208 protein-coding genes, 4 tRNA genes, 5 pseudogenes and 1 riboswitch (1 of these 218 cut by a window edge) are annotated in these 227287 nt (G+C 73.2%); of the genes and pseudogenes, 95 read left to right on the top strand and 122 right to left on the bottom strand.

Annotation, left to right across the window (positions count from 1 at the left end; all coding sequences use genetic code 11):
- On the top strand, nucleotides 1-211 hold the 3' portion of the coding sequence (locus tag V6U77_RS03095; RefSeq protein WP_089002617.1) for a DUF3073 domain-containing protein. The gene continues 5 nt to the left of window position 1, outside the view; only the last 211 of its 216 coding nucleotides appear in the window; its start codon lies beyond the left edge, outside the window; it ends in the stop codon at nucleotides 209-211.
- Between the two features lie 143 nt (nucleotides 212-354).
- On the opposite strand, the gene amcA is transcribed toward V6U77_RS03095, so the two are convergent.
- From amcA to V6U77_RS03070, 5 genes are all read right to left on the bottom strand, one after another.
- Nucleotides 355-585, bottom strand: coding sequence for a multiple cyclophane-containing RiPP AmcA (gene amcA / locus V6U77_RS03090; protein ID WP_334604596.1), 231 nt, complete (start codon nucleotides 583-585; stop codon nucleotides 355-357).
- On the bottom strand, nucleotides 554-1657 hold the full coding sequence (amcB, locus tag V6U77_RS03085) for a cyclophane-forming radical SAM peptide maturase AmcB (protein WP_334604739.1): 1104 nt from the start codon (nucleotides 1655-1657) through the stop codon (nucleotides 554-556). The genes amcA and amcB overlap by 32 nt, the downstream gene beginning before the upstream one ends.
- 170 nt (nucleotides 1658-1827) lie before the next feature.
- A complete protein-coding gene (purM, locus tag V6U77_RS03080; protein ID WP_334604595.1) occupies nucleotides 1828-2982 on the bottom strand; it encodes a phosphoribosylformylglycinamidine cyclo-ligase in 1155 nt (384 codons plus the stop codon).
- Nucleotides 2983-3040: 58 nt separating this feature from the next.
- Nucleotides 3041-4579 carry an amidophosphoribosyltransferase gene (gene purF, locus V6U77_RS03075; protein WP_334604593.1) on the bottom strand — a complete coding sequence of 513 codons (1539 nt, stop codon included), beginning with the start codon at nucleotides 4577-4579 and terminating at the stop codon, nucleotides 3041-3043.
- A 171-nt stretch (nucleotides 4580-4750) separates the two neighbouring features.
- Nucleotides 4751-5104 carry a sterol carrier family protein gene (locus tag V6U77_RS03070; RefSeq protein ID WP_334604592.1) on the bottom strand — a complete coding sequence of 118 codons (354 nt, stop codon included), beginning with the start codon at nucleotides 5102-5104 and terminating at the stop codon, nucleotides 4751-4753.
- A 112-nt stretch (nucleotides 5105-5216) separates the two neighbouring features.
- Between V6U77_RS03070 and V6U77_RS03065 the strand changes: the two are divergent.
- Nucleotides 5217-7174 (top strand): annotated as a pseudogene (locus tag V6U77_RS03065) (carboxypeptidase-like regulatory domain-containing protein); the annotation flags it as partial.
- Between the two features lie 193 nt (nucleotides 7175-7367).
- Here V6U77_RS03065 and V6U77_RS03060 read toward each other — a convergent pair.
- The 4 genes from V6U77_RS03060 to purS all read right to left on the bottom strand — a co-directional run bounded on the left by V6U77_RS03060 (nucleotide 7368) and on the right by purS (nucleotide 11850).
- Nucleotides 7368-8123: a 2-phosphosulfolactate phosphatase gene (locus V6U77_RS03060; protein WP_334604590.1), complete on the bottom strand. Its 756-nt coding sequence runs from the start codon at nucleotides 8121-8123 to the stop codon at nucleotides 7368-7370.
- A 4-nt stretch (nucleotides 8124-8127) separates the two neighbouring features.
- Nucleotides 8128-10839, bottom strand: coding sequence for a phosphoribosylformylglycinamidine synthase subunit PurL (gene purL, locus V6U77_RS03055; protein ID WP_334604589.1), 2712 nt, complete (start codon nucleotides 10837-10839; stop codon nucleotides 8128-8130).
- 67 nt (nucleotides 10840-10906) lie between these two features.
- The gene (gene purQ, locus V6U77_RS03050; RefSeq protein WP_334604588.1) at nucleotides 10907-11590 is read right to left on the bottom strand and encodes a phosphoribosylformylglycinamidine synthase subunit PurQ; all 684 of its coding nucleotides are present in this window, start codon (nucleotides 11588-11590) and stop codon (nucleotides 10907-10909) included.
- Entirely contained in the window at nucleotides 11587-11850 is a 264-nt protein-coding gene (gene purS, locus V6U77_RS03045; protein WP_210838778.1) for a phosphoribosylformylglycinamidine synthase subunit PurS, read from the bottom strand. The genes purQ and purS overlap by 4 nt, the downstream gene beginning before the upstream one ends.
- Before the next feature lie 413 nt (nucleotides 11851-12263).
- On the opposite strand from purS, the gene V6U77_RS03040 reads away from it, so the two are divergent.
- Nucleotides 12264-12947 carry a S1 family peptidase gene (locus V6U77_RS03040; protein WP_334604587.1) on the top strand — a complete coding sequence of 228 codons (684 nt, stop codon included), beginning with the start codon at nucleotides 12264-12266 and terminating at the stop codon, nucleotides 12945-12947.
- 79 nt (nucleotides 12948-13026) lie between these two features.
- Entirely contained in the window at nucleotides 13027-13536 is a 510-nt protein-coding gene (locus tag V6U77_RS03035; RefSeq protein ID WP_334604586.1) for a YbjQ family protein, read from the top strand.
- A 111-nt stretch (nucleotides 13537-13647) separates the two neighbouring features.
- Here the strand turns inward: V6U77_RS03035 and purB are convergent, their stop codons facing one another.
- Together purB and V6U77_RS03025 are read right to left on the bottom strand one after the other, a co-directional pair.
- The gene (gene purB, locus V6U77_RS03030) at nucleotides 13648-15069 is read right to left on the bottom strand and encodes an adenylosuccinate lyase (RefSeq protein ID WP_334604584.1); all 1422 of its coding nucleotides are present in this window, start codon (nucleotides 15067-15069) and stop codon (nucleotides 13648-13650) included.
- Between the two features lie 102 nt (nucleotides 15070-15171).
- A complete protein-coding gene (locus V6U77_RS03025; protein ID WP_334604583.1) occupies nucleotides 15172-16464 on the bottom strand; it encodes an acetyl-CoA C-acetyltransferase in 1293 nt (430 codons plus the stop codon).
- Between the two features lie 55 nt (nucleotides 16465-16519).
- On the opposite strand from V6U77_RS03025, the gene V6U77_RS03020 reads away from it, so the two are divergent.
- The 7 genes from V6U77_RS03020 (at nucleotide 16520) to V6U77_RS02990 (ending at nucleotide 23738) form a co-directional block, all read left to right on the top strand.
- The gene (locus V6U77_RS03020) at nucleotides 16520-17875 is read left to right on the top strand and encodes a 3-oxoacyl-ACP reductase (RefSeq protein ID WP_334604582.1); all 1356 of its coding nucleotides are present in this window, start codon (nucleotides 16520-16522) and stop codon (nucleotides 17873-17875) included.
- A 245-nt stretch (nucleotides 17876-18120) separates the two neighbouring features.
- Entirely contained in the window at nucleotides 18121-18945 is an 825-nt protein-coding gene (locus V6U77_RS03015; RefSeq protein WP_334604738.1) for a MaoC/PaaZ C-terminal domain-containing protein, read from the top strand.
- 136 nt (nucleotides 18946-19081) lie between these two features.
- Nucleotides 19082-19837, top strand: coding sequence for an NUDIX hydrolase (locus V6U77_RS03010; RefSeq protein WP_334604581.1), 756 nt, complete (start codon nucleotides 19082-19084; stop codon nucleotides 19835-19837).
- Complete coding sequence (locus V6U77_RS03005; protein ID WP_334604580.1) at nucleotides 19834-20808, top strand: serine/threonine protein kinase; 975 nt, start codon at nucleotides 19834-19836, stop codon at nucleotides 20806-20808. Before V6U77_RS03010 ends, V6U77_RS03005 begins: the two co-directional genes overlap by 4 nt.
- Nucleotides 20809-20817: 9 nt before the next feature.
- A complete protein-coding gene (locus tag V6U77_RS03000) occupies nucleotides 20818-21777 on the top strand; it encodes a hypothetical protein (protein WP_334604579.1) in 960 nt (319 codons plus the stop codon).
- A gap of 46 nt (nucleotides 21778-21823) precedes the next feature.
- Complete coding sequence (locus V6U77_RS02995) at nucleotides 21824-23089, top strand: adenylosuccinate synthetase (protein ID WP_334604578.1); 1266 nt, start codon at nucleotides 21824-21826, stop codon at nucleotides 23087-23089.
- A gap of 49 nt (nucleotides 23090-23138) precedes the next feature.
- The gene (locus tag V6U77_RS02990) at nucleotides 23139-23738 is read left to right on the top strand and encodes a DedA family protein (protein ID WP_334604577.1); all 600 of its coding nucleotides are present in this window, start codon (nucleotides 23139-23141) and stop codon (nucleotides 23736-23738) included.
- Nucleotides 23739-23822: 84 nt separating this feature from the next.
- Here V6U77_RS02990 and V6U77_RS02985 read toward each other — a convergent pair whose 3' ends face one another.
- Complete coding sequence (locus tag V6U77_RS02985) at nucleotides 23823-24467, bottom strand: TetR/AcrR family transcriptional regulator (RefSeq protein ID WP_334604576.1); 645 nt, start codon at nucleotides 24465-24467, stop codon at nucleotides 23823-23825.
- 67 nt (nucleotides 24468-24534) lie between these two features.
- On the opposite strand from V6U77_RS02985, the gene V6U77_RS02980 reads away from it, so the two are divergent.
- From V6U77_RS02980 to V6U77_RS02970, 3 genes and pseudogenes are all read left to right on the top strand, one after another.
- A complete protein-coding gene (locus V6U77_RS02980) occupies nucleotides 24535-24987 on the top strand; it encodes an SCP2 sterol-binding domain-containing protein (RefSeq protein ID WP_151455555.1) in 453 nt (150 codons plus the stop codon).
- Between the two features lies 1 nt (nucleotide 24988).
- Nucleotides 24989-26203: an acyl-CoA dehydrogenase family protein gene (locus V6U77_RS02975; RefSeq protein ID WP_334604574.1), complete on the top strand. Its 1215-nt coding sequence runs from the start codon at nucleotides 24989-24991 to the stop codon at nucleotides 26201-26203.
- Between the two features lie 122 nt (nucleotides 26204-26325).
- Nucleotides 26326-27768 (top strand): annotated as a pseudogene (locus tag V6U77_RS02970) (MFS transporter); the annotation flags it as partial.
- Nucleotides 27769-27843: 75 nt separating this feature from the next.
- Here the strand turns inward: V6U77_RS02970 and V6U77_RS02965 are convergent.
- The 5 genes from V6U77_RS02965 to V6U77_RS02945 all read right to left on the bottom strand — a co-directional run bounded on the left by V6U77_RS02965 (nucleotide 27844) and on the right by V6U77_RS02945 (nucleotide 33024).
- On the bottom strand, nucleotides 27844-28692 hold the full coding sequence (locus tag V6U77_RS02965) for a hypothetical protein (protein WP_334604573.1): 849 nt from the start codon (nucleotides 28690-28692) through the stop codon (nucleotides 27844-27846).
- A complete protein-coding gene (locus V6U77_RS02960) occupies nucleotides 28685-29203 on the bottom strand; it encodes a SigE family RNA polymerase sigma factor (RefSeq protein WP_442934359.1) in 519 nt (172 codons plus the stop codon). Before V6U77_RS02960 ends, V6U77_RS02965 begins: the two co-directional genes overlap by 8 nt.
- Nucleotides 29204-29262: 59 nt before the next feature.
- A complete protein-coding gene (purD, locus tag V6U77_RS02955) occupies nucleotides 29263-30510 on the bottom strand; it encodes a phosphoribosylamine--glycine ligase (RefSeq protein ID WP_334604570.1) in 1248 nt (415 codons plus the stop codon).
- An 88-nt stretch (nucleotides 30511-30598) separates the two neighbouring features.
- Nucleotides 30599-31525, bottom strand: a complete 927-nt coding sequence (locus V6U77_RS02950) for a type IV toxin-antitoxin system AbiEi family antitoxin domain-containing protein (RefSeq protein WP_334604569.1) — start codon at nucleotides 31523-31525, stop codon at nucleotides 30599-30601.
- Between the two features lie 209 nt (nucleotides 31526-31734).
- On the bottom strand, nucleotides 31735-33024 hold the full coding sequence (locus V6U77_RS02945; protein WP_334604568.1) for an adenylosuccinate synthase: 1290 nt from the start codon (nucleotides 33022-33024) through the stop codon (nucleotides 31735-31737).
- A gap of 123 nt (nucleotides 33025-33147) precedes the next feature.
- Here V6U77_RS02945 and V6U77_RS02940 point away from each other — a divergent pair, with 123 nt between their 5' ends.
- Entirely contained in the window at nucleotides 33148-34224 is a 1077-nt protein-coding gene (locus V6U77_RS02940) for a hypothetical protein (RefSeq protein ID WP_334604567.1), read from the top strand.
- 709 nt (nucleotides 34225-34933) lie between these two features.
- Complete coding sequence (locus V6U77_RS02935; RefSeq protein ID WP_442934358.1) at nucleotides 34934-36889, top strand: chromosome partitioning protein; 1956 nt, start codon at nucleotides 34934-34936, stop codon at nucleotides 36887-36889.
- 84 nt (nucleotides 36890-36973) lie between these two features.
- On the opposite strand, the gene V6U77_RS02930 is transcribed toward V6U77_RS02935, so the two are convergent.
- The gene (locus tag V6U77_RS02930; protein ID WP_334604565.1) at nucleotides 36974-37402 is read right to left on the bottom strand and encodes a DUF3151 domain-containing protein; all 429 of its coding nucleotides are present in this window, start codon (nucleotides 37400-37402) and stop codon (nucleotides 36974-36976) included.
- Between the two features lie 317 nt (nucleotides 37403-37719).
- On the opposite strand from V6U77_RS02930, the gene V6U77_RS02925 reads away from it, so the two are divergent.
- Nucleotides 37720-38976, top strand: a complete 1257-nt coding sequence (locus V6U77_RS02925) for an LOG family protein (RefSeq protein ID WP_442934357.1) — start codon at nucleotides 37720-37722, stop codon at nucleotides 38974-38976.
- Nucleotides 38977-39043: 67 nt separating this feature from the next.
- On the opposite strand, the gene fbaA is transcribed toward V6U77_RS02925, so the two are convergent.
- Nucleotides 39044-40069, bottom strand: coding sequence for a class II fructose-bisphosphate aldolase (gene fbaA, locus V6U77_RS02920; protein ID WP_334604562.1), 1026 nt, complete (start codon nucleotides 40067-40069; stop codon nucleotides 39044-39046).
- Nucleotides 40070-40220: 151 nt separating this feature from the next.
- Complete coding sequence (locus V6U77_RS02915; RefSeq protein ID WP_334604561.1) at nucleotides 40221-40604, bottom strand: phage holin family protein; 384 nt, start codon at nucleotides 40602-40604, stop codon at nucleotides 40221-40223.
- Between the two features lie 127 nt (nucleotides 40605-40731).
- On the opposite strand from V6U77_RS02915, the gene V6U77_RS02910 reads away from it, so the two are divergent.
- The 4 genes from V6U77_RS02910 (at nucleotide 40732) to V6U77_RS02895 (ending at nucleotide 46143) form a co-directional block, all read left to right on the top strand.
- A complete protein-coding gene (locus tag V6U77_RS02910) occupies nucleotides 40732-40944 on the top strand; it encodes a hypothetical protein (protein WP_334604560.1) in 213 nt (70 codons plus the stop codon).
- Between the two features lie 348 nt (nucleotides 40945-41292).
- Nucleotides 41293-42771 carry a 3' terminal RNA ribose 2'-O-methyltransferase Hen1 gene (locus V6U77_RS02905; RefSeq protein ID WP_334604558.1) on the top strand — a complete coding sequence of 493 codons (1479 nt, stop codon included), beginning with the start codon at nucleotides 41293-41295 and terminating at the stop codon, nucleotides 42769-42771.
- Complete coding sequence (locus tag V6U77_RS02900) at nucleotides 42768-45293, top strand: polynucleotide kinase-phosphatase (RefSeq protein WP_334604557.1); 2526 nt, start codon at nucleotides 42768-42770, stop codon at nucleotides 45291-45293. Before V6U77_RS02905 ends, V6U77_RS02900 begins: the two co-directional genes overlap by 4 nt.
- A 136-nt stretch (nucleotides 45294-45429) precedes the next feature.
- Entirely contained in the window at nucleotides 45430-46143 is a 714-nt protein-coding gene (locus V6U77_RS02895) for a DedA family protein (protein ID WP_334604555.1), read from the top strand.
- 58 nt (nucleotides 46144-46201) lie between these two features.
- Here V6U77_RS02895 and V6U77_RS02890 read toward each other — a convergent pair whose 3' ends face one another.
- The 13 genes from V6U77_RS02890 to clpB form a co-directional block, all read right to left on the bottom strand.
- Nucleotides 46202-46579, bottom strand: coding sequence for an ArsR/SmtB family transcription factor (locus tag V6U77_RS02890; protein WP_089002658.1), 378 nt, complete (start codon nucleotides 46577-46579; stop codon nucleotides 46202-46204).
- 57 nt (nucleotides 46580-46636) lie between these two features.
- Nucleotides 46637-47176, bottom strand: a complete 540-nt coding sequence (locus V6U77_RS02885) for an orotate phosphoribosyltransferase (protein WP_334604553.1) — start codon at nucleotides 47174-47176, stop codon at nucleotides 46637-46639.
- 168 nt (nucleotides 47177-47344) lie between these two features.
- A complete protein-coding gene (locus V6U77_RS02880) occupies nucleotides 47345-48154 on the bottom strand; it encodes an SDR family NAD(P)-dependent oxidoreductase (protein ID WP_334604552.1) in 810 nt (269 codons plus the stop codon).
- A gap of 9 nt (nucleotides 48155-48163) precedes the next feature.
- Complete coding sequence (locus V6U77_RS02875; protein WP_334604551.1) at nucleotides 48164-48838, bottom strand: hypothetical protein; 675 nt, start codon at nucleotides 48836-48838, stop codon at nucleotides 48164-48166.
- Between the two features lie 72 nt (nucleotides 48839-48910).
- Nucleotides 48911-49771 carry a hypothetical protein gene (locus V6U77_RS02870; RefSeq protein WP_089002662.1) on the bottom strand — a complete coding sequence of 287 codons (861 nt, stop codon included), beginning with the start codon at nucleotides 49769-49771 and terminating at the stop codon, nucleotides 48911-48913.
- 110 nt (nucleotides 49772-49881) lie between these two features.
- Complete coding sequence (locus V6U77_RS02865; protein WP_334604550.1) at nucleotides 49882-51450, bottom strand: polyamine aminopropyltransferase; 1569 nt, start codon at nucleotides 51448-51450, stop codon at nucleotides 49882-49884.
- Nucleotides 51447-52265, bottom strand: a complete 819-nt coding sequence (locus V6U77_RS02860; RefSeq protein ID WP_334604547.1) for a hypothetical protein — start codon at nucleotides 52263-52265, stop codon at nucleotides 51447-51449. Before V6U77_RS02860 ends, V6U77_RS02865 begins: the two co-directional genes overlap by 4 nt.
- A complete protein-coding gene (locus tag V6U77_RS02855) occupies nucleotides 52265-52687 on the bottom strand; it encodes a DUF350 domain-containing protein (protein ID WP_334604545.1) in 423 nt (140 codons plus the stop codon). Before V6U77_RS02855 ends, V6U77_RS02860 begins: the two co-directional genes overlap by 1 nt.
- A gap of 31 nt (nucleotides 52688-52718) precedes the next feature.
- Nucleotides 52719-53144, bottom strand: a complete 426-nt coding sequence (locus V6U77_RS02850) for a DUF4247 domain-containing protein (protein ID WP_334604544.1) — start codon at nucleotides 53142-53144, stop codon at nucleotides 52719-52721.
- A complete protein-coding gene (locus V6U77_RS02845) occupies nucleotides 53141-53647 on the bottom strand; it encodes a DUF2617 family protein (RefSeq protein WP_334604542.1) in 507 nt (168 codons plus the stop codon). The genes V6U77_RS02850 and V6U77_RS02845 overlap by 4 nt, the downstream gene beginning before the upstream one ends.
- The gene (locus tag V6U77_RS02840) at nucleotides 53647-54273 is read right to left on the bottom strand and encodes a DUF4178 domain-containing protein (RefSeq protein ID WP_334604540.1); all 627 of its coding nucleotides are present in this window, start codon (nucleotides 54271-54273) and stop codon (nucleotides 53647-53649) included. Before V6U77_RS02840 ends, V6U77_RS02845 begins: the two co-directional genes overlap by 1 nt.
- Nucleotides 54274-54491: 218 nt before the next feature.
- Complete coding sequence (locus tag V6U77_RS02835; RefSeq protein ID WP_334604539.1) at nucleotides 54492-54872, bottom strand: hypothetical protein; 381 nt, start codon at nucleotides 54870-54872, stop codon at nucleotides 54492-54494.
- A gap of 146 nt (nucleotides 54873-55018) precedes the next feature.
- Nucleotides 55019-57610: an ATP-dependent chaperone ClpB gene (gene clpB / locus V6U77_RS02830; RefSeq protein WP_334604538.1), complete on the bottom strand. Its 2592-nt coding sequence runs from the start codon at nucleotides 57608-57610 to the stop codon at nucleotides 55019-55021.
- Between the two features lie 306 nt (nucleotides 57611-57916).
- Between clpB and V6U77_RS02825 the strand changes: the two genes are divergently transcribed.
- The 3 genes from V6U77_RS02825 (at nucleotide 57917) to V6U77_RS02815 (ending at nucleotide 60240) form a co-directional block, all read left to right on the top strand.
- Nucleotides 57917-58417, top strand: coding sequence for a cation:proton antiporter regulatory subunit (locus V6U77_RS02825; protein WP_101413558.1), 501 nt, complete (start codon nucleotides 57917-57919; stop codon nucleotides 58415-58417).
- A 7-nt stretch (nucleotides 58418-58424) separates the two neighbouring features.
- Nucleotides 58425-59630: a cation:proton antiporter gene (locus V6U77_RS02820; RefSeq protein WP_334604737.1), complete on the top strand. Its 1206-nt coding sequence runs from the start codon at nucleotides 58425-58427 to the stop codon at nucleotides 59628-59630.
- A 178-nt stretch (nucleotides 59631-59808) separates the two neighbouring features.
- Nucleotides 59809-60240 carry a hypothetical protein gene (locus V6U77_RS02815; RefSeq protein WP_334604535.1) on the top strand — a complete coding sequence of 144 codons (432 nt, stop codon included), beginning with the start codon at nucleotides 59809-59811 and terminating at the stop codon, nucleotides 60238-60240.
- A 278-nt stretch (nucleotides 60241-60518) separates the two neighbouring features.
- Here the strand turns inward: V6U77_RS02815 and V6U77_RS02810 are convergent, their stop codons facing one another.
- From V6U77_RS02810 to dnaK, 5 genes are all read right to left on the bottom strand, one after another.
- Nucleotides 60519-60725, bottom strand: coding sequence for a hypothetical protein (locus V6U77_RS02810; protein ID WP_334604534.1), 207 nt, complete (start codon nucleotides 60723-60725; stop codon nucleotides 60519-60521).
- Between the two features lie 440 nt (nucleotides 60726-61165).
- The gene (locus V6U77_RS02805) at nucleotides 61166-61606 is read right to left on the bottom strand and encodes a heat shock protein transcriptional repressor HspR (protein ID WP_334604533.1); all 441 of its coding nucleotides are present in this window, start codon (nucleotides 61604-61606) and stop codon (nucleotides 61166-61168) included.
- Between the two features lie 46 nt (nucleotides 61607-61652).
- Complete coding sequence (gene dnaJ, locus V6U77_RS02800; RefSeq protein WP_334604532.1) at nucleotides 61653-62846, bottom strand: molecular chaperone DnaJ; 1194 nt, start codon at nucleotides 62844-62846, stop codon at nucleotides 61653-61655.
- Between the two features lie 85 nt (nucleotides 62847-62931).
- On the bottom strand, nucleotides 62932-63660 hold the full coding sequence (locus V6U77_RS02795; protein ID WP_334604530.1) for a nucleotide exchange factor GrpE: 729 nt from the start codon (nucleotides 63658-63660) through the stop codon (nucleotides 62932-62934).
- 47 nt (nucleotides 63661-63707) lie between these two features.
- A complete protein-coding gene (gene dnaK / locus V6U77_RS02790) occupies nucleotides 63708-65582 on the bottom strand; it encodes a molecular chaperone DnaK (protein ID WP_334604529.1) in 1875 nt (624 codons plus the stop codon).
- 222 nt (nucleotides 65583-65804) lie between these two features.
- Here dnaK and V6U77_RS02785 point away from each other — a divergent pair, with 222 nt between their 5' ends.
- The 3 genes from V6U77_RS02785 (at nucleotide 65805) to V6U77_RS02775 (ending at nucleotide 70662) form a co-directional block, all read left to right on the top strand.
- The gene (locus V6U77_RS02785) at nucleotides 65805-67646 is read left to right on the top strand and encodes a GTPase domain-containing protein (protein WP_334604527.1); all 1842 of its coding nucleotides are present in this window, start codon (nucleotides 65805-65807) and stop codon (nucleotides 67644-67646) included.
- On the top strand, nucleotides 67643-69328 hold the full coding sequence (locus V6U77_RS02780; RefSeq protein ID WP_334604526.1) for a GTPase: 1686 nt from the start codon (nucleotides 67643-67645) through the stop codon (nucleotides 69326-69328). Before V6U77_RS02785 ends, V6U77_RS02780 begins: the two co-directional genes overlap by 4 nt.
- Before the next feature lie 113 nt (nucleotides 69329-69441).
- On the top strand, nucleotides 69442-70662 hold the full coding sequence (locus V6U77_RS02775) for a hypothetical protein (RefSeq protein ID WP_334604525.1): 1221 nt from the start codon (nucleotides 69442-69444) through the stop codon (nucleotides 70660-70662).
- Nucleotides 70663-70828: 166 nt separating this feature from the next.
- On the opposite strand, the gene V6U77_RS02770 is transcribed toward V6U77_RS02775, so the two are convergent.
- A complete protein-coding gene (locus tag V6U77_RS02770; protein ID WP_334604524.1) occupies nucleotides 70829-71422 on the bottom strand; it encodes a phosphatase PAP2 family protein in 594 nt (197 codons plus the stop codon).
- A gap of 259 nt (nucleotides 71423-71681) precedes the next feature.
- Here V6U77_RS02770 and V6U77_RS02765 point away from each other — a divergent pair, with 259 nt between their 5' ends.
- The 6 genes from V6U77_RS02765 to V6U77_RS02740 all read left to right on the top strand — a co-directional run bounded on the left by V6U77_RS02765 (nucleotide 71682) and on the right by V6U77_RS02740 (nucleotide 79938).
- Nucleotides 71682-72242, top strand: coding sequence for a hypothetical protein (locus tag V6U77_RS02765; RefSeq protein ID WP_334604523.1), 561 nt, complete (start codon nucleotides 71682-71684; stop codon nucleotides 72240-72242).
- Between the two features lie 670 nt (nucleotides 72243-72912).
- Nucleotides 72913-74088, top strand: coding sequence for a pyruvate dehydrogenase (acetyl-transferring) E1 component subunit alpha (gene pdhA / locus V6U77_RS02760; protein ID WP_334604522.1), 1176 nt, complete (start codon nucleotides 72913-72915; stop codon nucleotides 74086-74088).
- Nucleotides 74088-75077, top strand: coding sequence for an alpha-ketoacid dehydrogenase subunit beta (locus V6U77_RS02755; RefSeq protein WP_334604521.1), 990 nt, complete (start codon nucleotides 74088-74090; stop codon nucleotides 75075-75077). Before pdhA ends, V6U77_RS02755 begins: the two co-directional genes overlap by 1 nt.
- Nucleotides 75078-75082: 5 nt before the next feature.
- The gene (locus tag V6U77_RS02750; protein WP_334604735.1) at nucleotides 75083-76558 is read left to right on the top strand and encodes a dihydrolipoamide acetyltransferase family protein; all 1476 of its coding nucleotides are present in this window, start codon (nucleotides 75083-75085) and stop codon (nucleotides 76556-76558) included.
- Nucleotides 76559-76776: 218 nt separating this feature from the next.
- Complete coding sequence (locus V6U77_RS02745) at nucleotides 76777-76914, top strand: hypothetical protein (RefSeq protein WP_165947779.1); 138 nt, start codon at nucleotides 76777-76779, stop codon at nucleotides 76912-76914.
- Between the two features lie 342 nt (nucleotides 76915-77256).
- A complete protein-coding gene (locus V6U77_RS02740) occupies nucleotides 77257-79938 on the top strand; it encodes an LppU/SCO3897 family protein (protein WP_334604520.1) in 2682 nt (893 codons plus the stop codon).
- A 173-nt stretch (nucleotides 79939-80111) separates the two neighbouring features.
- Here the strand turns inward: V6U77_RS02740 and V6U77_RS02735 are convergent, their stop codons facing one another.
- A complete protein-coding gene (locus V6U77_RS02735; protein WP_334604519.1) occupies nucleotides 80112-80303 on the bottom strand; it encodes a DUF397 domain-containing protein in 192 nt (63 codons plus the stop codon).
- Complete coding sequence (locus tag V6U77_RS02730; RefSeq protein WP_334604518.1) at nucleotides 80294-81061, bottom strand: DUF5753 domain-containing protein; 768 nt, start codon at nucleotides 81059-81061, stop codon at nucleotides 80294-80296. The genes V6U77_RS02735 and V6U77_RS02730 overlap by 10 nt, the downstream gene beginning before the upstream one ends.
- 353 nt (nucleotides 81062-81414) lie before the next feature.
- Between V6U77_RS02730 and V6U77_RS02725 the strand changes: the two genes are divergently transcribed.
- The 3 genes from V6U77_RS02725 to V6U77_RS02715 all read left to right on the top strand — a co-directional run bounded on the left by V6U77_RS02725 (nucleotide 81415) and on the right by V6U77_RS02715 (nucleotide 83883).
- Complete coding sequence (locus V6U77_RS02725; RefSeq protein WP_334604517.1) at nucleotides 81415-81726, top strand: hypothetical protein; 312 nt, start codon at nucleotides 81415-81417, stop codon at nucleotides 81724-81726.
- Entirely contained in the window at nucleotides 81726-81971 is a 246-nt protein-coding gene (locus V6U77_RS02720) for a flavin reductase (protein ID WP_334604515.1), read from the top strand. The genes V6U77_RS02725 and V6U77_RS02720 overlap by 1 nt, the downstream gene beginning before the upstream one ends.
- 70 nt (nucleotides 81972-82041) lie before the next feature.
- A complete protein-coding gene (locus V6U77_RS02715; RefSeq protein WP_334604513.1) occupies nucleotides 82042-83883 on the top strand; it encodes an NHL domain-containing thioredoxin family protein in 1842 nt (613 codons plus the stop codon).
- 2 nt (nucleotides 83884-83885) lie between these two features.
- Here V6U77_RS02715 and V6U77_RS02710 read toward each other — a convergent pair whose 3' ends face one another.
- The 3 genes from V6U77_RS02710 to V6U77_RS02700 are packed head-to-tail and all read right to left on the bottom strand — an operon-like array spanning nucleotide 83886 to nucleotide 86210.
- Nucleotides 83886-84635 (bottom strand): LamB/YcsF family protein, encoded by a 750-nt coding sequence (locus tag V6U77_RS02710; RefSeq protein ID WP_334604511.1) that lies wholly within the window; start codon nucleotides 84633-84635, stop codon nucleotides 83886-83888.
- Complete coding sequence (locus V6U77_RS02705) at nucleotides 84619-85575, bottom strand: biotin-dependent carboxyltransferase family protein (RefSeq protein WP_442934365.1); 957 nt, start codon at nucleotides 85573-85575, stop codon at nucleotides 84619-84621. The genes V6U77_RS02710 and V6U77_RS02705 overlap by 17 nt, the downstream gene beginning before the upstream one ends.
- Nucleotides 85473-86210 (bottom strand): 5-oxoprolinase subunit B family protein, encoded by a 738-nt coding sequence (locus V6U77_RS02700; protein ID WP_334604508.1) that lies wholly within the window; start codon nucleotides 86208-86210, stop codon nucleotides 85473-85475. The genes V6U77_RS02705 and V6U77_RS02700 overlap by 103 nt, the downstream gene beginning before the upstream one ends.
- A 107-nt stretch (nucleotides 86211-86317) precedes the next feature.
- Here V6U77_RS02700 and trhA point away from each other — a divergent pair, with 107 nt between their 5' ends.
- The gene (gene trhA, locus V6U77_RS02695) at nucleotides 86318-86995 is read left to right on the top strand and encodes a PAQR family membrane homeostasis protein TrhA (RefSeq protein ID WP_334604507.1); all 678 of its coding nucleotides are present in this window, start codon (nucleotides 86318-86320) and stop codon (nucleotides 86993-86995) included.
- 64 nt (nucleotides 86996-87059) lie between these two features.
- Here trhA and V6U77_RS02690 read toward each other — a convergent pair whose 3' ends face one another.
- Nucleotides 87060-87344: a DUF6458 family protein gene (locus tag V6U77_RS02690; protein WP_334604505.1), complete on the bottom strand. Its 285-nt coding sequence runs from the start codon at nucleotides 87342-87344 to the stop codon at nucleotides 87060-87062.
- Between the two features lie 115 nt (nucleotides 87345-87459).
- Between V6U77_RS02690 and V6U77_RS02685 the strand changes: the two genes are divergently transcribed.
- On the top strand, nucleotides 87460-87996 hold the full coding sequence (locus V6U77_RS02685; protein ID WP_334604503.1) for a SixA phosphatase family protein: 537 nt from the start codon (nucleotides 87460-87462) through the stop codon (nucleotides 87994-87996).
- Nucleotides 87997-88036: 40 nt separating this feature from the next.
- On the opposite strand, the gene V6U77_RS02680 is transcribed toward V6U77_RS02685, so the two are convergent.
- The 4 genes from V6U77_RS02680 to V6U77_RS02665 form a co-directional block, all read right to left on the bottom strand.
- Nucleotides 88037-88306, bottom strand: coding sequence for a DUF6458 family protein (locus tag V6U77_RS02680; RefSeq protein WP_013730795.1), 270 nt, complete (start codon nucleotides 88304-88306; stop codon nucleotides 88037-88039).
- Nucleotides 88307-89167: 861 nt separating this feature from the next.
- Nucleotides 89168-91024 (bottom strand): acyl-CoA dehydrogenase, encoded by a 1857-nt coding sequence (locus V6U77_RS02675; RefSeq protein ID WP_334604502.1) that lies wholly within the window; start codon nucleotides 91022-91024, stop codon nucleotides 89168-89170.
- 161 nt (nucleotides 91025-91185) lie between these two features.
- Nucleotides 91186-92313 (bottom strand): PP2C family protein-serine/threonine phosphatase, encoded by a 1128-nt coding sequence (locus V6U77_RS02670; protein ID WP_334604501.1) that lies wholly within the window; start codon nucleotides 92311-92313, stop codon nucleotides 91186-91188.
- 100 nt (nucleotides 92314-92413) lie between these two features.
- A complete protein-coding gene (locus tag V6U77_RS02665) occupies nucleotides 92414-93061 on the bottom strand; it encodes a septal ring lytic transglycosylase RlpA family protein (RefSeq protein ID WP_334604499.1) in 648 nt (215 codons plus the stop codon).
- Nucleotides 93062-93272: 211 nt separating this feature from the next.
- Here V6U77_RS02665 and V6U77_RS02660 point away from each other — a divergent pair, with 211 nt between their 5' ends.
- Both V6U77_RS02660 and V6U77_RS02655 read left to right on the top strand, forming a co-directional pair.
- Nucleotides 93273-93821, top strand: coding sequence for a phosphoribosyltransferase (locus V6U77_RS02660; protein WP_334604498.1), 549 nt, complete (start codon nucleotides 93273-93275; stop codon nucleotides 93819-93821).
- Between the two features lie 96 nt (nucleotides 93822-93917).
- Complete coding sequence (locus V6U77_RS02655; protein WP_334604497.1) at nucleotides 93918-94349, top strand: ASCH domain-containing protein; 432 nt, start codon at nucleotides 93918-93920, stop codon at nucleotides 94347-94349.
- Nucleotides 94350-94425: 76 nt separating this feature from the next.
- Here V6U77_RS02655 and V6U77_RS02650 read toward each other — a convergent pair whose 3' ends face one another.
- Nucleotides 94426-95307, bottom strand: a complete 882-nt coding sequence (locus tag V6U77_RS02650) for an LLM class flavin-dependent oxidoreductase (RefSeq protein WP_334604496.1) — start codon at nucleotides 95305-95307, stop codon at nucleotides 94426-94428.
- Nucleotides 95308-95404: 97 nt separating this feature from the next.
- Between V6U77_RS02650 and V6U77_RS02645 the strand changes: the two genes are divergently transcribed.
- Nucleotides 95405-95725, top strand: a complete 321-nt coding sequence (locus V6U77_RS02645; protein WP_334604733.1) for a PadR family transcriptional regulator — start codon at nucleotides 95405-95407, stop codon at nucleotides 95723-95725.
- A 178-nt stretch (nucleotides 95726-95903) separates the two neighbouring features.
- Complete coding sequence (locus V6U77_RS02640; protein ID WP_334604494.1) at nucleotides 95904-97001, top strand: hypothetical protein; 1098 nt, start codon at nucleotides 95904-95906, stop codon at nucleotides 96999-97001.
- 130 nt (nucleotides 97002-97131) lie between these two features.
- Here the strand turns inward: V6U77_RS02640 and V6U77_RS02635 are convergent, their stop codons facing one another.
- On the bottom strand, nucleotides 97132-97554 hold the full coding sequence (locus V6U77_RS02635) for a hypothetical protein (protein WP_334604493.1): 423 nt from the start codon (nucleotides 97552-97554) through the stop codon (nucleotides 97132-97134).
- A 543-nt stretch (nucleotides 97555-98097) separates the two neighbouring features.
- Here V6U77_RS02635 and V6U77_RS02630 point away from each other — a divergent pair.
- A complete protein-coding gene (locus tag V6U77_RS02630; protein ID WP_334604492.1) occupies nucleotides 98098-99108 on the top strand; it encodes a hypothetical protein in 1011 nt (336 codons plus the stop codon).
- A gap of 35 nt (nucleotides 99109-99143) precedes the next feature.
- Here the strand turns inward: V6U77_RS02630 and V6U77_RS02625 are convergent, their stop codons facing one another.
- Nucleotides 99144-99923 (bottom strand): DUF4253 domain-containing protein, encoded by a 780-nt coding sequence (locus V6U77_RS02625; RefSeq protein WP_334604491.1) that lies wholly within the window; start codon nucleotides 99921-99923, stop codon nucleotides 99144-99146.
- A gap of 52 nt (nucleotides 99924-99975) precedes the next feature.
- On the opposite strand from V6U77_RS02625, the pseudogene V6U77_RS29995 reads away from it, so the two are divergent.
- Nucleotides 99976-100110: pseudogene (locus tag V6U77_RS29995) on the top strand (nucleotidyltransferase domain-containing protein); the annotation flags it as partial.
- A 186-nt stretch (nucleotides 100111-100296) separates the two neighbouring features.
- On the opposite strand, the gene V6U77_RS02620 reads toward V6U77_RS29995, so the two are convergent.
- Nucleotides 100297-100917 (bottom strand): SAM-dependent methyltransferase, encoded by a 621-nt coding sequence (locus V6U77_RS02620; RefSeq protein ID WP_334604489.1) that lies wholly within the window; start codon nucleotides 100915-100917, stop codon nucleotides 100297-100299.
- Nucleotides 100918-101004: 87 nt separating this feature from the next.
- Here V6U77_RS02620 and V6U77_RS02615 point away from each other — a divergent pair, with 87 nt between their 5' ends.
- Nucleotides 101005-101310 carry a tyrosine-type recombinase/integrase gene (locus V6U77_RS02615; RefSeq protein WP_334604487.1) on the top strand — a complete coding sequence of 102 codons (306 nt, stop codon included), beginning with the start codon at nucleotides 101005-101007 and terminating at the stop codon, nucleotides 101308-101310.
- 2 nt (nucleotides 101311-101312) lie between these two features.
- Here the strand turns inward: V6U77_RS02615 and V6U77_RS02610 are convergent, their stop codons facing one another.
- Nucleotides 101313-101564 carry an e9imm peptide gene (locus V6U77_RS02610; protein WP_334604485.1) on the bottom strand — a complete coding sequence of 84 codons (252 nt, stop codon included), beginning with the start codon at nucleotides 101562-101564 and terminating at the stop codon, nucleotides 101313-101315.
- A 114-nt stretch (nucleotides 101565-101678) separates the two neighbouring features.
- Nucleotides 101679-101752 (bottom strand) — tRNA-Gly (locus V6U77_RS02605).
- Nucleotides 101753-102195: 443 nt separating this feature from the next.
- Here V6U77_RS02605 and V6U77_RS02600 point away from each other — a divergent pair.
- Nucleotides 102196-103182, top strand: coding sequence for a zinc metalloprotease (locus V6U77_RS02600; protein WP_334604484.1), 987 nt, complete (start codon nucleotides 102196-102198; stop codon nucleotides 103180-103182).
- 147 nt (nucleotides 103183-103329) lie between these two features.
- Here the strand turns inward: V6U77_RS02600 and V6U77_RS02595 are convergent, their stop codons facing one another.
- Nucleotides 103330-103881, bottom strand: coding sequence for a pyridoxamine 5'-phosphate oxidase family protein (locus V6U77_RS02595; RefSeq protein ID WP_334604483.1), 552 nt, complete (start codon nucleotides 103879-103881; stop codon nucleotides 103330-103332).
- 78 nt (nucleotides 103882-103959) lie between these two features.
- Between V6U77_RS02595 and dcd the strand changes: the two genes are divergently transcribed.
- Complete coding sequence (dcd, locus tag V6U77_RS02590) at nucleotides 103960-104538, top strand: dCTP deaminase (RefSeq protein WP_334604481.1); 579 nt, start codon at nucleotides 103960-103962, stop codon at nucleotides 104536-104538.
- A 54-nt stretch (nucleotides 104539-104592) separates the two neighbouring features.
- On the opposite strand, the gene V6U77_RS02585 is transcribed toward dcd, so the two are convergent.
- Nucleotides 104593-105633 carry a C40 family peptidase gene (locus tag V6U77_RS02585; protein WP_334604479.1) on the bottom strand — a complete coding sequence of 347 codons (1041 nt, stop codon included), beginning with the start codon at nucleotides 105631-105633 and terminating at the stop codon, nucleotides 104593-104595.
- A gap of 12 nt (nucleotides 105634-105645) precedes the next feature.
- Nucleotides 105646-105780, bottom strand: a riboswitch (cyclic di-AMP (ydaO/yuaA leader).
- Between the two features lie 238 nt (nucleotides 105781-106018).
- Here V6U77_RS02585 and V6U77_RS02580 point away from each other — a divergent pair.
- Complete coding sequence (locus V6U77_RS02580) at nucleotides 106019-108043, top strand: N-acetylmuramoyl-L-alanine amidase (RefSeq protein WP_334604478.1); 2025 nt, start codon at nucleotides 106019-106021, stop codon at nucleotides 108041-108043.
- A 68-nt stretch (nucleotides 108044-108111) separates the two neighbouring features.
- Here V6U77_RS02580 and V6U77_RS02575 read toward each other — a convergent pair whose 3' ends face one another.
- A complete protein-coding gene (locus V6U77_RS02575; protein ID WP_334604476.1) occupies nucleotides 108112-109110 on the bottom strand; it encodes a C40 family peptidase in 999 nt (332 codons plus the stop codon).
- 295 nt (nucleotides 109111-109405) lie between these two features.
- Between V6U77_RS02575 and V6U77_RS02570 the strand changes: the two genes are divergently transcribed.
- Entirely contained in the window at nucleotides 109406-110086 is a 681-nt protein-coding gene (locus V6U77_RS02570) for a GOLPH3/VPS74 family protein (RefSeq protein ID WP_334604475.1), read from the top strand.
- 60 nt (nucleotides 110087-110146) lie between these two features.
- On the opposite strand, the gene V6U77_RS02565 is transcribed toward V6U77_RS02570, so the two are convergent.
- Nucleotides 110147-112348 carry a (Fe-S)-binding protein gene (locus V6U77_RS02565; protein WP_334604474.1) on the bottom strand — a complete coding sequence of 734 codons (2202 nt, stop codon included), beginning with the start codon at nucleotides 112346-112348 and terminating at the stop codon, nucleotides 110147-110149.
- A 380-nt stretch (nucleotides 112349-112728) separates the two neighbouring features.
- Nucleotides 112729-112992 (bottom strand): cell division protein CrgA, encoded by a 264-nt coding sequence (locus V6U77_RS02560; RefSeq protein WP_089002723.1) that lies wholly within the window; start codon nucleotides 112990-112992, stop codon nucleotides 112729-112731.
- A 227-nt stretch (nucleotides 112993-113219) separates the two neighbouring features.
- Here V6U77_RS02560 and V6U77_RS02555 point away from each other — a divergent pair, with 227 nt between their 5' ends.
- The 4 genes from V6U77_RS02555 to V6U77_RS02540 all read left to right on the top strand — a co-directional run bounded on the left by V6U77_RS02555 (nucleotide 113220) and on the right by V6U77_RS02540 (nucleotide 117244).
- Nucleotides 113220-114026 (top strand): DUF881 domain-containing protein, encoded by an 807-nt coding sequence (locus V6U77_RS02555; protein ID WP_334604473.1) that lies wholly within the window; start codon nucleotides 113220-113222, stop codon nucleotides 114024-114026.
- Between the two features lie 1280 nt (nucleotides 114027-115306).
- Nucleotides 115307-116296 (top strand): class E sortase, encoded by a 990-nt coding sequence (locus tag V6U77_RS02550; RefSeq protein ID WP_442934356.1) that lies wholly within the window; start codon nucleotides 115307-115309, stop codon nucleotides 116294-116296.
- 2 nt (nucleotides 116297-116298) lie between these two features.
- The gene (locus tag V6U77_RS02545; protein WP_334604472.1) at nucleotides 116299-116586 is read left to right on the top strand and encodes a hypothetical protein; all 288 of its coding nucleotides are present in this window, start codon (nucleotides 116299-116301) and stop codon (nucleotides 116584-116586) included.
- 7 nt (nucleotides 116587-116593) lie between these two features.
- Nucleotides 116594-117244, top strand: coding sequence for an aminodeoxychorismate/anthranilate synthase component II (locus V6U77_RS02540; protein WP_334604471.1), 651 nt, complete (start codon nucleotides 116594-116596; stop codon nucleotides 117242-117244).
- Nucleotides 117245-117258: 14 nt separating this feature from the next.
- On the opposite strand, the gene V6U77_RS02535 is transcribed toward V6U77_RS02540, so the two are convergent.
- The 8 genes from V6U77_RS02535 to V6U77_RS02500 all read right to left on the bottom strand — a co-directional run bounded on the left by V6U77_RS02535 (nucleotide 117259) and on the right by V6U77_RS02500 (nucleotide 127039).
- Nucleotides 117259-117882, bottom strand: coding sequence for a SanA/YdcF family protein (locus V6U77_RS02535; protein WP_334604470.1), 624 nt, complete (start codon nucleotides 117880-117882; stop codon nucleotides 117259-117261).
- A gap of 206 nt (nucleotides 117883-118088) precedes the next feature.
- Nucleotides 118089-119897, bottom strand: coding sequence for a Stk1 family PASTA domain-containing Ser/Thr kinase (pknB, locus tag V6U77_RS02530; protein ID WP_334604469.1), 1809 nt, complete (start codon nucleotides 119895-119897; stop codon nucleotides 118089-118091).
- Nucleotides 119894-121312, bottom strand: a complete 1419-nt coding sequence (locus V6U77_RS02525) for a serine/threonine-protein kinase (RefSeq protein ID WP_334604468.1) — start codon at nucleotides 121310-121312, stop codon at nucleotides 119894-119896. The genes pknB and V6U77_RS02525 overlap by 4 nt, the downstream gene beginning before the upstream one ends.
- A gap of 1 nt (nucleotide 121313) precedes the next feature.
- Complete coding sequence (locus V6U77_RS02520; RefSeq protein ID WP_334604467.1) at nucleotides 121314-122819, bottom strand: peptidoglycan D,D-transpeptidase FtsI family protein; 1506 nt, start codon at nucleotides 122817-122819, stop codon at nucleotides 121314-121316.
- The gene (locus V6U77_RS02515) at nucleotides 122816-124306 is read right to left on the bottom strand and encodes an FtsW/RodA/SpoVE family cell cycle protein (protein ID WP_442934355.1); all 1491 of its coding nucleotides are present in this window, start codon (nucleotides 124304-124306) and stop codon (nucleotides 122816-122818) included. The genes V6U77_RS02520 and V6U77_RS02515 overlap by 4 nt, the downstream gene beginning before the upstream one ends.
- A 25-nt stretch (nucleotides 124307-124331) precedes the next feature.
- On the bottom strand, nucleotides 124332-125762 hold the full coding sequence (locus V6U77_RS02510) for a PP2C family protein-serine/threonine phosphatase (RefSeq protein WP_334604466.1): 1431 nt from the start codon (nucleotides 125760-125762) through the stop codon (nucleotides 124332-124334).
- Entirely contained in the window at nucleotides 125759-126244 is a 486-nt protein-coding gene (locus V6U77_RS02505; RefSeq protein ID WP_091625166.1) for an FHA domain-containing protein FhaB/FipA, read from the bottom strand. The genes V6U77_RS02510 and V6U77_RS02505 overlap by 4 nt, the downstream gene beginning before the upstream one ends.
- Nucleotides 126245-126250: 6 nt before the next feature.
- Nucleotides 126251-127039, bottom strand: coding sequence for a DUF3662 and FHA domain-containing protein (locus V6U77_RS02500; RefSeq protein ID WP_334604465.1), 789 nt, complete (start codon nucleotides 127037-127039; stop codon nucleotides 126251-126253).
- 226 nt (nucleotides 127040-127265) lie between these two features.
- Here V6U77_RS02500 and V6U77_RS02495 point away from each other — a divergent pair.
- The 3 genes from V6U77_RS02495 to V6U77_RS02485 all read left to right on the top strand — a co-directional run bounded on the left by V6U77_RS02495 (nucleotide 127266) and on the right by V6U77_RS02485 (nucleotide 129336).
- A tRNA-Leu gene (locus tag V6U77_RS02495) sits at nucleotides 127266-127351 on the top strand.
- Between the two features lie 66 nt (nucleotides 127352-127417).
- On the top strand, nucleotides 127418-128533 hold the full coding sequence (locus tag V6U77_RS02490) for an NAD-dependent epimerase/dehydratase family protein (protein WP_334604464.1): 1116 nt from the start codon (nucleotides 127418-127420) through the stop codon (nucleotides 128531-128533).
- A complete protein-coding gene (locus V6U77_RS02485) occupies nucleotides 128530-129336 on the top strand; it encodes a WecB/TagA/CpsF family glycosyltransferase (RefSeq protein WP_334604463.1) in 807 nt (268 codons plus the stop codon). The genes V6U77_RS02490 and V6U77_RS02485 overlap by 4 nt, the downstream gene beginning before the upstream one ends.
- Nucleotides 129337-129408: 72 nt before the next feature.
- Here the strand turns inward: V6U77_RS02485 and V6U77_RS02480 are convergent, their stop codons facing one another.
- Nucleotides 129409-131274, bottom strand: a complete 1866-nt coding sequence (locus V6U77_RS02480) for a S8 family peptidase (protein ID WP_334604462.1) — start codon at nucleotides 131272-131274, stop codon at nucleotides 129409-129411.
- Nucleotides 131275-131490: 216 nt separating this feature from the next.
- On the opposite strand from V6U77_RS02480, the gene V6U77_RS02475 reads away from it, so the two are divergent.
- Complete coding sequence (locus V6U77_RS02475) at nucleotides 131491-132090, top strand: hypothetical protein (RefSeq protein WP_334604461.1); 600 nt, start codon at nucleotides 131491-131493, stop codon at nucleotides 132088-132090.
- Here V6U77_RS02475 and V6U77_RS02470 read toward each other — a convergent pair.
- The 3 genes from V6U77_RS02470 to V6U77_RS02460 all read right to left on the bottom strand — a co-directional run bounded on the left by V6U77_RS02470 (nucleotide 132058) and on the right by V6U77_RS02460 (nucleotide 133772).
- Complete coding sequence (locus tag V6U77_RS02470) at nucleotides 132058-132465, bottom strand: hypothetical protein (protein WP_334604460.1); 408 nt, start codon at nucleotides 132463-132465, stop codon at nucleotides 132058-132060. The genes V6U77_RS02475 and V6U77_RS02470 overlap by 33 nt on opposite strands.
- A 234-nt stretch (nucleotides 132466-132699) precedes the next feature.
- Nucleotides 132700-132921 (bottom strand): DUF397 domain-containing protein, encoded by a 222-nt coding sequence (locus V6U77_RS02465; RefSeq protein WP_334604459.1) that lies wholly within the window; start codon nucleotides 132919-132921, stop codon nucleotides 132700-132702.
- Complete coding sequence (locus V6U77_RS02460; protein ID WP_334604731.1) at nucleotides 132891-133772, bottom strand: helix-turn-helix domain-containing protein; 882 nt, start codon at nucleotides 133770-133772, stop codon at nucleotides 132891-132893. The genes V6U77_RS02465 and V6U77_RS02460 overlap by 31 nt, the downstream gene beginning before the upstream one ends.
- A gap of 625 nt (nucleotides 133773-134397) precedes the next feature.
- Between V6U77_RS02460 and V6U77_RS02455 the strand changes: the two genes are divergently transcribed.
- Nucleotides 134398-134685 carry a hypothetical protein gene (locus V6U77_RS02455; RefSeq protein WP_334604458.1) on the top strand — a complete coding sequence of 96 codons (288 nt, stop codon included), beginning with the start codon at nucleotides 134398-134400 and terminating at the stop codon, nucleotides 134683-134685.
- Nucleotides 134686-134784: 99 nt separating this feature from the next.
- Nucleotides 134785-135243: a hypothetical protein gene (locus V6U77_RS02450; RefSeq protein ID WP_334604457.1), complete on the top strand. Its 459-nt coding sequence runs from the start codon at nucleotides 134785-134787 to the stop codon at nucleotides 135241-135243.
- 46 nt (nucleotides 135244-135289) lie between these two features.
- Here the strand turns inward: V6U77_RS02450 and V6U77_RS02445 are convergent, their stop codons facing one another.
- Both V6U77_RS02445 and V6U77_RS02440 read right to left on the bottom strand, forming a co-directional pair.
- Nucleotides 135290-135973, bottom strand: coding sequence for a PASTA domain-containing protein (locus tag V6U77_RS02445; protein ID WP_334604456.1), 684 nt, complete (start codon nucleotides 135971-135973; stop codon nucleotides 135290-135292).
- A 177-nt stretch (nucleotides 135974-136150) separates the two neighbouring features.
- Nucleotides 136151-136825, bottom strand: a complete 675-nt coding sequence (locus V6U77_RS02440; protein ID WP_334604455.1) for a PASTA domain-containing protein — start codon at nucleotides 136823-136825, stop codon at nucleotides 136151-136153.
- 124 nt (nucleotides 136826-136949) lie between these two features.
- Between V6U77_RS02440 and V6U77_RS02435 the strand changes: the two genes are divergently transcribed.
- Nucleotides 136950-138431 (top strand): hypothetical protein, encoded by a 1482-nt coding sequence (locus V6U77_RS02435; RefSeq protein WP_334604454.1) that lies wholly within the window; start codon nucleotides 136950-136952, stop codon nucleotides 138429-138431.
- A 175-nt stretch (nucleotides 138432-138606) separates the two neighbouring features.
- Here V6U77_RS02435 and V6U77_RS02430 read toward each other — a convergent pair whose 3' ends face one another.
- A complete protein-coding gene (locus V6U77_RS02430; RefSeq protein ID WP_334604453.1) occupies nucleotides 138607-140085 on the bottom strand; it encodes a glutamate--cysteine ligase in 1479 nt (492 codons plus the stop codon).
- Nucleotides 140086-140393: 308 nt separating this feature from the next.
- Nucleotides 140394-140975: a YceI family protein gene (locus V6U77_RS02425; protein ID WP_334604452.1), complete on the bottom strand. Its 582-nt coding sequence runs from the start codon at nucleotides 140973-140975 to the stop codon at nucleotides 140394-140396.
- A gap of 103 nt (nucleotides 140976-141078) precedes the next feature.
- Here V6U77_RS02425 and V6U77_RS02420 point away from each other — a divergent pair, with 103 nt between their 5' ends.
- Nucleotides 141079-141588, top strand: a complete 510-nt coding sequence (locus V6U77_RS02420; RefSeq protein WP_334604451.1) for a MarR family winged helix-turn-helix transcriptional regulator — start codon at nucleotides 141079-141081, stop codon at nucleotides 141586-141588.
- Between the two features lie 282 nt (nucleotides 141589-141870).
- Here the strand turns inward: V6U77_RS02420 and V6U77_RS02415 are convergent, their stop codons facing one another.
- The 8 genes from V6U77_RS02415 to V6U77_RS02380 all read right to left on the bottom strand — a co-directional run bounded on the left by V6U77_RS02415 (nucleotide 141871) and on the right by V6U77_RS02380 (nucleotide 152707).
- Nucleotides 141871-144492 (bottom strand): ATP-binding protein, encoded by a 2622-nt coding sequence (locus V6U77_RS02415; protein ID WP_334604450.1) that lies wholly within the window; start codon nucleotides 144490-144492, stop codon nucleotides 141871-141873.
- A gap of 158 nt (nucleotides 144493-144650) precedes the next feature.
- Nucleotides 144651-145805, bottom strand: coding sequence for an acyl-CoA dehydrogenase family protein (locus V6U77_RS02410; RefSeq protein ID WP_334604449.1), 1155 nt, complete (start codon nucleotides 145803-145805; stop codon nucleotides 144651-144653).
- A gap of 104 nt (nucleotides 145806-145909) precedes the next feature.
- Nucleotides 145910-147442 carry an acyl-CoA carboxylase subunit beta gene (locus V6U77_RS02405; RefSeq protein WP_334604448.1) on the bottom strand — a complete coding sequence of 511 codons (1533 nt, stop codon included), beginning with the start codon at nucleotides 147440-147442 and terminating at the stop codon, nucleotides 145910-145912.
- A 224-nt stretch (nucleotides 147443-147666) separates the two neighbouring features.
- Nucleotides 147667-148578, bottom strand: coding sequence for a hydroxymethylglutaryl-CoA lyase (locus V6U77_RS02400; RefSeq protein WP_334604730.1), 912 nt, complete (start codon nucleotides 148576-148578; stop codon nucleotides 147667-147669).
- Nucleotides 148579-148749: 171 nt separating this feature from the next.
- Nucleotides 148750-150087 (bottom strand): acetyl-CoA carboxylase biotin carboxylase subunit, encoded by a 1338-nt coding sequence (locus V6U77_RS02395; RefSeq protein ID WP_334604447.1) that lies wholly within the window; start codon nucleotides 150085-150087, stop codon nucleotides 148750-148752.
- Between the two features lie 79 nt (nucleotides 150088-150166).
- On the bottom strand, nucleotides 150167-150790 hold the full coding sequence (locus V6U77_RS02390; RefSeq protein WP_334604446.1) for a TetR/AcrR family transcriptional regulator: 624 nt from the start codon (nucleotides 150788-150790) through the stop codon (nucleotides 150167-150169).
- 84 nt (nucleotides 150791-150874) lie between these two features.
- Complete coding sequence (locus tag V6U77_RS02385) at nucleotides 150875-151495, bottom strand: VanZ family protein (protein WP_334604445.1); 621 nt, start codon at nucleotides 151493-151495, stop codon at nucleotides 150875-150877.
- Between the two features lie 9 nt (nucleotides 151496-151504).
- Nucleotides 151505-152707: an FAD-dependent oxidoreductase gene (locus V6U77_RS02380; RefSeq protein ID WP_334604443.1), complete on the bottom strand. Its 1203-nt coding sequence runs from the start codon at nucleotides 152705-152707 to the stop codon at nucleotides 151505-151507.
- Between the two features lie 108 nt (nucleotides 152708-152815).
- Here V6U77_RS02380 and V6U77_RS02375 point away from each other — a divergent pair, with 108 nt between their 5' ends.
- The 3 genes from V6U77_RS02375 (at nucleotide 152816) to V6U77_RS02365 (ending at nucleotide 155303) form a co-directional block, all read left to right on the top strand.
- Entirely contained in the window at nucleotides 152816-153394 is a 579-nt protein-coding gene (locus V6U77_RS02375) for a TetR/AcrR family transcriptional regulator (RefSeq protein ID WP_334604442.1), read from the top strand.
- A 185-nt stretch (nucleotides 153395-153579) separates the two neighbouring features.
- Entirely contained in the window at nucleotides 153580-154125 is a 546-nt protein-coding gene (locus tag V6U77_RS02370) for a SigE family RNA polymerase sigma factor (RefSeq protein WP_334604441.1), read from the top strand.
- A complete protein-coding gene (locus V6U77_RS02365; protein WP_334604440.1) occupies nucleotides 154122-155303 on the top strand; it encodes a hypothetical protein in 1182 nt (393 codons plus the stop codon). The genes V6U77_RS02370 and V6U77_RS02365 overlap by 4 nt, the downstream gene beginning before the upstream one ends.
- Before the next feature lie 82 nt (nucleotides 155304-155385).
- On the opposite strand, the gene V6U77_RS02360 is transcribed toward V6U77_RS02365, so the two are convergent.
- Nucleotides 155386-156288 carry a sulfurtransferase gene (locus V6U77_RS02360; RefSeq protein WP_334604439.1) on the bottom strand — a complete coding sequence of 301 codons (903 nt, stop codon included), beginning with the start codon at nucleotides 156286-156288 and terminating at the stop codon, nucleotides 155386-155388.
- 121 nt (nucleotides 156289-156409) lie between these two features.
- On the opposite strand from V6U77_RS02360, the gene V6U77_RS02355 reads away from it, so the two are divergent.
- Entirely contained in the window at nucleotides 156410-156937 is a 528-nt protein-coding gene (locus tag V6U77_RS02355; protein ID WP_334604438.1) for a SigE family RNA polymerase sigma factor, read from the top strand.
- Nucleotides 156930-158183 carry a WD40/YVTN/BNR-like repeat-containing protein gene (locus V6U77_RS02350; protein ID WP_334604437.1) on the top strand — a complete coding sequence of 418 codons (1254 nt, stop codon included), beginning with the start codon at nucleotides 156930-156932 and terminating at the stop codon, nucleotides 158181-158183. Before V6U77_RS02355 ends, V6U77_RS02350 begins: the two co-directional genes overlap by 8 nt.
- A gap of 100 nt (nucleotides 158184-158283) precedes the next feature.
- Here the strand turns inward: V6U77_RS02350 and V6U77_RS02345 are convergent, their stop codons facing one another.
- Both V6U77_RS02345 and V6U77_RS02340 read right to left on the bottom strand, forming a co-directional pair.
- The gene (locus V6U77_RS02345) at nucleotides 158284-158730 is read right to left on the bottom strand and encodes an imidazolonepropionase-like domain-containing protein (protein ID WP_334604436.1); all 447 of its coding nucleotides are present in this window, start codon (nucleotides 158728-158730) and stop codon (nucleotides 158284-158286) included.
- A gap of 4 nt (nucleotides 158731-158734) precedes the next feature.
- Nucleotides 158735-159502 carry an SGNH/GDSL hydrolase family protein gene (locus V6U77_RS02340; protein ID WP_334604435.1) on the bottom strand — a complete coding sequence of 256 codons (768 nt, stop codon included), beginning with the start codon at nucleotides 159500-159502 and terminating at the stop codon, nucleotides 158735-158737.
- Between the two features lie 425 nt (nucleotides 159503-159927).
- On the opposite strand from V6U77_RS02340, the gene V6U77_RS02335 reads away from it, so the two are divergent.
- Together V6U77_RS02335 and V6U77_RS02330 are read left to right on the top strand one after the other, a co-directional pair.
- The gene (locus tag V6U77_RS02335; RefSeq protein ID WP_334604433.1) at nucleotides 159928-160299 is read left to right on the top strand and encodes a hypothetical protein; all 372 of its coding nucleotides are present in this window, start codon (nucleotides 159928-159930) and stop codon (nucleotides 160297-160299) included.
- On the top strand, nucleotides 160296-160787 hold the full coding sequence (locus tag V6U77_RS02330; RefSeq protein WP_334604432.1) for a roadblock/LC7 domain-containing protein: 492 nt from the start codon (nucleotides 160296-160298) through the stop codon (nucleotides 160785-160787). The genes V6U77_RS02335 and V6U77_RS02330 overlap by 4 nt, the downstream gene beginning before the upstream one ends.
- Before the next feature lie 390 nt (nucleotides 160788-161177).
- Here the strand turns inward: V6U77_RS02330 and V6U77_RS02325 are convergent, their stop codons facing one another.
- Both V6U77_RS02325 and V6U77_RS02320 read right to left on the bottom strand, forming a co-directional pair.
- Nucleotides 161178-162302 (bottom strand): hypothetical protein, encoded by a 1125-nt coding sequence (locus tag V6U77_RS02325; protein WP_334604431.1) that lies wholly within the window; start codon nucleotides 162300-162302, stop codon nucleotides 161178-161180.
- Nucleotides 162299-162829, bottom strand: coding sequence for a SigE family RNA polymerase sigma factor (locus tag V6U77_RS02320; protein WP_334604430.1), 531 nt, complete (start codon nucleotides 162827-162829; stop codon nucleotides 162299-162301). Before V6U77_RS02320 ends, V6U77_RS02325 begins: the two co-directional genes overlap by 4 nt.
- A gap of 150 nt (nucleotides 162830-162979) precedes the next feature.
- Between V6U77_RS02320 and V6U77_RS02315 the strand changes: the two genes are divergently transcribed.
- From V6U77_RS02315 to V6U77_RS02300, 4 genes are all read left to right on the top strand, one after another.
- Nucleotides 162980-164749 (top strand): proline--tRNA ligase, encoded by a 1770-nt coding sequence (locus tag V6U77_RS02315; RefSeq protein ID WP_334604428.1) that lies wholly within the window; start codon nucleotides 162980-162982, stop codon nucleotides 164747-164749.
- Nucleotides 164750-164804: 55 nt separating this feature from the next.
- The gene (locus V6U77_RS02310; RefSeq protein WP_334604427.1) at nucleotides 164805-165230 is read left to right on the top strand and encodes a CBS domain-containing protein; all 426 of its coding nucleotides are present in this window, start codon (nucleotides 164805-164807) and stop codon (nucleotides 165228-165230) included.
- Nucleotides 165231-165304: 74 nt separating this feature from the next.
- Nucleotides 165305-165733 (top strand): SufE family protein, encoded by a 429-nt coding sequence (locus tag V6U77_RS02305; RefSeq protein WP_334604426.1) that lies wholly within the window; start codon nucleotides 165305-165307, stop codon nucleotides 165731-165733.
- Nucleotides 165734-165753: 20 nt separating this feature from the next.
- A complete protein-coding gene (locus tag V6U77_RS02300) occupies nucleotides 165754-166389 on the top strand; it encodes a DsbA family oxidoreductase (protein WP_334604425.1) in 636 nt (211 codons plus the stop codon).
- Between the two features lie 146 nt (nucleotides 166390-166535).
- Here the strand turns inward: V6U77_RS02300 and V6U77_RS02295 are convergent, their stop codons facing one another.
- The gene (locus V6U77_RS02295; protein ID WP_334604729.1) at nucleotides 166536-167084 is read right to left on the bottom strand and encodes a YbaK/EbsC family protein; all 549 of its coding nucleotides are present in this window, start codon (nucleotides 167082-167084) and stop codon (nucleotides 166536-166538) included.
- A 150-nt stretch (nucleotides 167085-167234) separates the two neighbouring features.
- On the opposite strand from V6U77_RS02295, the gene V6U77_RS02290 reads away from it, so the two are divergent.
- Nucleotides 167235-167435, top strand: a complete 201-nt coding sequence (locus tag V6U77_RS02290) for a hypothetical protein (RefSeq protein WP_334604423.1) — start codon at nucleotides 167235-167237, stop codon at nucleotides 167433-167435.
- 126 nt (nucleotides 167436-167561) lie between these two features.
- Here the strand turns inward: V6U77_RS02290 and V6U77_RS02285 are convergent, their stop codons facing one another.
- The 3 genes from V6U77_RS02285 to V6U77_RS02275 all read right to left on the bottom strand — a co-directional run bounded on the left by V6U77_RS02285 (nucleotide 167562) and on the right by V6U77_RS02275 (nucleotide 170161).
- Nucleotides 167562-167756: a hypothetical protein gene (locus V6U77_RS02285; protein ID WP_334604421.1), complete on the bottom strand. Its 195-nt coding sequence runs from the start codon at nucleotides 167754-167756 to the stop codon at nucleotides 167562-167564.
- Between the two features lie 37 nt (nucleotides 167757-167793).
- Nucleotides 167794-168579, bottom strand: a complete 786-nt coding sequence (locus tag V6U77_RS02280) for an SDR family oxidoreductase (protein WP_334604420.1) — start codon at nucleotides 168577-168579, stop codon at nucleotides 167794-167796.
- A 187-nt stretch (nucleotides 168580-168766) separates the two neighbouring features.
- Nucleotides 168767-170161: an MFS transporter gene (locus tag V6U77_RS02275; protein WP_334604419.1), complete on the bottom strand. Its 1395-nt coding sequence runs from the start codon at nucleotides 170159-170161 to the stop codon at nucleotides 168767-168769.
- Between the two features lie 344 nt (nucleotides 170162-170505).
- Between V6U77_RS02275 and V6U77_RS02270 the strand changes: the two genes are divergently transcribed.
- A complete protein-coding gene (locus V6U77_RS02270) occupies nucleotides 170506-174969 on the top strand; it encodes a cation-translocating P-type ATPase (RefSeq protein ID WP_334604417.1) in 4464 nt (1487 codons plus the stop codon).
- Between the two features lie 74 nt (nucleotides 174970-175043).
- A complete protein-coding gene (locus V6U77_RS02265) occupies nucleotides 175044-175847 on the top strand; it encodes an MBL fold metallo-hydrolase (protein ID WP_334604416.1) in 804 nt (267 codons plus the stop codon).
- A 111-nt stretch (nucleotides 175848-175958) separates the two neighbouring features.
- Here V6U77_RS02265 and V6U77_RS02260 read toward each other — a convergent pair whose 3' ends face one another.
- Both V6U77_RS02260 and V6U77_RS02255 read right to left on the bottom strand, forming a co-directional pair.
- A complete protein-coding gene (locus tag V6U77_RS02260) occupies nucleotides 175959-176378 on the bottom strand; it encodes a CBS domain-containing protein (RefSeq protein WP_334604415.1) in 420 nt (139 codons plus the stop codon).
- Nucleotides 176379-176478: 100 nt separating this feature from the next.
- Complete coding sequence (locus V6U77_RS02255; RefSeq protein WP_334604414.1) at nucleotides 176479-177465, bottom strand: L-threonylcarbamoyladenylate synthase; 987 nt, start codon at nucleotides 177463-177465, stop codon at nucleotides 176479-176481.
- Between the two features lie 82 nt (nucleotides 177466-177547).
- Between V6U77_RS02255 and V6U77_RS02250 the strand changes: the two genes are divergently transcribed.
- From V6U77_RS02250 to V6U77_RS02235, 4 genes are all read left to right on the top strand, one after another.
- A complete protein-coding gene (locus V6U77_RS02250) occupies nucleotides 177548-178492 on the top strand; it encodes an RNA polymerase sigma-70 factor (protein WP_334604413.1) in 945 nt (314 codons plus the stop codon).
- Nucleotides 178493-178584: 92 nt separating this feature from the next.
- Nucleotides 178585-179781: an NAD(P)/FAD-dependent oxidoreductase gene (locus V6U77_RS02245; protein ID WP_334604412.1), complete on the top strand. Its 1197-nt coding sequence runs from the start codon at nucleotides 178585-178587 to the stop codon at nucleotides 179779-179781.
- Nucleotides 179782-179885: 104 nt separating this feature from the next.
- Nucleotides 179886-180641 (top strand): HAD family hydrolase, encoded by a 756-nt coding sequence (locus tag V6U77_RS02240; protein ID WP_334604410.1) that lies wholly within the window; start codon nucleotides 179886-179888, stop codon nucleotides 180639-180641.
- A 52-nt stretch (nucleotides 180642-180693) separates the two neighbouring features.
- Nucleotides 180694-181017 carry a hypothetical protein gene (locus tag V6U77_RS02235; RefSeq protein WP_334604409.1) on the top strand — a complete coding sequence of 108 codons (324 nt, stop codon included), beginning with the start codon at nucleotides 180694-180696 and terminating at the stop codon, nucleotides 181015-181017.
- 160 nt (nucleotides 181018-181177) lie between these two features.
- Here V6U77_RS02235 and V6U77_RS02230 read toward each other — a convergent pair whose 3' ends face one another.
- The 7 genes from V6U77_RS02230 to gyrB form a co-directional block, all read right to left on the bottom strand.
- Nucleotides 181178-181585 (bottom strand): hypothetical protein, encoded by a 408-nt coding sequence (locus V6U77_RS02230; protein ID WP_334604407.1) that lies wholly within the window; start codon nucleotides 181583-181585, stop codon nucleotides 181178-181180.
- Between the two features lie 219 nt (nucleotides 181586-181804).
- Nucleotides 181805-181880: transfer RNA gene (locus tag V6U77_RS02225), tRNA-Ala, on the bottom strand.
- Between the two features lie 41 nt (nucleotides 181881-181921).
- Nucleotides 181922-182050 (bottom strand): DLW-39 family protein, encoded by a 129-nt coding sequence (locus V6U77_RS02220; protein WP_210834795.1) that lies wholly within the window; start codon nucleotides 182048-182050, stop codon nucleotides 181922-181924.
- A 42-nt stretch (nucleotides 182051-182092) separates the two neighbouring features.
- A tRNA-Ile gene (locus V6U77_RS02215) sits at nucleotides 182093-182166 on the bottom strand.
- 223 nt (nucleotides 182167-182389) lie between these two features.
- Complete coding sequence (locus V6U77_RS02210; RefSeq protein WP_334604405.1) at nucleotides 182390-183307, bottom strand: DUF3566 domain-containing protein; 918 nt, start codon at nucleotides 183305-183307, stop codon at nucleotides 182390-182392.
- 4 nt (nucleotides 183308-183311) lie between these two features.
- The gene (gyrA, locus tag V6U77_RS02205) at nucleotides 183312-186959 is read right to left on the bottom strand and encodes an intein-containing DNA gyrase subunit A (protein WP_442934364.1); all 3648 of its coding nucleotides are present in this window, start codon (nucleotides 186957-186959) and stop codon (nucleotides 183312-183314) included.
- A 262-nt stretch (nucleotides 186960-187221) separates the two neighbouring features.
- Nucleotides 187222-189168, bottom strand: a complete 1947-nt coding sequence (gyrB, locus tag V6U77_RS02200; protein ID WP_334604403.1) for a DNA topoisomerase (ATP-hydrolyzing) subunit B — start codon at nucleotides 189166-189168, stop codon at nucleotides 187222-187224.
- Between the two features lie 505 nt (nucleotides 189169-189673).
- On the opposite strand from gyrB, the gene V6U77_RS02195 reads away from it, so the two are divergent.
- On the top strand, nucleotides 189674-190228 hold the full coding sequence (locus tag V6U77_RS02195; RefSeq protein ID WP_334604402.1) for a hypothetical protein: 555 nt from the start codon (nucleotides 189674-189676) through the stop codon (nucleotides 190226-190228).
- Here the strand turns inward: V6U77_RS02195 and V6U77_RS02190 are convergent.
- A complete protein-coding gene (locus tag V6U77_RS02190) occupies nucleotides 190213-190695 on the bottom strand; it encodes a MarR family winged helix-turn-helix transcriptional regulator (protein WP_334604401.1) in 483 nt (160 codons plus the stop codon). The genes V6U77_RS02195 and V6U77_RS02190 overlap by 16 nt on opposite strands.
- 90 nt (nucleotides 190696-190785) lie before the next feature.
- Between V6U77_RS02190 and V6U77_RS02185 the strand changes: the two genes are divergently transcribed.
- Entirely contained in the window at nucleotides 190786-191013 is a 228-nt protein-coding gene (locus tag V6U77_RS02185) for a hypothetical protein (protein WP_334604399.1), read from the top strand.
- Between the two features lie 3 nt (nucleotides 191014-191016).
- On the opposite strand, the gene V6U77_RS02180 is transcribed toward V6U77_RS02185, so the two are convergent.
- The 5 genes from V6U77_RS02180 to dnaA form a co-directional block, all read right to left on the bottom strand.
- Entirely contained in the window at nucleotides 191017-191661 is a 645-nt protein-coding gene (locus tag V6U77_RS02180) for a DUF721 domain-containing protein (protein WP_442934354.1), read from the bottom strand.
- On the bottom strand, nucleotides 191624-192757 hold the full coding sequence (gene recF, locus V6U77_RS02175) for a DNA replication/repair protein RecF (RefSeq protein ID WP_334604395.1): 1134 nt from the start codon (nucleotides 192755-192757) through the stop codon (nucleotides 191624-191626). The genes V6U77_RS02180 and recF overlap by 38 nt, the downstream gene beginning before the upstream one ends.
- Nucleotides 192758-192773: 16 nt before the next feature.
- The gene (gene gnd / locus V6U77_RS02170) at nucleotides 192774-193646 is read right to left on the bottom strand and encodes a phosphogluconate dehydrogenase (NAD(+)-dependent, decarboxylating) (RefSeq protein ID WP_334604394.1); all 873 of its coding nucleotides are present in this window, start codon (nucleotides 193644-193646) and stop codon (nucleotides 192774-192776) included.
- A 41-nt stretch (nucleotides 193647-193687) separates the two neighbouring features.
- Entirely contained in the window at nucleotides 193688-194821 is a 1134-nt protein-coding gene (gene dnaN / locus V6U77_RS02165; RefSeq protein ID WP_334604393.1) for a DNA polymerase III subunit beta, read from the bottom strand.
- A 756-nt stretch (nucleotides 194822-195577) separates the two neighbouring features.
- Nucleotides 195578-197389: a chromosomal replication initiator protein DnaA gene (gene dnaA / locus V6U77_RS02160; protein ID WP_442934363.1), complete on the bottom strand. Its 1812-nt coding sequence runs from the start codon at nucleotides 197387-197389 to the stop codon at nucleotides 195578-195580.
- Nucleotides 197390-198046: 657 nt separating this feature from the next.
- On the opposite strand from dnaA, the gene rpmH reads away from it, so the two are divergent.
- From rpmH to V6U77_RS02115, 9 genes and pseudogenes are all read left to right on the top strand, one after another.
- Nucleotides 198047-198184, top strand: coding sequence for a 50S ribosomal protein L34 (gene rpmH / locus V6U77_RS02155; RefSeq protein WP_089002791.1), 138 nt, complete (start codon nucleotides 198047-198049; stop codon nucleotides 198182-198184).
- Between the two features lie 36 nt (nucleotides 198185-198220).
- Complete coding sequence (gene rnpA / locus V6U77_RS02150; RefSeq protein ID WP_334604389.1) at nucleotides 198221-198637, top strand: ribonuclease P protein component; 417 nt, start codon at nucleotides 198221-198223, stop codon at nucleotides 198635-198637.
- A 44-nt stretch (nucleotides 198638-198681) separates the two neighbouring features.
- The gene (gene yidD / locus V6U77_RS02145) at nucleotides 198682-198921 is read left to right on the top strand and encodes a membrane protein insertion efficiency factor YidD (RefSeq protein ID WP_334604728.1); all 240 of its coding nucleotides are present in this window, start codon (nucleotides 198682-198684) and stop codon (nucleotides 198919-198921) included.
- A 3-nt stretch (nucleotides 198922-198924) separates the two neighbouring features.
- Nucleotides 198925-199911 (top strand): membrane protein insertase YidC, encoded by a 987-nt coding sequence (gene yidC, locus V6U77_RS02140; RefSeq protein ID WP_334604387.1) that lies wholly within the window; start codon nucleotides 198925-198927, stop codon nucleotides 199909-199911.
- Nucleotides 199912-200125: 214 nt separating this feature from the next.
- A complete protein-coding gene (locus V6U77_RS02135) occupies nucleotides 200126-200716 on the top strand; it encodes a Jag family protein (protein WP_334604386.1) in 591 nt (196 codons plus the stop codon).
- Between the two features lie 145 nt (nucleotides 200717-200861).
- The gene (rsmG, locus tag V6U77_RS02130; RefSeq protein WP_334604727.1) at nucleotides 200862-201560 is read left to right on the top strand and encodes a 16S rRNA (guanine(527)-N(7))-methyltransferase RsmG; all 699 of its coding nucleotides are present in this window, start codon (nucleotides 200862-200864) and stop codon (nucleotides 201558-201560) included.
- A 516-nt stretch (nucleotides 201561-202076) separates the two neighbouring features.
- Entirely contained in the window at nucleotides 202077-203153 is a 1077-nt protein-coding gene (locus tag V6U77_RS02125) for a ParA family protein (protein WP_442934362.1), read from the top strand.
- A 27-nt stretch (nucleotides 203154-203180) separates the two neighbouring features.
- On the top strand, nucleotides 203181-204227 hold the full coding sequence (locus V6U77_RS02120; protein ID WP_334604383.1) for a ParB/RepB/Spo0J family partition protein: 1047 nt from the start codon (nucleotides 203181-203183) through the stop codon (nucleotides 204225-204227).
- A gap of 2049 nt (nucleotides 204228-206276) precedes the next feature.
- Nucleotides 206277-206939 (top strand): annotated as a pseudogene (locus V6U77_RS02115) (hypothetical protein); the annotation flags it as partial.
- A gap of 99 nt (nucleotides 206940-207038) precedes the next feature.
- On the opposite strand, the gene V6U77_RS02110 reads toward V6U77_RS02115, so the two are convergent.
- Both V6U77_RS02110 and V6U77_RS02105 read right to left on the bottom strand, forming a co-directional pair.
- Entirely contained in the window at nucleotides 207039-208037 is a 999-nt protein-coding gene (locus tag V6U77_RS02110; RefSeq protein WP_334604381.1) for a D-alanine--D-alanine ligase family protein, read from the bottom strand.
- A gap of 7 nt (nucleotides 208038-208044) precedes the next feature.
- The gene (locus tag V6U77_RS02105) at nucleotides 208045-209358 is read right to left on the bottom strand and encodes an aminotransferase-like domain-containing protein (RefSeq protein WP_334604380.1); all 1314 of its coding nucleotides are present in this window, start codon (nucleotides 209356-209358) and stop codon (nucleotides 208045-208047) included.
- Between the two features lie 293 nt (nucleotides 209359-209651).
- On the opposite strand from V6U77_RS02105, the gene V6U77_RS02100 reads away from it, so the two are divergent.
- Entirely contained in the window at nucleotides 209652-210317 is a 666-nt protein-coding gene (locus V6U77_RS02100; protein ID WP_334604379.1) for a GNAT family N-acetyltransferase, read from the top strand.
- A 65-nt stretch (nucleotides 210318-210382) separates the two neighbouring features.
- On the opposite strand, the gene V6U77_RS02095 is transcribed toward V6U77_RS02100, so the two are convergent.
- The 7 genes from V6U77_RS02095 to murJ form a co-directional block, all read right to left on the bottom strand.
- Nucleotides 210383-211546 (bottom strand): N-acetylmuramoyl-L-alanine amidase, encoded by a 1164-nt coding sequence (locus V6U77_RS02095; RefSeq protein ID WP_334604377.1) that lies wholly within the window; start codon nucleotides 211544-211546, stop codon nucleotides 210383-210385.
- A 149-nt stretch (nucleotides 211547-211695) separates the two neighbouring features.
- Nucleotides 211696-212019 carry a thioredoxin gene (gene trxA / locus V6U77_RS02090; RefSeq protein WP_250793747.1) on the bottom strand — a complete coding sequence of 108 codons (324 nt, stop codon included), beginning with the start codon at nucleotides 212017-212019 and terminating at the stop codon, nucleotides 211696-211698.
- Nucleotides 212020-212049: 30 nt separating this feature from the next.
- Entirely contained in the window at nucleotides 212050-213003 is a 954-nt protein-coding gene (gene trxB / locus V6U77_RS02085) for a thioredoxin-disulfide reductase (protein ID WP_334604375.1), read from the bottom strand.
- Between the two features lie 178 nt (nucleotides 213004-213181).
- The gene (locus V6U77_RS02080; RefSeq protein WP_334604374.1) at nucleotides 213182-214237 is read right to left on the bottom strand and encodes a hypothetical protein; all 1056 of its coding nucleotides are present in this window, start codon (nucleotides 214235-214237) and stop codon (nucleotides 213182-213184) included.
- Entirely contained in the window at nucleotides 214234-215025 is a 792-nt protein-coding gene (gene sigM / locus V6U77_RS02075) for an RNA polymerase sigma factor SigM (RefSeq protein WP_334604373.1), read from the bottom strand. Before sigM ends, V6U77_RS02080 begins: the two co-directional genes overlap by 4 nt.
- 43 nt (nucleotides 215026-215068) lie before the next feature.
- Nucleotides 215069-216673 carry a protein kinase family protein gene (locus V6U77_RS02070; protein ID WP_334604371.1) on the bottom strand — a complete coding sequence of 535 codons (1605 nt, stop codon included), beginning with the start codon at nucleotides 216671-216673 and terminating at the stop codon, nucleotides 215069-215071.
- A gap of 493 nt (nucleotides 216674-217166) precedes the next feature.
- The gene (gene murJ, locus V6U77_RS02065) at nucleotides 217167-218915 is read right to left on the bottom strand and encodes a murein biosynthesis integral membrane protein MurJ (RefSeq protein ID WP_334604370.1); all 1749 of its coding nucleotides are present in this window, start codon (nucleotides 218913-218915) and stop codon (nucleotides 217167-217169) included.
- Nucleotides 218916-219049: 134 nt separating this feature from the next.
- Between murJ and V6U77_RS02060 the strand changes: the two genes are divergently transcribed.
- Complete coding sequence (locus V6U77_RS02060) at nucleotides 219050-220510, top strand: CCA tRNA nucleotidyltransferase (RefSeq protein ID WP_334604369.1); 1461 nt, start codon at nucleotides 219050-219052, stop codon at nucleotides 220508-220510.
- Nucleotides 220511-220696: 186 nt separating this feature from the next.
- Here V6U77_RS02060 and V6U77_RS02055 read toward each other — a convergent pair whose 3' ends face one another.
- Both V6U77_RS02055 and V6U77_RS02050 read right to left on the bottom strand, forming a co-directional pair.
- Complete coding sequence (locus V6U77_RS02055) at nucleotides 220697-222214, bottom strand: flotillin family protein (protein ID WP_334604368.1); 1518 nt, start codon at nucleotides 222212-222214, stop codon at nucleotides 220697-220699.
- 32 nt (nucleotides 222215-222246) lie between these two features.
- Nucleotides 222247-222768 (bottom strand): hypothetical protein, encoded by a 522-nt coding sequence (locus V6U77_RS02050; RefSeq protein WP_334604366.1) that lies wholly within the window; start codon nucleotides 222766-222768, stop codon nucleotides 222247-222249.
- Between the two features lie 80 nt (nucleotides 222769-222848).
- Here V6U77_RS02050 and V6U77_RS02045 point away from each other — a divergent pair, with 80 nt between their 5' ends.
- A complete protein-coding gene (locus V6U77_RS02045) occupies nucleotides 222849-223328 on the top strand; it encodes a methylated-DNA--[protein]-cysteine S-methyltransferase (RefSeq protein ID WP_334604364.1) in 480 nt (159 codons plus the stop codon).
- Between the two features lie 170 nt (nucleotides 223329-223498).
- Here V6U77_RS02045 and V6U77_RS02040 read toward each other — a convergent pair whose 3' ends face one another.
- From V6U77_RS02040 to V6U77_RS02030, 3 genes are all read right to left on the bottom strand, one after another.
- Entirely contained in the window at nucleotides 223499-224035 is a 537-nt protein-coding gene (locus V6U77_RS02040) for a hypothetical protein (RefSeq protein WP_334604363.1), read from the bottom strand.
- 297 nt (nucleotides 224036-224332) lie between these two features.
- Nucleotides 224333-225412 carry an inositol-3-phosphate synthase gene (locus V6U77_RS02035; RefSeq protein ID WP_334604362.1) on the bottom strand — a complete coding sequence of 360 codons (1080 nt, stop codon included), beginning with the start codon at nucleotides 225410-225412 and terminating at the stop codon, nucleotides 224333-224335.
- Nucleotides 225413-225435: 23 nt separating this feature from the next.
- A complete protein-coding gene (locus V6U77_RS02030) occupies nucleotides 225436-226074 on the bottom strand; it encodes a PadR family transcriptional regulator (RefSeq protein WP_334604361.1) in 639 nt (212 codons plus the stop codon).
- 174 nt (nucleotides 226075-226248) lie between these two features.
- Between V6U77_RS02030 and V6U77_RS02025 the strand changes: the two genes are divergently transcribed.
- Nucleotides 226249-226716: a DUF5318 domain-containing protein gene (locus V6U77_RS02025; protein ID WP_334604360.1), complete on the top strand. Its 468-nt coding sequence runs from the start codon at nucleotides 226249-226251 to the stop codon at nucleotides 226714-226716.
- Nucleotides 226717-226913: 197 nt separating this feature from the next.
- Nucleotides 226914-227287: pseudogene (locus V6U77_RS02020) on the top strand (transglycosylase domain-containing protein); the annotation flags it as partial.

Raw genomic sequence — 227287 nt, 5'->3', positions numbered from 1 at the left:
GCGCGGCCGTGCTAAGGCCAAGCAGACGAAGGTGGCGCGGGAGTTGAAGTACCACTCCCCGAACACCGACCTCACCGCCTTGCAGCGCGAACTGGCAGGTGCTGGTAAGTCTGAGCACAACTTCGACGACGACTACAAAGAGTATGTCGACGACGATGATGAGGATCACGCGGACGAAGACCCGGATCCCTGGGTACGTCCGCCCCGCTGACCTCCGGCAGCAGCTGAGCACGCGGTGATCGCCCGCGTGCTCACGCATGTGCCCATCGAAGCGGCGCCAAGACCGACGATCAGGGACCTGCCCGTTCCGGAGTGCCCTCCGGCCGACCGGCAGGTCCCTGATCACGGTCCGTCTCAGCGGGGACGGTTGTTCCAGTTGTAGAACGTCGGGATGTTCTCGAAGTGGTTCCAGGCGCAGACGGCGCTCGCGCCGTCGCCGCCCGCCACCTCGGCCCGCAGCCGTCGCGCGGCCTCGGCCTCGTGCAGGAGCGCGGTGAGTCCCGGTGCGGCTTCCCGCACCCGGTCGGCGACCTCCGGGGCGTCCGCCCTCCGGTCAGGCTGCCGGTGACTGGTGGTCTCGGGCATGCTCCAACACTCCCTCCAGTAAGTGGATCTTGCTGTTGCGGCAGTGCGCGGTCTGCGTACCGTCGAAGCGCCCCAGCTCGAAGTAGCGGTTGGCCGCGTGGCCGCCGCCGCAGAACCCGAAGTAGGGGCAGGACGATCGGCACGCCTCGACGCCGGCGAGGAACTCGCCGACCCAGGGCGTCCGGTCCGCGTGGGCGAGGATCTCGGCCAGCGGGGTGGTCAGGACGTTGCCGCTGCTGAAGTCGCCGTACCGGGCGTCGGTGAAACCGGCCAGCTCGGGCGAGAGCACGATCACCGAGCCGTCGTGGCCGACGGTCGGGATCGGGTCCAACCGACGCGGAAGCACCTCGTCGGCGCTGCCGTCCAGCACCGCGGCGGCGTACCGCAGCGACCACTCGACCTCGCGCAGGTGGATCCGGGGCTCCCGGCGCCAGGCCGCCACCAGCTCCGCCCAGAAGGCGGTCACCAGCCGCGCGTCGTGGGAGTTGTCGCGGAGGTTGACCCCCTCGGTCTCCTCGATGTTGACCCCGAGCACGTCGCAGCCGAGGTCGAGGAAGTAGTCGTACAGCTCCGTCGCCAGGCCCGGCTCGGGACGACCCACCACCGCCAGCGCCGAGAACGGCAGGCCGTGCCGGCGCAGCGCCGACACCCCACGCAGGATCCGGTCGTACGCGGGCCCGCCGCCCCGGGTGACCCGGTCGCCGTTGCGTTCGCGCGGGCCGTCCACGCTCACGCTCACCCGCATCCCGTGCTCGACGAAGAACGCGCACCAGGCGTCGTCGATCAGCGTGGCGTTGGTCTGGACGTGGTGCTCGACGTCGGGCCCGAAGGGCGCGATCAGCGCGGCGAGATGTTCCCGGCCGGCCGCCAGCGGCTCCCCGCCGTGCCACACCACCGAGAATCGGCCCGCCGCCGCCCAGGGACCGACCGACTCGGCGACCGCCTCGGCCACCGCCACCGGCATCCGCCGGTCGGCCGCGCGCAACGGCAGGTAGCAGTAGGCGCAGTCCAGGTTGCAGAGGGTGGTGGGCTGCATGACCACGTACGAGGGGACGGCGGACAGCCCGCGCATCCCGCTGAATGACCGTCCCCGAGCAGTCATTGCCCTCCTCAGCGCCTGAAGAGCGGCCGGGGAGCCCGGACGGGCGGCCCCGACAGCCTTGAGGGTGCCCTTCAGGCTAGGCGGCGACGGCCACTCGGGTGAAGCCCTGATCAGGTGCCCGTACGATCACCGCGAGTTGATCAACCCCGGGTGTGCTGGCCGACCATCTGCACGTTGCCGGAGCCCTCGATGATCTCGCCGGCCTGCCACGCCTCGACGCCCCGGCCCGTCAGGGTGGCCAGCGCGCGGTCCGCGTCCTCGGCGGAGACGATCGCGAACATGCCGACGCCCATGTTGAAGGTCGCCTCCATCTCCGGGTCCTCGATCCGTCCCTTGGACTGGATCAGGTCGAAGATCGGCTGCGGCTTCCAGGTGGACCGGTTGACCACCGCGTCGACGTGCTCGGGGAGCACCCGGACCAGGTTGCCGGGGATGCCGCCGCCGGTGACGTGGGCGATGGAGCGCACCTCGGCCTCGGCGATCAGCTTGAGGCAGTCCTGCGCGTAGATCTTCGTCGGGGTGAGCAGCTCCTCGCCGAGGGTCCGCTGCCGACCGAAGTCGTCGATCACCACGTCCAGCCGCATCCGGCCGGCGCCCAGCAGCACGTGCCGCACCAGGGAGTAGCCGTTGGAGTGCAGGCCGGAGGAGCGCATCGCGATGACCACGTCGCCCACCTCGACCCGGTCCGGGCTGAGGATGTCGCTCTCCTCGACCACGCCGACACCGGTGGCGGAGACGTCGTACTCGTCCGGACGCAGCACGCCCGGGTGCTCGGCGGTCTCTCCGCCCAGCAGGGCGCAGCCGGCGTAGCGGCAGCCGTCGGCGATGCCGGCGCCGATCTCGGCGACCTTGTCCGGCACGACCTCGCCGGTGGCGATGTAGTCGAGCAGGAAGAGCGGCTCGGCGCCGCAGGCCACCAGGTCGTCGACGACCATCGCGACCAGGTCGATGCCGACCGTGTCGTGGATGTCCATCTGCTGCGCGATCACCAGCTTGGTGCCGACGCCGTCGGTGGAGGAGGCCAGGATCGGGTTCTTGTACTTCTTCGTGTCCAGCCGGAACAGCCCGGCGAAGCCACCCAGGTCGCCCATCACCTCGGGGCGCCGGGTCTGCCTCACCTTCGACTTCAGCAGCTCGACCGCGCGGTCGCCCGCCTCGATCGAGACCCCGGCGTCCGCGTACGAGACCGAGCGTTTGCGCGCCGGGCGGCCGTTGCCGGCCGTCCAGGGCTGGCGGTCGCCGTTGGCGCCGGTCGGGCTGCTTCCTGCGCCGCTGCGCTCGGACACGTGCGTCACGGTTCTCCCCTTTGGTTCTGGCGCCGCGCCGACGGTGGCCGGGCCGCGCCGGGTGGTGCTACGGGCGATGTGTGCTCACGCCGCCCGGAGTGGCGACGAGCGGGGCGGTGTGCTCCGGAGTTGCGGACGCCTGCGCGGCGACCCGCCGGCTGACCCCTTCGAGCACGTGCTTGCCGATCAGGTTGCCGGCGGGGAGCTCGATCGGGTATTCCCCGTCGAAGCACGCGCGGCACAGCCGGGTCTTCGGCTGCTCGGTGGCGGCGATCAGACCCGCGAGCGACACGTAGCCGAGCGTGTCCGCGCCGATGGAACGCCGGATGCCGTCGTTGTCCAGCCCGTTGGCCAGCAGCTCCGCCCGGGTGGCGAAGTCGATGCCGTAGAAGCACGGCCAGCTCACCGGCGGCGAGGAGATGCGTACGTGCACCTCCAGCGCGCCGGCCTCGCGCAACATCCGCACGATCGCCCGCTGGGTGTTGCCGCGCACGATCGAGTCGTCGACCACGACCAGCCGCTTGCCCCGCACGTTCTCCCGGAGCGGGTTGAGCTTCAGCCGGATGCCGAGCTGGCGCAGCGTCTGCGACGGCTGGATGAAGGTGCGCCCGACGTACGGGTTCTTCATCAGGCCGGCGCCGTAGGTGATGCCGGACTCCTCGGCGTAGCCGATCGCGGCCGGGGTGCCCGACTCGGGCACCGGGATGACCAGGTCGGCCTCGACCGGGTGCTCCTTGGCGAGCTGACGGCCGATCTGCACCCGCGCGGAGTGCACGTTGCGCCCGGCGATGGTGGCGTCCGGGCGGGCGATGTAGACGTATTCGAAGAGGCAGCCCTTCGGCTCCGGGGCGGCGAACCGGCTGGAACGCAGACCGTCCTCGTCGATCGCGATCAGCTCGCCGGGCTCGACCTCGCGGACCACGCTCGCGCCGACGATGTCCAGCGCGGCGGTCTCGCTGGCCACCACCCAGCCGCGCTCCAGCCGCCCCAGCACCAGCGGGCGCACGCCGTGCGGGTCGCGGGCCGCGTAGAGGGTCGACTCGTCCATGAACACGAAACTGAACGCGCCGCGCAGTCGCGGCAGCACCTCCAGCGCCGCCGCCTCGACCGACAGGTCCGGATGGCTGGCCAGCAGCATCGTGACGAGGGAGGTGTCGTTGGTGGACCCGTCGGCGACCAGGCCCCGCTCGCTGACCTCGCGCTGGAGCTCGGCGGTGTTGACCAGGTTGCCGTTGTGGGCCAGCGCGATGGTGGTGCCGGACGTGGTGGAGCGGATGGTCGGCTGGGCGTTCTCCCAGGTCGATCCGCCGGTGGTGGAGTAGCGGGCGTGCCCGATCGCCAGGTGCCCGCGCAGGCTGGCCAGGGTCGGCTCGTCGAAGACCTGGGCGACCAGGCCGAGGTCCTTGTAGACCACGACGCCCGAACCGTCGCTGACCGCGATGCCGGCGGCCTCCTGGCCGCGGTGCTGCAGGGCGTAGAGCCCGAAGTAGGTCAGGTTGGCGACCTCCTCCCCGGGCGCCCAGACGCCGAAGACGCCGCACGCGTCCTGGGGGCCTGGTCGTTGGGGATCAAGGTCGTGGCTCAGCCGGCCGTCGCCTCGGGGCACCTGCGCTCCCTCATGCTGATCTGGACCGGCCTTGCGGAATCACGCGGGGGGCGGATCCGCACTCCTCGGCCGGGACCACTGTCGTCGCCTGACAGTGTACGCGAATCCGCGTCGACACAGAAAGTCACGATACGGCTCCGACACGTCACCGATCGATGCCTGTCGCCGCAGCTAGAGCGGCAGGTACCCGGAGAGGTCCGCCCGGATTCCACTCACCCGTACGCGACCCTGGGTGATCGCGTCGCCCCAGCCGAGCCGCCCGGTGGCCACCGCCAGCCACGTGTCGGGGGCCATCTCGACGACGTTCGCAGGGGTGCCGCGGGTGTGTCGGGGACCGGGAACACACTGAACTGCGCCGTAAGGTGGGACACGCACCTCCACCGATCGGCCGGGGGCGCGCTCCGCCAGGACGGTCAACAGGGCACGGACCGCCTCCCGGAGGACCGGCCGTTCGGGCGTACGCCCCTCGTCGAGCGCCGACAACGCCGCCGCGACCGCAGCGGACTTAATGTGCGGAGAGGACACGACGGGACGATACGGCCTCAGCACGCCACGCCTGACGCTGGCCCTGGGTCGCGCCGATCCGGTCAGACAAGGCATAGTTGCCGACGGCGTATTCGTACCGTGATGATCCCCGGCCCGGCGACCCGCCGCCGAGGGAAGTCAGTCCGGAAGGCGGTGGACGTGTCAACACACCGACGTGCCTGGAAGCAGCGGGCCGGTGTGGTCGTGGCGCTGGTTGTCGGTGCCCTGCTCACTGCCCCCGCCACACCAGCCCTGGCCGCGGACGTCACCGTGTCGCCCGGCTCGGTCACCGTCAACGCCGGCAGCGACGCCGCCGTCACCGTCCTGGTGACCCCCCGTGACGGCGACGAGAAGGTCCAGATCAGCCTCGCCGGACTCCCGGGCGGCGTGAGCTGCGCGGGCGGCTGCGGAACGATCGACTTCAACAACGACCGGCCGAGGCCCCAGCTGCTGCGGATCCGGGCCGGTGACAACGCCGGCGACGCGAACGTCACCGTCACGGTCGCGGCCGAGGGCGACAAGTCCGGCCCCGGCACCGCCACCTTCCAGCTCGGCGTGCGGGGCAAGGCCCAGCCGACCGAGCCCGCGCAGGTGCAGACCGTCAAGTCGGTCTCCGGCAAGGTGGTCGCCAAGGCGAACGGCAAGGCCGTGCCCAACGCCGTGGTCATGCTCCAGGACGGCGCCGGCAAGAAGCGCGACACGATCAGCGACGACGACGGCAACTTCCGCTTCAACGGCACCACCGAGAAGCCGATCGCGCCCGGTCGGCTCGCCGTCGGCGCCAGCGTCGGTGAGGTCTACGCCACCAAGAGCTTCGACGCGTCCGCCGGGCAGAGCGTCACCGGCCAGCGCCTCTCCCTGGAGATCAAGGTCGAGACGACCCCGAGCGCCACCCCGTCGGCCAGCGAGGAGCCGCCCCCCTCCGAGGAGCCCGTCGAGGAGACCCCCGAGGAGAGCGCCGAGGCGACCCCGGGCGCGGCGGCCAACGCCAGCAACGAGGACTCCGGCGGCATGGGCTCCTGGCTGATCATCCTGCTCGGCGGCCTGCTCGTCGCCGCCGGTGTCGGCACCATCGTGCTGCTCTGGATGCGGCGCAAGGACAGCGGCGACGAGGCCGACGACGACGCACCGGCCGGCGCCGCGGCCGGCGCGGTCCCGGCGGCACGCGGGGCGTTCCGGGGCGCGGACGACCAGACCCGGGTCGTCAACCGGGTCGGCGCCACGCCGGATCCGACGATGGTCGGCGGCACCGCGCTCAGCGACGCCCCGACGATGATGCACCGCCCCGTGGTCGACGACGTGCCGCCGGACCCCTACGGCGCTCCTCCGCAGCCCTACGGCGCAGCGGGCAACCAGCAGGGCTGGGGCGGCGGCTACGGCGACGAGCCGGCCGGCGGAGGTGGCTACGGCGGCGCCGGTTACGGCAACGCGCCCGCCTCCGGAGGCGGCTACGGCAGCGGCGGATCCGCCGGCGGCTACGGCAACGCGCCCGCCTCGGGCGGCGGCTACGGCGGCAACGACTACGGCGGCAACGACTACGGCGCCCCGACGGGAGCGGCCGGGGTGGCCGGAGCCGCGGGCTACCCGCCGGCGGGCGGCGGCCGGGGCTACGGCGAGCGGTACGACGAGCCGACCGGCCGCTACACCGGCGACGCCACGCAGTACCCGGCACCGGCCGACCCGTACGCGACCGGCGTCTACCAGCCCGAGCAGGGCCAGGGCTACGGCCAGCCCGAGCCCGGGGGATACGGCCGGGGCGCCGAGCAGACCGGGGGCTACGACCAGCCGACCGGCGGCTACGGCCAGGGCGGTTACGGCCAGGAGCCCCCGCAGCAGCGCGGTGGCTACGGTCAGCCGGGCGGCTACGACCAGCCCACCTCGTACGACAACCAGGGTGGTTACGGCCAGGGCGGTTACGGCCAGGAGCCCCCGCAGCAGCGCGGCTACGCCGGGCAGGGTGGCTACGGCCAGCCGGGCGGCTACGACGACCCGCAGACCGGTCGCGGCCGTCCGGACGGCCCGCCGCCGCAGGACCGGGGCGGCCGCCGGTCGGACTGGACCGACGACTGATCCGCGCGGGGCACGCCCCGGCGACACAGCACCACGGCGAGGGCCGTCCGGACTCCGGGCGGCCCTCGCCGCCGCTCCCGGCGGCGACGTTGCTGCTCGGCGCCCTCGCCGGTCCGCCCGGATCGGAACGGACGGGTGACCGGCGGGCGGGAGCACGGCACCCGCCCGTCCAGCGCCGGGCGCGGCAGGACCGTCAGGCGGCGGAGAAGACGCCCTGCCGCAGCACCGGGACCACGTCCGAGACGTCGACCCGTACGGCGGCCTCCACGTCCTCGGCGAAGCCGCCCTCGATGAGTTCGCGGCCCGACACGCAGCCGCGGACCGCGGCCGGGACGTCGGGGGTGCTGGCGAGCGCGGCGAGCGCCATGGCCGCCTCCACGGAGAGGGCGCCGGACACGCCCGACAGGGCGTCCAGCACGCCGGCGGCCCCGAGCTGGTCCTCGACGCATGGGCGCAGCGAGCCGTCCGACCAGCGCTCGCCCGCGGCGATCACGCCGATCGGCGCGTCCGTCGAGCCGTACCCCTCGTGGGTGAGCCAGCGGCCGACGGCGCGCGCGTTGCGCAGGCAGGCCGCGACCACCGGCAGCCCGGTGGCGCTGGCCGCCGCGCTGATCGCCGAACCGTTCGGCGAGGGCAGCACCAGGTCGGCGACGACCGGCGCGGTGCTCAGCGCCGCCGGCGAGAGCGACCAGGGATGCTCCGGGGTCGTCTGCCGGCGGCCCACGGCCGCGACGGCGCCGACCCGCCGCGCGTAGTCGGCCGCCTGCTCACCCCACGGGAACGGGTGCACCCGCATGCCGCGCCCGACCGCGACGTTCACGGCGGTGGTGAACGACAACACGTCCACCACCACCAGCACCGCGCACACCCGACCGAGTTCGGCCGCCCCCGTCAGCCCCCAGTCGAACCGGGCGCCGGAACCGGGCTGGACGTAAACGGACGCGGCCACCGCCTCAGCGCAGACCGGGCTCGGAGTCACCGGGCTCGGCAGCCTCGGCCGCCGGATGCTCCGGGCCGGACGCGGCGGTCCCCGTCGGGGTCGCCGCCTCGGCCGGGGCCACCGGTTCGACGGCACCGGTCGGCGGGACCGGCGCGGCCGACGCGATCGGCTCGCTCGCGACGGCCGCCGGGTCCACCGGCGCGACCTCGGCCGGCTCGGCGACGGGCAGCGGCACGGCCTCGACCGCGCCCGCCACACCGGCGGCGGGTGCGGGGACCTCCACGACCCCCGCGCCCCCGAACAGGCGCGGCAGCGTCTCGCCGTGCGCGGCCCGCAGCTCGTCGAGGCCGATGCGGAACTGGCCGTGCACCTCCAGCGCGCCGCCGGACGGATCGGTGACACCGATCAGCTCGTACGGCACCCCGCGCTCGGCGCAGAGGGCGGCGAAGGCCTTCTCGTGGCCGCGCGCCACCGACACCAGGACCCGCCCGGCGGACTCGCTGAACAGGTAGACGAACGGCATCGAGCCGCCGTCGAACCGCTCCGGCACCGCGATCCGGGCGCCGACGCCCCGCCGCAGGCAGGACTCCACCAGGCTCTGCGCGAGGCCGCCGTCGGAGAGGTCGTGCGCGGAGCTGAGGTGCCCGACCCGCGCGGCCTCCGCCAGCAGGTCCGCCAGGAGCCGCTCGTGGGCCAGGTCGACCTGCGGGGGCACGCCGCCGAGGTGCTCGTGGGTGACCCAGGCCCACTCCGAGCCGGAGAGCTCCACGTGCGTCTCGCCGAGCAGGAAGATCTGGTCGTGCTCGCCGCCCGGCCGGGCCACGAAGCCCATCGGCACCCGGTCGGCCACGTCGTCGAGCACGCCGAGCACACCGACCACCGGGGTCGGGTGGATCGGCGCCGCGCCCGTCTGGTTGTAGAAGCTGACGTTGCCGCCGGTGACCGGGATGCCCAGCTCGGCGCAGCCGTCCGCCAGGCCGCGGACGGCCTCGGCGAACTGCCACATCACGCCCGGGTCCTCGGGCGAACCGAAGTTGAGGCAGTTGGTGACGGCGATCGGCTTCGCGCCGGTGACGGCCACGTTGCGGTACGCCTCCGCCAGCGCGAGCTTCGTGCCGTGGTAGGGGTCGAGCCGCGCGTAACGGCCGTTGCCGTCCACCGACAGCGCCACGCCGAGCCCGGTCCGCTCGTCGATCCGGATCACGCCGGAGTCCTCCGGCTGGGCGAGCACGGTGTTGCCCAGCACGTAGCGGTCGTACTGCTCGGTGACCCAGGTCTTGTCGGCCAGGTTGGGCGAGGCGATCATGCGCAGCACGGTCTCGCGCAGCGCCTCCGGGTCGGCCGGCCGGGGCAGCGTCTCCGCGCGGTCGGCCTGCAGCAGGATCAGGTCGGCCGGCTCGCGCATCGGGCGGGCGTAGACCGGGCCGTCGTCGACCAGCGAACCCGGCGGCACGTCGACCACCAACTGGTCGTGCCAGGTGATCAGCAGCCGGCCCGGCTGCCCGTCCGGCGCCGGCGGGGTGACCTCGCCGATGGCGGTGGCCCAGACGCCCCACTTCTCGGCGGTCTTGAGCACCGCGTCGAGCTTCTCCGGCTCGACGACCAGCAGCATCCGCTCCTGGGACTCGCTGGCCAGGATCTCGTGCGGCTCCATCGAGGGCTCGCGCAGCGGCACGCGCTCCAGCCAGACCCGCATGCCGGTGCCGGCCGCCGCGGCGGTCTCGGTCAGCGCGCAGGTCAGGCCGGCGCCGCCCAGGTCCTGGATGCCGACGACCAGCCGGGCGTCGTAGAGCTCCAGGCACGCCTCGATGAGCAGCTTCTCCATGAACGGGTCGCCGACCTGCACCGACGGGCGGCGCTTCTCGCTGCCCTCGTCGAAGGTGGCGCTGGCCAGCACCGACACTCCGCCGATGCCGTCCCGGCCGGTCCTGGCGCCCATCAGCACGACGACGTTGCCCGGGCCGGCGGCGGCCTTGTTCTGCAGCCGGTCGACCGGCAGCACGCCGAGGCAGAGCGCGTTGACCAGCGGATTGCCCTGGTAGCAGGGGTCGAAGACGACCTCGCCGCCGATGTTCGGCAGGCCCAGGCAGTTGCCGTAGCCACCCACGCCGGCGACGACGCCGGGCAGCACCCGGGCGGTGTCGGGGTGGTCGGCGGCGCCGAAGCGCAGCGGGTCCATCACCGCGACCGGGCGGGCGCCCATGGCGAGGATGTCCCGGACGATGCCGCCGACGCCGGTGGCCGCGCCCTGGTAGGGCTCGACGAAGCTCGGGTGGTTGTGCGACTCGACCTTGAAGGTCACCGCCAGCTCGTCGGAGACCTGCACCACGCCGGCGTTCTCGCCGATGCCCGCGAGCAGCCGGTCGCTCGGCGGGGCCTTCTCGCCGAACTGGCGCAGGTGCACCTTGCTCGACTTGTAGGAGCAGTGCTCGCTCCACATGATCGAGTACATCGCCAGCTCGGCCTGGGTGGGCCGCCGGTCGAGGATGTGCCGGATCCGCTCGTACTCGTCGTCGCGGAGCCCGAGTTCGGCGTACGGCTGGAGCTCACCGGGGGTGTCCCCGGCGCGCGGCACGGTGTCGAGGCCGTCGGCCCAGTCGGCGGTCGCCGGGCCGGGTCGCCCCGCCGGCGGCGCGACGGCGGCCGGACGCGGCTCCACCGGCTGCGCCGGGGCGGCCGGGAAGGCCTCCGGGTTATCCCGTACCTCGTCCGGATGGGTGGTCATGACCTCTCCTCGCTGCGCTCGCGTCCGCCCGACGGGCGGGTGAGCCGACCGATGATGCCGCGCACGGTCACGCCGGGGCCCCCACCAGGTGCTTGAGCACCGAGGTGAAGAAGCCGAGACCGTCCAGGGAGGGGCCCGTGAGCGCCTCCACCGCGTGCTCGGGATGCGGCATGATGCCGACCACGTTGCCGGCGGGGTTCGTGATCGCGGCGATGTCGCGCTGCGACCCGTTGGGGTTGCCGCCGACGTAGCGGGCGACCACCCGGCCCTCGGCTTCGAGCTGGTCCAGCGTCGCCGTGTCGGCGACGTAGCAGCCCTCGCCGTTCTTGACCGGGACCAGCACCTCCTGGCCCGGCTGGAACGCGTTGGTCCACGCGGTCCCGGCCGACTCGATGCGCAGGACCTGGTCGCGGTTGCGGAAGTGCAGGTGCTGGTTGCGGGTGAGCGCCCCGGGCAGCAGGTGGGCCTCGCAGAGGATCTGGAAGCCGTTGCAGATGCCGAGCACGGGCAGCCCGCCCCGGGCCGCGTCCACGAGCGTCTCCATCACCGGCGCGAACCGGGCGATGGCACCGCAGCGCAGGTAGTCGCCGTAGGAGAAGCCGCCGGGCAGGACGACGGCGTCCACCCCGTGCAGCCGCGGGTCACCGTGCCAGAGGCGGACCGGTTCGGCGCCCGCGATCCGGACGGCCCGGGCCGCGTCCCCGTCGTCGAGCGAGCCGGGGAAGGTGACCACACCGACCCGGGCGGTCACGAGCGGGCGTCCACGGTCTCGTCGGCCTCGGCCAGGCGGACCGTGAAGTCCTCGATGACCGGGTTGGCGAGCAGCTTGTCGGCGATCTCCCGGGCCCGGTCCAGGTCCGGTTCACCGGTGAATTCGATCTCGATCCGCCTGCCGATCCGAACCGAGGCGACGTCGCTGACGCCGAGCCGGGGCAGCGCGTTTGCGACGGCCTGGCCCTGGGGATCGAGGATCTCGGGCTTGAGCATGACGTCGACGACGACGCGAGGCACTGGGCACTCCTGACTGTGTACGCAGTTGGGTGCCGACCCACAACGGGCGAGCGCAGCCAGCCTACCTGGCAGATACCGCCTCGGACGCACCGGCCGGACGCCGTTCAGGCTGTGCCCGGCAATCCCCGCGCGGGCCACGGAGACCGATACGGGTTCGTTGCGATCCCGATGCGCATCCGTTGCCGATCGGCCCGTTTCGCCCTGCTCCGTCGGGCCGCAGGACTCCCGCCGCCGACCCGCTCGACCATACCGCCTCATCCATCACTTCCGATGGACCTCTTGTGAACGACATCTCAGGGGCCCTACCGTACATCGTCGTACGTCGATCGGACGTGCCCGACCGGTGGGCCATCCCCGCCCGCCGGCCGACAGCTCGACCCGGTGAACCCGGGCCCCGTCCCCGAAGGAGCCCCATGCGCATCCGATCCATGATCGCGGTGCTGGCCACCGCAGCGGCCGGCCTGCTCGGCGCCAGCTCCGGCGCCCTCGCCGCCCCGGCCGGTCCCCAGCCGATCATCGGCGGCGGCACCGTGTCGTCGGCCCCGTGGGCCGCCGCCGTACTCAGCAACGGCTCGTTCACCTGCTCCGGCACCATCATCGCGCCGCAGTGGGTGCTCACCGCCCGGCACTGCGTCAACGGCACGATGTCCGTCCGGGTCGGCAGCGTCAACCGCACCTCCGGCGGCCAGACCCGCACCGTCAGCGCCAGCTACAGCCGGTACGACCTGGCCCTGCTGCGCCTGTCCAGCTCGGTGAGCACCTCCTACGTCACGCTGGCCAACAGCAACCCGCCGCTCAACTCGACCAACTCGATCTACGGCTGGGGCATGACCTGCTACAGCGGGTGCTCGGCCTCGACCCAGCTCAAGACCGCGTCGGTCCGGGTGACCAGCAACAGCGCCACGGACGCGTACGGCGGGCAGGCGATCCGCAGCACGCGGATCAACGGCAACGCCTGGCGGGGCGACTCGGGCGGCCCGCAGTTCTACAACGGCGCGCAGGTCGGCGTCGCCTCCACCGCCGACGGCCAGAGCATCCAGAACTACGGCAGCGTCGCGTACAACCGGGCCTGGATCTCCCAGACGGCCGGTGTCTGACGGTTAGCGCCGCGCTGGGCGCGGATGGTCGGCAGCGCGCCGGCCGTCCGCGCCGCGCCGTTTTGCAGCATCCGACCAGGTGAACAAGGCCGACGATCGGATGCCCCGGCACCCTGACAGCATCGAGGGCGTGCTGGTCGTGACGACGGAGCAACTACCCGGGTACGAGATCCGCCAGATCCTCGGCGAAGTGGTGTCATCGATGGCCAGGACGCGCAACCCGTACCGCGAGGGCGTCAAGAACCTGCGCGGTGGCGCGTACGACCCGATGGCCCCGGACAACCTCACCCGGTGGCGTACGGACTCGGTGGCCCGGCTCGGCGAGGAGGCCCGCCGCATCGGGGCGAACGCCGTGGTGGGGATGCGCTTCGACAGCCGCGACTGCGGCGAGATGTGGATGGAGATCTGCGCGTACGGCACGGCCGTGATCGTGGCGCCCAAGATGCCCGACGTCATGCCGCCGGACCAGCCGCTGGTCGCCGCCGAGACCGCGCACGACCCGGCCTTCGCCGAGTCCCCGGGCGGCATCGCCGAACCGGCGAGCGCCCCCAACCTCCGCTCGGCCGCGGAAACCCCCACCCGAGACTGACCACCCCACCCCCGAGCCCCGGTGATCATGAGGTTGGCGGCGAAGTCGATCTCTGAAACCGCCGCCAACCTCATGATCACCGGGTTGAGGGGGGCGGGGAGGGCGGGGCGGTCAGAGGATGGGGGGTGGGGTGTAGGTGGCGGCCTCGGGGTGGGCGTCGGCGACCGCGACGATGCGGCGGACCACCGCCTCCACCTGGGCCGGGGCGACGCCGACGAAGGCCGTACGGTCGGCGACCAGCGCGTCGATCTCGCCGCGGGTCAGGCCCAGCCGGCCGTCCGCCGCCAGGCGGTCGAAGAGGTCGTTCTCGGCGGCGCCCTTCTCGCGCATGGCGAGCGCCACGGCGACCGCGTGCTCCTTGATCACCTCGTGCGCGACCTCGCGGCCGACGCCGCGCCGGACCGCCGCCACCAGGATCTTCGTGGTGGCCAGGAACGGCAGGAAGCGCTCCAGCTCGCGGTTGACGACCGCCGGGTACGCGCCGAACTCGTCCAGCACGGTGAGGAAGGTCTGGAACAGCCCGTCGGCGGCGAAGAACGCGTCCGGCAGGGCGACCCGGCGGACCACCGAGCAGGAGACGTCCCCCTCGTTCCACTGGTCGCCGGCCAGCTCGCCGACCATCGACAGGTAGCCCCGGATGATCACCGCGAAGCCGTTGACCCGCTCGCTGGAGCGGGTGTTCATCTTGTGCGGCATCGCGCTGGAGCCCACCTGGCCCGGCTTGAAGCCCTCGGTGGCGAGTTCCTGGCCGACCATCAGCCGGATCGTGGTCGCCAGCGACGACGGGGCGGCGGCGATCTGCGCCAGCCCGGAGAGCACCGCCAGGTCGATCGAGCGCGGGTAGACCTGGCCGACGCTGTCGAGCACCCGGCTGAAGCCGAGGTGCCCGGCCACCCGGCGCTCCAGCTCGGCCACCTTCTCGGCGTCGCCGTCGAAGAGGTCGAGCTGGTCGGCGGCGGTGCCCACCGGGCCCTTGACGCCGCGCAGCGGGTACCAGTTGATCAGGTCGTCCAGCCGCTCGTACGCGATGAGCAGCTCCTCCGCGGCCGAGGCGAAGCGCTTGCCCAGCGTGGTGGCCTGCGCCGCGACGTTGTGCGAGCGGCCCGTCATCACCAGGTCGCAGTGCTCGACGGCGAGCCGGGACAGCCGGGTCAGGGTGGCGACCACCCGGTCGCGGATCAGCTCCAGCGAGCGGCGCACCTGGAGCTGCTCGACGTTCTCGGTGAGGTCCCGGGAGGTCATCCCCTTGTGCACGTGCTCGTGCCCGGCGAGCGCGCTGAACTCCTCGATCCGGGCCTTCACGTCGTGCCGGGTGACCCGCTCCCGCTCGGCGATCGACGCCAGGTCGACGTCGTCGAGCACCCGCTCGTACGCCTCCACCACGCCGTCGGGCACCGGGACGCCGAGGTCCCGCTGGGCCCGGAGCACGGCGAGCCAGAGCCGCCGCTCCATCCGGATCTTCTCCTCGGGCGACCAGAGGGCGACCAGCTCGGGTGAGGCGTACCGGTTGGCGAGCACGTTCGGGATCGTCACGTACCTCAGTCTTTCACGTCGTACGGGACGGCCCGAGACGACCGCCGGCCCGTGCGGTGGCCGCCCCGCCGGCACGCTCAAGTGGCTCGGCCTGCGCCGGGTTCAGCGTTCGAGGATGGCGGTCACGCCCTGCCCGCCCGCCGCGCAGATCGAGATCAGGCCCCGACCACTGCCCTTCTCCGCGAGCAGCTTCGCCAGGGTCGCCACGATCCGGCCGCCGGTGGCCGCGAACGGGTGCCCGGCGGCCAGCGACGAGCCGTTGACGTTCAGCTTCTCCCGGTCGATCGTGCCGAGCGGGGCGTCCAGCCCCAGCCGGTCCTTGCAGAACTCCGGCGACTCCCAGGCGGTCAGGGTGGCCAGCACCTGCGAGGCGAACGCCTCGTGGATCTCGTAGAAGTCGAAGTCCTGGAGGGTCAGGCCGGCCCGGGACAGCATCCGGGGCACCGCGTAGGCGGGGGCCATCAGCAGGCCCTCGTCGCCGTGCACGAAGTCGACGGCGGCGGTCTCCGACCAGGAGAACCACGCCAGCACGGGCAGGTGGTGCTCGCGGGCCCACTCCTCGCTGGCCAGCAGCACCGTCGAGGCGCCGTCGGTCAGCGGCGACGAGTTGCCGGCCGTCATGGTCGCCGCGTCGGCGTCGGGCCCCTTCGCACCGAAGACCGGCTTCAGCGCGCCGAGCCGCTCCAGGCTGGTGTCGGGGCGCAGGTTCGCATCCCGGGTCAGCCCGAGGTAGGGGGTCAGCAGGTCGTCGAAGAACCCCCGGTCGTACGCGGCGGCGAGCCGCTGGTGCGAGCGCAGGGCCAGCTCGTCCTGGGCCTGGCGGTCGACCTGCCAGCGCAGGGCCGTGCGGGCGGCGTGCTCCCCCATCGACAGCCCCGTACGCGGCTCCGCGTTGCGCGGGACCTCCGGCTTGAACGGCTGGGTGGGGCGCAGCTTCGCGGCGATCCTCAGCCGCTCGCCGAGGGTGCGCGCGCTGTTCAGCCTGAGCAGCGCGCGGCGCATCTCCTCGTTGACCGCGAGCGGCGCGTCGGAGGTGGTGTCCACGCCGCCGGCGATGCCGACGTCGATCTGTCCGAGGGCGATCTTGTTGGCGACCAGGATGGCCGCCTCCAACCCGGTGCCGCAGGCCTGCTGGATGTCGTACGCGGGGGTGTGCGGGTCGAGTTTCGAGCCGAGCACCACCTCGCGGGTCAGGTTGAAGTCCTTCGCGTGCTTGAGCACCGCGCCGGCCACCACCTCGCCGACCCGCTGGCCGGCCAGGCCGAACCGGGCGACGAGCCCGTCCAGCGCGGCGCCCAGCATGTCGGCGTTCGACGCGCTGGCGTACCGGGAGTTGGACCGCGCGAAGGGGATGCGGTTGCCACCGATGACCGCCACCCGCCGGATGCTCTGCACGATCCCGCCTCCTCGAAAGACTTGCCCTGAACCTACTCACCAGTAGGCTACGCCTATGACCGACAGGTACGCGAGCTTCGTCCGATCGGGGGCCGGTCGCGCGCTGGTCAAGCGCCTCGGGCTGCCCGACCCGCCGCGACTGCGCCGACACACTCCCGGCGACCCCCTCGTCCCCGGTCCCGTCCTGCTGGGCGCCGCGACCGGCGGCCGGCTCGCCGAGCCGGTCGGCGAGCTCCTGACCGCCGCCGGGGTCGAGCTGCGCGATCCCGGCGCCGTGGAATCCGACGAGCGCCACGCCGCCCTGGTCTTCGACGCCACCGGGATCACCGACTCCGGCGAGCTGCGTCAGCTGTACGACTTCTTCCACCCGCACGCCCGCTCGGTGCTGCCCAGCGGCCGGGTCGTCGTGCTCGGCACCCCGCCCGACGAGTGCGGCTCCCCCCGGGAGGCAACCGCCCAGCGGGCCCTGGAGGGGCTGACCCGCAGCATCGGCAAGGAGTTCGGCCGGGGCGTCACCGCCCAGCTGGTCCACGTCACGAGGAACCCCGACGCCGGCACCTGGACCGGCGTGGAGGCGACCCTGCGGTTCCTGCTCTCCGGCCGGTCCGCGTACGTCTCCGGGCAGGTGGTCCGGGTCGGCGCCGGCACGGCCGAGGCGCCGGCCGACTGGGACCGCCCGCTGGACGGGCAGGTCGTCCTGGTCACCGGGGCGGCCCGGGGCATCGGCGCGGCGCTGGCCCGGGTGCTGGCCCGCGACGGCGCCCGGGTGGTCGCGCTGGACATCCCGGCGGCCGGGGACGAGCTGGCGGCGGTCGCCAACGAGATCGGCGGCACCGCCGTCCAGCTCGACCTGACCGCCCCCGACGCCCCCGCCCGGCTCGCCGAGCACCTGGCCGGGCGGCACGGGCGGGTCGACGTGGTCGTGCACAACGCCGGCATCACCCGCGACAAGACCCTCGGCCGGATGGACGCCGACCGGTGGGACTCCGTCATCGACGTCAACCTCTCCAGCCAGGAGCGGATCAACGACGTGCTGCTGGCGCGGGAGCTGATCCCGGCCGGCGGCCGGATCGTCTCGGTCTCCTCGATCGCCGGCATCGCCGGCAACCGGGGCCAGACCAACTACGCCACCAGCAAGGCGGGGGTGATCGGGCTGGTCGACTCGCTCGCCCCGGCGCTGCGGGAACGGCAGATCAGCGTCAACGCGGTCGCTCCCGGGTTCATCGAGACCCGGTTGACCGCGCGCATCCCGCTGGCGCTGCGCGAGGCCGGCCGGCGGATGAACAGCATGTCCCAGGGCGGGCTGCCGGTGGACGTCGCCGAGACCATCGGCTGGCTGGCGTGGCCGGCCTCCGGCGCGGTCAGCGGCAACGTCGTCCGGGTCTGCGGCCAGAGTCTGCTGGGGGCGTGATGGCGAGGCGAGAACGACCGGCGCCGGACCCGGACGACCTGTCGGTGCACGAGCTGATCGACGGCCCGACCGAGATCCTGTCGCAGGACACCCTGGACGCGATCCGCGGGCCGGAGGCGTCCGGCCACGACCTGAGCCTCGAACAGACGCACGACCTCTCCGCCTCCGCCGCCGAGGCGACGCAGGACCTCTCGGGCCGGGGCCCGGCCGGCCCGGGTGCGCGGGAGCGCGTCGAGCTGTCCCGGATGCCGGCGGCCGGGGCGCTCTACCGGCGGGCGCTGCTCGGCGCGCTGCCCGGCCTCGGGGGTGGGCGGCGCTCGGCGGGCGTCCCGGCGGTCGAGCTGGCCGTCGGCGGGATCGCCGTCGACCGCACGCACCTCGCCGACTACGACCGGGTCTGCGGGTTCCGGCTCACCGACCGGCTGCCCGCCACGTTTCCGCACGTCATGGGCTTCCCGCTGGCCCTGCGACTGATGACCGCGCCGGAGTTCCCCATCCCGCTGACCGGCGTGGTGCACGTCGGCAACCGGATCACCGTGCACCGCCCGGTCACCGCCGACGAGACCCTCGACTTCCGCGCGTACGCCGAGAACCTGCGCCCGCACGAGCGGGGGCGGCAGGTCGACGTGGTACTCGTCGGCTCCGTCGACGGGGCGGAGGTCTGGCGCGGCGTCTCGACGTACCTCGGCAGGGAGGGCGGGCGGGGCGGCGGCGGGCGGCGCGACCGGGCCGGGCGGCCCACGACGCCGGCCGGTTCGGCGCGCTGGCGGGTCGATCCCCGCGTCGGCAAGGACTACGCGCGGGTCTCCGGCGACCACAACCCGATCCACACCTCACGTCTCGGCGCCCGGGTGTTCGGTTTCCCGCGGCCGATCGCGCACGGGATGTGGAGCAAGGCCCGCTGCCTGGCCGCGCTGGAGAACCGGCTGCCGGACGCCTACACGGTCGAGGTGGCCTTCAAGCTGCCGGTGCCGCTGCCGAGCACGGTGAGCTTCGGGCTGCTGCCGGAGGGCGGGTTCGCCCTGCACGACTCGCGCGGTCGACCGCACCTGGCGGGCCTCGTGCGCTGAGGCGCCCCTGCCGAGGCGGGCAACGCCCCGGCCGAAGTCGGGAAAGCCCCTGCCGAATCCGTGTCCCGGGCTTGGCAGGGGCTTTTCCGTGCGCTAGGTTGTTCTCACAGCGAGATATTCTCAGAATGAGAGAGACATGATTGACGAGCAGCAGTTCCTGGCCGCGTACGACCCCCGGGCCTACCCGTCGGTCGCCGTGACCGTCGACGTGGTGGCGCTGACCATCCGGGACGGCGCGCTGCACCTGCTGCTGATCCGGCGCGGCCAGCCGCCCTTCGAGGGGCACTGGGCGCTGCCCGGCGGCTTCGTCCGCCCCGACGAGGACCTCGCCGCCGGCGCCCGGCGGGAGCTGGCCGAGGAGACCGGGCTCGGCGGGGAGGGGCTGCGCCGCGTACACCTGGAGCAGTTGGGCAGCTACGGCGCCCCCGAGCGCGACCCGCGGATGCGCGTCGTCTCGGTCGCCCACCTCGCGTTCGCCCCCGACCTGCCCGACCCGGCCGCCGGCACCGACGCCGACGAGGCGACCTGGCTGCCGGTGACCGCGCTGCCCGGCCGGCAGCTCGCCTTCGACCACGGCCGGATCATCGACGACGCGCTGGAGCGGGCCCGGTCCAAGCTGGAATACACCCCGCTCGCCACGCGCTTCCTCGCCGGCGAGTTCACGATCAGCGAGCTGCGCGCCGTCTACGAGACGGTCTGGGGTCAGCCGCTGCACGCCGGCAACTTCCACCGCAAGGTGCTCTCCGTGCCGGGCTTCGTGGAGGGCACGGGCACCAGCACCGAGCGCGGCGGCGCCCGGGGTGGCCCCCGCGCCCGGCTCTACCGGGCCGGCGACGCCCGGCTGCTGCACCCGGCGCTGCTGCGCCCCGCCCAGGAGGAGGCGGTCCGATGAGGACCGCCGACGCCGTCCGCCTGGTCGCGGCGGCCCGCACCGACGCCGACCTGTTCGGCACGGACCAGCCGGCCCGGCGCTACCGCGAGCTGGTCGCGGCCCTGCACCCCGACCGGCTGCCGGCCGACCCGGCGGTACGCGCCGAGGCCACCGACGCGTTCATCCGGGTCACCACCCGCTGGCGGGCCCGGCAGGTCACCGTCCTCGGCGACTACCGACTCGGCACGCCGGCCTACTCGGGCGACCTGGCAGACCTCTACGACGTCGGGGCCGACCGGCTGCTCAAGCTGCCCCGGCGGCCCGCCGACAACGACCTGATGGCCCGCGAGGCGCACGCCCTGCGCGCCATCGCCGAGCGCGGCGACCCGCGCTACCTGCCGTACGTGCCCCGGCTGGTGGACGAGTTCCGGCACTCCGACGCCGCGACCGGCGCCGAACGGCGGATCAACGTGCTCGCCACCGCGCCCGGCCTGCACGACCTCGACGAGGTCCGGCGCGCGTACCCGGACGGGCTGGACGCCCGCGACGTGGCCTGGATGTGGCGCCGGTTGCTGGTGGCGCTCGGCCTGGCCCACGGGGCGGGCATCGTGCACGGCGCGGTCCTGCCGCCGCACGTACTGATCGAGCCGGACGGGCACGGCGTGGTGCTGGTCGACTGGTGCTTCTCCGCGCCCGTCGGCGGCACCGTCCCGGCGCTGGTGCCCGGCTACGACGCGAACTGGTACCCGGACGAGATTCCCCGGAAGCGGCCCTGCGGGCCGGGCACCGACATCGCGATGGCCAGCGTCTGCATGAGCTGGCTGATGGGGCCGCGCGCGCCCCGCGAGCTGGACGACTTCGCGCGGGGCTGCCGCCAGCGGTCCCTGGACGCCCGGCCCGACGACGCCTGGCGTCTGCTGCGCGAACTGGACGAGGTGCTGGAGCGGCTCTACGGGCCGCGCACCTTCCGACCCTTCACCCTCAACCCGTAAGGAGCTGTCATGGGCAGTGGAATGTGGTCCACCGACGTGTACGACGCCGCCGACCGGTACCGCCGGAAGACCGGCAAGAGCGCCTTCTCCTACAGCGACAGCGGGGCGCGGACCGTGCACCCCGCCCTCGACCCCCGCGACGCGATGCGCGAGAGCCGCGACTCCGACGAGCACCCCCGGTCGACGCCCATCGCGGTGCTCTTCGACGTCACCGGCTCGATGCGCAACGTGCCGCGAGTCCTGCAGACCAAGCTGCCGCAGCTGCTCGGGCTGCTGCAACGGCAGGGCTACGCCAGCGACCCGCAGATCATGTTCGGCGCGATCGGCGACGCCACCTGCGACCGGGTGCCGTTGCAGGTCGGCCAGTTCGAGTCGGACAACCGGATGGACGACGACCTCGGCCGCATCGTGCTGGAGGGCGGTGGCGGCGGACAGATGACCGAGTCGTACGAGCTGGCCATGCACTTCATGGCCCGGCACACCGTGACCGACTCCTGGGAGAAGCGCGGCCGGCGCGGCTACCTGTTCATCATCGGCGACGAGCTGGCGTACCCGAAGGTGAAGGCCCGGGAGGTGGCCCGCGTCATGGGCGACGACCTGCGCGAGGACGTGCCGCTGCGGCAGGTCGTCGACGAGCTGACCCGCCGCTGGGACACCTACTACCTGCTCCCCGCCGGCAGCCACAACTCCGGCAACGCCAAGGTGCTCGACTTCTGGCGGGACCTGCTCGGGCAGAACGCCGTCGTGCTGGACGACCTCGACGCGGTCTGCGAGACGATCGCGCTCACCATCGGGCTCGGCGAGCAGGCCATCGACCTGGACAAGGGCCTGCGCGACCTCGACCGGGCCGGCTCGGGCGCCACCGGCACCGTGTCCAAGGCGCTGGCCCGCCTGCGCGGGGGGCGGCGCGCCGAGGTGTCGACGCTGCCCGCCTTCCGCGACACCGGCGGTGCGGTGACCCGGCTGTGAGACCCGTGACGGTGGCCGGCCCCGGCTTCGGAAAGGTGACCCGGCGATGAGACACGTGGCGGTGGTCGACCTCGGCTACGGCGACGCCGGCAAGGGCACGGTCGTGGACTGGCTCTGCGCCACCCGGCCCGTGCACACGGTGGTCCGCTTCAACGGGGGCGCGCAGGCGGCACACAACGTCGTGCTGCGCGACGGGCGGCACCACACGTTCGCGCAGTTCGGCGCCGGCACGTTCCACCCCGGCGTGCGTACGCACCTGTCGCGGCACGTGGTGGTGGACCCGCTGGCGCTGGCCGCCGAGGCCGACCACCTCACCTCGGTCGGGGTGCCCGACGCGCTCGACCGGCTGACCGTCGACGGGGAGGCGCTGCTCGCCACCCCGTACCACCGGGCCGCGAACCGGGCCCGGGAGATCGCCCGGGGAGCCGACCGGCACGGCTCCTGCGGGCTCGGGGTGGGCGAGGCCGTCGCGTACGGTCTCGCCCACCCCGACGAGGCGCCCCGGGTAGCCGACTGCCGCGACCCGGAGCTGCTGCGCCGCCGGCTGGCCGCCCTGCGGGACCGGCTGACCGCCGAACTCGGCCCGCTGGACGCGCCGCCCGTCGCCGACTGCCTGCCCGCGTTCACCGGATTCGCCGGGCGGGTCGCGATCGTCGACCGGAGCTGGCTGGCCGGGGCGCTGCGCGCCGGCACCTGCGTCTTCGAGGGCGCGCAGGGGGTGCTGCTCGACGAGTGGCACGGCTTCCACCCGTACACGACGTGGAGCACCACCACCTTCGCCAACGCCGAGAGCCTGCTCGCCGAGGCCGGCCTGCCCGGCGGCGCCACCCGGATCGGGGTGCTCCGCGTGGTCACCACCCGGCACGGGCCCGGCCCGTTGGTGACCGAGGACCCGGCCCTGCCGCTGGCCGACCCGCACAACCCGACCAACCCGTGGCAGGGGCGGTTCCGGTTCGGCCACTTCGACGCGGTCGCCCACCGGTACGCCCTCGCCGCCGCCGGCGGGGTCGACGGCCTGGCGCTCACCCACGTCGACCTCGCCGGCCCCGCGCTGCGGATCTGCCGCCGCTACGACACCACCGACCGGCTCGCCCCGGGCCCGCCCGGCGACCTGGACCGGCAGGCCGCGCTCACCGACCGCCTGCTGCGCTCCCGCCCGGTGTACGACGACCCGCCGCCCGACTGGGCGGAGGCGGTGCACGCGGAGCTGGGCGCGCCCGTGGTGCTGACCTCGCACGGCCCCACCGCCGGCGACAAGGTCCCGCACGGCCCGCTCCTGGCCCCACGGGTCCTCCGGACGGCAGGCACGTGATCCGGCGACCCGGTCACCGGGCGGGGCGCGCCCGGCGAGCATGGGAGGCATGGAGTCCGTGCTCGACCTGCTCCGGCAGCTGGTCGCCTCACCGTGGGTGTACCTGCTGATCTTCGGGCTCACCGCGGTCGACGCGTTCTTCCCCGCCGTACCCGGCGAGGCGGCCGTGATCACCGCCGCCGTGCTCGCCACCGGCGGCGACCCCGACCTGGTGTGGGTGGTCGTCGCCGCCGCGCTGGGGGCCTTCGCCGGAGACCACGTCTCGTACGCCATCGGGCGCGGCGGCGGCGCGAACCGGCTCGCCCGTTTTCCGCCGGACAGCCGGCGCCGGGCCGGCTCCGAATGGGCCCGTCGGGCGCTGCAGCGACGCGGCGGGCTGATCCTGACCACCGCCCGGTACGTCCCCGGTGGCCGCACGGCCGTCACCCTCACCATGGGCGCGGTCCGCTACCCGCTCCGCTCGTTCCTGCTCTTCGACGCCGTCGCGGCGGTGAGCTGGGCGCTCTACTGCGCCCTGCTCGGCCACTTCGGCGGGCTGGCCTTCGAACGCGATCCGCTCAAGGGCATCCTCGCCGGGGTGGGCCTGTCGCTGGCGGTCACGCTCCTGCTGGAGTCGCTGCGCTGGCTGCGCCACCGCCGGCACCGCTGAACCGCGCGGATACCCCGCCGCCGGCGGGCGGGGCGGCGGGGCAGGCGGGCGGTGGCTCTACACCTCGGCGGGCGGCTCGGCGGGTCAGGCAGGGGTGGCCCGCGGGTGCCAGGTGACGCCGGCCAGCAGCTGCCCGGCCCCCAGCCAGGCGACGTTCATCATCCGGGTGGCGGTCTTCTCCGGGTCGGCGTCGGGGTGGTCGGCGAGCCAGTCGGCCAGCGACTCCGTCGCCCCCACGAGGGCGTACGCGACGACCTCCAGGTCGGTCTCGCCCACCTCGCGGCCCTCGGCGCGCAGCGCGTGGTCGAGCATCCCGGCGACCACCTCGACCAGCCGGGCCCGCATCCCGGCCAGTTCGCGGGCGAAGGGCTGCTCGCCCCGGGCCTGCCGGTAGAGCACCGCCCAGCCGTCGCGGTGCGCCCCGACGAAGCCGAAGAAGGCGCGCAGTCCCCGCCAGAGCCGCTCGTCGGCGGGCAGGTCGGGGGCGACCGCCCCGGCGATGGCCTGCATCATCCGGGTGCCCTCCCGGTGCAGGCAGGCGACGAAGAGTTCCTCCTTCGTGCCGAGGTACGCGTAGACCATGGGTTTGGAGATGCCGGCGTCCTCGGCGATCTCGTCCATGCTGGCCGCGTGGAAGCCCCTGCGTGAGAACACTTTCACGGCCGCGTCGAGCATCTGCTGCTCGCGTACGGCGCGGGGGAGGCGCTTGAAGGTGGGTGGGGTGGCCACCTTGCGAGCATACCTACTCGCCCGTAAGGTTACGCACGAGTAGCCAACACCCGGAAGGTGCAGCCCCATGACTGACTTCGACCCGGCCAACTTCGCGAACGTCGGCCCCAAGGAGTTCGCCCAGCTGGTCAAGTCCACCCCGGACGACAAGATCGCCGAGGTGATGTCCGGCGACCTGCGCGGCAAGATCCTCGGCGAGGTCTTCGGCCGGATGCCCCAGCTCTTCCGCGCCGACCGGGCGGGCTCGACCAACGCGGTCATCCACTGGAACATCACCGGCCGTCCCGACGGTGGCACCGACACCTACGAGGTGGTCGTCGCCGACGGTGCCTGCACCGTCAACGAGACCCCGCAGCACGACCCGAAGCTCAGCCTCACGATGGGCCCGGTCGAGTTCCTGAAGATCGTCTCCGGTGGCGCGAACCCCGTCATGATGTTCATGACCGGCAAGCTCAAGGCCAAGGGCGACCTGGGCCTGGCCGCCAACATCGCCAACCTGTTCGACATCCCCAAGGCCTGACATGGCCGAGTTCTCGCTCGACCTGAACGAGGAACAGCGGGATCTGCGCGACTGGGTGCACGGCTTCGCCGCCGAGGTCGTGCGCCCGGCCGCGGCCGAGTGGGACGCCCGGGAGGAGACGCCCTGGCCGATCATCCAGGAGGCGGCGAAGGTCGGCCTGTACGGCTTCGAGTTCCTCGCCACCTGCTGGGCCGACCCCACCGGCCTCTCCCTCCCGATCGCCAGCGAGGAACTCTTCTGGGGTGACGCCGGCATCGGGCTGGGCATCTTCGGCACCTCCCTCGCGGTGGCCGCCATCTACGGTGCCGGCACCCCCGACCAGATGGTCGAATGGGTGCCGCAGTGCTTCGGCACCGTCGACGAACCGGCCGTCGCCGCGTTCTGCACCACCGAGCCCGAGGCCGGCTCCGACGTCGGCGCGATGCGCACCCGGGCCGTCTACGACGAGGCCAGCGACGAGTGGGTGCTCAGCGGCCAGAAGGCGTACGCCACCAACGGCGGGATCGCCGGCGTGCACGTGGTCACCGCCTCCGTCGACCCGGCGCTGGGCTCCCGTGGGCAGGCGGCGTTCGTCGTACCGCCGGGCACCGCCGGCCTGACCGCGACCCGGAAGCTGCGCAAGCTGGGCCTGCGCGCGTCGCACACCGCCGACGTCTTCCTCGACGACGTACGCGTGCCGGGGCGCTGCCTGCTCGGCGGCCGGGACGCCCTGCTCGAACGGCTCGACCGGGCCCGCTCCGGCAAGCGCGCCTCGGGCCAGGCCGCGATGCGCACCTTCGAACTCTCCCGACCCACCGTCGGCGCGCAGGCGCTGGGCGTGGCCCGGGCCGCCTACGAGTACGCCCTGGACTACGCGAAGGAGCGGGTCCAGTTCGGCCGCCCGATCATCGAGAACCAGGCGGTCGCGTTCGCGCTGGCCGACATGAAGACGGAGATCGACGCGGCCCGGCTGCTGGTCTGGCGGGCGTCCTGGATGGGCCGCAACAACCGACCCTTCACCGCCGGCGAGGGCTCGATGTCCAAGCTGAAGGCCGGCGAGGTGGCCGTCTCCGTCACCGACAAGGCCGTGCAACTGCTCGGCGGGGCCGGCTTCCTGCGGGACCACCCGGTCGAGCGCTGGTACCGGGACGCCAAGATCTACACCATCTTCGAGGGCACCTCCGAGATCCAGCGGCTGGTCATCTCCCGGGCCATCTCCGGCATCCAGATCCGCTGAGCGTCGTCCGCGTGGGGCCCGACCCGAGGGCCCCACGCGCACCGCACGAGGCCGCCACCACGGCTGACCGTTCCCCTGCCGTTACTGGCCGGATGCTCCGCCGCCCCTAGGCTGGCGACACCATGATCGGCTCCGGACCGCGTCGCCGTGCCCGTCACCGCCACCATGCCCGCCACCGCCAGCCGGGACCACGGCGGACACCACTGCTGCTGGTCGAGGCGGCGACACTGCTCTCCAACACCGGCAACGGGGTGGCCAACGTGGCCCTGCCCTGGCTGGTGCTGGAACGCACCGGCAGCGCCACCGCCGCCGGTGTGGTCGCGGCCGCCACCGCCCTGCCGCTGCTGCTCTCCGGCCTCGTCTCCGGCACGATCGTGGACCTGCTCGGCCGGCGGCGCACGGCGCTGGTCTCGGACACGCTCTCCGCCGTCTCGGTCGCCGCGATCCCGGTGGTCGACGCGCTGCTCGGGCTGAACCTCGGCTGGATCGTGGCACTGGCCGTGCTCGGCGCGGTGTTCGACCCGGCCGGCCTGACCGCCCGGGAGACGCTGCTGCCGGCCGCCGCCCAGGCCGCCGGTTGGCGGATCGAACGCGCCAACGGGGTGCACGAGGCGGTCTGGGGGCTCGCCTTCCTCATCGGCCCCGGCGTCGGCGGCGTGCTCATCGCCGTGATCGGCCCCGGCTCCACGCTCTGGGTCACCGCCGCCGGATTCGCGCTGGCCGTCGCGATGATCGCGGCCGTCCGGCTGCCGGGGGCCGGCCGCCCCGAACGCCCCCCGTCCGGGCTGTGGCGCGGCACCGCCGAGGGGCTGCGGTTCGTCTGGCGCGACCGGCTGCTGCGGACCATCGCGCTGCTCACGATGGTGCTGGCGGCGCTCTATCTGCCGGTCGAGGGCGTGCTGCTGCCGGCGTGGTTCGTCGGGCAGGGGGAGCCGGCCCGGCTCGGCGCGCTGCTCATGTCGATGAGCGCCGGCGGAGTCGTCGGGGCGCTCGCCTCCGGCGCGGCGGGCCGGCTGATCCGCCGCCGCACCCTGATGGTGATCGCCCTCGTCGTCATCGGGGTGGCCCTCGTCGGGCTGGCCACCCTGCCGCCGTTCCCGGCCATGATCGGCTTCGCCGTCGCGATCGGGCTCGCGTACGGGCCGGTCAACCCACTGTCCAACTACGCCATGCAGACCCGCACGCCGGAGCGGTTGCGCGGGCGCGTGGTCGGGGTGATGACCTCGTTCGCGTACGCCGCCGGACCGGCCGGCTACCTGCTCGCCGGGCCGCTGGTGGAGTGGCTCGGGCTGCGTACCGCCTTCCTGGTGCTGGCCGTGACGCTGCTCGTGGCGACGCTGGTCGCCGCGCCGCTGCCTTCCCTGCGGGCGCTGGACGAGCCGCCCCGCTACCCGCCCGCCCCGCCCGGCGGCAGGCCCGACCGGGTGGCGGAACCCGTCCCGCCCACCGCGCCGGCGAGACAGGAACCCACCCCGCCCAGCGGCCCGCCGGGCCGGACGGAGGAGCGCGTCCCGCTCGGGCGACGGCGCGCTCCGGCGGCACACCGGTACGCGCCCGGTGCGCAGGGGCCCGCCCCGATCGACGAACTGTGGGCTCCCACGCCGCACCGGGACGTGCCCGTCCGGAGATGACGCCTCCGGTCAGGGATGGAGCGTCAGCCCGGGCGTGGTGGCGATGGCCGTCAACTGCGCCAGGGTGAGCACCGGCGGCGGGCCGAACCGGAACGTCCGCGTCGTACCGTTCTCCCCGCCCTCGATGTGATGGTTGTCCGTCGTCACCGTCACCGACGTGCCGTCCGTCCGTCGCACCTGCGCCCAGCGCTGCACGAAGCCCTCGTCACCCGGTTCTGCGGTGCTGGTGGCGAGGGTGCCACCGTCCGGGAGGCGGCTGCTCGTGCAGGCGCGGGCATCGGGCGCGTCGGCGCATCCCCGGGGCGCGTCGACGGCCGTCGGGATGAGCGACACCGTCACGTTGTCGACCTGGCCGTTCCCGTGCAGCCGGGCGTGTGCGTAGTAGTGCCAGTGGCTTTTCTCGTAGGTGAACTGGACCGCGTCGCAGCCCGGGATCGTGCCGTCGACCGACAGCCCCGCCGGCACGACGGCCGCCAGCGCCGGACGCAGCACGAGGGTCAGCCGGGCGACACCCGCGTCGGGGCGCTCGGTCGGCCGGTCGCGCACCGTGTCGTACGACTGCTGGGGCGCCGGTGGGCCGCTGGGCTCCGGTTCCACCACCGGGCAGAGCGACGCGTCGGCGGACGGCGAGCCGCCACCAGCCGGCAGGGTGAGCCCGCCCGGTGCGATGGCCGGGCCGACGAGCAGCGTCGGTGTCACCGCGACTGCGGCGACCACCGCGGCGACGCCGGTGCCCGCCGCCACCCACACCCGATGGCGGCGTCGTTGCCGGTCGTCGGCGATCAGCCGGTCCACGTCGATCCGGGTGGGCGGCGACGACGCCACCGCGGTGCGCATCTGCTGGGCGAGTTCATCCATCGGTGCGTGCCTCCTCGACTCGGGCCGGCACGCCCACGAGGCGGCTCCGCAGCGCCTCGATCGCGCGCGCCGACTGACTCTTGACGGTGCCGGTGGTGCAGCCGAGTTCCCGGGCGGTCTCCTCCACCGAGAGGTCGCAGAAGTAGCGCAGCACCAGGACCGCGCGGCGGCGCGGCGGCAGCTCGGCCAGCAGGGCGAGGATGGTCAGCCGGTCCGCGGCGCCGTCGGTGGCGGACCGGACGGCGGCATCGGGGACCTCGGCCCAGGCGGCCTCGCGCCGCCACGGCCGGCGCCGCTCGTCGAGCCAGACCCGAAGCAGGGTACGCCGGACGTACGCGTCGGGGCTGTCCATCCGCGACACGCGCCGCCAGTGCCGCAGCAGCTTGACCAGCGCCGTCGACACCAGGTCGTCGGCCGTGTGCCAGTCGCCACAGAGCAGGTACGCCGTGCGGCGCAGCGGTTCCAGCCGCGCCCCGACGTACTCGCGGTAGCCCTCGATGTCGGCAGGCAATCCCGCCACCTCCTCGCCTCACCGCTCAAACGGAGGCGAGGCGGGTGGAGGTTGCCCGGTCAGCCCGGAATGCTGATCCGGCCCTCGACGGCGGCGGAGGCGATGTCGGTGCGGTGCTGCCCGCCGGCCAGCCCCACGCCGCCCACCAGCGCGTACGCGGCGTCCCGGGCGGCGGGCAGGTCGGTGCCGGTGGCGGTGGCGCAGAGCACCCGGCCACCGGCCGAGAGCAGTGCCCCGTCGGCGTCCCGGCGGGTGCCGGCGTGGATGATCCCCGGCCCCTCGGCGCCGGTGATCACGTCGCCGGTACGCGGGGCTGCCGGGTAGCCCTCGGCGGCGACCACCACCGTGACGGCGGCACCGTCGCGCCAGCGCAGCGGCGGGTGCCCGGCCAGCGTGCCGGTGGCGGCGGCGTGCAGCAGCCCGGCCAGCGGGGTCTCCAGCAGCGCGAGCACCACCTGCGTCTCCGGGTCGCCGAAGCGGGCGTTGAACTCGATCACCCGGGGGCCGTCGGCGGTGATCGCCAGCCCGACGTAGAGCAGGCCCGCGAACGGGCTGCCCCGCCGGGCCATCTCGGCCAGGGTCGGGTGCACGACGTCGCGCATGACCTCGTCGACCAGGCCGGGCGGCGCCCAGGGCAGCGGCGCGTACGCCCCCATGCCGCCGGTGTTCGGGCCGGTGTCGCCGTCGCCGACCCGCTTGAAGTCCTGCGCCGGCAGCAGTGGCACCGCCGCCTCGCCGTCGGTGACCACGAAGAGGGAGACCTCCGGGCCGGCGAGGTACTCCTCGACGACGACCCGGCCGCACTCCTCGGCGTGCCGCAGCGCGGCGGCGCGGTCGTCGGTCACCACGACACCCTTGCCGGCGGCCAGCCCGTCGTTCTTCACCACGTACGGCGCGCCGAACTCGTCCAGCGCCCGGCCGGTGCTCTCCGCGTCGGTGCAGGTGTACGCGCGGGCGGTCGGCACGCCGGCGGCGGTCATCACGTCCTTGGCGAAGGTCTTCGAGCCCTCCAGCCGGGCCGCCTGCGCGGACGGCCCGAACACGGGGATCCCCTTGGCGCGTACGGCGTCGGCGACCCCGGCCACCAGCGGCGCCTCCGGCCCGATCACCATCAGGTCGACCCCGGTCTCCACCGCCAGCGCGGCCACGCCCGCCGGATCGCACGGATCGACGCTCCGCAGCGAGGCGAGCGGAGCGATCCCGGGATTACCGGGCGCCGCGATCAGCTGCTCGACGGACGGATCACCGGCGAGGCCCAGCGCGAGCGCATGCTCCCGCCCCCCGCCACCAAGAAGAAGAACCCGCACCCCCGCATCCTACTGACCCCCTCCCCCACCCCCGTTGATCATGAAGTTTGCGTCCCAATTACGGCCCGGGCAGGTCAGAACCTCTTGATCAACCATCCGGCCAGGAGCGGAGGGCTGCCTTGACCGTGTGGGGGATGTAGTCGGGGCGCAGTGTGTCGGCCCAGGTGAAACGGAGGATCCGCCAACCGGCGTTGACCAGCCGGTTCTGCCGCGTCCGGTCCTCGAAGACTGCCCGGGGCGTGCGATGGGGTGCCTGCCCGTCCGCCTCGGCTATCACCCGTGCCGCTCGCCAGCCGAGGTCGCCGACGCCGAGCAGGCAACCGTCCCGGTCACGTACCTCCAACTGGAGTACGTCGGGCGGCACACCACCGTCGACGCACCGCAGCCTGGTGCGGGTCTCCAGCGGGGACTGCGCCCGCCCGTCCGCCTCCGCGAGGTGACGCCGGGCCGCGACGGCTCCCCTACGGCCCACGAGAAGGGCCGAAATCCGGGCCAGGTCGGGCTCGGTGACGACCTGCCGATTCAGCGCGGAGTCGAGTACGCACACGGCCGAGTAGCGGTCCACCCGGAGGATGACATCGGCAACCGTCCGCAGCGGGGTGGTCACGGGCATCCCAGCGACCACACCGACGCTGTCCGAATCGATGGTGAGCTGGTGCACCACGACATCAGGGTCGGTGAGCCGCTGCGGTCGTGGCCGGTTCGCCGGCAGCGACACGTGGATGGCGGATGCCGGACGGAGCCCGGCGATCCGATGCAGCTCGGCTGCGGTGTCGAGAACGACAACCGAGCCCGGCCCCACGCTGATGGCAACGGCCCGGATGCGGGCGATACGCAGCGCGGCAGGGCCCAACTCGGGGGCCGGCACGAAGCAACCCCTCGCCACCCGGATCCAACGGCCCGAACGGCACAGGTGCCGGATCTGGCTCCGGCTGAAGCCGGCGGCCAAGGCCTGTGTGGCCGTCACCACCCCATTCTGGCGGCCGGCGATGCGGCGGAGGACATCGACACTCACCCCACCACGATGACGAGCCGTCCACGCCCCGCGCCGCCCCTGTGGACAACCCCGCCTTCCCTGTGGAAGACCCGATCTCCCTGTGGAACCTCGACGCCGCGTTCGTCCGATCAAGAAGTTTGCGTCCTGATTTGGATCGGATCAGGACGCAAACTTCTTGATCACCGCGCAGGGTCCGGGGGGTGGGGGGGGTGGGGGGTGGGGTCGGGTCAGGGGAGGAGGGGGTGGCGGAGGACGTTCTCCTCGCGGCCCGGCCCCACGCCGACCACGCTCACGCGGGTGCCGCAGAGTTCCTCGATGCGGGCGATGTAGCGGCGCGCGTTCTCCGGGAGCTCGTCCTCGGTGCGCGCCTTCGTGATGTCCTCCCACCAGCCGTCGAACTCCTCGTAGATCGGAGTCGCGTGGTGGAAGTCGGTCTGCGTCATCGGCATGTCGTCGAAGCGCTCGCCGTTGATCTCGTACCCGACGCAGATCGGCACCTTCGGCAGGCCGGTGAGCACGTCCAGCTTGGTGACCACCAGGTCGGTCACGCCGTTGAGGCGGCAGGCGTACCGGGCGACGACGGCGTCGAACCAGCCGCAGCGCCGCTCCCGGCCGGTGGTGACGCCGTACTCCTGACCGACCTTGCGCAGGTGCTGCCCGTTGTCGTCGAACAGCTCCGTCGGGAACGGTCCGCTGCCGACCCGCGTCGTGTACGCCTTGCTGACCGCGATCACCTTGCTGATCGCCGTCGGCGGGATGCCGGCGCCCACGCAGGCGCCACCGGCCGTCGGGTTCGACGAGGTCACGAAGGGGTACGTGCCGTGGTCCATGTCCAGCATGGTGGCCTGGGCGCCCTCCAGCACGACCGTCTCGCCGCGGTCCAGCGCGTCCCAGAGCATGACCCGCGTCTCGGCGATGTACGGCTTGAGCCGCTCCGCGTACCGCAGGTATTCCTCGACGGTCTCTTCGACGTCGATCGCCTTGCGGTTGTAGATCTTGAACAGGAGCTGGTTCTTCTCGCGCAGCGCCAGTTCGAGCTTCTTGCGCAGGATGCCCGGGTCGAGCAGGTCCTGCAGCCGGATGCCCATCCGGGCGACCTTGTCACCGTAGGCCGGGCCGATGCCGCGACCGGTGGTGCCGATGCGGGAGCTGCCGAGGTAGCGCTCGACGACCCGGTCCAGAGCCCGGTGGTGCGGCATGATCAGATGCGCGTCGCCGGAGATCCGCAGCCGGCTGACGTCGACCCCGCGCTCGGCGAGCCCGTCGATCTCGGCCAGCAGCACCTTCGGGTCGACCACGACGCCGTTGCCGATGACGATCATCGCGCTCGGGGAGAGCGCGCCCGACGGCATCAGGTGCAGCGCGTACTTCTGGCCGTCAGGGGTGATGACGGTGTGGCCGGCGTTGTTGCCGCCGGAGTAGCGCACGACGTAGTCGACCCGCCCACCCAGCAGGTCGGTAACCTTGCCCTTGCCCTCGTCGCCCCACTGGGCACCGAGCAGCACGATCGCTGGCATCTTCTCGCCTCCAAAAGGCTCGGGTGCCAGGTGGCGACCGGTCGGCGAGCCCGGGGTGTCAGGCTAACAAGTAGTGGCGGCGCGGCCGGCAGGGGTCGCGTCGGGAGGCAGGAGGCCCTTTTCGTGTACGACGTGGTGCTGCTCACCCTCGGCTCGGAGCGCGACGCGCCCGGCGGGGCCTGCGGCAGTGGCGGCTGCTGCGGCGCGGCGCCTGAGAAGGGGGCCGCGACGGCCGACGACGGCGCGAAAGCCGACGCCTGCGCGACCGACGGCGCGACGGCCGACGCCTGCGCCCCTAACGACGGCGCGACGGCCGACGGGCGCTGCGACACGCCACGGGTGCCGGTACTGGCCTGCGCGGAGGCGCTCACCGCCCGGGGCGCCCGGGTCGAGACGGTCACCGCCCGCTCCGACGCCGAGGTCGACGAGGTGCTGGCCCGGTTCGACGGTCCGCCCCGCCCGGACGGCCTCACCTGGCCCGACCCGGACTCCAAGACCCGGCTCGTGGTCGCGGCGGCCAGCGACGCCCAGTTGCGCGCCGTCGTGCGCCGGCTCGTCCGGCGGTACGCCCCACCGCCCAGTCGCCGCCCCGACGACCTGCCCGACAACCGGACGGTGCCGGACCTGCCGCCGATCGGCGTACTCCCGCTCGATCCGGCGCGGAGCACGACGCACCGTGACCTGGCGGCGCAGCTCGGGCTGCCCCGCGACCCGGCGGCGGTGGCCGCCGCGGTGCTGGACGGCGCCCCCCGCCGACTCGACCTGCTGCGCAACGACGGCGGCTCGGTGACCCTGGACGGCGCGCTCCTCGGCGCCGCCGACGACAGCGGCCGGCCGTTGCACTGGCGTGGTCGGGTGGAGGTGGACGACGCCGTGCTGTCCAACGGCGACGACCCGCTGCTGGCCTGCGCGATCGGCAACGCCGGCGGGTACGCCCGGCTCGACGACGTGGCCCTGCTCGCCGCCCCCGACCCGACGGACGGGCTGGTGGAGGTGGCGGTGGCCGTTCCCGTGGTGACCCGCTCGGCGTTGGGCAGTAAGCGGGTGCGGCTGGAGGTACGACGCGCCCGCGGGCGGGCCGTGGCCGTGCTGCCCCGCGAGGGGAAGGTTCCGTTCCTCGACGACGGCGCCGAGGGCGAACTGAGCCGCAAGCGATCCTGGTGGATCGAACCGGGCGCCTGGGCGGTCTGGGCGGGCTGACCTCGCCGTCCCCGACGCGACCGGGACGACCGGCCCGCGACGGCCGACCAGGCGCGGCCACTGGGCCTATCCTCGGCAGGAGGAATGGGGAGGAACCGTGGTGGACGAGAACGTCGACCGGGTCCACGTGCCCGGCCAGCAGCCGATGCCGGAGCGGGACATCGAGCCACTCTGGCCGCCGGAGCAGATCGACGGCACAGCCACGCCACCGTGGGCGTCGACCGCCACACCCGCGTCCCCCGTCCCGCCCCGGGGCGGGCCCGGTCACCCGCCCTCGCCGGCCGACTACCCGTCCCTCACCGGCGGGGTGCCGATTCCCCACCCCGGAACGTCTCCGCGAGGCGCGGCTCCCGGTGGTGTGCAGGCCCCCGGCGGGCCGCAGGCGGCGGAGAACGGCTGGTCGCCTCCACCGACCGCGGGCCCGGTGCCCCCGCCCGTCACCGGCCCGGCGCGCCCGCCCGTCACCGGCCCGGCGCGCCCGCCCGTCACCGGCCCGGTGCCCCCGCCCGTCACGGCCGCAGGGCCTCCGCCCGGCACGGGTCCTGGGTGGGCGCCGGACGCGTCGGCCTGGGCGCCGCCGCAGGCCGCCCCGGCCGCCCCGGTGGGTCCGCCCGCCCCCGCCGGAGCGGGCGGGAGCCCGCCGGGAACCGCCGCTGACGTACCCGCGCCTCGCGCTCCGCAGCCCGGCCCCGGCCGCGTCGACCTGGACATGCCCTTCAGCCTGGACCAGCCGGCCGCACCCGTCCCGGTCTCGTCCCCGCGTCCCCTGGCGACCGCCCGGCCCGCCGCGACGCGGGGCGGGCCGGCCCAGGAACTCGCCGTGCGGCCCGACGACCCCTCGCCGGCCGCGGTGACCGACGCCTTTCCCGATGGTCGTCCGTCGCCCCGCGACACCGCGTCCGATCCCGGCGCGTCCGCCGGGGCCGACGGCCCTCGCCCGACCGCCGGCGCCGCGACGGCCGACCGCCCGGCACGGGGCGGAAACACCGCGAACGGCCCGGCGGACGCCGATGCGGCGGACGGGAGCGCCGGCGGCACGACGAACGAGGGCGCCAGCGATCCCGCGAACGGGGGCGCCGGCGTCGCGACCGGCGGCGGTCCCGTGCACGGGGGCGCCGGCGTCGCGACCGGCGGCGGTCCCGTGCACGGGGGCGCGGTGCGGATGCCGGCGGAGTCGCCGTGGGCGCAGCCGCCGCAGCGACCCGCCGCAGCGGCCGTCGAGCCCGGGCAGGGGTCCGGCACCGCCGGGGCGGCGCCCGCTCCCCCGGGTGCCGGTCCCCGCCAGGAGCCGACCGGGCAGGACGCGCCGGTCGGGCCCACGACGGTCCCCGGGGCCGCCCCGGCGGCGCCAGAGCAGCAGGGCGTCGGAGTCGACCCGGCCATGCCGCAGCGGGGCCACGAGCACGACCCGGCGGCATCGCAGCAGGACGAGCCCGACCCTGCGGCGTCCCAGCAAGCCGCGCCATCCGGGCCGTACCCGCCCCAGCAGGCCGGGCCCTTCCCGCCGCGGCAGGGCGCGCCCTACCCGACCCAGCAGGCCGGCCCTCACCCGCCCCGACAGGGCGGGCCGTACCCGTCGCAGCAGGGGTCTGCGGCGCCGCCCGGGCCGTACCCGCCGGGCTGGCATCCGCCGCCGTGGCAGCAGGCCGCCCCGGTTCCGCAGCAGGCGTACCAGGTCGCGGAGGGGGTCACCGCGGTGCCGCCGGCGCACCCCGACCCGAACTGGCACCCGGCGATCACCGAACCGCCGACGGCCGAGGACTTCGCCCGCCGCCGGCAGGTCCGGCCCGCCGACCCGGTGGCCACGATGGGCGTACGGGCGGTGGCGAACCGGATGGGGCTGCGGCTGCCGCCGGGGCGGCACGAGCAGGAGGTGCGACGGGACATCGAGACGGTGCGCCGCAACTTCGGCGGGCTGCGCCAGGTGACGGTGGTGAACCCGAAGGGCGGCGCCGGCAAGACGGTGGCCATCCTGCTGCTGGCGATGACGTTCGGTCAGAAGCGCGGCGGCTACGTGCTCGCCTGGGACAACAACGAGACCCAGGGCACCCTCGGGATGCGCGCCCAGCAGGACTTCCACTCCCGTACGGTGCGGGACATGCTGCGGGACCTGGGCCAGTTCCAGGGGGCGCACGGGCGGGTGGGCGACCTGTCGCAGTACGTCCGCTCGCAGGGCGAGGGGATGTTCGACGTCCTCGCCTCCGACGAGTCGGCCACCGGCGGCGAGATGCTCACCGCCGCCGCCTTCGCCGAGATCCGCGAGGTGGTCAGCCGGTTCTACAAGCTGATCTTCGTGGACACCGGCAACAACGTCCGGGCCCAGAACTGGCAGGCCGCGATGGACGCCACCGACCAGTTGGTCGTCACCATGTCGGCCCGCAACGACTCGGCGGAGACGGCCGCCCGGATGCTGGACCACCTGGAGCAGAGCGGCCGGCAGCGGCTGGTCCGGCAGGCGGTCACCGTGGTCTCCATGCCGCCGTCACGCAAGGAGATCGACCTGCCGGCGATCCAGGAGCACTTCGCGGCCCGCACCCGGGCGGTGCTGCTCGCGCCCTACGAGCGCCTCATCGACACCGGCGAGCCGATCCGGTACGGGGGGCTCTCCGGGGCCACCCGGGACGCCTGGTTGAAGATCGCCGCCGCCGTCGCCGAGGGGCTGTAGGCCCTCGGCGGAGGCGGCGGGAGAAGGGCCCGGGCGGGCCGACGGCCGACGCGGTTCACGCCGCGCCGGCCGTCGGCCCCGACGTCAGTTGCTCGCGAGCGCGTCCGCGGCGGCCGGGTCGCAGTCGCGGAGGAACTGGGCGCAGCGGGCCGCCTCGTCGGCCTCGCCGATCTCGCCGGCGGCCCGGGTCAGCACGTAGAGGCAGCGCAGGAAGCCCTGGTTCGGCTCGTGCGACCACGGCACCGGGCCGTAGCCCTTCCAGCCGCTGCGGCGCAGCTGGTCCAGGCCCCGGTGGTATCCGGTGCGCGCGTAGGCGTACGCCGGAATGACCTGGCCGGCGGTGAGAGCCCGCGCGGCCAGCGCACCCCAGCCGGCACTGTAGGTCGGGAAGCGCGCCGCCACCTCGGCGTACGCCTCGTCGCCACCGGACTGCTCGGCGTCGGCCAGGGCGGCGTCGGCCTCGTCGTGCGCGGGCAGGAGGGTGGCCGGTGGTTCCGGCAACAGGTTCTGCATCGCCCCATTCAACCCGCTTCGCCCCCGGGCGCGCGAGGGGGTTGGGCGAGCCGGTTGGCTGAACGGCTGAGGAGTTGGTCACGCCTGCGGCCCATGCCCCCGGCCGATCGTTTCGACTACAACTGTTGGTCCGGAGCCTCCCCAGGACCGGGTACTGCGGGAGCCCGGCGGCCACGGTCACCGGGCTCCCGTCGGTCCAGCACCCGTCGGGCCAGCGCATTCCGGGACGGTCGGGGGCCGGCCGGGCGGCGAGGGTCGCCGACGCGTCGAGGTTGCGCAGGTTTGGCCGGTTGACCCGGCGGGGCAGGATGTCCAGGGTGCCGACCCCACCTCCCGCGGACGTCATCGAGCCGCACACCTGCACCGACGAGATCGAGACCCGCGCCGAGTTCGACCGGCGGCTGACCACCGGCAGCCTGGTCGGGCTGACCGTGCAGGGCCTGCGGCTCGATCTCGATCCCGTCCCCGACCTCACCGCCGTCGAGGTGACCGGCACCCTCTTCGTGGGCTGCCGCTTCGCCTCCCGGGAGGTCGGCGCCGACCTGGTCCGGCGCGGCGCGAACGTGGTGCCGCCGTTCTCGGGCCTGCCCTACCCGACCCAGCCCTCCCACCTCTACACGCCGGAGGAACTGGTCGCCGGCTTCGCCGAGGGCGGGTTCGCCGGGATGTACGACACCCGGGTCTACGAGCACTTCCGGGCGCACGGCGGGGCGCTGCCGGACGTCCGCGAGGCGCTCGGCCAGCGGCTGCACGACCACGGCGTGGACAACGCGCTCGCCGACGCCACCCGCGCCTGGCTGGCCACCCACGGGCCGCAGTCGGTCGTCGGCATCATGGGCGGGCACGCCGTGCCGCGCGGCAGCGCGCCGTACCGGATGGCGGCGGTGCTGGGCTGGGAGCTGGCCCGCGCCGACCGGCTGGTGGTGACCGGCGGCGGCCCCGGGGTGATGGAGGCCGCCAACCTGGGCGCCCACCTCGCGCTGCGGCCGATCGAGGACCTGGACGCCGCGATCGACCTGCTCGCCACCGCGCCGGACTTCACCGACCACGACCGCTACACGGCGGTGGCGCTGCGGGTCCGCGAGCTCTACGGCCACCCGGTGGCGTTGCCCCGGCCCCGGGCCGCCGAGCCCGGCAGCGTGTCCCGCGCCGACTCGGCCCAGCTGGCGGGCGGCGACGTGGACTGGGCCCGCGCGGGCGGGCTGGCCATCCCGACCTGGCTCTACGGGCACGAGCCGGCGAACCTGTTCGCCGGCCGGATCGCCAAGTACTTCTCCAACGCCATCCGCGAGGACACCATCCTGCGGCTGGCCCGGGGCGGGATCGTCTTCGCCCCGGGTCGGGCGGGCACCGTGCAGGAGGTGTTCCAGGCCGCCACCAAGACCTACTACTGCACCGACGGGGCCAGCGGCGCGTACGTCTTCCTGGACCGCGCCTACTGGACCGACGAGCTACCGGTGGAGTCGCTGCTGCGGCCGCTGCTGGCCGCCTCGCCCTACGGCGACGTGTCGTCCTCGGTGCACCTCACCGACGACGTCCACGAGGCCGTCCGGGTGCTCACCGCGACGCCCTGACGGCTGCGGACACGCCGACGGCCGGCCCCGGGTGGGGAGCCGGCCGTCGGCGGTACGCGTCAGCGTGTCACTTGGACAGCGTGGTGCCGGTCGAGCGCAGGTGCTCGCAGGCCTCCGTGACCCGGGCCGCCATGCCGGCCTCGGCGGCCTTGCCCCAGACCCGCGGGTCGTACAGCTTCTTGCTGCCGACCTCGCCATCCACCTTGAGCACGCCGTCGTAGTTGCGGAACATGTGGTCCGCGACGGGCCGGGTGAAGGTGTACTGGGTGTCGGTGTCGATGTTCATCTTCACCACGCCGTAGTCGAGCGCCTCGCGGATCTCCGACAGCAGCGAGCCGGAGCCGCCGTGGAAGACCAGGCTGAGCGGCTTCTCCTTGCCGTACTTGGCGCCGACGGCCTCCTGGATCTGGTTCAGGATCTCGGGGCGGAGCTTGACGTTGCCCGGCTTGTAGACACCGTGCACGTTGCCGAAGGTCAGCGCCGCCATGTAGCGGCCCTTCTCGCCCAGGCCGAGGGCCTCGACCATGGCCAGGCCGTCCTCGACGGTGGTGTAGAGCTTGTCGTTGATGGCGTTCTCGACGCCGTCCTCCTCGCCGCCGACCACGCCGACCTCGATCTCGAGGACGATCTTGGCCTCGGCGGCCCGGTCGAGCAGCTCGGCCGCGATCTCGAGGTTCTCCGCCACCGGCACGGCCGAGCCGTCCCACATGTGCGACTGGAACAGCGGGTCCTGGCCGGCGGCCACCCGCTCCTTGGAGATCTGCAGGAGCGGCCGGACGAACTTGTCCAGCTTCTCCTGCGGGCAGTGGTCGGTGTGCAGGGCGATGTTGACCGGGTACTTCTTGGCCACCTCGTGCGCGTACGCGGCGAACGCCACCGCGCCGGTGACCATGTCCTTCACCGAGGTGCCGGAGAGGTACTCCGCGCCACCGGTCGAGACCTGGATGATGCCGTCGCTCTCCGCGTCGGCGAAGCCCTTGAGCGCCGCGTTCAGGGTCTGCGAGGACGTCACGTTGATCGCGGGGTACGCGTACCGGCCGGCCTTGGCGCGGTCCAGCATCTCCGCGTAGGTCTCGGGGGAAGCGATGGGCATGTCGAACGCTCCTTACTTACCGCTCTCGGCCGTCACCGGCCGCTGTTGTCCCTGGGTGCGCCGGACCGCGCTGTCCACCGTCGGCAGTATCCCGTAGAAGACCGCGGCCGGCACAACCGACCCGGTACGCGCCCGGTCCGTGACCGCCGCCTCACCGCCCCTCCCACCTGTCGGGCACGACGACGCTGATCAGCCAGGTCGCCACGGCCATCACGATGGCCCCCCAGAACGCGGCCCAGAAACCGTCGACGTGGAACGGCAGGTCCAGCGCCCGGGCGATCCGGTCGGTCAGCAGGAACAGCAGTGCGTTGACCACCAGCGCGAACAGGCCGAGCGTGAGCAGGTAGAAGACGCAGCCGAACACCTTGATCAGCGGCTTGAGCACCGCGTTCACCACGCCGAAGATCAGTGCCACGACGACGAGCGTGAGTGCGGAGGTGGTGCCGGACCGGCCGCTCACCTCCACCCCGGGCACGATGAGCGTGGTGACCCACAGCGCGACGGCGGTGATCGCCAGCCGGATCAGGAAGCCCACGGCCCCATCCTGGCACCGGGGGCACCGGCCGGTGGGGCGATTCGGTCGACTCGGCTTCCGAGCGGCGGACGGGTCCAGCCCGTACGGTGTGGGGGAACTGTCCGCCGAGATCCCGGGAGGGACTGATATGGGTCAGCCCGAAGAGGACTTCGCACCCAGCGACCACCTCAGCCCCGAGGAGCGCGACATGGAGGCGGAACCGGCCGACGCGGTCGAGCAGGCCGCCGCGATCGACCCCGGCGACGCCGACACGGAGCCGCACCGTGGCCTGGAGGTCGGCGACTGGGACGCGATGGAGCAGGCCCGGGTGGTCGCCGCCGACGAGGACGACTACCGCTGAGCCGTACGCGGGCCGGACGGCACCGGACGCCCCGGTGACGTCCGGCATCGGCGGGCTGCTGCTCGTCGCCGGCGTCGGCGGCTACGTGGTGACCAAGCGCTGCGAGACCCGCTTCGTCGCCTGATCCACCTGCACCACCGGTGTCCCGTCGACCCCAGGCCGGCGGGGCACCGCCACATCCACGCCCACCCCAGACACCCACGCCGGACCCCACCCCGACCGCAAGCGCCCCACCCGGGCCGGGCCGACCGGACGGACCCGGACCACCACGGGTTTCCGGGGGAGCCCCACCGCAGCACCCCGGAAAACGGGACGACGCAAGATCGACGAGGCTGAGACCATGGGCGCGTGCTGCTCACCCTGACCACCACGCACCGGCCGGCCACCGACCTCGGGCACCTGCTGGTCAAGCACCCCGACCGCGCACACTCCTTCGACGTGCCGGTCGGCACCGCGCACGTGTTCTATCCGGAGGCGGACGAGCAGCGTTGCACCGCCGCCCTGCTGCTCGACGTCGACCCGCTGCGGCTGGCGGGCGCGCGGGGCAGAGGCCGCGACCGGCAGCAGGCTCCGACCCCCGACAGCTTCACCCTCGGGCGGTACGTCAACGACCGGCCCTACGCGGCGTCCAGCCTGCTCTCCTCCGCGCTGTCCAAGGTGTACCGCTCGGCCCTGCGGGGCGAGTCCCGCGAGCGCCCCGAGCTGGCCCGTACGCCGATCCCGCTTCAGGTGCGGGTGCCGGTGCTGCGCTGCCGGGGCGGCGCGGACGTGGCGGTCCGGATGTTCGGCCCGCTCGGCTGGGCGGTCACCGCCGCCCCGATCCCGCTCGACGAGCGGCACCCGCAGTGGGGCGACAGCCGGTACGTCGACCTGACGCTGACCGGTACGCTGCGCGTCGCCGACGCGCTCAACCACCTCTACGTCCTGCTGCCGGTGCTCGACGACGCCAAGCACTACTGGGTCGCCCCGGACGAGGTCGACAAGCTGCTCCGCGCCGGCGAGGGCTGGCTGGCCGCGCACCCGGAGCGCGACCTGATCACCCGCCGCTACCTGGCGCACCGGCGGGCGCTGGCCGGGCTGGCCCTGGCCCGCCTGTCCGAGCGACGCCCGACCGACGAGCCGGCCGCCGACGGCACGACCGCCGACGAGGCGACCGGGGACGGCACGACCACGGACGGGGTGACCGCGGACGGCGGGCCGACCACGGCCCGCCGGGCCTCGCTGGCCGCGCGGCGGCGGGAGGCGGTGCTCGGCGCGCTGGTCGAGGCGGGTGCGGGCCGGGTGCTGGACCTCGGCTGCGGCGGCGGCGCCCTGCTCGCCGCGCTGGTCGGCGACCGCCGGTTCACCGAGATCGTCGGCACCGACGTGTCCACGCACGCGCTGACCCTGGCCGCCCGGCGGCTGCGGCTGGACCGGCTGCCCGAGCGGCAGCGGGGCCGGATCCGGCTCTGGCAGTCGGCGCTGACCTACCGCGACGACCGGCTGTGCGGCTACGACGCGGCGGTGCTGATGGAGGTGATCGAGCACGTCGACCCACCCCGCCTGCCGGCGCTGGAGGACGCCGTGCTCGGTCACGCCCGGCCCGCCACGGTCGTGGTGACCACGCCGAACGCCGAGTACAACGTCCGCTACGAGGGGCTGCCCGCCGGGCGGTTCCGGCACGCCGACCACCGCTTCGAGTGGACCCGCGCGGAGTTCGCCGCCTGGGTCGAGCGGGTGTGCGCCACGTACGGCTACGCCGCCGCGATCGGCGGGGTCGGCGACGACGATCCCGAGTTCGGCGCCCCCACCCAGCTCGTCGTGCTGACCCGGAAGGAGAACCCGTGACCACCCTCGACATCCCCGAGCTGGCCCTGGTGGCACTCGTCGGCGTCTCCGGCTCCGGCAAGTCCACCTTCGCGCGCCGGCACTTCGCGCCCAGCCAGGTGCTCTCCTCGGACGCGTTCCGGGCGATGGTCGCCGACGACGAGAACGACCAGTCCGCCTCCGCCGACGCGTTCGAGGCGCTGCACCACGTCGCCGCCACCCGGCTGCGCCGGGGCCGGCTCACCGTCGTCGACGCCACCAACCTCCAGCCGCACGCCCGGGCCGCCCTGGTGCGGGTGGCCCGCGAGCACGACGTGCTGCCGGTGGCCGTGGTGCTGGACGTGCCGGAGGCGCTGGCCTGGGAACGCACCGAGGGCCGCGCCGACCGCACCTTCGGCCGGCAGGTGCTGGCCCGGATGCAGCGCGACCTGCGCCGCTCGTACGGGCTGCTGGCCCGGGAGGGCTTCCGCAAGGTGCACGTGCTGCGCGGCGTCGAGGAGATCGAGGCCGCCGAGATCCGCTACGAGAAGCTGTTCAACGACCGCCGGGAGCTGACCGGGCCGTTCGACATCGTCGGCGACGTGCACGGCTGCCGCGCCGAGCTGGAGGCGCTGCTCGTCCGGCTGGGCTGGGAGCTGCGCCGCGACGAGCGGGGCCGGCCGGTGGACGCGACGCACCCGTCGGGGCGTACCGCCGTCTTCGTCGGTGACCTGGTGGACCGCGGCCCGGACTCCCCCGGCGTGCTCCGCCTGGTGATGGGCATGGTCGCCGCCGGGCACGCGATCTGCGTGCCCGGCAACCACGAGCAGAAGCTGCTGCGCCGGCTGCGCGGCCGCGAGGTGCGGCTCACCCACGGGCTGGCCGAGACCATGGAGCAGCTGGCGGCGGAGCCGGACGTCTTCGTGGCCGAGGTGGCGGACTTCATCGACGGCCTGACCAGCCACTTCGTGCTGGACGGCGGCCGGCTGGTGGTCGCGCACGCCGGGCTGAAGGAGGCCTACCAGGGCCGGGCGTCCGGCCGGGTGCGCTCGTTCGCGCTCTACGGCGAGACCACCGGCGAGACCGACGAGTACGGGCTGCCGGTGCGCTACCCGTGGGCGCGTGAATACCGGGGCTCGGCGATGGTGGTCTACGGGCACACGCCGGCCGCCGTGCCGGAGTGGGTGAACAACACGATCTGCGTCGACACCGGCTGCGTCTTCGGCGGCCGGCTCACCGCGCTGCGCTACCCGGAGAAGGAGCTGGTCTCGGTGCCGGCGGAGCGGGAGTGGTACGCCCCGGTCCGGCCGCTGGCCGCCGCCCCCGCCCGGCCGGACCAGGTGCTGGAGCTGACCGACGTGACCGGCCGGCGGCACATCGAGCACGCGTACGGGTCGTTGACCGTGCCGGCGGAGAACGCCGCCGCCGCGCTGGAGGTGATGAGCCGCTTCGCGGTCGACCCGCGCTGGCTGGCCTGGCTCCCGCCGACGATGGCGCCCTGCTCGACGGCGACGGCGGGCGGCTTCCTGGAGCACCCGGCGCAGGCGTTCGCCGACTACCGCGCGGCGGGCGTGGACCGGGTGGTCTGCGAGGAGAAGCACATGGGCTCGCGGGCGGTGGTGCTCGTCTGCCGGGAGGCCGACGGCGGGCCGTTCGGGCCGGGTGGCGGGGTGGTGCACACCCGCACCGGCCGCCCGTTCTTCGGTGCGCCGCTCGACGCGGAACTGCTCGACCGGGTGCGCGCGGCGGTCGGCGGGGCGGGGCTCTTCGACGAGCTGGGGACCGACTGGCTGCTGCTCGACTGCGAGCTGCTGCCCTGGTCGGCGAAGGCGGGTGGCCTGATCCGCGAGCAGTACGCCGGGGTCGGCGCCGCCGGCCGGGCCGCGCTGCCGGCGGCGTTGGAGGCGCTGGAGGCGGCGGCCGGCCGGGGCCTGCCCGTCGACGGGCTGCGTGACCGGATGGCCCGCCGCCGCGACGAGATCCTGGCCTACTCGGAGGCCTACCGGGCGTACGTGGGACCGACCGACGGGCTGCGCGGGGTGACCCTGGCCCCGTTCGCGGTGCTGGCCGGCGCGAAGGCCAGCTACGCCGACCGGGACCACGGCTGGCACCTCGCGCTGGCCGACCGGCTCTGCGCCGCCGACCCGGAGTTCTTCACGCCGACCCGTCGCCAGGTCGTCGACCTGGCCGACCCGGCCGCCGAGGCGGCGGCCACCGAGTGGTGGCTGGCGCTGACGGCGGCCGGCGGCGAGGGCATGGTGGTGAAGCCGTACGCCGGACCGGCCGCCCGCACCGAACGGGGTTCGCTGCTCCAGCCGGGCATCAAGTGCCGGGGCCGCGAGTACCTGCGGATCATCTACGGTCCGGGGTACGACGAGCCGGAGCAGCTCGCCGCGCTGCGCCGCCGGTCGCTGGGGCGCAAGCGGGGGATGGCGCTGCGTGAGCACGGGCTGGGGCTGGCGGCGCTGGACGCGCTGGTCGCCGGTGCTCCGCTGTGGCGCCGGCACGAGCTGGTCTTCGCGATCCTGGCCTGCGAGTCCGAGCCGGTGGACCCCCGGCTGTGACACCGGTCGGCGGCGGGACGCCGGTCGGCCGGGGTGGCTCCGCCTCGCGCGCTGTGACGTCGAGCACCGGCCTGGCGGGCGGACACCTAGACTACGGACGTTCCGCCACCGACCGGCATACATCGGAGGTCATCTCGTGCCGACGCCCACCACCACCCTGGCCCTGGGGCCGAGCTGGCTCGATCCAGAGGTGTTGATCTCGACGTTCGGGCTGATCGGCATCCTGGTGATCGTCTTCGCCGAGTCCGGCCTGCTGATCGGGTTCTTCCTGCCGGGCGACTCGCTGCTGTTCACGGCGGGGCTGCTCACCGCCGACGGGAAGTACATCACCTACCCGTTGTGGCTGGTCTGCCTGCTCATCACCATCGCGGCGATCGCCGGCGACCAGGTCGGGTACGCGTTCGGTCGCAAGGTCGGCCCGGCCCTGTTCCGCCGTCCCAACTCGAGGCTGTTCAAGCAGGAGAACGTGCTGAAGGCGCACGAGTTCTTCGAGAAGTACGGCGCGCGTTCCATCGTGCTGGCCCGCTTCGTGCCGATCGTGCGGACGTTCACGCCGATCGTGGCCGGGGTCAGCCGGATGAACTACCGCACGTTCGTCATCTACAACGTGATCGGCGGCGTGCTCTGGGGCACGGGCGTGACCGTGCTCGGCTACTTCCTGGGCCAGATCCCGTTCGTCAAGGCGAACATCGAAATGATCCTGATCGGCATCGTGCTGATCTCGGTGATTCCGATCGCCGTCGAACTGCTCCGGGCGTGGATGGCCGCCAGGCGTGGCACCACCCCGCAGGAGCGGGCCGCCGCCGAGGAGGCGATCCGGGAGACCCGCGAGCACTACGGCAAGCACTGACCGGCCGGCCGTCCGGCGCCGTCCCCGGAGGGGGATGGCACCGGACGATCGGTGAAGGTCAGCGCGCCTTCTTGGTGGCGCGCTTGCGCGGCGGGGTCAGCAGATCGGCGATCGTGGCGATCGCCGTCGGCACCAGCCGGTAGTACGCCCAGACACCGCGCTTCTCCCGCTCCAGCAAGCCGGCCTCGGTGAGGATACGCAGGTGGTGACTGACCGTCGGCTGCGAGAGGCCGAGGGGCGCGGTCAGGTCGCACACGCACGCCTCGCCCTCGGGAGCCGACTGGATCAGGCTGAGCAGCCGAAGGCGAGCGGGATCGGCGAGGGCCTTGAGGACCCCCGCGAGACGCTCGGCATCGGCACGTTCGATCGGCTCGCCGGCAAGCGGCGAGATCTGAGGCATAGTCATTTCAGCCAACGCAGTTCCCACGAATTCCATCCTTCCACCAGCAGCATCGATCCGCCTGCATATCGGCGGATCCGAATCGGCAGACTTTTACGCCACAAGGCCGAGGTCAGCCAACGTATAGGCCGCCCGATACGGCAGTCCGGCGGCTCGCACCGCGTCGCCGGCGCCTCGATCAACAATAACCGCCACGCCCACGATCTCAGCCCCGACCTCGCGAAGGGCCTCGATCGCCGTCAACACACTTCCCCCGGTCGTGGAGGTGTCCTCCACCGCCAACACCCGCCGGCCGGCCACGTCCGGCCCTTCGATCCGGCGCTGGAGACCATGCGCCTTGCCCGTCTTGCGAACCACGAACGCGTCCAGCGGTCGACCGGCCCCCGACGCGGCGTGCAACATCGACATCGCCACCGGGTCCGCGCCCAGGGTCAACCCGCCCACCGCTTCGTATGCCCAGTCGGCCGTCAGGTCACGCATCACGCGTCCCACCAACGGAGCGGCCTCGTGATGGAGCGTGACGCGACGTAGATCGACGTACCAGTCGGCTTCGCGGCCCGAGGAGAGCACCACCCGGCCGTGGACCACCGCCAGGTCAGTGATGAATTTACGCAGGTCGTCGTGGTCCCCCATGCCGATAGAGGGTACTGCTCAACTCTGGGAGTCGTGTGTGGGGTCCGCCGGATCAGCCCCGGGAAGGAGCGGCGGGTGGCGATGCCCGGCTACGCTGAGCGACCGTTCAGCCGGACATATCGGACGATCGATGCGGGTCGACGTGGTGAGCCGGCACCGATCGGGCGCTCAGCCGCCGTCGCGGCCGATCCGGCCCCGGGTGTCCCGGGACACCACCTCGAGCAACCGCCGGGGCGCGTGCCGCAGGCCTGCCACGGCGAGCTTGTACTTCCACGCCGGAACGCTGACCAGCTTGCCTTTCCGCAGGTCACGCAGGCTCTCGTCGACCACGTCGTCGGCCCGCAGCCACATCCACTCCGGCGTCTTCGACATGTTGATGCCGGCGCGCTCGTGGAACTCCGTACGCGTGTAGCCGGGGCAGAGCGCCATCACGCGTACGCCGAAGGGCCGGGCGGACTGGCCGACGGACTCGCTGAAGTTGGTGACCCACGCCTTGCTGGCGGAGTATGTCGAACCCGGCATGACCGCGCCGAAGGCCGCCACCGAAGAGACATTTATCACTGCCCCGGAGCGCCGCTCGGTCATCGGGCGCAGGGCCGCGAGGGTCAACCGCATCACGGCGTGCACGTTGAGGCGCAGCAGCCGCGCCTCGTCCTCGACGGACGAGCGCAGGAACGGCGTGTTGAGGCTGATCCCGGCGTTGTTCACCAGCAACTCGACCGGCGACCCGTCGGCCAGCCGCCGCTCCACCGCCGCGCAACCGTCGTCCGTGGACAGGTCGGCGGGGAGCGTCTCGACCTCCCGGCCGTGTCGTCCGGTCAGCTCGTCGGCCGTCGCGGCCAGCCGGGCCGCGTCCCGAGCCACCAGCACCAGGTGCCAGCCGTCGGCGGCGAGCCGGCGGGCGAAGGCGGCGCCGATGCCCGCGGTCGCTCCGGTGATCAGGGCCCGCCGCTCGCTGGCCGACTCGTCGAGCGTCACGGGCGGTCCTCACCTCGGCGGGTACGGGGGCGCGGGCGGCGCCCCGGGCGGCTGGTGCGCGGGCTGGTCGGGCGGCGGCGCGGACGACGCCGGAGGGCGGTGCGGGGCGTACGGCGCGGGCCGCCGGCGGAACCAGGCGCTCGCCGCCGGCAGTGCCAGCAGCACGGCTACCACAAGGTAACCGAGCACCTGGCCGACGGAAAGCCCCGCGCCCAGCGGAATCCACCAGGACGGGTAGGCGTCGGCGAGAAGGCCGAGGAGTTCCGCCGTCGCCCGGTCGTCCTCGCCCGAGGCGAGCGGGGTGGCGCGCTGGCCGACCAGCAACGCGAGCCCGCAGCACCCGGCGACCAGTCCCAGCGCCGAGATCACCCAGGTCGCCGTGCGGGCGCCGTCCCGGCCGGCCCGCAGGCCGAGGGCGAGGCCGGCGACGAGCAGCCCCGCGAGCAGGCTCACCACCGCCGTCAGCACGGTGGACGCGCCCAGCAGGGTGACCGTCCGGTCGATCTGGTCCGGGCTCGCCGAGGTGTCCGCCGCGGCGGCGCGGAACCGGTCGACGGTGCCGCCGCGCGTCGCCACACCTGTGGCGGCGTACGCGAGGGCGACGACCGCCATCAGCGCCAGCAGCGCCACTGCCGCCGTGACGACGGCCGGGCGGCGGGCCGGCGCCCGATCGGGGTACGACACGACGGGTCCCTCCGGTAGGCGTCGGGTTGCAACCTACTCGGAGGGACCGTCGGCGTCGCTGTTATCGACCGGTCAACTCACCGGCGGCGGGGTCGGGCCGGGACGGTCCGGTCCCGGCTGGTCGCCACCCGGGTTCGACCCCGGCTGGTCCCCGCCGTACGGAGCGGACGGCGGCGGGTAGCCCGGCTGGTCGGAGCCCTGCGGCTGCCCCGGGGCCGGCGGATAGCCCGGCTGGTCGGGGGCCGACGACTGGCCCGGCGTCGACGGGTACCCCGGCGTGGGCGGGTAACCGGGCTGGCCCGTCTGCGGGTAGCCGGGCTGACCGGACTGCGGGTAGGCCGCACCCGGGGTCGGGGGCTCCCAGCCCTGCTTCGGCTTGCGGAAGAACTCGTTGGCCTTCGGCAGCGCCAGCAGGATCAGCGCGGCGAGCAGCGCGAGCAGCCCGAGCACGCCCAGGAGGGTGGTGACCGGGTTGAACCAGCCGGGCAGCGCCTCGTCGAGGCGACGCTGGATCTCCTCCGCGCTCGGCGCGTCGCCGGTCGTCTGACCGGTGCCGATGCCGCCGCCAAGGCCGCTGACCAGGCCACCGCCCGTGCAGCAGACCATGATGCCGCCGAGCACCCAGGTGGTGATCCGCGATCCGTTGCTGCCCTTGTTGTTGAACACCCCGAGCACGGCCAGCACGACCGCGAGCAGGAGCACGAAGACGGCACCACCGATGGTGATCATCGTGGTGATGTCGGCCAGGTTCTGTGTGCCGTTGGCGTCGGTGCCCCGGTACGCCTCGTCGAGCACCTCCGAGATGGTGCCGACGGTGGCGAGCGTGATGATGAGGCCGATCAGCTGGGTGAGCGCGAACAGCCACAGCAGATACGTGGATATGGTCACCACACCCGGCCGGGTGCGGGCCGGCGTGTTGTGGGAATCGACCATGATTCTCCTTCCCTAGATCGCGGTCACACCGTATCCAGGTCGGGCCACTCCGGCACGTCAGACGGACATTGACCCGCCGAGACGGCGACGATCGCGGCCCCGGGCACGCCTCAGTAGCCGCGCCACTCCGCACGGGCGTACTCGAGCACCCGGGGCTGGAGCAGGGTGGAGGCGGGCACGTCGACCCGGCGGCGGTCGGCCGGGAAGTTGGCGGCGGCGGAGAGGGTCGCCGCGTCGAGGAAGCGCAGCGCGGGCGCGTCCGGCGGCAGGGCCAGGGCGGGCGCGGCCGGACCGGGCGCCGCGAGCAGGAAACCCCAGTCGCCGAAGGACGGCACGTCGACGTGGTACGGCGTGGTGGCGAAGCCCGCCTCGCGCAGCGACGCCTCGATCGACCAGTACGACCGGGGCGCGAAGTACGGCGAGCCGGACTGCACGACCAGCCGGCCACCCTCGGCGAGCACCGCCCGTACCAGCGCGTAGAACTCGACCGTGTAGAGCTTGGCGGTGGCCGTCTCGTCCGGGTCGGGCAGGTCGGCCACCACCGCGTCGAACCGGTCGGGGGCGGTACGCAGCCAGGCGAACGCGTCGGCGTGCACCACCCGGACCCGGGGATCGTCGAGCGCCCCGCCGTTGAGCCGGCGCAGCTGCGGCTCGCTGCGGGCCAGCGCCACCACCGCCGGGTCGAGGTCCACCACGGTGATCCGCCGGACGTCCGGGTAGCGCAGCAGCTCGCGTACGGCGAGGCCGTCCCCGGCGCCGAGCACCAGCACCTCGCCGCGCGGGCCGTTGAGCACCGGGTGCACCAGCGCCTCGTGGTAGCGGTACTCGTCGACCGAGCTGAACTGGAGGTCGCCGTTGAGGAAGAGCCGCAGGTCGGTGCCGGCGTGGCTGGTCTCGGCGACCGAGCGGGTGAGCACGATCTCCTGGTACCGGCTGCGCTCCGCGTGCACCACCGGGTCCCGGTAGAGCTGCTGGCGGGCGGTCAGCTCGAAGTCGTGCGCGGTCACCCACGCGTACCCGAGGCTGAGGAAGACCACGACGCTGCCGGCGCCGAGCGCGACGCGCGCCCGGCGGCTCAGCTCGCGCCGGAACACCGTGCCGACCAGCGCGAGCCCGGCGACGGCGTTCACCGCGCCGACCACCAGCGCCCCCTTGAGCAGGCCGAAGACCGGCAGCAGCAGGAACGGGAAGGCCAGTCCGCCGAGCAGCGCGCCGACGTAGTCGGCGGCGAACAGGTCCGCCACCGCGCTGCCGGCGGCCTGCTCGCGGATGCGTTGCAGCAGCACCATCAGCAGCGGGATCTCCGCGCCGATCAGCAGGCCCAGCACGAAGGCGGTGGCGACCAGCGCCGGGCCGTAGAGGTCCAGCCACGCGAAGGCCGCGTAGAGCCCGAGCACGCAGAGGCCCCCGAGCAGCGCCAGGGCCAGCTCGATCGCGGCGAACGCGACGGCGGAGCGGGGCTGCAACGGCTTGGCGGCGAGCGCGCCGACGCCCATCGCGAACACCATCACGCCGAGCACGATCGAGGTCTGCCCGACCGTGTCCCCGATCAGGTAGCTGCCCAGGGCGACCAGGGCCAGCTCGTAGACCAGGCCGCAGGCGGCGCAGACGAAGACCGCGAAGAGCACCGCGGCGCGGGACAGCCGCCACCGCGCGGGTGCCGGCGCCTCGACGGTCACCGGCCCTCCGGCGTACGCCCGGCGGCCCGGCGGTGGGTCCGGAAGTCCTTCGTCCCCACGGCCCCCCGCCCTTCGGCCTCCTTGCGGCGCTGACGGCTGCGCTGCCAGAAGCCGGCGGCGAACAGCAGCGCGGTGAACAGCAGCAGGCCGGTCGCGGCGAGCAGGTAGCCCCAGCGGTCACGCCAGAGGTCGCTACCGGCGTCCGGCAGCGGTGCCGCCTCTGCCGTCGCCGCCGCCGGGGTCGGAGCCGGCTCCACCACCCCCGCCTCGGCGGCGAGCAGCGGCAGCGAGACGGCCGCCCGGGTGACGGCCCAGCCGGGCTCGTCGACGAAGGCGTCCTCGTCCAGTCCCAGTCGTTCCAGCCCGTTCTGCATCCGCAGGCGGACGCTGGCGGGCACGTCGCTGGACGTCTCCACCGTGATGCGGGCGAAGTCGTTGCTCTCGCTGCTCTCCGGGGTGTAGGCGACGCGGGCGACCACCTGCACCCAGCGCGGGCAGGCCGCGTTCTCCTCGACCGCCACCCCGTCGCCGAGGTTCGATCCGACGCTGAGGTCGCGATAGGCGTAGTAGTCCTTGAGCACCCAGCCGTAGCAGACGCCCTGGCTGGCGCTGGAGCGTTGGAGGATCGGCACGGTGTCGCCGCGCTCCTGCGACGTCGGCGGCAGCACGTCGTTCCCGCCGCCGCTGCGGTTGACCACGCCGATGCCCACACAGCACAGGACGAACGCACCGATGACCACCCAGCCGATCCAGGTGCCCTTGGTCGCGTCCGCGCCCGCCGCCCGCTGCCCGCCGGGCTTCTTCGCCCTCGCCATCAACTGATGGCGGCGGCGATGATCGCGCCGGTGGCGAGGTGCACGACGGCGGAGACCCAGACGGCCGGGTGCGGCTGCGGGTCGACCAGGATCTCGCCGAGCTTGCCCGGCGTGGCCACGTCGAGCAGCACGAACGCCGCCGCCATGATCACCAGACCGAGGATCCCGTACGCGGACGCGCCGACGATGCCGAGCACGAAGTCGTCGTCGCTGGCGGCGATCGCGGCGACCACGATGATGCCGACGCCGGCCAGGTTGGAGGCGAGCAGCAGCGCGGCGTTGCGGTTGCGCTCGGTCCAGATCAGCTGGTTGAGCCGGCCCGGGGTGGCGAGGTCCACCAGGACGTAGCCGATGCCCATCAGCAGGACGCCGACCACCCCGTAGGCGAGGGTGACCAGCAGATCGGTGACGAGGGTCTGCACAGGAGGCTCCAGGGTGAGGGGGGTCGGTGCGTCACTTGCCGCTGCCGGGGCCGCCGCCCCGGACGGTGCTGCCACGGCCCCAGCCCCAGTGGGAGCCGACCGTGGAGTGGTAGCGGGGATAGGCGGTGCTCATGCGCTCCAGCAGGATCACCGAGCCGGCGGCGATCGGCAGGATCACCACCGAGTCGTCGTCGTAACGCAGGTAGACGCCGCTGCCGTCGACGTACTGGTCGGCCGGCTGCCACGCGTCGGTGACCTCCTTCGCCACCTGACTCGGCGAGCGGGGCGAGGTGTAGGCGACGGCGTTGCGGCCGATGTCGTGGCTCGCCGCCCGCCTGTACTTGTCCTCCACGTAACCGCGCGGCGAGAAGCTGCCGTAGAAGACCGCGAAGGCGGCCACCAGGGCGCCGATGACGGCGAACGCCGCCCCCACCACGAACCAGCGTCGGTACGTCATCGCAGTGCCACCACCGTCTCGGTCAGGACCAGTTCGTTGGTCTGGGGGTACGCGTGCCAGGTGCGCCAGGCGAGGGTGCCGGCCGGCGGGTCGGGACGGACCGCCAGCGCGGTCACCGCGTCGGCGTCGCCGGGGAACACGCCCACCAGCGCGTACGGGTCGTCGGCCAGGTCGGCGCGGAGGGCGGCCACCTGCTCGCTCAGCCCCGCGCCGGCGGGCCGCAGCACGGTCGCCGTGAAGTGGTAGCCGCTCGCCTCGTCCCGCACCGCCGTGGGCAGCTCGGGCGGACGGCCGGGCAGGCAGGCCACCGTCTCGGTCAGCGTGGCGCCGGGCGCGTGCAGGACCACCTGGTGCGAGGCGCCGAGCAGCCGCAGCCGCAGCCGGACGCCGCCCGGCAGGTCGAGCTCGAGCACGTGCAGCGCGGGCCGCTCGACGTCGTCCAGCGCCAGGCTGAGGTCGGCCGCGCTGGTGTCGACGTACGGGGCGTCGAGGGTGACGAGCATCAGCCGACCTCGGACTGCGGGTAGATCATCACGTCGCCGCGGTGCAGCAGCTCACCGAGCGCCACCTCCCAGCCCGCCTCGCCGTACGCCTCGAAGGAGAGCCGGGCCCCGCCGGGCGCCTGGTAGTCGTGGTACCGCATCGTGCCGGTCGGGTCGAGGCCGGTGTTGCCGACGGCGGTGAAGCGCGCCTGGCCGGACTCGTTCCAGTTGTAGCGGCGGCCGGCGAAGTCGATGGTCGGGGCGCCGGGCGTGACGGTGGCGCCCTGCTCGGCCCCCCAGAGCACCAGCTCCAGCTCCGGGTCCTCCTCCACGGAGAGCCAGCGCCGCACCCCGGCGGCGTCGTCGAGCAGGTGCTCGGCCCAGCTCCAGCCACCCTCGACCAGTCGGATCGAGCCGCGCACCGCGTACGAGGTGCCCCGGATCTCGACGATGTCCCCGGGCTTCAGGCGGCGCGGGTCGCCGCGCAACGCGTCGGCGTCCCGGTCCCGCAGCGGGTCGCCCGGTCCCTTGGCCCGCTGCTGCGGGCGGGACCGCGACCGGTTCCAGGCCACCGCGGCCACGACCAGACCCGCCACTCCGACCAGACAGCCCATCGCCGCCAGCACGTATGCGATCGTCCCGCTCATCCCGACCACCTCCCCAGGTATGTCGGCGGAGACGGTAACAACCCCGCGCACCTGGGGAAACATGCTGTCGCCTGAGTGAGGGAACGGTCACCCCACGTACCGCCCCCGGGCGACTCTTCGGGCCCGTTCCGGGCATGCTGTTCCCGAGCGGCGGGGTCGGCCCCGGAACTGTCCCCGGGCGGCGACCCGGCCTCGGGGCTGTCCCCGGACGCCGGGGGTCAGCCTCGGGAGAGGTGCTCGGCGGTGTAGTCGCGCAGGGTGGTACGGCCCATGACGCAGCCCGTGAAGGTGCCGAACTCGGCCGGGTCGCCGCCCAGCGCCGTCCAGGCGGCCCGCCCGGCCGCCGGGTCGACGCCCTCGATCAGCGTGGCGGCGTAGACGCGCCCCGCCGGCGTGGCCTCGTCGAGCAGCCGGTCGAGTTCCCCGCGTACGCCCTCGGGGTCCTCGGCGAGTGCCGCCTCCACCCGCCGGTACGCCTCGGTCACCGGCAGCACCGTCCCGGCGATCCCCACCCCGCCGAACGCCACCGTGTCGGCCTGCCGCAACTCGTCGAGCGCCGACGACAGTTCCCGGTCCCGTCTCTTCCCGATCCCGAACATGCCCCTGTTCCTTCCCCCGCCGCGCCCCGCCCACCCTGTCGATCAAGAGGTTTGCGTCGCCAGGGGGAGCGCTGCCGGTACGCAAACCTCTTGATCGACGCGGGCCGGGCCGGGCCGGCGGGGCCGGCCGGGCGCAGGCGGGGCGGTCAGGCCGCCGAGACCCTCAGGGCGTCCTTGGTGTCCGCCATGTCGACCCTGACGGTGTCGCCGTCGCGGATCTGACCCGACAGGAGCGCCTTGGCGAGCTGGTCGCCGATCGCCGTCTGGACCAGGCGACGCAGCGGGCGGGCGCCGTAGATCGGGTCGTAGCCGTGCTCGGCCAGCCAGACCCGGGCCGGTTCGGTGATCTCCAGGCCGAGGCGACGGTCGGCGAGGCGCCTGCGCATCCGGTCGAGCTGGATGTCGACGATGGCCCGCAGGTCGTCCCCGCGCAGCGCGGCGAAGACCACGATGTCGTCGAGACGGTTGAGGAACTCCGGCTTGAAGTGCGAGCGGACCACCGCTAGGACGCCCTCCCGGCGCTGCTCCTCGGCCAGCGTCAGGTCGCCGATGACCGACGAGCCCAGGTTGGAGGTGAGGATCAGGATGGCGTTGCGAAAGTCCACCGTACGGCCCTGCCCGTCGGTTAGCCGGCCGTCGTCGAGCACCTGGAGCAGGATGTCGAAGACGTCCGGGTGGGCCTTCTCGACCTCGTCGAGCAGGATCACCGAGTACGGCCGGCGGCGCACCGCCTCGGTGAGCTGGCCGCCCTCCTCGTAGCCGACGTACCCGGGTGGGGCGCCGACGAGCCGGGCGACGGAGTGCTTCTCGCCGTACTCGCTCATGTCGATGCGGACCATGGCCCGCTCGTCGTCGAAGAGGAACTCGGCGAGCGCCTTGGCCAGCTCGGTCTTGCCGACGCCGGTCGGGCCGAGAAACAGGAAGCTGCCGGTCGGACGGTCGGGGTCGGCCACGCCCGCGCGGGCGCGGCGCACCGCGTCCGAGACCGAGCCGACCGCCTCGGCCTGGCCCACCACCCGGGCGCCGAGCGACTCCTCCATCCGCAGCAGCTTGGCGGTCTCGCCCTCCAGCAGCCGGCCGGCGGGAATGCCGGTCCAGGAGGCGACCACGGCGGCGATGTCGTCCGCGCCGACCTCCTCCTTGAGCATGGCGCCCTCGGCCTGCAGCCGGGCCAGCTCCTCCTCGGCCTGCTTCAGCTCGGCCTTGAGGGCGGGGATCCGGCCGTAGCGCAGCTCCGCGGCCCGCTCCAGCTCGCCGTCGCGCTCGGCCCGCTCCGCCTCGCCGCCGAGCCGCTCCAGCTCCTCCTTCGCGGTGGAGAGCTTGGTGATGTGGCTCTTCTCCAGTTGCCAGCGCTCCGACAGGACGGTGAGCTGCTCGCGCTTGTCGGCCAGCTCCTTGCGCAGCCGCTCCAGCCGCTCGGCGGAGGCGGCATCCGGCTCCTTGGCCAGCGCCATCTCCTCGATCTCGAGCCGGCGCACCGCCCGCTCGATCTCGTCCACCTCGACCGGCCGGGAGTCGATCTCCATCCGGAGCCGGGACGCGGACTCGTCGACCAGGTCGATGGCCTTGTCCGGCAGGAACCGGTCGGTGATGTAGCGGTCCGACAGCGAGGCGGCGGCGACCAGGGCGGCGTCGGTGATCCGTACGCCGTGGTGCACCTCGTAGCGCTCCTTCAGCCCCCGCAGGATGCCGATGGTGTCCTCGATGGTCGGCTCGCCGACCAGCACCGGCTGGAAGCGCCGTTCCAGCGCCGGGTCCTTCTCGATGTGCTCGCGGTACTCGTCCAGCGTGGTCGCGCCGACCATCCGCAGCTCACCGCGGGCCAGCATCGGCTTGAGCATGTTGCCGGCGTCCATCGAGCCCTCGCCCTTGCCCGCGCCGACGACGGTGTGCAGCTCGTCGAGGAAGGTGATGACCTGCCCGTCGGAGTTCTTGATCTCCTCCAGGACGGACTTCAGCCGCTCCTCGAACTGGCCCCGGTAGGAGGCGCCGGCGACCATCGCGCCGAGGTCGAGCGAGACGAGCTTCTTGTCGCGCAGCGACTCCGGCACGTCGCCGGCGACGATCCGCTGGGCCAGACCCTCCACGATGGCGGTCTTGCCGACGCCCGGCTCACCGATGAGCACCGGGTTGTTCTTGGTACGCCGGGACAGCACCTGGATCACCCGGCGGATCTCCGAGTCCCGGCCGATGACCGGGTCGATCTTCCCGTCGCGGGCGCTGGCGGTCAGGTCGACGCCGTACTTGGCCAGGGCCTGGTAGGTCTGCTCGGGATCGGCGCTGGTGACCCGTCGGTCCCCGCCGCGCACCGACGGGAAGGCGGCGACCAGCGTCTCCTCGGTGGCACCGGCCGACTTCAGCGCGTTCGTCACCGCGCCGCCGACCCGGGCGAGGCCGGCGAGCAGGTGTTCGGTGGAGGTGTACTCGTCGCCGAGCGGCCGGGCGATCTGCTCGGCGGCCCCGATGGCGTTGACGAACTCCCGGGCCAGGCTCGGTTCGGCGAGGCTGGAGCCCCGCGCGGCGGGCAGGCCGTCGACCGCACGCTGGGCGACCCGACGCAACTCGCCGGGGTCGGCCCCGACGGCGCGCAGCAGGCCGGCGGCGGTCGAACCGTCGGTGTTCAGCAGAGACAGCAGCAGGTGCCAGGGCTCCACGGTGGCGTGGCCGCGCTGGTTCGCCAGCGCGACGGCACCGGTGATGGCCTCGCGGCTCTTGGTGGTGAGACGTTCCGTGTTCATGGGCTCCCCCGGATCGGCGTGTCCACTGGAAAGGACACAACCAGAGTTGAGCCTATTCCGCTCAACCCTGGTCACGTGAGCTGGATCACACCTTCCCGAGCCTGCGGTCGGACTCCGCTGCGGAGGCCCCGCGCCACCCGCGCCGGGTGCCGGCGCCCAGGCACTCCCCGGCGAATGCGCGCCCACGGATGATCGCCACGCCCGAGGCATCGACGCGTTCGTGGCGCAGAAGCGCGGGCAGGTGACGCAGCGGAGCGGACCCATCGGCCAGATCCGCAGGTGACGGCGGGGAGTAGCCTGACGGCCGTGCGCGTACGTGTCGAACAGACCGCCCTGCCTGGCATCGGGGTCCGTCACGATCTGCTGACGGAATCCGGCCGCCGCCTCGGCGTCGTCTCCCACCGCAATGGCCGCCGTGACCTCGTCCTGTACGACCCGGACGATCCCGACTCATGTCAGCACGACATACCGCTGACCGACGACGAGGCGGAGGCCCTCGCCGACATCCTCGGTGCGTCCCTGATGCTCGGCCAGCTCTCCGGGCTGCGCGACCAGGCCGCCGGGCTGCTCACCGAGCAGATCGCCATTCCGGCCGGGTCCAAGTACGTCAACCGGAAGCTCGGCGACACCCAGGCACGATCCCGCACGAGCGCCTCGATCGTCGCGGTGCTGCGCCACGGCGAGGTGATCGCCTCGCCGGATCCGTCCTTCCGCTTCGCGGCCGGTGACGTGGTGGTCGTGGTCGGGACCCGCAGGGGCCTCGACGGAGTGACAGCCATCCTCGCCGACAGTGACCCGGACGGCTGAGGCGCGGATGCACGAGACCACGACCCTGCTCGTCGAAGTCGGCGCGCTGCTGTTCCTGCTCGGCCTCCTCGGTCGGCTGAGCCGCCGGATCGGCCTCTCGCCAATCCCCCTCTACCTGCTCGCCGGGCTCGCGTTCGGGCACGGCGGCCTGCTCCCCCTCGCCGCCAGCGAGGAGTTCTTCGCGGTCGGCGCCGAGATCGGCGTGATCCTGCTGCTGGTGATGCTCGGCCTGGAATACTCGGCCAACGAGCTGGTCGGCAACCTGCGCGCCGCGGCCCCCGCCGGGCTGATCGACGGGGTGCTCAACGCGCTGCCGGGAGCGGCCTTCGCGTTGCTGCTCGGCTGGGACTGGGTCGCCGCCCTGGTGCTGGCCGGCATCACCTGGGTCTCCTCTTCGGGCGTGATCGCCAAGGTCCTCGCAGACCTCGGCCGCCTCGGTAACCGGGAGACACCGGTGATCCTCTCGGTCCTGGTGATCGAGGACCTGGCCATGGCGTTCTACCTGCCCCTGGTGACGGCCGTGCTCGCCGGCAGCGGCCTGCTCGGCGGCGGGATCGCGCTCGGCGTGGCGGTCGGCACCGTGATGCTGGTGCTGGTGGTCGCCATCCGGTACGGCAACCTGATCTCCACCGCCATGTCGGCGAAGGACCCGGAGGCGCTGCTGCTCGGCGTACTCGGGATGACCCTGCTGGTCGCCGGCATCGCGGCGAAGCTCCAGGTGTCGGCGGCGGTCGGGGCGTTCCTGGTGGGCATCGCGCTCTCCGGGCCGGTCGCGCACCACGCCACGGAGCTGTTGACGCCGCTGCGGGATCTCTTCGCGGCGGTCTTCTTCGTCTTCTTCGGCCTGGTCACCGACCCTCGGGACATCCCCCCGGTGCTGCTCCCCGCGCTCGCGCTGGCCATCGTCACCATGGCGACGAAGACCCTCACCGGCTACCTGGCGGCCCGTCGGGTCGGCATCGCCGAGCCCGGTCGGTGGCGTGCCGGCCTGGGCCTCGTGCCACGGGGCGAGTTCTCCATCGTCATCGCGGGCCTCGCGGTGGCGGCCGGCAGCGTCGAGCCGAAACTGGCGGCGCTCGCGACGGCGTACGTGCTGATCACCGTGGTGACCGGGCCGATGCTGGCGCGGCTGCCCGACTTCGCGTGGTTCAAGCGCTGGCTGCGGCAGCGTGGCGCGGCCCAGCGGGCCCGACCGGCAACCGTGTCGGACTGACCGGAGTCGGCCGAGGGCCGGATCGACCGTACGGTCGGGTCGGCCCTCGGCCAACGGATCTCGAATTGCGCCCCACGGGGTCTACCGCCGGTCAGCGCCCCGGGTTACCGTTTCGCCCCAGCAGCCAGAGCTCGTGGGTGGCCGACGCCCCCTGCGGACGAGAGCGGAAGGTTGGCCGGTGAGCGTGCAGGAGTCGACGTTCCACGGCTTCGCCAACCCCGTCGACCCGACCCCCGCCGAGCTGCGCGCGTGGGCCTACCAGCCGGACTCCGTACCCCTGACCTCGATGCCTCCGGACTGGGACCTGCTGGTCTCCGGCGACCGCCTGGTGGCGGTGCTCTTCGACCTGGCGATGGACCCGGCCTGCCCGGCACGCCGGTTCGCGCTGCACTGCCTCTACATCTACGCCGCCGACGGCATCCGGACGAACTTCCGCGCCCACCCGAAGCGTCGCTTCCGCAAGCTGGTGGAGCAGGCCGAGCGCAACGGCGACGACCTGATGCGCACCTGGGCGTACAACAGCCGGGCGCTGCTGGCCCGCCCGGAACTCTTCGTCTACCGGGACTGGTGCGAGGGCGGCCTCGTCCGGGAGAACCGCCGCATCGCCTGACCAAGGACGACGAGCGGTCGGACGGACGGCGTGCGGGCCGGGACCCCCGCCCGCGACCACCGGCGTCCCGGCCCGCACACGCACGCACGGACGCACGGACGACGCGCGGCCAGGACCCCCGCCCGCGACCACCGGCGTCCCGGCCCGCACACGCACGCACGGACGACGCGCGGCCAGGACCCCCGCCCGCGACCACCGGCGTCCCGGCCCGCACGGACGGACGGACGGCGTGCGGGCCGGGACCCCCCGTGGGTCCCGGCCCGCACGCCGGCGCATCGTCAGTGTCCCGATCCGCCCTGCCCGCGGCGTCTCGCCTCGTCGGGTCCCCGGTCGGTCCCGTGGTCGGCCCTCTCGGCGGACGCGTTCTGGTTCTTGTCGGTCAAGCGGCCCTCGGTGACCCGGTCGAACTTCTCCCGGACGTTCTTCGCCACCTCTTCGAGCCGTTCCTCGGTCTGCTGGACAACCCTTCTCGCCGCTTCCGTCATGGCTCCCCCCGCCATCGGAGTCCGGATTGAGCTGGTTGGACCTGATTCGCAGGTTAGCCGATCGCACGCCACCCCGCGGGCGAACCGCCGATCGCGCTTCGGTGGAACACCATGGTTGCCACCACCGGCGGATGGCACCCGTGGTGTTCCACCGGCGGTCGGGGCTCGACCGCCGCGACGGTCCGCGCAGCCGTCGATGCCCCGCTCCTTGATCTCGGCGACGACCTGCGCGGTGGCGACGGCAGGCGGCGCCCCGGGGGCGACAGGCCGCGCGACGACAGGCGGCGCTGGAGGGGGCGACGGCCCGCGCGGCGGCAGGGCCACCGGCGGCGCCGGCCCGCCGGGCGTCGAGGGACCGGGGCGCCGGGGCGGCCAGGCGCAGACGGCGCAGACGACCGCGCCCGGCCGCGCGAGGGCGGCCGGGCGCGGTCAGGGTGTCGTCAGCGTTCGGGGCCCCGGCGGGGACGCCAGACCACCAGCGCGGTGGAGGTGCGGTTGGTCGGGACCAGCTCGCTGCCCGGGAAGCGGGCCAGCGCCTCCAGTTCGGCGATCCGGCGGTACGCGGCGTCCAGTTCCGCCTCCATCCGGGCCACCCGCTGCTGCGCCTGCTCCAGCAGCCGCTCCAGCCCGATGATCCGCTTGACCCCCGCCAGGTTGATCCCGTCGTCCTGGCTGAGCCGCTGCACCTCGCGCAGCAGCACCACGTCGCGGACGCTGTAGCGGCGCCCGCCGCCGGCGGCCCGTCCCGGCTGGACCAGGCCCAGCCTGTCGTACTGGCGCAGGGTCTGCGGGTGCATCCCCGCCATCCGCGCCGCCACCGAGATCATCAGCACCTTGGCCTCGTAGGCAGGTTCACCCGAGCCGACGAACTCGTCCGACATCCCGCTCACCTCCGCGTGCACTCCACCGAGCCGACTGAACACCGGGTCAACTGAATCGACGTACCCGCGCCTCGAGATGTTCCCGGGCGGCCGGCGGGGTCTGCGCGGCGAAGCTCTCCAACGCCGCCCGCGCCTCGTCGGACACCTTCGCGGGCACCACCACGTCGAGCGTCACCAGCAGGTCGCCCGCCTGGCCGTCCCGACGGAGAACCCCCTTGCCCCGGGCCCGCAGGATCCGGCCGCCGGGCGTGCCGGGCGGCACCCGCAGGGTCACCGCGCCGTCGAGGGTGGGCACCCGCAGGTCCGTGCCGAGCACGGCCTCCGCGAAGGTGATCGGCACCGTCAGTGTGAGGTCGTCGCCGGTACGCCCGAACAGTTCGTCCGGCCGCACCTTCACGTGCACGAAGAGGTCGCCCGCCGGGCCGCCCCGCGCGCCGGGCTCGCCCCGCCCGGTCAGCCGGATCTTCTGGCCGTCCGCCACCCCGGCCGGGAAGCGGACGTTGAGCGTGCGGGTCTTGGTGACCCCGCCGGTGCCCTGGCACTCGGGGCACTTCTCGTCCACGACCGTGCCCACGCCCTGACAGTTGCGGCACGGTTCGGAGAAGCTGAACGATCCCTGGTTGCGGTTGGTCACCCCGGCCCCGTGGCACACCGGGCAGGTGCGCGGCGAGGTGCCGGGCTTGGCCCCGTCACCGTGGCAGGTGTCGCAGACGCCCGGTGCGCGCAGCGTCAGCGGAAGGGTCACCCCGCGTACGGCGTCGCCGAAGTCGAGGGCCACCTCGGCCTCGACGTCACGCCCCCGGGCCGGACCGCGGGCCGTCGGGCCGGCGGGACCACCGGCGCCGCCGGAGAAGATCGAGCTGAACAGGTCCTGGAAGCCGGCCCCGCCGAAGCGACGGTCACCGCCCCCACCGGTGGCGCCCCCGAACAGGTCGGAGACGTCGAACGGCGCGCCCCCGCCGGGCTGGCCGGGGCCTCCGGCTCCACGCCGGAACGCTCCCGAGCCGAACAGCGACCGCAGCTCGTCGTACTCCCGCCGCTTGGCGTCGTCGCCGAGCACGGCGTACGCCTCGGAGGCCGCCTTGAACCGCTCCTCGGCCTTCGGGTCGCCGGGGTTGTGGTCCGGGTGCGAAGCCCGGGCCACCTTCCGGTACGCCTTCTTGACGTCGTCGGCGGAGGCGGCCTTGTCCACGCCCAGCACGGCGTAGAAGTCCTTCTCGATCCAGTCCTTGGAACTCACCGGTCCACCCCCTTTCCCTGGCTGCGGACCGACCGTCCCGCCCGCCCTCTGCGGGCGGGCGGGACGGTCGGGTCGTCGTCGTGCACTACTCCGGGTCGGCGACCGCGACCATCGCGGGCCGCAGCAGCCGCTCACCGGCCAGGTAGCCCCGGCGCATCACCTGTACGCAGGTGGGCTCGGTGACGTCGGCCGAGGTCTGGTGGGCGACCGCCTCGTGCCGGGTCGGGTCGAACGGGTCGCCCTGCTCGCCGAACGGGGTGAGACCGAACTTGCCGAGCGCCGTGACGAGCTGTTCCGCCACGGTGCCGAACGGCCCGACCAGGTCACCGTGCTCCCGGGCCCGGTCCAGGTCGTCGAGGATCGGCAGCAGCGCGGCGAGCACCGCGCCGGTCGCCTGCTCGGTGACCAGACCCCTGTCCCGGTCCACCCGCTTGCGGTAGTTGGCGTACTCCGCCGTCACCCGCTGCAGGTCCCGGGTCCGCTCGTCGAGCTCCTTGCGTAGCGCCTGCAGTTCGGCGCCGAGCGCGGTCGAACGGCCGCCGGCCGGCTGTGCCGGGGCGTCCACCACCGGCGGGCCGGTCACCTCGACCGTCTCGACCTCGATCTCGTCGACGACGACCTCGGACTCCTCGACCAGGCCCTCGGCGGGGGCGTCCGTACCGGCGTCGGCGGCGGCCGGCTCGGACGTCTCGCTGATCTTGCGGTTGTCACGGATGACGACCCGCGGCCCGTCGCCGGCCTGCTCGGCGGGCGCGGAGCCACCCGGCGCCGACCCGGTCGCACCCGGGTCGGCAGCTCGTGGCTTCTCCGTCATGGGGTTACCTCATCCCTCTGCCGTGGTTGCGTGTCCGGGACGGACCGTCACTTCTTGTCCTCGTCCACGATCTCCGCGTCGACCACGTCGTCCGCGCCACCGGCCGGACCGCCGGCCTGCGCGCCACCGGACGCTCCGGCGCCCGAGGCACCCGCCGCGCCGGGACCGGCCTCGCCCGGCTGCTCGCCCTGCTGGCTGTAGAGCAGCGAGCCGGCCTGCTGGGAGACCTGCGCCAGTCGCTCGTGGGCAGCCTTGATCTTCTCGAGGTCCTGGCCGCCGAGCGCGCCGCGCAGCTCGCCGAGGGCCTCGTTGATCTGGTCACGGGACTCCGACGGCAGCTTGTCACCGCTCTCGGCCAGGAACTTCTCGGTCTGCCACTGGAGCGCCTCGGCCAGGTTGCGGGTCTCGGCCTCCTCGCGGCGACGCTTGTCGTCCTCGGCGTGCTCCTCGGCGTCGCGGCGCATCCGCTCGATGTCGTCCTTCGGCAGCGAGGAGCCGCCGGTGATCGTCATCTTCTGTTCCTTGCCGGTGCCAAGGTCCTTGGCGTGGACGTTGACGATGCCGTTGGCGTCGATGTCGAAGGTGACCTCGATCTGCGGCACGCCGCGCGGCGCCGGCGGGAGGCCGGTCAGCTCGAAGGTGCCGAGCTTCTTGTTGTAGGCCGCGATCTCCCGCTCGCCCTGGAAGACCTGGATCAGCACCGACGGCTGGTTGTCGTCCGCCGTAGTGAAGACCTCGGAGCGCTTGGTCGGGATCGTGGTGTTGCGCTCGATCAGCTTGGTGAAGATGCCGCCCTTGGTCTCGATGCCCAGGCTCAGCGGGGTCACGTCGAGCAGCAGGACGTCCTTGACCTCGCCCTTGAGCACACCGGCCTGCAGCGCGGCGCCGACGGCGACGACCTCGTCCGGGTTGACGCCCTTGTTGGGCTCCTTGCCGGTGAGCTGCTTGACCAGGTCGGTCACGGCCGGCATCCGGGTCGAGCCGCCGACCAGGATGACGTGCTCGACGTCGGAGACCTTGATGCCGGCGTCCTTCACGGCCTGCTCGAACGGGCCCTTGCAGCGGTCCAGCAGGTCCTGCGTCATCCGCTGGAACTCGGCCCGGCTGAGCGAGACGTCCAGGTGCAGCGGTCCGGCCGCGCCGGCGGTGATGTACGGCAGGTTGATGTTGGTGGTGGTGGCGGCGGACAGCTCGATCTTGGCCTTCTCGGCCGCCTCGCGGAGCCGCTGCAGGGCCATCTTGTCCTGGCCCAGGTCGATGCCGTGCTCGCCACGGAAGGTCTTCACCAGGTGGTCGATGATCCGCTGGTCCCAGTCGTCGCCACCGAGGTTGTTGTCACCGCTGGTCGACTTGACCTCGATGACGCCCTCGGCCAGCTCCAGCAGCGACACGTCGAAGGTGCCGCCGCCGAGGTCGAAGACCAGGACGGTCTGCTCCTTGGAGCCCTTGTCCAGCCCGTACGCCAGGGCCGCCGCGGTCGGCTCGTTCACGATCCGCAGCACGTTGAAGCCGGCGATCTCGCCCGCTTCCTTGGTGGCCTGGCGCTGGCCGTCGTTGAAGTAGGCCGGGACGGTGATCACCGCGTCGGTGATCTGCTCGCCCAGGTACGCCTCGGCGTCCCGCTTGAGCTTCATCAGCGTGCGGGCCGAGATCTCCTGCGGGGTGTACTTCTTGCCGTCGATGTCGACGGTCCAGTTGGTGCCGATCTCCCGCTTGACCGAGCGGATCGTCCGGTCCGGGTTGGTCACCGCCTGGCGCTTGGCGACCTCGCCGACGAGCACCTCGCCGTTGCGGGCGAACGCGACGATCGACGGGGTCGTCCGCGAGCCCTCAGCGTTGGCGATGACGGTGGGCTCACCGCCCTCCAGGACGCTGACGCAGGAGTTCGTCGTGCCGAGGTCGATACCGACCGCACGTGCCATCTTCGCTTCCTCGCTTCATCACGTTGTGGGCAGGCGACGGACGACGCCCCTCGCACTGCCCGGCGGCGTCGCCCGCAGCGACCCCACCACAAGTTGAGTGAACTTGACTCAATAGTGCCACGCTCCGCGAAATCGTCAAGTCGAGGTTGAGTCGACCCGACGCAACCCCAGGTTCGTACCGACCGGTTGTCTTCCCTTGCGTCGGTCGGGCACGCTTTAGCGGTGACGACGCACGGCGATCCCGCCATCCCGGCCGGCACGCCCACCGTCGCAGCCCGCACCGGCCCCACGGACGCCGGGGAGGACCGGCCCGCCACCACCGGGGACGACAGCCTGCCCGCCGCACTGGCCGGCCTGCGCGCCGCGATCGGGGCGGCCCGGTTCCCGCTCGCGCTGCCCTCCGCCGAGCCCGCCCGGCAGGTCGGCGGCAACCTCACCGACCAGCTCGACGACTACCTGCTGCCCCGGCTGCGCCGGCTCGACGCCCCACTGCTCGTGGTGGTCGGCGGGTCCACCGGCGCGGGCAAGTCCACCCTGGTCAACAGCCTGGTGCAGGCGCGCGTGAGCGCCGCCGGGGTGCTCCGCCCGACGACCCGCTCCCCGGTGCTGGTCTGCAACCCCGCCGACTCGGGCTGGTTCCGGCAGGGTGAGCTGCTGCCCGGCCTGACCCGCACCTCCGAGCCCAGCGAGGATCCGCGCACCCTGCAACTGGTCACCGCCCCGGCGCTGCCGGCCGGGTTGGCCTTCCTCGACGCCCCCGACATCGACTCGGTCGTCGACGCCAACCGGGCCCTGGCCGGCCAGCTCCTCGCCGCCGCCGACCTCTGGCTCTTCGTCACGACCGCCGCCCGCTACGCCGACGCCGTTCCGTGGGAGCTGCTGCGCAGCGCCCGGGCCCGAGGCGCGGTCATCGCCATGGTGCTGGACCGGGTGCCCCCGGAGGCCGCCGACGAGATCGCCGCCCACCTGTCGGAGATGCTCGCCGCGCAGGAGCTGGGAGCGGCCCCGCTCTTCGTGCTTCCGGAGACCTGGGTCGACGGGCAGGGCCTGCTGCCCGAGCGGGTCACCGCGCCGCTCGCCGCCTGGTTCGCCCGGCTGGCCGCCGACGCCGACGCCCGCGCCGCCGTGGTCCGGCAGACCCTGGACGGCGCGCTCGCCGCGCTGCACCCGGCGGTCGAAGGGCTCGCCGATGCCGCCGAGGAGCAGGTCAGCGCCGCCGACGGGCTCGACGAGCGGGTGCTGGCCGCGTACCGGGGGGCGTACCGGACCGTCGAGCAGGGGCTGAAGGACGGCCGGCTGCTCCGCGGCGAGGTGCTCGCCCGCTGGCAGGAGTTCGTCGGCACCGGCGAGTTCTTCCGCACCCTCGAGGCCCGCATCGGGCGGTTCCGCGACCGGGTGGTGGCGGCGGTCACCGGCCGTCCCGCGCCCGCGTCCGAGCTGCGCGACGCGATCGAGTCCCAGCTGGTGACCCTGCTGCGGGGCGTCGCCGCCGAGGCGGCCGAGAACGCGTACACGGGGTGGAGGGCCCATCCCGCCGGGGCGGCGCTGCTCGCACCGGAGCTGGCCCACCCCTCGGCCGACCTGCCCGAGCGGGCCGAGCGGCTGGTCCGGGAGTGGCAACGTGGCGTGCTGGAGCTGGTCCGCGCCGAGGGCGGCGACCGCCGCTTCGTGGCCCGCACGGCCGCGTACGCGGTGAACGCCACCGGGCTCGCCGTGATGATCGCGGTGTTCGCCTCGACGGCGTTCATCCCCACCGGGCTGGAGGTGGCCACCGGGGCCGGCACGACGGTCGCCGCACAGACCGTGCTGCAGGCGATCTTCGGCGACCAGGCCGTGCGTACGCTGGCCGCCAAGGCCCGGGCCGACCTGCTGGACCGGGTGCGGGCCCTGCTCGACGACGAGGCCGCCCGCTACCTGGACCGGACGGCGCAGGCGCGGCCCGCGGCGAGCACCGCCGAGGCCCTGCGCGGCGCCGCCAACCGGGTGGAGGTCGCCCGCAACCGCAGCGGCCTCGCCGACGCGCCCGTCGCGGGCCTGCCCGGCGCCGGGGACGGAGGGTCATGACCAACATCGTCGGGCGGATGCGCGAGGCGTTCCGCGGTGACCAGCGGGTGGACGCCGACGCGCTCGTCGCCCGCCTCGACGCCGTACGCCGGTTCCTCACGGTCGTCGACGGCCACCTGCCGGACGCGCGGCTCGTGCCGGCGCACACCCTCGTCGAGCGGGCCGGCACCCGGCTGTCGCTCTCCCGCGACCACACCGTGGTGGCCCTCGCCGGCGCGACCGGCAGCGGCAAGTCCAGCCTGTTCAACGCGCTCGCCCGGATGGAACTCTCGCCGGTCGGGGTGCGCCGCCCGACCACCGGTGTCACGCACGCCTGCGTCTGGGGGCCGCTCGACGGCGGCAACCGGCTGCTCGACTGGGTCGGCGTGCTGCCCCGGCACCGGTTCGTCCGGGAGAGCGTGCTGGACGCCGACGACGAGTCCGCCCTGCGCGGGCTGATCCTGCTCGACCTGCCCGACTTCGACTCGGTGCAGCGGTCCCACCGGCTGGAGGTGGACCGGCTGCTCGGCCTGGTCGACCTCGTGGTCTGGGTGGTCGACCCGCAGAAGTACGCCGACCGCGTCATCCACACCAGCTACCTGCGCGAGTTCCACCGGCACCGCGACGTCACCCTGGTCGTGCTCAACCAGGCCGACCGGCTGCCGCCGGCCGAGCTGCCCCGGGTGCTGGCCGACCTGCGCCGGCTGCTCGACACCGACGGCCTGGACGGCGTGCCGCTGCTGGCCACCACCGCCGTGGACCCGGCGGGCATGGCCGGTCTGCGGGAGGCGCTGGAACGCACCGTGGCCGAGCGGCAGGCCGCGCTGCGGCGCCTGCAGGGCGACGTGGACACGGTGGTGTCCGGGCTCGACGAGCTGGTCGGAGATGCCTCGGCGGCCGGAGGTCCGGACGACGCCGCCGTCACCGCGCTGCACCGGTCGCTGGCCGGCGCCGCCGGGGTGCCGGCGGTCACCGAGGCGGTCGAGCGGGCGTACCGGCACCGGGGCGCCGCCAGCACCGGCTGGCCGCTGGTCCGGGGCTGGCGGCGGCTGCGGCCCGACCCGCTGCGCCGGCTGCACCTGCCCGGCCCGGCCGCCGGTCGCGACGAACCGGCGGAGAGCCTCGTCGCCGCGACCTCGGTGCCCGACCCCACCGCCGCCCAGCGCTCGGCGCTCGGGCTCGCCATCCGCTCGGTGGCCGAGCAGGCCGGGACGGGCCTGCCCGCCTCCTGGCCGGCCGCGGTCACGGCCGCCGCCCGGTCCCGCCTCGGCGACATGCCGGACGCGCTGGACCGCGCGGTGGCCGGCACGGACCTCGGCATGGACCGGCGCCCGATCTGGTGGCGGTTCGTCGGCGGCCTCCAGTGGCTGGTGACCCTGGCCGCGCTGGCCGGGCTGGGCTGGCTGGCGCTCGGCTACGGGCTGCGTGCGCTGGGCCTGCCGGCGCTGAAGCACCCGATGGTCGGCGAGGTGCCGTTGCCCACCCTGCTGTTCCTGGGCGGCCTGCTCGCCGGGCTGCTGGTGGCCGCCCTGACCAGGCCGATCGTCCGCTGGGCGGCCCGCCGGGCACGTCGCCGGGCCGAGCGGCGCCTCACGGCGGCGGTGGCGGCCGTCGGCGAGGAGCACGTGCTGACCCCGGTGCGGGCGGTGCTCGCCTCCTACGCCGAGGCCCGTACGGCCCTGCGGGAGGCCGCCGACCGCTGAGCCGGGATCCCCGTCCCCGACGACCACAGGTCGGCGGCGTGGCGCGGCGACGCGGGCCGGACGCCCGGGTCGCTCGTACCGTCGCGGGGCGGGTAGCGGCGTAGGGTCGGTGGATGGGAACGCCTCAGACCCCGTACGACGCGGTGTTGCACGCCGCCCGCGACGTGGCCAAGCTGGACAACGCCCTCGACGCGGAGATGCTCGGCGCGGCCCTGCTGGGCAGCGTCTACTCGGTCGCCGAGAGCGAACGTGACGCCGCCGTGCGGGACTTCGTGGCCGCCTTCCTGGCCGCCACCGCCCGCCGCCGCTCGGCCGCGGCGACCACCATCCGCTCCGTCTTCGCCGCGCTGGTGCCCGAGGCGGAGGGAGCCGGCCGGGTCCGTCCGGGTGCCGCCGCCCCCGCCTGGTCCGCCCAGCTCGGCCGCGTGCACCTGACCGGCTGCTGGTCCTACGGCGACGTGTACGGCGACCAGACCTCCTACCTGGCGACCTTCGCCTACGACGAGCCGGCCGGCGGTTCGCCGCACGCCGTGGTGACGCTGCTCGACCACAACATCGGCATCACCAAGGACGTCTTCGTCGGCGGACCGCCCGACCGGATCCTCGACCAGGTGCGGCAGATGTGCTCCGGGGACGAGCTGACCTGGTTCCGCGACGAGGAGCCGGCCCGGATGCGCGCCGAGGTGACCCGCCACCTGGCGATCACCGACGGCCTGACCGAGCTGCCCGGGGAGGGCTCGCTCGCCACCGATCGCGCCCTGCTCGGCGCCCGGCTGGCGCTGCTGCCCCAGGCGGCCGGGGCGGCCCCCGCGCCCGCCGAGCCGCTCACCGCCGCCGAGCGTACGGACCTGGTCCGCCGGTTCCTCGCCGCGCCGGAGGCGGCCCGGTTCGGGCTGGACACCATCGACGGGGCGGAACTGGCCTCGCTGCACTTCTGCCTCAGCCTGCTGCTGGACCACGCGGCCAGCTTCCCGGACGCCGACCCGATGCGGTGGAGCCCCACCGTGGCCGGGCTGTTCCTGCTGGACTGGGTGCACCGGCGCGCGGTGCTGGACATGGACGACGCCGCGATGCTGCCCCGGGTACTGCGCGCCTGGGCCGGCTACGCGGCCCGCAAGCGCGGCCTGCCCGTGCAGGCGGCGGCGCAGATCGACACGGCCATCGAGGAGATGGTGCCGGAGTTCGCCCGCCTCTACAGCACCGGCGAACGCCGCAGCCCCGCCACGGCCGCCGTCGCGCAGCTCATGGCCGACGGCGTCGACCCGGACGACCCGGCAGCCCTGGACGCCTGGATCGAGGCCAACCGCCACCGCCTGACGGACGACCCCGCCTGATCCACCCGCCATCCGCGTCGATCATGCGGTTGTGGTGGGCGAGAAGCAGCATTTCGTGGCTTCCGCCGGGCACCACAACCGCACGATCGACGGGGCTGGAAGGGGTGCGCGTCCGTGGGAGGAAGGGCTGGGCGGGAGGAAGGGTTGGGGAGGGCTGGGCGGGCTGTCAGCGGAGGGGGGTGAAGACCAGGGCGGCGACCAGGGCGCCCAGGGCGAGTCCCGCGACCACCTGGGGCACCGTGTGGTCGCGCAGGCGGACCCGGGACCACCCGACCAGCCCGAGCAGCGGCGCGGTCGCCAGCAACCCGGTGCCGAACGTGAGCACCAGCACGACGACCGTGCCGGCGGCCACCGCCGAGTGGATGGACATCTTCCACCGCTGGCTCACCGTCACGGCGACCACCAGGCCGACCAGCCCGGCGGCGGCCAGGGCCAGCACCGGGCGCGGCGCGCCGAGAACCGCGAGCAGAGCCAGCCCGGCGGCGACCGAGCAGAGCCCGAACAGCAGCGGGACCCGACGCTGCTCGCGGACCCCCACGTGATGGTCCGTCAGCCGCCCCCGACGCACCCCGCCGAGGATGTACGCGAACGGGATGCCGCTGACGAAGAGCGTGGCCAGCAGCCCCCAGGCCAGGCCGTGCGGGGCGCCCCGGGTGCTGTGCCAACCGACCGCCAGCGTCAGCGCCGAGACCAGCACCGCGGGCGCGGTCAGCTCGGTCACGATCCGGGCGAGCCGCAGGCCGCGGCCGGGTCGTGGCACGGCGGCCGGAGGGGGCTGCCCCGCGCCCGCACCGCCCGATCCGCTCAGCGCCCCGCCTCTGCTCCACCCCCGGGTCGCCGCCCGGGGCCGTACCGTCCGCCTCCGGCTCCCCGACGGGGCCGGGGCCCGCCAGGGATCACCTGCCGTCGACCGTCACCGTACCCGCGACCGGCCGTCCCCGTGGCCGCTCCGACCGGAGCCGGCGGTCGACCCCGGACCGGCGGTCGGACCCGGACCAGCGGTCGACCCCGGACCGGCGGTGGCGCTGGTGGTCGGGGCGTCCGGCGCCGGGGACGCGCTGGGAGCGGAGGTCGCCGTGGGCCCGGGCGGCGGCAGCGAGTGGCTGCTCGTCGGCTCCACCGACGTCGGTTCGTCGGTCGGCGTGGGCGTCGGGCTCGGGCCGGGACTCGGCGGGGGGTCCGGCGACGGACTGGGCGACGGCCGGGGAGACGGGCTCGGCGGGGGCGGCGGTGGGACCGGTCGGCCGCCGGGTCGGGCCGGTGGCGAGGGCTTCGGACGGGCCGCCGGATGGTGCCGCGGCGGCGGGGCCGGCGCCGCGACGACCGGCGTACGCGGGACGGGCGCGACGGTCCACCGGTCGCCCGGGGCCCCCACGGCGGGGGACGGCGTCGACGGTGGGGCCGGCGGCTGCCCCGTCGCCGGCACCGGGATCACCACGGGGCCGATCGAGGGGGTCGGGAGGAACGGCGTGCTGCTGTCCGGCAGGGCGGTGCTGCCGACGGTGGCGGAGCCGGTGGTGATCGCGGCGAGGATCGGCATGGACGCGGTGCCGGCGAGCAGCGCCACCGTCAACAGGTAGCCCCGGGACGGCCCGCCCCAGCCGGGAGCCCGGTGCGCGCCGACCAGGCGACGGTAGCCGCCAGCGGCGCGGTGCCGGCCGAAGAAGGGAGAGGCGGGATCTCGATCTGGCTCGGGCACCACGCACTCCCTTTCGTCGGCTCGGCGCGGACGGGATGGTCCGGGGACCGACCCGAGCGCCCGGGACACCGCCCGGACGCGAGGAAGCGGCAAACCGCCCGACGCGGACGATCCCGCGCCAATCAGCCTGGACCAGTGACGCTGGGTAAGCCAACCCTGCACAGCGTGTCGACACGCGTATGTGGCCGAACGGTGACGAACCACCGCCGGATCGGCCGGGCGTCGATGCAGCGGACACCGGACGCACCGTGCGACGAAGCGGGCCGGCGACACGACGCGGGGAAGGCGCACTGTGGGCGCGCTCACGTGTGATGCGAATATGGACCACGACGGCAACGCAGCCACGACCTCCGCGCACCCTCGCGGCAGGCGCGGCTGGGCGCCGGCGCTCCCGAACCGGGTTCGGCCAGAATCCGGCTCACGCCGCGCGGCAACCCCCACCGGGGCTAGGCGCGGCCGCCAGGAACCCGTCCGGCACCAGCCGGGCAGGCGCACGAGTTGCGCGGCCGGGTGACCCCCCGGTGCCGACGCAGACAGACAGGGAGAGACGGATGGCAAAGGGCGACCCCGGGGTCTCCAGTCGCGGCCGACGGGCCGCACCCCGGTCCAAGAAGGGTGCGACCGGCGACCCGCAGCTGGTGCAGTTACTCACCCCGGAGGGTGAGCGGATCGAGAGCGCGACCGGCCCGGACGGGACGGAGTACCGCGTCGACTTCACCGACGAGGAGTACCGCGGGCTCTACCGCGACCTCGTGCTGGTCCGCAAGCTCGACGCCGAGGCGACCGCGCTGCAGCGCCAGGGCGAGCTGGGCCTGTGGGCCAGCCTGCTGGGCCAGGAGGCCGCGCAGGTGGGCTCGGGGCGCGCGCTTCGTACGCAGGACATGGCCTTCCCGACCTACCGGGAGCACGGCGTCCTCTACTGCCGGGGAATCGACCCGATCATGCCGCTCGGCCTGTTCCGGGGCGTCGACCAGGGCGGCTGGGACCCGAACGAGTTCAAGTTCAACATGTACACGATCGTGATCGGGGCGCAGACCCTGCACGCGACCGGCTACGCCATGGGCGTCCACATGGACGGCAAGACCGGGACCGAGGACGGCGAGGCGGTGATCGCCTACTTCGGCGACGGCGCCACCAGCCAGGGCGACGTGAACGAGGCGTTCGTCTGGGCCAGCGTCTTCAACGCCCCGCTGGTGTTCTTCTGCCAGAACAACCAGTACGCCATCTCCGAGCCGCTGGAGCGCCAGACCCGGGTGCCGCTCTACCAGCGGGCGGGCGGCTTCGGCTTCCCCGGTGTCCGGGTCGACGGCAACGACGTGCTCGCGTCGTACGCGGTGACCCGGCACGCGCTGGACAACGCCCGGCTCGGCCAGGGCCCCAGCCTGATCGAGGCCTACACCTACCGGATGGGCGCGCACACCACCTCCGACGACCCGACCCGCTACCGGATCGCCAGCGAGGTCGAGGCCTGGCAGGCGAAGGACCCGATCGCCCGGATGAAGGCGTTCCTGGAGAAGCAGCAGATCGCCGACGCGGACTTCTTCACCGCCGTCGACGAGCAGGCCCGCACCGAGTCGGTGCACCTGCGCGAGCGGGTGCTCGCCATGCCCGACCCGGAGCCGGTGACGATGTTCGACCACGTCTACCCGCACGGGTCTCCCGAGCTCGACGAGCAGCGGGCGCAGTTCACCAGCTACATGGAGTCGTTCGAGGGGAGCGCCCACTGATGGCCACGGAGACGCTCAGCCTCGGCAAGGCCCTGAACACCGGCCTGCGCAGGGCCCTGGAGAACGACCCGAAGGTCGTCATCATGGGTGAGGACGTCGGCAAGCTCGGCGGCGTCTTCCGGATCACCGACGGCCTCCAGAAGGACTTCGGCGACCAGCGGGTGATCGACACGCCGCTCGCCGAGTCCGGCATCATCGGCACCGCGGTCGGCCTGGCCATCCGCGGCTTCCGGCCGGTCTGCGAGATCCAGTTCGACGGCTTCGTCTACCCGGCCTACGACCAGATCGTGTCGCAGGTGGCGAAGATGCACTACCGCTCGCAGGGCAAGGTCCGCATCCCGATGGTCATCCGGATCCCGTTCGGTGGCGGCATCGGCGCGGTGGAGCACCACTCGGAGTCGCCGGAGGCGTACTTCGCCCACACCGCCGGCCTCAAGGTGGTCTCCTGCGCCAACCCGCAGGACGCGTACACGATGATCCAGCAGGCCATCGCCTCCGACGACCCGATCGTCTTCCTGGAGCCGAAGCGGCGCTACTGGGAGAAGGGCCCGGTCGACCTGGACGCCCCGCTGTCCGGTGCGTACCCGCTGCACTCGTCCCGGGTCGTCCGGCCCGGCACGGACGCCACGGTCCTGGCGTACGGGCCGATGGTGCGCACCTGCGTGGACGCGGCGACCGCCGCCGCCGAGGACGGTCGGGAGCTGGAGGTCATCGACCTGCGCTCGCTCTCCCCGCTGGACCTGGGCGCCGCGTACGAGTCGGTGAGGCGCACCGGCCGCTGCGTGGTCGTGCACGAGGCCCCGGGCAACCTGGGCCTGGGCTCGGAGATCGCGGCCCGGATCACGGAGGAGTGCTTCTACTCCCTGGAGTCCCCGGTGCTGCGCGTGACCGGCTTCGACACCCCCTACCCGGCTTCCCGGGTGGAGGAGGAGTACCTGCCCGATCTCGACCGGGTGCTCGACGCCGTCGACCGCACCTTCGGCTGGTGAGCGCCATGTCGCGGATCAAGGAGTTCAACCTGCCCGACCTGGGCGAGGGCCTGGCCGAGGGTGAGATCCTCGCGTGGCTGGTCAAGGTCGGTGACGTCATCGAGCTGAACCAGCCGATCGTCGAGGTGGAGACGGCCAAGGCGGCCGTCGAGATCCCGGCGAAGTGGGCCGGCCAGGTGCAGGCGATCTTCCACCCGGAGGGGAGCACGGTCGAGGTCGGCACGCCGATCATCGCGATCGACACCGACCCGGGCGCCGGGCCGATCGAGGCGTCGACGACCGGTGCGCCGTCCGCCGCCCTGCCCACCCCGTCGGCGGCGTCGCTGGCCGCGGTTCAGGTGGCGCCGGCCGAGGGCGCGGTCGAGCCGGGCCTGATCGGCGGTCCCGCCCCGGGTGGGCGTACCGCCGTGCTGGTCGGCTACGGCCCGCGGACCACGGCGGCCAAGCGCCGCCCCCGCAGGACCGACACCCCACCCACCCCGCCAAGGGCCGTCGATCATGCAGTCGTGGTGGGGGACAAGACGCCCCCAGCCGCCACGATCCCGGCACCACAGGTCCATGATCGACCCAACGGGGGTGGCGGGGGCGGGCCGGTGCTGGCCAAGCCGCCCGTACGCAAGCTCGCCAAGGACCTCGGCGTCGACCTCGCCACGCTGACCGGGTCGGGGCCGCTGGGCTCGATCACCCGCGAGGACGTACAGCGGGCGGCGAGCGGGGCCACGGCGGCGGCCGAGCCGCTCGCGGTCCCGGCGCCGACCGCGGTCGCCGCGAGCTTCGGCGCGGACCGCGAGCAGCGCATCCCGGTCAAGGGGGTACGCAAGCTCACCGCCGAGAACATGTCCCGCTCGGCGTTCACCGCGCCGCACGTCACGGAGTTCCTCACCGTCGACGTGACCCGGGCGATGAAGGCGCTGGACCGCCTGCGCAACCGGCGCGAGTGGCGCGACGTGCGGGTCTCGCCGCTGCTGCTGGTGGCGAAGGCGGTGCTGCTGGCCGTCAGGCGTCACCCGATGGTCAACTCGTCCTGGGCCGGCGACGAGATCGTCGTCAAGGACTACGTCAACCTGGGCATCGCGGCGGCCACCGAGCGCGGGCTGATCGTGCCGAACATCAAGGACGCCGGCCGGCTCTCCCTGCGCGAGCTGGCGGACGCGATGACCGACCTGGTGCAGACGGCCAAGGCCGGCAAGACCTCGCCGGCCGACATGTCCGGCGGCACGCTGACGATCACCAACGTGGGCGTGTTCGGAGTGGACACCGGTACGCCGATCCTGCCCCCGGGTGAGTCGGCGATCCTGGCCTTCGGCGCGGTACGCGAGATGCCCTGGGTCCACAAGGGCAAGGTCCGGCCGCGTCAGGTCACCACGCTCGGCCTGTCCTTCGACCACCGGATCATCGACGGTGAGCTCGGCTCGAAGTTCCTGCGCGACATCGGCGAGTTCCTGGCCGATCCGGAGGCGGCGCTGCTCGCCTGGACCTGACCGGTTCCGACGCCAGCCACGGCCGGTGTGCACGGGTTCACGCCCGGCACACCGGCCGCTTCCGTTGGCCGACGTAAACGTAGGTCAACTAGACCTCCAACCTTTGATTGTTAGGCCCGTGTCCCAGCTCACCTAATAATCGATGGCGATCCGGCCTGCCGTGGGGTTCAATGGAGACATCAAGGGGCTGACAACCGAATAGCCAGGAGGAGAGACCCGTGAGCATGATCGAGCGAATCCGTAACCGCCGCGACGCCAACCGCCGCGCCCGTGCCATCGAGCACGCGCTGCGGTCCGCCAACTCGCCCGCGGTCCGCGAAGAGATCCTCGCCATCGCCCAGCGTCACATGAGCTGACGCCCGCAACCTTCCTCACCTCCTCCAGACCGATGACCCGCCCGGTTCGCCCGGGCGGGTCATCGGCGTTTCGCAGCGGCTGACACCGGGATTCCACCTCGCTCCAGCGCCCGGTACGGTGGGCTTCGGTCGTCGCCCGCCGACCCGGAGCAGTCGAGTCGATAGAAGCCGCTCGACACCATCCGGCCACGGGGAGTGACGGCCGTGCTCCCCGGACGCCCTCGGGCGGCCACCGGATACGGTGCGGGGAGCCGGCACGGCCGGTACACCGGCGACGCCGGCCACCCTGCCGAGCAGACCGATCGGCAGCGGCGGCCGACAGGTGATGGAGGAGGCGCACGCATGACGTCCGAGGGCACGCACCACCCCGGCCAGCAGCCGGACGAGGTGTCGCCGGGCGCCGGCGGACCGGCGCCGTACGGCGACCGCCCGGCACAGCAGGACAACGGATACGGCGCCGGCGCCCCCGACCTGGGCTGGGCGCCCCCGCCTCCGCCAGGTCGTCCGAACCCGCCCGCCTGGGGCGCGCAGGGTGAGCAGCAGCAGCCGGCCCCCGCGTGGGCCGCGCAGGCGCCACAGCAGACCGACCCGGCCCAGCCCGGCCAGTGGGGGCCCCCCGGCGCAGCGCCGCAGCCGGCGTGGCCCGGCGCGCAGGAGCAGGCCGGCGCCGCCCGGACCGCCGGGCAGCCCCCGCACCAGCCGCCGCACGCCGCCCCGGAGCAGCCCGCGTGGGCGCCCGCCGAGCAGGCGTCGCCCGCCTGGGCGCAGCCCGAGCCCGCCGCCCGCGGCGCCGCCCGGGTCCCGCAGCCCGCACCCGCACCAGCAACCCAGCCCTGGCCCGCCCAGGACGACCCCTCCCGCTCCGACGGCTGGAACGCCGACTCCCCTCAGGACCCCGCCGGCGGCTGGACCCCCGCACAGCAGCAGGACGACCCCAACCGCTCCGGCGGCTGGGCCGACGGCAACCAGCAGCAGAACGAGCAGCCCGGCTGGGGGCCCGCCGAGCAGGCGTCGCCCGCCTGGGCGCAGCCCGAGCCCGCCGCCCGCGGCGCCGCCCGGGTCCCGCAGCCCGCACCCGCACCAGCAACCCAGCCCTGGCCCGCCCAGGACGACCCCTCCCGCTCCGACGGCTGGAACGCCGACTCCCCTCAGGACCCCGCCGGCGGCTGGACCCCCGCACAGCAGCAGGACGACCCCAACCGCTCCGGCGGCTGGGCCGGCGGTGACCAGCAGCAGGGCGAGCAGCCCGGCTGGGACGCCGCACCGCCCGCCTCCACCCCGCCCGGCCGGGCCTCCGTGCCGGTGCCCGGCGACGGCGGGCCGCAGCCATGGGGCGCGGCGCCGGAGAACCCGCCGCAGTGGGCCGGCAACGCGCCCGAGCGCCCGGCCGTACCGGACGTCGAGCCGTGGTCGGCGGACGAGGTGTGGGGCCGCGCGGAGTCGGGCGAGTCCGCCCCGGCCCGGGCCGGCAACGGCTGGGAACCGGAGCGGGCCGAGGAGCCGCCGATCTACCAGCCCGCACCGGGGCCCGGCATCTCACCGGCCAACGCCGTGCCGCTCCCGCCGCAGGAGCAGCGGGTGCCCGGAGCCAGCCTGGCCGCCGCCCCGCCGGCCGACTTCGCCCCGCCGGCCGACTTCGCCCCGCCGGCCGACTTCGCCCCGCCGGCCGACTTCGCCCCGCCGGCCCAGTTCGCCCCCGAGCAGTCCGGTCGGGACGGCGGTCTGCCGGCGTACGAGCAGGAGCAGCCGGGCTGGGCCCAGGCCGGCTCCCGGCACGACGAGCCGCAGTCTCCCGCCGGCCCGGTGGTCCCCGCACCGCGCACCTCGCCCGAGGCGGGCGGCCGGGCGGCCGTGGCGTCGCCGGAGGCGGCCGAACCGGCCGCCGGCAGCGTCTCGGCGAGCGCCTCGGTGCCGCTGGCCAGCCGCGTCATGCCGCCCACCGACCAGGCCCTGCGACCGGCCGGCACGTCCGCACCGCAGCCCCGGGTCTACGGCCGCCCGGCCCGGCCCGAGCCGGCGGACGAGCAGGAGCAGGACCACGCGTCGACGCCCCGCTTCGACCAGGGCCAGGACGACCGCTTCGACCAGCGCCCTGCCCCCCGGTTCGACCAGGGCGCGGACCCCCGGCTCGACCAGGGGCAGCACTTCGGTCAGGGCCAGGACAACCGCTTCGACCAGGAGCAGCACTTCGGTCAGGGCCAGGGACCGCGGTACGACCAGGGTCAGGACAACCGCTTCGACCAGGCCCAGGAACCGAGCTTCGAACAGGGCCACGACAACCGCTTCGACCAGCGTCCGGAGGCCCGTTTCGACGACCGGGACCGTGCACCGGGCGGGACCGCCGTCTTCGGCGCGGCCTCCCCGGTGGCGCCCGCCTCGCCGGCCGCGCCCCCGGCCTTCCCGCCGGGCGTGCCGTCCTTCGTCGACGCACCAGCCAGCAACCGACCGGTGAACGGGGTCCGACCGCACGACAGCGCGGAGCGCCCCGCCGACCCCTTTGGTACGCCGGCCGCCGGTGGCCCGGCACCCGGTGGCTACGGCTCCGCCCCGACGAGCGAGCTCGCGCCCGGGGGAGGCTTCCCGCCGGCGTTCCCGCCGCCCCCGCAGCAGCCCGGCCCGTGGGACCAGGGCGGCCCGGAGCAGGAGCAGAACCGCTTCGACTCGTATAAGCCGATCGCGGAGCCGAAGACCGAAGCCCCCACGCCCAAGGTCCGCAACGGTCGGGTGCTCGCCGCGGTGCTCGTCGCGGCGGTGCTCATCCTGGCGGTGCCGCTGGGCCTGCTCATGCTGCTCGGCAAGGTCGGCGGCAAGGACTCGGCCCCGGCGTTCGACCCGGCGGTCGGTAGCTGCGTCAAGAAGTCGGGCGAGACCGCGGCGGCAGCGCAGTGCGGCGAGGCCGACGCCTTCACCGTGGTCTCCAAGGTGGACGCGAAGGACAAGTGCGCCGACCCGACCCAGCCGCACGTGGTGCTCAAGGGCGGCGGGGCCAACCGGGTGCTCTGCCTCAAGCCGGCAGGCCAGTAGCCGACGAAGCGACGGCGGCGGGGTCACGGGAGACCGTGGCCCCGCCGTCGTCTCGGACGGCAGCACCCCGCCAGGACGAGAACCCGGCGGCGCGGACGCCCCGTGCTGTGACGCGGGAACGGAAACGCCCGCCCCCGGGCGTGGGGACGGGCGCTCTCAGGAAGTCTGGTCGGTCAGGCCCGATCGGCGACCCGGGCGACGAAGGCCCGCCAGGCGGCCGGGGCGAAGACCAGGGCCGGGCCGCTCGGGTCCTTGGAGTCCCGAACGCCCACGACGCCGGGGAGATTGTCGGCCACCTCGACGCAGTTTCCGCCGTTGCCGCCGCTCTTCGTGCTCTTGCGCCACTGCGCGCCGGTCAGGTCCATGATCTCGCCGCTTCTCTCAGGAGATTCAGAGTCCGCCCCCGGGGAAGCGCCTCCCCGCGAATGCGTTCCCAACGTCGTTCAAGCGTAACAAGGTCGGATGCCTGGTCCAGGATCTGAGCCTGTGCCGGGCTATCGACATGCGCGACCCGCGTGCCGTCCGGCATATCGGCGATGGTGAACGGCCCGTCCAGCCCCGGATAGCTGGGCGCGTCTGCCGGAACGACGTGCAGCTGCACACTCGGCAGTTCGGCGCACGCGACGAGATACGCGAGCTGAGCTGCCATGAGTGCCCGGTCGTCCCCGACTCGTCTACGTAGGACCCCTTCATCCAGCACCGCGACCAGCAGAGGGCCGCGCTCGCGTCTGAGAATCGCTTGCCGGCTGATCCGCGCGTCGGCGAGATCGTTCATGGCGTCGGCCGTCAGTACACCGCCTGCGAGCGTCGCCCGCGCGTACGCCTCGGTCTGGAGAAGACCGGGCACCCACGCGAGTTCAAACGCGCGCAGGGTGGCCGCCTCCCGCTCGATGTCCACCCACGGCCGGAACCACACCGGCTCACGTCGTCGGCCAACGTCCGGCCACAGGGTGTCCGCATCTCGCCCGAGCAAGTTTGCTACCTGAACGCGGTGCCGGCTCTGTGGAATGTGCCCAGGATTTGCCCAGCGCGCCGCCGTCTTCGGGTGAACCCCTATGTGACCTGCAAGGCTCTCGGCCGTGTGGCCGGCCTCGGCGAGCGCTGCGACAAAGGCGTGATTCATGCCAGCCCTTCCCCGGAACAAATGGGTTGCCCGAAGGAAATTAGACAACGCTGTGTGATTGTCCGGCAACCCTCGGCAGGGTGCTTGTAGACGGTGTGAGCCGGTGGAGGCGATGGAGCCCGCCGGTCGCGCCGCGGGGCCGCCCCGGGCGAGCAGCCGGGGCGGCCCCTTCCACCACCCGCCGAACGAGGGGGAGCCATGCCCGAGGAGAGGCCGAAGGGCGATCCGCCCCCGGCCCGCCCGGTCGTACCCGGGCCGGTCGGTTCGTTCGTCCCGCCGTACCGCAGGCCCGGCCGCGCGAGCGACGACGTCCGCGCCTCGCACCGGTCCGTCCGGCGCAACCCGGGTCCGCGGTGACCGCCCGGACGCCGGCCCCCGTACGGATGCTGCGGGCCGGTGAGGTCCTCAACCTGACCCGGGCCGCGTCCCCGCAGTTCGTGACCCCGATGCGCGTCCGCGTGATCCGTGAGCTCGCCGACCGCTTCCCGCCGTACGGCTGGCTCTGGTTCGAGGGTTACCAGCTCGACGCCAAGGGCCGCGCGGTGGCCAAGCGGGAGCTGTTCGTCCTGCGCGAGGGCCTGGAGTGGGTCGTCACCGCGCCGGCACCGACCCGGCCCGCCCTCTCCCGCCGGGCACCGGCGCGCTCCCGCACGGTGGTGGGCTGATGGCCCGCGTCCGCGCCCACGTCCCCAGCCGGCCCACCTGGCGCTGTGGCGCCTGCGGGGTGGCCTGGCCCTGCTCGACGGCGAAGCTCCTCCTCCTGGCGAGGTACCGCGAGGACCGCGACGCGCTGATGGTCCACCTCGCCGGGCTGTGCGAGGAGGCCGCCGCGCAACTGGCCGAGCTGGACCACGGCAACCCTCCGACGGACCTGACGGCGCGCTTCACCGGCTGGGCCCGCGCCCGCTAGTCCCGACCCGTCTGTCGTCCGGGTCACGGAGTCCGACTAGGCCGGAGCCCGGCATGGCAGGCTGGCGGGCATGGGAACGACAGCGCGCGTACGGGCCCCCGAACTGCGGGGCCGGCAGTGGCTCAACACCGGTGGGCAGAACCTGACCCTGCAGGACCTCCGAGGTCGCATCACCGTGCTGGACTTCTGGACCTTCTGCTGCATCAACTGCCTGCACGTGCTCGACGAGCTGCGCCCGCTGGAAGAGAAGTACGGCGACGTGCTCGTCGTGATCGGCGTGCACTCGCCGAAGTTCGAGCACGAGAAGGACCCGGACGCGCTGGCCGCCGCCGTGGAGCGGTACGGCGTGCACCACCCCGTGCTCGACGACCCCGAGCTGGACATGTGGCAGCAGTACGCGGCCCGTGCCTGGCCCACCCTGTCGGTGATCGACCCCGAGGGCTACGTGGTGGCGACGATGGCCGGCGAGGGTCACGCCGAAGGGCTCGCCCGCCTCATCGACGAGCTGATCGCCACCCACGAGGCGAAGGGCACCCTGCACCGGGGCGACGGCCCGTACGTCCCGCCGGCCGAGCCGGAGACCACGCTGCGCTTCCCGGGCAAGGCGGTGCTGCTGGAGAACGGCAACCTGCTGGTGTCCGACTCGGCCCGGCACTCGCTGGCCGAGCTGGCCGGCGACGGCGAGACGCTCCTCCGTCGGATCGGGGCAGGCACCCGGGGCCGGGCCGACGGTCCGGCCGGGGCGGCCACCTTCTCCGAGCCGCAGGGGCTGTGCCTGCTGCCGGCGCACACCGCCGAGGTGGCCGGCTACGACCTCGTCGTCGCCGACACGGTCAACCACCTGCTGCGCGGCGTACGGCTGGCGGACGGCGAGGTGGTGACGGTCGCCGGCACCGGCCGACAGTGGCGCTCGACGGTCGACGACCACTCCCACGACGCGCTCGCCGTCGACCTCTCCTCCCCCTGGGACCTGGCCTGGTACGACGACAGGGTCGTCATCGCGATGGCCGGCATCCACCAGCTCTGGTGGTTCGACCCGGTGAGGCGCACCGCCGGCATGTACGCGGGCACCACTGTCGAGGCGCTGCGCGACGGCCCGCTGGGCGAGGCGTGGATGGCGCAGCCGTCCGGCCTCTCCGTCTCCGCCGACGGCGCCCGGCTCTGGGTGGCCGACAGCGAGACCAGCGCGGTCCGCTACGTCGAGAACGATCTCATGGGAACCGCCGTCGGGCAGGGGCTCTTCGACTTCGGGCACGTCGACGGGCCGGCGGCGGAGGCGCTGCTCCAGCACCCGCTGGGGGTGTGCGCGCTGCCGGACGGCTCGGTGCTGATCGCCGACACGTACAACGGGGCGGTGCGCCGCTTCGACCCGCAGAGCGACCGGGTGTCGACGGTCGCCGACGGGCTCGCCGAGCCGAGCGACCTGGTGCTCACCCCCGCCGGCGAGGTGCTGGTGGTGGAGTCCGCCGCGCACCGGCTGACCCGGCTGGCGCCCGGCGCGCTCTCGGCGGCCGGCGCGAGCACCGTCGACGGTCCCCGGCACCGCACCGAGCGCAAGCCCACCGACGTGGCGGCCGGCGAGGTGACCCTGGACGTGATCTTCACTCCCGCGCCGGGGCAGAAGCTCGACGAAACGTACGGACCGTCGACGCGGCTGGTGGTGTCGGCGTCGCCGCCGGAGCTGCTGGTGGAGGGGGCCGGGACCGGCACCGAGCTGTCCCGCCGGCTGGTGGTCGACGGCAGTGTGGCCGGCGGGGTGCTCCAGGTGACCGCGCAGGCGGCGACCTGCGACGCGGACGTCGAGCACGCGGCCTGCCACCTGACCCGGCAGGACTGGGGCGTCCCGGTCCGGGTGGTCGAGGGCGCCGCCGCCCGGCTTCCGCTGGTGCTCAGGGGGCTCGACGACGCCTGACGTCACGCGAACGGGGTGAGCGTCACCCCGGCGTCGATCAGGGCGGCGCGGACCAGTTCGGCGCAGCGGACCGCGCCGGGGGTGTCGCCGTGCAGGCAGATCGACTCGACCGGGCACGGGACGACGCTGCCGTCGACCGCGACGACGGTCCGCTCGGTGGCCATCCGCACGGCCCGGGCTGCCACCTCCTCCGGGTCGGTCACCAGCGCGCCGGGGGCGGTGCGCGGCACCAGCGAGCCGTTGGGCAGGTAGCCCCGGTCGGCGAAGCCCTCGGCGACCACCCGCAGCCCGGCGCCCTTGGCGAGCTGCGCGAGGACCGAACCGGGCAGGCAGAGCAGCGGAAGCTGGTCGTCGTAGCCGCCGACCGCGGCGACCAGCGCCGCCGCCTGGACCTCGTCGCAGGCCGCGGCGTGGTAGAGCGCCCCGTGCGGCTTCAGGTAGCGGACCCGGGTGCGGAACAGCCGGCAGAACGCCTCCAGGGCCCCGAGCTGGTAGGTGACCTCGTCGCGCAGCTCCGCGAAGGCGTACGCGATGTGCCGCCGGCCGAAGCCGGCGAGGTCCCGGTAGCCGACCTGCGCGCCGACGGCCACCCCGCGCTCGGTGGCGCCCTCGCAGACCCGGCGCATCGTCGACGCGTCGCCGGCGTGGAAGCCGCAGGCGACGTTGGCGGAGGTGACGAGGCCCAGCAGCGCGGCGTCGTCGCCGAGTCGCCAGATGCCGAATCCCTCGCCGAGGTCAGCGTTGAGGTCCATGGAACCTGACCGTAGTCCCTGGGCGGGCCTGCGCGAGCGGGGTCACGTCGTCCACCACCCCGACGACGGGGTACCCGCCGGTGGTCGGATGGTCCGCGAGGAAGATCAGCGGTTGGCCGTCCGCCGGCACCTGCACCGCGCCGAGCACGATGCCCTCGCTGGGCAGTTCCCCGGCCACCGCGCGCGGCAGCGCCGCGCCGGTGAGTCGCGCGCCGACCCGGTTGCTGACCGGGCTCACCGCGTACGCGCTGCCGAACAGCCGGTCCAGCGCGGCGGCGGTGAACCAGTCGTCGCGGGGGCCGAGGCGCAGGGTCAGCCGCAGCTCGGTCGGGGTGGACGCCACGACGGTGACGTCCACGCCGGCGGGCGGTCCGGTCGGTGCGCCCAGGGGCAGCCGGTCGCCGTCGCGCAGGGGCCGCGGGCCGAGCCCGGAGAGGGTGTCGGTGGCGCGGCTGCCGAGCACCGGCTCGACGGCGATGCCGCCACCGATCGCGAGCCAGTTGCGCAGGCCGTCGCGGGGCGGACCGATGCGCAGCACTCCGCCCGCCGGCACCGACAGCGCCAGGCCCACGTCGCCGGGGCGGTCGTCGACCCGTACGGCGGCGTCGGCCCCGGTCACGGCGACGGCCGCCGCCCGAAGGAACCGCAGCTCGCAGCCCGTCATCGTGATCTCCAGGCCGGCGGCGGACTCCGGATTGCCGACGAGCCGGTTCGCCAGCCGCAGCGCCGCCGGGTCGAGCGCGCCCGACCGGGGTACGCCGAGGTGCGCCCAGCCGGCCCGGCCCAGGTCCTGGACGGTGGTCAGCGCCCCGGCGCGGCGCACCTCCACGGCGGCGGTCACGCGGCCACCAGGCGTACCCGGGTGCCCGGGGTGAGCCGGGCCGGTGGGTCGGCGTGCACGTCGAAGAGGCCCATCCCGGTGCGCCCGACCAGCAGCCAGCCGCCGGGCGAGGCCGCCGGATAGATCCCGGCGTACGGGCCGGCCAGCGCGACCGAGCCGGCCGGCACCCGGGGGCGGGGGGTGGGCAGCCGGGGCACCGCCAGTTCGGCGGGGAGCCCGGTCAGATAGGCGAACCCGGGGGCGAAGCCGCAGAAGGCCACCCGGAACCGGGTACGCCGCAGCCGGTCGACCACCGCCGGCACGTCCACGCCCCAGTGGTCGGCGACGAGGGCGAGGTCCTCCCCGTCGTACGTCACCGGAACCTCGACCAGGCAGCCGCCGGTTGCCGGATCGTCCGCGTCGGCGGCGGCCGACCCGCCTGTGGCCGGCGCATCTGCGGCCGGCGCGTGAACGGTCGGCGCCTCGGCGGTCGGCGCGGCGGTCGGCGCGGCGGTCGGCGCGCCAGGGGTTCCCGGTGTGCCCGGCCGGGGCCGCCAGGCGGCGATGCGGGCGGCCGTCGTGGTCGGATCCGCCACGCCGTCGAGCAGGACGGTGGTGGCCGCCGGCACGATCTCGACGGCGGTCAGCTCGCCGCGTTCACGCCGCCGCCACAGCTCGGCCCGCCACGCCTGGACCTGGTCGGTGTCGGCGCAGTCGATCAGCAGGGCGTGTGCGCCGACGGGTCGGATCCGCATCCCGCCATACTCCCCGACTCGCACGCGGCACCAGGGTCGGTCGACCGCCGTCCCACGTGACCGGATGCACTACTTGAAAGTAACCTACGGTGTCGTAACCTAAGGGCGTGACCACCTCCGCACCGCTTCGACTCAAGCCGGTCGACATCGGTAAGCCCCGGATGCGCGGCTGGCTGCACACGTACGCGTTCTTCGTCGCCCTGCTCTGCGGCATCGTGCTCTGCGCGATCGCCGCCACCCGGCCCGGCTCGGCCCCGCTCGTCAGTTGCCTGATCTACAGCGTGACGGTGTGCGGGCTCTTCGGCACCAGCGCGCTCTACCACCGGCGGGTGTGGTCCGAGCGCGGCTACCAGATCATGCGCCGGTTGGACCATTCGATGATTTTCGTGTTCATCGCCGGCACCTACACGCCGTTCTGCGTACTGCTGCTGCGCCCCCGCCCGGCCGCGATCATGCTGGCGCTGGTCTGGGGCGGCGCGCTCGCGGGCGTGGCGCTCAAGCTGGTCTGGCCGCACGCCCCGCGCTGGGTCTCCGCGCCGCTCTACCTGGCGCTCGGCTGGGTCTCGGTCGCGATGCTGCCCGACATCCTGCACCAGGGCGGCGTCACGGCGCTGGTGCTGCTCAGCGCGGGCGGCGCGATCTACAGCGTGGGCGCGGTCTTCTACGCGCTTCGCCGGCCCAACCCCTGGCCCACCGTCTTCGGCCACCACGAGTTCTTCCACGCCTGCACGCTGGTGGCGGCGCTCTGCCACCACATCGCCATCTACTTCGCCCTCTTCGCCTGACGGACGGGACACGCACCGGGGGCCCCGCCGCGTGGCGGAGCCCCCGGAAGAAGCGGTCCGGACGTCAGACGGTACGGCGCGGTCGCCGCACCTCGCGGTACTCCTCCACGACCCGGTCGTCCTGCACCGGCACGACCTGCTCGGCGACCACCCGCTCACCCCGCGCGGGGGCGACCACGGTCCGGCGGCGCGAGTTCCAGAAGTGGAGGGTGAGCAGCAGGCCGGCCACGCCGGCGAGCATCAGCACCCAGCCGACCACGGCCAGGTTGAGCCAGCCGAGATCCGCCTCCACGGCGAACGCGAAGATCGCACCCAACGCGATCAGGAAGATACTGCCACCAAAGCCCATCTCGTCGCCTCCTCGGCTGTCCCTGGCGTTTCCCTCCGCCGCGGCCATCGGTGAGCGTTGCGGCATCCATCGACTTACCCAGGCGCTGTGATCGCCAATCGGGCAAGCTGGGGACATGAAGGACGCCTCCGCCCAAGGACGCACGCTGGTGCTGCTCCGGCACGCCAAGGCCGAGCCGCCCGGGGAGACACCCGACGTACGGCGCCCTCTGGCCACGCGGGGTCAGGCCGACGCGGCGGCGGCCGGCGCGTGGCTGGCCAAGCACGACCTGCTGCCGGACGTGGTGATCTGCTCGACCGCCCGACGCACCCGCGAGACCTGGCACGGCGTGGCGATGGGCATGACCGGATCGCCGCCCGAGGGCGGTTCGGCCGGCCCCGCCCCCGTGGTGCGCTACGAGTCCGACGCGTACGACGCACACCCGGAGGACCTGCTGGGGCTGATCCGGAACGTGGACCCGCCCGCCCGTACGGTGCTGCTGATCGCCCACAACCCGGGCATCTCGCTGCTCTCGGCGCTGCTCGATCCGGAACGCGCGGACCAGGACGGGATGCGCACCAGCGACCTGGTGGTGCACCGCCCTGAGGTCGCCTGGTCGGAACTCGGCCCGAACAGGGCCCCGATCTTCGACCGGCACACCGCACGCGGCTGAGCCACCCGCCGGTGCGTGGCGGGTGGCTCAGGGTGGCGGCTCAGGACGGTGGCGCCGTCGGCGGCGGCGGATCGGGCGGCGGTGGCATCATCGCGGTCGGGTGCGAGAGCCGGTTCTCCTCGACGATCAGGGTCCGCGCCCGCTTGCGACGGTCCTGCCAGAACCAGAGCGTGGTGAGCAGGACGCCCAGCCCGGCCAGGATGAACACCCAGCCGACCGCGCGCAGGTCGACCCACCAGACGTTGGCTCTGATGGCGAAGGTCAGGATCGCGCCGATGGCGATCAGGAAGATTCCGCTACCAATGCCCATGTGCGCTGCACTCCCCCGTGCGGTGGCTCTGGGCGTGCTCTGACGTGGCCTCGCGACGGTTACCCGCCACACCGCCCGACTACCCGGATGGCACCCGCGAATAGCCGGGCGAGGCCGTCCCGGCGGCTTGCGATGTCCCAGCCGGCCGCCCCGCACACCCGGCGGCCGACTGCGGAGAGTGACTAAGCGTCAAATGCGCGTTCGCAACAGAGCGTAGCGACACCTGCCGAGCACCCGCCGACGCGTCAATCGGACATAGCATCCCTTCCTTCGCGGATGGTCGCGATCCACGGCCACCACCGCCACTACCCCGCAGACGCTTTGCTCTGCAGCCGCGGACGCAACAGTCACCGGCCGTCGCTGGTGCGTCCGCGGCTGCAGAGCAAAGCGCCGTGAGGGATGGAGGGGAGGGACAGGCGTTGATGACGCTACGTAATTTTTCGTTGCTGTGGCCGGCGGCGGCAGTGCCTCGGGCTGCCGCGGAGAGCCGGTGATGCGGTGCAGCGCCAGGTCCGAGGCCAGCGCCCAGCGGGGAATCACCGCCCGGCCCGGGGCCAACGTCCGGCCCGGGGCCAACGTCCGAGGCGGGGGCCAACGTCCGAGGCGGGGGCCAACGTCCGAGGCGGGGGCCAACGTCCGAGGCGGGGGCCAACGTCCGAGGCGGGGGCAGCGTCCGACGCAGGGGCTAGCGTCCGGTGCGGGGCCAGCCGCCGGCAGGGCCCAGTGCCCAGCGCGCGCCCCGCGGCCGGTGCGGCCGAGGACCGACGCCGGCCGGGGGGCCACCGCCCACCGGCCGTCGTGCCGATCACCGCCGGATCCTCCCCGACGCCACCGCCGCGCCCTGAGGCGCTACGGCGTACCTCAGAAGGCCTCCTCCGGGAGGTCCATGATGTCCAGGTCGGTGCCCTCGACGATCCGCCGGTCGGCGCCAATGCGGGGCAGCACCTCGCGGGCGAAGAACCGGGCCGCGGCCACCTTGCCGGTGTAGAACGCCTTGTCGGCTGCGGAGAGCTCGCCGGCCAGGGCCTTCAACGCCACGTCGGCCTGCTTCTGCAGCAGCCAACCGACGACCAGGTCACCGATCGCCAGCAGGAAGCGGCGGCTGCTCAGGCCGACCTTGTAGAGCGACCGGGTGTCGCCGCCCTGCGCCTCGCCGAGCCAGCCGGTCATCACGCCGACCATGCTCTGGATCTCGGCGAGCGCCTTGCCCAGCGCCTGCCGCTCCTCCTTGAGCTGGCCGTTGCCCGCCTCGGTGGCGATGAACTCCTGGATCTCGCCGGCGACCGCCATCAGGGCCTTGCCGTTGTCCCGGACGATCTTGCGGAAGATGAGGTCGAGGCTCTGGATCGCCGTGGTGCCCTCGTAGAGAGTGTCGATCTTGGCGTCCCGGACGTACTGCTCCAGGGGGTAGTCCTGGAGGAAGCCGGAGCCGCCGAAGGTCTGCAGCGACTCGTGGCCGAGCAGCTCGTACGCCCGCTCCGAGCCGACGCCCTTGACCAGCGGGAGAAGCAGGTCGTTGACCCGCTTGGCGAGCTTGGTCCCCTTCTCGTCGCCCGCAGCCTCGGCGATGGCAACCTTGTCCTGCCAGGTGGCGGTGTAGCAGACCAGGGCGCGCAGGCCCTCGGCGTACGACTTCTGCAGCATCAGCGAACGGCGCACGTCCGGGTGGTGGGTGATCGTGACGCGCGGCGCGGTCTTGTCCGCCATCTGGGTCAGGTCGGCGCCCTGCACCCGGCTCTTGGCGTACTCCAGGGCGTTCAGGTAACCGGTCGAGAGGGTGGCGATGGCCTTGGTGCCGACCATCATCCGGGCGCTCTCGATGATCATGAACATCTGCCGGATGCCCTCGTGCTTCTCGCCCAGCAGCCAGCCCTTGGCCGGTACGCCGTGCTCGCCGAAGGTCAGCTCGCAGGTGTTGGAGACCTTCAGGCCCATCTTGTGCTCGACGTTGGTGGCGAAGACGCCGTTGCGCTCGCCCAACTCGCCGGTGTTCTCGTCGAAGTGGTACTTCGGCACCACGAAGAGGGACAGGCCCTTGGTGCCCGGGCCGCCGACACCCTCGACGCCGACCGGACGGGCCAGCACGTAGTGGACGATGTTGTCGCTCAGGTCGTGCTCGGCGGACGTGATGAAGCGCTTCACGCCCTCGATGTGCCAGGAGCCGTCGGGCTGCGGGATGGCGCGGGCCCGGCCGGCGCCCACGTCCGAGCCGGCGTCCGGCTCGGTGAGCACCATCGTGGAGCCCCACTGCTTGTCGACGAAGAGCTTCGCCCACTTCTTCTGCTGCTCGGTGCCCTCGACCTGCAGCACGTGCGCGAAGGACGGGCCGGAGGCGTACATCCACACGGCGGCGTTGGAGCCGACGATCAGCTCGGCGAGCGACCACACCAGGGCCCGGGGCGCGTTGCTGCCCTCCAGCTCGGTCGGGAGCTCCAGCCGCCAGAACTCGGAGTTCATGTACGCCCGGTAGGACTTCTTGAACGACTCCGGCAGCGGCGCGGTGTGCGTGGCCGGGTCGAAGACCGGCGGGTTGCGGTCGCTGTCCGTGTAGCTGGCGGCCAGGTCCTCGCGGGCGAGGCGGTCGACCTCGGCGAGGATGTCGCGGGCAGTGTCGACGTCCAGGTCCGTGTACGGCTCCTGGTTGAACGCCTGGTCCGCCCCGAAGACCTCGAAGAGGTTGAACTCGAGGTCCCGAAGGTTGCTCTTGTAGTGGGTCATGCTCGCTGGCCCCGCTTCCGGACAGGTGTTACCGATCAGTAACCCCGACTGTATTACCGATGGGTAGGCAGCGACAAGCCGATCTCGAAAGTGACGCCGATTACACACCTCCCGTTCGGGTTGCGAACGGGCCTCTCACGCCCCCTTCGGGGCAGGGCGGATCAGCCCTCGGCCGCGCCGACCTCCCAGCTCGGCACGGCCACCGTCGCGGCGCCGCGCGAGCCCGTGTACTCCATCAGGACCAGGGCGATGTCGTCGTCGAGCCGGCCGTGCACCCACTCGACGAGGGCGGTCTCCAGCGAGGCGAGACCGTCGCCGACGGTGCCGTGCCCGAGCAGCCGCCAGGCCCGGTCGGCGGTCGGGAAGAACTCGCCGTCCCGGCGCGCCTCGCCGAGCCCGTCGGTGAAGAGCAGCAGCCGGTCGCCGGGCTCCAGCCGCTCGACCCGCGGGCGTACCACCGGCATGAAGCCCAGCGGCGGGGCGGGGGCCGGCGGTTCGAGCGGGATGACGGCCCCCCGGCGCAGCAGCAGCGGCGGCGGGTGGCCGCAGTTGACGATGGTGAGCGTGCCGCCCCGCTCCTCGACCAGCGCCGCGGTGACGAAGTCCTCGTCGCCCACGCTGCGGGCCACCGCCCGGTCCAGGTCGGTCACCACGGCCCGCAGGTCCGCCCGCTCGTACGCCACGTGCCGGTACGAGCCCAGCACGATGCTGGCGAGTCGCACCGCGTCGAGGCCCTTGCCCCGCACGTCGCCGATGATCATCCGCACCCCGTACGGCGTGTCGACCGCCTCGTACAGGTCACCGCCGATCTCGGCCGTGGCGGTGGACGAGATGTACCGCGCCGCCACCGAGAGGGTGCCGACCTGTGGACCGAGCGGGCGCAGCACGGCCTGCTGGGCGACCGAGGCGAGCCGGGACAGCTCGGCGATCCGCTCGGCCTGGCGCTGCCGTACGGCTGCCGTGGCCACCGCGATCGCCGTGCCCAGCGCGATGCCCGCGACGGCGACGGTCGTGGGCAGCGCCACGGTCTCCTCGCCGAGCGCGAAGCCGGCGCCGAGGGCCGTGGCGGCCACACCCACGCCGAGCACGATCCGCCACGACGCCAGCGCCGCGGTCAGGAACGGCGCGGCCACCATGAGCGCGATGTAGTTCGCCGGGCGGCCGTCGGCCAGCTCCACGGCCGAGACGATCGCGAGCAGGACGAAGGCCGCGCCGAGGCCGGCGCGGGATCCGGGGCTCAGTGGGCCGGGGCCCGACTGGAAGGGTCGCGTGCGTACGAGGGACAGCATGCCTGATGGACGTGAGCGGGTGAATGAACCTGGCCCGTCGTCCGAGGATGTTCTGCCCACCCGGGCCGGGTCACCGGGCCGATCGCCACCCGACGGGCGCTCAGCCCAGCACCTCATAGCGGACCTCGACGTGCCCGGCGTCGAGCGGGGCGATGTCGGCGAACGCGGCCCGGGACAGGTCCAGGCAGCGCCCGGCGATGAACGGGCCGCGGTCGTTGACGCGTACCGTCACGGACTTGCCGTTGGCCGGGTTGGTGACCCGGACCCTCGTGTCGAACGGCAGGGTCTTGTGCGCGGCGGTCAGCGCCGACGGGTCGAAGTTCTCACCGTTGGCGGTGAGCTGCCCCTCCGAGTAGAACGACGCGCCGCACGAGCCGCTGTCGACCACCGGGCGGGCGGTGCTGCTCTTCTTCGTCGCGCTGGGCTTCGGCGCGGCGGTGCGCGGCTTGCTCCGGGATGGCGCCTGCGCGGACCGGGCGGCCTTCGGGCTGGCGGTCGCGCTCGGGGACGCGCTGGCGCTCGGCGACGCGGTGGCGCTCGGCGGGACGGCCGGCGAGCTGGGGGCGGTGCTGGTCGGCCGGCCGGTGGGCGCGAGGTCGGCCGCTGTCGGCCGGTCGGCCTGCGCGCCCGAGGTCAGCTGGACGGCGCCGACGGTGCCCCCGACGGCGAGGGCGACCCCGACCGCCGCGGTGGCCGCGATGGCGGCCGGCGAGGAGAACATTCGGGTACGGGAGTGCCTGCCAGCCACCGGTGCGGTCCTTTCGTCTTCCGAGCAAATCGGGTCGGACCGTAACGAGAGAAGCACTTCCGAAGTCAACGTGATCACGGGGGTATGACCGTAATTGCGGTGATACGTGTAGCCGATCATCCGATCCGAGGTGGGCCAGGCGGCCGGGTGCGGGCGGCCCGGGTGCGGGGCGGAGTGCCCGCGGGCGGTTCCTGTGGCGCAGGATGGGCCCATGCCCTCCGAGCTGAGCGGACGTCTCGCCGCGCTGGTCAGGTGGATCGATCCCGGCCCGGGCGCCAGCCACCTGGTCAGCGACGTCTCCGGGTGGTGGCGGGACCCGGAGGTCCTCGCCCGGCTGGGACCGGCCCTCGTGGACCCGTTCCGGGCCGCCCGGCCGACGGTGGTCGTCTCGCCGGCGGTCACCGGTTACCTGCTCGGTCCGCTCGCCGCTACGGCGCTCGGCGTCGGCTTCGTGCCGGCACACAAGCCGGGTGACGGCAGGCTGCCCGCCGGCCCGCTGACCTGGGCGCGGAGCCCGCCGGACTTCCGGGGCCGGCGGGTCGACCTGGCCGTACGGGAGCACGGCCTCGACCGGGGCGACCGGGTGCTCGTGGTGGACGACTGGGTCGCCACCGGCGCCCAGATCCGCGCGCTCTACGAGATCTGCGCCGCGCGGGGGGCGCAGCCCGTCGGCACCGCCACGGTCGTGCTCGACTGCCCCCCGGCGGTCGCCGCCGAGCTGCGCGTCCGGGGGCTCGTGGACGGTGCCGACCTCACCTGAGCGGGCTCCCCGTCGACCGGGTGCCTCCGCCGGGCGGACCGGCGGGACGGGACGGAGATGCGGCGGGTGGTCGGCGGCGCCGGTACCGTCGGCAGGATGTGGCCTCGGATCGGTGGACTGCGCACCCTCGCCCTCGGCACCCCCGGTGAGCTGCGCACGCGGCTCAATACCCTGGCGCTCGCCGGCGTGAAGACGGCGACCGCCGGGCTGACCCGCGAGTACGCCGAGGAGGGCGAGGAACTGGAGCACGTCGGCGAGCGGCTGGCCCTCGTCGACGACGAGGACGCGCTGGTCGGCGTCGTGGAGGTCACCGGCGTCGAGGTGGTCCGCTTCGCGGACGTGCCGTGGGACTTCGCCCGATCCGAAGGGGAGGGTGACCGCTCCATCGAGGAGTGGCGCGCGGGTCACGCCGCCTACTGGGCCGGGGTGGGCACCCCCGTCACCGACGACAGCGAGGTCGTCTGCATCCGATTCCGACTGGTCTCCGGCGGCGACGGCGGGATCGCCACCGGAGACCTAGGCACCTGAGGCACGCCGGCTCGACGCGTCCGCCGGCCGGCGGGGCTGACGCCTCCGGCACCACGTACGCGCGGGAGGCGCCCGGTCAGGCGCGACGCAGCTCGGGCAGCAGACCGGTGGCGACGTCCACCAGGACGGCCTCGTCACCGGCGTACCAGCTGCTGGCCCTGGGCCAGTGGGTGACCACGTCGGTGAAGCCGAGGGCGGCGGCCCGGGCGACCTGGTCGGCGAAGAACTCGGCGCTGCGCAGCGAGAAGACCGGCGCGGAGTCGAGCGAGAGATAGCGGTCCAGGGTGCCCGGGTCACGACCGGCCGTCGCGAGCGTCGCGTCCATCCGGGCGGCGGCCCCGGCCACCCCGTCCCACCAGCTCTCCAGCTCCTCCACCGCCGGGCCGGTGGTGACCCAGCCCTCGCCGAAGCGCGCCGCCAGCCGCATCGACCGGGGCCCGTTGGCGGCCATCACGAACGGCACCCGGGGCGCCTGCACGCAGCCCGGGTTGTTCCGGGCGTCCACGGCGGTGAACCACTCCCCGCGCCAGGTGGTGCCGTCCTCGCGGAGGATGAGGTCGAGCAGCTCGGTGAACTCGGCGAACCGGTCGACGCGCTGGCGCGGCGGCAGCGTCTCCCCGCCCAGCACGGCCGAGTCGAAGCCGATCCCGCCGGCACCGAGGCCGAGCAGCAGCCGCCCGCCGGAGACGTCGTCGAGCGCGGTGACCTGCCGGGCGAACGCCGCCGGGTGTCGGAAGTTCGGTGAGGCGACCAGCGTGCCGAGCCGGATCCGGGAGGTCATGGTCGCGGCGGCGGTCAGCGTGGTCACGGAGTCGAACCAGGGCCCGTCGACCAGGTCCCGCCAGCCCAGGTGGTCGTACGTCCAGGCGTGGTCGAAGCCCCACTCGTCCGCCTGCCGCCAGCGGCGTCGCGAGTCGGCCCAGCGCTGGTCGGGAAGGATCACGATGCCAATCCGCATGCTCGCCAGCCTAGGACCGGCACCGTCCCACCGTCGGCCCCGGCACGGGTCTTGACCATATATCGATGATCTGAATATCGTGTCGTCCGTGACCGCGATGCGTGAGCCGACCTTCCTGATCCTGACCGCGCTGGCCGGCGGTCCACGGCACGGTTACGGCATCATCCGGGAGGTCACCGCGCTGTCCGCGCAACGCGTCACCCTGCTGCCGGGCACCCTCTACGCCGCGCTCGACCGGCTGCACGCGCAGGGACTCGTCGCGCCCGACCGCGAGGAGACCGTCGACGGCCGGCTCCGCCGCTACTACCGACTCACCCCGGACGGGATCCGCGCCCTGGACGCCGAGACCGCCCGGCTGCGCCAGCTCACCACCGCCGCCGAGACCCGGCTGCGCGCTCTGCGTCCCGGCACCGCCTGACCGCCGCCGCACCCGCACCACCGCACCCGCACGTCGGCGCACCCGGCATCACGCGCACCCGCAGCACCGGACGCGGGTCGGCACCCCCGCACCGCCTCCCCGCCCCGGAGGACCGGCCCACCATCGTCCGCCTCACTCGCACCGGTCCGCCGGCGCGTACCGATCGGAAGGGACAGCCATGCCGCCCACCGGCGACCCCCTCGCCCGCCGCTACCGGCGGCTGCTGTTCTGCCACCCCCGCGCCTACCGGCGGGCCCGGGCCGACGAGATGGTCGGGGTCCTGCTGGACGCGGCGCCCCCGGGCCGCACCCGGCCCACGGCGCGCGAGGCCGCCGACCTGATCCGGCACGGCCTGCGCTGCCGGCTGGGACGACCGGCCAGCCGTACGGTCGGCGTCTGGGCCACCCTCGCCGCCGTCATCTGCGGCCTGTTCACCGCCGCCCTCGCCACCCGGGCCGCCTGGGAGACCTCTGCTCCGCCGCCCGGCCGGGCCGAGACCGCCGCCGTCTTCGCCGCCGTGCTGCCCGGTCATGACCTCGGCGACGTCGACCTGGCGCCGGCGCTCTTCACCTTCTACAGCCAGCCGCTGACCGTGCGGGCGCTCGACAACCTGCTGCTGGGCGACGGCGGCGAATACCAGCGGAGCGAGGTCGTGGCCGGCACCGCCGGCACGCCCCGGATGTCCGCCGACGAGACGCTCGCGCTGGCACAGCGGCGCCTGCGCGAGACCGGCTGGCAGACGTACGCCCCGACGGTCCACAGCTATCCGGGCTGTGTCGACAAGACGTGCGCCCCCGCCGTCACGATCACCGACACCACCCTGCTCGCCCGGCGCGGCGACACCGTCCTCCAGCTCCATGTCGCCTCCCCGCCCGCGCCCGACGGCAGCAACCTGTCGCTGACCCTGAACCGGTCGGCTCCACCGGCCGTGCTGCCGGCCGGTATCGCCGGCGGCCTGCTCGGAGCGGCCCTCGGCTGGCTGGTCTTCGGGTGGGCCAGCCGACGCACCGAGGCGGCCCACCCCGCCCGGGGAGCCGTCAGCGTCCTGCTCGCGATCACCCTGTTCCTCTGGTGGGCGCCCGTCCTGCTGACCGTCCCGAGCCTGCTCCGGCACCACCGCGCCGAGCCGCACCCGGCGTGGCACCCGCTCTGGGAGTGGCTCGGTCAGCCGGCGGCCTCGCTGCTGTTCGTGGTGGGCGCGGCCAGCGCGCTGCTCGGGCTGGCGCTGGCCGCCGTGCCCCGGCGCACCCCGCTGCCGACGGCCGCCGTCGGCTGATCTCCCGGGACATCGCCCGGGGGCGTGATGGTGGGGGTGGGTGACGATCAGCCCTGGAGGGTGCCGGTCGGCTCCGGCGCTGCGCCGCAGTGCGACAGCAACGACGAAGCCGACCCTGTGCTGATCAGCGCTACACCCTCCGCCGCGCTCGCGGATCGGTACCGAACGTGCGGGCGGCGATCTCCCCAGCCGCGAAGCCACCGATACCGGCGCCCGCAGCGGCCTCCGTGAGGGTGGCACCCTGCAGATAGATCAGCGCGCCGAACGCGGTCACGGCGAAAGCCACGACGATCGTGGGCAGCGGACCGGCGTCGGCGACGATGCGCCGCGCGACCTGGCCGCCGATGAGGGCCAGACCGCCCGCACCGATCAACGATTCCTGCAGGGTGTGCCCGGTCAGCAGGAGTCCGGCAGCACCGCCGAGCACCAGAACGACAGCGGCAACCGCGGTCCAGGTGCCGCTGTCGCGCTGAACCGGCGTGTTCTGACTCGACATCGGGTCGGAGGGCGACAGGTCTTCTGTACCGGCCGGTGGTTCGGCCATGCTCGCCATGTGGGTCCCCTCGGGATCCAGGAGGGGCGTCCACCTCGATCGTGAGCGCGATGCGGTAGACGCCCCTGAGCCTTGCCGACGCGGTTGCGTCAGCACAGAAATGGCACCACGTCCGAGTGGATCTCCAGAAGACGTGCAATTTCCTGGCTGCAGACTTCCCGCCGTCGGACGGACGGATCGGAAGTTCCTCGCAGTTGGACGATCGGGAACTTCGCCTCAGTCTCGTCGCTGACCTGTCAGAACCTCGTTGGCAGCCACCCCAACGCATGATCGAGCCGACCGAATTCACCGCGTCCGGGAGATCTGAGAGACACTCACTTCCGCTTGCCGGGAAGTGGCTGCCTGCCATCCAGCCACCAGCGACTCGTCGGCTTCAAATTCCCCAGAGGATGGATGTTGTCCGTTATGCGCTGATCGATGCACCCAAACATTTCCTTGTGGCCGGAAGTTGACTGCCTTCACCCGGATCGCCCCTGTAAACATACGGTCGTGAACCCCCTGAGGCAGCCCGCAAACCCTTTGAGCAAGGCGCTCCGTGAGCTCATGGAGAGTCGACACGGCAAGGGGTACGGCTCGATGCGGCGCCTGGCGGACAAGGTCCAGGAAGCCACCAAGAGGCCAGACCCGTACAAGCTGATCAGTCGCCAGCTCGATGGCAGGCCCAAATGGCAGCTCGTTGAATGGGTTCTCGATCACTGCGCCCCGGATGACGCCGAAGAAGGTTGGCGCGAGCGCCAGGTCGAACGCCTTGCCGGCATCTACTACTCGGTGCACCGGGAAAGACCGCCCCGCTACACCGGCAAGGTGATTGTCGACGGGGCGACGGTGGAAGACGCGATCTCCTCACCGGAAGAGGCTCGTGACCCCACCACTCGCGTCATCCTGCTGCAGGAGGAAATCGCACGGCTCCAGGAGAGCTTCGCACGCGGTGAGGAGTTCTCCGCGCGGCTTCGTGAGCAACTTGCCAGCCTTCAGGGCCAGCTCGACTCACTTCAGAAGGACTACGCCACCCTTCAGTCGGCTCACGACCTCATCCGTCAGACGAAGCAGGAACTCGACGGGCTGGTCGCCACGCTCCAGAAGCGCGTCCGTACCGCCGAAGAGACTGCTGAGTCGCTTGAGCGACGCGTACGCAGCGCACATGAAGAGGCGAACTACAGCCAGGCGGCTCTTGAGCAGAAGAAGCGCGAGTACGAGGAACTCGAGCAGCGCGAGTTCAAGACCCGTGTGGATCTCGCCGAAGCACGCGACGTCGCTGACGAGCGCTACCACGAACTCGATCGCCACCGGCAGGAGTCCGACGAAGCTCAGCACCGACTCCGCAACCAGATCATCAACCTGCAGCGGGACGTCATCGAGCTCCGCGAGCGGTTCCAGGGGCTCGACTCCCGGACGTCGTACCCGCCACCGCCCTCACCCCGACCTCCCGTAGCCGATCCTCCGACCTCCTCCCAGCCTTCTGTGGCCGAGTCACAGCAGCCTCCACAGTCGGGTCAAGGTGGCCAGCGGGGACCTGAGTACGACTGGATGCGTGACGACGGCCTCTTCACCTGACGACAGGACGCGCCGGATCTCCACCGTGGTGGGTGTCAGTCCCACCAAAACGACCAGGAGGGCATGCCGACGATCTGCTCGGCGTAGGCGGCCACAGATCCGGCGCCCTGCCAGACGTTGTCGGGGCAGAAGGCGAAGTGCTCGGCCGCGACCGCCAGGGCGTGCCCGATGGACTTCGGCGGCGCGGCGACACTGAGGTGCAGGGTGGCGAAGCCGACGCCGACCACCCGTATGCCGAACCGGTCCTCCCAGCTCCGCAGCACCGCCGAGATCTCCCCGGCGTCGCCGGTGTGGTTCATCGGGCCGGACCACCCCACCACGGCGAGGGTGTCCGCGCTGCGGACAGCCGGCACGAGCCCGAGGCGCGTCCGCGCGTCCGCCAGGAAACCCACGCACTCGTCGGCGAGCGCGTCGGGGCGTTCCGCCTGGTCGCCGGGCACGGCCAGGCCGGGCCAGTTCCGACCGAACGGGGCGGTGGCGGCCAGCGTCTCCTCCTCGTCGGCCGTCGTGCAGCCGGCCCACCACCGCGCCAGCAGCTCCGCCGCGTCGTGGCGCTCCGGCGACGACATGTCGGCCGGAGACACCTCCCCGTCGACCCACGGGCGGCTCTCGTCGCTCGACAACCCGCTGAGCAGCAACGGCCAGAGCCCGGACCCCGGGTGCCGCGACCGCATCCGCGCCCACAGTTCCGGATCGGCCGGGGCGTCGCTCAGCCAGTACGGCGGCGGCCCGCCGTCCTCCGGCTCGACCATGCGGCCGGGCGGCAGCGTCGCGGGCGGTAGGGAACTCAGCAACTGGGAGAGGTTCGCAATCACGGCGGGAGCGTAGGCGGACCGTACGACCGATCGGCGGTCCTTCCGCGGTCGGGTGCCGGGCGTGGATCGGCGGCGGCACCTTCCGCTGGCCGAGGGGCTGCTTCACACCGGCACCATCGCCGGCCGTCGGGTCGCCTGCATCTCGGTGGCACAGCAACTGCTGTTCAACACCGGCTACGAGCCGCGCGACGTGGACGCGCGGACCTGGCCCGGCTGCACCGTCTCGCCGGGAGCCTCCCGCCCGACGACGACCGGCACCGCTGAGGCGACGGGCCGCTCGGCCGGACGGTCCAGCCTGCGAACGCGGAGGCCACCGACGTGGCGGGCCGTTCCGGCACTCAGGCCGCATCGACGTGGCGGAGCGTCCCGGGGGTCAGGCCGGCGTCAGGATCAGCCAGCCGAAGCCGACGACGTCGCGGTAGCCGTTGAGATACTCGTCGCGCCGCTCGTCGACGAACGCGCGCGCCTGCGGCGTGCCGAGACGTTCGATGCCCGCACGCCAGTCGGACTCGAAGTCGTCCCACTCGGCGAGGGTGGACACGGCGATGTGCAGCGGACGGAATCCCGCGTCCACGGCAAGCCGGGCCAGGGTCCCCAGATCGGGCAGGTCGCCGAAGATGTCGCGGACCCGGTCGTCGGGACTGGCCTGGTAGAAGCCGTCGGCGAAGAGCAGTTTCCCGCCGGGCGCGGTGAGCCGGTGCAGCGCGGCGAGGGCACTCGCCGTGACGCCCCAGATGTGGCCGGCCCCGACGTTGACGACGAGGTCGGCTGGCCGGTCCCAGCCGACGGCGTCCGCGCTGTGGAACGTGACCCGCCCGGAGATCCCCCGCTCCGTCGCGCGCTGCCGGGCCGGTTCACCGTCGCGCTCGACCCCGTCGCCAGCGATGCCGTGGGCCTCGCAGAGCCGCAGGAGCAACTCGCCGTTGCCGCAGCCCAGGTCGAGTGCTCGCCAGCCCGGCTCGGTGGGGGCCAGCCGCCGGACCAGGTCCGCCACCCATCGTCGCCGGCCGGCCCGGCCGATGCCGGCCGGAGGTCGCCAGCAGGCCGGGGCCGGGCCGGCGCGGCCCGCTTGCGGGCCGCCTTGAAGGCTGCCGTCGGGCGGATCGGGCAACCGCATCTGCACTTTCACGACCTGCGACACACCGGTAACACTCTCGCCGCGCGGACCGGGGCGAGCACCCGCGATCTGATGGGGCGGATGGGGCACGACTCATCCCAGGCCGCATTGATCTATCAGCACGCCACGGCTGAGGCGGATCGGGCCATCGCCAAGGCGTTGAACGAGGCGGTGCGCGCCGACCGCAAGAAGCTCAAGAAGCCGGAGAGCAAAGGCAAGCGGAAAGACAGGGCTGGCAAGAAAGTTAGCAAGGAGCACGGCGACAGGTGAAGCTAGGTGGTCGACGGCTCTGTCCATGGTGTAGTCCGCATCGCGATCGGCTCATAGGCGCTGGCTCGGTCGACAATCTCGGCCGGCGTCAACTCCGGCACAACCGTGAAGATCAGATCCGAGATATCCAGATAGCCCAGGTCGCGTTCGAGCCGGTCCAGCCAGTCGTTGAGCTCGGCGTTGTCCGCGTAGTCGAGCCGCATGATCCGCTCAACGAGGTGGATCGCCTCGTCTCGGGTCAGCTTCGCAGGCAAACCGCCCTCCTCCGACCGGAGCTAATGGCACGCCAATGGCACGCGGCATGATCCTTGACCCTGGAGAATCGAAGGCCCTGGCTGGGACTCGCGTCCTGACCAGGGCCTTTCGCGTGGAGCGGGTGACGGGAATCGAACCCGCACTGTCAGCTTGGGAAGCTGATGTTCTGCCATTGAACTACACCCGCAGGCGGCACCACTGTACCTGAGTCGTCACGCCGGTGCACCCAGGTACCCCTCCGACACCACCCGACGTTGCGATCTTGGCAGCGAACGGCCCTCATGGGGGCCTCAATTCACCAAGATCGCGCCGCGCCACCGCTCGCCGCGCCACCGCTCGCCGCGCCACTGCTCGCCGGGCCACCGCTCGCCGCGCCACCGTCAGCCGTCAGCCGTCAACCGCCCGGGTGGGACCGACGAGCCCGATCCGCGCGCCCCGGTCCGAGCCCCCGGGGCTGCGAGTCGCATCCCCGTCGCCGTACGGCGGTCACGGAACGCTGCCGCCGGGAAAAAGTTCCACCACGGCAACATATGGGCGTTCTCAAATCTCTCGATGGGTTGTAACGTCTGCCCAACGTTTCAGCCACGGCGTGAGACACCTCCTGTCGCGCCGCCAGAAAGAGGTGGGCCCATGGGACTCCGTCCCAACCTGCTGACCCGGCGCACGGCCGGCGTCGCGTCGACGACCCTCGCGCTGCTGCTCAGCACCGCCGCCGTGGGCGTCGTACCGGCCGCTTCGGCCATCTCCGCCGCCCCGGCCGAGGTCTGCGTCGAGCCGGCCGACGTCCACTCCGACGCCCGCGTCAAGCCGGGCGGCGGGGCCATGCACGAGCCGAACGAGCTGACCCTCGCGGAGACCCGCGAACGCGAGGCCGACCTGGCCGCCGCGCTGCGCGAGCGGGCGCGGTTCCGGGCCGGCGCCGGCGCCTCCACGATGGCCGCCGCCGTCACCATCCCCGTGGTGGTGCACGTGATCCAGGAGAACAGCACCCGGGCCGGCGGCAACATCCCCGATTCCATGATCAACTCGCAGATCAGCGTGTTGAACCAGTCGTTCAGCGGGGCGACCGGCGGCGCGGCAACCGCGTTCAGCTTCCAGCTCCAGAAGATCAACCGGGTCACGAACCCGTCCTGGTACCCGATCGTGCAGGGCTCCTCGGCGGAGCGGTCGATGAAGACCTCGCTGCGTACGGGCGGGAAGAACACCCTCAACATCTATCTGGGCGAGCTGAGCGACAGCCTGCTCGGCTGGGCGACCTTCCCGACCCGGAAGCTCAGCAGCACGGACGGCGTCGTCGTGCTGAACGAGTCGCTGCCGGGCGGCACCTCGACCAACTACAACCAGGGCGACACGGGTACCCACGAGGTCGGCCACTGGCTGAACCTCTACCACACCTTCCAGGGCGGCTGCTCCGGCTCGGGCGACAGCGTCAGCGACACCGCGGCCGAGGCGTCGCCGGCCTCCGGCTGCCCCACCGGGCGGGACACCTGCACCGCCCCGGGCGTCGACCCGATCACCAACTTCATGGACTACAGCTACGACTCCTGCATGTACCAGTTCACCGCCGGGCAGGCCAGCCGCATGCTGACCGCCTGGAACGCCTACCGCGCGGCGTAGTTCCTCCGCACGATCCCTCGGTGCCGGCCCCGCTCGAACGGGCCCGGCCCCTGCGTCTGCACGGCCCGACGGGCGGCCACGGGGGTGGGGCGGTGGTCACGGTGTGACGCCCCGGGCGGGGACGGTGCCGGGGCGCCACACCGCGTCTCAGGCGGCCGAGCGGGCGGCGCGGCTGCCGACGCACCCCGACCGCGCCTCGGGCACCACGGCGGTGCCCGCGGCGGCCGCACGGGGATCGAGCCACACCTGCACGGCGGGCCGACCGTGCCACTCGCCGGCGCCGCCCGGGACGCCGGCCTCGCGACGGGCCAGCATCGCCACGTCCACGGTGAACTCGAAGACCTGCCAGTCGACCTGCGGCGCGGCCCGGTGGCTGTGGGCCAGCCGGGCGACCCGGGCCGGGTCGGTCACCGGCCGGGCGTGACCGGCGACGTAGGCCTCGTCGTCGCTCTCCTCCGGCGGGAAGGAGTGCAGCGCGTAGCGGCCGTCGCGCTCCAGGTCGCGCCGCTTGGGCGAGTCGACGACGAAGCAGAAGAGCCCCTCGTCGGTGATCACCGGGGAGACCGGGTGCACCCGGGGCCCACCGTCGGCGCGGACGGTGGCCAGGTAGCCGAAGCCCGGCCCGTACTGCTGCATGAGAAGGCGGATCCCATCGGCGAGGCGGGGCTCGTCGGCGGCGAATTCGGACCAGGAAGCCATGCGGGCATTCTATCGAACAATTGTACGAACACGCACTCCGACACGCAGGTCACGCGCGTGGCTCGCTAAGGTGTGCGGATGCTGCTCTCCGACCGCGACCTGGCCCGCGAGATCGAGGCGGGAACGCTCGCGCTGGAGCCGTTCGAGCCGGCGCTGGTGCAGCCCTCCAGCATCGACGTACGCCTGGACAAGCTCTTCCGGGTCTTCAACAACCACCTCTACACCCACATCGACCCCGCCCAGCAGCAGGACGACCTGACGTCGATGGTCGAGGTGCCGGCGGGTGAGCCCTACGTGCTGCACCCCGGCGAGTTCGTGCTCGCCTCGACGCTGGAGGTCATCTCGCTCGGCGACCAGCTCGCCGGGCGGCTGGAGGGGAAGAGCTCACTGGGCCGCCTCGGCCTGCTCACCCACTCCACTGCGGGGTTCATCGACCCGGGCTTCTCCGGTCACGTCACCCTCGAACTCTCCAACGTGGCCAACCTGCCGATCACCCTCTGGCCGGGCATGAAGATCGGTCAGCTCTGCATCTTCCGGCTCTCGTCGCCGGCGCAGCACCCGTACGGCTCGGCCGTCTACGGCTCCCGTTACCAGGGGCAGCGCGGGCCGACCCCGAGCCGCTCCTGGCAGCACTGGCGCACCTGGCCGACGCGCTGACCCGCTCCCGGGCGTGAAGGAGGGCCCCGCCGTCGAAGGGCCCTCCTCGGCACCTCAGCCGGGCCGGCCGTAGCTGTGGATCGGGCCGTCGTCGACCTTCTTCATCCTGATCGGCACCCCGGCGCGGGAGGCGTGCACCACCCACCCCCCGCCGACGTACATGCCGACGTGGTGCAGGTCGCTGTAGTAGAAGACGAGGTCGCCCGGGCGCAGCTCGCCCCGGCTGACGGACGCGGTCGCCCGCCGCTGCTGCGCGGCGTTGTGCGGCAGCGAGACCCCGGCCTTCGCCCAGGCGGCGAGCATCAGGCCGGAGCAGTCGTACGAGTTCGGCCCCTCGGCGCCCCAGACGTAGGGCTTGCCGATCTGGGCGCAGGCGAACTTCACGGCGGTGCCGGCCCCGCCGCCGGGGTAGCTGGCCGGGCAGGGCGCGGGGCGCAGCGGCCCGCCACCGCCGTTGCCGTAGACCCGCAGCCGCAGCTTCTGCAACCGGTCGATCTCGGCGTTGATCTGCTTCTTCTTCGCCGCGAGCTGGGCCTCGGTGCGGCTGAGCTGGACGACCATCTCGTCCAGCGGCGCCTTCTTCGCGGCCAGCCGGTCGCGCAGCTCGGCGACCTGCCGCACGTCCTGCTGCTGGTGCTGGGCGAACCGGTCGAGCAGTTCGAGCTGCCCGAGCATCTCGCTCGGCGAGCGGCTGCCCAGCAGGGCGTTGACGGCGGAGACGTTCTCGCCCTTGTAGGCGCGGGCGGCCAGCGCGCCCACCTTCTCCATCGCCTGGTCGACCTGCTTCTCCAGCGGCCCGATCTGCGCGGCGAGCGCGTCGGCCTGCTTCCGCCTGGCGGCCAGGTCCTGCCGGGTGGCGTTGTGCCGTTCGATGATCGGCTCGAGCTTGTTCCAGTCCTCGTCGATCTGCCGCTCGATCTCGGCGACCGTCGGTTCGGCGTGGACCGCCGTGGCTCCGCCGGTCAGGACGACGGCGAACGCGGCGAGGGCGGCGAGGGCGGTGGTGCAGCGGTTCCAGCGTGGGCGCGGCGCAGCCGTCGTCGGGTCGGCGAGGGCCGACCGGTCCGACGGTGGCCGCGGGGCATGGTGTGCCACCGGGCTCAGTACTCCTTCTTCCGTACCGCCTACCGGGTTAGCTGACGGGTTCGGGCGGGAAGGGACGCCCTACCGCAGGGACTGCGGATTCACCCCGGGGTACCTGGGTCCCCGGCTCGCTCGCGAGCGACTCGGCGGTGTCGGACCGTCACCGCCCTGGTTGGACGGATTGTCACCGGCCGACGAATGACCAGAGTAGAGACGACCGTTATCTATCCGCAACCCTGGGCGCGGTGACACTCCGTACTCATCCACGTCGGGCGGATCCGCAACCCGGGCAACGAAGATTTCCTTCCTCGTGAAGTGTCTGACGGAAAGGTATTGACCAGAGGCGGCGAACGGGGCGAAGGTGACCCCACCTTTGCCCGCCCGAACTGGGGGTCTGATGCACCTGTCAGCGACATCGAGGAGCAGACGCGTCCTGCTGGCCGCCGCCGTGGCCGCCGCCCTGGCGGCGACGCCGCTCACCGCCGCAGGACCCGCCGCCGCAGCAGCGTCGGCGACCGACCGGCAGCAGCAGTACGCCGCCGCCGCGGCCGAGTACGGCGTGCCGGAGAGCGTCCTGCTCGGGGTCTCCTACCTGCAGTCCCGCTGGGACACCAACGCCGGCACGCCGAGCACCAGCGGCGGCTACGGACCGATGCACCTCACCGACGCCGAGCACGTCGCCGCCCTCTCCGGCGGCACCCACCACGACGAGGGCACCGAGGACCCGCGCGGCGACGACTCCCGCCCGTCCCTGGCCGAGGCCCACGAGCCGCCGGCCACCGCGCCGCCGGCCGAGGCCGCGCTGCGGACCGTCGACGCCGCCGCCGAACTGACGGGTGCCAGCGAGGAGTCGCTGCGGACGGACGTCGCGGCGAACATCCGGGGCGGCGCGGCGCTGCTGGCCGCGTACCAGAAGGAGATCGGCGCCCCCGTCGGCGCCGGCACCGACCCGGCGGCCTGGTACGGCGCGGTGGCCCGGTACTCCGGCGCGGACAGCGCCGACGCCGCGGCGGCCTTCGCCAACGAGGTGTACGCCACCATCGCCACCGGCGACAGCCGGCTGACCGACGACGGGCAGCGGGTCACGCTGGCCGGCAGCGCGGTCCAGCCGCAACGCTCCTGGCTCGACCGGCTGCGCCTGCGCAAGCTCACCCGGCCCGACGGGCTGGAGTGCCCGAGCGACATCTCCTGCGAGTGGATCCCGGCGCCGTACGAGAACTACGGCCCCACCCTGGGCGACTACGGCAACCACGACCTGGGGAACCGTCCCACCCAGCAGAAGATCGAGTACATCGTCATCCACGACACCGAGGGCTACTTCGGTCCCAGCGTCAACCTGGTCAAGGACCCGAAGCGGGTGGGCTGGCACTACACCCTGCGCTCGGTGGACGGGCACATCGCCCAGCACATCAAGACCAAGAACGTCGGCTGGCACGCCGGCAACTGGTACGTGAACGCCAAGTCCATCGGCCTGGAGCACGAGGGCTTCGCCGGTCACGGCACCTGGTACACCGAGGCGATGTACCGCACCTCCGCCAAGCTGGTCCGCCACCTGGCGCGGGCGTACAACATCCCGCTGGACCGCAACCACATCATCGGGCACGACAACGTCCCCGGCACCGTCGCCGCGAACGTGCGCGGCATGCACTGGGACCCGGGACCGTACTGGAACTGGTCGCACTACTTCGACCTGCTCAAGGCGCCGTTCAGGTCGACCGGTACGCACCGCACCGGGCTGGTCACCATCGACCCGGACTTCGCCACCAACCAGCCGCCGTTCACCGGCTGCAACCGGCAGCCCCCGGGCGTGCCGAACCCGCCCCCGGCGACCGCCCCCTGCCCGCTGCGCGGCTCCTCGGCGCTGTTCCTGCACAACGCGCCGAGCCACGACGCGCCGCTGGTCAACGACATCGCGCTGCGGCCCGACGGCACCCCGAACACCACGTACGTCTCCGACCACGGCGCCCGGGTCTCGGCCGGACAGACGTACGCCCTGGCCGAGGTGCAGGGCGACTGGACCGCGATCTGGTACCTCGGCCAGAAGGCGTGGTTCCACAACCCCGCCGCCAAGCCGACGGCGAAGTGGTCCGTCGGTTTCGTGGTGACCCCGAAGGCCGGTAAGGCCACCATCCCGGTGTACGGCCGCGCCTACCCGGAGCAGGCCGCATACCCGGAGGGCGTGCCGTACCAGGCGATCTCGCCGCTGCAGTACACCCTCTCGGCCGGCCAGCGGTACGCCGTCGGCAACCTGCTCCCCGGCGAGTACTACCGGGCCACCACGTTCGACGGCTCGGCCCCCCACGACCAGACGGTCGTCCGGGGCGACAACCGGTACGTGCAGGTCCAGTTCGGTCACCGGATCATGTACGTCAACCTGGACGACGTGAACCTGGTGCCCTCCCCGCTGGGCGCGCCCCGCTGATCCCACCGCACGACGACAGGGCCCCCGGTCGATCCGACCGGGGGCCCTTCCGTTGCGTGTGCGAGGGATCAGCCGGGCCGGCGGAACCCGGCCACCGGCATCGTGTTGATGCTGGAGACGTTGACCGGCTTGCCGGCCCGGGGAGCGTGCACCATCTTATCGTTGCCGAGGTAGAGGCCGACGTGGCTCAGGTCGGCCTTGAAGAAGACCAGGTCGCCGGGGCGCGCCTCGGAGCGTGGAATGGCCTTGCCCTCTCTCCACTGCGCACCCGTGAAGTGCGTCAGGTGGATCCCCGCCGCCTTGTAGGCGTACTGGGTCAGACCGGAGCAGTCGAACGAGTTCGGGCCGGTGGCACCCCAGACGTACGGGTCGCCGACCTGCGCGCAGGCGGTCCGGATCGCGGTCCGGGCCGCGTCGCTGACCACGCCGTTGATGGTCGGGCACTTCTCCGTCTTGACGGTGGTCACCGGCAGCGACGCCTCGAGCTTCTTGATGTCGGCGTCGATCTGCTTCTTCTTCGCCGCCAGGTCTGCCTGCTGCTTCGTCTGGGTGGCGATGAGCGTGTCGAGCTTCTGCTTCTCCGCGTCGTACTTCTCGCGGACCCTGGTCACGCCCTCGAGCTGCTTGCGCTCCTGCGCGGCCAGTCGGTCCAGCAGCGTCAGCTGCTCGGTCAGCGTGTCCGGCTTGGCACTGACCAGCAGCGCGCCGATCTCCTGGGACGGGCCGGAGATGTAGTAGCGGGAGGCGAGGTCGCCGACCCGGTCCATCGCCAGCTCGCTCTCCAACGCCAGGGGCTGGATCTTCTTCTGCAGGTCCTCCGACTTCTTGCGGTTGACCTTCAGCTGCGCCCGCACCTTGTTGTACTGCTCGATCGTGGGCTCGAGCTGCTCCCACTTCTTGTCGATCGCGGCCTCGATCTCGTCGACCGAGGGCTCGGCGTGGGCGGGCGCGGCCAGCATGCCGGCGCCGACCGCCGCCGCGGCGACCAGGGTGAGCAGACGGTGGGCGGCCCTGCGCAGGCCACCCGGACGAGCGGACCGTCCCGGTGCGTGACGATGAGGGGGCATGGTTGCCACCGGCACCGACTCCTTTTGCAACCCGGCCGCTTGGCGCCTCGCGCGAGGGAAGAGGGGCGAGACAGACGACCTACAGCGGCCGGTGCCCAACATTAGGGAAGGCCGGCAGCGGAATCAAGGCGACCGGGGCGCACTTCACGCCTGCGCAACTGCTTGCGTACCAAGGGTATCGGCCCATCCGACAACCATCGTGCTCGATGCACCTCGCGGGGACGACCACGCCGCGGACGGCGGCCGATGACGGGCCCGACCTGCCCGGCTCGCCAGTCCCGGCTACCGTCGGGACATGGCCCCGCTGACCCTTGCCCACGAACTCGCCCTGCTCGGTTACGACGACGCGGGCGTCAACCAGCTCGGCCAGCCCACGCTGGGCTACGGGCTGGCCGGCGCCCTGCTGCTGGAACTGGCGCTCGCGGGCCGGGTCGAGATCGTCGACGACCGGCTGGTGGTGACCGATCCGACCCCCGTCGGGCAGCGGCAGCTCGACGACGCGCTGAGCCGGATCGCCGCCGACGAGAAGCGGCGCAAGCCGGGCGACTGGATCAGTCGGCTCGCCAAGGACCTGCCCGAGCAGGTGCTGGACGGGCTGGTCACCGCCGGCGTGCTGCGCCGCGACTCCGACAAGGTGCTGTGGTTCTTCCCGCGTACCCGCTATCCGTCCTCCACCGGGGCGGAGCCGGCGGTGGAGACGCAGGCCCGGCAGCGGATGGTCGCCGCCATCGCCGCCGACGGCCCGGTGGACGCGCGCACGGCCGCGCTCATCGGTCTCGCGCGGGCCGTCGGCCTGGACCGCAAGCTCTTCGCGGAGCTGCCGAAACAGCACGTCAAGCGGCGGCTGACCGAGATCGCCGCCGACGACTGGGCGTCCGCCGCCACGAGGAAGGCCATCGAGGAGACCCAGGCCGCCGTGCTGATGGCCACCACCACGGCGGCCACGGTCGCCATCGTGACCAGCACGACCTCCTGAACGACGACGGCGGCGGCCCCGCAAGGGTGCCGCCGCCGTCGGGCGTCGCAGAGGTACGCGTCAGCCGGCGACCGGCAGCCGCTCGGTGTCGGTGCCGCCCGGCGCCTGCTCGGGCTTCACCGACCGGAGCAGCACGCTGGCCACGTCGACCACCTCGACCTGCTCGCCGGCCTCCTTGCCGTTCACGCCGTCGTTGAGCATGGTCGAGCAGAACGGGCAGCCGACGGCGACGGTCCTCGCCCCGGTGGCCATGGCCTCCTCGACGCGGTCCACGTTGATCCGCTTGCCGATCTTCTCCTCCATCCACATCCGGGCGCCGCCGGCGCCGCAGCAGAAGGAGCGCTCGCTGTTGCGGGGCATCTCGGTCAGCTCGCCGGCGATGGCCGTGCCCAGCACCTCACGCGGCGGGGCGAAGACGCGGTTGTGCCGGCCCAGGTAGCAGGGATCGTGGTAGGTGACGCCGCCGTCGACCGGCTGCACCGGCGTGAGCTTGCCGGTGGCGACCAGGTGCGCCAGGAGCTGGGTGTGGTGGACCACCTCGAACTCGCCGCCGAGCTGGCCGTACTCGTTACCCAGGGTGTTGAAGCAGTGCGGGCAGGTGGCGACGATCTTCCGCTTGCTCTTCTCCCGGCCCTCGAACGCCTCGTTGAGGGTCTCGACGTTCTGCTGGGCGAGCATCTGGAAGACGAACTCGTTGCCGATCCGGCGGGCCGGGTCGCCGGAGCAGGTCTCGCCCTCACCGAGGATCGCGAACTTCACGCCCGCCTCGTTGAGCAGCGTGGCGACCGCCCGGGTGGTCTTCTTGGCCCGGTCCTCGAACGCGCCGGCGCAGCCGACCCAGAAGAGGTACTCGAAGTCGTCGACCTCGCCGACGCGCGGCACCTCGAAGTCCAGGCCCTTGGTCCAGTCCTCGCGGGTGTTCTGCGGGGCGCCCCACGGGTTGCCCTTGTTCTCCAGGTTGCGCAGCATCACGCCGGCCTCGGACGGGAAGCTCGACTCGATGAGCACCTGGTAGCGGCGCATGTCGACGATGTGGTCGACGTGCTCGATGTCGACCGGGCACTGCTCGACGCAGGCGCCGCAGGTGGTGCAGGACCAGAGCACGTCCGGGTCGATGACGCCGCCCTCCTCGGCGGTGCCGATCAGCGGCCTCTCGGCCTCGGCCAGCGCCAGCACGTCCATGTGGGCGAGCTGGGCGGCGGTGGCCTTCTCCTCGCCGGTCAGGTCCTTGCCCCCGCCGGCCAGCAGGTAAGGAGCCTTGGCGTACGCGTGGTCGCGCAGGCTCAGCACCAGCAGCTTCGGCGACAGCGGCTTGGCGGTGTTCCAGGCCGGGCACTGCGACTGGCAGCGCCCGCACTCGGTGCAGGTGCTGAAGTCCAGCAGGCCCTTCCAGGTGAACTGCTCCACCTGGGCGACGCCGAACTGGTCGGACTCCGGGTCGGCCTCCTCGAAGTCCAGCGGCTTGCCCTGGCTGGTCATGGGGCGCAGCGCGCCGAGGCCGGAGACGTTGGCGCCGGGGTCGCGCTTGAAGAAGATGTTGAAGAAGGCCAGGAAGCGGTGCCAGGCGACGCCCATCGTGACGTTCAGCGCGATCACGATCAGCCAGGTCATCGAAATGGCGATCTTGACGAGCGCGGCGAGGCTGACGCCGGCCTCCCAGTTCGGCAGCAGTCCGCCGACGGCGTGGCTGAGCGGGGTGGCCCAGACCGGGTACTCGAAGTGGTCGGTGGCGACCTTGAAGCCCCGGATGACGAAGCCCATGATCAGTACGGCGAGGATGATGCCCTCGACGAAGTAGCCCTGCCACATGGTCGAGCCGGTGAACCGCGACTTCCCGCCCGGCCGGGTGGGCCGGTTACGCAGCCGGATCGCGATCAGCACCAGGATGCTGACGATGCCGAGGATCGCCAGCCACTCGGTGACCAGCCCGTAGATCGCCCAGTCGCCGACCAGCGGCAGCCCGCCGGTGGGGGTGACGACCTCGAAGTACGCCTCCAGCACCAGCAGCGACAGCACGACGAAGCCGACCATCACGAACCAGTGCGCCGCGCCCACGACGCTCCAGCGGAGCATGCGGGTGTGGCCGGCGGTCTCGGCCAGCATGGTCTTCGTACGGGTGCCCTTGTCACCGAAGCGGGTCGGGTCCGGCTGACCCAGCCGGATGACGGCCACCATCTTCATGACCGCGCGTGCCGCAAGCCACACCGCCACGGCGGTGATGGCGAACGCGAGGATCGTGGTGACGATCTGGACGCTGCCCATCGAGTTGGCCTCCCGGTCTGCTGCCTGTCGAGCGGCTCGGCGACCGGGGCCGGGTCAGGGCGCGATCGGCGAGCCGCAGCTGCCGCACCCTCGACCGGACCGGTCGATGACCTCGCTCCGCTCGGTCATGCAGTGCAGCCTACGCGCAAGGTTACCCAGCAGTAACGTGAGTCTTCTCGCACTCCGGCCGCGCCGCCCTGCGCACACCATAGGACGCAGGCACCGCAACCGCCGGGTAGGGGCTCCTCCGAGTGACATGGATTGCCACGGCAGCGGGCCGTCCGTCGCGCCGCGCACCCGGGGCAACGCCGACGGCAGGGCCGGTCGTGCCAGGGCACCCCACCGCCCGGTCGGCGGCGGGGTGCGTCAGGTGGCCGCGCTCAGCGCCAGCGGGAGAGCAGGATCAGGGAGGCGACCATGGCGCCGAAGCCCACCGCGAGGTTCCAGTAGCCCCACGCCATGACCGGGTATTCCTGCTCGGAGAGGTAGTAGACCACCAGCCAGCCGATGCCGAAGACGATCAAGGCGACCGCCGAGACCGGCAGCCACACCGGGCTAGGCTTGCGCGTCGCCGCCGTCGCCGTCGGACGGACGTCCGTCGGCGGGGTGTACACCTTCTTCTTGCGGACCTGAGACTTGGGCACGGCGCTCTCCAGAGGGGTTACGACCTCGTCCGGCCTGACAACCGGGCGCGGGGGCGACGGTCCATGGCCAATAATGTTCGACAGCTAGCGTAGTCCCGAAGGCCCGCCCAATCCACGAATGGGGCGAGGCCGATGCACCCAGTGACCGAAAAAGGCGGGACTGTTCGGGTCGCCGCAGCGGCCCGCGCCTCTGCGGGCCGGACCAGACGACAGGGAAGGAACGCTCGGTGGAGTACACATCCGGCGCGGCCTCCTGGCAGAAGGTGCTCCGGCGGGCGGTCGCCGGGCTGCTGCCTCGGCGCCCACGGCAGCGACGACCGGGCTGGTCGATCGGAGTGCCGCTGATCGCCGCCGCGGCCGGGCTGCTCTTCACCACCACGGCCACCACCGCCGGCGGCACCGCCCTGCGCGAGGACCGCCGTCCCCAGCTCAACCAGTTGATCGAGGACCGACGCGCGGAGGTGGCGGCCAGCGAGCAGCGGGCGGCCAATCTGCGCGCCGAGGTCGAGGGCCGTACCAACGCCCTCGCCAGCTCCGACGGGCCGATCAGGGAACAGCAGGACCGGGCCGCCGCCAGCCGGGACGACGCCGGCTTCACCGCGCTCGCGGGGCCCGGGGTGACGGTGGAACTCGACGACGCGCCCCGGCGCAACGACGGCACGCTGCCCGCCGGGGCCACCAACGACGACCTGGTCGTACACCAGGGGGACGTGCAGGCGGTGGTGAACGCCCTCTGGGCGGGTGGCGCCGAGGCCATGTCCATCATGAACGTCCGCGTGCTGTCGACCAGCGCGGTACGCTGCGTGGGTAACACCCTGCTGCTGCACGGCCGGGTGTACTCCCCACCGTTCAAGATCGTAGCAATCGGCGACCCCGCTGCCCTGCAGCAGGCCCTCGCCGACTCTCAGGGAGTCCGGTTGTTCAGGGACCTGGTCGACGACTACAAGCTCGGCTACAAGGAGACCGTCTCCACGGTCACCGTGCCGGCGTTCGAGGACTCGACCACACTGCGCTCGGCGACGGTGCCCCGGTGAGTCGCCCACCCGACGACTGGTCCGAGGATCGCGACGACCGCCACCGCGACCAGGATGACGGACCCACCGCCTTCCTGCCCCGCGTCGACCGGCCCGCGCCCGCCCCGGCCCGCCCGGCCCCGGCCGGCGCCTGGCCGGAGCCCACGCTCCCGTCCCGCTCCCCGGCACCCCGCCCGTCGCACGGGCCCGACCCGGCCACGACCGAAGGTCGCGCGCCCGCCGGTCCCTCCGCCGGGTGGTCGCTCGCCGCGCCCGGCGTCGCCCGCCCCGCACCGGAGCCGGGCCGCCCCGCGAACCCCGGGCACTTCCCGCCGAGCGCCGACCAGGCCCGTTCCGTCACCGCCCCCGGACGGCCCACCGAACCCGGCCGTTCCGGCCCCGCCGACTTGGACCGGCGCCGCCCCGCCGACTCCGGCCCCGCCGGCCTCGGCCGCCCCGGCCCCGCCGACCTGGGCCGCCCCGGCCCCGCCAACTTCGCCCGACCCGACCCCGCCGACTCCGCCCAGCAGGGTCCCGCCGGCCTCGGTCGGCACGGCTCCGCCGAGCTCGGGTGGTCCCACCCCACCGACCACGACCGGCGCGGCCCCGCCGACCTCGGTCGCCGGGAGTTCAGGGATCTCGGCCGCCCGGGGCCCGCCGACCTCGACCAGCGTGGGTCCGGCCATGATCAGTCTCGGTCCGGCCGTGACCAGCGCGAGTCCGCCCGTGACCAGCGCGAGTCCGGTCCTGACCAGGGCGGGTTCGGCCATGACCGGCGCGGGCTCGACCTCGACTGGCGGGGGTCCGGCGATCGCGACCGCCAGGCGCCTTCGGGTTTCGACCGGCCCGGCCACCGCGATCGCCTCGGACCCGACGACTTCGACCGCCCCGGACCGACCGCGTTCGACCGGCCCGGGCGCACGGACTCCGCCCGGCCCGGGTCCGCCGACTCCGACCGGCGTGGAGCCGGCGACTCCCGTCGACCCGGTCCCACGGGGTTCGACCGCCCGGATTCCGCTGACTTCCGTCGCCCCGGCCCGGCCCGGTCCGGCCCGCCCGTCGGCCCCGACGCCGGTGCGCCGTGGTCCGGTGCCGGCCCGATCCGGCCGGCCGCTCCGTCGCACGGCACCGCACGACACGACGGCCCACCGCACGACGCTCGCCGTCGGCCGGACACCGCCGCAGCGGCCGGAGCCGCTGGACCAGGCGGCGGGCAGCACCCCGTCCGCCCGCCGGTCGACCGAGCCGCCGCCCGGGAAGCCCGGCCGACCGGCGACGCACCGACCGCCTTCATCCCCAAGGTGGGCGCGTCGGCCAGCGGCCCGTCGACCCCGGTGTCCCCGGCCGGCCCCGGCCACGGCGGCGACGCGGGGGCCACCGCCCTGATCCCGGCCGTCCCGGGGCGTACGCCGACCGGCCCGACCGCCGCCCTCGTCGAGTCGACCGCCCTGATGGGCGCGGTGCCTCGTCCCCCGAAGACGGACGAGCCGGACAGCGCCGACGCCCCCACCGAGCAGCCTCGGCCACGCCGGGGCGAGCGCGTGGTCCAACTCCGACCGGAGCAGACCGGCGAGGGTTACAAGAGCGTCTACTCGGAGCTCACGCGGCCGTCGCTGGGCTCCCGGCTGCGTACCGGCATCCGGATCAGCGGCGAACTGCTGATCACCTTCGGCCTGGTGGTGCTGCTCTTCGCCGGCTACGAGGTCTGGGGCAAGTCGGCGATCGTCGACGCCCACCAGAACGACCTCAGCCAGCAGTTGGCGCAGGCATGGGGTCCCGAGGGCGACCCGACGGTGGCCCCTTCGGCGAGCGCCTCCACCAAGCCGAAGCCGCCCGTGCAGGGCAAGCCCATCGCCGGGCTCCACATCCCCAAGCTCGACAAGAACTGGGTCGTCGTCGAGGGCGTCACCCAGAAGGACATCCGGTACGCGCCGGGCCACTACCCGTCCAGCGCCCTGCCGGGCCAGGTCGGCAACTTCTCCGTCGCCGGGCACCGCAACCGCGCCACCTTCTGGCGGCTCGACGAGCTGAACGACGGCGATGCCATCGTGGTGGAGGGCAAGACCGACTGGCACGTCTACAAGGTGACGCAGAGCCGGATCGTCAAGCCCACCCAGGTCGAGGTCGTGGCGCCCGTGCCGGGCAAGCCAGGGCAGAAGCCGACCAGGTCGATGCTCACCCTGACCACCTGCAACCCGAAGTTCGACAACTACCAACGCCTGATCATCCACGCCGAGCTGGCGCGCAGCCAGCCGAAGTCGGCGGGGCGCCCGGCGGAACTGGGGGCCTGACGGTGTACGGCTGGATCTGGCGCAAGCTCCCCTTCGGGCTGCCCGGCAAGCTCGTCGGCAGCCTGCTGATCACCAGCGCCATGGTGGCCCTGCTCTGGTACGTGGTCTTCCCGTGGGCCGAGCCGCTGCTGCCCTTCGACGACGTGCAGGTCACGCAGGACTCCGGCGACCCCGGTGGCGACTCGGTGCCGGGCGGCGGGGAGGGCGACGACGCCCCGGCCGGCGGCGATCACGACCTGCCGTACGACACCGACCAGAACAACACCCCGCCTTCCTCTCCGGACGAGTGAGCCCCTGATGCGTGTCCTGGTGATCGACAACTACGACTCGTTCGTCTTCAACCTCGTGCAGTACCTGGGCCAGCTCGGCGTGGACTGCGACGTCCGGCGCAACGACGAAATCGAGGTCGCGGAGGTGGGCAGGGTCGGGGCGGCCGGCGTCCTGCTCTCACCCGGCCCCGGCAGCCCCGACCGCGCCGGCGTCTGCCTCGACGTCGTCCGCGCGTACGCCGGCGAGTTGCCGATCTTCGGCGTCTGCCTGGGGCACCAGGCCATCGGCGAGGCGTTCGGCGCCACCGTGGCCCGCGCCCCCGAGCTGCTGCACGGCAAGACCTCCGAGGTCCGCCACCGCGGTGCCGGGGTGCTCGCCGGCCTGCCGGACCCGTTCACCGCCACCCGCTACCACTCGCTCGCCGTACTGCCCGAGACGCTGCCCGAGGAGCTGGAGGTCACGGGCTGGACGGGTTCCGGCGTGGTGATGGCGATGCGGCACCGTACGCTGCCCATCGAGGGCGTCCAGTTCCACCCGGAGTCCGTGCTGACCGAGGGCGGTCACCTGATGCTGGCGAACTGGCTCGCCGCCTGCGGCCACCCCGAGGCGCTGGAGCGGGCCCCGGCGCTGGCCGCCGAGGTGGACGCGCGCCGCCGCGCCGCCTTCGCCACCGCCTGACCCTGCCGCTCACCTCACGGTCGGTTCTTCAGTGCGTCCTCGACGGCGGGGTCTGCGGGTGAGCTGACTGCGGGCGGCCGGCCCCGGACCGCGTCCCACGCCGCCTTGCCGCTGGCGAAGTAGTCCCGGACGGCCTTGCCGACGAGCAGGGCGCTCCCGCAGCCGGGACAGCGGGCGGCCACTCCGTCGACGTCGAGGCCGAGGTGGCGGCACAGCGTCACCGCGCGGGACAGGTGGTAGGACTGGGTCACGATCAGGGCGCGCTCGACGCCGTACACGTCGCGTGCCCGGGCGCAGGTGTCGTAGGTGTCCAGGCCGAACGGGTCCGCCACCACTCGGCGCGCATCGACGCCGAGCCGCCCGGTCAGGTGGGCGGTCATCGCCGTCGTCTCGTCACCGGACGTCCCACCCCCGTCGCCCGACACGAGGACGACCCGGGCCCGGCCGCTCTTCACCAGCGCGGCGGCGGTCTCCAGGCGGCCGGTGAGCCGGTCACCCGGTTGTCGGCCGTCCGCCGCCACCGCCGTGCCCAGGACGATCACCACGTCGGCGGCCGGCGCGTCGGCCTCGCCGTACAGGTGGCCCCGCGCGGCGATCGTCGTCCAGAGCCAGGGCAGGCTGGCGAGAACCAGCGCCATCAGCCCCAGCACCGCCGCGCGGATCAGGCGTCGCCGCCACCGGTTCGCCCGTTCCGCTGCGTGCGTCGCCGGCCGTGCGTCGTCGCCGACGGCCGGAGGACGCCCGGCGGCATCCTCAGGGCGCCGTCCGGCGGCAACAGAAGGACCCTGACCGGCGGCATCCGCAGGGCGCCGCCCACCCAGGGTCCCCCGCGCTCACGGGCGGGTCAGCGCTCGGGCAGCCGGATCGGCGGGGTGGTCGGCAGCGGGAAGCCCCCGCCGCCGCCGTCACCGGGCTTGGTCGGCGTGGTGCTGGGCGTCGGGCTCGCCGAGTCGGTGGGCGTCGGCTCGGCCTGCGGCACCGTGACCACGATCGTCACGGTCTTGCCCCTCTCAAGGGGGCTGCCCGCCCGCGGGGTCTGCGAGGTGACCTGGCCGGCCTCGTCCGGTGGCACCTCGCTGCCCTGCTTGACCACGACGTCGTACCCCGCCTCGTCCAACTCTTCCTTGGCGTCGTCCGCGCTGGAGCCGACCACGTTCGGCACCTGACCGACGTTGCCCCGGGAGACGGTGACCACGACCTGGGTGCCCTCGGGCACCCGCGAACCCTGCGCGGGTGAAACCTTCAGAACGAGGCCCGCCTGCTTCGAGCTGCTCTCCAGCTCCTTCTTGACCCTGAAGCCCTCACTCTTCAGCCGCTCATCCACGTTCTCGAAGGTCGCCCCTTCTAGGCCGATCGGGATGACCTTCGTGGCCGGGCCGCCGCAGACCTGGATCACGACCTCGCGGTTCGGCTCCAGCGGGGAGTTGGCGGGCGGGGCCTGGTTGACCACCTCACCCTTCTTGCAGGTGGCGTTGAAGACCTGGTCGCCCTCCTTGGGCACCAGGTTGGCCTGCTCGATCCGGGCGAACGCCTCCTGCTGGGTCAGGCCGGTCACCGTGGGGACCGTGACCCTGTCGTCGCCGTCGCGCTGGCTCAGCAGGGCGGCGGCGAGGGCGATCACCGCGAGGACGCCCACCGCGGCGAACGTGGCGATCAGCCAGGAGGACGCCTTGCGCCGGCGCGGGTCGCCGACCCGGGCCGGCATCTGCCGGGTCTGCGGCGCGCCGGGTGTGCCCGCGTAGCCGGCGGCGGCCGGGGCGAGCTGCGCCGTCTCCTCCTGCGGCAGCACGGGAGTCGCCATCACCGGGCGGCCGGCGGCCGCCCGGAGCAGGTCGGCCCGCATCTCGCCGGCGCTCTGGTAGCGGTTGAGGGGGTTCTTCGACAGCGCCTTCAGCACGATCGCGTCGACCGCGGGGTTGACGTCCGGGTTGATGTCGCTCGGGGTCGGGGGCGTCTCGCGTACGTGCTGGTAGGCCACGCTGACCGGGCTGTCGCCGACGAACGGTGGGTGCCCGCAGACCAGTTCGAAGAGCACGCAACCGGCGGCGTAGACGTCGGAGCGGGCGTCGACCGCCTCGCCGCGCGCCTGCTCGGGCGAGAGGTACTGCGCCGTACCGATGACCGCGCTGGTCTGGGTCATGGTGGTGGCGCCGCTGGCCAGCGCCCGCGCGATGCCGAAGTCCATCACCTTGACCTGACCGGTCTGGGTGAGCATCACGTTGCCGGGCTTGATGTCGCGGTGGATGATGCCGTGCCGGTGGCTGAACTCCAGGGCCGCGCACATGTCGGCGCAGATCTCCAGCGCCCGGCGCGGCTGGAGCCGCCCCTCGACGCCGAGCACCTCCTTGAGGGTCCGCCCGTTGACGAACTCCATCACGATGAACGGCAGGGTCTCGCCGGTGGGCGCGGTCTCTTCGCCGGTGTCGTAGACGGCGACGATCGCGGGGTGGTTGAGGGACGCGGCGTTCTGCGCCTCGCGGCGGAACCGCATCTGGAAGGTGGCGTCCCGGGCGAGGTCGGTGCGGAGCATCTTGATCGCGACGTCCCGACCGAGCCGGAGATCGCGACCGCGGTGCACCTCGGCCATACCGCCGTAGCCGAGCAGCTCGCCGACCTGGTACCTGCCACCGAGCAGGCGGGCCTGCGCTGTCATCGCGTCTGTCGTCCTTCGCTCGTCGTCTCGTCGCTGCCCGATCGGGGCAGTTCCTGTCGACGGTACGACGTCCCGGCCGGATCGTCGCGTCCGTCGGGCCACAGCGCGCCGGACGTCACCGCCGGCGGAGTGACCGCGCTCGAGTTCGTGCCTCCCACCCGCACGTTGTAGGAAATCACGCCGGAGCAGACGAGGACCAGTACGGCCACGAGGATGGCGAGGAACACCATCCCGGACCGGGACCGCTGGCCGCCCGGCTGGTGCGCCGGCGGGACGGCGTGTCCCGCGTACGGCATCGGTCGGGCCTGCGGCACGGGCGCCGCGCCACGCGGGTAGCCGTTCGGCGCCATCTGCGGGTGGTGGACCGACGCGGCGGGGGCGACCGAGGTGGGTCGGGGCGGCGCGCTGGCCGGGCGGGGGGTCGCCATGGGCGGCCGGTGGGCCGTCATGGGCGGACGTTGCGGCTGCGCGGCGACGTTCGGCGGCCGGTGGGGCGACACCGGCGGGCGCGGCGGCGGCACCTGGGCGCGGCCGGGCGGGGCGGCCGGCGACGCCGGAGCGGCGGAGATGGGCTGACCGGCGGCCCGGGCCTGCTGGGAGAGCTGGGCCTTGAGCTGACGGGCCACCCCCGCCAGCGTGGCGGCGCTGGGCCAGCGTGCCGCCGGGTCCTTCGCCAGGGCCCGCTCGACAACCGCCCGGACCTGCGGCGGAATGTCGGCGGGCAGCGGCCGGGGGGCCTCGCGGACGTGCCGCATGGCGATCTCGAGGGGGTTGTCGCCCTCGAACGGACGGCGGCCGGCGAGGCACTGGTAGGCCACCACGCCGAGCGCGTAGACGTCGGACGCGGGCGTGGCGACCCCGCCGGTGGCCTGCTCCGGGGAGATGTACGAGGCGGTGCCGAGCACCGAGCCGGCCGCCGTGAGCTGGGCGACCAGCTCCGAGCGGGCGATGCCGAAGTCGGTGAGCACCAGGGTGCCGTTGGGGCGGACCAGCAGGTTGCCGGGCTTCACGTCCCGGTGCACGATGCCCTTCACGTGCGCGGCGTGCAGCGCGTCGGCGGCCTGGGCGACGAGCGCCATGGTGCGCGCCGGGGTGAGCCGGCCGACCCGGGCGAGGGTGGCCGACAGCGCGTCACCCTCGACGTACTCCATGACCAGGAAGGCGATCTGCTGGTCGTTGCCGAAGTCGTAGACGTCGACCACGCCGGGGTGGTTGATCGTGGCCATGGTGCGGGCCTCGCCGCGGAAGCGCTCGGCGAAGTCGGGGTCGTCGAGCAGCGCGGGGAGCAGGCTCTTGACGGCGACCGTACGGCCGAGCACCTGGTCGGTGCCGCGCCAGACGTCGCCCATGCCGCCGCTGGCGATCCGCTCGTCCAGGCGGTAACGGTTGCCGAGCTGCACCCCGGGGCTGAGCATGTCAGCGGCCCCCAGGGTCGGCGATGGCGGCGCGCATGACCTGCCCGGCGATCCGGGCCGCCTCGGCGCTGCCACCGGGGCCGGCCTGCTCCAGCACCACACAGACCGCGGAGACCGGCGTGCCGTTCTTGTCCAGGGCGAAGCCGATGAACCAGCCGTGGTCGGGCCGGTCCGGCGCGGACTGGGCGGTGCCGGTCTTGCCGCCGACCTTGTAGCCGTTGATCTGCGCGTTGCCGCCCGTGCCGTTCTTGACGACGCTGACCATCATGTCCCGCAGGTCGCTGGCGACCTGACCGCTGACCGGCTGCCGCAGCTCCTTGGGCTTCGCCGTGTAGTAGCTGGTCGTGCGGTCCGGGGCGAGTAGCTGGCGGACCAGGTACGGCCGCATCTGGCTGCCGCCGTTGGCGACGGACGCGGCGATCATGGCCCCCTGGAGCGGGGTCATCCGCACGTTGTTCTGCCCGATCGAGGACTGCGCCAACGCGGCCGGGTCGGTGCTGCCGTCCGGGTTCTGCATGTCCCCGGTGCGGCTCGCCGCCACCGGGTGGCCGGCCTCGTTGAGGTGGCCGACGGTGAGGTCCTCCTGCTCGAAGCCGAACTGCCGGGCCTTTTCCTTGATCTTGTCCGCGCCGAGCCGTACGCCCATCTGCGCGAAGCCCGTGTTGCACGACTCGGTCACCGCGTTCATCAGGGTGACCTCGTCCTCGGGGCAGATCGACGGCGCCGCGTTGCGGATCGAGGAGCCCGAGGTGGGCGGCGTGTAGCTGGACCCGGCCGGGATGTTCGTGTTCTGACCGACGCCGTTCTCGAGCGCCGCGGCGGCCACCACGATCTTGAAGGTGGAGCCCGGGGGCAGCACCTCGCCGAGGGCCCGGTTCTTCAGCGGGCCCGCCGGGTCCTGCTCCAGCTTGTTGTACGCGGCCGTGGCCTCGTTGGTGCTGTGGCTGACCAGCGGGTTCGGGTCGAAGCTGGGCATCGACACCAGCGCCTGCACCGCCCCGGTACGCGGGTCGACGGCGATCACCGCACCCTTGGCGGCGTCGACCCGGTTGTTGCGCAGCTGCTCGTACGCGACGTCCTGGGCCCGCTTCGAGACCGTGAGCAGCACGTTGCCGCCGCCGCTCTGGTCACCGGTGAACATGTCCTTGACCCGGTTGGCGATGAGCTGGTCGCTCGTGCCGGCGAGGAAGTCGTTCTCGAACTTCTCGATGCCGGTCTCGGCGAGGTTGACCGGCTTGTAGCCGAGCACGTGGGCGTACTTCGCCCCGCCGGGGTAGGCGCGCTGGAACTTCAGCTCGCCGTCGGTCTCCTTGCTGAGCGCGAAGGCGGTGCCGCCGGCCTCGATGTTGCCGCGCTTGCGGTCGTACTCGGCGACCTGGACCCGACCGTTGTAGTCGCTGGTGCGGTACTCGTCGGCCTTGTAGGCCTGGATCCAGTTCAGGTTCGCGAAGAGCAGACCGAAGAGAACCATGACGACGATGCCGACGCGGCGCAGGGGTGCGTTCACGGCCTGATCACCTCCGTGGGGGCACCGTGCAGCTGCTCCGGCGGACCGCCGGACGGTCGGGCCGCCTTGCCGCCACCACCGGTGACGGGCCGGCGGGCACCGTCGGAGATCCGGAGCAGGACCGCGATGAGCAGCCAGTTGGCCATCAGCGAGGAACCGCCGGCGGAGAGGAACGGGGTGGTCTGGCCGGTCAGCGGGATGAGCTTGCTGATCCCGCCGACGATCACGAAGACCTGGAGCCCGAGGGTGAAGGCGAGCCCGCCGGCCAGCAGCTTGCCGAACGAGTCCCGCACCGCCAGCGCGGCCCGCAGTCCCCGCTCGACGATCAGCAGGTAGACCACGAGCAGCGCGGACAGGCCGAAGAGACCGATCTCCTCGCCGATGCCCGCGAAGATGAAGTCGTTCTGCACCTCGGGCAGCAGGCCCGGCTGGCCACCGCCGGGGCCCGCGCCGAACATGCCGCCCGTGCCGAGCGCGAGCAACCCCTGCACGAGCTGGTAGCCGTCGTTGTACGGGTCGGCGAACGGGTCCAGCCAGATCTGCGCGCGCAGGTAGAAGTTGGCGAACGGCCCACCGACCAGATCACCGAGGACGTACGCCAGGTAGACGCCGCCGAAGAAGAGCACCAGACCGATGAGCAGCCAACTGACCCGTTCGGTGGCGATGTAGAGCGTCACCACGAACATGCCGAAGTAGAGCAGCGAGGTGCCGAGGTCCTTCTCGAAGACGAGGACCAGGACGCTGATCAGCCAGACCACGACCACCGGGCCGAGGTCGCGCCCGCGGGGGAAGTCGATGCCGAGGAAGCGGCGGCTCGCCAGCGACAGCACCTCGCGCTTGCGCACCAGGTAGTAGGCGAAGAAGACCAGCAGGGCGAGCTTGGCGAACTCGCCGGGCTGGATCGAGAAACCCCCGACCCGGATCCACAGCTTGGCGCCGTTGATCTCGGAGAAGCGGCTGGGCAGCACCGCCGGGATCATGACCAGCACGATCCCGGCCAGCCCCAGCGTGTACGCGTAGCGGGACACCGAGCGGTGGTCGCGCATGAGGGCGAGCAGGCCGGCGGCGAGGACGACCGAGGCGAGCGTCCAGGCGAGCTGCCGGCCGCCCGTGCCGGCGAAGATGGCCAGGTCCTCCCGCTCGGCGGGTGCCGCGCTGCCCAGGTCGAGGCGGCGCAGGAAGCCCACCCCGATCCCGTTGAGCAGGGCGACCGCCGGCAGCAGGGCCGGATCGGCGAAGGGCGCCAGGAACCGGATCACCAGGTGCAGGCCGAGGAACACGGCGGTGAGCGCGGCGGCCGGCATCCAGAAGTCGGCCGTGACCGTGTCGAGCACCTTCGCCTCGACCATCGCCCCGTACGCGGCCACCAGCACCATGGCCACCAGCAGCAGCGACAGCTCGGCGTTGCGCCGGGACCGGGCCAGGCGTACGCCGGGCTGCTCGCCCGTGGTGGCGGGCGAGGGTGCCGGAATGGCCGCTGCGGTCACGAAACGTCCTCGGATCGAGTCGCGCCTACTCCGGCGACCGGCACGCGGCGGGGTCGAGCGCCGGCGAGTCGGTGTCGGAGGGCGGGGCGTCGGGCGTGGTGGTCGGCGCGGGCGGTGTGCTCGGTCGTCCGCTGACCGGCGCGCTCGCGCTGACGGTCGGAGCGGGCGACACCGGGCCGGTGGTCGGCGTCGGGACGGTGGTGACGGCCGCGGCGCTCGGGCTCGGCGGGCAGATGGGCTTGAGGTTCGGGTTCAGCGGGTCGTCGCTGGTGAGCTCGGCCAGTCGACGCTCGGCGTCGGGCTGGCTCTTGGCCGGGATGCCCTGCTTGACCTGCTCCTGGGCGGCCAGCGTCAGGTCCTCCAGCTCCGCCGGGCTGGTGGAGTGCACCGTCGACAGGTCCATGCCGGCGATCTCGCCCCGGATGCCCTTGAACACCGCGACCTGGCCGGTCTCGGTCGCGCCGACGTAGTACTGCCGCTGGGTGTAGCTCCAGCCGCCGAAGACCGCGGCACCGACGAGGACCAGCAACGCCAACGAGATGGCCGCGGACCGCACCGGCCGGCGCCTCGGGCGCTCCGGCTCGTCGTCGGCGCTGGCCGAGGGCTCCTCGGGCGCCGGCGGGCGGGGCGCGGAGAGGGCGGACGCGCGGGCGGCCGGCGTCGAGACGTCGGCGGAGGTCGCCATGCCCCGGTCCCGGGCTGCGGCGCCGCCGACGATCGGGCTCGCCTCGACGATGTCCTGGTCGGTGGCGTCCGCGATGATCACGGTGATGTTGTCGGGACCGCCGCCGCGCAGGGCGAGCTGCACCAGCCGCTCGACACACTGCTGCGGATCGGCGTACTCGCGCATCGTCTCGCCGATGGTCTCGGCACTGACCACGCCCGAGAGGCCGTCGCTGCAGATCAGGTAGCGGTCACCGGGAAGCACCTGCCGGACGCTGTATTCCGGATCGATGTCGCGGCCGTCGAGCGCCCTCGTGAGCAGCGACCGCTGCGGGTGGCTGCTCGCCTCCTCGGCGCTGATCCGGCCCTCGTCGACGAGCATCTGGACGTAGGTGTCGTCCTTGGTGATCTGCGCGAACTCGCCGTTGCGCAGGAGGTAGGCCCGCGAGTCACCGATGTGGACCATGCCCAGCTTGCTGCCGGAGAAGAGGGTCGCGGTGAGCGTGGTGCCCATCCCCTCGAGCTGGGGGTTGGCGTCCACGGTGTCGCGGAGCTGTTGGTTGGCGGTGCCCACGGCCGAACGCAGCGCGTCGACGAGGGCGTCACCCGGGACGTCCTCGTCGAGCGGCGCCATGGCACCGATGACGATGTTGCTGGCGACGTCACCGGCGGCCATGCCGCCCATGCCGTCGGCGACGGCGAGAAGCCGCGGCCCGGCGTAGACGGAATCCTGGTTACCGTCTCGGATCAGACCGCGGTCGCTGTGGGCCGCATAGCGCAGGGTCAGAGTCATGGCCGTAATTCGAGAGAAGTGCGGCCGATCCGGATCGGCACGCCGAGGGGGACGGGGGTTGGTCCGGTGACCTTAGCGCGATCCAGGTAGGTGCCGTTAGTCGAGCCGAGGTCCTCGACGAACCACTGGCCGTCGCGCGGCACCAGACGGGCGTGGCGTGCCGACGCGTAGTCGTCGGTGATGACGAGGGTGGAATCCTCGGCGCGGCCGATGGTGATCTGCGCTTCGCCGAGGGTGATCCGGGTCCCCGCCAGTTGACCGGCGGTCACCACGAGCTGGTGCGCCGCCCTGCCCCGCTTGGCCTTCGCCGGCTTCGCCGCCTGCCCGAGCGACGCGCCGACGGCTCGGGGGGCGGCCACGAGCCGGCTGGACCGGGCGCCCGCGAAGAGGTCCCGGCGGATCACGCCGACCACCGTGAACACGAAGATCCACAGCAGGATGAGGAACCCGAACCGGGCGACGGTGATGACGAGTTCCGGCAAGGCGGGTCAGCCGTCCACGCGGAAGGTCAGCGTCGTGGTGCCGAGCTGGACCATGTCTCCGGGGTTGAGCGCGACGGCGGAGACCCGCTGGCCGTTGACCATGGTGCCGTTGGTCGACCCGAGGTCGGTCAGCACGACCTGGCCACCGTCGAAGTCCAGCCGGGCGTGTCGCCGCGAGATCCCGACGTCGGGCAGGCGCAGGTTGGCCTGGTCGCCGCGGCCGATCACCGTCGAACCCATCTGGAGGGGGTAGGTCCGCCCGTCGCCGGAGACCAGCCGCACGTTGCGGCCGCCGCCGTGGCCGGGCGGCGGGCCGTAGCCACCGCCCTGGTCGTACGCGGGGTAGGCGGGTGGGCCCGCGTCGTAGCCGGGCGCCGAGACCGGGGCGACCTCGCCGCCGGTGTAGACCTCGGCGGTGACCCGGAACATCCCGGTGTCCAGCCCCTCGCCGCGTTCGATCTCGACGATCACGTCGCCGTAGACCGTCCAGGCCTGCTCGCCGATGAACTCCGCCTGCGACTGGGCCAGCTCCTGGGCCAGCGCGGCGGCGTACGGCGCCAGACGACTGTGGTCGTAGGGCGAGAGATCGATCACGTAGCGGTTGGGCACCAACGTGCGCCCACCGGCCAGGATCGCCTTGTGCGCCTCGGCCTCCCGCTGCATGGCGTTGAGGATCTCCACGGGGTGGACCACCCCTTTGAAGACCTTGGCGAAGGCCCCTTCGACCAGGCCTTCCAGACGCTTCTCGAAGCGTTGCAGCACGCTCACCGGCTCCTCCTCGGGTCCCGAGGACATGATGGTATCCGGCCGGCGCGCGCGCAGCTCACACGCCGCTCGGCCGGCTGACGGCGGCCCGTTCGGACGGGCCGATACTGCCGTGCTACTCTTTCGTCCGCCACGAACGGTAACCGCTCCTCGGACGGTAACCAGTCGTCGCAACGATCACGGACCGGGTAGGATCGCCGGGGCCCGCTGGAGACAGCAGGACCGGCACAGACTACAGTGTTCGAGGTCAAGCCACGGGGAAGTGGCGGAATGGCAGACGCGCACGGTTCAGGTCCGTGTGCCCGAAAGGGCGTGGGGGTTCAACTCCCCCCTTCCCCACCAATACGCGAGGGCTCCGCAGCGATGCGGGGCCCTCGCGCTGTATCGGGACATGCCGTACGTCACGCTATGCTCCGATGGTTTGTGCCTCCGATGGACCAGGAGTGTCGTGTGAGTGTCGCGTTCGTGACCGGATCGGGCGGTCTGATCGGCTCCGAGGCGGTCCGGCACTTCGCCGGCCTCGGTCTCGAGGTCGTCGGCATCGACAACGACATGCGGCAGGAGTTCTTCGGCGAGGAGGCCTCCACCGCCTGGAACGTCCGGCGGCTGACGGACGAGCTGGGGTCCGCGTACTCGCACCACAGCATCGACATCCGGGACCGGGCCGCGCTGGCCAAGCTGTTCGCGCGGTACGGCACCGACGTCGCCGTGGTGATCCACACCGCCGCCCAGCCGTCGCACGACTGGGCGGTGCGTGACCCGTTCACCGACTTCGACGTCAACGCCGCGGGCACGCTCAACGTGCTGCAGAACGTGCGCGAGCACTGCATCGAGGCGCCGCTCATCCACTGCTCCACCAACAAGGTCTACGGCGACCGGCCGAACAGCCTGCCGCTGGTCGAGCTGGAGTCCCGCTGGGAGATCGAGCCGGGGCACCCGTACGAGCAGGGCATCCGTGAGGACATGTCCATCGACGCGTGCCTGCACTCGATCTTCGGCGCCTCCAAGGTCGCGGCCGACGTCATGGTGCAGGAGTACGGCCGTTACTTCGGCATGCGCACGGCCTGCTTCCGGGGTGGGACGCTGACCGGTCCGGCGCACTCCGCGACGGAGCTGCACGGTTTCCTCGGCTACGTCATGCGGGCCAACATGGAGCGCCGGACCTACAAGATCTTCGGTTACCAGGGCAAGCAGGTCCGCGACGCCATCCACAGCTCGGACGTGGTCGCCGCGTTCGAGGCGTTCTTCCGCAACCCGCGCTCGGCGGCGGTCTACAACCTCGGCGGCGGGCGGCACTCCAACACCTCCAACCGCGAGGCGTTCGCGCTGGCCGAGCAGATCACCGGCCAGGAGATGATCACCGAGTACGTCGAGGCCAACCGGATCGGCGACCACAAGTGGTGGATCGGCTCGAACGAGGCCTTCCAGGCCGACTACCCCGAGTGGAAGCAGGTCTACGACGTGCCCATGATCATGCGGGAGATCCACGAGGCGAACGTGGACAAGTGGGTGCCGGGAGCATGATCGCGAAGGGCAAGCGGAACGTCCTCGGCGTCCTGGTCGACGCCACCGACTACGCCGCGGCGACCGAGCAGGTGGTGGCCGCCGCGCAGGAACGCCGTCCGCTGGCGCTGACCGCGCTCGCCGTGCACGGCGTCATGACCGGGGTGCTCGACCCCGCGCACAACGCCCGGCTGAACTCCTTCGACGTGGTCACCCCCGACGGGCAGCCGGTGCGCTGGGCGCTCAACCTGCTGCACGGGGTGGGGCTCACCGACCGGGTCTACGGCCCGACCCTGACCCTGCACGTGCTCGCCCGCTTCGCCGACGAGGGGCTTCCGGTCTACCTCTACGGGTCGACCGAGGAGACGCTGGCCCGGCTGATCCCGGCGCTGGAGCGGATGTTCCCGGCCCTGAAGATCGCCGGCGTGGAGCCGTCGAAGTTCCGCGCGGTGCAGCCGGGCGAGGACGCCGAGATCGCCGACCGGATCAGGTCCAGCGGGGCGCGGCTCGTGCTGGTCGGGCTGGGCTGCCCGCGCCAGGAGGTCTTCACGTACGCCATGCGACCGCTGCTGGACATGCCGCTGATGGCGGTCGGGGCGGCCTTCGACTACCACGCCGGGCTGCTGCGCCAGCCCCCGCCGTGGATGCAGCGGGCCGGCCTGGAGTGGTTCTGGCGCCTCGGCCTGGAGCCGAAGCGGCTCTGGCGGCGCTACGTGATCCTCAACCCGGCCTACCTGACCCGGCTCGCCGGTCAGAAGACGGGGCTGTGGAAGGCGCAGCCGCCGGCCCCGGCCACGGATCGGCCGGCGACCTTCGCCGTCTGATTCCCGACAGACGACAGGAAGGGTCCCTTCCCCGCACGAGGCGGTGGGAAGGGACCCTTCCTCGTCAGTTCGTCAGAGGGTGAGGGTCCAGGTGTTCACGTACCCGGTGTCGCCCGAGTAGACGTCGCGCACCCGCAGCTGCCAGGTGCCGTTCGCCGCCTCGCTCGACAGGTTCGCCGTGTAGGTGGTGTTGATGTTGTCCGCGCCGTCGAAGAAGCTGCTGTTCTTCAGCCGGTACGCCGAGCCGTCCGGGGCGACCAGGTCGATGACGACGTCACCGCGGTAGGTGTGCACGATGTTCACCGCGACGGTGGAGGCCGACGAGGCGTTGCGGGCGCAGCCGGTGATCGCGATCGTGCTGCTCACCGCGACGTTCGTGTCCGGGATCGCCACGTCGGTGCCGTTGGTGCCGGAGCAGCTGCCGCCACCGGTACCGGTGACCGTCAGCGAGTAGGTCGCGGTCCTGCTGCCCGATGCCGCGGTGCCCGTCACGGTGACGGAGTAGGTGCCGGGCGGCGTGCTCGCCGAGGTGCTGACGGTCAGCGTCGAGGAACCGCCCGAGGTGACGGTCGCCGGGCTGAACGAGGCGGTCGCCCCGGACGGCAGCCCGCTGGCCGACAGGCTCACCGACTGGGCGGAGCCGTTGGTCGTGGCGGTGGCGACCGTGGCGGTCACCGAGCCGCCCGGCGCGGTCGAGCCGGACGTCGGCGAGACCGAGACGGAGAAGTCGTTGGTCGGCGGCGGGGTGTCGCCGTTGACGACGTAGAGCAGCTTGTTCGGCGAGCCGGTGCCCGGGTTGGTCACCACGTTGCTGGTGGCGTTGTTCACCAGGTAGTCGCGGACCTGCTGCGGCGTCCAGGCCGGGTTGGCGCTGGCCACCAGCGCCGCGGCGCCGACCACGTGCGGCGTCGCCATCGAGGTGCCGCTGATGGTGTTGGTCGAGGTGTCGTTGGTGTGCCACGCCGAGGTGATCGACGAGCCGGGCGCGAAGATGTCCACGCAGGTGCCGATGTTGGAGAACGACGACCGGGCGTCGGTGTTGGTCGTCGAGCCGACGGTGATGCCCTCGGCGGTCCGGGCGGGCGAGGTGTTGCAGGCGTTGGCGCCGGAGTCGTTGCCGGCCGCCAGGCCGTAGCTCACGCCGGAGTTGATCGAGTTGCGCACGGCGGTGTCGAGCGAGGCGTTCGCGCCGCCGCCGAGGCTCATGTTGGCCACGGCGGGCTTGACCGCGTTGGCGGTCACCCAGTCGACGCCGCCGATGACGCCGGCGTTCGTGCCGCTGCCCTGGCAGTTCAGCACCCGTACGCCGACCAGCCGGACGCCCTTGGCGACCCCGTACGCCGAACCGCCGACGGTGCCGGCGACGTGCGTGCCGTGCCCGTTGCAGTCGTCGGCCGAGCCGCCGTCGACAGCGTCGTAGCCGGAGACGGCCCGGCCGCCGAAGTCGCTGTGGCTGAACCGGATGCCGGTGTCGATGATGTAGGCGTGCACGTTGCTCGCCGTGTTCGGGTACGTGTAGGAGCTGTTCAACGGCAGGGCGCGCTGGTCGATGCGGTCCAGTCCCCAGGAGGGCGGATTGGTCTGGGTGCCGGCGATGGAGACCGTGTGGTTCTGCTCGACGTACGCCACGGCGGGGTCCGCCGCGATGCGGGCGGCGGCCCTGGCGTCGACCCGGACCTCGAAGCCGCGCAGGGCGGCGCCGTAGGTGCGGGCGACCGCGCCGCCGTGCCGGTTGACCAGCCGCTGCGCGGTGTCGCCGACGCCGCTACGGGCGACCGAGCTGTCCTTGAAGACGACGATGTAGCTGTCGGCCACGGCGGTGGCACCGCCCGCGGCGCGGATCGTGCCCACCGGTTCGGCGGCCATGGCGGGCGTGGCGGTCGCCACCATGGCCAGCGCGGCCACCCCGACGAGTACGGACCTGCGTGGAAGACCCATCTTCTACTCCCTCCGACCGGCACCGACGTCCAACTGTTCGTGACGAGTGAATCGATGAATGCCGATCAAGCTGAGGGTAGGGGGGCGCAAACGGAAATTCAAACATGTCGACTTCCCCATACCATCGGGAGGATGGCCCCTAGGGGAGGCGGTTACGGGACGAACCGGGGGGCGCCCCGGATTCGCGATCATCGAAAACGGGCAAGGCTGAGCATCATGGAGAGCCACCTCACCGTCCTGCTGCCGCTGACCGCCCTCTGGCTCGTCGCCGGCTGGCTCGCGGACGGGCTGCCCCGGCTGGACCACGCCCGGGCGCTGCGTCGGCGTACGGGATGGGTGCTCGTCCTGACGCTCACCGGCCTCGGGTCGACGGCCACCGTGCTGGTCGCGGGGCTCTCCAGCCCCGGCGCGACCCAGGCGGACCGGGCCGCCGCCGGCCTCGCCCTCGCCGCCGCACCCGCGCTCGTGGTCGCGGCCTGCACGCTCCGTCGGGTACGCCGGCTGCGCGCGGGCGCCCGTGCCCTCTCCTCGGCGCCGGGAACCCCGGCGCCGCACGGCCTTCGGGCCTCCGCCGCGCACCCCTTGATCGGGCTTCCGGTGCAGCTCACCGGCCTGGCGATCCTGCCCGCGGTGGCCGCGGCGAGCGTTCCGGACCTGCTGTTCGGGCCGGGCGTGACCGGCCCGGCGATCACCGTGGCCGTGCTCGGCGTCGCCGCCATCGGCGTGCGCCACGCCCTGCGCCACAACCGGCTCGTCGAACGGGCCGTGCCGGCGCGGCCCGCGTCACCGCGGGCGGCCGGGGCCCTGCACGTATAGCAGTTCCAGGATCGCCCGGGTCGCCTCGAACCAGCGGTCGAGCCAGCCGGGCGGCGGGACGCTGCCCTTCGGCGGCAACTCCATCAGCAGCCCGCGCAGCAGCGGATGGTCGACCAGCGACTCGGCCGGCTCCACCGCCCAGCCACCGGGCGGGAACGACGGCTCGGTCAGCGGGTTGGGATCCAGCGAGGGCAGGGAGAGCGGCGGGCCGGCCTGCTCCGGCGGGGTGGCGGGGGTCTCCCGGCCACCGATCTCGGTGTCGGTCGACACCACCTCGGTGAGGACGGTGTCCCGGCGTGCACCCCGGTACTTGCCCCCGAACCGTTCCGGCTTGCCCGGCCCGTTGGTGAGGTTGTCTGACCCGATCGTCGTCATCCGTCTCGCCTGCCTCGTTCGGTTGCCGATCCGTGCGGCGGGTCGGCGACCAGCGCCGTACCCAGGGGTACAACGACACGGGACCCCATGTGGCGACGCCGACGACGGGACGTCTTCCGCGACCGCCCGGCCCGCCGGCGGGGCATCCTCGGCGACCGGCCCGGACGCCGGCACGACGATGCCCCCGCCCGGCCTCGACGCCGGACGGGGGCATCCCGTCACATCACGGTCCCGTCAGCTCCTGCCGAACACACCGCCCCTGGTGCCGGCGACGAAGGCGTGCCAGTCACCCGGGGCGAACACCAGGGCCGGGCCCGCCTTGTCCTTCGAGTCCCGCACGCCGACCGCCCCCGTCACGTACGCCACCTCCACGCAGTTGTCGCAGTTCGGCCCGCTCTTCGAGCTCTTGAACCACGTCGCCTGCGTCAGGTCCACGGGGAACCCATTGGTCGCCATTTCCACAGCGGCTCCTCTGCCAGTTTCGCGATGTGTGCGATGGACTCCTCCGGACGCATGGCCGCCGCTCGGACGTGATCGAAGATGAAGCTGTACTTCTGCAGTTCGTCACTCTTCTCGAGGAAGAGCCCACCCGTGGCATTCTCCGCGTACACGACATCCGGATCACCGGGCTCAGGGAAGCTGAGGATCGTGAAGGTGCCGTCCATGCCGGCGTGCGCCCCCACCGCGAACGGCAGGATCTGGAGCGTCACGTTCGGCAGTTCCGCCACCTCGACCAGGCGTTTGAGCTGGTCACGCATTACCTCGTCCCCGCCCACCGGACGGCTTACCACCGCCTCATCGAGCACCACCCACAGATCGACCGGATCATCCTGCGTCAACAACGACTGACGGCCCAGACGGACACGCACCCGTTGCTGCACCTGCTCCGGCGTGAAGTCGGGCCGGGCGGCCCGGATCATCGCGCCCGCGTACTCCTCGGTCTCCAGCAGCCCGGGCACCACCTGCTGCTCGTACGCCCGGATCGAGCTGGCCGCGGCCTCCAGCCCCACGTAAGCGCCGACCAGCACCGTGCTGTAGGGGTGCCACCAGCCCTTCTGCCGCGCCTCGCGGGCGATCTGCACCAGCTCGTCGCTCTCGGCGCCCACCACCCCGTAGATCCGCAGCATGTCCCGCACGTCGCGCGGGGTGGCCGTGGTGTGGCCGGTCTCGATCCGCGAGACCTTCGACGCCGAGCACTCCAACTGCTCGGCGACCGCCTCTATGGTGATCCTGGCCGCTTCCCGCTGTCGACGCAGCTCGGCGCCGAGACGACGACGTCGGATGGTGGGACTTCGTCGTTCGCTCACGAAGCCACCGGCCCCGCTGGTCGGGACCATCGGCTGTCGGGCCTCACCGGTCCACCTCCGCATCGCCGTGCGCCACTCTCGTCACCCGCCAGGGGCGCGACCGTCGTGCGGCGGGCGTCGTTCGCGGCGTGGGGTGGTGCCGGTCATCGGCCGGCCGCGACGGGCGAAACCGTTTCCCAGTGTGCCGGGCGGACGTGAACGGCTTCAAGCGCTGGTTTGCGCGAGCCGCTCACGTATCGGCAAAAGTCGACGTGCAACTTGCATGTGGCACCTCGCTGATGCACTCTGTCCGTATGGCACGGGTTACTCACCGTCTCCGTCCGCTTCCTCGCCGTGGTGATCCCACCGGCTGCGGGACGCGCGACGGTGGGACTGCCCGACTGTCGACAACCAGACCTGCCTCGGGTTGATGACCTCGCCGCTGCACGCCAGTTGGCTGCGGCGGCGGGAGCGGTACCCGGAGCAGCCGGGTGTTGGTCGGGTGACGGTTCGCCACCAGCGGACACGGCCCGACCACCACCGCCCGCCACACCGGTCCACGAGGCACGACCCCGCCACGGGCCATCGACGTCCCCCGACCCGCACCGCCGGCCCGTCCGCCGGCCGACCCTTCCCAGGAGCCCATGTGCTTCCCCGCTCCGGTGACGTACTGCACGTGACTCGCGCGGCGAGTGTCCAGTTCCTCAGACCCATCATGTTCCGGGTCATCCGGGTGCTCGACTGGCCGACCTACGACGGCTGGATCTGGCTCGAAGGCTACGAGTTGAACGCATCGGGGGAAGCGGTCAGCCGGCGGTCGATCTTCGTCCAGCGGGAGGGGCTGCGCCACCTGCGGTCGGCTCCCGAGCCGCGCCCGCACACCGTGCGCGCACCCCGCCGGCCCGTCGTCCGCACCCCGGTCCGGGTGGGCTGACCTGCGCGATCGGCCGCCGAGGGGCGTGCCGTCGCCATAGGATGAGGTACGCCCACCCCGGCACGTTCCACCCCGCGCGTCCAGGACCCCGAACCTGGGATGGCCATGGTCAATCAGCCCGCCGCGCGGCGGCACCACCGCTCCCGTATCGCCTACGCCTTCGGACTCCTGGCGCTGATCGGCGCCGCCACCATGCTGGTGGTCGTGGTCCGTGATCCCGCCCTCTCGTCCACCACCCGGCTGACCACGCCGGTCCCCGCACCGGAGATCACGGTGGTGGACGAGGACCCGATGGACGGCTACGACGGGCCGGACGCCCTCGACCCCCCGTACGCGCTGGGCGGGCCGGACGAACCGGACGCGCTCGGCGCCGCGGACGAGCCCGCACCCGCCGTCGCCGGGACCGACGCTCCGGCCGACCTGGCCGGCGGCGCGGCGCAGGCCGCCCGCCCCGCACCGGACGACGTCCGCCGTTCCCTCTTCTGGTCCGGCATCTTCGGCCTGGCCATCTCGCTGGCCGGGCTCGGCATGGTCGGGACGAGAAGACGCATGTGGTGACGCGGCCGCTCGTGGTGACGCGGCCCGCAGCGGTGCGGTCAGCGGCTCACCGGGTGGCGGTCGGTTCGACCGACGGCGTGACCCCACCGGTCGGCGAGGTGGCGGTGCGGGCCACCACCAGGGTGACCTCCTCGTCCTCCGGCACCAGTTCCCCCGCCTCCGGTTCGCTGCGCAGGACCGTGCCGGCGGGGCGGTCGGACGTCTCGTACTCCACCTGGTAGCCCAGTCCGACGTCGTCCAGGATGCCCTGCGCGGTCTCCAGCGGCAGGTTCACCACCGGTGGCATCGGCAGCCGGGCCGGTTCCGACGCCGTGGGGGACGCCGAGGGCGACGCACTGGTGGGGGCGGCTGAGGTCGGTGCAGCGGTGGTGGGTGACGCGCGCGTCACCGACGGCGACGGCTCGGGCCCGCTCGGGTCGTCGTCGTCCGCCGGTTGGAGGGCCAGCCACAGCCCGACGCCGAGCAGGCCGGCCAGCAACAGTGCGATTACGCCCCACAGGATCGGTAGCCACCAGCGCCGCGGGCCCTGGTCCTCGGCGTACCACTCGGCCTCCGGCTGGTCGGCCGGCCCGGCGGGGCGCACCTCCGCCCGCCCGGACCAGGGCGCCGGCCCGGACCGCTCCGGCGGCAAGGCGGCCGTACGGTCGGGCGGGGCATCGCCCTGCGGAGGCAGCGGACGGGTCCGGTCGTCGTGTTCCCCGGCGGGCGGTTCCTGGCGGTCGTCGCTCATGCCGGCACTCCACTCGGCTGCGTGCCGACCTGAGGCACCACCACCGCACCGCGCCGATGATTCGCTCGCTGACGCATGGCACGTCCTCTCCCGGCCCGGGCGGGCGTCGCGGGCCCCTGACCGCCAACCTAGCGGTCCCGGGGCCCATCGGCCGGGATCAGCGTGCCGGACGCTCCGTCACGGCGTCGGCGAGGCCGACCCGCCGTCCTCCGGCGCGTCGCCGCACCAGATCGACACCTGGTCGTTCCAGCGGCCCGTGCCGTCGCCGGCCGGATCCTGGCGGCTGACCGCGCCGGTCCTGCCCGTGCGGTACTGCGGATAGAAGCCCTCGTCGACGAGCTCGTCGGCCGCGTCGTCGCAGTCCTCGCCCACCACGTCCGGCACGGTGGTGGCCGGCGCCGGGCCGCTCACGTAGAGCGTCACGGTGCGCCCGGGCTGCACCTCGGTCCCGACCTGCGGAGAGGTGCGCTCCACCGTCGTCCCCGTGCCACGGCCGAAGACGAGCCGCCAACCCAGCCGCTTCTCGCGCAGCTCGTCGCGGGCGTCCGTGAAGTCCTCGCCGACGACCGCCGGGACCGTCAGCCCGGCCGGGCGGCTGGGCGTGGTCGTCCGGGGAGCCGCTGCCGGCGCGGACCGGGTCGGGGTCGGCCGGGCCGCGCCCGGGGCAGCGGTGAGGGACGCGTCCTCCGCCGCCGCCGTCGGTGGGGTCCGTGGTTCGTCCCCGCCGGCCAGGATCCAGCCGCCGGTCGCGCCGACGGCCGCCAGCAGCACGACGGCCAGCCCACCCCTGAGCAGCAGCGTCGACCGGTTCGGCCCGGCGTCGTCGCGCACGCCCGTGTCCCCGTCCGTCATTCAGCCCACCCCGCCTCGATCACCAGCGACCGTACCCGCTCCCGCCGACGCCGACGTCGTCGCGGACGCCTCGGCGGACCGCCACGACTCGCCGCGCTGACCACGGGACGTTACGCTCCCCCGCATGGCCAGACTGGGCTGGGGAGGATCGATCGCGACCGCGATCGGCGTCGCTGCCGGCGCGGGCGCGGCCCAACTGGGCTTCGGCTACGGGCTGGGCATCATCAACTGGGCGCCGGCGGACGCGACCGCCGGCGCGACCGCCTGGGTGGCGGGCCTCATCTGGGCCACCTGGATCGCGGCCACCTCGACGGTCTTCGGCGCGGTCTGTGCCCAGCGGCTGCATGACCGGGCCCCGGCACCGGACACCGGCCCCGCCGACGCGACCCCCACCGGACCGGCCGGCGCCACCCCCATTGACGCGACCTCCACCGGAGCGGCCGGCGTCACCCCCGCCGACGCGGCCCCCGCCGGACCGGGCATCGGCGCCCTCGCCTCCGCCGCGCTCGCCGTGGCCGCCGGCGTGGGCGCGCTGATAACCGTGCTGCTGGTGGCCGTACCGGCCCGGGAGGCGGTCGCGGTGGCGGACACCGGCTCGCCCCGCAACGTCGCGGCGGTCTACGCGGCGGTCGGGGTGCTGGTCGGGGTGCTGGCGGCGGTCTGGGCGCTGCGCTCGCGGGCCGCCGCGAACAACGTGATCGCCACCGTCTGCTGGCTCTGGCTGCTCGCCGTGATCGCCGTCGTGGACGGTGTGCTGGCGGGACGCGGCCTGACCAGTGCGCAGCTCGGCATCTGGCAGCTCGGCCCGGACGACGGGCGGTACTGGATCCGCGACTACTTCTACTGGCCGGGGGCCCTGCTGTCCCTCGGTTCCGCGCTGGTGATCGGTGCCCTCGCCGCCCGCCGGGACGCCCGGTGTCCCGACCGCCGCGTCGGGGCGGCCGCCTCGGGTGCGGCGGGACCGCTGCTCGTCGCGACCGCGTACTTCCTGGCGGTGCCGAGGTTGACCGCGATCAGCCCGGAGCAGGTGTCGGCGCACCTGATCGCGCCGTACGCGGTGATCATCGGGGTCGGCGGCGCCGTCCTGGTCACCGCCCTCGCCCAGCGGGCCGCCGGACGGGCCGCGGCCCGGGGACCGGTGCGGGTGCCCCGCCAACGCTCCGGCGAGCCCGCCGACCGTCCGGGCGACCCTGTCGTCGTCGGACGGCACGTCGACCCGGCCGGCGACGCCCGGACGTCGTCGGACGGCGTCGACACCTCCGGGCCGCCGGGCGACCCCGGCACCGTCACGATGCCGGGCGACCCCGGCACCGTCACGGCATCGCAGGGCAGCGGCCCCCACGCGACGCCGGGGGGCACCGCGCCGGACCGGGACGCCGCCGCGGCGGGCGGAGGAAAGCCCCCGGGTTCCCCCGCCGACCGCGAATCCACGCCGGTTCCCGCCGCGAGGTCCACTGCCACGTCCGGCACACCGACCGGGGAGCCGGCCGTCCCGTCCGCCGGAAACGACACGTCGACGTCGGGGACCGGGGACCCGGCCGCCGACGATCCGGCGGAACCGCCGGCCACCGGCCGCCGACCCCGCTCCGGCCGCCGCACCCGCTGAACGCCGTCCGGTCCCCACGCCCCGCCGTGGGACGCCCCGGGCGGGACGGGTACGTCACACGGCCACGGCGGGCGGAGTGCCGTGGACCCGGACGGGACGACTCCGGTCGCACAGCCCGGCGCACCGGGTGCCGTGCGCCCGGGCGGGACGACCTCGTGCAGTGCGCCCGTTCGGGTCAGTCGACGGGCCAGGTGTGCACGGGCTCGTTGCCGCGTTGCAGCTCGGCGTAGCGCTGCACCATGTGGTGCAGGGCGGCGTTCCGGTCCATGCCGAGGCGGCGCTCGGCCGCCCAGACCGCCTCGGTCTGCCAGACCGCGCCGTTGCGACCCGTACGACAGCGCTGCTCGATGATGCCGAGCAGCCGGTCGCGCTCGGCCGGCGCCACCCCGAACCGGTCGAGCCCGGCGACGGCCGTGGGCAGCAGGACGTCCAGGACCAGCTTGGTCACCGGCACGTCGCCGAGGCGGGGCCAGTGCAGGACGGCGTCCATGCCGCGTCGGGCGGCGGCGTGGAAGTTCTCCTCGGCGGAGCTGAAGGTGAGCTGGCTCCAGATGGGTCGTTCGGCCTCCGCCAGGCCGCGCGCCAACCCGAAGTAGAAGGCGGCGTTGGCCAGCATGTCGACTACGGTCGGGCCGGCCGGCAGCACCCGGTTCTCCACGCGCAGGTGCGGGCGGCCGTTCATGATGTCGTAGACCGGCCTGTTCCACCGGTAGACGGTGCCGTTGTGCAGACGCAGTTCGCCCAGCTCGGGTACGCCGCCGGCGTGCAGGACCTCGACGGGGTCCTCGTCCTCGCAGATCGGCAGCAGCGGCGGGAAGTAGCGGACGTTCTCCTCGAAGAGGTCGAAGATCGAGGTGATCCAGCGCTCACCGAACCAGACCCGGGGGCGTACGCCCTGCGCCTTCAGCTCGTCCGGCCGGGTGTCGGTGGCCTGCTCGAACAGGGCGATGCGGGTCTCCGCCCAGAGCTGGCGCCCGTAGAGGAAGGGCGAGTTGGCGCCGACGGCCACCTGCACCCCGGCGATGGCCTGGGAGGCGTTCCAGTAGTCGGCGAAGCTGTCCGGGGCGACCTGGAGGTGGAACTGGAGGCTGGTGCAGGCGGCCTCCGGCGCGATCGAGTCGGTGTGGGTCTGCAGGCGTTCGACGCCCCTGATGTCGAGCTCGATGTCCTCACCCCGGGCGCCGACGATCTGGTCGTTGAGCACCCGGTAGCGCTCGTTGGTCGAGAGGTTGTCCTCGACCAGGTGGCGCTCGGTCAGGGTGGGCAGGATGCCGACCAGGACGATCTTCGCGTCCGACTTGGCGGCCCGCTCGTCGGCGCGGGAGAGGCTGCCGCGCAGGTCCTGCTCGTAGTCGGCGAACCCGTTGCCCTCGATGAGCCGGGGCGGCGCGTTCAGCTCCAGGTTGAACTGGCCCAGCTCGGTCTGGAAGAGCGGATCGGCGATGTCGGCGAGGATCTGCTCGTTGCGCATCGCCGGCTCGGCCGCCGAGTCGACCAGGTTCAGCTCGATCTCCAGCCCGGTCATCGGCCGGTCGGCGTCGAAGCCGAAGTCGTCCAGCATCAGGGCGAAGACGTCCAGGCACCGCCGCACCTTGTGTCGGTAGCGGATCCGGTCCTCCCGGGAGAAGGCGCCCTGCTCGACGTCCCTGCCCATGTTTCCTCCCGGCGCGAGGCGCAGTCGAGCCGTGTCGGCCCGGTGAGCGCGTGGTGAACCCTCCACGTTAGGAGTTTCGGCATCGCCGGGACCAGAGGAGGTCCCGCCGGTCCCACGACCGGGACGACCGTGTTCCGGTCGGCGGACGCGCTCCCGGCGGCATCTCTACCCAGCCGGGCCCGCCCGGCACCGGACCGGACCGCGAATGAGTCGTGACAAATTACACCTCGGCCGGCGCCACGCGCCCCGCGTACACGCTTCCGGGCCCGCGCCGTGGTGCGGCGCGGGCCCGGAGACGGTACGGCGGATCAGGCCTGACGGACGGCCTCGCCCTCGATCTCGATCTTGATCTTCTTGCCGACGAGCACGCCCCCGGTCTCCAGGGCGACGTTCCAGGTCAGGCCGAAGTCCTCGCGGTCGATCTCGGTGGAGGCGGAGAAGCCGAAGATGTCCTGCCCGAACGGGCTGCGGCCGACACCCTCGAACTCGACCTCCAGGTCGACCGGGCGGGTGACGCCCTTGATGGTCAGCTCGCCGGAGAGGACGAACTCGTTGCCGTCGCGGGACTTCACGGCCGTGCTGCGGAACTCCAGGGTCGGGAAGTTCTCCACGTCGAGGAACTCGGGGCTGCGCAGGTGCGCGTCCCGGTCGGCCTGGTTGGTGTTGATGGTGGCCGCCTGGATGGTGGCGTCGACCGAGGACTGCGACGGGTCCTCCGCGACGGTGATGGTGGCGCTCGCGTCGGCGAACTCACCACGCACCTTGCTCACCATCATGTGGCGGGCGACGAAGCCCACGCGCTTGTGCGCGGCGTCCAGCAGATAGGTGCCGGCGGTCGGGATCGTGAGGCCGTCCCAGTCGCGGGTGACCGGTGCGGTGCTGCTGGTCATGAAGCTGCCCTCCGTGGGGAAAGTTGTTTAGTAGCCCAACGACTGTCGAAGCAACTATAGGCATAACAACATTCCCCGTGTCAAGTACTGCTACGATGGGCGCGTGGACCAGAACGTGTTCGACGACCCCCGGATCACCGCCGTCGGCCTGCTCGTCGAGGCGCACGCCGGGCTCTCGGCCCGGTTCGCCGCCCAATTCGAGGAGCACGGCCTCTCCCCGGTCGAGTTCGAGGTGCTGACCAGACTCGCCCGCTCACCCGGCAACCAGTTGCGGATGACCGACCTCGCCGCGCAGACCTCACTCTCGACCAGCGGCGTCACCCGGGTGGTGGACCGGATGGAACGCGACGGGCTGCTCACCCGCCGCGCGTGCCCCTCCGACCGGCGCAGCTCGTTCGCGGTGGTCACGGCCTCCGGCCTGCAACGACTCGACGAGACCTTGCCCGGGCACCTGCGGATCATCGAGCAGTGGTTCACCGGCCAGCTCGACCCGGAGGCGCTGGACGCCCTGCTCGACGGGCTGCGCCGGGTCCGCGACGCGGTGCACCCCGGTGCCACCGCCGGCAGCACCGGGTCCGCCGCGGACTGCGACGGAGCCGTCACGCCGCCCTGATCCCTGCCCGGAAAGCCGGCTCGGCACCGGCAGAAAGAGCGGCAGAACTGCCGCTACCAGGGGACGATAGCCGAGCAAACCGGGCGGAGCCGCGTGCGGGCGGTGGCTAGTGTTCAGGCAGTGGGGGACGCACCGGGGGTGGCGGGGCGGGCGACGGGCGAGGGGATAGCAAGAGGGGCTTCGTCGCCTGCGCCACCCCCGGTCCGCTCTGCGGGACGCCCCACACCACCGCTTGCGCGCCCCACGCCGCGATCCGCGCCCGCCGTGGCCGGACCGTGCGCGCTACGCGCGCCGGCTCACGGTCGGCACGCGCAGCAGCTCCTCCTCGTGCGGCAGCAGCCGCACACCGCTCTGCCGGAAGGCCCGGTCGAGGCGGTCCAGCACGGCGGGATCACCCGAGCTGGCGGCCAATCCCACCAGCGCCTCCACCACGTCACGCCGGTCCGGACCGCCGCCACCGGCCTCCGCCGCCGCGGCGAACCACTCCGCCGCCAGCTCACGATCGCTCCGGTGCAGAGCCAGGGTCCCCTCGATCAACGCGCAGATCCCGTCCTCCGGGCGCGCCCCGAGCGCCGTCGCGCCCGGCGGGCGCCCGTGACCGAGGCGCGACCCGGTCGACCCCGGGGGCGGGCGCAGCTCGGCCAGCACCTCGGCCGCCTCGCCGGAGCGACCATCGCGGGCCAGTGCCAGCCCCAGCGTGCCGAGCACCCGACGTCGGTGGCCGGGATCGCCGAGGTCCGCCAGCGCCGCCACCACCCGCCGGCCCTGGTCGACGGCGTCGGCGTACCGGCCCTCGAGGCGGGACACCTCGGCGAGGTTGGCCCGCGCGAGCACCCGCAGCCGCCGCTCCCCGCACTGCGCGGCGAGCCGGTCGACCGCCGCCAGCCGGCGCCGGGCAGCCGTCAGGTCACCGGCGCGGATGTCGTGCCAGGCCAGGTTGTTCTGCGCCACCGCCATGTCCCGGATCCGCCCGTGCCGGACGGCCAGCGCGAGCACCGCCTCGGCCTGCGCGCGCGCCTCGTCGTGCTCGCCGAGGGCGATCAGGAGCGCACAGAGCACCGACCGCGCGTCCAACTCGCCGGTGACGTCGCCGGCCTCCTGAAAGGCCGCCAACGCCCACCGCGCGGCCGGCACCTCCTCCGCCCCGGCGCCGTGCTCGGCGGCGAGCCGGGCCACCCCGAGTGACGCCCACGCCCGCAGCACCGGGTCGACGTCGGCGGTACGCGGATCCGCCAGCAGGCGCCGCAGCCACTGCCGGCCGGGCACGTCCCGCCCCCGGAACCGCCACCACCGCGACAGCGCCGCCGCCAGCCGCAACGCCGTCAACGGGTCGTCGACGGCGGCGTGCGCCAGGGCGGAGCTGATGTCGCCGGTCACCTCGTCCAGGCGGCGCACCGCCGTCGGCAGGTTTGCGCCGACCAACTCCGGTGCGGTCCGCGCCACCAGCCGGGCGATCACCTGCGCGTGCCGGCACCGGATCGAGGTCAGCTCCCCGGCGCCGATCGCCTGCTCGGTGACGAAGTCCCGTACGGCGTCGAGCAGGCGGAACCGGAACGGCCCGGTGCCCCGGACGCTCAGCAGGCCGAGCTCGACGAGCCGGTCGAGTAGCGGGACCGGGTCCACGACCACCGTCCCGTCCCGGTCGGCGGGGTCGGCGAGCATCTCCTCGGCCATCTCGACCGACCAGCGGTTGCCGAACGCGGCCAGCCGGCGCAGGGCGGCCCGCTCGTCCGGGGCGAGAAGGCGGTAACTGATGGCGACCGCGTCCCGCAGGGTCTCCGCCACCGCCGCCCGGGGGCTTTCCGGACGGCCCGGCTCCGTCGTGTCCCAGCCCGGCCGCTCGGCCGCCGCCGACGAGGTGGCCAGGTCGAGCACGCGATCGCCGTACCGGTCGAGCAGCTCGTTGAGGTCTAGGATCCGGCCCCGGGCCGCCATCAGCTCGATGGCTAGCGGGAGCCCGCCCAGGCGACGTACCAGGGCGGCGAGGGCGGGCAGCTCGGCGGGACCGGGCGGCTCCCGGCGGACCTGGGCGAGCCGGGCGGTGAAGAGGGCCACGGCGGGATAGCGGGCCAGCGCCGCCGGGCCGTCCCGCTCGCTGCCCGGCGGCGGTACGTCGAGCGGCGCGACCGGCCACACCCGTTCCCCGGGCAGGCCGACCGGGTGCCGGCCGGTGACCAGCACCCGCAGCGTCGGCACCGCGCCGGCGAGTCGGTGCACCGTCTCGGCGACCGCGTCGGGAGCCCGCTCGGCCGCGTCCACGAGCAGCAGCGCCGGCAGGCCGTCGAGGCGGGCGGTCAGCTCCGGCAGCCGGGCGACGCCGAAGACGGCGACCGAGGCGGAGAGCACGTCGGCGGCGTCCGAGCCCTCGCCGATGAGCACGCCGGCCGCCCCGCCGGGATGGTGCCGGGCGACGGCGTGGACCACCGCCAGGGCCAGCGCGGTCTTGCCCACCCCGGCGAGCCCGACCAGGCTGACCAGTCGGGGCCCGGGCCCGTCGGTGAACAGCCCGGCCAGCTCGGCCAGGTCGCCGTCCCGGCCGACCAGCGCGACCGGGGGCGGGAGCGCGGGCGGCGTACCGGCGTGGCGGTCGGGGTCGACGTGGGCCGGCGGGGCGTTCCCGGGAGTGACCGGCGGGGCGGCCGGTGCCGGTCCCCGGGCGGCGGCCAGGAACGCCGACCGGGCGGCCCCGGCCAGTTGCAGCGCCCCGGCGAGCAACTCGACGGTGGTGCGCTGCGGCCGGGACGAGCGGCCCCGCTCCAGGTCGCGGACCGTCCGGACGCCCACGCCGGCGCGGCCCGCCAGCTCGGCCTGGGTCAGACCGGCGGCGAGCCGGTGCCCGCGCAGCAGTTCCGGCAGCCCGGTCCGACCGCCCGGTTGCGGCGAACGATCGTGATCCGGCGTCATGGGCAGGAAGGGTACGGAGTGGGTACGACCGACGGCAGACGAGCGTCGCCCTGCCGACGACATGGTGCGCATTTCCGACAACGGCCCGGACATCCGACGACACGGAACGGGCCCGGCGACGCGGAGGGGGCTGCCCCACGTCACCGGGCCCGTCGTCGTCACATGCCCAGATCGCGCGCGATGATCATGCGCTGCACCTCGGACGTGCCCTCGCCGATCTCCAGGATCTTGGAGTCGCGCCAGAACCGGGCCACCGGGTACTCGTTCATGAAGCCGTAGCCGCCGTGGATCTGGGTGGCCTCCCGGGCGTTGTCCACCGCGATGGTGCTGGCGTGCAGCTTGGCGATGGCGGCCTGCCGCTTGAACGGCTCGCCGGCGAGCATCCGCGCCGCCGCGTCGTAGTAGGCCAGCCGGGCGGTGTGCGCCTTCATCTCCATGTCGGCGATCTTGAACTGGATCGCCTGGTAGTTGCCGATCGGCTGGCCGAACGCCTGGCGCTCCTTCGCGTACCTGACCGACTCGTCGACGCAGCCCTGGGCGAGGCCGACGGCCAGGGCGGCGATGGCGATGCGCCCCTCGTCGAGGATGCGCAGGAACTGGGCGAAGCCCCGGCCGCGCTCGCCGAGCAGGTTCGCCGCCGGCACCCGGCAGTCGTCGAAGGTCAGCTCGTGGGTGTCCGAGGCGTTCCAGCCGACCTTGGAGTAGCCGGGCGCGACGGTGAAGCCCGGCGTGCCGGAGGGCACGATGATGGTGGACAGCTCCTTGGCGCCGTCCGGGCGGGTGCCGGTGACCGCGGTGACGGTGACCAGCGCCGTGATGTCGGTGCCCGAGTTGGTGATGAACGCCTTGGATCCGTTGATCACCCACTCGTCGGTGGACTCGTCGAGCACGGCGCGGGTCTGGGTGCCGCCGGCGTCCGAGCCGGTGCCCGGCTCGGTCAGCCCGAAGCCGGCCAGCGCCTCGCCGCTGAGCAGCTTCGGCAGCCACGTCGCCTTCTGCTCGTCGGTGCCGAAGCGGTAGATCGGCATCGCGCCCAGCGAGACCGCCGCCTCCAGGGTGATCGCCACGCTGGAGTCGACCCGGGCCAGCTCCTCCAGGGCGAGGCAGAGCGCGAAGTAGTCGCCGCCCATGCCGCCGTGCTCCTCGGCGAAGGGCAGGCCGAACAGGCCCATCTTGCCCATCTGCCGGATCACCTCGTACGGGAAGGTGTGCTTCTCGTAGTGCTCCGCGATGACCGGGGCGACCACCTCGCGCGCGAATTCCCGCACGCTCTCCCGCAGCGCCTCTTGCTCCTCGGTGAGCCGGAAGTCCATGGAATCCTCCTGTGTGGATGGGCCGCCGGGCGCTCGTGACGCCGGAAACGGACGGGTCGCTGGTGCGGTGCGGGCCCGGGCCGGCCGATGGGCCGGCGACGGGATCAGACCGGGGTGACGCCGTGCCGGCGCCGCGAGAAGTGCCGATCCTTGGTGCGGGCGGCGGCGAACCGACGGACCAGCTCGGCGCGCAGCTCGTGGGGCTCGACGATCGCGTCGATCACCAGCTCGCTGGCGAGCCGGACCACGTCGATGTCGCGCTCGTACTCCTCGCGCTTCGCGGCGACGAACGCGGCCCGCTCGGCTTCGTCCTCGATCGCGGCGATCTTGTTGGCGTAGACCGCGTTGACCGCCGCCTCGGCGCCCATCACCGCGATCTTGGCGGTGGGCAGCGCGATCGTGGCGTCCGGCTCGAAGCCGGGACCGGCCATCGCGTAGAGGCCGGCGCCGTACGCCTTGCGGACCACCACGCAGATCTTGGGTACGGTCGCCTCCGAGATCGCGGTGATCATCTTGGCGCCGTGCCGGATGATGCCCTGCTTCTCCACGGCGCTGCCGACCATGAACCCGGGCACGTCGGAGAGGAAGAGCAGCGGCACGTTGAACGCGTCGCAGAGCTGCACGAAGCGGGTCGCCTTGTCGGCCGAGTCGACGAAGAGCACGCCGCCCTTGAACATCGAGTTGTTGCCGACCACGCCGACGACCTCGCCGTTCAGCCGGCCGAAACCGATGGTCAGCTCCTTGGCCCAGAGCGCCTGGATCTCGAAGAAGGAGCCGTCGTCGAGCAGGCCCTTGACGTACCGCCGCATGTCGAACGCCTGCCGCTCGCTCGCCGGCACCAGCGCGGCCAGGTCGGCCTTCTCGGGCGCCGCGACGGCGGGCGCGGCCGGCGGCTGCTGCGTCCAGTTCGCCGGCAGGTAGGACAGGTAGCGCCGCACCACGTCGAGGGCGTCGGCCTCGGTCTTGCAGAGGAAGTGCCCGACGCCCGACTCGGCGCAGTGCACCTTGGCGCCGCCCATCGCCTCCAGCGTGGTCTTCTCGCCGGTGACCATCTCGACCATCCGGTCGGAGCCGAGGTACATGCTGGCGTTGCCGTCGACCATGGCGACCACGTCGCAGAACGCCGGGATGTACGCCCCGCCGGCCGCGCTCGGGCCGAACAGCGCGCACACCTGCGGGATGGAGCCGGAGGCGCGGACCTGGTTCCAGAAGATCTTGCCGGCGCCGCGGCGGCCGGGGAAGAGGTCGACCTGGTCGGTGATCCGGGCCCCGGCCGAGTCGACCAGGTAGACCATCGGCACGCTGGTCGAGTAGGCCCGCTCGATGATCCGGATGATCTTCTCGACGGTGCGGGCGCCCCAGCTGCCGGCCTTGACCGTGGAGTCGTTCGCCATCAGGCAGACCGGCCGGCCGTCGATGGTGGCGGTGCCGGTGACCACGCCGTCGGCCGGGAGACCCTCGGCCATCGCGTTGGCGTAGAGGCCGTCCTCGACGAAGGAGCCCTCGTCCACCAGCAGCGCGACCCGCTCCCGGGCGAAGAGCTTGCCCTTGGCGGCGTTCGCCGCGTGGTACTTGTCCGCACCGCCGGCACGGGCCCGCTTGCGCAGCTGCTCCAGTGCCTCACCGTCGAGCGTCACGCCGACTCCCTCGCCACCTGAGCCGGTCACCTCGCGGGCGGACCGACTGACCTGAACGATCGTTAGGCTAGCGCATGGCCCTCCCCTCCGGCGACCCACACCGCCACACCCTCGCCACACCCTCGCCGCGCCCTCGCCGTGTTGATCAAGAGGTTTGCGTCCGACCCACTCGCGGAATCCGACGCGAACCTCTTGATCACCGGCAGGGACAGGAGGGGGCGGGGTCAGGCGGGGAGGGGAGTCAACCGGGTACGCGGGCCCGCGCGGAGCACCCCGGACGGGAGCCGCTTGCCGACCAGTTCCTCGGCCAGCTCGGCCACCTCGATCAGCGCGTCCAGGTCGATGCCGGTGTCGACGCCCATGTCGTGCAGCATGTGCACCGCCTCCTCGGTGGCCAGGTTGCCGCTGGCCCCCGGCGCGTACGGGCAGCCGCCGAGGCCGCCGACGCTGGCGTCGAACTCGGTCACCCCCAGCTCCAACGCGGTCAGCATGTTGGCCAACGCGGTGCCCCGGGTGTTGTGGAAGTGCAGCAGCACGGGCACGTGCGCGTTGCGGTCGCGTACCGCGGTCAGCAGTTCGCGGACCCGCCGGGGCGTGCCCATGCCGGTGGTGTCGCCGAAGGCCACCCGGTCGGCGCCGTCGCGGACCACCCGGTCGACGATGGCGGCCACCCGGGCCGGATCGGTGTCCCCCTCGTACGGGCAGCCGAAGCTGGTCGCCACGATCACCTCGGCCTGCGCGCCGGCGCCGTGCAGCAGGTCGATCAGCTCGGCGATGTCGTCCAGCGACTCGTCGGTGGAGCGGTTGACGTTGCGCCGGTTGTGCGTGTCGCTCGCCGAGACCACCACCTCGATCTCGGTGAACCCGGCCGCCAGGGCGCGCTGCGCGCCCCGGGTGTTCGGCACCAGCGCCGAGTAGCGCACGCCGTCGGCCTTCACGGCCCGCTGCCACACCTCGTCGGCGTCGGCCATCTGCGGGATCGCCTTGGGATGCACGAACGAGACGGCCTCGATCCGCCGCACACCGGTGCCGGAGAGGGCGTCGAGCAGCCGCACCTTGGCCTCGGTCGGGATCGGGTCCTCGTTCTGGAGCCCGTCGCGCGGCCCGACCTCGCGGATCGACACGGAGCCTGGCAGTTCCGCCATAAGGGGTCACCTCACTGTGACGCAGTGCTTGTGCTGGGTCCTCCCAGCCTCCCACCCACGCCACCCGTTCCGCACCCGGCGGCGCCGATCATGAGGTCGGCCGCGGCAGAAGCGACGAACCACACCGCCAACCTCATGATCGACGCAGCGAACCCGCCGGGGTCAGCGCATGCGGGAGACGATGCCCGTGTCGTAGTCGCCGGAGAGGAACTCCTGGTTCTCCAGCAGCTCGGCGAAGAAGGGGAGATTGTTCTTCGGGCCGGAGAGTTCGAACGCGGCCACCGCCGCCCGCGCCCGCTCGACCGCCTCGGCCCGGGTCGCGCCGCTGACGATCAGCTTGGCCATCAGGCTGTCGTAGAACGGGGTGACGGTGTTGCCCTCGACGTAGCCCGAGTCCACCCGTACGCCCTCGCCGGTCGGCTCCACCCAGGTCCTGATCACACCGGGGCCGGGCAGGAACCGCTTCGGGTCCTCGGCGTTGACCCGCAGCTCGATGGCGTGCCCGCGCGGGGCGAGCGCGTCCGGGTCGAAGGTCGGCGCCAGGCCGGCGGCCACCCGCAGCTGCTCCTCGACCAGGTCGACGCCGTAGACCAGCTCGGTCACCGGGTGCTCCACCTGGAGCCGCGTGTTCATCTCCAGGAAGAAGAACTCCTGCGTGGCGGGGTCGAGGAGGCACTCCACGGTGCCCGCGTTGCGGTAGTTCACCGCCTCGCCGGCGCGCACGGCCGCGGCCAGGAAGCGCTCGCGCAGCTCCGGGGAGACCGCCGGCGACGGCGACTCCTCGACCAGCTTCTGGTTGCGGCGCTGCACGGAGCACTCCCGCTCGCCGAGCGCCACCACCCGGCCGTCGGCCAGGCCCAGGATCTGCACCTCGACGTGGCGCACGCGGGGGAAGTACCGCTCGATGAGCACCGAGCCGTCGCCGAACATCCGCTCGGCGAAGGAGCGCACCTTGTCGTACTCGGTGCGCAGCGCGGCCTCGTCGACCGCCACGCCCATGCCCATGCCGCCGCCACCGGCCGCGGCCTTGACCATCACCGGGTAGCCGATCTCCGCCGCCGCGGCGACCGCCGCGTCGAGGTCGGCCGCCGGGTCGGTGGTGCCGGGCGCGACCGGCACGCCGGCCGCCGCCATCAGGTTCCGGGCGTTGATCTTGTCGCCCATTGCGGTGATCGCGTCCGCGCCTGGCCCGACCCAGATCAGCCCGCTCGCCTCGACGGTACGGGCGAAGTCGGCGTTCTCGGACAGGAAGCCGTAGCCGGGGTGGACGGCCTGCGCACCGGTCGACTTGGCAGCGGCGAGGACGGCCTCGACGTTGCGGTAGCTCTGGGCCGGGTTGGCCGGTCCCACGCACACCGCCTCGTCGGCCTCCGTCACGAACGGCAGGCCGGCGTCGGCCTCCGAGTGCACCGCGATCGCGCGGATGCCGAGCCGCCTGGCGGTCCGGATGATCCGGCGGGCGATCTCGCCCCGGTTGGCGACCAGCAGCGACTCGATCATGTTTCCTCCCAGCGTCCGGGGGTGGGGACGGGTGCTAGGGAACCATGGCCGAAAGGTTGCTGACGAATTGGCGTCGGGGTCAGGAGCCGGGGTGGGCCACGAGGGCGGCCAGGGTGGCGGCGCGGAGCAGCTCGGCCCGGCGACGCCGGTCCACCTCGCCACCCAGGAACGGCGTCGAGTTCATCAGGCCGAACGCGGCGTGGGCCAGCACCCGCGCCTCGCCGTCGGGCAGGCCCGGGTGCAGCGTGGTCAGCACCGTCACCCACTGCTCGACGTAGAGCCGCTGGAGCCGGCGGATCCGGCGGCGCGGCTCGTCGGGGAGGCGGTCCAGCTCGTGCAGGTGCAGGGCGATCACCGCCGGGTTGGCCAGCGCGAAGTCGACGTGGAAGTCGATCAGCGACTCCAGCGCGCCGCGCGGGTCGTCGGGGTGGCCGGTGGAGCGCTCCTGGCCGCCGGCCAGCAGCTCCTCGCTGACCGGGATCAGCGCGGCGACCAGCATGGCCTCCTTGCCGGCGAAGTGGTGGTAGAGCGCCGGGCCGGTCACCCCGGCGGCCGCGCCGATGTCGTCCATCGAGACGCCGTGGTAGCCCCGGGAGGCGAAGAGGCCGACCGCGATCTCCAGGATCTCGTCCTTGCGGGACCGGCGCCGGCCCGGCCCCGCGGCACCGCCCGCCCTGCCCCGTGCCTGCTGCTCCACCGTCACCGGGCAAGCGTAGACCTCGACCGGCCCGACGTGGAGCCTCCGTCAACCGTCGGTTGGCTCACGTCCACCGCCGACAGCACCACGTCAGGGGCCCTCGACCCGCGATCCCGGGGCGGTCGCGGCGGTGACCGTGGCCGGGCGGCTCCCGCCGCCGTCCGGCCTGCCCGCCGGGCGTGTCCCGGGACCGCCCGCGGCCCACCAGCGCCGGGACAGCAGGCCGGCCAGCGCGGCACCCGTCGCGTTGAGCAGCACGTCGTCGACCGAGGACACCCGGCCGAGGTCGAGCGCGTACTGGAGCGACTCGACCAGCACGGAACCGGCCGCCCCGAGCAGGAACAGCCGGCCGACGCCGGCCAGGGCGGCCACGCGTACCGGGGCGAAGAAGCCCAGCGCGGCGAAGACCAGCAGGTTGCCGACGACCTGGACCACGGCGGTCGTCGGCGGGCCGGTCAGCAGGTCCGCCAGGTCGCGCAGCGGCACCGGGTCGACCTGCCGGGGCGCGGGCCGGGGGGTGAGGATCATCCACACCCACGGCAGGGTGCCGGCCACCGCGCCCACCTCGGCGACGCTGCGCCGCCACGACTCGCGAGCCGTCGCGGCGTCGCGCCGGTGGCGCGCGAGCACGGCGGTGAGCAGGGCCAGCAGGGGCAGCCCGGCGGCTGCGGCGAGCAGCACGCCACCCCAGTCCCGCCACACCTGACCCACCGGGGCAGCCTAGCCGCGCGCCCCGTCCCGCCAGTTCCACCGGGACGCCTGGCCGCGCGTCCCGTTTCGCCGATCGAGCCCGGAGAGGCGCATCGCGGCCCTGCGCCGGGCCGGCGGCACGGCGCCGAGCAGGCGGAACAGCAGGTTCCGGGCCGGCCGGGCGGCCGGCGGCAGGGTGGCGAGCCGGGTCAGCCGGGCGGCGAGAGCCACCACCTCCTCGGCCATCGGCCGGCGCCGGGCCGCGTACGCGTCCAGCAGCGTGTCGGGCGCGCCGGCCAGCACGTCGGCGAGCGTCTCGCCGAGGTCCACCGCGTCCACGATGCCGAGGTTCATTCCCTGGCCGCCGGCGGGGCTGTGCACGTGCCCGGCGTCGCCGGCGAGCAGCACCGGTCCGCTGCGGAAGGTGTCGGCGATCCGGTGGTGGACCCGGAACCGGGAGCCCCAGAGCACCTCCGTCACCCGGTCGGGGCGGCGGGCCGGCCCGCGCTCGTCGAGCAGCGCCTGGAGGTATGCCCGGTCGGGCGCGGCGGGAGCCCCGTCCACCGCCGCGACCAGGCGGACCACCCCGTCGGGCAGCGGCGCCCAGACCAGCGGACCGGAGCGGGCCAGGAAGAGCGACACCCGGTCGCGGGGCAGCGCGCTCGCCAGCCGGACGTCGGCGAGGACGAACGACTCCTCGCCGCCGGCCGGACCGGCGAAGCCGATCCCGGCGCGCTCCCGCACCGTGCTGTGCATCCCGTCGGCGCCGACCACGTAGCGGGCCCGGACCGTCGCGCCGCCCGCGAAGGTGGCGACCACGCCGGCCGCGTCGGGGGCCAGCCCGGTCATCGCGTACGGGCGCAGCACCGCGACGCCGAGCGCGGCGAGCTGCCCGGCGAGCACCTCCTCGGTGACCGCCTGGGAGACCAGCAGCGCGTAGGCGTGCCGGGAGGGCAGCGTGTCGAACGGCATGGTGAGCAGCGCCCGGTCGCGGTCGCGGACGGTGAACCCCGGCGACCGCAGCCCGCGCGCCACCAGCGGGGCGCCGGCGCCGATGCGGTCCAGCGTCTCCAGGGTGTACGCGTGCACCACCGCCGCCCGGGAGGTCTGCGGCGGCCGGTCCAGCCGGTCGACCACCGTCACTCCGACCCCGCGCCGGGCCAGGGTCAGCGCGGCGGTCAGCCCGGTCGGGCCGGCACCCACCACCAGGACGTCCGTGCTCGTGGGCAGCATCGCCGACCTCCGTCCCGCGCGTGCCAACGAATGTTGGCCAACGTGTGTTGGCAACGGTAGGCCGGCCACTGATGGAGTGTCAACAGGCGTTGGCATACGGTCGTGGGCATGACCGACGCCGCGCCGAGCCGTACCCGCCGCTCCGACGCCACCCGGGCGGCGATCCTGCGGGCCGCCCGGGAACGCTTCGCCGCCGACGGCTACGACCGGGCGACCATCCGGGCCATCGCAGCCGACGCGCGGATCGACCCCTCGATGGTCATGCGCTACTACGGCAGCAAGGAGGGGCTCTTCGCGGCGGCGGCCGAGTTCGACCTGCGGCTGCCCGAGCTGGCCGACGCGCCACCCGAACGACTCGGCGAGCTGCTGGTCCGGCACTTCGTCGACCGGTGGGAGACCGACGGGACGATGGCCGCGCTGCTGCGTACCGCCGCCACCAACCCGGCGGCGGCCGAACGGATGCGCGGCATCTTCGCCGACCAGCTCACCATCGCGGTGACCCGGGTCGTGCCCGACCCGGCGGAGGCCCCGCGGCGGGCCGGGCTGGTCGCCAGCCAGATGCTCGGCCTGGCGCTGACGCGGTACGTGCTCCGGCTGCCCCCGGTGGTCGACGCCGACCCGGCCGAGCTGGTCGCCTGGGTCGCGCCGACCGTCCAGCGCTACCTGCGCGGCACGCCCGACGCCTGACCGCGCCGGCCACAGCCGCGCGGCCCATCGGCGTGGGATCGGGGCACCCCGCGCGCAACAGACGGCCCCGCGTCGTCGCGCCGACGCCGTCCGGCACTTCGCGAACGGCCACCCAACCTTTTCCGGCTCCCGGTGCGTCTGCCTGGTGACGCGGAACGCGCGACGGCAGGCCGGAGGGAGGGCGGATGGGACCGCCGACGACCGACGACGGGCGGGACGGCTACGTCACCTTCGTCGAGTGCCACCAGCACCAGCTGCTGCGCGCGGCCTACCTGGTCTGCGGCAACCGGCACCAGGCCGAGGACCTGCTCCAGGAGGCCCTGCTCAAGCTGGCCCTGCGCTGGCCCTCGGTGCGGCACGGCGACCCGGCCGCGTACGTGCGGACCATCCTCTACCGCGACGCCGTCTCCTGGTGGCGCCGACGCCGCCGGGAGTGGCTGGCCGCGTACCCGCCGGAGCGGGCCACGGCCGAGGGCGACGGGGAACTGCGGCTCGCGCTGCGCGACGCGCTCGGTCACCTGCCGCCCCGACAGCGGGCCGTGCTGGTGCTGCGCTACTTCGAGGACCTCACCGAGGCCGCCACCGCCGAGGCGCTCGGCGTCACCGTGGGCACCGTCAAGAGCCAGTGCCACGCGGCGCTGCGCCGGCTGCGGGAGGTTGCGCCGGATCTGGGTCGCGACGAGGGACGGCCCGGCGGCGGCCTGGTCACCAGGATGGAGGTGAACCCGTGAGGGAAGAGGAACTGCACCGGCTGCTCACCGTCGCCGCCGAGGACGTCCGGCCGGCGCATCCCGCCGCGACAGGCTGGGAACGGGCCCGCCGGGTGCGTCGCGCCCGCCGCGCCGCCGGCGCCACCGTGCTCGCGGTCGCCCTGCTCACCGGCGGTACGGCACTGGCGCTGCGCCCCACCGCGCCGCCGCCACCGGCCACTACCGCGACACCGGAGGAGAGCCCGACCCCGCACCCCGGGCCCGTGCAGACGCCCCCGGCCGAGCTGGCCTATCCCGGGCACCCGCTGGGCCGCCTCGGCGACCCGGTCGGCGCGACGCTCTCCGCCCGCCCGGTCCGCAAGGCGCTGGCGCTGCACCAGCCGGTCAACCCGGAAACCGGCGTCGCGGGCCGGATCCGGATCCTCGGCGACGACGGCGTCGTACGCGAACTCGACGTGGTCACCCCCGCCCCGACCCGCGACGCCTGGGGCAACGAGGCGGTGCCGTTGAAGAGCGGCAGCCTCGCCCCGGACGGGCGGACGGCTGCCTTCGCCCAGACCGACGAGGTGATCGTGGTCGACCTGACCACCGCCGCCGTGCGCCGCCACCCGCTCAAGGGCTATCTGGAGCAGGTCCTCTGGTCCGGCGACCGGCTGCTCGTCGGCGGCGACGACACCACGTACGAGCTGGACCTCCGCACGGGCGCCAGCCGGAAGGTGCCGGTGTCGCCCTGGGACGTGGTCACGCCCGACCCGACGGCCCCGCCGAACGTCCTGCTCGAACTGGGCGGCACGCCGCCGAACGGGGCGCAGGTCCGGTGGGGCGGCGACGGGACGTACCGGAGCAACGGCGCGATCGACTTCCGCGCGCTACCGCCCGGCCACCGGGTCGACGAGTTCTACGGGCGGGGCTGGCAGCGCGGCGACCGGGTGGCCCGTGCCGGCTGGATCACCACCGGCACCAGGGGCGGGCTGGAGGGCGTCGCGTTGCTGAACGCCCGGACGCGCGTGGTGACCCACCTGCTCGACCTGGGCCGGGACCGCTGGAAGGGCTGCTGCGAGGTGCTCGGCTGGGACTCCGACGGCGCGGTGCTGCTGCGCCACAACCCGGGCGGGCTGCTGCGCTGGCGGCCCGAGACCCGCGAGGTCACAGGCGTGACGCGGAACCTGTTCGGGGCGGTGTCGCTCCCCGCCGGTTGAGCGGGTCGCTCCTGCCGGTCGTACCGCCGAAAGGGCCGGTCTCCGCGCGACCGCGACGGGCGCGCGGGGACCGGCCGACGCTTCAGCTGGCCAGGCCGCCGGGCTGGTCGCCCTTCACGACGGGGGCCCGGACCAGGTTGCCCCACTCGGTCCACGAGCCGTCGTAGTTGCGCACCTGCGGGTAGCCCAGCAGGTGCCGCAGCACGAACCAGGTGTGGCTGGACCGCTCGCCGATGCGGCAGTAGGCCACGATGTCGTCGTCCGGGCTCAGCCCGAGCTGGTCGGCGTAGATCGCGCGCAGCTCGTCCGCCGCCTTGAACGTGCCGTCGTCGTTGGCGGCGGACTTCCACGGCTTGCTGACCGCGCCCGGGATGTGCCCGCCGCGCAGCGCGCCCTCCTGCGGGTAGTCCGGCATGTGCAGCATCTCGCCCGTGTACTCGCCCGGCGACCGGACGTCGACCAGCGGGCGGCCCGCCGCCACGTGCGCCATCACCTGCTCGCGGTACGCCCGCACCGGCGCGTCGTTGCGCTGCGGCACCGGGTAGTCGGCGTGCGGCCGGGCCGGCTTGTCCCGGGTCAGTTCACGGCCCTCGGCGACCCACTTCTGCCGGCCGCCGTCGAGCAGCCGCACGTCCGGGTGGCCGAAGAGGGTGAACACCCACAGGGCGTACGCGGCCCACCAGTTGAAGTTGTCGCCGTAGAAGACGACGGTGTCCCCCCGGCCGATGCCCTTGGCGGCGCACAGCTCGGCGAAGCTCTTCGCGTCGAGGTAGTCGCGGGTGACCTGGTCGTTGAGTTCGGTGTGCCAGTCCACCTTGACGGCACCCGGGATGTGGCCGGTGTCGTAGAGCAGCACGTCCTCGTCGCACTCGACCACGACGAGGCCCTCGTCGCCCAGGTGCTCGGCCAACCATTCGGTGGTGACCAACCGCTGCGGGTCCGCGTACGACTGGAGTCGGGGATCTGGATCGCTCGGCACAGACATGATCCCCAAGGTACGCCGGATCACGTGCCGGCGGCCGGCCATCGGAAATCGGAAATCGGTGCAGCGAATCCGCCGCGCCGCGCGTGACAGTGGCGAGACCCGCCGACCATCGAGGATCACCATGACCGTACGGCACCGGACCGGGCCGCCCCGGGCCGCCGCGTCACCTGTGGACTTCACCGACTTCTACCAGGCGCACTTCCACCGCCTGGCGGTGCAGCTCTACGCGTACCTGGGGGACCACGCCGAGGCGCAGGACCTGACGCAGGAGGCGTTCTGCCGGCTGCTGGAGCGCTGGAACCGGATCAGCACGTACGACGACCCCTCCGCGTGGGTCCGCAGGGTCGCCTGGAACCTGGCCACCAGCCGGCTGCGCCGGGTCCGCACCGTCGTCCGGCACCTGGCCCGGCAGCGGGAGGAACACGTGCCCGGCCCGGAACCGGACCGGGTGGCGCTGAGCCGGGCGCTGGCCTGTCTGCCCACCAGTCAGCGGCGGGCCGTCGTGCTGCACCACCTGGCGCACCTGAGCATCGCGGAGATCGCCGACCAGATGGGCGCCCCCGAGGGCACCGTCCGCTCCTGGCTGTCCCGGGGGCGGGCGGCGCTGGCCACCTACTTCACCGAGCGGCAGGAGGCCCACGGTGCGTGAGAACGCCCTGGACGAGATGTTCGCCGAGTTCGAGGCCGACGCGACGACCAGCTTCCGGCCGCCGGGCGTACCGGCAGCCGAACGCCGGGTCCGCGACCGGCGACGACGTCGCGGGCGGCTGCTGGCGGGCCTGGGCGCGCTCCTCCTGGCCGGGCCGGCCGGGGCGTTCGCCGCCGGCCGGGGTGCCGACCCCGGCCCACCGGTCCCGACGCCCGTCCCCGCGGTGTCGCCGACACCCACCGGCGACCTCCCCGAACGGAAGGTCTTCCTGCCCGGCGCGCCCGGCCGGCTGAAAGAACTGCGATTCGTCGACGGCCGGAACGGCTGGGCGCTCTTCGACACCTGCGACACCCTCGACCTCGGTGCGACCGACTGCCGGCGGGCCGTCGGGCGGACCGCCGACGGCGGAGTGACGTGGCAACCGACGACCCCGCTCCCCGACGCGAAGGGGCCGGGAAGCCTGTTGCCGGTCGACGAGCGGAGGCTCACGGTGCGGGTCGGCGACGGGTACCTCGTGACCACCGACGGCGGCGCGGCCTGGTCCCGCCACCCGTTCGGCTCGCCGCCGCCGGCCACGCAGGCGGGCACCGCCACCCGCAGCGGGTTCCTCGTCCGCTGCCCGGGCAGACACGGCCTGGAAGGCAGACCGTGTCCCCGACGGGAGCTGACCCGGATCGGCTCCGGCCCCGTCCGCCCGCAACCCCCGGTGGCCCTCACCGGGGAGCATGACGACCACGGGCTCATCGAGGGCGGCGACGGGCGGCTCTGGCTGACCGTACGCGACGGAGACCGGCTCACCGTCCTGCTCAGCGCCGACGGAGCGGCGAGCTGGCAGAAGCTGCCGGCCGTGCCGGGGGCCGGGCGGCTCATGGTCTCCCCGGACGGTGCCGACGCCTGGCTGGTCAGCGTCCGGGAGGACGGATTCGGCGTGGCGGCGACGAAGCAGGTGTGGCGGCTGGTCGGGAGCAGATGGGAGCAACGACCGGGCCTGCCCGACAACACCAGTGAGGTCGCCGCCGCGAACGGCGGGATCCTCGCTGTCACCAGTCCCTACGGCAGCGCCGGCTTCTGGGTCGACGGACGCTACGTCGACGTGCCCGAGCTGCGGGCCGCGCTGCGGTACGACACCGACGCCCACCTGTCGGTCGAGGTGCTGCGGGACGACACGGTCGTCGTGAGCACCGGATCCGCCCAGATCATCGGCATCGGCTCCGGCGTCACGCGTACGTGGACCCGGGTCTCCTGACGACCCACGACGGCCTCGACCGACGGACCTGCGGTGCGTCGGTCGGATTCGTCGGCGTCGCCCGGAAGGGCTCGGACGGCTGGCTCGACGGCGTCGCGGGTCAGGCGCGGCGGTGGGCTATGCGGCCGGCGACCACGGTCACCAGGCAGGCGCCGTCGGCGTCGAGGACCGACAGGTCCGCGCGCCCACCGGGAGCCAGCGTCGGCGGTGCGGTGGCGGGCAGCACCAGCAGGTCGCTGCGCTCCACGGCGGCCCGCAGCGCCGGATCGGTCAGGTGACCGGCCAGCACGGCGGTCACTCCGAGGCGCAGCAGCGCGTGCACCCGCTCGCGGGGAGTGTCGGCGGCCGGCAGCGGCCCACCGTGCACCAGCCCCGGGCCGAGCGTGCCCGGCCAGCGGCGGATCCGGGCTTCGGCGTACGCCTCGGCCAGCTCGGCCAGCGGGCCGACCGCGAGGATCCGGTCGGCCCGGACCGCGACGGCGGCCCCGGCGGTGGGCGGGGCGCCGGGCGCGGTCCGCAGCAACGGCGCGGTGTGCAGGGTGAGCACGGTCTCAGTCGGCCATCGGGCCGAGCGACGGTCGCTTGGCGGTGACCGTGTCGCCGGAGGAGCGGCCGGTGAGCCGGCGCTTGATCCACGGCGCCAGGTGCCGCCCGGCCCAGCGCAGGTCGGCGGCGCGGGCGGCCAGCCAGGGCGTCGGCGCCGGGTGGGGCGGCACCATCAGCCACTCCTCGTCACAGCCGACGCCCAGCGCGTTGAGCACCTGAGCGGCGACCCGCCGGTGCCCGACCGCCGAGAGGTGCAGCCGGTCGGTGCTCCACAGCATCGGGTTGAGGTACGCGTCGTCGGCGTACAGGTCGACCAGGATGGCGCCGTGCCGCTCGGCGGTCTCGCCGACGGCCCGGTTGAGCAGTTGCACCCGGGGCGCGACGAGGCGCTGACCGGGCAGCCGGGCCATCACGTCGGCAAACCGGAAGAGGACCACGTCGGCGCCGCCGGAGCGCAGCCGCCGCACGACGTCGTCGAAGCGGGTGACCAGGGCCTCCGGGTCGAAGGCACGGCGGAGCACGTCGTTGCCACCGGCGGCGAAGCTGATCAGGTCGGGCTTCATGGCGAGCGCGGCGGGCACCTGCTCGGCCACCACGCCCGGGAAGAGCCGGCCCCGGATGGCCAGGTTCGCGTAGCGGAATTCGGGGCCGACCCCGGCGGCCAGGCGGGTCGCCACCATGTCCGCCCAGCCCCGGTAGCTGCCGTCCGGGTACGCGTCGTCCATGCCCTCGGTGAAGCTGTCCCCGACCGCCACGAAACTGCGCCAGCGCACCTGATCATCCCTCCGACGTGCGACGGGGAAGGGCGCCTCGTCATCGCTCGGCGGTGGAGGAAGGTCCCTTCCCGACGCGGGACAGTCTTCACCAGGAGAGCCGGGCGCGGGGGTGGCCGACGGACAAACGTGGCGGAGGTCATCGTGGACAGCGGAACCGGTCCTGCGAGGCGCCGGCCGGTGCCCGTCCGGGCCGAAACAGTCCACCGGTCCTGTCGGCCATCCGTCGGAGCGTTCCATTTGCGGGGACTGCCGGCCGGGCGGCACCCTCCGGACAGGTGGTTGGCGGGGCCACAGGGTGCGCGGAAGCCTCCGGTGTGCGAGCCTCGTCCAAACCCTTTTCACAAGGTCACACCACTTGTCACCGCCGGATCACCCGCTGCACCGCAGACGGCGACGCCGCCCGTAAGTCCTGGGAGAAACACGTGCCGAACCTCGACCTGGCACTGAAGACAGCGATGAGCATCGACGGCGCGATCGGCGCCGCACTCGTCGACTACAACAGTGGGATGACCCTCGGCGTGGCCGGAGGCACCGGGGAGATCGACCTGACGGTCGCCGCCGCCGGCAACACCGATGTCGTCCGCGCCAAGCTGCGCACCATCGAGATGCTCAACCTGAACGACGAGATCGAGGACATCCTCATCACGCTCGGCACCCAATACCACCTGATCCGCCCGGTGACCAGCCGCACCGGCAAGGGGCTCTTCCTCTACCTGATGGTGAGCAAGAGCCGCGCCAACCTGGCGATGGCACGCCACCAGCTGCGCAGCATCGAGGAGAACCTGGAGCTGTGAGCGGGATCGACGACACCGAGGCCCCCCTTCCGCGCCGCGCCGCACGGGGCACGGGAACCCTTCCGCCGCCCCGACCGCTGCCTCCGTCGCTCGCCGGGAACACGTCGCTGCCGTACGCGGCCATCGGGCAGGAGCTGGCGGAGTTGCGCCTGCAGATCCCCGGGGTGCACGGCAGCGTCGTCGGCGGCGTGGACGGTCTGCTCATCACCCACAACCTGCAGACCGACGTCGACCCGAACGACCTGGCGGCCCTCGCCGCCACCACGTTCGGGCTGGGGCGGCAGGTCGGGCTCCGGCTCGGGCAGGGCGACTTCCACCAGTCCACCGTCCGCAACGCCGGCGGCTACCTGAGCGTCTACGCCGTCAGCCCGCAGGCGCTGCTCGCGGTGGTCGGCGAGGACAGCATCAACGTGGCCCGGCTGCACCTGCACGCCCCACCGGTGGCGAGGCGGCTCGCCGCCCTGCTGGACCAGTCGACGCCGGCCTGACGGCGCTTCCGCTGCGGGGCGGGGCGGTCGGTCGCGGGGCGGACTTCTGCGGCACCCGCCGGAGTGGGCCGGCGGAACGCGAGCTCTCCAGCACCTGGCAGGCCGAACTCGACCAGGGCATCGCACAGCTCCAGCACCTGCGGGACGACCTGACCGACTGCATCGGGTGCGGCTGCCTGTCGATCGACCGCTGCCTCCTGCGCAACGCCGACGACCACCTGGGCGAGACCGGCCAGGGCGCCCGCCGCCTGCTCGGTCCGCGAGCCCCGTCGGACGACCGCCCCGGCGCCTCGCCCACGCCCTCGGGGGGCTGATCCGACCCGGAGCCGTCGCGTGCCATGACGCGACGGCTCCGGCGACAGGCGCCAGCCCGGGGAGCCGGTCGACGGCTCAGGGCACGTACGCCAGCAGCGCCATGTTCCGCAACGACGCGGGCTCGGCGACCGTGCCGCGCGGTGTGAAGGTGCTGTCCAACACGCTGATTCCGGTGGTCCGCTTGACGATCACCCGGTTGTCGACGGTGAACAGGATGCTGCGGATCGCATCCCGGCCCGGCAGCTCCACCACCTTGCTCGTGGTGGTGTCGACCACCGCGAAGCTGCCGTCCCTACGGGACGGATCGGTGCCCAGCCACCCGACCGCCACGTACCGGCCGTCCATCGACACGCTCTGGGCCCGCCAACCCTCCCAGCGCGCGGCCTCCTTCTTCGGCGGCGTGTAGCGGTACCGCCGCGACCGCGTCCCGTCGGTCACGAACGGCTCGTCCTCCACCTTCGCGGCCAGCCAGCCGCCATCGGCCGACCAGCACCGGTCGGTCTCCTGCCCCGCGTCACCGCCGACCCGCTTGTTGGTCGCCACGTCGAGCAGCACCGACTGCCCGCTGTTCTTCCGCACCATCAGCAGGTCGCCGCCCTGCCAGACCAGCGGCCTGGCGCCGAGGCAGTTGACGTCGTCCAGCAGCCTGGTCGCCCCCGGCTTCCCGATCGCGCCGGCCATGAGCACACCACTGGTGTCGCCGTCGGTGCTGTCCTGCACCCAGGCCACCCGCCTGCCGTCCGGCGAGACGGTGATGGTGTTCCACTCGCATCCTTGGGCGGCGTACGCGACCTGGTGGACGACCTGGTCGGTGCCGCCCCGGACGGCGTGGATCCGGGCTCTGGTGGACGTGGTCTCCAGGTAGTACCGGGTGCCGGCGAGAACGGATGAGGGCTTCGCCAGCGGGTTGGTCGGCGAGGCGCTGTTCGACGGCTTTGGGGTCGGAGTGGCCTCCACCGGGGGCCAACTGCCGGTGATCGACGGGCCGGCCGGCGCGGGTACGGGCGCCTGGCCGCTCGGCCGGACGGCGAGCACGGTCCCGGTCGCGGCAGCCATCAGCACCAGGGCGGCGGCGCAGGTCGCGACGGCCCGCTGGATGCCGATCCGGCGGGACGTACGCAGGGCCCGGTCCCGCAGATCGACCGGGGTGACCTCGTCGGCGAGGTCGGTGAGGTCGAGCCGGAGGCGATCGTCGTTCATCGGGCGCTTCCTTCCAGGACGTACAGCTCGGCGAGTTCCGGGGCGACGGTGCGCAGCTTGGCCAGGGCCTTGAAGGTCTGGCTCTTCACGGTGCCGGCGGTCACGCCGAGCAGTTCGGCGGCCTCGGCCTCGGTGCGGTCCTCGAAGAACCGTAGGACCAGCACGGCGCGCTGCTTGGCGGAGAGCTTCTGCAACGCGCCCCGCAAGGCGAGCCGGAGCGTGGTCTGGTGGGCGTGGTCGGGGGCCGAGTCGCCTCCGCGCGGCTCGGGCACATCGCCCGGCATCGACTCGGCCACCCGGCGGCGTCGCCACCAGGAAACCTGCAGGTGGTACATGGTCTTTCGGGTGTAGGCCTCGGCGTTCGCGCTGTGGTGCAGCCGGTTCCACGAGCGGTGGGTGCGGGCCAGGGCGGATTGGACGAGGTCCTCGGCGAGGTGCTGGTCGCCGGTGAGCAGGTACGCCGAACGCAGCAGCGCGGGCGTACGGGTCCGCACGAACGAGTCGAACTCAGTCAGGAGAGGGTCCACACGAGCCGATCCTTGGGGTAGGCGGTGCAACATCGTGACGCCCTCCCAGACGTCACCGTCATGCGGCAGGGTTGCCGTGGACGGCAGGTTCGGTGCGTCGCGGGAACAAATCGGATCGCCGGCCGCCGGTACCCGCCGTACGCTGCGCCAATGCTGCTACGCATGTCGACCCTGCTGCTCCGGACCCTGCGCGAGGACCCGGCCGACGCGGAGGTGCCGAGCCACCGGCTCCTGCTGCGGGCCGGCTACATCCGTCGCGCCGCACCGGGCGGCTACACCTGGCTGCCGCTGGGCAAGCTGGTGCTGGACCGGGTCACCGAGGTGGTCCGGCAGGAGATGACGGCGATCGGCGACCAGGAGGTGCACTTCCCGGCCCTGCTGCCGGCCGAGCCCTACCGGACCAGCGGCCGGTGGACCGAGTACGGCGACGACATCTTCACCCTCGCCGACCGGCGCGGCGCGGAGCACCTGCTGGCGCCCACCCACGAGGAACTGGCCGCGCTGCTGGTCAAGGACCTGTTCACCTCGTACCGGGACTTCCCGGTGACGCTCTTCCAGGTCCAGACGAAGTTCCGGGACGAGGCGCGGCCCCGCGCCGGGCTGCTGCGCGGGCGCGAGTTCCTGATGAAGGACGCCTACTCGTTCGACCTCGACGACGCGGGCCTCGCGGCGGCGTACGAGCGGCACCGGGGCGCGTACCGGCGGATCTTCGACCGGCTGGGGCTGCGGCACACGATCGTGCGGGCGACCTCCGGGGCGATGGGCGGCTCGGCGTCGGAGGAGTTCCTGGCGGCGACGCCCGTCGGCGAGGACACCTTCGTCGGCTGCAGCGCCTGCGACTACGCGGCCAACACCGAGGCGGTGACCACGCCCGCCCCGCCGGCCGGCGACCCCGACGCCCTACCGGCCGCGCAGGTGCACGACACCCCCGAGACCCCGACCATCGCCAGCCTGGTCGCGTTGGCCAACGCCCGGCGACTGGGCGACCGGGACGACTGGACCGCCGCCGACACCCTGAAGAACGTGGTGCTCGTCCTGCGTCGACCCGGCGCGGAGGCCAGCGAGTTGCTGGTGGTGGGGTTGCCCGGCGACCGCGAGATCGACCTGAAGCGACTCGGTGCGGCGGTCGCCCCGGCCACGGTGGACGTCTTCGACGGCTGGGACGCCCACCCCGAGCTGGTCCGGGGCTACATCGGACCGCAGGTCATGGCGAAGCTCGGCATCCGCTACCTGGTCGATCCCCGGGTGGTGCCGGGCAGCGCGTGGCTGACCGGCGCGAACGAGCCGGGCCGGCACGCGACGGGCGTGGTCTGCGGCCGGGACTTCGCACCGGACGGCACGATCGAGGCGGCCGAGGTCCGTCCCGGCGACCCCTGCCCGGCCTGCGGCACCGGCGAGCTGACCATGCGGCGGGGCATCGAGATCGGGCACATCTTCCAGCTCGGCCGCCGCTACACCGACGCGTTCTCCGTCGACGTACTCGGCCCCGCCGGCAAGCCCGTCCGGCCGACCATGGGCTGCTACGGGATCGGGGTGTCCCGCGCGGTCGCGGCGATCGCCGAACAGCACCACGACGAGCGGGGGCTCGTCTGGCCGGCGGCGGTCGCGCCGTGCGACGTACACCTGGTGGCCGCCGGGAAGGGGCCGCAGCTCGACGCGGCCCTGGAGCTCGGCGGGCGGCTCGCCGCCGCCGGCCTGCGGGTGCTCGTCGACGACCGGACCCACGTCTCCGCCGGGGTGAAGTTCACCGACGCCGAGCTGATCGGCATCCCGCGCGCCGTCGTGGTCGGTCGCCGTCTCGCCGAGGGGTACGTCGAACTACGCGACCGGGCCAGCGGCGAACGCCTCGAAGTTCCGCTCGACGAGGTGGCTGACCGGCTCGTCGATCGGGTACACCGGGAGCACGGGGACCTGGTGTAGCGCACGTGCCACGGGGTACCGCAGTCCGATCGACCAATGCGTTCTGGAGGCTCTCATGACCGGTTACCGGGTCAGCGACGTGATGACGAAGCAGGTCATCTACCTGCCGGCCGAGACCAACCTGGACGAGGCGGCCAGGGTGATGAAGGAGGCGGACATCGGCGACGTGGTGGTCACCGACGGCGCCACCCTCGCCGGCATGCTCACCGACCGGGACATCGTCGTCCGGGCGGTGGCCGAGTGCAGCGACCCGGCCACCACGACGATCGGCTCGATCATCACCCGCGAGGTGGTGATGATCGAACAGCACTCGACCGCCGCCGAGGCCGCCGCGCTGATGCGGGAGCGGGGCATCCGGCGGGTGCTGGTCTGCGACAGCGAGCGCAAGCTGGTCGGCATCGTCTCCCTGGGCGACCTCGCGATGCAGCTCGACCCCCACTCGGCGCTGAGCGACATCAGCGAGCAGGCGCCGACCGTCTGAGGTGCGGGGAAGGGCCCGTCCTGACGTCCCCGGTGGAGGAAGGGCCCTCTCCTGACGGCGGTAACCTCGGTGGCATGTCATCCATGCCGGCCAGGCTTTCCGAGATCGTCGACGAGTTCGCCGCCGCGCCCCGCGACGTGGTGCTGGAGATGCTGCTGGAGTACGCCGACGTCATCCCGCCGCTGCCCGCCGACTCCGCCGACCGGGAGGGCATGGAGCAGGTGCCGGAGTGCCAGACGTCGTTCTTCCTGCGCGCCCGGGTCACGCCGGAGAAGACCGTCGAGACCCTCTTCGACTGTCCGCCGGAGGCACCCACCACGCGCGCGTTCGCCGGCATCCTCGCCGAGGGGTTGGCCGGGGCGAGCGCGGACGAGGTGCTCGCCGTGCCCGACGACCTCTACCAGCGGATGGGACTGGCCCAGGCGATCAGCCCGCTGCGGGTGCGCGGCGGCACGGCCATCCTGGCCCGACTCAAGCGCCAGGTCCGGGAACAGACCAGCTAGCCGGAGGGTTGCCACCGCACATGGAGATCGAGATCTACGCCGACGTCGTGTGCCCCTGGTGCTACATCGGCAAGCGGCGGCTGGAGCAGGCCCTGGAGTCGTACGACGGCGAGGTGACCGTCCGCTACCGGCCGTTCCAGCTCGACCCGTCGCCGGTGCCGCAGCCGCGTCCGCTGGTCGACGCGATGGCCGCGAAGTTCGGCGGGCCGGACCGCGTCCGGCAGATGTTCGGTCAGGTGACCGAGGTGGCGGCCCAGGTCGGCCTGACGCTCGACTTCGACCGGGCGCTCGCCGCGAACACCTTCGACGCGCACCGCCTGGTCGCCTGGGCCACCGACCGGGGGCGCGCCGCCGAGACGGTCGACGCGCTCTACCGCGCCCACTTCACCGACGGCGTCGACGTGGGCTCCCGCGACGCGCTCGCCGGGCTCGCCGCAGAGGTGGGCCTGGACGCGGCCGAGGCCCGCCGCTTCCTCGACTCCGACGAGCGGACGGCGGAACTTGCCGACGAACTGGCCACCGCCCGGCAGATCGGAGTGACCAGCGTGCCCACCTTCGTGCTGGCCGGCAGGTACGCGGTCACCGGCGCCCAGGAGCCGGAGACGCTGCTCGCCGCCCTGGCCGAGGTAGACCGCCGCGAGGCCGAGGCCGGCTGAGCCACCTGCCCGCGACCGTGGCACGGCCCGCCGAGCCGACGTCGGCGCGGCCGGGTTCGCGGGCGACGCCCGCGAGATCACCCAGGGACCACGGACATCGACGCAGGTGATGTTTCACGTGCAACGGTATCGACGTCCGTAACCGTTCAGGCCGGCCTGGCCAGACCCTCCACCACGCGCGCGCCGGGCAGCGCGCCGAGCGCCGGCCCGGGCAGCGCGATCTTGCTGTGCCGTACGCCGGACCCGATGATCACGTGCGGGGCGGCGATCACCCGCGCGTCGACGAGGATCGGCCACTGCTCCGGCAGGCCGATCGGGGTGATGCCGCCGTACTCCATGCCGGTCAGCTCCACCGCCTCGGCCATCGGCGCGAAGCTCGCCTTGCGTACGTCGAGGGCGCGCCGGGCCACCCCGTTGACGTCGACGCGGGTGGTGGCGAGCACGACACAGGCCGCGTAGCGCACGACCCCCTCGCGCTTGCCGGCCACCACCACGCAGTTGGCCGACTCGTCCAGCCCCACCTCGTACGCGGCGCAGAAGGCGGCGGTGTCGGCCAACTCCGCGTCGATCGGCGCCACCAGCACGTCGCCCACGTCCACCGGCGCCTCGGCGGGCCACTGCCCGACCGCGGTGGCGACCGGCGGCGCCAGCAGGTCGAGCCGGCTGCGGGCAGGTTCGGTCTTCAGCGTCCCCATCACGCCTGCGATCCTCGCACCCGGCCACGCCCGGGGTCCCACCACACCGCCGACGGCCGAAACATCGCCGACAGGGGGTCACCCCTATCGATCCCGAAGACGGGTCTCCCCGGCGTGTGGGAGCGCGGGATGCCGGGTACCGGCGCCGACATGAGTGATCTTCCGCTGCACATCCTGACCGACGCCGGCTTCACCACCGACGAGGCGAACTCCGTCGTCGACCATCTCCTCAAGGGAGTCGACACCCACGACGGGAGGGGCGAGACCGACCGGATCGACGTCGAGTCGCTCCCGCCGGAGAAGAAGGCGGCCATCGACAAGTTCAACCTGGCCGTGGCCGCCGACTTCTGACCACCCGCAGCACCGGCCCCGTCCCGGACCGCCGGGACGGGGCCGGCCGCGGGCACCCGGGCCGGAACAGGCCGGGCACCCGGGTCGGAACAGGCCGGCCGCGACAGGAGGGCGCCACGGCACCGGTCAGCTGCCGGTGAGGAAGCCGTTCTCGCGCAGCAGCGCCCGATCCCGTACGGCGGCCAGTTCCTCCGCCCGCTCGGCCTGGACCCGACGCACCTCCATCTCCTCCAGGGCGTGGCGGACGGCGAGCCGGATCACGCCGTAGAGGAAGACGAAACCGGCGACGTACAGGATGACGGTGACGACCATGGCGAACATGGCGTCACGGTAGGCCGGACGTGAACGCGGGGACCGTTCATCTTGCGCCGGTTCCCCCGTACGTGTCGGCGAGGTGGTCCGCCCAGGTCCGGCTGCCCGTCGGGGTCGCCCCGGTCACCAGGCCGCCCGAGCGCAGGGCGCGGCCCAGCCTGCCGGGTATCCGCACCGGGAGCAGCGGGCGGCGGGACCGCCGGGCGGCCGTCCACGCGCGGGCCGCCTCGTCGAAGCGGAGCACCTGCGGGCCGCCGTACTCCTCGACGCCGCGCAGCGGGCCGGCGGTGAGCCGCCGCACCAGGCGGTCCGCCACCTCCCCCGGGTCCACCGGCTGGGCGAGCACGGCCGGGTCGCCGAGCACCGGCCCGAGTCGGCTCGCCCCGCGCAGCATCCCGTCGAGGAACTCCGGGAACTGGGTCGCCCGCAGCACCGTCCACGGCACCGTTCCGGCCGCCACGACCTGCTCGGCCGCGAGCTTGTGCCGGTAGTAGGGGATCGGCACCCGGTCCACCCCGACGATCGAGACGTAGACCAGGTGCCGTACGCCCGCCTCGCCGGCGGCGACGACCAGTCGGCGCGTGCCGAGCACGTCGACCCGGTGGGTCTGCCGCCCCCGGTTGGGCGCGGAGGCCAGGTGCAGGACGGCGTCCACGCCGGCCACCGCCTCGACCAGCCCTTCCCCGGTGGCCAGGTCGACCACCACCCACCGCACCGACGGGTCGGTACGCGCCCGCCGGCTCGTCGCCCGGACGTCCCAGCCCTCGGCGCCCAGCCGGGGCAGCACCACCCGCCCGAGCCGACCGCCCGCCCCGGTGACCAGCACCCGCATGGTTTTCCCCTCTCCGGCCGTCGCGCGTCCGCCGCGCGACAGTGGTGCAGACGGCGTGCGGCCCGCGCGTGTGACCGGCTGTGCGGCGCCTCACCGCACCAGGTCAGCCCGGTGGCCAGCCGGCCCGCCGGTGCCCCTCCCGCCACCACGGGGCCCGGATCCGCCCGCAGTCCAACGGCGGAGGCGGTCAGCCGACGCGGACCCCGGGCGCGCCGGGCACCACCCGGCCCGCGAGCACGACCCCGAGCACCGCCAGCCCGCAGGCCACCGCGAGCGTGCCCGCGTAGCTCCCCGGGCCGGGGGCCGCCCCGGCGGCGAGCACCGCGCCCGTCAGTGCCAGCACCGTCGCCGCGAAGAGCGAGTCGCCCAGCTGCAGCGAGGAGCTGTTGCGGCCCTGTTCGCCGGGGGCGGACAGCTCCAGCGTGAGCACCGACAACGAGGGGTAGAGCAGCCCCATCCCGAGACCGGCGCCGGCCCAGCCGAGCACCCCGACCCAGACCGGCACCGCCGGCGCGACCGCGAGCGTGACCACGGCCGTACCGACGGCGATGCAGGTCAGACCCGCCCTCGGCAGCGTGGCCCTAGAGCGCGGCGCCGCCATCCGCCCCTGCGCCCAGGAGCCCGCCGACCAGGCGAGCGCGCCGGTGGACAGGACCAGACCGGCGGCCGTCGGCGACAGGCCGCGCTCCCGGGAGAGCATCAGCGGGATCACCACCTCCGCGCCGACGAACGCGGCCGAGGCGAGGCCGCGCAGCCCGACCACCGTGGGCAGGCCCCGGCCGGCGCGCAGGAACCCGGCCGGCAGCAGCCGGGGTGCGCTGACCAGCAGCCCGACCAGTGCCAGGGCCACCAGCCCGACGGCGGCGGCGCCGCGCTGCTGCCCCCCGATGTGCAACAGTGCGGCGCTCACCCCCGCCCCGCACGCCCAGCCGATCCGGGCCGCGGCGCCGGACGGCAGCCCGGTCGCCGCGCTCGCGCCGATCGCCCGCAGCCCGGGATGGATCAGCAGTACCGCCGGCACCGCCACCGCCGGTACCGCCAGGAACACCCAGCGCCAGCCGAGGTGCTCCACGATCAGGCCGGCCAGCGCCGGCCCGACCAGCGACGGTACGACCCACGCGGCGGCGAACGCCGCGAAGATCCTTCGGTGCAGCGCCTCCGGGTACGCCTGCCCGACGATCACGTACAGCGCCACCGAGAGCAGGCCGGAGCCGAATCCCTGCACGATCCGGCCGGCGACCAGGACGCCCATGGTGGTGGCGCTGCCGGCGAGCACCAACCCCAGCACGAACCAGACGAGCCCGTGCCACATCGGCACCCGGGGTCCCCGGGAGTCGCACCAGATGCCGGAGGCCACCATGGCGAGCACACCGGCGGCGAACGGGCCCCCGAAGGCGATCCCGTAGAGGGCCAACCCGTCGAGGCTGCGGGCGACGGTCGGCATGGCGGTGCCCACCGCCAGCGCCTCGAAGGCGAGCAGCGAGATCAGCGCGACGCTGCCCACCGTCATCGCCCGCAGCCGGGGCGCGAGGAGTCCGGCCCCGCCGGCGACCGGGGTGGCCGGTGCCGCCGTGCCGGTCACCTCCGTCCCGCCCGCCGGGGCAGCCGCAGCGGCCGGCGGCGCGGGTACGACGGGTCCGCCCCGACGCGCAGCAGTTCGATCAGCATTCCGTCAGCCTCGGACCTCAACCCGGATTGAGGTCAAGCGTGACCCGCTCTCCCGGCCCCTCCTGGAACGCCCGGTACCGCCCTGGCCGGCGAGTGTGCTCCCGCCGGACGGGAAGAACTCCCTTCGCGCGGCGGGCATAACGGACGGTCCGCCGGGAAGCCAGGCCGCCGGAGCGCAGGCGTGGGAGGCGAGATGGCGTACGGCGGGAGCAGTAACAGCGAGGGGCCTGACCGGCGCCTGTCCGGTCGTACGCCTCGATGATCTCCCTGGGCCGCGCGGCCGGCCGGCTCCTTCCGCCAGTCGCGGTCCCGCAGGTCGTCGGCGAGGCGTCCCGCGGCGTCGGCGTCGCCGCGACCCGGCTGGCCCGGGCGGCCGGGCTGACCCGACGTCGGGTCTGGTCCCGCCCCGGCCGGCACCACATCGAGGTGCTCGGGGTCTGCCAGGACGGCGGCGACGTCCTGGCGCGGCAGGTCGAGGCGGCGCTGGAGCGGATGCCCGGCGTCGAGTGGGCCCGGGTCAACGCCCCGTCCGGCCGGGTGGTCGTCGCCGTCGGTACGCCGGAGCCGGCCCTGCGGGACCTCATCGCGACCGTCGCCCGCACCGAACGCACCTGCCCGCACGAGCCGGACCCGCAGATCCCGCCGCCGCACCCGCCCGAGGAGGGACCGCGCACGCCGCGCACCCTCGGCGCGCTGGCCTCCGACGCCCTGGGGCTCACCATCTCCGCCGCCACCCGGATCCTGCCGTTCGCGCCGGTGCCCGGGGAGGTCGCCGGGCTGCTCGGCGCGGTCGACCTGCATCCGAAGCTGCACGCGCTGGCGGACCGGGGGCTACGCGCCGATCCCCGCGCCGAACTGCTGTTCCCGCTCGCCGAGGCGGTGGTGCAGGGCCTCACGGGCAGCTGGACCGGGCTCGTGCTCGACGGCGCGCACCGGGTGGTGCAGTGGGGCGAGGCGCGCGCTCAGCTCCGCGCGTGGGCACAGGCCGAACCTCGGCTGACCGGGCATCCGGAGCGGGCCGCCGCCCCCGTGCCGAAGATCGAGCGCCCCCGGCCGAAGCCGGACGGCCCCGTCGAGAAGTACGTGTCCCGGACGCTCGACGCGGGCGCCGTCGCGGTGGCCGCCGCGACGCCGGTCGTGGGTTGGAAGCGGGCCGCCGCGCTGGGTCTCTCCGCGCTGCCGAAGGCCCCCGGCAGCGGACGCGAGGGGTACGCCGCGCAGCTCGGCCAGATCCTCGCCCGGCGCGGGGTGATCGCGATGGACCGCAACGTGCTGCGCGAACTCGACCGGATCGACACCCTGGTGCTGGACGCCGCCGTGCTCGGCTCCGACCGGGGCGTGCTGGCGGACCTGGCGCCGCTGGCCGGTGCGGACACCGGGCGGGTGGCGGCCCGGGCGTTCGCCCTCTTCGATCCCGCCGCGCCCCGGGAGCCACGGCACGCCGACGGCTGGCGGCTCGGGCCGCTGGACGCGCTGGACGTCGAGGATCCGGGCGACACCGCCGACAGCCGGCGGCTGCGCGACTCGGGCGGACTCCTGCTCGGCCTGGCCGACGGCGGCGCCCTCGCCGCCGTGCTGCGGGTCGAGCCGGAGCCGGCGCCGGGCGTCGACGCCCTGCCGGCCGCCGCCCGCCAGGCCGGTCTGCGGCTGGTCGTGGCCGGCGACGACGAGCGGCGGTACGACTTCGCCGACGCCCACCTGCCCGGCCGCGACCGGCTGGCCGAGTCCGTGCGGGAGCTGCAACGCGACGGGGCCGTGGTGATGGTGGTCTCCGGCGACCGCGCCGCGCTCGGCGCCGCCGACTGCGGCTTGGGGCTCTCCGCCGACGAGGACCTGCCGCCCTGGGGCGCGCACCTGCTGGTCGGCGCCGACCTGCGGGTGGCGGCGCTGGTGGTCGAGGCGGCCGGGGTGGCCCGCCGGATGGCACGGCAGAACATCGGCCTGGCCATGGCCGGCACCGGCCTCGGCGTCCTGGGGGCGCTCACCGCCCCGCCCGCGCGGCTGCCCGGCCGCGCCGTCTCGGCCGTGAACGGGGCGGCGGCGCTGGCCTTCGCCCACGGCGTCCTGCGGGCGCACCGGCTGCCCGGCAAGGCGGACTCCCCGGCGCCGGCCGTCACCGCCTGGCACCTGATGCCGTCCCCGACCGTGCTCGACCAGCTCGGCACCGGCCCGGACGGGCTCGCCACCGCAGAGGCCGAGCGCCGCCGGGGCGACCGGAGCGTACGGCCCCCCGGCCCGACGGGGCTGCTGCGTGCGTTCGTCGACGAACTGGCCAACCCGCTCACCCCCGTACTGGCCGTCGGGGCGGTGCTCTCGGCCACCTTCGGCTCGCCCGTCGACGCCGCCCTGGTCGGCGGAGTGGTCGGCGGGTCGGCGCTGCTCGGGGCGGTGCACCAGCACAACACCGAACGGTCGCTGGCCGAGCTGCTGTCCCGCTCGGCGGTCACCGCCCGCGTACGCCGCGACGGCGCGGAGCGGACGCTGCCGGCCGAGGAACTGGTGCCCGGGGACGTCATCGTCCTCGAATCGGGCGACGCCGTCCCGGCCGACTGCCGGGTGCTGGAGTCGGCCGGCCTGGAGATGGACGAGTCGTCGCTCACCGGGGAGTCGCTGCCGGTCGGCAAGACCGACCAGCCCGTCGTCGCCGCCGCCGTCGCCGACCGGCGGTCGATGCTCTACGAGGGCACCAGCGTCGCCGCCGGCCGCGGAACGGCGGTGGTGGTCGCGACCGGCGCCGAGACCGAGGCGGGACGGAGCCTGGCGATGGCCGGGCAGGCCCCGCCGGCCAGCGGCGTGGAGGCGAGGCTGGGCCGGTTGACCCGGGCGGCGATCCCGCTGGCCGCCGGCTCGGCGGTGGCGGTGGCCGGCGCGGGGCTGCTGCGGGGCGTACCCCTGGCCCAGACGGCGGCGACCGCCGCGAACCTGGCCGTCGCGTCCGTGCCGGAAGGGCTGCCGTTCCTGGTCAGCGCCGCCCAGCTGGCCGCCGCGCGACGGCTGGCGGAACACGGCGCGCTGGTCCGCAACCCGCGCACCATCGAGGCGCTCGGGCGGGTGGACGTGCTCTGCTTCGACAAGACCGGCACCCTGACCGAGGGGCAGCTGATGCTCGCCGGGGTCGGCGACGACGACCGGTACGCGCCGGTCGACCGGCTCGACGACGGCCTGCGCCTCACCCTCGCGGCCGCGCTGCGGGCCACCCCGGCCGCCGCCGACCCCCACGACCTGGCCCAGCAGACCGACCGCGCCGTCCGGTCCGGCGCCGAGGCGGCGGGGGTGACCGAGCGGACCGGCACGCCGGCATGGGAACCGGTCGGCGGCCTTCCCTTCGAGCCGTCGCGTGGCTACCACGCCACCGTCGGCCGCGCCGGGGACCGGCTGCTGCTCAGCGTGAAGGGGGCGCCGGAGTCGGTGCTTCCGCGCTGCGCGGGCCGGCGTACGCCGCAGGGACACGACGAGCCGCTCGACGACGAGGGGCGCGCCGGGCTGCACGCCGGGCTCGCCGACCGGGCGGGGGCGGGGCACCGGATCCTCGCCGTGGCGGAGTGCCGGGTCTCCTCGCCGGAGGTCACGGACGAGCAGGTGCACGACCTGACCTTCGTGGGCTTCCTGGCCTTCGCCGACGGGGTACGCGAGAGCGCCGCCCCCGCCGTGCGCCGGATCCGGCAGGCCGGCGTGCACACCATCATGATCACCGGTGACCATCCGGCGACCGCCGGGGCGATCGCCGCCACCATCAGCGACCACGAGGACCAGCGGGTCGTCACCGCGACGGAACTCGACCAGCTCGACGACGAGGCCCTCGCCGCACGGCTCGCCGTCACGGACGTGGTGGCCCGGTGCACCCCGGCGCACAAGGTGCGCATCATCCAGGCGTTGCAGAGGTGCGGGCGTACGGTGGCGATGACCGGCGACGGCGCCAACGACGCCGCGGCCATCCGGCTGGCCGACGTGGGCATCGCCCTCGGTCAGCGGGGCACCCCGGCGGCCCGGGCGGCGGCCGACCTGGTGGTCACCGACGACCGGCTGGAGACCATCATCGCCACCCTGGTCGAGGGCCGGGCGATGTGGTCCTCCGTACGCCACGCGCTCAGCATCCTGGTCGGCGGGAACCTGGGCGAGATCGCGTTCAGCGTGCTGACCGCCGCCGCGACCGGCCGCTCGGCGCTCACCGGCCGGCAGTTGCTCCTGGTCAACCTGCTCACCGACCTGGCGCCGGCGTTGGCGATCGCGGTCCGGCCGCCCGGCGCGGACCACGCCGACGGCCTGCTCCGGGAGGGCCCCGACACCTCGCTGGGCGAGACGATGACCCGGGAGATCGGGCTGCGTGCCGCCGCCACGACGCTGGGCGCCACCGCCGGCTGGACGTTGGCCCGCTACACCGGGCGACGCAGGCGTGCGGGCACCGTCGCGCTGGTCTCGCTGGTCGGCACCCAGCTCGGACAGACGGTGCTGGCCGGCGGCACCAGCCCCGCGGTGCTGGCCTCCACCGCCGCGTCGCTCGGGGTGCTGGTGGGGGTCGTCCAGACTCCGGGGGTCAGCCAGTTCTTCGGGTGCACGCCGCTCGGCCCGGTCGGCTGGACGATCGCGACGGGCTCCGCGCTGGGTGCCACCTTCGCCAACGGCGCGCTCACCCGCCTGGTGGGGCACCTGCCGCCGGTGGCGGACCGCTCCGACTCCGGCGAGGGGACACCGACGGACCGCTCGGGCTCCGAGGCGGGTTAGGGGAGGCTCGCCGTGCCCGGACGTCGATCTGCATGGCCGCGCCGATCACGGGTAGGGCTACGGGCGGAGGTGGCATGTTGACGACGCAGCCGGAGGTCACGTTCATCGGTACCGCCACCACGGTGCTGCGGATCGGCGGGTTCACCCTGCTGACCGACCCGAACTTCCTGCACCGGGGCCAGCGCGCGTACCTGGGCAAGGGGCTCTGGTCGCGACGACGCACGGATCCGGCGCTGCGGATCGCCCAACTGCCGTCGCTGGACGCGGTCGTCCTCTCCCACCTGCACGGCGACCACTTCGACCGCGTGGCCCGCCGGGAACTCGACCGGGAGCTGCCGATCGTCACCACCCCGGCCGCCGAACGGAAGCTGCGCCGCTGGGGCTTCCGGGCCGCCGAGGGGCTGCCCACCTGGAGCTCCCGCGAGCTGCGCCGCGACGGCGAGACGCTGCGGCTGACCTCGGTGCCGGGCAGGCACGGGCCGGGCGCACTGGACCTGCTGATGCCCGACGTGATGGGCACGATGATCGACCTGGAACGCGACGGCAGCCGCGAATTCCGCCTCTACGTCACCGGCGACACACTGAACCGGCCGATGCTGGCCGAGATCCCCGAGCGGTACCCGGACATCGACGCGATGCTGATCCACCTGGGCGGCACCCGGATCGCCGGCATCCTGCTCACCATGGACGCCCGGCAGGGCGCCGACCTGGTCGAGCTGGTCCGCCCCAGGCTCACCGTGCCGATCCACTACGACGACTATCCGGTGTTCCGCTCGCCGCTGGGCCACTTCGTGGCGGAGGCCCGGCGGCGTGGCTTCGCCGGGAGCGTCCGCACCATCGCCCGCGGCGAGACCGTCCCGCTCACCCCGCCGGACTGAGCCGTCGGCCCGCCCGTCCCCACCGGGGCGGGCAGGTCCCGCCGGGTTCCCGCGTACGTCGATCGCCGCCTCCCGGCCGGGCCGGAGGGCGGCGATCGTCGTGACGTGCGGTCAGGCGCGCTCGGAGATGGCCTCGATGAGGTCGCCCACCGGGCGCTCGGGCAGGGAGCGGGCCACGTCGGCGACGGCCACGATGCCGACGAGCTCGTGCCCGTCGATCACCGGCAGCCGGCGCACCTTGTGCTCGCTCATGGTCCGCAGGATCTCGGCCGCGTCGTCGTCCGCGCCGATCGTCACCGCCTCGCCCTGGGCCAGCTCACCAGCCGTGACCCGGCCCGGGTCCCGGCCCTCGGCGAGCACCTTGACCACGATGTCGCGGTCGGTCAGCATGCCCTTGAGCCGGTTGTCGTCCCCGCAGATCGGCAGCGAGCCCACGCCCAACTGCGCCATCTGCCTGGCGGCCGTCTTGAGGTCGTCCTGCTCACGGATGCAGGTCACGTCGTTCGTCATGATCTCGCGTGCGGTCGGCATTGGCATGACACCTCACTTCCGGGGGGTTGTTGTCGTTTCTCCTACCCCCGCCGTCCCGGCCCATGCACCGTGCGGCCCACCACCGGGGGCCGCGCCAGCCTCAGCCCGCCGGCCGCCAGGTCGCCGCGGCACGGCGCAGCCGATCGTTGATCGCGCGGCCGACCCCCGCCTCGGGGACCGGCTCGACCACGATCTCGCCGACCCCGGTGGCGTCCAGGTCGTGCAGCGCGTCGAACAGCCGCGCGGCGGCCTCGGTCAGGTCACCGGCGGCGGAGAGCACCTCCACGGCAGCCCAGTCGCCCGCCGGCGGCTCCCGGAAGGCCAGGAAGCCGCGCCGGACCCCGTCGGCCGCCGACGGCTCGCCGCCCGTCGCCAGCCGCAACGGCGTACGCGGGGCGTAGTGCGCCGCCAACGTGCCGGGCGCGACCGGCTGTCCGGAGCTGCCCGGACGTACGGTCACCGGGCCGGCGGCCTCCTCGAGCGCCTCCAGCGCCAGCGCCCCGAGGCGCAACACGACCGGCCGACCGGCCCGGGCGTCCACGATGGTCGACTCGATGCCGCACCGCGTCGGCCCGCCGTCGAGCACCACGTCCACGGCGGCGCCCAGGCCCCGCACCACGTGCTCGGCCCGGGTGGGGCTGAGCTGGCCGAACCGGTTGGCGCTCGGCGCGGCCACCGGCACCCCGGCCTCGGCGATCAGCGCCCGCGCGTACGCGTTGTCCGGCACCCGGACCGCCATCGTCGCCAGCCCGGACGTGACGATCGGCGGGATGGCGGCCGGCCGGTCCACGATCAGCGTCAGCGGCCCCGGCCAGAAACGCTCCGCCAGCGCCGCCACCGCCGGCGGGACCGCCCCGATAAGCTTCTCCAGCTCGCCCGCGTCGGGGAGATGCGTGATCAGCGGATCGAAACTGGGCCGCGCCTTCGCCTCGAAGATCCGGGCGGCCGCGCGGGCGTCCAGCGCGTTCGCCCCGAGCCCGTAGACGGTCTCGGTGGGAAAGGCCACCAACCCGCCGGTACGCAGGACGGCGGCGGCCTCGGCGATGCCGCTGTCGGCCGGGAGCACGCGCGGGGATCCGGTTGTCACACCTGCGACGCTAACCTGCCGGATTCGGCGTCGGATCGGCGGTGGCCCGGATCCGGTTGTGCCGCGAGCCTAGGATCGGGCCATGTCGTCGACCGCGAACGACGTCGAGCGGTTCGAGGCCACCAGGCCCCGCCTGGAAGCCATCGCCTATCGCCTTCTCGGCTCCGCCACCGAAGCCGAGGACGCCGTGCAGGAGACGTTCCTGCGCTGGCAGGCCGCCGACGTCGAGCGCATCGAGGTCCCCGAGGCCTGGCTGACGAAGGTCCTCACCAACCTGTGCCTCAACCAGCTCACCTCCGCACGGGCGCGCCGCGAGACCTACGTGGGCCAGTGGCTTCCCGAGCCGCTGCTCGCCGGGGACCCGATGCTCGGCCCGGCCGAGACCGCCGAGCAGCGCGAATCGGTCTCGTACGCGGTCCTCACCCTGCTGGAGCGTCTCGCCCCCGGCGAGCGGGCGGTGTACGTGCTGCGGGAGGCATTCGGCTACCCGCACCGCGAGATCGCCGCGATCCTCGACATCACCGAGGCGGCCAGCCAGCAGCTCCTGCACCGGGCCAGGAAGCACGTCGCGGACGGCAGGGCCCGTACCGAGATCGACGCGGCCGCCGCCCGGCGGGTCGTGGAGGAGTTCCTGGCGGCCGCCACCGGCGGCCGGGTGGAGCCGCTCGTACGCCTGCTCACCGAGGACGCCATCGCGGTCGGCGACGGCGGCGGGAAGGTCCCGGCCCGCGCCAGGGCGTTCGAGGGCGCCGTCGCGGTCGCGAAGTTCCTGTGGGGGCTGTTCAGGCCCGGCAAGGCCAAGCGCGCCCTGGTCGGCGGCACGCCCGAGGTCCACGCCTGGACGGCCAACGGCGACCCCGCCGTCGTGGCCGTCATCGACGGCCGGGTCGTCGGGATCATGTGCCTGGAGGTCACCGCCGAGGGCATCGCCGCGCTGCGTGCCCAGGGCAACCCCGACAAGCTCGAACGGGCCACCGCGCAGTGGGCCGCCACCGACCACGGCGAGCCCCTGTTCCACGCCTTCTGAGCATCATGTGACGTGCTTCACGTGCGAGTCCTGTCAGGAAACGGCGGGCCACCCGGTTCAGGTGGCGACCCGCGCGAGACAGGAGATTGGACATGCCGCACCGCATCGTCGTCCTCGGAGCCGGCTACACCGGAGCCATCGCCGCCGGCCGCCTCGCCAGGCGGCTCCACCGGAAGGACGTGACCATCACCCTCGTCGACAAGGAGGCCGACTTCGTCGAACGCGTCCGCATGCACCAACTGGCGGCCGGTCAGGACCTCAAGCCCCGGCCACTGCGTGAGATGTTCGCGGGCACCGGCGTCGGGCTGAGGCTCGCGAAGGTCACCGGCGTCGACGTCGACCGCAGGACCGTCGCCGTCACCGGCGCGCACGGCGCCGAGGAACTCGCCTACGACACGCTCGTCTACGCCCTCGGCAGCGGTTGGGACCCGCAGGGCGTCCCGGGCACCGCCGAGTACGCCGACGAGATCTCCAGCCGTCCCGGAGCACTCCGGCTACGCGAGCGCCTGGCCCGCCTCGACGCCGGGCGTACCGTGCTCGTCGTCGGCGGCGGCCTCACCGGCCTGGAGGCCGTGACGGAGATCGCGGAGGCCCGCCCGGACCTCGACGTCGCCCTCGCCACGCGTGGCGGTCTCGGCGACTGGCTCTCCCGGCGGGGCCGCGGTCACCTGCGGAAGGTCTTCGACAAGCTCGGCATCACCGCGTACGAGCACGCCACCGTCACCGGCGTCGGAGCCGACCGCGTCACCACCGCCGACGGCAGGACCATCCCGGCGGCGGTCACCGTGTGGACCACCGGCTTCGCGGTCCACCCGATCGCGGGGGCGACCGCCCTGGAGGTGACCGGCTCCGGCCAGATCGTGGTCGACGCGACCATGCGATCGGTCTCGCACCCGGACGTCTACGCCGTCGGCGACGCCGCCATGGTCATGGGCCCCGGCGACAAGCCGCTGAGGATGTCGTGCGCCTCGGGAGTTCCGACCGCCTGGCACGCCGCCGACGCGATCGCGGCGCGCCTGGCCGGGGGCAAGCTCCCGACCGGCCGGATCCGCTACGTCAACCAGTGCATCTCGCTCGGCCGCGGGGAGGGCCTGATCCAGTACGTCACCGCCGACGACCGCGCCCTGCGGGCGGCCCTGACCGGGCGCCTCGCGGCCGTCTACAAGGAGTTGGTCTGCAGGGGCGCAGCCTGGGGCGTCGCCAACCCGACGCTCGGGCTGCCCACCCGACGCCGCCGCGTCACCCGGAGCCGCACGACGGCGGGCCCGACCGTCGACGCGCTGGCGTAGCGCGACCCTTCCGGGCAGCCCGACCAGGGCGAGGGGGCTCCTGCGGTCAGTTCCCTGGACCGTGGTCCCCCTCGTCTGCCGCCCCGGTGCGCGAGGATGGCGGCATGCTTCGTACCCCTCGGGCTCTCCTGCTGGACTTCGGCGGCGTCCTGGCCGACGCGCCACCCCCACCGCCGGCCGCACCGGGGCTGGTGCGACGGCTTGCCGAGGTCGTCGACGGCGCCGTGCCGGACGAGCAGATCGCCCGGGACCTCGGCGAGGGCGCCCGCGCGTACGCCCTGTGGCGCGACGACGTGGGCAGGACGGGCGACCCCGTCGAGCTGCCGCACGCCCAGGTGTGGGCCGACTTCGTGACCCGGTCCTGGCCGCGCGAGGCCCGCGACGCCGTCGAGCGGGAGGCGACGCCGCTCGCGTACGCCTGGACCTGGCGTGAGACGTGGGCGGTGCGGCCCGGCATCCCGGAGGCCCTGCGCCACGCCGCCGACGCCGGCCTGCCGATGGCGGTCGTCAGCAACACGCTCTGCGGCGCCGCCCACCGGGACTTCCTCGCCGCCGCGGGGCTCTCCGGGCTGTTCGGGGCCGAGTTCTACAGCGACGAGGCCGGGCCCCGGAAGCCGAACCCGGAACTGGCGCTGCTGGCGGCCCGCGCCATCACGGTGCCGATCGGCGACTGCTGGTTCGTCGGCGACACCGTGCACCGGGACGTCGTCTGCGCGCGTCGCGCCGGCGCGGGTGCCGCCATCCTCATGCGTTCATCCCGGACCGACCGGGAGGCGGCCCTGCCCGGAGTCGAGCCGGACGCGCGGATCGAGGACGGCCACGGGCTCCTCGCGCTGCTGCGGGAACACGCCCGTCCGTGACCACCGGTTCCCGCCTGGTTGTCGACCAGGTCCTCGGGGTAGAGGCAGATCCATGGACCCCCGGGACTTGTTCCAGGTGCTGTTGGGTGTCGGCGGCCTGCTCCTGGCCAGCTACGGTGTTCGTCTACTGATGACCCGACGGATGTCGCCTCTCGTCCTGAGGACGTGGCGGCGGCCGATCGACGCGGGGATGTTCTTCCTGTGCGGTGGGCTCTCCTTCTTGTTGCTCGCGGCGGGGTACCTCGGCCGCCTGAGCGGAGTGTTCGGCCCCGCCACGGGGTGGACGCTGGCGGCGCTGGCGATCGCGTTCCTCGCCCTCAGCGTCGTCAGGTACCGGCCACGTGGCAGCAGACACGGCGCACCCGACGTGACGTAGCCGGGCTCCTACGGCATCGGCCTCCGACCTGCCTTGCAAAGATCAAGACTGCTGTCGGCTGGAGTCGACGGGCGTAGCTGACCTGCTCGGCTTGTCGGTGGCCGTCGCCCGTCACCCTCGCATGTCGGCCGGCTTGGCTGTACGGATGGCTGTATAGCCGTCAGTGCTCGCGGTCGCTCCTGGCGTGCTTGCGTTGCTCGTCAAGCCGCCGCAACCTACGGAGGTACTGCCCGGCGTAGGACCGCTGCGCATCGTCCAGCGCCTGCTCGTCCGGGTCCGCGAACGCTTCGTAGTACGCGACCTCAGACGGGTCGTGGTCCTGCTCGATCAGCCGACCGAGCGCCTGGGCGTCATGAGCCAGCGGCGATCTCTTCGCCATCTCTTCGCGCCAGATGTGCCCGCTGCTGTCGTCTTGCACGTGGGGAATGGTAAGGCCGACCAGTTTCGGCAGCTTCAGCTTGGCAGGACGAAGCTGCCCAGTTCGTCCCGAACGCCGGCAGGGCGCACCTTCGGCTGTCAGCCGTTGCCGTCTGGTGCCGCTCAGCGTGACCTTCATGCCGGCCAGCACGTGATGTCGTCAGCGGCTGGCGGCCGTTTCGCTGCCTTCGTGTTCGCCAGCACGATCGGCACCCCGATGGAGCCGCGGAACGTGAACCGGCGCTTCGAGCAGCTCCGCGCGACGGCGCGGGCTCGCCAGGCTGCCTCGGCCATCGACCGGATCCTTGGCGAGGGGGGACGGCGTGACCGCTTGGCTGTACTCAGGGTCGAGATCAACCGAGGAAAGTGCTGGTGGAGCCCAGGGGACTCGAACCCCTAACCCCTGCCTTGCAAAGGCAGTGCTCTGCCAGTTGAGCTAGGGCCCCCGGGGCGGACGACGCCGCCGGTGCCGGCAGTGCCAGCGGGATCAGCGCAGGTCGGGCGCGGTGGTCGCCTCGTGCCACAGGGCGCGCTCGTCGTTGGAAGCCTTGACCTTCCTGGCCACCACGGCTGCCACACCGACGACGCCGGCCAGGATCAGGAGCTTCTTGAACATGGTGCCTACCCTCGCGCTCGACTGCCGTCGGACGATGTGCGGTGGGGCTAGCTGGAATCGAACCAGCGACCTCAGAGTTATCAGCTCTGCGCTCTAACCGACTGAGCTATAGCCCCGCGTGGCGACGAGCAAGGTTAACCCATCCGTCCGCCCGGCCCCAAATCGGGGGCCGTCGCGGTGTCCGGGCGCCTGCCGTCGCCTCTGAACCTACCGGAGGCCACCCGCGCGGCCCAGCCGATTACGGCGCCCGTACGCCCGCTCAGGGCGCCCGGTGACCTGCCGTGGAACGCACGGAAGCCGGGGCTCCGCGCTCGGCGGTGCCCCGGCTTCCGAGGTGATTCAGTCGCGCTCGGCGAGGGTCAGCTCGATGCCGCCGACCAGGTCCGCGCAGACGTTGTAGACGAACGCCCCGAGCGTGGCGAGCGCCGTGAACAGCACGACGTTGACCAGACCGATCAGCGCCGAGCTGAGGATCACGCCCTTGGCGGTGATCTGGAAGCCGCTGGTGCTCTGGCCGCCGCCCGCGCTGACCAGGTCGGTCAGGCTGTCGTTGACGCTGGTGAACACGCCCATCGCGTCGAGGGCCAGGTAGAGCACCGAGGTGGCCACCACGACGACGATGAAGAGCACCACCGAGACCGCGAACGCGAACTTCATGACGGACCAGGGGTCGATCCGCTTGAGGTTCAGCCGGGCCCGGCGCGGTCCGCGCGAGGCGGCCGAGCTGACCGACGTACGCGCGGCGCGTACCGCGTCACCCACGCGTGCCGCCCCGACGGCTGCGGCGCCGCTGATCGACGGCGGCAGACCGCCCCCGTTGGCGGGGCGGCCGGCACCGGTCGGGCGGGTGCCCTCCGACTGCGGCTTCGCGGTGCCCGTGACGCGGGGTTGGGTGCCGGTGGCACCGGCACCGGTGATCCGCGGCTGTGTCCCGGTGCTGCCGGTCGACTGGCCGGCACCGACCCTCAGCGGCTGGGTCGTCGTCGGTGCGGCGGCGGCCGGCTTGGCGGCGGGGGCCGGCTTGTCGCCCCCCACCGCCTCGGTCCTGTCCGCCGCGTCCCCGTCCTCCGAGGGCTTGTCCGGAGGCGGTGTCATTCCGGGAGCCCGGGTGAATTTCGGGGCAGGCGCGTCGGCGGGGACGGTGGCCCGACCCACGGCCGCGCGGCCGGTCGCTGGTGTGCCGCTCTTCGCGGCCTCCTCGTCGACCGGGGTGGCCGAGGTCCCCGTGTTCCCCGACTTCGCCTGTGTCTCCGTCATTCAACTAGTCCTGTTCGTCAGGCTCGTCGGCATTGCGAGCAATCGCCACGATAGTCACGCCATCCGGGAGGTCCATCAGCTTGACCCCCATTGTGTTCCGGTCACGCGTACGGCGTACAGGCTTCACCGGAGTCCGGATGACACCACCGTTGCTGGTGATCGCGAACAGCTCGTCGTCCGGATCGATCACCACCGCGCCGACCAGACCACCGCGCCGCTCGGTGATCTTCGCGGTCAGCACGCCCTTACCTCCCCGGCCCTGCACGGGGTATTCCTCGATCGGGGTGCGTTTCGCATATCCCCCGTTCGTGGCCACCAGGACGTCCAGCCCTTCGCGGACAACCTCCATGGCCAGCAGGACGTCGTCCTCGCTGAAGCGCATGCCGATCACGCCCGAGGTGGCCCGCCCCATCGGGCGCAGCGCCTCGTCGCTCGCGCTGAACCGGATCGCCTGCGCGTTCTTCGAGACCAGCAGCAGATCCTCCTCGGGGGCGACGAGCGCCGCCCCGACCAGCTCGTCCTCGTCGCGCAGGTTGATCGCGATGATGCCGCCGGACCGGGGGGAGTCGAACTCCTCGAGCCGAGTCTTCTTCACCAGGCCGTTCTTCGTGGCAAGTACCAGATAGGGGGCCACCTGGTAGTTCGGAATCTCGATGATCTGCGCGATCTGCTCGTCGGGCTGGAACGCGAGCAGGTTGGCCACGTGCTGGCCCTTGGCCACCCTACTGGCCTCCGGCAGCTCGTAAGCCTTCGCCCGGTAGACGCGCCCCTTGTTGGTGAAGAAGAGCATCCAGTCGTGCGTCGAGCATACGAAGAAGTGGCTGACGATGTCGTCCTGCCGGAGCGTCGCCCCGCTGACACCCTTGCCGCCGCGCCGCTGCGAACGGTAGAGGTCGACCTTGGTCCGCTTCGCGTAGCCCGTACGGGTGATCGTGACCACCACGTCCTCGCGGGCGATGAGGTCCTCCATGGAGACCTCGCCCTCGAACGGCACGATCTTGGTCCGTCGCTCGTCGCCCCACTTGGCGACGATCTCGCCCAGCTCCTCCGCCACGATCCTGCGCTGCCGCTCGGGCTTGGCGAGGATGTCCTTGAGGTCGGCGATCTCCAGCTCAAGCTTGGCCAGATCGTCCAGGATGCGCTGCCGCTCCAGCGCGGCGAGCCGGCGCAACTGCATGTCGAGGATCGCGGTCGCCTGGATCTCGTCGATCTCCAGCAGCCGGATCAGGCCCTGCCGCGCGTCCTCGACCGTGGGCGAGCGCCGGATCAGGGCGATCACCTCGTCGAGGGCGTCCAGCGCCTTGGACAGGCCGCGCAGGATGTGCGCCCGCTCCTCCGCCTTGCGCAGCCGGAAGGCCGTCCGGCGGCGGATCACGTCGATCTGGTGCTCGACGTAGTAGCGGATGAACTGGGCCAGGTTGAGCGTGCGCGGCACGCCGTCGACCAGCGCCAGCATGTTGGCGCCGAAGGTCTCCTGGAGCTGGGTGTGCTTGTAGAGGTTGTTCAGCACGACCTTGGCGACCGCGTCGCGCTTGAGCACGAGCACGATCCGCATACCGGTACGCCCGGAGGACTCGTCGCGGATGTCGGCGATGCCGGCGAGCTTGCCCTCCTTGATCAGCTCGGCGATCCGCTCGGCCAGGTTGTCCGGGTTCACCTGGTAGGGCAGCTCGCTGACGACCAGGCAGGGACGGCCCCGCTTGTCCTCCTCGACCTCCACGACGGCCCGCATCCGGATCGAGCCCCGTCCGGTGCGGTACGCGTCCTGGATCGCCTGCGTGCCCACGATCAGGCCGTGGGTGGGGAAGTCCGGTCCCTTGACGATCTGCAGCAGCGCGTCGAGGGTGGTGGCCTCGTCCTCCTCCGGGTGCTCCAGGCACCACTGCACGGCCGCGCCGATCTCGCGCAGGTTGTGCGGCGGGATCTTGGTGGCCATGCCGACCGCGATGCCCTCGGAGCCGTTGACCAGCAGGTTCGGGATCCGCGACGGCAGGATGGTGGGCTCCTTGGCCCGGCCGTCGTAGTTGTCCTGGAGGTCGACGGTGTCCTCGTCGATGTCCCGCAGCATCTCCATGGCCAGCGGGTCGAGCTTGCACTCGGTGTTGTGGCTGACGAAGCCGTCCGAGACGAACGAGTGGTCGTCGGTGTCCACCCGGATGCTGTAGACCGGCTGAACCCCGGCGTCAACGACGCTGGCGACCTCGGCGTAGTAGAAGCGGCCGTCGACCAGCGGCTCGACCACGTCGAGCACCTCGGCGTCGGTGATCCGGGCCGCGATCTCGTCGCGGTCCCGCTCCCAGCGCTCGATCCGGTCGACGTTGTGCCGGCGCAGCCAGTCCCGCTCGGTCCAGCGCGTCGCGCCGTGTTCCCGGATGAAGTCGCCCACCAGCGGCACGTGGTCGCCGGAGAGCGCGGTGCTGGTCGCCGGGACAGACGCCAGCTCGGACTCCAGCTTGGCCTGCTTGCGGCCGAGGAAACCGACCTGGGCGGCGAAGATCCGCGCGTCGCGACGGTTGGTCACCACGACCTTGATCTCGCCGCTGTCGTACCGGCACTGCCGGCTGACCACGCCGAACTCCAGCAGCAACTGCTGGACCTCGCGGGCGAGCCGCTCGCTGCGGGTCGAGTACGAGACCTGGATGGTGTTGCGGGGCAGCAGCGACGAGGAGCCGTCGCCCTCGAAGAGCGCCTGGAGGAAGGCCCGCTTGACCGCCGCCGGCCCCTGCCAGACGAACTCGGGCACGAACTTGGCGGCGCTGCGCGCCCCGACCAAGTCGCCGAGAGGGCTCTTCCGAAGGGCCGAGAGGTCCTGGACGTCGAGTTCGTGCAGCTGACTGCCGGAGGCGATGGTGCGCTGGCTGACGTACCGCGGGCCGCCCACCGCCAGGTCGTAGGCCGCGAGGACCCGGACGAAGAACTCGCGGTCGACGTTGTTGAAGCCCGCCCGCCTCTCCGAGACCCAGCCCTCACTGACGAAGGCGCCGGCCAGGACGGCCGCCTCGACGTGCTCCAGCATCGGGTAGCCGATCTCGTCCGGCACCGTGCGCTGGATGACCACCCGGTCGCCCGGGGAGATCTCGGCGAGCAGCTTCCACAGCAGGGTCGGCACGCCGGCCACGTCCACCAGGCAGAGCACTGGGTGGTTGTGGGTGCCGGTCAGCTCGTACCCCTCGCGGGTGCGCAGCTTCAGCGTCGGGTGCTCGCCGGAGTGGAAGAACTTCGAGGCGCGGACCAGGTCGCCGTTGCGGTCGCGGACCTTGAGCTCGATGTCCGTCTCGCTGCTCGGCGCCGCGCCCGGCACGATCTCACCGATCCGGACCGACCCTTCGGCGGTACGGATCCGCGCGTCCCCGGTGACGCAGTAGCGCATGGCGGCAGCAGGATCGTTACCCGGCGAGCCGAAGTTGCCGTTGCCGTCGACCAGCGGGTAGCGCAGCGACCAGGGCTGCGCCATGCGGACCAGCGCGTCGTAGATCGCCGAGTCGCCGTGCGGGTGGAACTGGCCCATCACGTCGCCGACGACGCGGGAGCACTTCACGTAGCCCCGGTCCGGCCGGTAGCCGGAGTCGAACATGGCGTAGAGGATCTTGCGGTGGACCGGCTTGAGCCCGTCCCGGACGTCCGGCAGCGCCCGCCCGACGATGACGCTCATCGCGTAGTCGAGGTAGGAGCGCTGCATCTCCACCTCGAGCCCGACCGGTTCGATGCGGTCGTGCGCGACGACGGCGGCGACGGTCTCGGGGAGCTCGGGCTCGTTGGGTGTGGACTCGGGGATATCGGTCACTGTTAACCCTTATCAGACTCAGAGTCGTTTTCGTGCTGTGGATAACGGCTGTGGATACCGGCCGCGCTGTGGATAACCCTGTGGATCGGCGGGCCGGCCGGTGGATGACCGGCCGGCCCGCCGGGACCCGTCAGATGTCCAGGAACCGGACGTCCTTGGCGTTGCGCTGGATGAACGAGCGGCGCGCCTCGACGTCCTCACCCATCAGCACGCTGAACAACTCGTCGGCGGTGGCCGCGTCGTCGAGCGTGACCTGACGCAGCGTACGCGTCGCCGGGTTCATCGTGGTCTCCCACAGTTCGGGGTAGTTCATCTCCCCGAGTCCCTTGAACCGCTGGATGTCGTCCGGCTTCGCGTTCGGCTTCTTCTGCTGGCGCAGCGCGATCAGGCCGTCGCGCTCGCGGTCCGAGTACGCGTACTGCGCGTCGTCGCCCTTCTTGTTCCACTTGATCTTGTAGAGCGGCGGGGCGGCCAGGTAGACGTGCCCCATCTCGACCAGCGGGCGCATGAAGCGGAAGAGCAGCGTGAGCAGCAGCGTCTGGATGTGCTGGCCGTCGACGTCGGCGTCGGCCATCAGCACCACCTTGTGGTAGCGCAGCTTCTCCATGTCGAAGTCGTCGTGGATGCCGGTGCCCAGCGCGGTGATCAGCGCCTGGACCTCGTTGTTCTTCAGCACCCGGTCGATCCGGGCCTTCTCCACGTTGAGGATCTTGCCCCGGATCGGCAGGATCGCCTGGGTCCGCGGGTCGCGGCCCTGCTTGGCCGAGCCGCCTGCGGAGTCGCCCTCGACGATGAAGACCTCGGACTCGCGCGGGTCGGTGGACTGGCAGTCGGCCAGCTTGCCCGGCATCGAGCCGGATTCCAGCAGCGACTTGCGTCGGGCCAGCTTGCGCGCCTGCTGCGCGGCGATCCGGGCCCGGGCGGCCTGGGACGCCTTCTGGATGATGATCTTCGCCTCGGCCGGGTTGCGGTCGAACCAGTCGACCAACCTGTCGTTGCAGACCCGCTGCACGAAGCTCTTCACCGGGGTGTTGCCCAGCTTGGTCTTGGTCTGGCCCTCGAACTGGGGGTTGGCCAGCTTGACCGAGATGATCGCGGCCAGGCCCTCGCGGATGTCCTCGCCGGAGAGTTTCTCGTCGCCCTTGAGCAGCTTCTTGTCGGCGCCGTAGCGGTTGACGACGCTGGTCAGCGCGGCCCGGAAGCCCTCCTCGTGGGTGCCGCCCTCGTGGGTGTTGATCGTGTTGGCGAAGGTGTAGACCGACTCGCCGTAGGACTCGTTCCACTGCATGGCGATCTCGACCGACATGCCCTCCTCCTCGGAGCCGAACTCGACCACGGTCTTGTGGATCGGGTTCTTCGAGGCGTTGAGGTGCCGGACGAAGTCGGCGATGCCGCCCTTGTAGCAGAAGGTGACCTCGCGCTGCCGGCCGTCCTCCTCCTCCGGGACCCGCTCGTCGAGCAGGTGGATGGTGAGGCCCCGGTTGAGGAAGGCCATCTCCTGCAGCCGGCGGTAGATGGTCTGGAAGTCGAAGTCGACCGTCTCGAACACGCCCGCGTCGGGCCAGAAGGCGACGGCGGAGCCGGTCCGGTCGGTCGACTCGCCCTTCTCCAGCGGGGTCGGCTTGGAGTTGTGGTACTGCTGCCGCCAGACGAAGCCGGACTTGTGGATCTCCACTGCCATCTTCGTGGAGAGGGCGTTCACCACGGAGACGCCGACGCCGTGCAGACCGCCGGAGACCGCGTACGCCTTGCCGTCGAACTTGCCGCCCGCGTGCAGCACGGTCAGCGCCACCTCGACACCCGGCTTCTTCAACTTCGGGTGCAGGTCGACCGGGAAACCCCGGCCGTTGTCGGTGACCCGGACCCCGCCGTCGGCGAGCAGCACCACGTCGATGGTGTCGCAGTGGCCGGCCAGCGCCTCGTCCACCGCGTTGTCGACGACCTCCCACACGAGGTGGTGCAGACCGCGCTCACCGGTCGACCCGATGTACATACCGGGGCGCTTGCGGACCGCCTCCAGCCCCTCGAGAACGGTGATCGACCCGGCGCCGTACTCCTGCTTGTCCTGCGCTGCCACCCTCGGCCACTTTCTCGCGCCGTCCGCACCTGGTGGCGCGTCGGGCGCGGGTTCGGCGGACAGGACGCGACGTCGACGCGCGGACCGGCACCGGGGACAATTCCGGGGTGCGGGTCGAACGCGCCGGTCGCCGCGGTTGCCCGCGGATCGCGATCGGCTCGACCCGACGTGGACGATGATCGCGGGCCCCGCTCCGGGCCCGTGTCTCGTCGCTCCGCACCGGGTCTTCGTCTCAGGGTCAATCTTACTGTGCGCGGGCGACAGAACCACCACTCGGCACCCCTGCGAGGCGGCTGAGACCCACGTAGCCGGCCGAACCGCGCCACCCGCGACTCCCCCTACACGCCAGGGGGCGATCAGGGGCGCCGCCGCCTGACGGTCGGCGCCCGCCGGACGGTCGACGACCCGCCGCCGCCACGCCGTCGCCCCGGCCTTGATCTTTTCCGGCCGGAACCGGACGATCGAGCCGATACGAATACCCGTGCTCTCGAAGAGGTGACGCCAGATGGGGCTGGACAACGTCGCGGTGCAGTGGCCGCGGACCGGCCGCTTCTACGACCCGGTCGCGCCAGCCGAGTTCGTCGACTTCGGCGACATCGTCGACATGCCCCGGATCTCCGCGCCCACCGCGGCCCTCGCCGAGCTGATCGCCAAGACCGGCACCGTGCGGGCGACCGCGTACACCGAGCTGGTCGACCTGCTGCTCGGCCTGGAGGGTGTGCTCTACGCCACGGACGCGGCGGCCGAGGACGAGGATCCGGTGATCGATCCGGATGGCTGCGCCTGGGTCGCCGGCGGCATCGAGCGGTTCGTGGCGGGCCATCGCCCGCACGGCGAGGCCGTCACCTTCGACTCGGTGAGCCAGGTGCTGCGGTCGCTGCTCGCCGACGGACGGTTGGCCGAGCAGCAGCTGCGCTGGCTCGACAGCCGCCTCGACGCACTGCGCGACGAAAGCGGCGAGCCGCCGCAGTGGAACTTCACCTGCGCCGAGCTCGCCGTGCTGGCCGCCTTCTACCGACGCTGCGCCGACCGCGGCTTCGCCGTCTACGCCGACGCCTGAGTCCCGGCGACGGCGGACCCGCCGGCGCGGTTGGCCGCGGCGATGACGCGGGTCAGCACGCTGTGCAGGTGGCGCAGGTCCTCGACCGGCATGCCGAGGCGTTCGACGATCGCCGGCGGGATCCGCTCGGCCCGCTCCCGCAGTGCCCCGCCGGCCGCCGTCAGGGTCACCGCGAGGCTCCGCTCGTCGGCGGGGTCACGCTCGCGCCGTACGTAGCCGGTCGCCTCCAGGCGCTTGAGCAGGGGTGACAGGGTGCCGGGGTCGAGCTGGAGCAGGCGGCTGAGGTCGCGTACGGACAGCGGCGCGTGCTGCCAGAGCGCGAGCATCACCAGGTACTGCGGATGGGTCAGCCCCATCGGCTCCAGCAGGGGCCGATAGACGGCGACGACCCCACGCGCGGCGACGGAGAGCGCGAAGCACACCTGCTGCTCCAGTGCCAGTGGGTCCCCGTCGAGCTGGTCGGTCACGGTCGGCCTCCCTCGTCGTTGCGAGCGTACCAATGATTGGTGTACCAATGTTTTGCACGCCAACCATCACCGTCCCGCGGAGGCCAGGCGATGACCGAGGAGAAGCCCACCCCGAAGGCTCCCGGCGAGGGCGGACGCCTGATGGCCTGGGCGTTCCGACGTCTCGCGGGCCCACCGGAGGTGCAGGGCGCGGTGCAGGGCGGCTCGAACCACGCCCGGGAGGCGTGGAAGCAGGACCTGGAGCGGCGCAAGCAGTGGAGCCGGGAGCAGCGGGAACGCAAGCGCGCCGAGCGGGAGGCGCGGCGCGACGGCCGCTGACCGTCAGCCGTAGGTGTCCCGCGGGCCACGACCACGGACCCGACGCGGGCCCTTCGACCAGGACGGCGCGGCGGGACCGTGGATGTGCAGCTTGCGCACCACGTTGTGGCCGACCTCGCTGGCGATCTGCTTGAGCAGCGAGCCGGCCAGCAGCCGCAGCTGGGTGGCCCACGCGGTCGAGCGCGCCTCCACGGTCAGCTCACCGTCCTCCAGCTTCACCGGCCGGCTGTGCTGGGCCACCTCCGCGCCGACCACCCGCTCCCAGGCGCCGAACACCGTCGCCTCGGCCGCCGGCTGCTGCCAGCCGCGCGCCTTGACGAGCCGGTTGAGCACCGCGCCGAGCGGCTGCGGATCGCGCGGGTCCGGCCCGGGGCCGGAGTATCCGCGCAGCCGTCGCTGGCCGCCCTCGCCGTCTCCGCCGCCCCCGCCCGGGCTGCGCCGACGCGTGCGGGCCGCCGCCTCCCGGCGCGCCCTCGCCGCGTCCAGCACGGCCCGCGCCAGCTCCGGGCCGTTCGCCCCGGTCCCCGCGTCGCCGCCCTTCGCGCCGCCGGGGTCCCCGCCGGTCGGTCCGCCGCCACGCCCCGGGCCGAGTCGGGCCGGCGGAAGCTGCTCATCCGACACGTCGCACCGTCCCCTCAGCCACCGCATACCGGGCGCCGCGCAGGGACACCGGCACGTCCTCGTCGACCGCGCAGGTAACCAGGAGCTGACTCGCCCCGCCCACCAGCTCCGCCAGCCGTTCCCGCCGCCCGGCGTCCAGCTCGGCGAAGACGTCGTCGAGCACCAGCACCGGCTCGATGCCGTCGGACCGCAACAGGTCGTAGCCCGCCAGCCGCAGGGCCAGGGCGTACGACCAGGACTCGCCGTGGCTCGCGTACCCCTTGGCGGGCAGCGGGCCCAGCGTCAGCGCCAGCTCGTCGCGGTGCGGGCCGACCAGGGTGGTGCCCCGCTCCACCTCGGCGCCCCGGGACTCGGCGAGCGCGGCGGTCAGGGCCGCCGTCAGCGCCTCCCGGTCGGTGGTGGACTCCGCCAGCTCCACCGACGGTCGGTAGGCGATCCCGGCGGCACCCCGTCCCGCCGCCACCGCGTCGTACGCCTTCGTCACGTGCGGGCCCAGTGCGGCGACCAGTTCCAGCCGGCCGGCGAGCAACTCGGCGCCGTGCCGGGCCAGATGGGTGTCCCAGACCGCCAGGGTCGACAGGTCCCCACCCCGCGTCCCGCCCGTCTTGCGGGCCAGGTACGCGGTGCGCAGCAGGGCGTTGCGCTGTTTGACCACCCGCTCGTAGTCGGCCCGCACGCCGGCGTAACGGGGCTGGCGGCTGACCAGCAGGTCGTCGAGGTAGCGGCGGCGCTCGGCCGGGTCGCCCCGGACGAGTTCCAGGTCCTCCGGGGCGAACAGCACGAGCCGCAGCGCGCCGAGCACGTCGCGCGCCCGACGCGCCGGCGACCGTCCCAGCCGGGCCCGGTTGGCCTTGCCCGGCACGATCTCCAGCTCGATCAGCAGCTCGCGCCCCTCGTGCACGACCGCACAGCGGATCACCGCCGAGGCGGCGCCCATCCGGACGAGGGGGGCGTCCGTGGCGACCCGGTGCGAGTCCAGGGTCGCCACGTAGCCCAGTGCCTCGACCAGGTTCGTCTTGCCGACACCGTTGGCGCCGGTCAGGACGTTCGCCCCCGGCTCCAGGTCCACGCCGACCCGCTCGTACGAGCGGAAGTCGACCAGTTCGAGCCGGCGGACGTACACAGGCTGCGGAGGCCGGTCAGCGCTTGCGGACGGCGTGCCCGCCGAACTGCTGGCGCAGCGCGGCGACGGCCTTCATCGCCGGCGAGTCGTCCTGCCGCGAGGCGAAGCGGGCGAAGAGCGAGGCGGTGATCACGTTCAGCGGCACGGCCAGCCGGACCGCCTCGTCGACCGTCCACCGGCCCTCGCCCGTGTCCTCCGTGTAGCCGCTCAGCTCGGCCAGCTCCGGGTCCTCGTCGAGGGCCCGGTCCAGCAGGTCCAGCAGCCAGGAGCGGACCACGGTGCCCTCGCGCCAGGACTTGAACACGCCCGGCACGTTGGTGACCAGCTCGGACTTGGCGAGCAGCTCGTAGCCCTCGGCGTACGCGTGCATCAGGCCGTACTCGATGCCGTTGTGCACCATCTTGGCGTAGTGCCCGGCACCGACCGGTCCGGCGTGCACGAACCCGAACTCGCCCTCCGGCTTCAGCGACTCGAAGATCGGCATGAGCCGGTCGACGTGCTCCTGGGCGCCGCCGACCATCAGCGCGTAGCCGTTCTGCCGGCCCCAGACGCCGCCGGAGACACCGGCGTCGAGGTAGCCGATGCCGCGCTCGTTCAGCCGCTCCGCCCGGGGCGCGTCGTCGCTGAAGCGGGAGTTGCCACCGTCGATGATGATGTCGCCCTCACCGAGGACGTCGGCAAGCTCGTCGATGGTCGCGTCGGTGACGCCGGCGGGGACCATGACCCAGACCGCGCGGGGCGACTCCAGCTTCTCCGCCAGCTCCGCCAGGGTCGCGACGTCGCTCAGCTCCGCGTTGTGGTCGAAGCCGACCACCTCGTGCCCGGCGGCGCGCAACCGCTCGCGCATGTTGCCGCCCATCCGGCCGAGCCCTACCAGGCCGAGCTGCATGTGTTCCTACCTCCGTGCGTCGGGGTCTTCTCGGGGCGCGATCAGCGGGAGACGCGGATCGGCATGATGAGGTATCGGTACCCGGGGATGACCTCGCCATCCTCGCCTGCGGGCGAAATCACCGCGGGCTTGAAGGCGTCGACGAACGAGAGCACGGCGAACTGGGCCCCCAGGTTGGTCAGGCCGTCGATCAGGTACTGGGGGTTGAAGCCGATGGTCAGCGCGTCACCGGTGAAGGTGGCCTCCATGGCCTCGCTGGCCCGCGCCTCCTCGGTGCCGCCGGCCTCGACCACCAGGCCGTCGGCGCTGAAGCTGAGCAGCACCGGGGTCGTCCGCTCGGCCACCAGGGCGACCCGCTTGACGACCTCGATCAGGGTGCTGACCGCCACCCGTGCCTCGGCGTTGTGGGTGGCCGGGAAGAGGGACCGCACCGGCGGGTAGTTGGCTCCGTCGAGCAGCCGGCTGGTGGTGCGCCGGGTGCCGCCGGCGAAGCCGATCATCCCCTCGCCGGCCGCGCCCTGGGAGAGCGCCATGGTGACCTGGCCGCCGATCGGGCCGAGGGCCTTGGCGGTGTCGTGCAGGGTCCGGGCCGGTACGAGGGCGTTGATGCTCACCTCGGAGTCGTCCGGGTTCCACTCCATCTCGCGCAGGGCCAGCCGGTAGCGGTCGGTGGCGAGCATCGCGAGCGTGTTGCCGGAGAGCTCGATGCGTACGCCGGTCATCATCGGCAGGGTCTCGTCGCGGCCCGCAGCGACGGCGACCTGGGCGACTGCCGAGGCGAAGGCCGCGGCGTCGATCGTGCCGGCGCTCTCCGGCATCTCCGGCAGGGACGGGTAGTCCTCGACGGGCATGGTGGGCAGGGTGAACCGGGCACTGCCGCAGACCAGCTCGAGGTGGGCGCCGACGGCGGCGATGTCGACCGGCTTGGCGGGCAGCGCCTTGGTGATCTCGGCCAGCAGCCGGCCGGAGACCAGGGCGGCGCCGTCGGCGTCTCCCTGCACCTCGACGGTGACCTGGCTGGAGACCTCGTAGTCGAAGCCCGAGACCTGCAGGTTGCCGTCGGTGACGCGCAGCATCACGCCGGCGAGCACCGGTACGGACGGCCGGCTGGGCAGGCTCTTCGCGGTCCAGGCCACGGCCTCGGCGAGCGCGTCGCGCTCCACTCGGAACTTCATCAATGCCTCCGCGTCGACGTCAGCGACAACTCTCTCATGCCGACCGCTGCCTACCGACCCGCCTGTCCGTGCGGGTACCCATCGCACCTTAGGGCGCGTGGGCATCGGCTGTGCGCCCGACCCCGTGTGCTTGCGGGTGCCGGAGAGCCGTCGACGACGGCGTTCCGGCCAATCCACAGGAAGTCCAACGGTGATGATTGGTTTTTGTTGTCTTAGAAGAGATAACTCGTCATCTTCATCGCACCTGTGCAAACTGTGGAGAACTAGCGTTTGCGCAGCTCAGACACGTTATCCACCGGTGGTTTACCTGTGGAGAACCCGGGGTACAACTCGGGTCTGTGTCCACAGGCCGTGGCCGCCCCCAGGTTGTCCACCGTCGTCCACCGGTTATCCACCGGTTATCCACCGACTTTCTCCCCAGTCCTGTGGACAGGCGGAAGCCGTGCGGACCGCGTCGTCCCCAGAACCTTCAACAGCTTTCCCACAGGCCGACCGTCGTCGGTGGACAACGGTCGGGTTGTCCCCAGGCGTCCACAGGCTGTCCCCAGGGTTTGTCCACAACCTGTGGGTAACCGGAGCCTGGACGGACGGTAGTTTTCCACAGGCGGTGGACAACGAGCTGTGGACAACGATCCGGGCGGCGGACGGACACGGGTCGATCCTGTGGCCTACACCATGTCGAAGGTCGAGCCGAACGGGCTGTGGAGAACGAAAAAACGCCCGGCCGATGGTCCGGCCGGGCGCGTTCGCCGTCGCTCAGGTGTTCTGCTTGATCCGGTTGGTCAGCTCCGCGATCTGGTTGTAGAGCGACCGGCGTTCGGCCATCTGCTGGCGGATCTTGCGATCGGCGTGCATGACGGTGGTGTGGTCCCGGCCCCCGAAGGCCTGCCCGATCCGGGGCAGCGACAGGTCGGTCAGCTCTCGGCACAGGTACATGGCCACCTGGCGGGCGTTCACCAGCACCCGGGAGCGGGAGTGCCCACGCAGGTCCTCCAGGCTGACCCCGAAGTAGTCGGCGGTGGAGACCATGATCTGGTCGGCGGTGATCTCCGGACCGGCGCCGTCCGGGATGAAGTCCCGCAGCACCTCCTCCGCCAGCGACAGCTCGACGGTGGAGCGGGTCAGGCTGGCGAACGCCGTCACCCGGATCAGGGCCCCCTCCAGCTCCCGGATCGAGTTCGACACCCGCGAGGCGATGAACTCCAGCACGTCCGGCGGGGCGTAGAGGCGCTCCTGCGCGGCCTTCTTCTGCAGGATCGCGATCCGGGTCTCCAGGTCGGGCGGCTGGATGTCGGCGAGCAGCCCCCACTCGAAGCGGGTACGCAGCCGGTCCTCCAGCGTCGCGAGCTGCTTCGGCGACCGGTCCGAGGTGATCACGATCTGCTTGTTGGCGTTGTGCAGGGTGTTGAACGTGTGGAAGAACTCCTCCTGCGTGCGCTCGCGGTTCTCCAGGAACTGGATGTCGTCGATCAGCAGGATGTCGACGTCGCGGTAACGCCGCTGGAACGCACTGGTCTTGTCGTCCCGCAACGAGTTGATGAAGTCGTTGGTGAACTCCTCGGTCGAGACGTACCGGACCGAGCGCGCGTTGCCCAGCGTCGTGGCGTAGTGCCCGATGGCGTGCAGCAGGTGCGTCTTGCCCAGCCCCGAGCTGCCGTAGATGAACAGCGGGTTGTACGCCTTCGCCGGCGACTCGGCGACCGCGACGCTCGCGGCGTGGGCGAAGCGGTTGGACGAGCCGATGACGAACGTCTCGAACATGTACTTGGGGTTGAGCCGGTTGCCGCCGGTGTCGGCACCGGGGAGCCGCCGGTCGTCGCGGCCACCGCCCCGGTGATCCGCGCCACTGCGGCCCGGCCCGTTGTCGGTGCCGGTGTCGCGGGGCAGGGCTCGGATCACGTGCTGGTCCCGGGGGGAGACGGCGTCCTCGCGGTAGCGCGGCTCGTACCCCCGGGCGTCGGCTACCGGCGGATCCAGCCGCGAGGCCTGCTCGTCGTAGCCCCGGCGCTCGGCCGGATGCCGCAGCGGCGCCGACCGGTCGGACCGCGGCGGCTCGGCGAAGGCGGTGCTGAACAGGGCCTCCTGCCCGCCCCGATCGCCCGGCCGGTGCCCGTCGTCGTCGGGCCCCGACGCCTCGGACCGCCGCTGGGGGTGTGCCTGCTCGGGGATGTGCGGCGGCTGACCGGCGTCGAGGGCCCCGCCGTCCCGCTGCCCGGCCATCGCGTCGAAGGCCCCCGGCGGGTCGGGGTAGTCGAGCGGCCTGCCGTCGTGGTCGGCCGGCCCGGCCTCGGGGACGCTGCGGTAGACGGTTCCCGCCGGGCGGCCGGAGCCGTCCTCGGGCACGCGTACGGTCACCGCGACCTGGATCGGCCGGCCCAGCCGGCGGGTGAGGGCATCCGTGATCGCCGGACGCAGTCGGGACTCGATCACGTCCCGGGTGAAGGCGTCCGGCACGGAGAGCAGCGCGGTGTCCTCGACGATGGCGCGCAACCGGGTCAGCCGCAGGTACGCCCGCTGCTGCGCGGAGATGATCTCGTCGGCGAGTTCGTCGGTCGTCGCTGCCCACACCGCGGCAAGGTCGGTCGTACCGGTCACCGTCGTGCCACCCCCTCGCCTCTGCTGCGCCGACGCCGCCGTCTTCTCCGGTCGGCCGTCCCGAGCCCGTCGCGTACGCGCGGGTGGAACGACACCCACCGGGCGGCCCACCGGCTCTCGTCCACAAGTTATCCACAGCCTGTGTACGCACCGATTGTGGCCGCCCGCCGGACGCGGGTCGGACCTGCCCCCTGCCTGAACGGGCGCTGAAGCGGGTTCACCGTGCCGAACGATTCACTACCTTGTCCGGTCTTGCCCGCCGGCGACGACCGGACCTTTCGACGCTGACCGCAATCGGGCACGGTAACAGCGTTGTCGGCGCGTCATCAACCGCCGACGCGCGGCGACCCTTGTCGACATCAGCGAAAACCGCCGCATCGGTCGCCGGGCCCACCGGAGTCCGCCCTGCTGGGGGTGTTTGACGGTGATTGTTGCCCTGCGTAGGCTGGAACGGCTGCTCTCTCGCCCTCTGCTAGGGTGATAGGTGCTTGCTGTCCGCGGTCGCTTCCCTGCATCGCCGAGGTCCCGCGCCGACGGGCAGCACCGATCGGGGGCCACCGCCGAGGTGGCCTGGACCACCACGATCCCGGCGACCCCTCGCCCGGGGCGTACGAAAACGGAGAGCCTGACGTGAGCAAGCGCACCTACCAGCCGAACAACCGCCGGCGCGCGAAGACCCACGGCTTCCGGCTGCGCATGCGCACCCGTGCCGGCCGCGCCATCCTTTCGACCCGTCGCTCCAAGGGCCGCGCCCGCCTGTCGGCCTGAGGCCGACCGGGTCAGGTCCGGGGGACGTGGGCAGTCGTGCTGGCGGCCGCACAGCGACTGCGGCGCAGCACTGACTTCGCCGCAGCGGTCCGGGGTGGCCGACGCGCCGGCCGTGGCGCGGTCGTCGTCCACCTGAGCCTGCCGACAACCCCCGAACCCGGGACAGCAACCTCGCCGGAGCCGGCGCGGAGCAGCGGTGCGGAGCAGCCCTCCGTGCCGGCCCGCGCCGGCTTCGTCGTGTCCAAGGCCGTCGGGAACGCCGTGGTCCGCAACCGGGTCCGGCGTCGCCTGCGACACCTGGTCCGCGAGCGGCTGGCCGACCTGCCCGCGGGAAGCACCCTGGTCGTACGGGCGCTGCCGGCCGCGGCCGACGCGTCGTACCCGCGACTCGGCGCCGATTTGGACGCGGCGGTCGCCGCCGCCAGGACGCCCCGCGGGCGGCGGTCCCGGTGACCACCGGACCGGCCGGGTCCCGCCCCACGACGATCGGTGCCCGGGTGCTGAGCGGGCCCGTCATCGCGTACCGTCGGTGGATAAGTCCGGCTCTGCCGGCCCGCTGTCGGTTCTATCCGTCGTGCAGCGCCTACGCCCTGGAGGCGATGGCGGTGCACGGCGCGATCCGGGGAGCTGGCCTGACGGCCCGGCGGCTGTTGCGCTGCCACCCCTTTCACCCAGGTGGACACGACCCGGTGCCGAAGCCGGGCGGCCGCCGCCGCGCCGATGTGACTGGAGCCTGAGAATTGAGTCTCGACTGGATCTACTACGCGATTTCGTGGATCCTGCTGGTCTGGCACGGGGCCTGGGACTTCGTCGGGGTGCCGGATCCGGCGGTGATCGGCACCAACTGGGCCTGGATCCTCGCCATCATCTTCCTGGTGGTCACCGTCCGGGTGATCCTCTTCCCCGTCTTCGTCAAGCAGATCAAGTCGCAGCGGGCGATGCAGGCGCTCCAGCCGCAGGTGAAGGCCCTGCAGGAGAAGCACAAGGGTGACCGGGAGACGCTCCAGAAAGAGATGATGGAGCTCTACCGGAAGGAAAAGGCCAACCCGCTCATGGGCTGCCTTCCGATGTTCCTCCAGATCCCCGTCTTCCTGGGCCTCTTCCACGTGCTCCGTCGGCTCAACCCGGACAAGAGCGAGGCCGGCAAGACCCTCTACGGCTGGACGATCAGCCAGTTCGAGAGCGCGTCGTCCGCGAAGCTCTTCACCGCCCCGATCGCGGGCAAGTTCGGCTCCACCGCCGAGGAACTGTCGCGGCTCGGCGCCAACGGCACCACCGTGAAGATCATCGCCGGCATCCTCGTCCTGGTGATGATGGGCACCACCTACCTCACCAGCCGCCAGATGATCCTGAAGACCGGCTGGGCCGAGGACCCGCAGCAGCGGATGATCCAGAAGCTGATGCTCTACGGCATCCCGCTGTCGCTGCTCATCTCCGGTGCCATCTTCCCCATCGGCGTGATCATCTACTGGGTCACCAACAACCTCTTCACCCTCGCCCAGCAGCAGTGGGTGTTGCGCAAGTTCCCGCCGCCGCCCACCGCGATGGGCAAGCCGGGCACCTCGCCCCGCAACCCGGTGCAGCCGGCGAAGACGGGCGGCCTGCTGGGCCGCGCCAAGGCGGCCCCCCAGGCCCCGGCCAAGCCGGTCGCGCCGAAGGTCGCCGGCCCCAAGCCGGGCGCCAAGCCGCTCAACCCGAAGAAGGGCCCCGCCAAGCGGCAGGGCTGAGGACGTCCGGGCCGCCGTCGGGAGACCGCGGCGGCCCGTTCCGCACCGTGCAGCCGCCGTACGGCCGGCGCCGGGCGGAACCGCCGCGCGCAGCGCGGCCCACGGGCGAGACTGCCCGTACGACAGACGTGCCCGTGGGCACCGGCGACCTCCCGCCGGCCCCGGGAAACCAGCGGACCCGACGGTCCGGCCGAGCGAGTACGGAGATGAGACCGTGACCGACACCAGCACCCCCCGCGCCGATGAGTCCCTGGACGAGGAGGGGACCGAGCCGACCGCGGTGAACGGCGAGACCGACGAGACCGACGAGGAGTCGGGCACCCGGGAGAAGAAGGCCGTCGGCGAGAGCGAGCTGTTCCGGCAGAGCGAGATCGCGGCCGACTACGTCGAGGGTCTGCTCGACATCCTCGACTACGACGGCGACATCGACGAGCTGGTCTCCGGCGGACGCCCCGTCGTCGAGGTGGTCGGCGGCCGGCTGCAGAACCTGGTCGGTCAGCGCGGCGCCACCCTGGAGGCGCTCCAGGAGCTCGCCCGGCTGGCCGTCTTCCGGCAGACCGGCACCCCGAGCCGGCTGCTGCTGGACGTCGGCGGCTACCGGGCGACCCGTCGCAAGGAGCTCGCCGCCGTCGCCAAGAACGCCGTGGAGAAGGTCAAGGAATACGGCGAGCCCGTGCGCCTGGAGCCGATGTCCGCGTTCGAGCGCAAGTGCGTGCACGACGTGGTCAACGCGATGACCGGCGTGGAGAGCGAGTCCGAGGGCGTCGAGCCGAACCGGCGCATCATCGTCCGGCCGGCGGACTGACCGGGTGACCCACGACGACATCACGGCCGGTGCCGTGGACGGCCCGGGTGGCACGCCGCCCGGGCCGTCGCCTGTCCGGCCCGAACCGCCTGTAGACCCCGACGCCGCCGCGCCGTCTCCGACCGAGGCGGCGCTGCCGCCGGAGTTGGCCGGCGCCGCGCGCACCCTCTTCGGCGACCGGCTCGACCTGGCCGCCGCGTACGCCGAACTGCTCGCCACCGACGGCGTGGTCCGCGGCCTGATCGGCCCGCGCGAGGCACCCCGCATCTGGGACCGCCACCTGCTCAACTGCGCGGCGGTGGCCGAGCGGATCCCGCAGGGCGCGACCGTGCTCGACGTCGGCTCCGGAGCCGGACTACCCGGCCTGGTGTTGGCCATCGCGCGGCCCGACCTCACGGTGACCCTGATCGAGCCGCTCTCCCGGCGCACCTCCTTCCTCATCGAGGCGGTGCAGCACCTCGGGTTGGCCAAGATGGTCCGGGTGTTCCGGGGGCGGGCCGACGAGGCTGCGAGCGGATCGACGGGCGTGGGCCCGTTGAGCGGGGACGTGGTCACCGCCCGCGCCGTAGCGCCGCTGGACCGGCTCTCGACGTGGTGCCTGCCGCTGGTCGTACGCGGTGGTCGGGTGATCGCCCTCAAGGGCGCGTCCGCCGCCCAGGAGGTCGCCGAGCACGCGCAGACCGTGGCGCGGCTCGGTGGGGGCGAGCCCGAGGTGCACCGATGTGGCGAGGGCCTGATCGACCCGCCGACGACGGTGGTGGAGATAGTGCGCGAACGCGTGGTCGGGTCGGCCCGCCCGAAGGCCCCGAAGAGGTCGCGTGGCGCTGGCTCCCGACGGCGTTGAGTCCCTCCCGGACACCGCACCGGTGTCCGGGAGCCGGCTTCCCGGGCGGCGGTTGGGTCGTTGAACCGGTACGGGTGGACGGGAAGGATGAGAACCCGACGTGGACCGGCTGCGCCCGTGAGCCGTAGGCTGGCTGCGCGTCGATAGTGTGGAGCGGGCGGCAACGGACGTTCACCGGTCCCGCCGCTCCCGCCGGGCCGTACGCTCCGCGGTGCGATCGCGTGCGGCCAGTTGACGGGGTGCGGACCGACCATCCGAAGCGGGCAGGGATGACAGGTGCATGACGACGGAAGGCACGACGATCCACGCGTGACCGGGTCAGCGGGCGACCCCGTTTCACGTGAAACCGACTATCCGAGGCGGTCGCCCGACGGGCCGTCCCGTTCCCCGTCGATCCGGCGGTCGGAGCGGCACGCTGCCGCCCGGCCCGGCGGCAGCGTGCCGGAGCCTCCGGCGACGCGCGCCGCGCCCGACGTGCCCGAGGTGCCGCGCGCCGGCAACTCGACTGGCGGTCGGGTGGTGCCCATCCGGCGCAACGCCTCGGCTTCGGCCCGGTTCGAGCCCGCCGTGCCACAGCAGCCCACCCCGGAATTCGTGCCGGACGCGACCCCCGAAACCGTTCCCGTGACCGACACGTCCGCCCACCAGGCAGGCTCCCACGGGGCCACCGCCACCGAGGCGGCGTACGTTTCACGTGAAACCCCGACGCGCGAAGAGGATGACCCACCGTTGGCTATGGAGGCGATGCGCGCCGTGCAGATCCTTAATCCGAGTGGCGAGGTGACGATGCCTCGGCCGGAACGGACCCGGGTGATGTGCGTCGCGAACCAGAAGGGCGGCGTGGGAAAGACCACGACCACGGTGAACCTTGCGGTGGCGCTCGCCCTGCACGGCAACCGGGTGCTGGTGGTCGACCTGGACCCGCAGGGCAACGCCTCCACGGGCCTGAACGTCCCGCACCACACCGGGGTGCCGGACGTCTACGACTGCCTCATCAACAGCGTGCCGCTGGAGGAGGTCGCCCAGGGCGTCGAGGGCATCCCCAACCTCTGGTGCGTACCCGCGACGATCGACCTCGCCGGCGCGGAGATCGAGCTGGTGTCGGTCGTCGCCCGTGAGTCCCGGCTGTCCCGGGCGATCGACGCGTACCCCGGCCACTTCGACTACGTCTTCATCGACTGCCCGCCCTCGCTCGGCCTGCTGACGGTCAACGCGCTCGTCGCCGCGCAGGAGGTGCTCATCCCGATCCAGTGCGAGTACTACGCGCTGGAAGGGCTGAACCAGCTGATCAACAACATCAACCTGGTCCGGCAGCACCTCAATCCCAAGCTCGACGTGTCCACCATCCTGCTGACCATGTACGACCGGCGTACCCGACTGGCTGACGCCGTCGAGCAGGACGTGCGGAACCACTTCGGCGACAAGGTGCTCCAGGCGGTCATCCCCCGCAACGTCCGAGTCTCGGAGGCGCCCAGCTACGGCCAGTCCGTGATGACCTACGATCCGGGATCGCGGGGGGCGACGAGCTATTTCGAAGCCGCCCAGGAGATCGCCGAGCGTGGCGTCAAGGAGCCGGTGGGCCGGAATGCGTAGTGCGGAGCAGTCGCTGGGAGGCGTGGCATGAAGAACCGTCCTCGGGGCGGTCTGGGACGGGGCCTGGGAGCCCTCATCCCGACCGGGCCGGCGCCGACCGCCGTGGTCGAGCCGACCACGATCACCGAGCCGCCGCTGGCGGCTGAGGAGCCGACCGGTGTGACCGTCGAGGCGCCGACGGAGGCAGTGGCCGCCGCCGCGCATCCGCCCGTTGCGGCACAGTCTGACCCGGAGCCCGTACTCAGCCCCGTGCCGGGTGCCCGCTTCGCCGAGATCCCGGTCGACGCGATCGTGCCCAACCCGAAGCAGCCCCGCCAGGTCTTCGACGAGGACGCGCTGGAAGAGCTGAAGACCTCGATCCAGGAGGTCGGCTTCCTCCAGCCGATCGTCGTGCGGCAGCTCGACGAGGAGAAGTACGAGCTGGTCATGGGCGAGCGGCGCTGGCGGGCCGCGCAGGCCGTCGGGCGGGAGAGCATTCCGGCGATCGTCCGGGACACCCGCGACGACGCGATGCTCCGCGACGCGCTGTTGGAGAACATCCATCGGGCGAACCTGAACCCGCTGGAGGAGGCGGCCGCCTACCAGCAACTGCTCGACGAGTTCGGCGCCACCCACGAGGAGCTCGCCCGGCGGATCGGGCGGAGCCGGCCGCAGATCTCGAACACCATCCGGCTCCTCAACCTGCCCGCGCCGGTGCAGAAGCGGGTCGCCGCCGGCGTTCTCTCCGCCGGGCACGCCCGGGCGCTGCTGAGTCTCGACGAGCCCCAGGCGCAGGAGCAACTCGCACTCCGGATCGTCGCCGAGGGTCTGTCGGTTCGCGCGACCGAGGAAATCGTCGCGCTGGCCCTGAGCGACGGTACGAGCAAGAAGGAAGCGGCCAAGCGCCGCCCGAAGCCGCACGCCCCCGCCCTCACGGATCTGGCCGACCGGCTCTCCGACCGGTTCGACACCCGCGTGAAGGTGGACATCGGCCGGAGCAAGGGCAAGATCACGATTGAGTTCGCGACGGTGGACGACCTGGAGCGGATCGTCGGCCTCATCGGCGTCGGCCAGGAAGAGGATCCGGACGCCTGAGCCCGAGAGCGCCTCGCCCACGCCCGGGTGACGCGCCAGGTGAACGACAGCATCGGCGGCCGCGCGACCCCCGGGTCACGCGGCCGCTTCGTGTCCGGTGAGGCTTCCGGTTCCCTCGACGATCCGGAAGGTCAGGAGCGGAGGCGGTGCCGGCGGGCCTCGTCGTCGGTCAGGTAGTCCTGGCGGGACGTCCTCGGCGACGGCTTCGGGGGCCGGCGTTTCACGTGAAACCTTCAGCGGGCATTCTTCTCCCGTCTGGTCGGGCCTCCCGTGCCCGGTCTGAATAAGGCCTTCGGCGCAGGCGTGCGTGCGGCGGCGGCATGGCCGGAGCAATCTCTCGCATCCGGTGGCGGCGCGAGTGCCGCTCGCTGCCGCCGCCGCGGGTGGCCGGGCATGCTGATCCGACGCCTCGACGCCTCGACGCCTCGACGCCCCGACGCCCCGACGGCGACGGGACGGGTCAGGAGGCCTTCCTGCGCCGCTCGACCCGTTTCACGTGAAACCTGCCTCGGCGTAAACGTGATCTAGCTCCGATGTGTCAGGCGTCTAGTCCGGCGGGAGCAACTTCAGGTCGAGGAGCCGGCCAGGACCGCTCGCCACGCAGTCAGTCCGGAAAACGCGATGCTCCATGGTCGCGGCCGTCGCGCGGGACGTACCGGCCCTCGGCAACGGCCTCAGCGCGCCCTGGCGCCCTTCGCGGCGCACGCTGGTACCGGCGGAGGCGCCGCGCGGTCCCAGAGGACGCACAGCGCCTCAGAGGGGGCGCTCGTCCGCTGCGGCCTACTCGCCGCCCCCTCCGGCCCGCGACCTCCGTTGACACGGATGCCGGGGAACCCGGTCGCCGGTTCCTGCGGCCCCGACCTGCCGGGCAGCGGTCATCACCCTGGTCCCACCACTCGCTGCCCCAGCATCCGCTGCCCGGCCCGGAAGGGGCGGGCAGCCGGACTGTGCTGACCCGGCGCCCCGGCGACGGGACGGGTCAGGGCTCCGACGTGTCGGGACGCGGTTCCTGGGACGCCGAGGTGCCGGGGCAGAGATGCCGGAAGCAGAGGGTGCCGCCTTCCCGCCCAGGAATTCCGCGTCCTGACCCACCGCGTCCAGGGCTCCGCGTCCAGGGCTCCGTGTCCTGATCCCTCCGCGTCCTGATCCCTCCGTGTCCCGACCCACCGCGTCCTGACGTTTCCGACAGGCCGGGGTCGTGCACGGCGGTCTCCTGGGTGATCAGGTATCCGGCGTCCTGTAGCTCTGGCGGTCCTGAGTTTCCCGGTGACCGTCGTGGCGACGATCGGGGGGCGACGGAGTCGAGGCACTGGAGCCGACGGCAGTCCCGGGTGTGGCGGTTTCCCGCCTCGGTTCGGGCTTGCGGACCGGCGCGAGTTCCAATCGGCCGGCACACTAAGCGCCCTGCCCGACGGCTTTCGGGGCCGAGGTTTCGGCTCATGCTGCCGGGACGCCGTGCTCGCCTTCGTGGCGGAGAAGCACGCAGGCGCGCCTGTCTTCCTCCTCTGCCGACCGGTCGACCGCCCCCGCGATCCCCGGTGCCGGCTGCCCAGGGTCGGGTCGCCGGCTGGTACGTCGGCAGCCGGACGCCGCCGCCGATGACCCGCAGGCACCGCGATGAGTGACCTGGTCTGGTCGACGGCGTCGGCGGGGTCGACCTGACGGTCCGCCCCCGCGGATCAGACCATCGGCCGCTGGCGAGCGACGGAAGGAACACGGACGCGCGCGGAGCTGTCGGGCGTCGTACGAGGTGCTGCGGTTTCACGTGAAACACGTGCGGGCGACCCGGCTGCGGGTGTCGGGATCGCGCCGGAAGTTATCCACAGGGGTTATCCACAGGCACACCCTGTTTCACGTGAAACCCCGCGTGGAACGGGGTGCCAGCCTGTGGATGACGGCACGTATTTGACGTCTCAGCAGCCTGTGGATGCCTGTGGACAGCTGTGGACAGGGTGGCCTCCCGTCCCTGCGGCCTGGCGGGTGTGGCCGTCACTCCGTCGATCGTTCGGGGTAGGGACAGCGCTGCCGGAACCGGTTAGTGTCAGCGTCGTGCACGACACCCCTCCCTCCGTTCCGGACTTCACCCAGTGGCCGTCCTTTCCCTTCGAGGGCGACCTCCGTGTCAAGAAACTCGACGATCCGGTCCCGGACGAGCCGCCGCGTAAGGGCGAGGGACACCGGGAATGCACCGCTTGCAACGCGCCCGACGACGCGTACATCTGGGTGGGCGAGCGCTGGCGGGTGCGCGCCATGGATCGGCCGACCGGGCTACCGATGGTCCTGATCCTGGAATCCCGCTCACATCTGGACCTCGGCGACCTGCCCAACCTGCTCGCCGCCGAGCTGGGAGTGATGACCGTACGGCTGGAACGCGCCATCCGCTCCCTCGACGGGGTCGCCCGGGTGCACGTCAACCGTTGGGGCGACGGCTCGGCGCACCTGCACATGTGGTTCCTCGCGCGGCCCTACGGGCAACTCCAGTTGCGCGGGACCTTCCTCTCCCTGTGGGACTCCATCCTGCCGCCGATCTCGGAGGCTCAGTGGCGAGAGAACCTCGCCATGGTCGCGGCCTGGCTGGCGGAGTTCGGAGGCCGCCCGCTGGCCGAGCCGCCGCGCATCCAGTGGCAGGCGCCGTCCAGCTTCACCGGGCAGTCCCCGCCCGAGGCCGAGCCGACGGAGGCCGAGGCGGTATCCGTGATCGAGTCCGCCGAGGAAACCCCGCCGGCCGGGGAGCCGGAGGGCGAGGCGCCCGCCAGGGAGACCGGACGGCCGGGGCCGGGCGTCTAGGGCCTTCGCGTCGCGGGGTGGTGGTCAGGGCGTCCGGGTCGTGGCGCGGGCGACCAGGGTGCCGACCATCCTGCCGAAGTCCAGACCGGCGGCCTGGACGGCGAGCGGCAGCAGCGAGGTCTCCGTCATCCCCGGCGATACGTTGACCTCCAGCACGTGTGGCTGCCCGGCGGAGTCCACGATCAGGTCTACGCGGCTCAGGTCCCGCAGGCCCAGCGCGGCGTGCGCGGCCAGCGCGACATCGGCCACCGCACCGGCCACCTCCGGCTCCAGCCGGGCGGGCGTGTGCCAGGTCGTCCGGCCTGCCGTGTAGCGGGCGGCGTAGTCGTACACGCCGTTGCGGGGCACGATCTCCACCGCGGGCAGGGCGCGCGGCCCGTCGCCCAGGTCGACCACGGAGACCGCCACGTCCATCCCGGGCACGTACCGCTCGACCAGCGCCGTCGAGTCGTACGCGAAGCAGCCGACCATCGCGGCAGGCAGGGATGCGGTGTCCCGGACCACGGCGGCGCCCAGTCCCGAACCGCCCTGGGCGGGCTTCACCATGAGCGGCAGCCCCAGCCGCTCGACGATCCGGTCCAGCACCGCCACGGCACCCAGTTCGGAGAACCGGTCGTGCGGAAGGGCGACCCAGTCCGGGGTCGGGATGCCCGCCTCGCGGAGCACCGCCTTCGCCGAGGGCTTGTCCCAGGCGAGCCGCGAGGCACGGGCGTCGCACCCCACGTACGGGATGCCGCAGAGGTCCAGCACCCCGCGCAGCGACCCGTCCTCGCCGGTGGCACCGTGCAGGGCGATCACGACGGCGTCCGGCGGATCGGCGCTCAGGGCCGGCAGCAGCGCCACGTCGGCGTCCCGCAGCTCGGCGTCCATGCCGACCGCGCGCAGCGCGTCGAGAACCCGGCGCCCGGACCGCAGCGAGACGTCGCGTTCGTAGGAGAGCCCGCCGGCGAGCACCAGCACCCGCAGGTCGGCGGTGACGGCGGAGTCGGTCACGACGGAACGGTCGGCAGCGGTGGGAACCATGCCGGAATCATGCCAAGTCGGGTCCCGGCGTGTCCGAGCCGGCCTGCCCGCGTCGTGCCCCGGGGCGGCCGACCGCGCCGAACACGCGCCGCATGGCGATGTCCTGCTCCATCACGCCGGCCAGCCGGCGCACACCCTCGCGGATGCGCTCCGGGGACGGGAACGAGAAGTTGAGCCGCATGTTGCCGGTGCCGGTGCCGTCGGCGTAGAAGCCGGTGCCCGGCACGTACGCCACCCGGGCGGCGATGGCCCGGGGCATCATCGCCTTGGAGTCGAGGCCGTCGGGCAGGGTCGTCCAGACGAAGAGGCCGCCGCCCGGCGTCGTCCAGGTCGTGCCGGCGGGCATCAGGTCGTCCAGCGCGGCGAGCATCGCGTCGCGCCGTTCCCGGTAGACCTCGCGGTAGACCTTGAGCTGCTCCCGCCAGGGCATGGTGGCGAGGTAGGTGGAGACGGCGGCCTGCGCGTAGCCACTCGGGCAGAGGATCTGCGCCTCGCTGGCGATGACCAGCTTGTCGCGCACGGCGTGCGGCGCCAGGATCCAACCGACCCGCAGGCCGGGGGCGAAGGTCTTGGAGAAGGTGCTCAGGTAGAAGACGCCGTCGCGGCGCCGCGCACGCAGCGGCGCCGGCGCCTCGCTCTCGAAGCCGAGCTGACCGTACGGGTCGTCCTCGACCACGAGCAGGCCGGCGCGCTCGCAGATGTCGAGCACCCGCTCCCGCCGCTGTTCGGTCAGCGTCACGCCGGTCGGGTTCTGGTAGGTGGGGATGGTGTAGAGGAACTTGACCCGGCGGCCCGCGCGCGCCTGCTCGGCGATGGCCGCCTCCAGCGCCTCCGGGATCAGTCCCTCGTCGTCCATCGGCACGTGCGCGACCTGCGCCTGGGCTGCCTGGAACACCCCGAGCGCGCCCACGTAGGTCGGGCCCTCGGCGAGGACCACGTCGCCCGGGTCGAGGAAGAGCCGGGCCACCAGGTCGAGGGCCTGCTGCCCACCCACGGTGACCACCACGTCGTCCGGGGAGGCGCCGCAGGCGGCGTCGATGCCGGAGAGCGCCATCACCTCGCAGATCCGCTCGCGCAGCTCCAGGGTGCCCTGGCCGATGCCGTACTGCAGGGTGGTGGCGCCGTGCTCGGCGCCGAGCCGGCCGAGCATCTCGCCGACCGCGTCGAGCGGCAGCGCGGCGATGTAGGGAGCGCCGCCGGCGAGCGAGACCACCTCCGGCCGGCTGGCCACCGCGAAGAGCGCGCGGATCTCCGAGGCGGTCATGCCCCGCACACGGCGGGCGTACCGGTCGGTGTAGTCGTCGAGCGTCGTGCCGGTCATGACATCACCTCGATGGCTGCTCGGGTGGCTCCCGCCCCGGCGTACCCGGGACACCGGCGACCATGGCGACGCGGGACGCCGGTGTCGATCCTAGTCGCCGCCGGTCAGGACGCCACCGTGACGGCGACCGGCGCCCACATCGCGGACCCCGACCGGTCCCTCGACGGGAGTGGCCTTCGCGGGTCCCCTCCCGCGGCGTCCGTTTCCGGCGTACGATCGCTCGTCGGGGGCAGGAAGGCGGCGTTGTCGTTCCGTGCCGGTCTCACCTCCGAGCCTATTGTGGGGATGCACCAATGTCGCGACGTCTGGTCAGCTTGACCCTGGACACCCTGGAGGACCTGCCCCGTCCGTGCCGGCAGTGCGTCTACTGGGAGCTTGACCCGGTCTCCGCGGACCGGGCCTGCGCGGCGGGCGACCCGGGGCTGGAGAAGGAGGCATGGGTCTCGCAGACGCTGCTGGAGTGGGGTTCCTGCGGCAAGCTCGTCTACGTCGACGGCATGCCGGCCGGATTCGTCCTGTACGCCCCGCCGGCCTACGTGCCGCGCTCGATGGCCTTCCCCACCTCCCCGGTCTCCGCCGACGCCGCGCTGCTGATGACGGCCAACGTGGTGCCCGCCTTCGCCGGCGGCGGTCTGGGCCGGATGCTGGTCCAGGGTGTCGCCCGTGACCTCACCAAGCGCGGCATCAAGGCGATCGAGGCCTTCGGCGACGCCAAGTTCGGCGACGCGGCCGACCCCGCCGGCACCTGCGTCGCCCCGGCCGACTTCTTCCTCTCCGTGGGCTTCAAGACGGTCCGGCCGCACCCGCGCTTCCCCCGGCTGCGCCTGGAGTTGCGTACCGCGCTGAGCTGGAAGTCCGACGTCGAGTACGCGCTGGAGAAGCTGCTGGGCTCGATGAGCCCCGAGACGCTGCTCCGCCCGGTGCGTCCGGCCCCGGCCACCCGCTCGACCGTCGGCTGACCCGCTCCGGGCACACCGGCGGCTGCGGTCGGTGCGTCGCGAGCGGGAGGCGACGCGACCGGCGTTCAGTCCACCACCGTGCCGGCGGCCACCACCGCCCGCAGTTCGCTGACGTCGATCGAGCCGGTGGGGACGTCCCGCTCGACGGGGAAGTACATCCGCTGCACGGCGGCGACGATGGCGTCCACCACCCTGTCCCGGAACCGGGGGTCCGTCAGTCGTGCCCGGTCGTCGGGGGAGGTGAGGTAGCCGACCTCGACGCGTACGGCCGGCATCCGGGTCAGCCGGAGCAGGTCCCACGCCTTGGCGTGCGTACGGCAGTCGCGCAGCCCGGTGCGGGCGACGATCTCCCGCTGCACGAGCCCGGCCAGCCGCTCCCCGGTCGCCGAGGTCACCCCGTTGTCGGTGCCGTAGTGGTAGGTCGCCACCCCCTCGGCCTCCGGATTGGCGTGCCCGTCGACGTGCAGCGAGATGAACACGTCGGCGCCGAGCGAGTTGGCCAGCTCCGCCCGGCCGACGTCCGGCAGGCAGTCGTCCGGGGTCGGCCCGCGGGTGAGCTGCACCCGGACGCCGGAGGCGGCGAGCCTGCCCTCCAACCGGCTGGCCAGGTCGTGCACGAGATCCGCCTCGCTCCACCGCAGCGAACCGTCCGGCACCACCACGCCCGGGTCGGTGCCCCCGTGCCCGGGGTCGATGACGACGGTCCGACCCACCAGCGTCGGGCCGGACTGCCGGATGGCGTCGGACTCGCGCAGCCACTGCGGCCGCCCGCCGACGACCTTGCGGCCGAGCCGGCGTAGCGCGTTCATGGTGTGCGGGCCGCACGAACCGTCGGGCGTCAACCCGACCTCGCGTTGGAACTGGGCGACCGCCCGGGAGGTCCGTACGCCGTAGATGGCGTCCGCGCGCCCGACGTCGTACCCCATCTCCAGCAGCCGTTCCTGCAGCGAGCGGACGTCCTCGCCGGTGAGCGGCTCGGGGACGGCGTGGTAGAGCGTGCGGGCGCCGAGCCGCCAACGTGCGGCGTCCAGGGCCCGCCAGGTCTCCGCACCGACCCGGCCGTCCACGCTGAGCCCCCGGGACTGCTGGAAGGCCCGCACGGCCCGTTCGGTGTGCGTGTCGAAGTCGTCGGCGTCCGGTGCCGCCGGGGCGAGGAGGTCCAGGCCGGCCAGCACCGTACGGATCTCGGTCACGGCGGGTCCACGGTCACCGGGTCGGATCGGACGCACGCACGACCCCCTCTGCACGGACGGTTGCTGGCCGGGCGGCCCCGGGTTGAGGTTATGCGGTCCGGGGGCGTCGGGTGCGGCACGTCGGGAAAAACGCGTCGGCCCCGTGCCCGCCGAGCGGGTCCGGGGCCGACGCGTGCCGGTGCTGCTCAGAGCGCCGATTCGATGAGCTTGACGAGCTCGCCCTTCGGCTTGGCGCCGGCGATCGACTGCACCGGCTCGCCGTTCTTGAAGACGGTGAGGGTCGGGACCGACATCACCCGGTAGGCGCGCGCGGTCTCCGGGTTCTCGTCGATGTTGAGCTTGACGATGGTGACCTGGTCGCCCATCTCGCCGGCGATCTCCTCCAGCAGTGGCGACACCTTGCGGCACGGGCCGCACCACTCGGCCCAGAAATCCACCAGGACCGGCTTGTCGGACTTCAGTACGTCGGCGGCGAAGCTCGCGTCGGTGACCGACTTCGTTGCTCCCACTATGACCCTCCTCCGGGATTGTTCGGTTGTTCAGCCCTGCAGCGTGGCGATGAAGCGCTCGGCGTCCAGCGCGGCCGCACAGCCCGTGCCGGCGGCGGTGATCGCCTGCCGGTAGGTGTGGTCGACCAGGTCGCCGGCGGCGAAGACGCCGGGCACGCTGGTGCGGGTGCTGGGCGCCTCGACCTTCACGTAGCCTTCGTCGTCCATCTCCACCTGCCCCCGGAAGAGCTCGCTGCGCGGGTCGTGGCCGATGGCCACGAAGACGCCGGTGACGTCGAGGACCTTGGACTCGCCGGTGTGCGTGTTGCGCACCCGCACCCCGCTGACCTTGCCGTCGTCGCCGAGGATCTCCTCGACCACGGTGTTCCACTCGACCTTGATCTTGTCGTTGCTCAGTGCCCGCTCGGCCATGATCTTGCTGGCCCGGAAGGAGTCCCGGCGGTGGAGGATGGTGACCGAGTCGGCGAACCGGGTGAGGAAGCTGGCCTCCTCCATCGCCGAGTCGCCTCCGCCGACGACCACGATGTGCTGGTTGCGGAAGAAGAAGCCGTCGCAGGTCGCGCAGGACGAGACGCCGTGGCCCAGGTACTCCTGCTCGCCGGGTACGCCCAGCGGACGCCACGCGGAGCCGGTGGCGAGGATGACCGCCCTGGCCCGGTACGCGGTCTGGCCCACCCAGACGGTGCTGACGGCGTCGGAACCCAGACTGCCGGTGTCCTTCAGCTCGACCCGCGTCACGTCGTCGGTGAGGAACTCCGCGCCGAACCGCTCGGCCTGCTTGCGCATGTTGTCCATCAGTTCGGGACCGAGGATGCCGTCGGCGAAACCGGGGAAGTTCTCCACCTCGGTGGTCGTCATCAGCGCACCGCCGGACTGCACGCCCTCGATGATGAGCGGTGTGAGGTTGGCGCGCGCCGCGTAGACGGCCGCCGTGTAACCGGCCGGCCCGGAGCCGATGATGATCAGGTTGCGGACCTCGTCCACTGCCGTCTCCCGATTGTGTTGTTCGTCATCGGCGCGCACCGATGCCGATCCGATGCCGACGCCCCTCGGTGCCGGCACTTCGATGTGCAGAACGTCATCGTACGAACCGGGGATTCCCGAGCCGGTCATCCGGTGGGTCAGGTCACGTGGAAGGTTCAAACGTCCGGTGACCGCGAATTCACCCTACCCGCGTGCGGTAGCGGCTGTCCGAGCCGGACCCGGGCACACCGCATTCCGGCCCGGTCGCCCAGGCCCAGTGGGCTTTCGTGGCGTCGGTGAAACGCACGATCAGCGCGGGGCTGCCCTGGAACCGGGCGTAGTCGACCACCTCGACGACCAGCGGGCCCCGGCCGTGCTCGGCCTCGACCTCGCCGATGCAGGCGCCCAACGCGGCGGGATCGGTGAGCCGCTCGAGCCCGACGGCGGAGCCGGGCAGCCGCCCACGCTCCGCCTGGACGCCGGGCTGCTCCCCGGTCGGGCCGTCGGTGAACGGCCGTGACTTCGGCGTCGCCCCGACGGCGGCCAGGGACTCCGGCGTGTAGTCCGTCCCGCTGCGCATCGACGGCTCGCCGGAGATCCGGAACGGCGTGGCGGCGCGGTCGGCGTCCTCACGGGGTGCGGATCCGGGCAGCGCCGTGTCCGCGGCTCCGCCCGTCTGCAGGTCCCCGGTGAGCTGGCTGACGCCGAGGCCGACCGCCGCGATCGACGCGGCGGCCAGCGCGACCGGCCCGGCCAGCCGGGTCCAGCGACGCCGCCGCCGGCCCGGCCCGGTGCCCCCGCCCGGCTCCGAGCGGGGTACGCCGGCCGGACGTCGGCCGGACCCGCCGAGCGGCTGCGTCGGCACCGCGCCGGCACCCGTCCTGACGGGCTGCTGTGCCTTGCCCGGCGGTGCCGCGGCGGGCTCCCCGTCGTGTTCCGCCGCCCGGCCGCCCGGCGCGGCGAGGCCCGGCCCGGAGGCAGCGGCGTCGGCGTCGGTCGCGGCGGCGTGGGTCAGCGCGGCGACGATCCGGTCGGCGACGTCGGCCGGCATCTCGGGAGCGGCGGAGCCCCAGGCGGCCAGGTCCGCGCGTACGCCAGCCACGGCCGGGGCCAGCAGGGCGTACGCCTGCGCCCAGTCCGGGTCCTCGTCGACCAGTCGGGCGACGAGATCCTCGTCAGGGGTGCCGTCCAGCGCCCCGCCGAGGTAATCGGCGAGCAGGTCGTGGTCGACCTCCCTGAACCCCCCGGTCGTCACGCGTCCTCCTGGTGGACATCGCGCCGGGACCGTCCCGACCCCGATCGGACGCCCTCGGGCGACCGTGGGTTCCCTCGGGTGACGGCCGGCACGTTCGGATCCGCCGTCGGGGCCGGCTCGGCCCGCTGCGGGGTGGACTGCTCCCCGGCCCGCTGCGCGGCGGACCGGGGGCGCAGGTGGCCGAGCTGCGTCGCCAGGCGGGCCCGACCCCGGGCGCACCGGCTCTTGACCGTTCCCTCGGCCACGCCGAGGATCCGGGCCACCTCCGCGACGGGATAGCCCTGCACGTCGACCAGGATCAGCGCCGCGCGCTGCTCGGGCGGTAGCTCGGCGAGCGCCTGACGGACCACGAGCGCGGTGTCGTGGTCCTGGACGGGTGCTGCGGGCTCGACCCCGCCGGTGCCGGAATCGGTGTCCCGGACCCCGTCGGGCAGCGGCACCGTGGGGTGGGCCTGGCGGCGGCGGATCCGGTCCAGGCACGCGTTCACGACGATCCGGTGCAGCCAGGTGGTGACCGCGGAGTCGCCCCGGAACCGGCCGGCTGCCCGGTGGGCGGAGAGCAGGGCGTCCTGGAGGGCGTCGGCGGCCTCCTCGCGGTCGCCGAGGGTGCGCAGGGCCACCGCCCAGAGCCGGTCCCGGTGCCGGTGGAAGAGCTCCGCGAAGGCATGCCGGTCACCGTTCACGTGGGCGTGCAGGAGGTCGAGGTCCGCCGGCCCGGCCGGCGGCGCCGACGACGCGACCGGCGGACCCGCCGGTCCACCGGTCGTTCGTTCCCCGCGTACGCCCATCACCACGTCCGGCGGATGCGGTGCCCGGAGCGCGGTGGCCGCCTCACGATCCCTGGACCGTGATCTCCTGGACGCCGAGCTTGTAGCCGCCGTCGCTCGACGGCAGCTCGGTGATCCAGAACAGCAGGTAGCGGTATTTCTGGTCGGCGTTGAAGCCGTTGAAGGTCATCTTGGTGCCCTCGTGCTCCTCGAACGGCTGGCCGATCGGGGCCTTCCTGTAGTCCCCGAAGAGCTGGGCGTCACCTGAGGAGGACGACGGCGGGTCGGTGGTGCCGGCGTAGAGCTGGGCGGAGGCGCCCCGCGCGGACAGCAGGACCTGCACGGACTTGACGGTGTGCTCGCCGCCGAGGTCGATCCAGACCCCCATGCCCTTCTTGAGGTTGCCGAAGTTGGCGCGCCCCCGGTAGGTCTGGGTCTCCCAGCCCTCGTCCTCGTTCCCGTCGAAAACCTTGTCGGCGTTGCGGACCTCGGTCCGGTCGCCCTCCGGGTCGATGATCCGCGCGGCGCTGATCTTCAGCGGGCCGGCCGTGACGGCGGCCGGGGTGGCGTCGCCGCCGGGCGCGCTGGACGAGGGCGCGGCGACCGGGTTGGTCTGCGGCTCGTCGTCGCCGCCGCTGAGGGTGGTGATGCCGATCAGCAGGCCGACCAGGGCGACCGCCAGCAGGCCGGCGATCCCGATGGCGACCTTGCGTCCGCCGGCGGCGGCCAGCGGCGACGGCTCCTCGCCGGTGTCGGCCGTGAAGCGCAGCGGGCCGCCGTTGTCGAGGAACTGCTCGTCGGCCGGGACGTCCAGCCGGGCAAGCTCGGCAGCGAGCACGTCCGACGAGGGCGGCTCGATCTCGGCGTCGAGCAGGTCCATGGTGAGATCGTCGAGGTACGCCGGCACACCCGCCCGGACCTGCCGGGGGGCGGCGATCGAGCCACCCGCGTCGCGGACGGCGTCGGGGATGGCTGCCCGGCCGTGACCGGCGGTGGCGCCGCGCAGCGGGGCCTCGGCGTGCGGCCAGTAGCCGGTGAGGGCGAAGTAGAGGACCCCGCCGACCGCGCGGACGTCGCTCTGCTGACTGTCGGCGCCGTCGGTACGCGCGTCGGCCAGCACCACCCGGCCGTCGTCACTGATCATGACCGTGCCGGGGTGGACGTTGCCGTGCACCATGCCGGTGGTGTGCACCGCGGCGAGGGCGCTGGCGACCGCGTTGCCGATGGTGGTGGCGCGGGCCGGGTCCAGTGGGCCGTCGGCGACCAGCTCGCGCAGCGACTGCCCGTCCACCCACTCCCGCACCACGTACGCCCGCTCGGCCTCGTCGATCGCGTCGTAGACGCCGACCAGGTTGGGGTGGATGACGCGGCTGGCCGCGACGGCGCCCTGGAGCATTTCAGTGGCCGAGTTGCCACCCGGGTAGCGCAGCACGACCGCGACGGGACGGCGCAGGATGACGTCGACGCCGCGCCAGACCAGCCGACCCGCGCTGTCGTTGTTGATGTGCTCGACCAGCTCGTAACGCTCGGCGAGGATCTCACCGGCCGTGGGAGCACCGAAGGTCATGACCTGAGGAGCGCTCTCCTCCGCCTCCTGACCTTCGCCGACCTGGGTCACCCGTCCTCCCTCGGTGATCGTGTCGATCGATGGACCCGCGCTGCTGGGCATGTGGCTTCCCGCTCTGCCTTCGAAGGAACCGGCCGACCGGTGTCGACGCGGAGCGTCGGCGCCTGCCGTACCCGTCGAGAGCGACCTTACCCGGGTTGGCCGTCTCCCCGACATGTCATCTTCGCGCCGCTCCCGGGCCGAGCTGCCGGCAGGCGACCGGCTTGTCCGGTTGCGCCCGTTGTCAGCCACGTTGCTGGCACATGTACTGGCCAATCTAGAGGTTGACCGCAAGCACCCGCAGGGAGGGGGCCGGCCGGTGCGGCGATCGCGCCGACGTCGCCGGGTTCCCGCCGACCGGCCCACCATGCTCAGCCGTACGGCTGGTTATCCACAGGCCGATCCGGTGGCTGAGCGGTCAATCACGGAGTTATCCACAGGCGCATCCCCAGGCTGGTGATCCTCGTTCACAGAGAGTGCAGTCCGCCCTGGAGGCATCCGATCGACCGGCGGGCGGCCGTCCATCGCCCTGCGCGGGGCACCCGGCGTCGTCCGGTCAGCGGCCCAGCCGACGGCGGACCATGCCCACGACCTCGGTGATCTCGCCGATCCGCAGGACCATCGCCAGCCCGAGGTACGTCCCGCCGATCACCGCGCCACCCACCACCAGCTGCACCGCCGCCGCCAACCAGCTCAGGTCCTCCGCGTCCCCAGGCAGCAGGGCCACTACCAGCAGCCCGACCAGGGCCGCCCCGAGCGCGGCCACCAGGACCTTGCCCATCGTCCGGGTGATCAGGCCCAGGCCGATCCGCCCCACCCGGGGCCGGAGCAGCATCGCGGAGATCACCGCCGCGGCCACGTACGAGATCGCGTTGCCGAGCATCATGCCCGCCGCCGCGAAGGTCGGCGAGAAGACGACGAAGAGGCCCACCTGGACCAGCACCCGCAGCGTCACCACCGGGATGTTGACCAGCGCCGGGGTGCGGGTGTCCGGCAGCGCGTAGAAGGCGAAGGTGAAGAGCTGGCTGATCGCGAACGGCACCAGCCCCACCGCGGCGACCAGCAGCACCGTCGAGGTGGCCAGCGCGTTCTCGCCGGTGAAGGCTCCGTACCGGAAGACCACCACCGAGATCGGCGCGGCCAGCACCGCGTAGCAGACCGCGATCGGGGCGAGCACCGCGGTGACCATCCGGGTGCCCCGCGACAGGTCCGCGGTGAGGTCGTGGAACCGGCCGTCGGCGGCGGCGCCGCTCATCCGGGGCATCAGCGCGGTGATGATCGAGACGGCGATGATGCCGTGCGCCATCATCAGGAGCAGGAAGACGTTGTTGTAGATCAGCAGGCCGGCGCTGTTCTCGCCGGCCGCGCGGGTGAGCAGGTTGACCACCACGAAGAGACCGAGCTGGTTGACCGCGACATAGCAGAACATCCAGGCGCCGAGCTTGGCCAGCTCGCTCAACCCCAGCTTGCGGAAGTCGAAGCGCCACTTCCAGCGGAAACCCACCTTGCGCAGCGCCGGGAGCAGGCCCGCGGTCTGCACCGCCACGCCGAGCAGGGTGCCCCCGCCGACCAGCAGGATCTGGCCCCACCCCATCTGGCCCGGCGGGATCGCCTTCGCGCCGTAGACCACGATGTAGAGGCCGAAGATGCCGATCACCACGAGGTTGTTCAGGATCGGCGCCCACATCGGCGCCGCGAAGTGCCCCCTGGTGTTCAGCACCGCGGCGATCAGCGCGCTCACGCCGGTGAAGAACAACATCGGCAGCATCAGGTACGACAACTTCGTGACCAGGCCGGTGTAGTTATCGTCCTTGCCGCCGGCGTAGATGGTGGTCAGCGCCGGAGCCAGGATCAGCGCGATCAGCACCGCCGCGGCCAGCGCGAGCACCGCCAGGGTGAGCAGCCGCTGCGCGTACGCCTCGCCCCGGTCCGGGTCGGCCTTGCGGCGGCGTACCAGCACCGGGATCAGCACGCTGGTGAGCACGCCGCCGAGCAGGAACTCGTACACCTGGTTGGGCAGGAACACGGCGGTGGTGAACGCGTCACCGACCAGGCTGCCGAGCGCCGCGCCGATCATCAGGTTGCGGATGAAACCGGTACCCCGGCTGACCAGGCTGCCGGCTGCCATCACCGCGCTGTTCGCCGCCGCGCTGGTCTCCGCGACCACCTCCTGCGGGGGCGCGGTGGCCTCCACGCCGGGCTGGTTGAGCGGCTCGGCGGAGATGAACGTGGCGCCGTCCGACGGCCGGCCGGGCGCGGCGCCGCCCTGGGCGGCGTTCGCGCTGCGGTAGAGACCGCCGCTCATCTTGTCGCCTCCAAGGCAGAGAGGTACGTCGGAGCCGGGGGACGGCCGGCACGTCACAGACGATAGTCAACGGCCACCCGTTACCCGCGCCCGGCGGACCACATCCCCGCCGGGACCGATAGGCTGGCGCTCCCATGTCCGACGCCTCCGCTCCCCACGCCGCCGACCGCCGCGAACTCACCGCCGCACAGCGCAACGCCGTCGCCGAACTCCTCCGGGTCTCCCCGGTCGCCGACGAGTTGGGCCGCCGGTTCGCGCGGGCCGGCCACGAGCTGCACCTGGTGGGCGGTTCGGTACGCGACGCGCTGCTCGGCCGCCTCGGCGACGACCTCGACTTCTGCACCGACGCGCACCCCGACGAGACCCTGCGCGTGGTGCGCGGCTGGGCCGAGTCGATCTGGGAGACCGGCCGGGAGTTCGGCACGATCGGGTGCCAGCGCGACGGGCTGCGCCTGGAGATCACCACCTTCCGGGCGGAGTCCTACGACCAGGTCAGCCGCAATCCGGTCGTTGAGTACGGCACCGACCTCGCCGAGGACCTGCGGCGGCGCGACTTCACCATCAACGCGATGGCCGTCAGCCTGCCCGAGCACCGGTTCACCGACCCGCACGGCGGGCTGGACGACCTGGCCGCGAAGGTGATCCGCACCCCGGGCACCCCGGCCGAGTCGTTCGGCGACGACCCGCTGCGGATGCTGCGCGCGGCCCGGTTCGCCGCCCAGCTGCGCTTCGCGGTGCACCCCGACGCGTACGCGGCGATGAGCCGGATGGCCGGTGACCTGGACCGGATCACGGCCGAGCGCATCCGCGACGAGTTCACCAAGCTGCTCTGCGGGGCGGACCCGATCACGGGGCTGCGGCTGCTGGTCGACACCGGCCTCGCCGAGCGCTTCCTGCCGGAGCTGACCGGGCTCAAGCTGGAGATCGACGAGCACGCCCAGCACAAGGACGTCTACGAGCACACCCTGACGGTGGTGAGCAACGCCGTCTCGTACGAGACCGAGGGGCCGGACTTCGTCCTGCGGATGGCCGCGCTGATGCACGACGTCGGCAAGCCGGCGACGAAGGCGGTGGGCTCGGACGGCCGGGTCAGCTTCCACCACCACGAGGTGGTCGGCGCCCGGCTCACCAAGGCCCGGATGAAGGCGATGCGCTACCCGAAGGAGATCACCTCCAAGGTCACCGCGCTGGTGGCGCTGCACCTGCGCTTCTACGGCTACGGTCGGGGCGAGTGGACCGACTCGGCGGTGCGCCGCTACGTCGCGGACGCGGGCGACCTGCTGTCGCGCCTGCACAAGCTGACCCGGTCGGACTGCACCACCCGCAACCGGCGCAAGGCGGCCCAGCTCGCCGCCGACTACGACGCGCTGGAGGAGCGGATCGCCCGGATCGCCGCCGAGGAGGACCTGGCGCGGGTCCGGCCCGACCTGGACGGCAACGCCATCATGGAGCTGCTGGGCGTACCGCCGGGACCCGTGGTCGGGCAGGCGTGGAAGCACCTCAAGGAGCTGCGCCTGGAGCGCGGCCCGCTGGACCGCGACGAGGCCGAGGCGGAGCTGCTGCGCTGGGCCCGCGACGAGGGCATCGTCAGCTAGCCCGCCGGGTGCCCGCGGGACGCGTCCGACGGACCTGCCGGACGACGAGGCCGATCCGGCCGACGGCCAGGGCGACCACCGGGACCGACAGCAGCGGTGCGGCCCGGTTCCGAGACGAGAAGGGCGCCGCCCCTGCCGGGACGGCGCCCTGTCGCGCTCAGCGGCCTGACCGCCGCGCGGGTGGCGTCAGCGGGTCTCGACGGCCGAGCCGTCGACCGACGGCTTGCCGTTGCCGGTGGTCGTCGCCGCTGAGCCGAGCTTCCCCAGCAGGCCGGCCAGGTCGATGCCGGTCAGGTCGCTGCCGAGCTGGAGCCCCTGGGCGACGTTGCCCGCCACCGACTTCGTCAGGGACGAGGCGCCGTCGGTGGAGATGACGGTCATCTTGTCGATCGCGCCGATCGGGGCGCTGGCCGCCTCGACGACCTGCGGCAGCACCTTGACCAGCAGGTCCAGCACCGCGGCCTCGCCGTACGCCGCGAAGGCCTCGGCCTTGCGGGCCATCGCGTCGGCCTCGGCCTGGCCCTTGGCCAGGATGGCTGCGGCCTCGGCCGCACCCTCCCGCTCGACCGCCTCGGCGATCGCGGAACGGCGGCGCTGCTCGGCCTCGCCCTCCTTGGCACCCTCGATCGCGTTGGCCTCGGCGAGCGCGGCCCGGCGGGCCCGCTCGCCCTCACCGGTCAGCCGGGCCTGCTCGGCGGCGGCCTGGGCGGCGGCGATGACGGCCTGGCGCTGCGCGTCGGCGTTCAGCACGGCCGCGTTGCGGGACGCCTCGGCCTCCTGCTCCACCTTGTAGCGGGCGGCGTCGGCCGGCTTGCGGACCTCGGTGTCGAGCTGACGCTGCTTGAGCTCGGCGTTGCGCTCGGCGACCTTCTGCTGCTCGGAGAGGATCGCCTGGTCCCGCTCGGCCTGGGCCAGCGGCCCGGCGGCGGCGGACTTCGCCTTGGCCGCGTCGATCTCCGCCTGGATGGCGGCCTGCTTCAGCGACAGGTTCCGGTTGGCCTCGGCGATCGCCTCCTCGGCGAGCAGCCGCTCCTGCTCGGCCTGCTGTCGGGCCCGCGCCTCGGCGATGGCCGCGTCCTTGAGCACCCGGGCCGCCTCGGGCCGGCCCAGGTCCTGCAGGTAGGAGCCCTCGGCGAGGATGTCCTGGAGCTGGAAGGTGTCCAGCACCAGGCCCTGGTTGGTCATCGAGTGCTCGGCCTCCTCGGCGACCGCGCTGGCGAACGCCGCCCGGTCCCGGATGACCTCCTCGACGGTGAGCCGGCCGACGATCGAGCGCAGCGCGCCGGCCAGCACCTCCCGGGTGAAGTCCTCGATCTCGTCCTGCTGGTGCAGGAAGCGCTGCGCGGCGGCGCGGATGGCGTCCTCGGTGCCGCCGACCTTGACGATCGCGACGCCGTGCAGGTCGGCGCGGATGCCCTGCTTGCTGACCGCGCCCTTGATGCCGACGTCGATCCGCCGGCTGGACAGGTCGAGTGACTGGAGCTTCTGCACCACGGGCAGGACGAAGACGGACGCGCCGAGCACGACCTTCTGCCCGGAGTTGTCGGTGGACCGACCGCCGTCGGCGGTCTGCGTGGTGCGGCCCTTGCGGCCGGTGACGATGAAGGCCTCGTTCGGCCCGGCGACCTTGATCCGGGAGAGCACGAAGAGCACGAGCACGAGGACGAGGAGGACCGCGCCGCCGATGGCGATGAGAAGGGGCATGTGACCGTCCTGTTTCTTTGTCTGGTGGGGGTTCAGTAGGTCTCGACGTGCACGCTGGTCTCGCTGAGCGCCTCGACCACGAAGATCTGGGCGCCGACCGGGATCGGCCGGTCGGCGCGGGCGTTGAGCTTGACCGGCTGGCCGGCCACCCGGACCCGGACCTCGCCGTAGCCGTCGGCGGGCACGGGGGTGACCACCAGGCCGAGCGCGCCGACCAGGTGGTGGCGGGTGGGGGTGGCGTCGGTGCGCATGTCGCGGGCCGCCCGGCTCAGCCGGGCAGCGGCCCAGGCGGTGGGCAGGGCCGCGGCGACGCCGCCGGCCAGGGCCACCGCGATCATGCCGGGGGTACGCCCGCCGAGCAGCTCGTTGACGATCGCGGCGCCGAAGCCGAGCGCGCCGGTGAACCCGGCGACCGCCTCCACCGACACCGGACCGTCGAAGTCCGGATTGCCGAAGTGGAGCAGCTCGCCGCCGAGCAGGGCGAGCGCCAGGACCGCGACGCCCGCGCCGCCGATGATGAGGAAGATCAGCGTCCCCGTGGCCACGGCCTGCACGGTATCGGTGTCTTGCAACCTCGGCCCCGGGGCGGCAGCTGCGGCGGAGACCGTGGCGGGGGCGGGGGGACAATGGCGGGATGCGCTGGACCGTGCTCGACTCCCCGATCGGCGAGTTCTCCGTCGCCACCGACGGCGCCCACGTGTGCCGGGCCCACTTCGGCCGGGTCGACGGAGCCGCCGAGGAGCCGGGCGACGAGGCGGCCCGACAGGCGCTGACGGAACTGCGGGCGTACTTCGCGGGTGAGCTGACCGGGTTCGCGGTGCCGCTGGCGGCGCCGGGCGGGTCCGACTTCGAACGGGGCGTCTGGCGGGAGATGACCCGTATCCCGTACGGGGAGACGCTCACCTACGGCGAGGTGGCCCGCCGGCTGGGCGACCCGGGCGCCGCCCGCGCGGTCGGGGTTGCCTGCAACCGCAACCCGATCCCGGTGCTCGTGCCGTGCCACCGGATCGTCGGCGCCGGCGGCAAGCTGGTCGGCTTCGGCGGCGGCCTGGAGCGCAAGGTGAAGCTGCTGGAGTTGGAGGCCGGGGTCGCCCTGCGGCGCGCCTGGTCCTGACGCGACGCGAGGCGGACCGCTGTGTGTGCGCACGCGGTCGCGTCGTGGGCCCTCCGTGCTCCGACAAGGTCGGCCCGGGGTGGCCCTCGGCACTGCGGCCGGGTCGTCCCGGGGTGGCCCTCGGCACTGCGCCGGATCGGCCCAGGGTGGCGCCTCGGCACTGCGGCCGGTCAGCCCGGGGCGGGCAGGCAGCCACCGTCGGCGATGCGGGCGCCGATCTCCACCGTCACGTCGCCGGCCCGGACGCTGCCGAAGACGCACGCCCGGCCGGTCCAACCCGCGAAGATCAGCCCGTCGGCGGGGCCGAGGTCGAGCCGGCCCGGTGGCCGCACGGTGACCCCGGTCAGCCCCGTCGCCACGATCGCCCGCCGGACGGCCTCCTGCCCGGGCTCGTCCCGGCCGTCAACGGTCAGCAGGTTGAGGCTCCTGCTGACCTCCGCCGCGCAGGCGCGGGCACCGCTGGCCGCCGCCTCGCCGAGCGTGCCCCGCTGCCGGAAGCCGTCGTTGGCCGCCTGCTGACGGCGGAACTCCTCCGCGCGGAGCTGCTCGTCGGTCAGCGGATGCCGGGTGCCGGGTGGACGGGACGTGGCGGTCGGGGCACCGTCACCGGAGCGGGCGACGTCCCCGGGGTGCGCCGCCGGCGTTCCCACCCGGACGCAGTCGGCCTCGACCAGCGCGGGGGAGGTGGCCGGGCGGCCCGATGCCACGCCGCCTGCCGATGCCACGCCGCCTGCCGGTGCGGCGGACGGATCCGTGCCGGGCGCCGCGCAGGCGACGAGGACCGGAAGGAGGACCGTGCCGGCGACTGCCCCGATGATCCGTCGTGCCGCACCGCGCGAGCGGCGGCGAACGGGGGATGTCACGCCGGCCAGCCTAACGGTAGGTCCCCGACCGTTCGACCCCGTGTGACGCCGGTGGTCTTTGCGTACGGCTGTGGGAGGGCCGGACGCGGCGAGGGCCGGGTCCCTGCGGACCCGGCCCTCGGCGGTGCTGCTGTCGGTGCGTCAGCGCTCGACGTCGCCGGCGATGAACGCCTCGACGGCGGCGTGCGCCTCGTGGTCGGCGTACTGCACCGGCGGGGACTTCATGAAGTACGACGACGCCGACAGGATCGGGCCGCCGATCTTCCGGTCCAGGGCGATCTTCGCGGCGCGGACGGCGTCGATGATGACACCGGCCGAGTTCGGCGAGTCCCACACCTCGAGCTTGAGCTCGGCGTTGAGCGGGGTGTCGCCGAAGGAGCGACCCTCCAGGCGGATGTACGCCCACTTGCGGTCGTCCAGCCACGGCACGTGGTCCGACGGGCCGATGTGCACGTCGCTCTTGCTCATCTCGTGCGGGATCTGCGAGGTGACCGACTGGGTCTTCGAGATCTTCTTCGAGACCAGGCGGTTGCGCTCCAGCATGTTCATGAAGTCCATGTTGCCGCCGAAGTTGAGCTGGTACGTGCGCAGCAGCTCGACGCCCCGGTCCTCGAACAGCTTCGCCAGCGCGCGGTGCACGATGGTGGCGCCGACCTGGCTCTTGATGTCGTCACCGACGATCGGCAGGCCCGCGTCCTCGAACTTCTTGGCCCACTCCGGGTCGGAGGCGATGAAGACCGGAAGCGCGTTGACGAACGCGCAGCCGGCGTCGATCGCGGCCTGGGCGTAGAACTTGTCGGCCTGCTCGGAACCGACCGGCAGGTACGAGACCACGACGTCGACCTGCGCGTCGCGCAGCGCCTGGGCGACGTCGACCGGCTTGGCGTCGGACTCCTCGACGATCTCGCGGTAGTACTGGCCCAGACCGTCGAAGGTCGGACCGCGCTGCACGGTGACGCCGGTCGGCGGCACGTCGCAGAGCTTGATGGTGTTGTTCTCGCTGGCGACGATCGCCTCGGCGAGGTCCATGCCCACCTTCTTGGCGTCCACGTCGAACGCCGCGACGAACTGCACGTCAGAGACGTGGTAGTCGCCGAAGGTGACGTGCATGAGACCCGGGACGCGGTCGTTCGGGTCGGCGTTGCGGTAGTACTCCACGCCCTGTACGAGGGACGAGGCGCAGTTACCCACACCGACGATGGCGACGCGGACGGAGCCCATAGCGTCTGCCTCCTTCTTCTTCATCACGGCCGCTCTTTCCTGGACTCTCCAGGCGGAGGCGGGCTGTTGTCTTCTCGTCGGCCGCCGGCCGTCCCGGTTGACGGGACCGTCGGGGCACGGCCGGAGCGCTCGTTGGCGATGAGCTCCTCCAGCCAGCGGACCTCGCGCTCACAGGCGTCCAGGCCGTGGCGCTGCAGTTCCAGCGTGTAGGCGTCGAGGCGTTCGGCCGCCCGGCCGAGCACGTCACGAAGCCCTTCGCGGCGTTCCTCGATCTTCCGCCGGCGACCCTCCAGGATGCGGAGTCGGGTCGCCTGGTCGGTCCGGGCGAAGAACGCGAAGTGCACGCCGAAACCCGTGTCGTCGTACGTCTCCGGCCCGGTCTGCGCGATCAGTTGGGCGAAGCGTTCCTTGCCCTCCGCGGTGATTTCGTAGACCACCCGACCTCGTCGGCTGGTCAACGCGGGCACCTCCTCGGCGGTGGCAGGTGCGTCGGCGGCCTCGGTGATCCACCCGGCCGCCTGCAACCGGCGCAGGGTCGGGTAGAGCGAGCCGTAGCTGATCGCCGCCCTGATCGCACCGAGCTTGGCGGTCAGCTCCTTGCGCAGCTCATAGCCGTGCATCGGAGACTCCTGCAGGAGGCCGAGAATGGCGAGCTCGAGCACGGGCCATCCTCTCTGTACCCTCTACGCGGAGCGGTAACCGCCGCGATGTATCGGACCGATACATCGCACGCTAGCGGATCACCGTGATCAGGGCAAACCCCCGCTCCGGGGTGTCGCGATCACGCATCGTCACCGTGGTCGCCTCGCCCGACGAGACCGCGTACCCTTCTCCGCATGCGTACGCAGCGCCAGGTGGTCGACTACTCGCTCCGCAAGCGGGCGGTGCTGCGTGAACTCCTCGCCGGTCGGGTCGGCACGTACGACGTCTGCGACGCCTCGCCCTACCTGAAGAACGCGGCCCGCTTCCACGGCGAGCCGACCGACGAGCGGTGCCCGATCTGCCGGAGCGAGAACCTGACCCACGTCCACTACATTTACGGCGACGAACTCAGGCAGTCCGCCGGGCAGGCCCGGACCCTGGCCGAGTTGCCGGTGCTGGCGATGACGGTGCGTGAGTTCCAGGTCTTCGTGGTGGAGGTGTGCCTCGGCTGTGACTGGAACCATCTCGTCGAGCAGTACCTGCTCGGCCGGGACGGGCTGGCCGGGAGCCCCGAGGGCGGCCCGGAGCAGGACGCGATGGGCGGCGCGACCGCCTCGGGCAACGGTGCGGGTGGTCGACGGAGGCGAGAGGCGCAACGGTGATCTTCGCTCGATCGGTCGACCCCGGCCAGCGCGCGCACGCCCGGGGAGACCGACGGATCGTTGGTCTGATTGGCCCGATTGATTCGCAAGTGGCATTGGTCGACCGGCACGAGCGTGCCGCCCTCGACGGGTGTCCCATCTCACGGCAAACCGGTGGCGGCGCAGCCGCGTCCCACCGCGACGGCAGGGTGTGAGGAATGAACTCGTACGGCGATTCCAGTTCCCCGCGCGGGCGGGCCCAGATTCCGGGCCAGCACGGCGACCCCGGCGGTGACGCCTCCGGGGGCGGCTGGTCGGCTGCACAGGAGGGTACGGCACCGGCAGCCCGGGCTCCGGTCGCGCCCCGGGCCGCCGCCGGCGGGCGGGCCTCGGTCGGCGGTTCGGCGGCTGTTCCGCCGCGCGCGGGTTCGGCGTCGGCGGCCGTGCCGCCGCGCGCCGGTTCGGCCTCGGTGGGTTCCGCCTCCGTCGGCCGGGCGGTGCCGGGCCGGGCCTCCGTGCCGGTCTCGCCGGCGCCGGGCGCGGGCCGGGGGGGCGCGGGCGGCGCGTCGGTGCCGGTCTCCCCAAGTCGGGT

This window comes from Micromonospora sp. CPCC 205546, from assembly GCF_036902715.1.
In the GTDB taxonomy this organism is placed as follows: domain Bacteria; phylum Actinomycetota; class Actinomycetes; order Mycobacteriales; family Micromonosporaceae; genus Micromonospora.
Note: the sequence above shows the minus strand (reverse complement) of the source record. Positions and strands in the feature narration are given on the sequence as shown.

Coding starts and splice junctions, on each gene's coding strand:
- V6U77_RS02450 (WP_334604457.1), top strand. CDS start 134,785: ATGGCCATGGTCAATCAGCCCGCCGCGCGGCGGCACCACCGCTCCCGT.
- V6U77_RS02525 (WP_334604468.1), bottom strand. CDS start 121,312: ATGCTCAGCCCCGGGGTGCAGCTCGGCAACCGTTACCGCCTGGACGAG.
- V6U77_RS02680 (WP_013730795.1), bottom strand. CDS start 88,306: ATGGGCATTGGTAGCGGAATCTTCCTGATCGCCATCGGCGCGATCCTG.
- V6U77_RS02595 (WP_334604483.1), bottom strand. CDS start 103,881: ATGGCTTCCTGGTCCGAATTCGCCGCCGACGAGCCCCGCCTCGCCGAT.
- V6U77_RS02210 (WP_334604405.1), bottom strand. CDS start 183,307: ATGACGGAGACACAGGCGAAGTCGGGGAACACGGGGACCTCGGCCACC.
- V6U77_RS02375 (WP_334604442.1), top strand. CDS start 152,816: ATGACCGACGCCGCGCCGAGCCGTACCCGCCGCTCCGACGCCACCCGG.
- V6U77_RS02575 (WP_334604476.1), bottom strand. CDS start 109,110: ATGCCCCCTCATCGTCACGCACCGGGACGGTCCGCTCGTCCGGGTGGC.
- V6U77_RS02850 (WP_334604544.1), bottom strand. CDS start 53,144: ATGACGTACCGACGCTGGTTCGTGGTGGGGGCGGCGTTCGCCGTCATC.
- pdhA (WP_334604522.1), top strand. CDS start 72,913: ATGGCAAAGGGCGACCCCGGGGTCTCCAGTCGCGGCCGACGGGCCGCA.
- V6U77_RS02285 (WP_334604421.1), bottom strand. CDS start 167,756: ATGTTCGCCATGGTCGTCACCGTCATCCTGTACGTCGCCGGTTTCGTC.
- V6U77_RS02565 (WP_334604474.1), bottom strand. CDS start 112,348: ATGGGCAGCGTCCAGATCGTCACCACGATCCTCGCGTTCGCCATCACC.
- V6U77_RS02810 (WP_334604534.1), bottom strand. CDS start 60,725: ATGACGGAAGCGGCGAGAAGGGTTGTCCAGCAGACCGAGGAACGGCTC.
- V6U77_RS02195 (WP_334604402.1), top strand. CDS start 189,674: ATGGGGCTGGACAACGTCGCGGTGCAGTGGCCGCGGACCGGCCGCTTC.
- V6U77_RS02110 (WP_334604381.1), bottom strand. CDS start 208,037: ATGGTTCCCACCGCTGCCGACCGTTCCGTCGTGACCGACTCCGCCGTC.
- V6U77_RS02670 (WP_334604501.1), bottom strand. CDS start 92,313: ATGCTGTCCCTCGTACGCACGCGACCCTTCCAGTCGGGCCCCGGCCCA.
- V6U77_RS02965 (WP_334604573.1), bottom strand. CDS start 28,692: ATGGATGAACTCGCCCAGCAGATGCGCACCGCGGTGGCGTCGTCGCCG.
- V6U77_RS02835 (WP_334604539.1), bottom strand. CDS start 54,872: ATGTTCGGGATCGGGAAGAGACGGGACCGGGAACTGTCGTCGGCGCTC.
- dnaN (WP_334604393.1), bottom strand. CDS start 194,821: ATGAAGTTCCGAGTGGAGCGCGACGCGCTCGCCGAGGCCGTGGCCTGG.
- V6U77_RS02035 (WP_334604362.1), bottom strand. CDS start 225,412: ATGGGCTCCGTCCGCGTCGCCATCGTCGGTGTGGGTAACTGCGCCTCG.
- V6U77_RS02720 (WP_334604515.1), top strand. CDS start 81,726: ATGGCCCGCGTCCGCGCCCACGTCCCCAGCCGGCCCACCTGGCGCTGT.
- V6U77_RS02415 (WP_334604450.1), bottom strand. CDS start 144,492: ATGACGCCGGATCACGATCGTTCGCCGCAACCGGGCGGTCGGACCGGG.
- V6U77_RS02535 (WP_334604470.1), bottom strand. CDS start 117,882: ATGGCGCTGGTTCTCGCCAGCCTGCCCTGGCTCTGGACGACGATCGCC.
- V6U77_RS02655 (WP_334604497.1), top strand. CDS start 93,918: ATGTGGCCTCGGATCGGTGGACTGCGCACCCTCGCCCTCGGCACCCCC.
- V6U77_RS02510 (WP_334604466.1), bottom strand. CDS start 125,762: ATGACTCTGACCCTGCGCTATGCGGCCCACAGCGACCGCGGTCTGATC.
- V6U77_RS02265 (WP_334604416.1), top strand. CDS start 175,044: ATGTTGACGACGCAGCCGGAGGTCACGTTCATCGGTACCGCCACCACG.
- V6U77_RS02100 (WP_334604379.1), top strand. CDS start 209,652: ATGTCGCGACGTCTGGTCAGCTTGACCCTGGACACCCTGGAGGACCTG.
- V6U77_RS03005 (WP_334604580.1), top strand. CDS start 19,834: ATGAGGACCGCCGACGCCGTCCGCCTGGTCGCGGCGGCCCGCACCGAC.
- V6U77_RS02885 (WP_334604553.1), bottom strand. CDS start 47,176: ATGGGGGACCACGACGACCTGCGTAAATTCATCACTGACCTGGCGGTG.
- V6U77_RS02890 (WP_089002658.1), bottom strand. CDS start 46,579: ATGGAATTCGTGGGAACTGCGTTGGCTGAAATGACTATGCCTCAGATC.
- V6U77_RS02795 (WP_334604530.1), bottom strand. CDS start 63,660: ATGACGGAGAAGCCACGAGCTGCCGACCCGGGTGCGACCGGGTCGGCG.
- V6U77_RS02490 (WP_334604464.1), top strand. CDS start 127,418: ATGCTCCGATGGTTTGTGCCTCCGATGGACCAGGAGTGTCGTGTGAGT.
- amcB (WP_334604739.1), bottom strand. CDS start 1,657: ATGCGCGGGCTGTCCGCCGTCCCCTCGTACGTGGTCATGCAGCCCACC.
- V6U77_RS02045 (WP_334604364.1), top strand. CDS start 222,849: ATGCGCTGGACCGTGCTCGACTCCCCGATCGGCGAGTTCTCCGTCGCC.
- V6U77_RS02775 (WP_334604525.1), top strand. CDS start 69,442: ATGGGAACGCCTCAGACCCCGTACGACGCGGTGTTGCACGCCGCCCGC.
- V6U77_RS02630 (WP_334604492.1), top strand. CDS start 98,098: ATGGAGAGTCGACACGGCAAGGGGTACGGCTCGATGCGGCGCCTGGCG.
- V6U77_RS02945 (WP_334604568.1), bottom strand. CDS start 33,024: ATGCCAGCGATCGTGCTGCTCGGTGCCCAGTGGGGCGACGAGGGCAAG.
- V6U77_RS02280 (WP_334604420.1), bottom strand. CDS start 168,579: ATGCGGGTGCTGGTCACCGGGGCGGGCGGTCGGCTCGGGCGGGTGGTG.
- V6U77_RS02315 (WP_334604428.1), top strand. CDS start 162,980: ATGCTGCTACGCATGTCGACCCTGCTGCTCCGGACCCTGCGCGAGGAC.
- V6U77_RS02685 (WP_334604503.1), top strand. CDS start 87,460: ATGAAGGACGCCTCCGCCCAAGGACGCACGCTGGTGCTGCTCCGGCAC.
- V6U77_RS02105 (WP_334604380.1), bottom strand. CDS start 209,358: ATGACCGGCACGACGCTCGACGACTACACCGACCGGTACGCCCGCCGT.
- V6U77_RS02660 (WP_334604498.1), top strand. CDS start 93,273: ATGCCCTCCGAGCTGAGCGGACGTCTCGCCGCGCTGGTCAGGTGGATC.
- V6U77_RS02185 (WP_334604399.1), top strand. CDS start 190,786: ATGACCGAGGAGAAGCCCACCCCGAAGGCTCCCGGCGAGGGCGGACGC.
- V6U77_RS02840 (WP_334604540.1), bottom strand. CDS start 54,273: ATGAGCGGGACGATCGCATACGTGCTGGCGGCGATGGGCTGTCTGGTC.
- dnaK (WP_334604529.1), bottom strand. CDS start 65,582: ATGGCACGTGCGGTCGGTATCGACCTCGGCACGACGAACTCCTGCGTC.
- gyrA (WP_442934364.1), bottom strand. CDS start 186,959: ATGAGCGTCATCGTCGGGCGGGCGCTGCCGGACGTCCGGGACGGGCTC.
- V6U77_RS02310 (WP_334604427.1), top strand. CDS start 164,805: ATGACCGGTTACCGGGTCAGCGACGTGATGACGAAGCAGGTCATCTAC.
- V6U77_RS02485 (WP_334604463.1), top strand. CDS start 128,530: ATGATCGCGAAGGGCAAGCGGAACGTCCTCGGCGTCCTGGTCGACGCC.
- V6U77_RS02260 (WP_334604415.1), bottom strand. CDS start 176,378: ATGCCGACCGCACGCGAGATCATGACGAACGACGTGACCTGCATCCGT.
- clpB (WP_334604538.1), bottom strand. CDS start 57,610: ATGAACACGGAACGTCTCACCACCAAGAGCCGCGAGGCCATCACCGGT.
- V6U77_RS03015 (WP_334604738.1), top strand. CDS start 18,121: ATGCCGGCGGCCGGGGCGCTCTACCGGCGGGCGCTGCTCGGCGCGCTG.
- V6U77_RS02250 (WP_334604413.1), top strand. CDS start 177,548: ATGTCGTCGACCGCGAACGACGTCGAGCGGTTCGAGGCCACCAGGCCC.
- V6U77_RS02910 (WP_334604560.1), top strand. CDS start 40,732: ATGGGTCAGCCCGAAGAGGACTTCGCACCCAGCGACCACCTCAGCCCC.
- V6U77_RS02120 (WP_334604383.1), top strand. CDS start 203,181: ATGAAGAACCGTCCTCGGGGCGGTCTGGGACGGGGCCTGGGAGCCCTC.
- V6U77_RS02055 (WP_334604368.1), bottom strand. CDS start 222,214: ATGCCCCTTCTCATCGCCATCGGCGGCGCGGTCCTCCTCGTCCTCGTG.
- V6U77_RS02290 (WP_334604423.1), top strand. CDS start 167,235: ATGAGTGATCTTCCGCTGCACATCCTGACCGACGCCGGCTTCACCACC.
- V6U77_RS02640 (WP_334604494.1), top strand. CDS start 95,904: ATGCCGCCCACCGGCGACCCCCTCGCCCGCCGCTACCGGCGGCTGCTG.
- V6U77_RS02600 (WP_334604484.1), top strand. CDS start 102,196: ATGGGACTCCGTCCCAACCTGCTGACCCGGCGCACGGCCGGCGTCGCG.
- V6U77_RS02570 (WP_334604475.1), top strand. CDS start 109,406: ATGGCCCCGCTGACCCTTGCCCACGAACTCGCCCTGCTCGGTTACGAC.
- V6U77_RS02430 (WP_334604453.1), bottom strand. CDS start 140,085: ATGGGCAGGGACGTCGAGCAGGGCGCCTTCTCCCGGGAGGACCGGATC.
- V6U77_RS02995 (WP_334604578.1), top strand. CDS start 21,824: ATGAGACACGTGGCGGTGGTCGACCTCGGCTACGGCGACGCCGGCAAG.
- V6U77_RS02975 (WP_334604574.1), top strand. CDS start 24,989: ATGGCCGAGTTCTCGCTCGACCTGAACGAGGAACAGCGGGATCTGCGC.
- V6U77_RS02500 (WP_334604465.1), bottom strand. CDS start 127,039: ATGTCCTCGGGACCCGAGGAGGAGCCGGTGAGCGTGCTGCAACGCTTC.
- V6U77_RS02935 (WP_442934358.1), top strand. CDS start 34,934: ATGCCCTTCAGCCTGGACCAGCCGGCCGCACCCGTCCCGGTCTCGTCC.
- V6U77_RS02360 (WP_334604439.1), bottom strand. CDS start 156,288: ATGTCTGTGCCGAGCGATCCAGATCCCCGACTCCAGTCGTACGCGGAC.
- V6U77_RS02650 (WP_334604496.1), bottom strand. CDS start 95,307: ATGCGGATTGGCATCGTGATCCTTCCCGACCAGCGCTGGGCCGACTCG.
- V6U77_RS02805 (WP_334604533.1), bottom strand. CDS start 61,606: ATGTCGGACGAGTTCGTCGGCTCGGGTGAACCTGCCTACGAGGCCAAG.
- V6U77_RS02820 (WP_334604737.1), top strand. CDS start 58,425: ATGCACGAGACCACGACCCTGCTCGTCGAAGTCGGCGCGCTGCTGTTC.
- V6U77_RS02690 (WP_334604505.1), bottom strand. CDS start 87,344: ATGGGCTTTGGTGGCAGTATCTTCCTGATCGCGTTGGGTGCGATCTTC.
- V6U77_RS02870 (WP_089002662.1), bottom strand. CDS start 49,771: ATGGTCGATTCCCACAACACGCCGGCCCGCACCCGGCCGGGTGTGGTG.
- V6U77_RS02735 (WP_334604519.1), bottom strand. CDS start 80,303: ATGGACCTGACCGGCGCGCAGTGGCGCAAGAGCACGAAGAGCGGCGGC.
- V6U77_RS02715 (WP_334604513.1), top strand. CDS start 82,042: ATGGGAACGACAGCGCGCGTACGGGCCCCCGAACTGCGGGGCCGGCAG.
- V6U77_RS02700 (WP_334604508.1), bottom strand. CDS start 86,210: ATGCGGATCCGACCCGTCGGCGCACACGCCCTGCTGATCGACTGCGCC.
- V6U77_RS02480 (WP_334604462.1), bottom strand. CDS start 131,274: ATGGGTCTTCCACGCAGGTCCGTACTCGTCGGGGTGGCCGCGCTGGCC.
- V6U77_RS02445 (WP_334604456.1), bottom strand. CDS start 135,973: ATGAGCGACGACCGCCAGGAACCGCCCGCCGGGGAACACGACGACCGG.
- V6U77_RS02710 (WP_334604511.1), bottom strand. CDS start 84,635: ATGGACCTCAACGCTGACCTCGGCGAGGGATTCGGCATCTGGCGACTC.
- V6U77_RS02380 (WP_334604443.1), bottom strand. CDS start 152,707: ATGCTGCCCACGAGCACGGACGTCCTGGTGGTGGGTGCCGGCCCGACC.
- V6U77_RS02475 (WP_334604461.1), top strand. CDS start 131,491: ATGGAGAGCCACCTCACCGTCCTGCTGCCGCTGACCGCCCTCTGGCTC.
- V6U77_RS02980 (WP_151455555.1), top strand. CDS start 24,535: ATGACTGACTTCGACCCGGCCAACTTCGCGAACGTCGGCCCCAAGGAG.
- V6U77_RS02370 (WP_334604441.1), top strand. CDS start 153,580: ATGGGACCGCCGACGACCGACGACGGGCGGGACGGCTACGTCACCTTC.
- V6U77_RS03000 (WP_334604579.1), top strand. CDS start 20,818: ATGGGCAGTGGAATGTGGTCCACCGACGTGTACGACGCCGCCGACCGG.
- V6U77_RS02990 (WP_334604577.1), top strand. CDS start 23,139: ATGGAGTCCGTGCTCGACCTGCTCCGGCAGCTGGTCGCCTCACCGTGG.
- V6U77_RS02180 (WP_442934354.1), bottom strand. CDS start 191,661: ATGCGGTGGCTGAGGGGACGGTGCGACGTGTCGGATGAGCAGCTTCCG.
- pknB (WP_334604469.1), bottom strand. CDS start 119,897: ATGACAGCGCAGGCCCGCCTGCTCGGTGGCAGGTACCAGGTCGGCGAG.
- V6U77_RS02295 (WP_334604729.1), bottom strand. CDS start 167,084: ATGGGGACGCTGAAGACCGAACCTGCCCGCAGCCGGCTCGACCTGCTG.
- V6U77_RS02435 (WP_334604454.1), top strand. CDS start 136,950: ATGGCCAGACTGGGCTGGGGAGGATCGATCGCGACCGCGATCGGCGTC.
- V6U77_RS02270 (WP_334604417.1), top strand. CDS start 170,506: ATGATCTCCCTGGGCCGCGCGGCCGGCCGGCTCCTTCCGCCAGTCGCG.
- V6U77_RS02325 (WP_334604431.1), bottom strand. CDS start 162,302: ATGAACGACGATCGCCTCCGGCTCGACCTCACCGACCTCGCCGACGAG.
- V6U77_RS02220 (WP_210834795.1), bottom strand. CDS start 182,050: ATGTTCAAGAAGCTCCTGATCCTGGCCGGCGTCGTCGGTGTGGCAGCC.
- murJ (WP_334604370.1), bottom strand. CDS start 218,915: ATGAGCGGCGGTCTCTACCGCAGCGCGAACGCCGCCCAGGGCGGCGCC.
- V6U77_RS02425 (WP_334604452.1), bottom strand. CDS start 140,975: ATGACCAGCAGCACCGCACCGGTCACCCGCGACTGGGACGGCCTCACG.
- V6U77_RS02465 (WP_334604459.1), bottom strand. CDS start 132,921: ATGGCGACCAATGGGTTCCCCGTGGACCTGACGCAGGCGACGTGGTTC.
- V6U77_RS02240 (WP_334604410.1), top strand. CDS start 179,886: ATGCTTCGTACCCCTCGGGCTCTCCTGCTGGACTTCGGCGGCGTCCTG.
- V6U77_RS02750 (WP_334604735.1), top strand. CDS start 75,083: ATGTCGCGGATCAAGGAGTTCAACCTGCCCGACCTGGGCGAGGGCCTG.
- V6U77_RS02305 (WP_334604426.1), top strand. CDS start 165,305: ATGTCATCCATGCCGGCCAGGCTTTCCGAGATCGTCGACGAGTTCGCC.
- V6U77_RS02245 (WP_334604412.1), top strand. CDS start 178,585: ATGCCGCACCGCATCGTCGTCCTCGGAGCCGGCTACACCGGAGCCATC.
- purL (WP_334604589.1), bottom strand. CDS start 10,839: ATGACCACCCATCCGGACGAGGTACGGGATAACCCGGAGGCCTTCCCG.
- V6U77_RS02860 (WP_334604547.1), bottom strand. CDS start 52,265: ATGGCGAGGGCGAAGAAGCCCGGCGGGCAGCGGGCGGCGGGCGCGGAC.
- dcd (WP_334604481.1), top strand. CDS start 103,960: ATGCTGCTCTCCGACCGCGACCTGGCCCGCGAGATCGAGGCGGGAACG.
- V6U77_RS02845 (WP_334604542.1), bottom strand. CDS start 53,647: ATGCTCGTCACCCTCGACGCCCCGTACGTCGACACCAGCGCGGCCGAC.
- V6U77_RS02025 (WP_334604360.1), top strand. CDS start 226,249: ATGCGTACGCAGCGCCAGGTGGTCGACTACTCGCTCCGCAAGCGGGCG.
- V6U77_RS02730 (WP_334604518.1), bottom strand. CDS start 81,061: ATGAATCACGCCTTTGTCGCAGCGCTCGCCGAGGCCGGCCACACGGCC.
- V6U77_RS02470 (WP_334604460.1), bottom strand. CDS start 132,465: ATGACGACGATCGGGTCAGACAACCTCACCAACGGGCCGGGCAAGCCG.
- V6U77_RS02740 (WP_334604520.1), top strand. CDS start 77,257: ATGACGTCCGAGGGCACGCACCACCCCGGCCAGCAGCCGGACGAGGTG.
- V6U77_RS02645 (WP_334604733.1), top strand. CDS start 95,405: ATGCGTGAGCCGACCTTCCTGATCCTGACCGCGCTGGCCGGCGGTCCA.
- V6U77_RS02355 (WP_334604438.1), top strand. CDS start 156,410: ATGACCGTACGGCACCGGACCGGGCCGCCCCGGGCCGCCGCGTCACCT.
- V6U77_RS02780 (WP_334604526.1), top strand. CDS start 67,643: ATGACCAACATCGTCGGGCGGATGCGCGAGGCGTTCCGCGGTGACCAG.
- V6U77_RS02675 (WP_334604502.1), bottom strand. CDS start 91,024: ATGACCCACTACAAGAGCAACCTTCGGGACCTCGAGTTCAACCTCTTC.
- amcA (WP_334604596.1), bottom strand. CDS start 585: ATGCCCGAGACCACCAGTCACCGGCAGCCTGACCGGAGGGCGGACGCC.
- V6U77_RS02580 (WP_334604478.1), top strand. CDS start 106,019: ATGCACCTGTCAGCGACATCGAGGAGCAGACGCGTCCTGCTGGCCGCC.
- V6U77_RS03040 (WP_334604587.1), top strand. CDS start 12,264: ATGCGCATCCGATCCATGATCGCGGTGCTGGCCACCGCAGCGGCCGGC.
- gnd (WP_334604394.1), bottom strand. CDS start 193,646: ATGCAGCTCGGCCTGGTAGGGCTCGGCCGGATGGGCGGCAACATGCGC.
- V6U77_RS02540 (WP_334604471.1), top strand. CDS start 116,594: ATGCGTGTCCTGGTGATCGACAACTACGACTCGTTCGTCTTCAACCTC.
- V6U77_RS02930 (WP_334604565.1), bottom strand. CDS start 37,402: ATGCAGAACCTGTTGCCGGAACCACCGGCCACCCTCCTGCCCGCGCAC.
- V6U77_RS02300 (WP_334604425.1), top strand. CDS start 165,754: ATGGAGATCGAGATCTACGCCGACGTCGTGTGCCCCTGGTGCTACATC.
- V6U77_RS02060 (WP_334604369.1), top strand. CDS start 219,050: ATGTCCGACGCCTCCGCTCCCCACGCCGCCGACCGCCGCGAACTCACC.
- V6U77_RS02635 (WP_334604493.1), bottom strand. CDS start 97,554: ATGGCGAGCATGGCCGAACCACCGGCCGGTACAGAAGACCTGTCGCCC.
- V6U77_RS03010 (WP_334604581.1), top strand. CDS start 19,082: ATGATTGACGAGCAGCAGTTCCTGGCCGCGTACGACCCCCGGGCCTAC.
- V6U77_RS03020 (WP_334604582.1), top strand. CDS start 16,520: ATGACCGACAGGTACGCGAGCTTCGTCCGATCGGGGGCCGGTCGCGCG.
- V6U77_RS02440 (WP_334604455.1), bottom strand. CDS start 136,825: ATGACGGACGGGGACACGGGCGTGCGCGACGACGCCGGGCCGAACCGG.
- V6U77_RS02070 (WP_334604371.1), bottom strand. CDS start 216,673: ATGCCCAGCAGCGCGGGTCCATCGATCGACACGATCACCGAGGGAGGA.
- V6U77_RS02410 (WP_334604449.1), bottom strand. CDS start 145,805: ATGGACTTCCGGCTCACCGAGGAGCAAGAGGCGCTGCGGGAGAGCGTG.
- V6U77_RS02395 (WP_334604447.1), bottom strand. CDS start 150,087: ATGATCGAGTCGCTGCTGGTCGCCAACCGGGGCGAGATCGCCCGCCGG.
- V6U77_RS02755 (WP_334604521.1), top strand. CDS start 74,088: ATGGCCACGGAGACGCTCAGCCTCGGCAAGGCCCTGAACACCGGCCTG.
- fbaA (WP_334604562.1), bottom strand. CDS start 40,069: ATGCCCATCGCTTCCCCCGAGACCTACGCGGAGATGCTGGACCGCGCC.
- sigM (WP_334604373.1), bottom strand. CDS start 215,025: ATGGGCGTACGCGGGGAACGAACGACCGGTGGACCGGCGGGTCCGCCG.
- V6U77_RS02235 (WP_334604409.1), top strand. CDS start 180,694: ATGGACCCCCGGGACTTGTTCCAGGTGCTGTTGGGTGTCGGCGGCCTG.